We start from the raw sequence: 223,028 nt of genomic DNA on the forward strand, positions 1-223,028 counted from the left end.
GCGTCTATCGCGGAGTCGGCAATCTGTTTGGGCGAACGCGGAACATGCGGGCTGCGGTCCTGGGTGGCGCCGGATCCGGTGACGGCGCAGGTGATGAATACCTCACGATTCATGGTCAATGGCATGCGGCAATCCTCCATTTGGCAGCCCGGCAATGATGACCGGCTTGCAGGCGCATGTATTCCATTTTACGAAGGAAACATGCCACAAAACAAAGCTCCCTTGGCCACCCCGGATCTGCAGCCGCCAATCAGCGTCGAATTGCTGGTGCTGCCAGGCTGTTCTTTGCTGACGGCTTCGAGCGCCGTCGAGCCGCTGCGGGCAGCCAACCGGCAGGCCGGTCGAATGGTGTTCAACTGGCGTTTCGTCTCGGTTGACGGGACCAATCCGGTGACCTCGTCGGGAATCGCCTGGCCGGTGTCTGCCAAACAGGATGCTTCGTCGCGCTGTGATGTCCTGGCCATCATCGCCGGCTTCGGCGCGGCCGAGATGACCGACCGCAGGCTGATCGCCCATATCTACCGGGCGGCGCGGCATGCAAGCCTGGTCATCGGCATCGAATCGGGCGCATGGCTGCTGGCCCGAAGCGGGCTCCTCGATGAGCATCGCGCAGCGACGCACTGGGAGGATTTCGAGGACTTCGCCACCGCATTTCCCAATGTCGATCTCCGCCCCGACCGCTATGTCATCGACGGGCGCTATATTACAACATCAGGCGCGTCACCAACATTCGACATGATGGTGGAACTGGTGCGCAGGGTGCTCGGTCATCCGGCCGCTCTGGATGTGGCGACGAGCTTCGTTCATGACGATTTGCGCGCCGCAGGGGATGCCCAAGTCAACGCCACTCTGGGCGATGCGCGCCATGATCCACGCCTGGTTCGCGCGATCCGGATCATGGAAACCCATATCGACGCACCGGTCAGCATCGCGGCCATTGCCAGGCGGGTGTCGATGTCGGTGCGTGGTCTGGAGCAATTGTTCGCCCGGCAGTTGGGGCAAACGCCCGGCGCCTATTTTCTGTCGCTGCGGCTGGCGGCGGCGCGCCGCCTGGTCAATGACACGCGCCTGAGCATGACCGACATCGCATCGCGGACCGGCTTCTCGTCACAATCATCGTTTTCACGCGCCTTCAGCCGCCAGTCCGGGAGGTCTCCGAGTGTAAGCAGGAAAAGGTCTTCCAGCGCTTAGATCGCTTAGATCGCCTGGGCCACTCAGCTGCTCTTGACCGGTACCTTGGCTTCGAGCCAGCGAAAAGCGACGACCAGAACTCCTGTCAGCATCATGTAGATCAGTGCCAGCAGCAGCAATGGTTCATAGGTCAGATAGGTGTCCTGCCGCACACGCGAAATGATGGCGTAGACATCGACAACGGTGATGGTGGCGACCAGCGGCGTTGCCTTGAGCTGCAACACGGTTTCACCGGCTAGCGTGGGAAGCGCGCGGTGGATGGCGCGCGGCAGCCAGATGCGCCGGAACGCGGTGAGTGGAGACATGCCGTAGGCACGCGCTGCCTCGAGTTCACCTTTGGGAACACCTGCAAAGGCCCCGCGCATCACCTCGCCCTCGTATCCGGCAAAAGACATGGTCAGCGCCAGCACGCCATAGGGCCAGGCCGAGCGCAGATAAGGCCATGCCCAGGATTGCCGGATCTCCGGCCAGTAGGCAAACAGCGAGCCGAGGCCGTAGTAGAGGAGCCACAACTGCAACAGCAAGGGCGTGCCCCGGATCACGGTGCAGAAGGCGCGTGCTGGGCCCGACAGCCAGAACGGACCGGCCGCCTGGGCAAGGCCCAGAGGCACGGCAAGAAGAAAGCCCAATATGCTGGTCAGGAACAGCAGCCACAATGTGGTGCCCACACCAGAGACCAGCTTTCCGGAGTAGCGCGGCAGCCAGTCCCAACGCATGGTTAGCGCCGCAAAAACTACGATGCCTATGGCGATAGCCAGCAGCACCAGACGGTGCGGCTCTTTCCAGCTCCTGAGTTCCGGGCCCATCAGCGCACCGCCGGCATGCCGCGGCGGGCATGACGCTCAACGCGGCGGATGACGACATTGGAAAGCAGGGTCACCATCAGGTAAAGCAGCCCCGCGGCAAAGAAAAACAGGAAATAATGCTTGGTCGAGCCGCCGGCCTGGCGTGTTACCAGTGTCAGTTCGGCGACGCCGACGACCGCCAGGAGCGCGGTGTCCTTGGTCGCGATCAGCCAGAGATTGGACAGCCCTGGCACCGCATGGGGCAACATGCCTGGCAATGTGATGCGCCTGAGAACCTGGAACGGGGACAGGCCATAGGCCCGCGCCGCTTCGATCTCTCCGTAGGGCACCGCCTTGAATGCCCCGCGCAAGACTTCGGTCTGATAGGCGCCCTGAACCACGCCGATGACAAAGATGCCTGCGGCCAATCCGCTGATATCGGTGCGCTCGGCGCCGATCAATATCATGATTTGATTGAGGGCGTCGGTTCCGGCGTAATAGAGCAGCAGGATGAGAACAAGCTCCGGCACGGCCCGGACCAGCGTGGTGTAGACATCCAGCACATCGCGCAGGATCGGACCGCCATAGAGCTTGCCGGTGGCGCCGCAGATGCCGATCAGAAACCCCAGCATATAGCCGCCGACGGCAACCTGAAGCGAAACCGCAAGTCCTGCGAGCAGCACGCCGCCCCAGCCCGGCGGCTGCAGCGCCAGAAGCTCCCAGGCGGCAAAGCCGCTGATCCAGTCAAGCATAGGATCTCAGTCCGTCGGACCGGCGGGATGAACCCGCCGACCCGGCTGGAGCGGCTTGCACCAGATCCGGCACGTCACTTGCCGTAGATATCAAAGTCGAAATAGGCCTTCGAGAACTCCTCATAGGTTCCATTGTCACGAATTGCGGCAATTGCCGTGTTGAACTTCTCGCGCAGCTCGTCGTCGCCCTTGCGCAGGCCGATGCCGACACCGGCGCCGAGGATGGCCGGATCATCTTCGACCGCGCCGACGATCTCGCAGCATGTGTCGGATTTGACGAAGGCATCAAGCGCCAGCGAATCCGCCATGACCGCATCAACGCGGCCGGCGGCCAGATCCTGGTTGGCTTCATCCTGGGTCTGGTATTCCTTGATCTCGGCGGCGACATCAGCGAAATGGGTTGTCATATAGTCCTGGTGGATGGTGGACACCTGAACACCGAGGATCTTGTCCTTCAGACCTGCTGCGTCGGGGGTAATGCCCGAGCCCTTGGAGGTCGCGATCACCGCCGGGGTGTTGTAGTATTTATCGGAAAAATCGATGGTCTTCATGCGCTCATCGGTGATCGACATCGAGCCAATGATGGCGTCAATCTTGCTCGATGTCAGCGCAGGAATGATGCCATCCCAGGCCACCGGAGTGACCACGCACTCAAGTTTGGCCTCGGCGCAGACCGCGTTCATGAACTCGATTTCCCAACCGGTCCAGTTGCCGGACGCATCAGGCTCGGTGAAGGGCGGATACGGTTCGGCGGCGACGCCCACGCGCACGGTTTCCGCCGATGCGGCGTGGGTTGCGAGTGTAAGGCCGAAAGCGGCGATGGTGGTTATGATCTTGTTTTTCATGATTTTCCCCTGTTGGACATGCGGGCCTGGCCCATTCACCCTTGGACTATTCAACGGTCGCAAGGAATTTTTGCAAACGCTCGGACTTCGGTGCGCTGTAGACAATATCGGGCGGACCTTCCTCCTCGATCACGCCGTCGGCCAGAAACACCACATGGTTGGCGACTTCCCGCGCGAACTTCATTTCGTGCGTGACCAGCAGCATGGTTCGGCCTTCGCGCGCCAGATCAGCGATCACGGCGAGAACCTCACCCACCAGTTCGGGATCCAGCGCCGAGGTCGGTTCATCGAACAGCATGACTTCAGGTTCCACGGCCAGAGCGCGGGCAATGGCTGCGCGCTGCTGCTGACCGCCGGACAGGAACGCAGGATAGACATCGCGCTTGTCGGACAGACCCACGCGCTCAAGCAGCTTTTCGGCGCGCGCGATCGCCTCATCGCGTGAAACGCCCATCACCTGCACAGGCGCCTCGATAACATTGCCCAAAACCGTCATGTGCTGCCAGAGATTGAAGCTTTGAAACACCATCGCAAGCCGGGTGCGGATTCGGCGCAACTGGGCCGCATTGGCCGGGCGCAGGCCACCCCGCCCATCCGGCTTCATTTCAATGGTTTCGCCTTGAATGCTGATGGCGCCGCTGGTGGGAAGCTCCAGCATGTTGATGCAGCGCAGCATCGTGGATTTGCCCGAGCCCGAGCCGCCGATGATGGCGACCACATCACCGTTTTTCGCCGACAGCGACACACCTTTGAGAACTTCAAGCGCGCCGAACTGCTTGTGAAGACCGATCACTTCAACGGCGGGCGGGGATGTCGCGGCATCGGCTTGCAGGCCAGCTTGTGGACTTCTCATACCGTTCCTCAGCTGCTCCGGAGGGAGCGAAGTTAGGTGATCGTGACCCTTGCGCAGCAATTAATCAAGTGTATAATTTCAAAAACTGCAGACCACCTGAACGGACCTATTCATGACATACGGATCTCAATCCATGACGCCCCCGCTCAAGCGGGTGGTGATGCGCGCGCCCGGCGAAAGCCTCCGTTCGGCCAATGCCAGGGATTGGCATTACGGCGCAGGTTTTGATGGCCCGCGTGCCATCGAACAGTTCGGCGTGTTCGCGGATCTGGTGACTGCCAGCGGCGCCGAGATCATCTGGATCGACGATTCAGGCGATGGCCTGGCCGACGCCATGTTTACCCATGACCCGTCTCTGGTCACCGACAAGGGCGCGGTCATCCTGCGCATGGGCAAGCCCGGCCGCATGGCCGAACCGGATCTGCATGCGGCTGCTTACGAGGCTGCGGGCATTCCCATCCTTGGCAGGATCGAGGCGCCGGGCACGGTTGAAGGCGGTGACTGCATCTGGATCGACACGACAACGCTTGCGGTTGGGCGCGGCGTCAGAACCAATCAGGCCGGGATCGCGCAACTGGGCCAAATTCTTGCACCGCTCGGCGTCAGCGTGCTCGGCTTTGATCTGCCGCTTGGGAATGGCGCCGACGCCTGTCTGCACCTGATGTCCGTGATGTCGCCGCTGTCGGACAAACTGGCGCTGGTCTACGCCCCCATGCTGCCGGTGGCTTTCTGGCAATTGCTGAAGGATCGGGGCTACACGCTGGTCGAAGCGCCTGGCGACGAGTTTGCCTCCTCCAACGGGCTCAATCTCAATGTTCTGGCCCTGAGCCCCGGAAAGGTGATCATGGTCGATGGCTTCCCGAAAACCCGCGCCCTGATGGAAAAGGCCGGCTGCCATGTCACCGTTTTCAACGCCGATGCCCTGTGCATCCCCTGCGAGGGTGGCCCGACCTGCCTCACACGGCCGGTGTGGCGGGAGTGACGCGCAAGGTCTTTCATCACGAACCCGAGGCGGTTCGGCAAAATGACCTGATTGCGGCAACGCTCGACAGCATTGCCGAACTGGGACTGGCCGGCGCCACCGTGCGCGAGGTTGCCTTTCGCGCCGGTGTAACTCCGGGACTGATCAGGCGTTATTTCGACAACAAGGAGCGCTTGGTCGCAGCGGCTTACCGGAGCTTCATCGCCGATCTGACTGCCGCGGCGGAAGCTGGCTGCGGTGAAGGAAGTGCGCATTCGCGGCTGGCCGGTCTGATCCGCGCCAGTGTGACCGGCCCGGTGGCTGACAGCCGGGCGCTGTCGATCTGGGCAGCCTTTATCGGGACTGTGCACTCCGATCCTGCCATGGCCACGGTGCACCGTGAGGGCTATCAGGCGTTCCGCGGCATCATCGAGCAGCTTGTCGGCGAAGTCATCTCCGAGCGCGGGGAGACCGCTGCGAAAGCAGAAATCCGCAGCCATGCAATTGTGCTCAATGCCCTGCTCGACGGACTCTGGATTGAAATCTCCATGGGCGGCGACGACTTCTCGCGCCTCGACGTGGTCCGGGTTGCGCTCGATTCGGTGGCGACACTGCTGGGGATCGATCCGGCTGAATTCAGGAACTGACACCATGCATTATGCAGCTATCACCGAGCGTCTGGCTCACACCGGCGGCGCCAAATGGCTCATCCATCAGCGCTGCCGAACCCTGAAGGCAGCCGGCGCGGACATCATCGAGCTGACGATCGGAGAGCCGGACCAGCCGCCGGACCCGCGTTTGTTCGAGGTTTGCCATCAGTCGATGCTGGCCGGGCGCACCGGCTATTCGAACGGCCGTGGCGAACCGGCGCTGCTGGATGCGATCGCTGCACGATACAGCCGCCGCCGCCCCGGCGTCGATGCCGGCAATGTGCTTTGCTTTCCCGGAACCCAGACTGCGTTGTTTGCAACCATGATGGGCCTGACCGGCCCCGGTGACGGCGTGCTGGTGGGTGATCCGTTCTACGCCACTTATGACGGCGTCATCACAGCCAGCGGGGCGCACCGGGTCTCGGTCCAATTGCGGGCAGAAAACGGGTTTCGCCTTACTGCTGACGATCTTGAGGCTGCCATCACGCCCCAATCGCGGGTTCTGCTGCTCAACTCGCCGCACAATCCGACAGGCGCCGTGCTGAGCGCCGCAGAACTGGAGAAAATCGGGCATGTCTGTGCAAGGCATGACCTCTGGATCGTCGCTGACGAAGTCTATGAAGAGCTGGTGTTTGACGGCAATTACGCCTCGCCTTTTGACAACCCCGATCTCGCCGAACGGGTGGTTGCCGTCTCATCGATCTCCAAATCCCACGCGGCCCCCGGCTTCCGCAGCGGCTGGGCGGTGGGCCCGCACCAGTTTTGCGATAAACTGCTGCCGCTGGCGGAAACCATGCTGTTCGGCAACCAGCCGTTCATCGCCGACATGACCGCCTTTGCGCTCACGTCCAACTTGCCGACAGCGGCGCGGATGCGGGACTCCTACCAGCGGCGCGCCGCGCTCTTTGCCGACACGCTTGGCCAGCTCAAGGGGGTGGTCCCCTATCCTCCACAGGCCGGCATGTTCATCATCGCCGACGTCTCCGGCACCGGACTTGGCGGCGAGGAATTCGCCTGGCAACTGCTCGAAGCAGGCGTTGCGGTCATGCCCGGCTCTTCGTTCGGAGACAACGCCGGCAAGCTGATCCGCCTCAGCCTGACGGTGCCGGACGAGGCTGTCGTCGAGGCTTGCGCCCGCATCGCAAAATTTGTGGACTCGATCTGATGCGCGCGCACCCGTCCCCGACCGTTGGCGAAGCGCTTGTCACCATGCTGGAGCAGGCCGGTGTCGACACGGTTTTCGGCATTCCAGGTGTTCACACAATCGAGCTTTACCGCGGGCTTGCGGCAAGTTCGATTCGCCATATCACGCCGCGCCACGAACAAGGCGCCGGCTTCATGGCCGATGGCTATGCCCGCGTTTCCGGCCGCCCCGGCGTCTGTTTCGTCATCACCGGCCCGGGCCTGACCAACACGCTGACAGCCATGGCGCAGGCCCGCGCCGACAGCATTCCGATGCTGGTGATCTCCGGAGTCAACGCAACAGCGACACTGGGCAAGGGACGCGGTCACCTGCATGAATTGCCCGATCAGGCGGCGCTCGCCCGTACCGTCGCGCTCTGGTCGCACACACTGAGCGACCCTGCACAATTGGCCGCTACGCTGGCGCGGGCGTTCACGGTGATGACCGGCGGGCGGCCCGGTCCGGTGCATATCGAGATCCCGATCGATGTGATGAAGCTGCCAGCCGGGGCTCAATCCTTCAAAATGCCGGAGCCGGAGCGACCACACCCGACTGCGGCAGACCTGACATCGGCAATTGACCTCTGCGCCAAGGCGCAAAATCCGGTGATCCTGATCGGCGGTGGCGCCGTGGGCCATAGGGATCGACTTCGAGCCTTCGGCCAGGCGCTTGACGCCCCGGTGGTCAGCACCACCAACGCACGCGGCATCATGACCGGCGACGAACTCGACGTGCCGGCAAGCCCGAGTCTGTTCTGTGTGCGGGAGCTTCTGCTGAGGTCCGATCTGGTGCTGGCGCTCGGCACCGAGCTCGGACCAACCGATTGCGACATGTACGAAAATGGTGGCTTCGCCTTGCCAGCGCCCCTCATCCGGGTCGACATCGATGCCGACCAGCTCTCGCGCTCTGCGAGCCCGTCCCTGGCGATCCGAGCGGATCTCGGGGCCTTCATCGACGACATGCTGGACCGCGCGGATGCGTGGCGGCGGTTGGCAAGCAATACGGGCGCCAAGCGCGCGCAAGCTGTGCGCGATCTCGCCAAAACCGAGATCGGCGCGAAGTACCGCGGCTATACAGAGCTTGTGGCGGAGATCTGGCAGGCCCTGCCCGAGGCCACACTCGTCGGGGATTCAACCCAATTGGTCTATGCCGGCAATATGTATATCGAAGCGCCACGGCAAACGGCCTGGTTCAATTCGGCCACCGGATTCGGCACGCTGGGCTATGCCGCACCAGCGGTGATCGGCGCCGCACTTGGGCACCCCGGACGTCCGGCTGTTGCGCTGCTGGGTGACGGCGGATTTCAGTTCACACTGGCCGAACTCGGCAGCGCACGCGATTGCGATGCCGATGTGGCGTTTCTGGTCTGGAACAATTCCGGCTACCACGAAATCGAGACATCGATGACGTCAGCCGATATGACGCCGATTGGCGTGACCCCGTCGGCACCAGACTTTTCAGCCGTTGCCGCAGCTTACGGCCTGCCATCGCGCCGGGTGACAAGCCGGGATGCGCTGATCTTGGCGCTGAAAGACTTGCCGCGGCCCTGCCTGATTGAATATCTCGAGCCTTCCGCCTGACATCGGTGAGACCGTAGCCTTGTGCTTACTTCAGGCGCACAGTGACTCGAGAAGCCGGTCCATGAACGCCTCACCGGCGGCAAGCTGTTCGAGAGAGAGGAATTCATCCGGCTGATGTGCCTGGGCGATATCGCCGGGTCCGCAAATGACGGTGGAATAGCCGCGGGTCTGGAACTGGCTGCCCTCGGTGCCGTAACTCACCACATGTTGACCATTGTCTCCGGTCAGCCGGCGCGCCAGTGTTTCAGCCGCACCATTGACCTCCGGTGTCAGCGCCGGGAGCGCAAATCCGCGCACCATGTCGATTCCGGTGTCGGGATGGATCTTCTGCATCTCTCCTGACAGGTCGGCGGCTTTTGCTTCAATGGCGCTTGCCCAGTCGTCGGGGCTTTCTCCGGGAACAAACCGGAACTCGATAAAAAAGCGGCAATCCTTGGCGGTGATGTTGTGCGCGGTGCCGCCTTCGATCTGGCCAACATGCAGCGTGGTGAAAGGCGGCTCGAAGGGAGCCGCAAGTTCGGAGGGCGTGCGTGCGGCATTTTCCGCATTGCGCTGATTGGCCCAATCGATCAGCCGGGCTGCCTGCATGATGGCGCTGACGCCATAGGGCAGCAACGACGAATGGACTTCAAAGCCGCGCACATGGACGTGAAAGCCAAGCCCCCCTTTGTGTCCGGTCACCACCCGCATCATCGTCGGCTCGCCGACAATGACTTCGCGGGCGCGCGGCAGAGCCCCAAGCATGGTTTCGACCAGATCGACCACGGCGACACAGCCAACCTCCTCGTCATACGACAAGGCCAGCTGCAACGGACGCTTGAGCGGGCGGGTGGAAGCCTGCGCCATCGCCATCAGCGCCAGCGCATCGAAACCTTTCATGTCGCAGGCGCCACGACCGAACAGCTTTCCATCACGTTCACTGAGAACCCAAGGATCGGTTGACCAGGCCTGACCTTCCACCGGGACCACATCGGTATGTCCCGACAGCATGACCCCACCATCGATCTCGGGTCCGGTCTGCGCATAAAGATGCGCCTTGGTGCCGCACGGGCTGAGGATACGCTCTGACTTGATGCCGTAGCTGGAAAGGAACATCTCGACCCACTCCACCAGCGGCAAGTTGGTATCGCTGCTGACTGTTGGATAGGAAATCAATTTGGCCAACAGATCGCGCGGATTGATTACATCATTCATCATTTGTTCCTGAAACAGTTGGAATCCTTGCCTAATCGCTGGCTTTTACAGTTCTGCGCGTTCTCGGTGATCTTGTCCATTGCATGGCTGGCGCAAGCCTTCATGTCGAGCCCCGCACATGCTCGGGGACTATTCGCGCAAAATCAAAAACCCCACTGGTCAACCAGTCAAGAAATGGTCAATAGTATGCGCCACCGGCAATCGAAAGATCAGACCGGCAACGAAAAGACGGGAAAACATCTCCCGAGGGGTACAGAATGCCAGACACGGCCATGCCAATTCTGGATGTTAACGGGCTTAAAACGGTTTTCCGCACCCGCGGCGGTGACGTGCACGCGGTCAACTCGGTAGACTTCCACCTTTGTCCTGGCGAACTGCTCGGCGTAGTGGGGGAAAGCGGTTCTGGAAAATCAGTGACCATGATGTCGCTGCTGCGGCTCCTGCCATCTCCGCCCGCGGAGATGCGAGACGGAACCGTGATGTTTGATGGTCAAGACCTGCTTACGGTAAGCCCCGAGGAATTGCGTCTGGTGCGCGGCTCCAAGATCGGCTTTATCTTTCAGGACCCGATGACATCGCTCAATCCAGTCTACACGATCGGCTTTCAACTGACGGAACCGTTGCGCGCACATCTGGGCATGTCCAAGACCCAGGCCCGCGCCCGTGCGGTCGAGTTGCTGGAACTCGTCGGCATTCCCGATGCACAGCGGCGGCTCAAGGATTACCCGCATCAGTTTTCCGGCGGCATGCGCCAGCGCGTGATGATCGCGATAGCGATTGCCTGCAATCCGCAGGTGCTGATCGCCGATGAACCGACCACAGCGCTGGACGTGACCATTCAGGCGCAGATCATCGAATTGATGAAGGAATTGCGCCGGAAGCTGGGCATGGCGATCATCTGGATCACCCATGATCTCGGTGTGATCGCCGGAATCGCCGACAGGGTGATGGTGATGTATGCCGGCGAAGTGGTGGAAGAAGGTCCGGTCAGGGAAATTTTTCGCGATCCGCGGCATCCCTATACCCAGGCGTTGCTCAAGACCGTGCCTGCCGTGCGTGGCGCCCGTGCCGAGAAACTGCAGGTGATCGAAGGCCAGCCACCGATCATGTGGGAGGCGCCAGCAGCCTGTTCGTTCCGGAACAGATGCCAGTTTGCCTTTGACCGTTGCGGGCGGGAAAACCCGGCGCTGACACCAGTTACGGCGGAGGGACATCGTGCGGCGTGTTTCCTGCTGGAGAACACTTCCACAAAAGAGCCGGAGGCTGTTGATGGCTGAAGCTGCAGGCCCCCTCGTCAAGGTTCGCGATCTGAAAATGTATTTCCCGATCCATGCCGGGCTGCTGCGGTCGCATGTCGGCGATATCAAGGCTGTGGATGGCATCAGTTTCGACATCGCGCAGGGCGAAACGCTTGGGTTGGTCGGGGAATCCGGATGTGGCAAGTCCACGGTCGGACGCTCGATCCTGCGCCTGTATGACGTCACCGGCGGCACGGTCGAAATCAACGGTTTCGAGATTGCCCATGTCGACCGCGACAGCCTGCGTTTAAAACGGCCGATGATGCAGATGATCTTTCAGGATCCACAGGCGAGCCTTAACCCGCGCATGACGGTGGCCAACATAATTGGCGAGCCGCTCGACGAACACATGAAGCTCACGGCGGATGCACGGCTGGCGCGGATCTACGAACTGATGGACTGGGTCGGGCTCAACCGGGCCTTTGCCAAGCGCTATCCGCACGAGTTCTCCGGCGGGCAACGTCAGCGCATCGGCATAGCCCGGGCGCTGGCGCTCAATCCCAAATTCATTGTCTGCGACGAGCCGATTGCGGCACTTGACGTGTCGATTCAGGCGCAGGTGGTCAATCTGCTCGAGGAATTGCAGGAACGGCTGGACCTGACCTATCTGTTCATCAGTCACGACCTGTCGATGGTGCGCCATATCGCCGACCGCGTTGCGGTGATGTATCTGGGGCGGATTGTCGAAATCGCCGAGCGGGAAACATTGTTTGCCGAGCCGCTGCATCCCTACACCCAGGCCCTGCTTTCGGCGGTTCCCGAACCCGACCCCGAGTCCGAACGGCATCGCAAACCGATCGTACTTCAGGGCGATGTGCCCTCGCCCGCCAACCCTCCCCAGGGCTGCAATTTTTCAACCCGATGCCCCAAGGTCATGGATGTCTGCCGGCAGATTGAGCCCGGCGTCTTTGACTTCGGAGACGGAAGACAGGTGGCCTGCCATCTGTATTCGGACGGCATGACAACGACCGCGGAACCAACCGCAGGCAAGATAAAAAACCAATAATCAACAAGGAGACAGCCATGAAACTCAAAACACTTCTGATGGGCGCCGTCGCCGCTATGGCGATCGCACCTGTCGCCCACGCCGAGCGCGGCACGGACGGCGACGTCAAGATCATCTACTGGCAGGCGCCGTCGATCCTGAACCCCTACCTTTCGGGTGGCACAAAAGACATCGAGGCCTCTTCGCTGGTTGTCGAGCCACTCGCCCGATTCAATGAAAAAGGTGAACTGGTTCCCTATCTCGTCGATGAAATCCCGACCGTGGAGAATGGCGGCGTTTCTGCGGACCTGACATCGATCACCTGGAAACTAAAGGAAGGCATTCTGTGGTCCGATGGCACGCCGGTAACCTCGGCCGACGTCAAGTTTACCGCAGACTACTGCATGGCCCCCGACGGCGGCTGTGCCCAGAGCGCAAAATTCGACAATGTCGAAAGCATCGAAACCCCCGATGAGCGGACAATCATCGTCAAGTTCGACTCGCCAAAGCCTGTCCCGTATGCTGCGTTTGTCGGTGGTCAGTCGCCGGTGATCCAGGCAGCCCAGTTCAAGGATTGCCTCGGCGCGAAGGCGCAGGAATGCACCGCGGCCAATTTCGGCCCGATCGGCACCGGTCCTTTCGTTGTCACCGATTTCAAGCCCAACGACGTCATCACCATGGAGGCCAATGAAAATTATCGCGATCCGGCCAAGCCGGCGTTTGCGACACTGACCTTCAAGGGCGGCGGCGATGCGGCTTCCGCCGGGCGCGCGGTCATGGAAACCGGCGAATTCGACTATGCCTGGAACCTTCAGCTGGCCCCCGAAGTCATCGCCCAGATGGCCGAAGGCGGCAAGGGCACGCCAATCTCGGGGTTCGGCACCCTGGTCGAGCGTATCGAAATGAACATGACCGATCCGTCGGCAGACTTGCCCGAAGGCGAGCGCGCGACTGCCAAGCACCCCCACCCGATCCTTTCGGATTTGAGGGTTCGCAAGGCGCTGTCCATGGCGATCGACCGGACCCTGCTGGTCGAAATCGGCTATGGCCAGGCCGGACGTCCGACCTGCAATCTGGTGCCCGCGCCGGAAATGTTCGCCTCTCCCAATACCGATTGCATTGCCCAGGATGTGGAAGGCGCCAAAGCGCTGCTCGATGAAGCCGGCTGGATGGTTGGCGCAAATGGTGTCCGCGAAAAGGATGGGAAAAAGTTCAAGCTCCTTTACCAGACCTCGACCAACGCCGTACGTCAGGATTTTCAGGCTCTGATCAAGCAATGGTGGTCGGATATCGGTGTTGAAACCGAGCTCAAGAACATCGATGGGTCGGTGTTCTTCGGCGGCGACCCGGCTTCCCCGGACACGTTCCAGAAATTTTATGCGGACGTGGAAATGTACGCCAACAACTTCGACGGCACCGACCCCGAGCAATATCTCGGCCAATATACCTGCGAGAAGGCTCCGCGGCCTGAAACCCAGTGGCAGGGTGAAAACGTCAACCGTTATTGCGATCCGGCCTATGACGAACTGGTTGCCGAACTGGGCAAGACCGGCGAAATCTCCAAGCGTGCCGAGATCGCCAAGAAGCTCAACGAGATGATCACCAAGGAATCGATGACCATTGTGCCTCTGGTTGATCGTGGTCGTGTTTCGGCCCATTCGAACAGCCTCGGTGGTGTCGTGCTCAACACCTGGGATTCCGAACTCTGGAATGTCGCGGACTGGTACCGCATCAAGTAACCCGGACAGTGGATGGCCCGGCGCATGCGGGGCCATCCATGCCGACCGGGAAATTTCCGCGCCATACTGCTGAACCGAGGCGTCGCTAATGCTGACATTCCTTATACGCCGACTGTTTACAGCGATACCGACGCTTGTGCTCATCAGTCTGATCATTTTTCTGCTGCTGGATCTGGCCCCGGGTGACCCGCTCGCCGATCAGCCGCTGAGCATACCGCCGGATGTCCGGCAGAAAATGCGCGACGCACTCGGACTCGATTCCCCCGCCTATATTCGCTACCTGCTCTGGGCCAAGCAGTTCTTTTGGGTCGAACCGCTCGTCTTTGTCGACTGGGTGACCGGCACGGGTTTTTCCGAAGGCATGCAACGCATCGTTTCCTGGCAGTTCCGCGCGCCGGTGTTCGACATCATCATCCAGCGCTTGCCGCAGACCCTGTGGGTGGTGGGACTGGCTTATCTCGTCGGGGTGTTGATTGCGCTGCCAATCGGCATCATCTCGGCCTACCGGCAATACTCCTGGTTCGACCAGGTCGGCACCTTCGTGTCGATGATCGGCTTTTCGGTGCCGCCGTTCTTTTCAGGCGTGCTGATGATCGTCTTTTTCGCGATCATGCTGCCCTGGTTCCCGTCGATCTATGACACCACCCTGGTGGTCAATGATTTCGAAAGTTTCGGCCAGCAGATCCGGCAGATGACCTTGCCGGTGATGGTGCTGGCGCTGCAGACCACAGCACAGTTGTCGCGCTTCATGCGCGCCTCGATGCTCGACAATCTCAATCATGATTATGTTCGCACCGCCCGCGCCAAGGGCATGACAGAAAAGGTGGTGCTGCTCGTGCATGTGCTGCGCAATTCGATGATCCCGGTCGTCACCGTCATCGCGCTTGGCATTCCATCGATCTTTGGCGGCGCCATCATCACCGAACAGATCTTCAAGGTGAATGGGTTGGGCCAGCTTCTGATTACCGCGATCTATGCCAATGATCTGCCGATGGTGCAAACGCTTGCCTTCATCTTCGCGGTGCTGATCGTGCTGTGCAATCTCATTGCCGACATGCTCTACGGCCTGCTTGATCCAAGGATCCGCTATGACTGATGCTCCTATCGCCGTTGCTGTCCCGGCAGATACCTCCGGCCGTTCACAATGGTGGGACGTCTGGGACCAGTTCAAAACCCACAAGGGTGCGCTGTTTGGTGCTGCGGTGTTCCTGTTCATTGTTCTGGCCGTGACCTTAGGCCCGCTGTTGTGGACCATCGAGCCGACCTTCATCGATATCCGGGCGCGGAATTCGGGGCCCATGTGGGCTCATCCCTTCGGCACCGACCAGTTGGGCCGGGACATCCTGGCCAGAATGATGGCGGGCGGCCAGGTTTCGATCGCAGTCGGGCTGACGGCGATGCTGATCAGTGTGTTGCTGGGCACCCTGATCGGTGTGGTCGCCGGGTTCTTCCGCAAGCTCGACGGCGCCCTGATGGGACTGACCGACCTGTTCCTGGCGCTGCCGCTGCTGCCGCTGCTGCTGGTGATGGTGATGCTGTTCCGGGAAACCCTGGCGCGCAGTTTCGGCCCCGAAATGGGTACCTTCATCCTGATCGTATCAGCCATCGGGGTGACCAGCTGGATGCAGACCGCACGTATCGTGCGGGGCGAAGTCCTGGCGCTGAAGGAACGCGAATTCGTGCTGGCTGCCCGCTCGATCGGAACGCCTTCGCGACGGATGATCCTGCGCCACATTCTGCCCAATGTGCTGTCGCCTATCATGGTCTCGGCAACCTTGGGGATCGCCACGGCGATCATCACCGAATCCGCGCTCTCGTTCCTCGGCCTCGGCTTCCCGCCGGATTTTCCGACCTGGGGACGGCTGCTGTTTGATGCGGTCGACTATCTGCAGCAATATCCGGAGCGGGTGTTCTGGCCTGGCCTCGCGATTTCGCTCACCGTGCTGAGCGTCAACTATATCGGCGACGGCCTTCGTGACGCGCTCGATCCCCGGATCCGCGGACGTTGACAACCGGTCGGCGGTACCGGTCGACCAGCGCCACATCCACCGACTGTGCACACGCAATCCCGCCCGGGACAACTCCGACAGTTGCCCGTTTACAGCCGTAGCGGGCAGCAAGCCGATCACGGATTTCAGCAATATTGAAGGCTGCGGATCGCCGGTCGAGCGTGACGAGAGCGAGCAGGTCTGCGACCGTATCGCGGCTGGCAGTGACGCACCTGAGATGACAAAACGGGCGCCCCGGGTTGAACCGGCGCACCCGTCTGAGATTTATTGCGACGGCCTGTCTGGCAGATGTCAGGCGGCGAGTTCGCCTTCTTCGTCGAGCAGGGAATCAAGATCAAGATGGGAAATCATCTGCTTGTCCTTGGCGATGATCGACGTGGTCATGCGCTGCACTTCCGTGGCGCCGACTTCGGGAACCGACTGAATTTCGTCTTCGCTGACCGTCACCATATCCGACACATTGTCGACCAGCAGGCCGACCAGCTGTCCGCGGATGCTGGCGACGATAATTGCCGACCGTTCGGTCGGGCTGATGGCTTCCAGGCCCAGCCGCAACGCCATGTCGATCACCGGAATGACCGTCCCGCGCAGGTTGATGACGCCCAGAACGTGGCTTGGCGCGTGCGCCAGCGGAGTCGCAGGCGCCCAGCCGCGGATCTCCCTGACCGACATGATGTTCACACTGAACACCTGTTCGCCGAGGAAAAACGAAATGATTTCAAGACCTGAAGTCTTGTTGCCGGTTTGAGTCTCGTTCATGGTGTCCTCGCGTCAAGTTGGCCATGCCGCCCCGCGCGTCGCAACGCTTACGGTCTTTTCGGCCCGGCCCCACCGGTTGAATATATTGGATCGCGGCACCCCGGAAGGCCTCGCATGGGCCCTGTGCGGATCCAGGCCGCCACTGGAAAACGTGTCATACTGGAGGCCTGTGGCCCCTTTCCCATTTCCGGACCTAATCACGCTTTCGTTAAGAATGCGGAAACAAAAATCCCGGAAAGAGGCGATTCAGTCCCGAGTGCGATCGCCGGATCAGAATTCCTGTTCGAAAGTGCCACGCCAGGCCTCACCGACTGCCGCCCGCGAGGGTGCCTTGCCGGGATTCACACGCGTGACATGACTTTCAAGAAAAGAGACACCGGGCCGACTGATCCGCCCGGTGCTGTGGTCTGTTGCAGTACCTGTCTGGGCAACAGCTTGCTGGTCTTCAGGCTTTTGGTTTGCGCTTCAGTCCGCCGGTGCCGCCCTCGGAACCGGGTTTCGCCGGACCCTTGCGGTGCGGCTTTGCTGTGGGCTTGGCTGCGGGCTTGGCGGCGGCCTTGACGCCTGGCTTGTCGCGCTTGGGCTTCTTGTCCTTGACAAACGGCCGCTCCGCGCCGGCATCGGCACGGTCGACCGACTTTGCCGGTTTCGCAGGTTTTGCTGCCTCCGCGCGGGGAGCCTCCCCGCGAGTCGGCGCAACATCATCATAAGGCCAGACGCCGGGAGTCGCGTTGGCGGGCATGTCATCGCGGGCCGAGGGTTTGCGGTCGGCATAGGGATCCTTGCGTGGCGGGCGATCATCCCGCTTCTTGCCGCCGGTGAAAGGCCGCTTCTTGGCGTAGTCGCGCTTCGGCTTCTCACCCGGAGCATAATCGCCCGCCGACCGCTCACCGCGGGGACCAGTGTGAAAGCCATCATCCCTGGTTCTCGGTGGGCGTGCCGAGCGGGCTGGCGCCTCGGGCACACTCTCAAGGCGGGTGACGACGACGTTTTTCTCGATCTTGCGCGTCGGACCTATGGCGGCTTCGAACTTGGCCGCCGCAGCACCGGCAATCTCGACATGGGTTTCGACGTCGTGGATGCGGATCGAGCCAATCTCGTTCTTGGTGATGTTGCCGGCGCGGCACAGCATCGGCAGCAGCCAGCGCGGCTCCGCGGTCTGCTTGCGGCCAAGCGAGAGCGAAAACCAAACCGCATCCTTGATAGGCACATGTTCGCGTGGCGCGCGCTCGGCATAGGTGCCGCCCGGTGCAGAAACCGGACCATCGTCGATCAGCTCTTCGGGAGCGGAACGACCGGCGCGATGCACGCGGACCAGCGCTGCGGCTACTTTCTCCGCGCCGTACCGCTCGAGCAGCGCCGCGACCATCGCAGCTTCGTCTTCGGCCACTTCCGCCTCAAAGAACGAATCCCCCATCAGCCGCTCATCGTCACGGGCGAGGATTTCCTCGGACGACGGCGGTCGCGCCCATGCAGCTGAAATGCGGGCATCTCCCAACAAGCGTTCGGTGCGGCGACGAGCATTGTAGGGGACGATCAGCGCGGACACACCCTTGCGTCCGGCGCGTCCGGTCCGGCCGGACCGGTGCAGCAAGCTTTCCTTGTTCTTCGGCAAGTCAGCATGAACAACCAGCTCGAGATCGGGCAAGTCAAGACCCCGGGCGGCGACATCGGTGGCGACACATACCTTGGCCCGGCCATCGCGCAAAGCCTGCAGCGCATGGGTGCGTTCGTTCTGGCTCAGTTCACCTGACAAGGCGACCACGGAGAAGCCGCGGTTGGAAAAGCGGGCTGTGAGATGATTGACGGTTGCGCGGGTGCTGCAGAACACGATGGCATTCTTGGCATCATAATAGCGCAGCACGTTGATGACGGCGTTCTCGCGGTCATTTGGCGCCACCGTCAGCGCCCGGTATTCGATATCCAGATGCTGTTTCGCATCGCTGGCTGTGGTGACGCGGACCGCCTTGTACTGGTAACGCTTGGCCAGATTGGCGATACCCGCCGGCACGGTGGCTGAAAACATCAATGTGCGGCGCTGGTCGGGTGCGGCATCAAGGATGAACTGCAGATCATCGCGAAACCCGAGATCAAGCATCTCGTCGGCTTCGTCGAGCACCACAGCCCGCATCGCCGACAGGTCCAAAGACCCGCGCGTGATATGATCGCGCAACCGGCCCGGAGTTCCCACCACAATATGTGCGCCACGGTCGAGCGTCCGCCGCTCGGTCATCATGTTCATGCCGCCTACGCAGGTGGCGATCCGGACACCGGCGTCGGCGTAGAGCCAGGCCAGTTCACGCTCCACCTGCAGCGCCAGTTCACGCGTCGGCGCGATGCAAAGCGCCATCGGCGCTTCGGCACGCGGCAGCGTCTGCTCCTCGCCCATCAGTGTCGGCGCAAGAGAAATCCCGAAGGCCACGGTCTTGCCAGAACCGGTCTGGGCTGAGACGAGAAGGTCCGCGTCACGAAGTTCGGGCGCCAGCACGGATTCCTGAACCGGCGTGAGCGTCTCATAGCCTCGCTTTGCCAACGCACTGGCAATTGCGGGATGAATGTCAGTCTTGGACGTCATAGTGTACTTTCAATTGGAATGGCCGGCCCAGATGGATTGAGCGCAAGCGGCAAGTCGCGGCCCCGGCAGATCGGTGGGGTATAGGCCATCGGGGTTGTGGTTCAAAGCGCCAAATTCAGCAGATTGGTAGCCAAACAAGCATAAATAGCCGTATTGTTGCGATGACGGTCGTAGCTACGGAACCTTGTCCGGTTTGCGACGTTATTGTGTCATGAAAAAGGTCACATTCATCGCCGTGTCATGTCTGGTGCTTGCCGCAGCCACCGTTGCGGCCAAGACAAGCGACCATAGCACAGATTTCCACCATCCAGAGGCGGAAACTGCGTCCCCATCTGGCGAAGACAGCCTCAAGAACCGGATGGCGTCACAGCAGATCCGCCGGGTGGCAGCACCAGAGGTCGAGTTCAACTCCTGTGGCAAAGCCTCCTGGCCGTATTATCCTGTCGAATGTCTGCAGCGCGTCGATATGGCCGACCTGTAACGCAAGGCGCTTTCCCTCGAATTTCGTTCCCGACATCGTTCTTGCAATAGTCTTCGACAGCCCAATTCCTGCCTGATGGACGCGCACAATCTCTGTTGTCAGCCGTGCCGAATGCTGGTTGTTTGGGCGATGGCTTTCACACTCCGTCAATTGCAGTATTTCGTCGCCGTCGCAGCCCAAGGCACAGTGTCCGGGGCAGCGCAAAACCTGTCGATTTCGCAATCGGCAGTGACCGAAGCAATCAAGGAGCTTGAAGGCGACCTCGGAGTCCAACTGTTCGACCGCCATTCGCGCGGCTTGGCGATCACGCACAAGGGACACCAGTTTCTGCGTCACGCTGCCAAGATCCTCTCCGACGTCTCCGACGCGCGGCGAACCTTCTCGGACGACAAGGAAAACCTGACAGGCACGCTCAATCTGGGCGTGACATCGCTGGTCGCCGGCTATGTGCTGTCTGATCTGCTGGCGCGCTATCGCCGGGCTTTTTCGGGCGTCACTGTCTCGGCGATCGAAGACAATGGCGATTACCTCGAACATCTGCTGATCGGCGGCGAGCTGGACGTGGCGGTGATCGTGATTTCCAATCTGCGCAACCGCATGGCGCTGCAAACAGAAATCCTCGAGGTTTCGCCCTACCGGCTGTGGCTGCCGCTGGGCCACCGGCTGGCATCAGCCGAAAGCATCACAGTGGCGGATGTGGCGGAAGAACCGGTGATCATGCTGACCATTGACGAGATCGAGGAAAGCACTGCCAAACTGTTGAACGCCATTGGCTCGCGACCAAAGATCGCCTTCCGGACCCGATCGGTGGAAGCGGTGCGCAGCCTGGTTGCCACCGGGGCCGGGGTGGCATTGCTGCCCGATCTGGTTTACCGCCCCTGGTCGCTGGAGGGCGACCGGATCGAAAGCCGTGATGTCTCCGGCAGCCTTCCGATGGTTCAGGTCGGCGTCGCCTGGCGCCGAGGCAGCGAACTGTCGCAAACCGCACGCGATTTCATCGGTCTCGCACAGGCGCAAAGGGCGCTCAGGCAGCGCTGATCATGGTATCTGTTTTTCCGATATTGCAATTCTGATAATAGTATTTGCGGACTCAAACCTGCCGTATCACTCTCGGTCCCGGACAAGGTCTCCATTTTGGCGACTGCAGCGTGGTGGGAGCAGGCAGATGAAAAAAATCATGAAGACAGGCACGGCTATGGCAATGGCGCTTTCGGTGATGGCGCCAACATTTGCATCGGCTGACATGATGACCGAAGTCGGGGCCGGAGAAGGGCAAGTCAACATTGTTGCCTGGGCCGGCTACATCGAACGCGGCGAAACCGACAAGGCTTTCGACTGGGTGACCAAATTCGAAGAAGCCTCGGGCTGCAAGGTCAATGTCAAGACCGCCAACACATCCGACGAAATGGTGGCGTTGATGAACGAAGGCGGCTTCGATCTGGTCACCGCTTCGGGCGACGCCTCGTTGCGGCTGATCGCCGGCAAGCGTGTGCAGCCGGTCAATCCCGATCTCATCCCGTCCTGGTCAACGCTTGATGACCGCCTCAAGGACGCCCCCTGGCACACGGTGGACGGCGTTCACTACGGCACGCCCTATATGTGGGGCCCGAATGTGCTGATGTACAACACCGAAACCTTCAAGGACGCGGCACCGACATCCTGGAACGTGGTGTTTGAGGAAATGGACCTGCCCGATGGCAAGACCAACAAGGGCCGGGTTCAGGCCTATGACGGCCCGATCCACATTGCCGATGCGGCACAGTATCTGATGTTCCACAAACCGGAACTTGGTATCAAGAGCCCCTATGAGCTCAATGAAGACCAGTACAAGGAAGCGCTGAACCTGTTGCGGGTGCAGCGGACACTTGTCGGCCGCTACTGGCATGACGCGTTCATCCAGATTGACGATTTCAAGAATGAAGGCGTTGTCGCGTCCGGCTCCTGGCCATTCCAGGTGAACCTGCTTCAGGCCGACAAGGTGCCGGTGGCATCGGTCATCCCGCAGGAAGGCGCCACCGGCTGGGCCGACACCACCATGATGCATGTCGATGCCGCCAATCCGAACTGCTCGTACATGTGGATGGAGCATTCACTGGCGTCCAACCTGCAGTCCGATCTCTCGGTCTGGTTCGGTGCCAACCCCTCCGTGCCGGCCGCCTGTACCGATGGCCGTGGCCTGCAGACCGCCGAGGGGTGCACGGCAAACGGGCTGGATGATTTCGACCGGATCAATTTCTGGACCACACCGGTTTCAAAATGCGAAAGTCAGGACGAGTGCATTCCCTACTATCGCTGGGTTTCGGACTATATCGGCGTCATCGGCGGCCGCTGAGTCCGGCAGGCCGACCTGAAGCCTGTTCTCCCTCCCCTTATTCGGGGAGGGAGGCTGACACTTTTTCGATATAGTTGTGATGCCTCTCGCCTGGACCGGGTCCCTGGGGAAGGCTGAACAGGACTGATTTGGATTGCCCATGCCGCATGCCGTCTCATTTCAGCAGGTCTCCCGCCACTTTGGAGCCGTTCGCGCTGTCGACGCCGTTGATCTGGAGATTGCGCCGGGTGAGTTCTTTGCCATGCTCGGACCTTCCGGTTCCGGCAAGACCACCTGCCTGCGGCTGATCGCCGGATTCGAGCAACCGACCTCAGGCCATATCGAGATTTTCGGAGAAACGGTGGAGGGCGTTCCGCCCTACCGGCGCAACGTCAACACCGTGTTTCAGGACTACGCGCTGTTTCCGCACCTGAATGTGGCTGACAATGTGGCTTACGGACAGATGATCCGCGGCGTCGGCAAGGCGGAGCGCGCGCGGAACGCTGAAGCGGCCCTCGAGATGGTCAAGCTGCCTGGTTACGGATCCCGCAAACCCGGACAATTGTCCGGCGGCCAGCGGCAACGGGTGGCGCTGGCTCGGGCTCTGGTCAACAAACCGAAAGTGCTGCTTCTCGACGAGCCTCTCGGCGCGCTCGATCTCAAACTGCGCGAGCAGATGCAGGAAGAATTGAAAGTGCTGCAGAAGGCGCTCGGCATCACCTTCGTCTTCGTCACTCATGATCAGAGCGAAGCGCTGTCGATGGCTGACCGGATCGCGGTGTTCAATGAAGGCCGGATCATGCAGACCGGCACGCCCGAAGAGATTTACCGCCGTCCCAAAACCCGGTTCGTCGCCGACTTTGTCGGCTCGTCCAATGTCCTTCCGCCAAAAGTTACCCAACAGCTTGGCGGACCGGCTGAATGGTCGAGCCTGCGGCCCGAAGATGTTCGCCTCGACGCCGTGAGCGGCCATGAGGCGCGGGTCACCGGTGCAAGTTTTCTGGGCAGCGCCACGCGCGTGACGCTGGATGTGGCGGGCGAAAAACTCAACGTGCTGCTGCCGTCCGGCCTGGCCGTGCCGGAACAGGGCGCCAGCGTGCGCTTCTCCTGGAAGCCGGATGATCTGCACCTGATGGGGACAGACGCATGAGTGTCTCTTCCTCAGCCTCAGGTGGCGCCATTCTTGCCGGCCGAGGCGGCCTTGGCGGTTCGCTGTCGGACGCCTTCTGGCGCAAGCCGCAGCTCCTGTTGTTCCTGATGCTGACCCCGCCGCTGCTGTGGCTTGGCGTGATCTATCTCGGCAGCCTGTTCGCACTCTTGATCCAGAGCTTCTTCTCGATTGACGAGTTCTCCGGCATGGTGGTGCGCGAATTCACCCTCAAGACCTATGGCGAACTGCTGCGCCCCTCCAATCTCGACATCATTGTTCGCACCGTCATCATGGCAGGGCTGGTCACCATCGCTTCCGCCGTCATCGCATTTCCGATCGCCTATTTCGCGGCGCGCTACGCACGTGGCCGCTGGAAGGCAATGTTCTATCTGGGAGTGATGCTGCCGTTGTGGTCGAGCTATCTGGTCAAGATCTATGCCTGGAAACTGATCCTGGCCAAGGAAGGCATTCTCGGCTGGGTGTTTGACAAGCTTCACCTGACATTCCTCATCGACGGATGGCTGGCGTTGCCAATTGTGGGCGGCAATTCATTGTCGGTCAGCCCGACGGGCACGTTCCTTGTGTTTGTCTATGTCTGGCTGCCGTTCATGATTTTGCCGATGCAGGCAGCCCTTGAGCGGGTTCCAACAAACCTGCTGGAAGCCTCGGCCGACCTGGGCGCCTCGCCGGGCCAGACGTTTCGCAATGTCCTGCTGCCGCTGGCGCTGCCGGGTGTCATTGCCGGATCGATCTTCACATTCTCGCTGACTTTGGGCGATTACATCATCCCGCAGATCATCGGTACATCACACCTGTTTATCGGCATGGCGGTCTACGCGCATCAAGGCACGGCGGGCAACATTCCGCTGGCTGCGGCCTTTACCGTGGTGCCGGTGGTGATCATGGGAATCTATCTGTGGCTGGCCAAACGCGCGGGAGCCTTCAATGCGCTCTGACCGTCAAAACCGCACACCGATGGGGCTGAAAATCGCGGCCGGCGTCGGGCTTGCATTTCTGCATCTGCCGCTGCTCCTGATCTTCCTCTATGCCTTTACCACCGAGGACAAGAGCTACCAGTTCCCTCCCCCCGGGCTGACGCTGAAATGGTTTGCCGTGACCTGGAACCGGCCCGATGTCTGGGAAGCGCTGGGTTTGTCGGTGCGGGTCGCCTCGATCTCGACAGCCGTTGCGCTGACACTCGGAACGCTGTGCGCCGCGGCGATTTCGCAGACCAGGTTCTTTGGGCGCGAGGCAATCTCGCTGCTGGTCATTCTGCCGATTGCGCTGCCGGGCATCATCACCGGCATTTCGCTGCGCTCGGCCTTCAACCTGGCCGAAATTCCGTTCTCGTTCTGGACCATTGTTCTGGGCCACGCGACCTTCTGCGTCGTCGTGGTCTACAACAATGCGGTGGCGCGGTTCCGGCGGCTGCAGGGCTCGCTGATCGAGGCCTCGATGGATCTCGGCGCCGACGGGTTCCAGACCTTCCGCCATGTGATCCTGCCCAATATCGGCACAGCGCTGCTGGCCGGCGGCATGCTGGCCTTTGCGCTGTCGTTTGACGAGGTGATCGTTACCACCTTTACCGCGGGCCAGCAGGCCACGCTGCCCATCTGGATGCTTGAAGAGCTGGTCAGACCGCGCCAGCGTCCGGTCACCAATGTGGTGGCGATGGTGGTGGTGCTGGTCACCTTCCTGCCAATTCTGGCCGCTTATTACCTCACCCAGGACGGAGACCAGATCTCCGGACAGGGCAAATAACCTACGGGAGACACGCCATGGACACCCAAATGCTGATCGGCAACCGCTTCGAAGCGGGAACGGAAGCCGAGGAAAAGATCTTCAACCCGCGCACCGGTGAAACCATCCTCAATCTGCCCGAAGCCTCTTCAATCCAGATCGAGGCCGCGGTCAATGCCGCCGAAAAGGCGTTTGTCACCTGGTCGCGAACCACACCGGCGCAACGATCCGCCTACCTGCTGCAGATCGCCGACCGCATCGAAGCGGAAGCCGACGGATTTGCCGCACTGGAAGCCCTCAATTGCGGCAAGCCGATCAATGCCGTGAGAAACGACGAAATTCCCGCCATTGTGGATTGTTACCGGTTTTTCGCGGGCGCCGTGCGCTGCATGCCCGGCCAGGCGGCAGGCGAATACATGGCGGGCCATACTTCCATGGTGCGCCGCGATCCGATTGGAATCATCGCCTCGATCGCGCCGTGGAACTACCCGCTGATGATGATGGCCTGGAAGCTGGCGCCGGCGATCGGTGGCGGCAACACGGTTGTGTTCAAACCCTCTGAACAGACGCCGCTGACATCGCTGAAATTTGCCAGGATCCTTGCCGACATCCTGCCCGAAGGCGTCGTCAACGTCGTTCTCGGACGGGGCGAAAGCGTCGGCAACGCGCTGATCAATCATCCCAAGATCAATATGGTCTCAATCACCGGAGATGTCGCCACCGGCAAGAAGGTGCTGCAGGCAGCGGCCAAGTCGGTCAAGCGCACGCATCTGGAGCTGGGCGGAAAGGCACCGGTGATCGTCTTCGACGACGCCGATCTGGATGCCGTCGTGGATGGCTTGCGCGCCTTCGGCTTCTACAATGCTGGCCAGGATTGCACGGCAGCCTGCCGGGTTTATGCCGGACCGAAGATCTACGACAGGCTCGTCGCCAGCCTGACAAGCGCCGTGTCGAGCATCAGGTATGACCAGAGCGACGATGCCGACAACGAGATCGGCCCGCTGATCTCCAAGCGGCAGCGGGACCGGGTGGCGAGTTTCGTCGAGCGGGCCAGCGAAATGAAGCACATCGAAATTGCCACCGGCGGCAAGCCGGGCGGCGGCGATGGCTTTTACTATCAGCCCACCCTGATCGCCGGCGCCCTGCAATCGGATGAAATCGTGCGGCGGGAGGTGTTCGGACCCGTGGTCTCGGTAACCCGGTTCTCCGATGCAGACGAGGCCGTGACCTGGGCCAATGATTCCGAGTACGGTCTCGCCTCCTCGGTCTGGACCAAGGACATCTCCAAAGCCATGACCTGTGCGGCACGATTGCAGTATGGCTGCACCTGGATCAACACCCATTTCATGCTGGTCAACGAGATGCCGCATGGCGGAATCAAGCAATCAGGCTATGGCAAGGACATGTCGCTTTACGCCCTTGAGGACTACACCGCTGTGCGGCATGTCATGATCGCTCACGGCTAATGCCGGCTCACCTTGTTTCGGGACGGCCTTGACCGCCCCGGAGCCATGCAGCAAAACCACGCGACAGGGAACAGCCATCGGGGCCGCACCGAACCGGGTCATTTTATGAAGCGTGAGCACTTTCGCCTATTCAGGGTCTGTCCGGACAAGCGGTCATGAACTGGGATGATATCAGGGTCTTTCTTGCTGTCGCGCGCTCGGGCCAGATTCTCGGGGCGGCCCGACGGCTGGGGATAAACCATGCCACAGCGGCGCGGCGGATAACCTCGCTTGAAACGGCGCTCGGTGCGCAGCTGGTGGTCAGGCGCACCAATGGCTGCGGCCTGACCGGCGAAGGCGAGACATTTCTGGTGCATGCCGAACGCATGGAAGCGGAGATGCTGGCCGCACAGTCCAATCTCGGCCGCCCCGACAGCGCCATATCCGGCACGGTGCGGATCGGGGCTCCGGACGGGTTCGGCGTGTCTTTTCTGGCGCCCAGGCTTGGGGTTCTGATTGCACGCCATCCGGATTTGCGGCTGCAGCTGGTCCCGGTGCCGCGCAGCTTTTCGCTGCCGCAGCGCGAAGCCGATATCGCCATTACGGTCGAACGCCCGGTTGAGGGGCGGCTGGTGGCGCGCAAGCTGGTAGACTATTCGCTGTCGCTTTACGCGTCGCGCGCCTATCTCGCCGAACACGGGACCCCGCAAGACGCCGACGATCTCAAGGCCCACCGTCTGATCAGCTATGTCGAGGATCTGATCTTTTCACCATCGCTGCATTTCACCCACGAGATCTTGCGCAACTGGACGGCCCAGTTTGAAATCTCCAGCGCCACAGGACAAACCGAGGCGGTGCGCTCTGGCGCGGGCATTGCGGTGCTGCATGATTATATCGCCGGGCTTGACCCGGACATGATCCGGGTGCTGCCGGAACACCGCATCGGGCGGTCCTACTTCATGGTTTACCATGAATCGGCGCGCGATCTGGCGCGGGTGCGGACCGTGGCCGACCACATCTCAAAGATAGCACAGGACCACAAGGCGTCGTTTTACCCGGGCCGGTCTTGAGGTTCTGCCGCGAGCAGACAAGACGGTACCGGACAAGGCGGCACCGGACGGGCGGCACCGGACGGGCGGCACCGGACGGGCGCTTGATCTGGCACTCGGCAAAGCCGTGTTGGCGGATGCGATCACCCGAAAAACAAAACGCCTGCCGGCATGATACCGACAGGCGCTTGTGGTTTGTCGTGACATCCGAACCGGTGCTTGGGAGGAGGATCCCGGCCCTGATTGTCACGACTGTAGCCATGCCGAATTGGGAGGAGGAGGAGTTCGACATGGCGTTGATCGAGATATGGTGCAGTTTATGCTGCAATGCAATAGGAAAAACACAAGATTCTTTATCTTTTGATAAACCTTCCTAAATCTTTGTAATTTTTCGTGTTTTCACGGAGCGAATGGCCTTCCAGCCCCACAGGCCTTCCGGCAATGTGGCAGCGCAACAAAAAACCGGGACGCTCAGTCCCGGTTTTGATGGTTGATCAGGCTGTTTGCAGGGCGCCAGGCCCGGGAATCGCGCCCGGCGGGCATTTGCCCATGATGATCATGCCGAGAACCTCATCCTTGGTGACATCCGAGGTCTTGGCGTAGCCGACGACCTGGCCGTTCTTCATCACCGTGACACGGTCGGCCAGATCGAAGATATCGTGGATGTCATGGCTGATCAGGAAAATCCCGATGCCTTCCTTTTTCAACTGCTTGATCAGATCGCCAACCTGTTCGGTCTCCTGTGGCCCAAGTGCCGCGGTCGGCTCATCCATGATCAGGATGCGGGCGTTGAACAGGATTGCCCGGGCAATCGCCACCGACTGGCGCTGACCACCGGAGAGCTTGCTGACCGGCTCCTTGAAGCGCTGAAAATTGGGATTGAGACGCCCCATCACCTTGCGGGCCTCCGCTTCCATGGCGATATCATCAAGCGTGCCCCAAGCGGTTTGCAATTCACGGCCGAGATAGAGATTGGCAGCAGCATCAACGTTGTCGGCAACAGCCAGTGTCTGGTAGATCGTCTCGATGCCGTAACGCTTCGCGTCGCGGGGGTTTTCGATCTGTGCTTCTTCGCCATTGATGAAGATCTTGCCCGAATCGCGCTTGTAGGCACCCGAGAGAATCTTGATCAGCGTCGATTTTCCGGCACCGTTGTGGCCCACCAGAGCGACCACTTCGCCGGGAAACAGATCGGTTGAGGCGTGGTCCACGGCCTTGATGCCGCCAAAGGCAATCGAGATGTCGCGAAGTTCGACCAGGGGTGTGTTGTGTGTGGTGTCTGACATGGCAGTTCTCCCTACTTGGCCCGCGCCCGATACATGGTGTCAATCCAGACGGCGAAGACAAGCACTCCGCCCACCACCATCTGCTGGATAGCCGCATCGAAACCGATCAGCACCATTCCGGTTTGAAGTGACTGCATCACGATGGCGCCGAGTACGGCTCCATAAATGGTGCCTACTCCCCCGGCGAATGAGGTGCCGCCGATCACTGCGGCCGCAATCACATACAGCTCATCGAGCGTGCCCAGATTGTTGGTGGCGGAGTTGAGCCGGGCGCTGGCGATCACTGCCGACAGCCCGCACAGAAACCCCATCAGGGCAAAGATCTTGACGGTGACCCAGCGGGTGTTGATGCCGGCCAGCTCTGCTGCTTCCGGGTTGCCGCCAATGGCAAAGACATAGCGGCCAAAGCGTGTCCGCGAGGTCAGGAACGTCATGGCGATTCCGACCGCGATCAGAATGAGAACCGGAATGGCAAAGCCGTGAGAAATAAAGATCTCCTTGACCGGCGTCTCAAGGTTGTTGGCGGCAGCATACTGCCTGACAATTCCGATGGGCCAGGGATAGCTGTTGACCAGCATGACGAAGCCCACTGTCACGCCGCAGCCGACCAGACCGAGAAAGATTTCGGCCCACATCGGCCGAAGCGGAAAGTCGTAACGCTGGCGCTGACGACGGCCGACCAGCATCAGCGCAACGATGCCGATGCAAATGAGAATGCCGACCACCCAGCTGCCAGTGGAACCGATCGAACCGTAAGGCCCGCCACCGAGCAGTGAAAACGTGCTGTCGACCGGAGAAATTGTTTCGCCGCGGGCCAGCAGGAAGGCCGCGCCGCGCCAGACCAGCAAGCCGCCCAGCGTCACGATAAAGGCTGGAATTCCCAGATAGGCAACCAGATAGCCATGAAAACCACCGATCAGGGCGCCAATCAACAATCCGCTCACGACCGCTATGATCCAAATCAGCGGATGACCGAGCCCCAGATACTCCGGCAAGATCCAGACCTGGATAATCGCCATCATCATGGCGCAGAAACCCAGAATTGAACCCACCGACAAATCGATGTGGCGGGTGACGATCACGAGAACCATGCCGGTTGCCATCACCCCGATGGACGCCGTCTGCACGGACAGGTTCCAGATGTTTCGTGCGGTCAGGAAGGATCCACGGCCAAGAACAAGCTCACCATAGAGATGGAATCCAACCCAGATGGTCAGCAAGGCGGCGATCATGCCGAGAAGGCGCACATCGACTTCAGTGGCTCGCATGAACCTGATAAATAGCCCCTCGCGGTCAACGCGACCGGCGCCAGTGGTTGTCTTTGTCGTTGATTGGTTCACCAGGACTCCCCCATCCTCACGCATATTATTCTGCCTCTCCCGACACCGGCACTCCCCCGGCGGCCGCCAGCACCTCTTGCCCAAGCTCCCGGGCGAAGAGAAACCTGCGCCGGCGAGGTTCGCCAGCGCAGAACAGTCTCACACCCTTTGGCTGATCAGCAACCGTTTACGCCATCCATGGCGCCTTCGCAGACCTTGTCCTTGGCGATATGTCCGGCTTCGATGACAACATTGATGTTGTCCTTGGTGATCGGAGTTGGCGCAAGGAAGATCGCGTTCATCTCAACGCCGTTGGCGCCGCCGGACCACTTAACGGCACCCGGGATATCGGACATGGCCTTGCCATCCGCCAGCATGCCGGCGATGTTGCCAGCGGCCTTGCCAAGAGCACGGGAGTCTTTCCAGACCGACACGGTCTGGGTGCCGCGGGCAACGCGGTTGAGAGCGGCATGATCGCCATCCTGGCCACCGACCGGAATGTTGAGGCCCTGGGCCGAGAGCGCTGCGATGACGCCGCCAGCCATGCCGTCGTTTTCCGACAGAACCGCATCAACCTTGTTGTCAGCCGCGGTCAGGATCTGCTCCATGTTCTTCTGGGCATTGTCCGGCTTCCAGCCATCCGTGAAAGCTTCGCCAACAATCTTGATCTTGCCGGCATCGACGTCCTCGCCGATGACTTCCATCATGCCTTCGAGCAGAAACAGCGCGTTCGGGTCACCCTTGTCGCCCTTGATGATGGCATAGTTGCCTTCAGGCTGCTGAGCCTTGACGGTTTCGGCGATGATGCGGCCGACGCCCTTGTTGTCGAAGGTCAGGTAGAAAGCGCGATCATCCTCGATGAGGCGGTCGTAGCCGAGCACCGGAATGCCTTCGGCATCAGCCTTGTCGACCGCTGCGCCGACCGCGCCCGAGTCAACAGACAGGATCACCAGAGCGTTGGCGCCCTGGGCGATCAGGCTTTCGACATCGGTCAGCTGCTTGGCAGCGGAAGCCTGTGCGTCAGCCGAGATGTAGGTGTCGCCATTGGCTTCGATGGCCGCTTTCATGGCGTTTTCGTCGGTTTTCCAGCGCTCTTCCTGAAAGTTGGACCAAGACACGCCGATCACCATGTCCTTGGCGAAAGTCGCAGTCGACATGGTTAGCGCAATGGCCGTGCCGGCCATCAGAGTAAGAATGGATTTCATAGTGTCCTCCCAAGACTAGACCTGCCGGACTGGTCTCTCCTGCCCGGTCAATGCTCAACTGTGCGAGCGGCCAGCAAAGGCAAGCTTTTTTCTCGACAGTCGAGAAAATTAATGTCAGGGTTCCCGCATGCTGTCAACACACCCGGTGAAGGAGGAAGCTCCGGGGTTCAATAAAGCCACACAAGAGTATTCGGCGCCACAACAGCATCGCATCTGCGGCGCGACGGAAATTGCGCAGCGGAGGTCTGGCATAGGAACTGATCCGCAGAAGAAGGGGACACTTCATGACCAATAGTGCGTCCGTGCATGTGCCACGCCAATTTCCCACCGGCCGTTGCTTTGCATAGCAACGCGTTGCAACTGCGGCAAGAAATCTGCTGTCTCGCGTCAGTGGATCGATTGCCGGCGCGCCCTGCCTGCCCACGCCTCCTACGCACAATCCTGGTCTGGTACCGCCGAACAGCGGTGCGCGGGACGCCGCAGACCCCTGACAATGCGGCAGTGGTTTGCCACACATGTCCAATGGACACATGGCGACGGTCATTGCGGCGCAGCACTTCGGTCACGAGCCGGAAAAGGCAGGGTGGAGTTTCATGCTGACCAGATCCAGTACCGAACTTGTACGCCAGCAGAATCGGGCGCTCGTGCTGGAAGCGCTGCGCCAGCAAAGCGGCCAGTCGCATACCGACCTGGCGCTGGAGACAGGCCTTGCGTCGGCAACCGTTACCGCGATCACCCGCGATCTGGAAAACGAGCGTGTCATCGAGCGGTCGGAGGCTCCGCCTGCAGGCGGCCGCGGGCGGCCACGGGTTCTTTTCAAACAACGCCGCACGGCCGCCTATGCAGCCTTTGTCCGGATATCCTCCGATGCGTTCCAGTATTCGATGGTGGATTATTCGGGCACGCTGATCGACCGGGTCGAGGAAAAACGCGAAAACACCGGTCAGAAGGTGGAAGCGTTCGCCAATGACATTCGTGCTGCCCTCGTCCGGTTGGTGGAGCGGACCCGGATTTCACGCGAGGATCTGAAAGCGATCTCGATTTCCTCGAAGGGGCTGGTGGCGGACGACAACACAACGCTGCTGTGGTCTCCGGTGTTGGGCAGTCAGCAAATCAATCTGCGCACGACGCTTGCACCCGATTGGAAGGCCAATGTCACGCTCAGCCATGAAAGCCGGCTTGTCGCCAGCGCGTTGCACACCGCGTTAGCCCGTCAGGAAGGCAAACCCATACCGCGTCTGGCTGCCCTGTCGCTCGGCCACTCCATCGGGCTTGGCGTTGTCCATACCGGAGCTGATGGCGCAACTTGGGCCCGTGCGCCGGTCTTCGGACATATGATCCATACGCATGGCGGCGCGCTGTGCCGCTGTGGATCACACGGCTGTATCGAAGCTTATGCGGGGTTCTACGCAATCCTGCGCACCGCGTTCGAAGTGCCTCCCACGACCATTCCCGCCAGCTTCGTCCCGTTTCGGGAGGTTGAGAAAATTGCGATTTTGGCCCGGCGGGGCGACCGGATGGCCGAGTTTGCCTTCCGGCAGGCCGGAACGGCGCTCGGCAACGGGCTAGCGCGCTTGATCAGCCTGCACGGCAAGATGCCGGTGGTTTTCACCGGACCGGGCATCCGCTTTTTCGATCTGATGCGACCGGGCATTGACCAGGGTCTGTCCGCTTCCCTCGGCATCCGGATCGAAGGCCCCCCAGACATCTCGCTTTCGCTCGACGAGGAACGCCTCGTTTATGAAGGCCACCTCAATCATACCATGGCGGCTATCGACCGCGATGTCATAGCGGCCAAGATCAATGGACAGGGAGGATCACCATGATCAGTTCAGCACCGGGAGGACGATGGAGACGGCTTTTTGCCACACTGCTTGGACTGCAGTTCGCGTTGGCCGCCACCGCGAGCGCTGACGAACCGTGGGCCGAACGCACAGCGGCGCTCGGTGCAATCAGCGTCATGCCAAGCGGGGTTTTGCCGAAAGATGAATTGGAGCGCTTGATCGACATCGGCGAAGCCCTGTTTCGAGCCAATTTCACCACCCTGGACGGTGTCGGGCGGCCGCAGGCAACTCAGGCCATTGACCCGACGCGGCGCAAACACCCGCGCGCGCAGATGTTTTTCCGAACCGCCGGCCCGGATGCCGGTTCCTGCGCCGCCTGTCACAACCAGCCCGCAATCGGCGGAGCCGGTGACTTTGTCGCCAATGTGTTTACTTCCGAGGGCTTTGAAAGCGCCGATTTCGATTCCCTTGATCCACAGTTTTCCAGTGAACGCGGGACCAATCATCTCTTTGGCGCCGGTCTCATCGAGCTGCTGGCCCGTGAGATGAGCCACGACCTGCACACCATCCGCAGCAAGGCTCTTGCGCGCGCGCGCGCCGAAGGCGCGGCGGTGCGGCTTGCCCTGCAGACGAAAGGCGTTGCCTTCGGGCATATTACCGCCGAGCCGGACGGTTCAGTCAATCTCGACGAGCTAGATGGCCTCGACACAGACCTCGTCATCCGCCCGTTCAGCCAGAAAGGCGTGATGACCTCGCTGAGACAATTCACCGTCAACGCGCTCAACCATCACCACGGCATGCAGTCCGATGAGCGTTACGGCGCGCGCTGGACCGGTTCTGACGATTTTGACGGCGACGGCACTTTCGCCGAAATCTCCACCGGCGACGTCTCCGCGCTGGTAGCCTGGCAGGCGACACTGCGCGCTCCGGTGCGGGTGGTTCCCGACATTGAAGGATGGGCCGAGGCCGCAGAACGGGGCGAGGCAGCCTTTACCGATCTTGGCTGTGCGAGTTGTCACCGCCCTGCCCTGCCGCTTGACTCTCTGTCCTTTGCCGATCCGGGTCCGCTGGATCTGGCGGGCACCCTGAACGACCGGCAGGTCAGCGACACGGCAATTTACGACATCGCCTTGCTGGATTGGGCAGCAGATCTGCCCCGCGATGCCGCGGGCCGGGTGCTGGTGCCGTTGTATGGTGACCTCAAGCGATATGTGATGACCGACAGTCAGATCGATGCACTTGGCAATGAGCTTCTGTCGCAGCGGTTTGTTGACCGCAATATTTTCCAGACGGCAGAACTGTGGGGCGTCGGGTCGACACAGCCCTATGGTCACAGGAATGATTTCAGCAGTCTGCATGACATCATCCTCGCCCATGGCGGCGCCGGGCGCAGCGCTCGGGACGCCTATGCCGCCGCGTCCGATTCGGAAAAATCGGCGCTGATTGCCTTTCTCAAGACCCTGGTGATTTTGCCATGACCCATCTTCAATCCACCCTTGCCCTCGGCGCTCTTTGCTTCCTTGCTCTGAACCACTCCGCTGGTGCCCAGCCCGCCTTTACCGCGGATGTCCCGATACTCCACGAAGAAGCGGCCAGCGCGGGCATCAACCAAACCTACACGGGAGGATGGGAATATTTTGTCGGCGGCGGTGCCGCGAGTTTCGATTGCAATGGCGATCGCCTTCCCGATCTCCTGATCGCCGGCGGCTCTTCGCCAGCCAGGTTTTTTGTCAATGAAAGCCCCACCGGTGGCGCTCTGTCCTTCAGGCAGCTTGAAACAGGCCTGGAGGCCGAAGACCTGACCGGCGTTCTGGGCGCCTATCCGCTGGATATCGACAATGACGGGCATACGGACCTGGTCCTGCTCCGGCTCGGGCGCAATCTTGTGCTCAAGGGCGGACCCGATTGCACATTCGAGAAAGCCAACCGGACCTTTTCCATCGATGGCGGACGCGCCTGGTCGACGGGAATGTCAGCCACCTGGGAGAAGGGCAATATCTTTCCCACTCTCGCCATCGGCAATTATGTTGACCGCTCGGCCCCGGGAACGCCCTTCGGAACCTGCGAGCCCAACCAGTTGCTCAGACCCGCGCCGGGTGAGGTGCCCGACTATTCGGAATCCATGCGTCTGGAACCGGGCTACTGCGCCTTGTCGGTGCTGTTTACCGACTGGAACCGCTCGGGACGCCGCGACCTGCGGATCACCAATGACAGGCAATATTATCGTGGCGGAGAAGAACAATTGTGGGAAATGCCCGAGGGCCGCCCTCCCCGTCTCTACTCCGCTTCGCAAGGCTGGCAGCGGTTGACCATCTGGGGCATGGGTATCGCCGAAACGGATTTCGATGCCGATGGCCTGCCGGAATATGCGCTGACGTCGATGGGCGATACCAAACTGCAAAAGCTTGATGACGAGGCCGGCGAAGACCGGCCTACCTATCGCGACATCGCTTTCGAGAAGGGCGCCACCGCGCAGCGGCCCTACACAGGCGATGACCCGAAACCCTCAACCGGCTGGCACAGCCAGTTCGCCGATATCAACAATGACACCAAAATCGATCTTTTCATCGCCAAAGGTAATGTGCAGGCGATGTCTGATTTCGCCAGCTTCGACCCCGACAACCTGCTGCTGGGCGGGTACGACGACACATTTCATGAGCACGGCATGCAGGCAGGTCTTGCGCTTGATACACGCGGCCGCGGCGCCGTGGTGGAGGATTTCAACATGGATGGCATGCTGGATCTGCTGGTTGTCAACCGCGAACACCCCGCAAGCCTGTTCCGCAATCTTGGAGCAGCGACGGAGTGGGGGCACCGGCCGCTGGGCAACTGGGTCAAGATCGAACTCGACAATGGCACGGTCAATCCGGCGGCCGTCGGGGCGCTGATATCCGTGCGTACCGGCACAAGAACCCAAACGCGCCGGATCCAGGTGGGAGGCGGACATGCTTCAGGCCAGGCGGGCTTCACGCATCTGGGTTTGGGTGTGTCCGAGCGTGCGACGATCCGCGTGCAATGGCCTGACGGCGAATGGAGTCACCCTTACCGGGTGTTTGCCAACCAGCACGTCAAGATCATTCGTGGTGAAGCCAACGCCCGCTATTGGTATCCGGTCACGCGATAGGCCCGGACGCCTTCACTGAATAAAGCCGACGCGCAAGGCATAGGCTACGGCCTGGGTTCGATTGACGGCGTCGAATTTTCGTGCCGCGTTGTTGAGATAATGATTGACCGTGTGTTCCGACAGGCCAAGGATCTGGGCAATTTCCGCCGATGTCTTGCCCTTGGATGTCCAGATCAGGCATTCATGCTCGCGCTCCGTCAGCGGTGAATCCGCTTTTGGCGGCTTGGCTGAGACCTGACGAAGCTTGTTGTGCGCAAGGTGTCCACAAAGTGTCAGCTCCGCTGTCTCACCGAAACTCAAGGGCGCCCGGTTGCCAACAAAGCAAACCGCTGCTGGCCCGTGATCGGGGTGATAGACCGGGACAATGAACCAGTAATTCTGATGATATCTGGAAGCGACGCTTTCGGCGAAGCTCATGAAACTGTTTCGCGGCACAGAACAGGAACCGTCAACCCTGTATTCGACTGGCGCGCCGGCATCCCGGAGGGCATCCGTCAATGGATTGCTGGTCAAACAGTTGTCTGCTGGATTTCCCTGAACGATATCAGAGGGAGCCGAGGTAATGACAACGTCCTCGGAGAAAGAGCCTGTGCTGACACCGGGCGTGTCGACAACAAGAAAATACCGGAACGCGTAAGTCTCCGTGATCTCCCGAAGCAGCCTGAGAAGATCAAATTGCGTCGCGCACGCTTCCAAACGCTGGTGGACAGTCTGCAACGCGCCCAATTGCCGGCCCTGAGCAGTCATGTGCCTTCAGGCCCCGCAACACACGGCCTCTGCCCGGACGACTTCGTGACTGCGACGGAACTGGTGATTCCGAAAAACTTCCTGATCTGCAATCTGCTCATCCAATCCACAAACCACTACCGAAATCACCGCATTGGATGTAGCGCCGTAGACGCATACTGAACCCAAGACCAGGACCAAATCCGCGTATACTTAAGACTATACTAAATTGCAACACATTCAAATCTATAGATCTGCGCCAGTTTGGTGTTGTCTCCCTTCTCTATCCGGCGCTACTGTTTCCTCTGGATGAGGACAAAAACAAGATGGGGATCAAATGCTTGGAATGATGCAGGAGTGGCCGCTGCTTTGCCACAAGGTACTCGATCATGCGGCGACCTATCACGGACAGAGAGAAATTGTGTCGCGGTCTGTCGAAGGACCCTTTCATCGAACCAGCTATGCGGCGGTTCGCGGCCGCTCTCTCCAACTCGCCCAAAGACTCGACCGAGACGGCTACGGCGTCGGTGACCGCATTGCGACCATGGCCTGGAACACCTGGCGCCATCTGGAGAGCTGGTACGGGATTTTGGGGATCGGGGCGATCTACCACACCCTCAATCCGCGGCTTTTTCCCGAACAGATCACCTGGATCATGAACGATGCCGAAGATCGCATGCTGTTTGTGGATCTCACCTTCGTCAAACTGGTCGAGATGATCGCGCCAAACGTTCCCAGCCTCGAACGCATTGTGATTCTGACAGACGACGCGCACATGCCGGAAACCTCGCTCATCAACGCGGTTTCCTATGAAAGCTATCTTGCAGAAACTGATGGCGACTTCGCATGGGCCGATTTCGACGAAAGAACCGCAGCCGGGATGTGCTACACGTCCGGGACCACCGGCGATCCCAAAGGCGTGATCTATTCGCACCGGTCGAATGTGCTGCATGCAATGGCGGCCTTGCAGCCGGACATGCTCAACCTGTCCTCCAAAGACCGGCTGATGCCGGTGGTGCCATTGTTTCACGCCAACGGCTGGTCCACGGCATTCTCGGGCCCGATGGCGGGCTGCACAATGGTATTGCCCGGCGCGGGAATGGATGGCGCATCGATCTACGAGATTTTGACTGAGGAAAAAGTCACGATCACGGCAGCGGTGCCAACCATCTGGCTGATGCTGCTTCAGCACATGGAAAAAATTGGTGGACAGCTGCCTGACCTGTCCCGCGTGGTGATCGGTGGTTCGGCTTGTCCGCGCGCAATCACGCAAGCTTTCCAGGACATCTACGGGGTCGAGGTCATCCATGCCTGGGGCATGACTGAAATGAGCCCGCTCGGGACAATTTGTTCGCTAAAACCCGAATACAGCCATCTGGAGGGCGCGGCCAAACTCGATCTCCAGGTCAAGCAGGGGCATCCGCCTTTTACGGTCGAGATGAAAATTACCGATGACGCAAACAGCGAGTTGCCCTGGGATGGCAAAACCTTCGGCCGGCTGAAGGTTCGCGGTCCCGCAGTCTCCTCATCCTATTACAAGGACCGCGGCGCCGACCAATTCGAGACCGGAGGCTGGTTCGATACCGGCGACGTCGCCCATATCAACGCCTCGGGCTACATGGAAATCACCGACCGGGCCAAAGACGTGATCAAATCCGGCGGCGAGTGGATCTCCACGATCGAAATCGAGAATCTGGCTGTGGGACATCCCGATGCGGCCGAAGCCGCAGTGATCGGCGTTGCGCATCCGAAATGGGACGAGCGGCCACTGCTGGTGGTGGTCATCAAGGATGGGCGCACGCCGACGAAACAATCGATGCTCGACTTTCTCGATGGAAAGATCGCCAAATGGTGGATGCCCGATGACGTGGTTTTCGTTGACGAGATTCCGCACACGGCGACGGGCAAAATCCAGAAGACGGTGTTGCGCGACCGGTTCAAGGATTACCGTCTGCCAACCGCCTGACACGGTGCTCGTCCACATGCTCGCCCGAGCAGAAGGACGCGAGCGCATTTCCACCTCGGGTTCTTTGACGATCCAATCCGGTTCGATCAGCGCAGGCGCAAGCCCGTTCCGTCATCAAACAGGAAGGCCCGTTCCGGATTGAAACCCGTCTTCAAAACATCGCCTTCCTGCACCTGACGATTGTCGCGCAGCTCGATGGTCAGCGGCATTTCCTCTTCGGATCGCGAATAGGCAAAGGATGACCCGCCGAGATGTTCGATCACATCAATGGGTGTCTCGATGCTGATCGCGCCCGCCGGATCGAAATGTTCCGGGCGCAGGCCCAGTGACAGCGCAGTTCCCTTTTGCGGGTGCGGAGTGCTGATGTTCATCGGGACCACTACATTTCCCATATCTGTCAGGCGCACGGTCAAGGTGTCACCTTCGGAAGCGGCCACCACAGCAGGCAGAAAGTTCATCCGTGGCGAGCCTATGAAACCCGCGACAAAGGCATTGTCGGGGTCGTCATACAGATGCAGAGGCGATCCGACTTGCTCCACGCGGCCGGCGCGCAAGACAACGATCTTGTCGGCAAGCGTCATGGCCTCAACCTGATCGTGCGTCACGTAGATCATCGTTGCGCCGAGATCCTTGTGCAGCTTGGCGATTTCGAGGCGCATCTGCACCCTGAGCTCGGCGTCAAGATTGGACAGGGGTTCGTCAAACAGGAAAACCTTGGGTTGGCGGACAATCGAGCGGCCAATGGCCACCCGCTGACGCTGCCCGCCGGACAGCTGCTTCGGCTTTCGCTTGAGCAATGGCCCGAGATGCAGGATCTCGGCGGCCCGGGCCACACGCGATGACACCTCGCTTGCGGGATGACCAGTCATCTTGAGGCCAAACCCCATGTTCTCCTCAACCGTCATGTGCGGATACAGTGCGTAGGACTGGAACACCATGGCAACCCCCCGATCCGCCGGCTCCGCTTTGGTCACATCGACATCGCCGATTGTCATAGAGCCTCTGGTGGCATCCTCCAGCCCGGCAATAAGCCGCAAAAGGGTGGACTTGCCGCAGCCGGAGGGGCCAACAAACACGGTGAATTCTCCATCATCCACGCTCAGGTCAACGCCATGAATGACATCTACCGATCCAAATGATTTCTCGACCTTGCGGAGTTCCAGCCCTGCCATTTTCTCTCCCTCTTCCGGCATCATGCCGGTTTCTTGCACCCCGCCGGAGCAGCCGGCGCTGTCACCTGTGTTACGGTCTCGGCCCAAGCCGCGGCCCCATGTCGTCCATGATTGCGCCAGCAGTTTCGCGGACCAGCTGGGCCCAGGATTGCAACGCCTCCATCGATACCCGGTAAGCCGGTCCGGTTACCGAAACACCGGCTACAAATGTGCGGTCAGCACTAAACAGTGGCGCAGCGACACAGCGAATGCCCAGTTCATGCTCTTCGCGATCATAGGCATTGCCGGAGCGCCGGATTTCCCCGATCTCCGCGCGCAACTGGTCGGCTGTCACCAGGGTGTGTTCGGTGAACCGGCGGAACTGAATGGCGTCGATCACGCCGGTGAGAGCGTGGTCATCCATTGCCGACAATGCGGCCTTGCCGACACCGGTACAGTAGACCGGCGACGCATTGCCGATTTGAGAGTACATGCGCACCGCCTGACGGCTTTCCACCTTATCGAGATAGATCACCTCGGTGCCGCGCAGCACACCCAGGTGCACGGTCTCGCCTGTGCGCTCATGCAACAGCCTGAGATGCGGTTCTGCGATAGCGCGAAACTGATTGCCGGCCCAGGCTTTGGCGGCGAATTTGAGCAATCGCAGCCCCAGCGTATAGGTATGATCGCGATTGAGGCTCAAGAGGCCTTCCTCGACAAGATTGGTCAGTTGCCGGTGCAATGTACCGCGCGGCTGGTTGCTCAACGCCAGAATGGCCGTGAACCGCATCGGCTCTTCGGCGGAGGCGACGATATCGAGTACCGACATCGCCTTTCCGAGCGTTCCGGTGTCCGGTTGCGGCTTGCCACGGGCCGGTGCTGCCGAAGAATCTTCGCCGCTGACTGAAGCTGAATCCAATTGGTTTTTTGGCGCCTGTTGCAAGTTTCCTCCCCCGAGCAGCGGTGGCCGCGACGTTTGCCGCTTGACATTTATTACACCATAGCCTGATAATTCTGAATAGTCAAACTGAGTTCCATATAACGGAACTTGATAAGGCTGTCCGCTCAGTGCGGATGGATCCGGGTCCAACGGGAGGTAGACCACCAATGAAATCGCTACTTAAAACCACATTCACCGGCGCGGTCGCGCTGGCCATGATGACCAGCGCCTCGTTCGCCAGCGAGTTGATCATCACCTATGACGATCTCAATCCGGGGCCCAAAGCGGCCTTTGAAGCGGCCGTTGAAAAATTCAAGGGCGAAAACCCGGACATAAACGTCACCGTCAACAACAATGACCGCGAAGCGCACAAGACTGCGATCCGGAATTTTCTGACTGCCGACGCGCCGGACGTGACCACCTGGTACGCTGGCAACCGCATGCGTCCATTTGTTGACGCCGGACTGTTTGCTGATGTGTCCGACGTCTGGGAAGCCGAAGGCTTTTCCAAGACACTCGCCTCAACCAAGCCATCCATGACCGTCGACGGCAAACAATACGGCGTGCCCTACACCTACTATCAGTGGGGTGTTTATTACCGCAAAGACATCTTCGACAAACTCGGCCTGTCCGAACCGAAGACCTGGGACGAGTTCATCGCGGCGTCAAAAACAATCAACGAAAGCGGCGTCAAGCCGTTCACGATCGGGACCAAGTTCCTTTGGCCTGCAGCAGGCGTCTTCGATTATCTCAACCTGCGCCAGAACGGCTATGATTTCCATAACCAGCTGACGGCCGGCGAAGTCAAATATACCGACCAGCGCGTCCGCGACACCTTCGCACGCTGGCAGGAATTGCTGGATGCCGGCGGCTGGGTTGACAATCATGCGACCATGGACTGGCAGGAAGGCATGAGCCTTTTCATCAATGGCGAAGCCGCCATGTATGTCATGGGCAACTTTGCGGTTGGCTCGATGCGCGATGGCGGCCTCACCGAAGAGCAGATCGATTTCTTCCAGTTTCCGGTGATCAATCCGGACATTGCCAATGCGGAGGAAGCTCCGACTGATACCTGGCACATGCCAACCAACGCCAAAAACCCGGAAAATGCCAAGAAATGGCTTGCCTTTGTTGCACGTGAAGATGTCCAGACGGAATGGAACGAGGCGCTCGGCCAGTTGCCGATCAACTCGAACTCCACTGTCGGCGACGACAAGTTCATTCAGCAAGGCTTCGCCACGCTCAACGCCGCCGCGGGCATCGCCCAGTTCTACGACCGCGACGCCCCGGCAGAAATGGCCAAGGCCGGCATGGAAGGTTTCCAGGAATTCATGGTCAAGCCAGAACGCCTGGACGCCATTCTCGAACGCCTCGATAAGGTTCAGGAGCGCGTTTACAAATAACCGCGAATGACAGGACGCCGGGCCATCAGCGCCCGGCGTCCTGGTGGGAACTGCCAGAATCCGGACAAACACAAGGTTCGTGTGACAGGCGCTTGGGAGGGCAAGGCATGAGCGATGCGACGACACATCCAGGATCCACAGTCGTAAAAGCCTCATCGTATGGCTGGTTCCACCGCAATCGCATCAAGCTCGCCCCTTGGCTGTTTCTGGCACCCGCGCTGATCTTCTTCGCCATCTATGTGGTGATCCCAATTTTCCAGTCGATCTGGATTTCATTTTACGAATGGAATGGTCTCGACAATGCCGACGGCAGCTCGAGCGCGGTATGGGTCGGCCTACGGCACTATTTCGACCTGCTCGACGATGACAGATTCTACACTTCCCTTAAAAACAACGTTCTCTGGCTGGTGCTGTTCATGCTGGCTGTCCCAATCGGCCTGGGGATCGCGCTGTTTCTTAATCAAACCGTGACCGGCATCCGGATTTACAAGTCGCTGTTCTTTTTCCCCTTCGTCATTTCGCAAGTCGTCGTCGGTCTGATCTTCTCGTGGTTCTACAATCCCAATTTCGGAATTGTCGGCCAGGTCTGGGAGTTCTTCGGGGCCGTCCCGCCTGCCATTCTGGCGGATGAAGATCTTGTCACCTACGGCATTATTTTCGCTGGCCTGTGGCCGCAGATCGCTTACTGCATGATCCTTTACCTCACCGGCCTCAACAATGTCGCCCCGGACCAGATTGAAGCCGGGCGGCTTGATGGCGCCAAGGGCTGGAAGATGCTGTGGTACGTCGTCCTGCCGCAGCTCTGGCCGGCCACGTTCCTTGCGATCGTGGTCACGGTCATCGGCGCACTTCGGTCGTTCGACATGATCGCGATCATGACCCAGGGCGGCCCCTATGGCTCATCCAACGTGCTGTCCTATTACATGTATGAGACCGCACTTTCCGAATATGGCTACCGCTACGGATACGGCTCGGCCATCGCCGTTGTTCTGTTTGCCATAATGATGATCTTCATCAGCTTCTTCCTGTGGAAGATGTGGCGCGACGAGAGAGGCAGTTAGCAGATGTTTCCTGCACCCATTGAACGTTCTTCACCCTCTGCGCAGATCGCTTACAAAGTCGCGCTGCCGATAGCACTGGTGATCTGGTTGCTGCCGTTGCTGGCGATCTTCATGACCTCGATCCGCCCGGCGATGGACATCAATTCGGGCAATGTGTTCGGCTGGCCATCGAGTTTCCAGCTGCTCGAAAACTACTCGGCGGTGTTTACCCAATCCCGCGCCGGGACCTATATGCTGAACTCTGTTCTGGTTACCGTACCGACCATGATCGTCTCGGTGGCGCTCGCCTGTCTTGCCGGCTATGCGCTTGCGATTTACCGCGATTTTAAATGGGCTTTGCCGCTGTTCTTCCTGTTCGTCGCCGGTAATTTCGTTCCGTTCCAGATCCTGATGGTACCGGTCCGCGATCTCTCGGTCCGGACAGATACCTACGACACGATATTGGGGCTGGTGCTGTTTCACTCAGCGTTCCAAACCGGTTTCTGCACATTGTTCATGCGCAACTTCATCAAGGCGCTGCCTTACGAACTCGTCGAAAGCGCGCGGATCGAGGGCGTTGGCGAGTTCAAGATCTTCTGGTATCTGGTCCTGCCGCTGGTCCGACCGGCGATCGCAGCTCTCGCGGTGCTGGTTTTCACCTTTATCTGGAACGATTTTTTCTGGGCGACTGTCCTCATTCAAGGCGATGACCGGCTGCCGATCACGGCCGGAGTGCGCGCGCTGAACGGCCAGTTCGTGAGCCAGTGGCAACTGGTTTCGGCGGCCTCTCTGCTTGCGGCGATGCCGCCGGTGCTGATGTTCTTTCTGATGCAGAAACACTTCATTGCCGGTCTCACCCTCGGTGCGACAAAGGGATAACAATGCTCCAGCCAGAATTGCCAGACTTTGCCGTCACCGACGTCCACAGGCTCGACGGTGGTGACCGGACCGCTGTCTTTGCCAGCTTCAACAACGGCGTGCCGTGCCTGATCCATTTCGGACCTACGCTGCCGAAGCCAGACGATCTGGCCGCGCTGGCAATTGCCACGATCGCCAATGTCGGCGCCGGCCAGATCGATCCGTTCCAGCCGCTGACGCTGTGCCCGCTCGCCATCACCGGCTGGCAAGGACATCCGGGCATGATCCTGCAGGATGCTCAGGGTCGCGATTATCTCGCCAATCCGCAGCTCGCCGGCATACACGCCGATGGCGCCAATGGTGTCCGCTTCTCGCTGGCTGACCGGGGCAACCCCGACGGCATCAGTCTGGTCATTTCGGTCCGTCTCGATCCCGAAACCGGCATCCTGCGTCTGTCGGAGACGCTGACCTTACCCGACGACTGGAGCTGCACCTGGCTTGCCGCAGCTGCCGTGCCAGCGCCCACAGGGATGAACCGGATCATCGACCATTCCGGCCGCTGGTGTGGCGAATTCCAGCGTCAGGAAACGGGGTGGCGCACCGGCGCCCACAGCCGCGAAAGCCGCGAAGGCCGTACCGGCCACGCGCATTTCCCCGGCGTCACTCTGGCCACTGCCGCCACCGGCGAGAGCACAGGCGACTGCCTGGCTGCAACACTCGCCTGGAGCGGCGGCCACCGGATGCTGGCCGAGCAACTTGCCGACGGGCGGCGGCAGGTGCAGTTCGGTGTGCTCGACGACGGGCTGGCGCGTGGCGAAATCGTTTCACCGGTGCTGCTGCTATCCTGGTCGGATCAGGGTTTCAACGGCATTGCCCAGTCCTTTCATCGCCACACCCGCTCTGTCCAGGCGCCGGTCAGCGCCCGGCGTGACCGCGAGCCACACCCGGTTCATTACAATTGCTGGGAAGCGGTCTATTTCAGCCATGACCTCGAGGAGCTCAAAACCATCGCCTCGCTGGCTGCCCGCCTGGGCGCCGAACGCTTCGTGCTTGATGATGGCTGGTTCCGCGGCCGCAACGATGACACTTCAAGTCTGGGCGACTGGGAGATCGACCGGGTGAAGTTCCCGGACGGTCTCACCCCGTTGATTGAACATGTCCAAGCCCAAGGTATGCGCTTCGGCCTATGGTTCGAACCCGAAATGGTCAACCGCGACAGCCAGTTGTTTCGCGCCCATCCCGGTTACATGCTGGGGCCCGTCGACCAACCAAGCGGCCGCAATCAGCATGTCCTCGATATGGCCAGCGAAGAGGTCCGGGCCCATTTGTTCGGACAGATCGACGCGCTTCTTTCCGCCCATCGCATCGACTATGTCAAATGGGACCATAACCGGCCCCTGACCGGCGGCAGACCGGATCAGGCACGCGGATTTCTGACGCTGCTCGGCGATCTGGTCCGTGCCCATCCCGATGTCGATTTCGAGAGCTGCGCGTCGGGTGGCGGACGCATCGATTTCGGCGTGCTGGAGCTGGCGAGCCGGGTCTGGCTGTCGGATTCCAATGATGCAATCGAACGACTGCGAATGCAGCATGAGGCAAGCCGATGGATCGCCCCGGAAGTCCAGGGCTCCCATGTCGGCCCCCGCCATTGCCATACCTCGGGCCGGGTGCTGTCGATGCAGTTTCGGGCATGGGTTGCGGCGCAACGGCATATGGGCTTCGAGATGGATCCACGTGACCTGACATCTGACGAGAGCGCAACACTGCGCCGCGTCACCGCCTGGTGGAAGCACAACCGGGGCTTTCTGTTCTCCGGTCATTTGCACCGGTTGGACAGTGACGACGGTGAAGTCATTGCGGAAATGACGGTGGATACGGAGGCAAACCGGTTTATCTTGTTTGCCGGACAGGCAGGCGCTTCGGCGCAAATTGCCCAGCGCCCCTTGCGGGCAGCCGGGCTTGATCCGGACGCGATCTACCAGATCGCGCTGGTTAACCCCGAGGATGTCAATGAGCGAGCCAACCGGCGCATTGTCAACGCCTTCGGCAACGGCGGCAGCGAACGACTGTCGGGTGCGTTCCTGATGAATCACGGGGTCCGCTTGCCGAATGCCGTTCCGGCCTCCATGACCGTAATTGAAGGGCGAAGGATCGCCCCGGAGCAACACTGATGACGAAACAAACTGTATCATTTCCCGACCTGCAGGACGCGGCTGTTGTCATTACCGGCGGCGGTACCGGCATAGGAGCGGCACTGACGGCAGGATTTGCCGCGCAGGGTGCGAAGGTTGCCTTCATCGACATTGCAGACGCAGCAAGCCGCGCGCTCGCCGCGCGCCTGGCCACGGGCCACCGGCATGCGCCACTGTTCATTCATGCCGACCTCACCGATCTTGACGCCGTCAAACAGGCGGTCGCAGAAGCCGAAAGCGCCCACGGCGCGGCCACCGTGCTGGTCAACAATGCGGCAGTCGACGACCGGCACGAGCTGCTCGACATGAGCGAGGAGTACTGGGACACCAATCAGGCGATCAATCTGAGACCCGTGGCGTTTACCGCAAAGGCGGTTGCGCCGGGGATGATCGCAGCCGGCGGCGGCGCAATCGTCAATTTCACCTCGACGTCCTACATGCTCAATATCGGCGCCATGCCGTCCTACACTGCCGCCAAAGCCGGCATTGTCGGCCTGACCAAAGGGCTTGCCGGACGACTCGGGCCTGACGGCATCCGCGTCAATGCCATTGCTCCGGGCTGGGTGATGACAGAGCGGCAGAAACGGCTGTGGGTGACCGATGCGGGCCTCGCCGCAATGATTGACCGGCAATGTCTCAAGCGGCCGATCGAACCCGAAGACATGGTCGGACCCTGTCTTTTCCTGGCGTCCAAAGCATCTGCCATGATTTCCGCCCAGGTTCTCATCGCAGACGGAGGCATGATGTGAGCTTCTCCCCTGCACTCGTCGCCGTTGACTGGGGCACATCGAGCTTTCGCCTGTGGCTGATGTCACGCGACGGCACGGTGCTGGCCGAACAGCGCAGCGATGAAGGCATGAGCGAAATCGCCGCGCGGGGTTTCGAGACGGTGCTGGAACATCATCTAAGCTGTCTCTCGGTACCAGCGAACCTCCCCGTGGTCATTTGCGGCATGGCCGGATCACGTCAGGGCTGGGTCGAGGCCGGCTATCTCGACACACCGGCCGATGTCACGACCATCGGTGCCCGCGCCACATTGGTGCCGGATGCGGCCAGGCAGGTCATCATTCTGCCAGGCCTGGCCGTGCGTTCGGAAAGCGAGCCGGACGTGATGCGCGGTGAGGAAACCCAGTTGCTTGGCGCCCATCTCGAAATGCCCGGCGGCGCGCGCTACTGCATGCCCGGGACTCACTCGAAATGGGTCAGCATGCAGGGCGCTACGGTGGCCGGGTTTGAAACCTTCATGACCGGCGAACTGTTTTCAACGCTCAGCGCCCGGACCATTCTGGTCCATTCCACAGGCGGTGACGGACCTGTGGAAGCCAATGACCCGGCGTTCCTGACCGGTGTGCGCGATGGCTGGGCACGTCCGGCAAAGACGACGCATCAACTGTTTTCAATCCGGGCCGGGCAATTGCTTTATGACCACGATACGGATGAAAGCCGGGCACGGCTGTCGGGCCTGCTGATCGGCGCTGAATTCGCCGGCGCGGGCGTGCATGGCGACGAACAGATCGGCCTGGTGGCCAGCGGCGCCTTGCAACGGCTCTACCATGCGGCCCTGACCGCGTGCGGCGCCAAGGTTCGCGATATCGACGCCGATGTGGCGGTGCGGCGTGGCCTGATGGAAGCCTGGCAGCGATATTCCAACACCAGCGGAGAACTCACGCAATCATGATACGGATCAAGTTTCCAGCAATGAAGCGCAGCCTCGTGGCGATCCTGCGCGGCATCAAGCCTGAAGAGACCGCCGATATCGTCGATGGTCTGATCGCCGCCGGGTTCACCGCCATTGAAATCCCGCTCAATTCGCCCGACCCGTTCCGCTCCATCGGGATTGCAGTCAAACGGGCGCCGAAAGAGGTGCTGATCGGCGCCGGCACCGTCTTGACCGCAGAAGACGTTGACCGGCTCAATGACATCGGCGGCAGGCTGATGGTCAGCCCCAATGTCGAGCGCGAGGTCATTGCCCAGGCCGCATCGCACGGAATGGTGACGATGCCCGGAGTGTTCACCCCGACCGAAGCGCTTGCGGCCTGCGCAGCCGGTGCGTCGGCGCTCAAATTCTTCCCGGCAAGCGTGCTCGGCCCCTCCGGCATCAACGCCATTCGCGCGATCCTGCCCAAGGATGTTCCTGTCGGCGCGGTTGGCGGTATATCCAACGACGATTTTTCTGCCTATGCCAAGGTCGGCGTCCGCACCTTCGGGCTGGGCTCAAGCCTCTACAAGGCCGGCATGACGGCAGACGAAGTCGCCCGCCGGGCAGCGGCAGCGATCGCTGCGTTCGATGCGCTGATGGTGGACCAGTCATGAGCGTCAAACCCTCCAACTTCTCGGGCGCAAAACTCGATGCGCCGGCAAGCCTGCTCGGCGAAGGCCCGAGCTATGATCCGCATACCGGCACCGCCTGGTGGTTCGACATCATCGGGTGCAGGCTGTTTGAATACGCGCTGGCAACAAACAGTGTCAAAATCCACGTGCTGCCGGTGATGGGCAGCGTGCTGGCCCGCATTGACGACACCCGACAGATGATCGCCACCGAGACCGGGCTGCACCTGCGCCACGTTGCGACCGGTGAACTGGAACTGATCACGCCGATCGAGGCGGACAATGCGGTGACCCGATCCAATGACGGACGGGTTCATCAATCGGGTGCGTTGTGGCTGGGCACCATGGGCAAACAGGCCGAGAACAACGCCGGTGCAATCTACCATGTGGCGCGCGGCAAGGTGACGAAGCTGTATCCGGATATGAGCATTCCCAATGCGATCTGCTTTTCGCCTGACGGGACAATCGCCTATTTCACGGATACCGTGACGGCTCAGCTGATGCGGGTGACCATCGACCCGGCGACTGCGCTGCCAACCGGCACACCGGAGGTCCTTTATGACCACCGTGGTGGCGAGGGCGGACTTGATGGTGCGGTGTGCGACCAAGCCGGCACCATCTGGAACGCCCGCTGGGGAGCCGGATGCGTCGACGCCTACTCGCCGGACGGCAAGCGGTTTGCCTCGTTCAAGGTTCCGGCCAAGCAGACGACTTGCCCCGCCTTTGTCGGCGAAGCAGCCGACCAACTGCTGGTCACATCGGCGCGCGAAGGCTTGTCAGCGGACAAGCTCGGCGCCGATCCAGGCGCCGGCTCGACCTTCCTGCTCGACCACCCGGTCAAGGGCCGGTTCGAGCCAGATTACAGTCTCTGATAGGTTCGGGAGTAGACCTGTATGACGCGTACGCTCGGAGTTTGTTATTACCCTGAACATTGGCCTGAAGACCGATGGGCGGACGATGCCGCGCGGATGGCAAGACTCGGACTGACCCATGTCCGCATTGGCGAATTCGCCTGGTCGCGGCTGGAGCCCAAGCGCGGCGCCTATGATTTCGACTGGCTGCGCCGCGCCATCGATACCCTGCATGCGGCTGGGCTGAAGGTGGTTCTGGGCACGCCAACCGCAACACCGCCAAAGTGGCTGGTGGACGAAATGCCTGATATGCTGCCCGTGGGCGCTGACGGGATGGTCCGGAAATTCGGCTCGCGCCGCCATTATGACTTTTCCCATGACGGATACCTCGAGGAATGCAAACGCATAACGCTGGCGCTGGCAAAAGCCTTTGGCGCGCATCCCGGCGTAAGCGCCTGGCAAACCGACAATGAGTATGATTGTCACAACACCACGCTCTCCTACTCCGCGGCTGCCCAATCCGGCTTTCGCGCATGGCTTCAGCGGAAGTACCAGTCTCCGGATGCGCTCAACCGGGCCTGGGGCAATGTGTTTTGGTCGATGGAAGTGGCCGAGTTTGATGAGATCGAGCTGCCCAACCTGACAGTGACCGAGGCCAATCCGGCCCATGCAATGGATTTCCGCCGCTTTGCATCCGAGATGGTGGTGCGCTTCAACCGCGCGCAAGCCGATATCATTCGAACCCATTCGCCGGGCCGCGATGTGATTCATAATTTCATGGGCCGGACGTTGGCTTTCGATCATTTCGATGTTGGCGCTGATCTGGACATCTCCAGCTGGGATTCCTATCCGCTCGGCTTTCTCGAAGACCGTTCGGACCAGAATGATGATTGGAAGCGGCAGTTCGCCCGTGCCGGCGACCCAGATTTCCAGGCCTTCCACCATGATCTCTACCGCGCCACCTCAAGGGGCCGCTGGTGGGTGATGGAGCAGCAGCCGGGACCGGTGAACTGGGCGCCGCACAACCCGGCGCCGCGCGATGGCATGGTGCGATTGTGGAGCTGGGAAGCCTTTGCCCACGGGGCAGAGACCGTCAGCTATTTTCGCTGGCGGCAGGCGCCGTTCGCGCAGGAACAGATGCATGCGGGTTTGCTCAGGCCGGATTCAGCCGAAGCGGAAGGTTTTGCGGAGGTGGCCCGGGTTGCCCGCGAGATGCATGATCTTGAAGGAAAACTGGACGACAAAACCGGACGTGCGGAAGTGGCGATCGTTTTCGATTACGCCTCATCCTGGGCGTGGGAAATTCAGCCGCAGGGGCGCGAGTTCGACTATTTCCGGCTTGTTTTCGAGTTTTACCGGACCATGCGGCGGCTGGGTCTCTCGGTCGACATCGTCCCGGCGAGCGCACCTGATCTTGAGGGATACAGGATAATCGCGATCCCCGGTCTTTTTACGTGGACACCAGCGCTGATCGCTGCAATCCGCGCCCATCAGGGCTTTACGCTGATCGGCCCCCGGTCCGGGTCCAAGACCGCCGACTTCGCAATTCCCGCCGCATTGGCTCCGGCGCTGCCCAAGGATATTGTGGATGTTGAGGTCAGCCGGGTGGAATCGTTGCGGCAGGATTCGCCGGTCCATCTCGCGGAAGGCGGTTCTTTTCAGTACTGGCGTGAGTTCCTTGAGGCGGGATCCGGCACCGAAACCATCCTGACCGCCGAGGACGGTGTGCCGGGGATGGTTGCGCAGGACAAGCACCGGTACCTGGGCGGCTGGCCTGACCAGAGCCTGCTTTACGACATCATCCTGCGGCTGGCCGACCATGCCGGGCTGGCGATCAAGGAGCTGCCCGACGGCGTGCGTTTGCGACGACACGGCGATCATGTCTTCGCGTTCAATTATGGCGCGACTGCCTTCGATCTCTCGGTGCTGGGCTGGACAGGAACACCGCTGCTTGGAGACCTGATTCTTCAACCCTCCGGCGTCGCCGTCATGCCTGTGTCCCGAGCCGGTTGCCAAACCCACGATCCCCGCGAGCACTCCTAAATATCCTTCATCAGCCGGAGCGCATCGTAAATTGCTGCGTGGGTGTTTCTTGCGGCCACTGCATCGCCGATGCGGAACAGCTGGAAGCCTCCGGTTCCGCCTTCCGCAGACAGCCCGCCGGTCAGCATCTGCGGCTTGCCGGCGATAAATGCCTCATAATCAACCTGCCCCAGATTGCTTGAGTGCGGCTTGAGCTCGAAATAGAGTTCATCGAGCGGCAAGGTGCCATGATTGATGACGATCTGGTCGAAGTGACGCTCCTTGGCGAGAGGCATGTAATCGCTGCCGATCACGGCTTTGAGGCGATTGCCGTCGCGCTCGACCGAGGTCAGACGGTAGGTGACCGTGAAGGTGACATCCTTGTCCTGCAATGCGCGCATGTAAGGCACCAGGTTCATCGCCATCACATCCGGTGCGAAGCTGCGGTCGGGTGTCATGATCTCGACCGATGCTCCGGCCTTCGCCGCCACTTCGGCGGCCTGCAGCCCGGCGTGATCACCCGCATCATCATAGACCAGCACGGTCTTGCCCGGCTTGATGTCGCCTGAAATCAGATCCCAGCTGGACACCACCAGCTCGTTGCCGGTTTCCAGTACCTCGGTGTGTGGCAAGCCGCCGGTGGCGATGATCACCACATCGGGATTTTCAGCGATGACGTCTTCGGCTTCGGCCCAGCTGTTGAAGCGAAACTCGACGTCGCGCGCCGCGCATTGGGCCATGCGCCATTCGATGATGCCGATCATTTCCTTGCGGCGCGGGTTCTGCGCGGTCAGCCGGATCTGGCCGCCGGGGTCGGGTTGCGCTTCGATCACCGTGACCTTGTGGCCGCGCTCGGCCGCAACGCGCGCAGCCTCGAGCCCGGCGGGTCCGGCCCCCACGATCACGATCCGCTTTCGTGTTTCCGCCAGAGCAATCGTGTGCGGCATGGTCAGTTCGCGACCGGTGGCCGGATTGTGGATGCACAGCGCGTCACCGGCCTGGTAGATCCGGTCGAGGCAGTAGGTTGCACCGACGCAGGGGCGGATATCGTGCTCCCGGCCTTCCATGATCTTCCTGACCAGATGCGGATCGGCCATGTGGGCGCGGGTCATGCCGACCATGTCGAGCTTGCCATCGGCGATGGCATGACGCGCGGTGGCGACATCGGGAATGCGGGCAGCATGAAAGGTCGGCATGCCAACCTCGGCGCGAATCCGGCCTGCAAAATCGAGATGCGGCGCCGATTTCATCCCCTGCACCGGGATCACGTCGGTCATCGCCGGATCGGTGTGGATCTGACCGCGGATGACATTGAGAAAATCGACGTGGCCTGACGCTTTGAACAAATGGCCGATGGCGACGCCCTCGTCTTCGCTGATGCCGCCATTGGCGGTCTCGTCGGCCGTGTACCGCACCCCGACCAGAAGCTTGTCACCAACGCGCGCCTTGATCGCAGCAACCACATCGAGGGCGAAACGGGCGCGGTTTTCAAGACTGCCGCCATAAGCGCCGTCCAGTTCATTGGTCAGCGGGGACATGAACTGGTCCATGAGATGGCCATAGCATTCAAGCTCGACACCATCGAGACCGGCGGCGGCCATGCGTTCGGCGGCATCGGCATAATCCGCGATCACCCGGGCAATATCCCAGTCTTCCATCTTCTTGGGGAAAGCTCTGTGTGCCGGTTCGCGCTGATGGCTGGGCGAGATCGCGGGCAACCAGTCGCCCTTGTTCCAATGGGTGCGGCGTCCGAGATGGGTGAGCTGGATCATCACCGCGCAGCCATGCTCATGGCACTCGTCGGTGAGCTGCTTCATCCAGCCGACAACCTCGTCCTTGTAGGCGAGCACATTGTTGAAAACCGGCGGGCTGTCTTTCGATACCGCCGCAGAGCCTGCCGTCATGGTCATGGCGATGCCGGCTCTGGCCCGCTCGACATGATACGCGCGGTAGCGGTCCTTGGGCATGCCGTCTTCCGGATAGGCCGGTTCATGACTGGTGGTCATGATGCGGTTTTTCAGCGTCAGATGCTTGAGCTTGTAGGGTTGCAGCAGCGGATCGTTGACTTGCGCCATGGAAGACGGCTCCTCGTGATTGGACCGCCCGGGGAAATCAGACCAATTCCCCGACGGTGTCAGTTCATTGGCAGCTCATGGCCGAGACCCGCCAGTCATTGGTTCTGGACGCGATGTCGGAAACCTGCCATCCGGCAGCATTGTGCGAAAGCGTCCATTGCACCTCGGTGGGCTGGCCGAAATTGTCAAAATGCGCGGCCACTGTGGCCACCTCGCCGTCGACGGTTTCATCCAGTTCGAGGGTCTTGGCGATCTCCGCCGCATCGAAGTCCTGAGCGTCGGCGGCAAAACCGAATTCGATACAATTCGTTTCATCGCGGACCCAGGCTGCATCCGCCGCATTGAGAAATCCGAGCGCCGGCCCGGCGAACCGGTCGCGATGTTGCAGATCGAATTCCGCACCAAGGTTATCATAAAAAAATCGCACTGCATCCGACGGCGCTCCCGCATAGGCAGGTGCAGAAAAAGCGGTGAACAGGGCAAGCAGAGCAACAGACATGCGCATCGAACGAACCCGGTTTGAGGGACCAGGTCTCAATACCATGCGTCGGTCATCCTGGCTTTGGTCTGATCGACAAAATCCAACAATGCCTCGTCGGTTGCCTCATCCATTGGCGGCGCCTGATAATCGTTGAGCATCTGCTTCCAGCGGGCATTGGCCCGCGTGGCCGCATCCGTGCGGCCGGCGGTCTCCCATTTCTCAAAAGGCTCGTTGTCGGCGACCTCTGAATCCCAGAACGCTGTCTGGTAATTTGCCATCGTGTGGGCGCAGCCGAGGAAGTGCTTGCCGACGCCCACCTCGCGAAACGCCTCAAATGCAAGCGCATTGTCGTCAACCACCACACCCGCAAGATAGCTGTGCAGCGCGCCGCAGAAATCCGCATCCATGATGAATTTTTCATAGGACATCGACAACAACCCGTCGAGAAAGCCCGCCGAATGCAGGATGAAGTTGGCGCCGCAATGCACGGCCGACAGCATCGACATTGTGCCTTCGTTCATCGCCTGCGCGTCCGGCAATTTCGAGTTGGAAAAATTGCCTGCGCAGCGTAACGGCAGGTTAAGCCGCCGCGCCAGCTGGCCGATCACCATTGACCCAATGGCCGGCTCGGGCGTGCCGAAGGTGGGAGAGCCTGAGCGCAACGACATTGACGAGAGGAAGTTGCCGAAAACCACCGGAGCGCCCTTGCGCTCGAGCTGGGTCAGCGCGCATCCGGCCATGGTTTCAGCCAGCGATTGGGCGAGCGCGCCTGCGGTGGTGACCGGCCCCATGGCGCCGCCCAGAATAAACGGCACAATCACCGCAGCCTGATTGGCGCGGGCATAAGCTCGAAGCACATTGGTCATGGTGCCGTCCCAGACCAGCGGCGAGTTGACGTTGACATTGCCGAGTATGACGCAATTCTGCTCGACAAAATCGCGGCCAAAGACGATGCGGGCCATCTCGATGGAGTCTTCGGCGCGGGTTTCTGCCGTCACCGAGCCCATGAAGCCGCGATCGGAATATTTCAGATGCGCATAGACCATATCCAGATGGCGCTTGTTGACCGGCACGTCGACCGGCTCGCAAATGGTGCCACCGGAATGATGCAGCCAGGGGCTCGATTGCGCCAGCTTGATGAAGTTGCGGAAGTCCTCGATCGTGCCGTAGCGGCGGCCCTTGTCGAGATCCATGACAAAAGGCGAGCCGTAAGCGGGGGCAAACACCACGCTCTTGCCGCCGATCTCGACGCTGTTGGCCGGATTGCGCGCATGCTGGGTAAAACTGGCCGGCGCAGATTTGAGAATTTCGCGCAGCATGCCCGGCTCGAATTTCACCAGCAGGCCGTCGATCTCCGCTCCCGCCTGCTTCCAGTGCTGCAATGCCACCGGGTCATCGCGGAACTCGATGCCAACCTCGGCCAGGATCCGGTCGGCCACAGCTTCGATCTTGAGGAGGCTTTCCTCCCCGAGGATGTCGTAGGTCGGAATATTGCGTAGAATGTAGGGAGCCTTGCGGTGCGGCGGCGCGGTGCCGTGACCGGCACGGCGGCCGTCCCGCCCCCCTGCCCGTTCCCGCCTGCGTCCCGGTGAAGCCTTGGCTTCGATGGTCTCCACAGTTTCCATGGCCTGTCCTCCAAGCCAAAAGTCTAGGCGCATCGGCAACAGATGTAATGCTGGAAAATTCCATGGCTTTGGATAAGGTGAGCTTATGTCAAACCTTCGCCACCTGCTGCCATCCGCCGGCAATCTCGTCGTATTTGAGGCGGCGGGAAGACATGCCAATTTCACCAAGGCCGCGAAGGAGCTGGGCATGACCCAGGCCGCGGTCAGCTATGCGGTCCGGTCGCTGGAAACACAACTCGGAATCTCGCTTTTCACCCGTGCCCACCGGGCCGTATCACTGACCGAGTCCGGCCGGAGATTTCATGCCGATGTGACGCTGGGTCTGAGCCATATCCGCAAGTCGGCCGAAGACATTCGCGCGCGTGGCAGAGCCAACAGCGTCACCCTGGCGGCATCCACGGCCTTCGCATCGATGTGGATGCTGCCACGGCTGCACCGGTTGCGCGATGATCTGCCCGACATCGACCTGCGCATCCAGACCGCTGACCGGGATCTCGACATCCGGACAGAATCCATCGAGCTCGGTGTGCGTGGAGGACGTCCGCAAGACTGGCCGGACTACGACAGCGCGCTGATCGCACCGGAAGTGATCGAAGCTGTTGCCAGTGCCAGCTATATCCAGAAATACGGCATGCCCGGCAGTGTTGCCGAGCTCACGCAGCATCGGCTCATTCATCTGGAAGAACCGTCCCGCAACGCCTGTGACTGGCCCCAATGGCTGGCGAGCGCCAACGTCAACGGAGAGACGGCAAGCCGCGGATTGGCGATCAATGATTACGTTCTGGTCATTCAGGCGGTCATGGAGGGACAAGGCATCGCGCTGGCCTGGCGGCATCTGACCGGCCGGCTGATCCAGACAGGCCTGCTGCAGAAGGTCACCGATCACCGGCTGGAGACCGGAGCAGCGTTTCATGTCATCTGGCCCAAGGGCCGGCCACTTTCCCAGCCGGCGGAACTGGTACTGGGTTGGCTCACCAATGAAGGCCGGGAGATCAGCTTCCCGTCGCAAAGCCCCTTGCAGCCTCTGCCGTAATCTTCCTTTGTGCCTCGATCAGGCTGAAGGTCGTCGCCGCATCGACGGCCTTTCCATAAAGCCACCCCTGCCCGGACTTGCATCCCAACTCGCGCAGCTTGGCGGCCTGCTCTTCGGTTTCAATACCTTCGGCAATGACTTTGAGATCAAGTCCTTCGCACATGGCCAGAATGGCCCGGACGATGTGTTCGGCGGGTTTGTCGATGGTGATTTCGCTGACAAAACTCCGGTCAATCTTGACCTTGTTGAAGGCGAAGTCACGCAGCCGCCCGAGACTGGATTGCCCGGTTCCGAAATCGTCAAGCGACACACGGATTCCAACGCTGGTAAGTTCGGTCACCACCTTGGCCGCGACCTCGGGGTCACTCATCATCGCAGTTTCCGTAATTTCCAGCTCGAGCCGGCGAGGATCCAGCCCGACCCGGTTGATGATTGACAGAACATTGAATGCCGTCGCCGGATCGATCAGCTGCGCCGAGGAGAGGTTGAAAGACAAAAACAGATCGGAAGGCCAGTGCTTGGCTGTTTCGGCGGCCATCTTCAAGAGGGTTTCGGTCAGGGAATCGATGAAGCCGCGCTCCTCCGCGAGCGGAATGAAGTCGGCGGGAGAAATGAAGCCGAGTTCCTTGTCGGTCCAGCGTGCGAGCGCTTCAAACCCCTGAATCGACCCATCGGACAGATCAACGATGGGCTGGAAATGCACCGCCACCTCATCGGCGATGATTGCCCTGCGCAATGCCTGTTCAATCTGGGTGCCACGCCGCATTTCTTCGGCTATTTCTTCGGAATAGACCGTAATCTGGCCACGCCCGCGCCGTTTGGACCGGTACAGCGCGGTATCGGCGCTTTTCAGCAATTCGGCAAACTGCTCACCGGCGAAGGGGTAGACGGCAAAACCGAAAGACGCCGACAAGCGCACGTTGCGATCACCAAGATCATAAGGCGCCGACAAGACGTCCTTGAACATGCGGCCAATTTTTTCCGCACCCTTCTTTTCGAACACCAAGGGCAGGATGAACGCGAATTCATCACTTTCGATGCGTGCGACAAATCCACCGTCGGGCAAACACGCGCGCAGCCTGTGCGCGACCTGACACAGGATCTCGTCGCCGGCAGCATGGCCGAAAAGGTCGTTGATCGGCTTGAAGCCATCAATATTGGCTATGCCGATCGTGAACGGCGCGGGATCGTCCGCACGTTCGGACGCCAGTTTGCGGATCTTGTCCATCAGTCTGCGACGGTTGCCCAGTCCGGTCATGGGGTCTGTGTACGATACCGTTTTGGGATTCACGGACAGTACATCCGTCATTTCATCTTCAATGGTCATCAAGAAAAAGCTTTTCCGCGCGAATGAATGTGTGTCCAGAATGCGGCAGATGTCTTAAAATTGTCCTATAATGGGACCCCGATTAATGGGACCTGAAGAATTTGGCCCCGATTGTAGCAAGAGGATCTACCCCGCTGCCTGCAACCATTGAGGCGCATCGATCCATTTCTCAATCATTCTCTCCAGTTTGTCGGGGCTGACGGGCTTGGACAGATAATCGTCCATTCCGGCAGCAAAACACCGCTCGCGATCTCCAGTCATGGCGTGGGCCGTGACGGCAATGATCGGGACGTGAACCTTTGTGCCCCCCGCCGCGGCTTCTGCATCGCGAATTGCCTGCGTAGCCTGCAAGCCGTTCATCATCGGCATCGAAATATCCATGAGTATGATATCGGGCGCCGCGGCGTGCCAGGCGGCCACCGCCTCATGGCCATTCTCCACAATCCGGAAATCAACGTCCATTGCTTCGAGAACCTGTTCGAAAACGATCTGATTGACATCGTTGTCTTCGGCAACAAGCACCCGGACCCGCTTGCCCATCGGGGAAGCAGGCGGTGCCGGAACAACGGCCAAATCTGGTTCCGCTGTGCCCGGCATCTGGCTTGGTTCGAGACGTGGTGCAGATGAGATTCCCGACACCGATTTCACGGTCCGCGGTTCGGCTTGAACCGTGGTGTCCGGCGGCTCGGAATGGCGCTGCTCATGGGCGTGTTTGCGATCGCCCTGCGGAGCCGGGAGGGTTTTGCCGTCAATGGCGCCGGCCAGTTGTGCCGATAGTTCGACATCATCAATGACCAGATTCATGGCGTTTGCTGCGTCGAGGAAGGCTCTGGCTTCTTCTGCGCTCGATACCGTCACCGCGTCAGCACCGTTCAGTTTCAATGCGGCGACGCGCGTATCCGAGCGCTGAGGGTTCTCATCCACAACCAGAACCCGGCGCTGGGCCTTGGGCTGGCCGGTTGAATTGCCGGGCCGGTCACGCCGCTCCACCGCCGAGACCACGGCGGCATCGTGCGCCGGACGGCGGACAAGATCGACAGTCGCAGCTTTGGGAACATCAGGATCCTCTTCAAGCAAGATGGTGACAAAATAGTTTCCGGGGACTCCCGACCGGTGCATGCGCGTGACAACGGGCATTACAGTTCCGTCAGCCTGGAAGATTTCACTCTTGGCTCGATAGGGAATACCAGTCTCAAGCACGTTCCTTTCGAGTGTTTCGTACTGGGCCGCCAGTTCCGGCCCGACAAGGTTGCCGGCAGTAAGTCCAATCACCTGATTTGGCTTCATTCCAGGAATGCGGCAGAAGGCCTTGTTGACGATTACGTATCGAAGTTCGGCATCCTTGACGATGACGGGGTGGGGAAGATCGTCCAGAACAAGCTGGGAAAGCTCAGCCTTTTGCTGGGTCAGTGCAAACTCCGCCTCCTTGTGCTTCTGTTCGGTAACGTCCTCTATCATCGAGATCAGAAGGCCATCGGGCATGCGCCGTTTCCGGAGCCGCACCCAGCGACCATCGGCAAGTTTTTCCACACTTTCAGAACGTTCGCGCCAATGCACCGCTATGCGCTCAGCGATCCAGTCCTCACGCGTTATCGCGCGTGGCCGTCCGTTCAGCGCCCCCATGGCACCGGCGCCAGCGTCATACATCGCTCCGAGAAAGTCCCTCAGCCGGGTGCCCGGTGCCATCAGTTTCGCGGGAACATCAAACATGCGGGACATGCCCGAACTCACGCCAATCACCGTGTCGTCCCGGTCAAAGACCAGGATGGTGACATCGAGCGTCGACGCCAATGCTTCAATGGTTCTGGCGTCGCACTCAAAACGCAGCTGATCGGTTTCACTCAACGCCATATTTCCTTGACTCAACTTCCACTTCAAAGCCCGCGCCGGCCGGGGTAGCCTGTGCGCACACTCACCCAAAACCTGCGCAATCGCCAAGTCTGGATGGCAACCACTCGCTGCAATCGCGCCACAGCGGGCCAATTGTGACTATCGCAGCCGAGAGTTAAGTGCTGATTAACCACGTCTGCGGCGGGGCCGTTTTCATGCCGTGAAGACGACGGCGCACCGGGAAGCCTGCCGGTGGTGTGGCCGAACGGACTTTTCCTGCGCCAATTTGCCTCCACTCATTGCGTTCAGTCCCGAATCCCTCAACATGGCATCATGCGTGTCCACCAATTGCCAGAAACCCTGATCAACCAAATTGCCGCCGGTGAAGTCATCGAGCGGCCGGCCAGCGTTGTCAAAGAACTGGTCGAAAACGCCCTGGATGCCGGTGCCCGGAGGATCGAGATCGCCACGGCGGCAGGCGGCAAGACGCTGATCCGTGTCATCGATGACGGTCGCGGCATGGATGCCGAGGATCTGTCGCTCGCCGTGCGCCGTCACTGCACGTCGAAAATCGATCAACGGCTTGACGACATCCGCACGTTGGGGTTTCGCGGCGAGGCGCTGCCGTCCATCGGCTCCGTCGCGCGTCTGTCGATCCGGTCGCGCCCGCAGGATGCGCCGCACGCCAATGAGGTATCCCTGGCTGGGGGTGTGCCGGTGCCACTCAAGCCGGCGGCGGCCAATCCGGGAACGACCGTGGAAGTGCGGGACCTCTTCTTCGCGACACCGGCGCGGCTGAAATTTCTCAAATCCGACCGAGCCGAAACCGCAGCGATTACGGAGCTGGTGCGCCGTATCGCCATCGCATTTCCTTCTGTGCGCTTTACCCTGTCGGGTCCGGATCGCTCAACCCTGGAGCTTGCCGCTACCGGTGACGACCGGCTGGCGCGCATAGCCCAGGTGCTGGGCAAGGAGTTCGCCGCCAACACGATTGCACTTGATGCCCTACGGGACGATGTCGGCCTGACCGGCTACATCGGCTTGCCGACATGGAACAAGGGGAACTCGCTGGCACAATATGCCTTTGTCAATGGCCGCCCGGTGCAGGACAAACAGATCCTGTCTGCCATTCGCGCCGCCTATTCCGACACATTGCCACGCGGACGCTACCCGGTGGCGGTGCTGTGGATCACGCTCGACCCGGCGCTGGTGGATGTCAATGTCCATCCCGCCAAGGCCGACGTGAGATTTCGGGATCCTGGCCTGGTCAGAGGGCTCATCATCGGAGCCATTCGCCAGTCACTTCTGGCCGAAGGCGACCGCGCCTCGCCATCGGCCGGCGCCGGGCTGGCGCAGGCGTTTCGAAGGCCCGAGACGTTCCACCCGGCTTCAGCCGGCGGTGCGTACCCGACCCAGCCTCGCAACGATGGTTTTGCCAACCGTCTGTCGGGCAATGATTGGCAGGCCGCAACCTCTCCGTCGCGGCCGCTTCATGATCCAGCGGCAGGATTTTCCGATCTGGACCAGCCCGATCTTGCCAGCGCCTCAGCGCCTTCGGCGCGGATGGATGCCGACGAGAGAAGTGACACAGGTGTCGAGCACCCGCTTGGCGCAGTGCGAACCCAGATCCATGAGAATTACATCGTCGCGCAAACCCGTGATGGTCTGGTGATAGTCGATCAGCACGCCGCGCACGAGCGGCTGGTGTTCGAGCGTTTCAAAACAGCGCTGAAAGCGGGCAAGCTAGCCTCGCAGATATTGCTGCTGCCAGAGATTGTCGACCTGCCGGAAGACGATTGCGACCGCCTGGCAGATCGCGCGCAAGAGCTCGCCGAACTGGGGCTGGTGCTTGAACGGTTTGGACCGGGCGCAATCGCTGTGCGCGAAACGCCGTCCATGCTGGGGGAAACAGATGTGGCCGGTCTGGTCCGGGATCTGGCCGACGAAATCGCGGAATGGGACAGTGCTGACGGCTTGCGTGACAGGCTGGAAGCCGTCGCTTCGACAATGGCGTGCCATGGATCGGTCAGATCCGGACGCCGCCTTGTGTCAGAGGAAATGAATGCGCTGTTGCGCGAAATGGAACGGACGCCCGGGTCAGGCCAATGCAATCACGGCCGGCCGACCTATATCGAGTTGAAGCTCGCCGATATTGAAAAGCTGTTCTCACGCCGCTGACACCAGAGCAATTTCCGGCATGCCGGTGGGCAAACTTGCATTTCTCACGTCCAGACGGCATAGAACAGCCATCATCGAAACCGGAGGATTTGCCCATGAACCGTTTTGAAGGCCCCGGCGCACATCCGGCAAAGATTCGGTATCTGGATGGTGATTTCCAGATTCTGCTGCCTGGAAATCATGTGACATGCGCTGTGACAGGCAAGGCGATTCCGATCGAAGAGCTCAAATACTGGAGCGTTGCGCGGCAGGAACCCTATGTCGACGTTCATGCGTCATTTACCGCCGATCAACGCGCCGGCGTGCTTCCCACGCAGTCTTGATCTAGAGGCTCGCGCGGCGGCGCTTGAAAGCAGTTACTGCCGCGTCAATGATCGCATCGGGGGCGTGCGGGCTGTCATAGACCAGATCGATCTCGAGAACCGACGTCTTTTGCAGAAGTTCCTCAGCCCTTCCGCGTCCTGATTTCAGCCGCGCATAATCCTTGGACGTTGTGATCAGATCGAGATTGTACAACTCGGCTTCTGTGAGAAGATCGTCGATCTCGTCATTGGTGAAGGGATGATGATCGGGAAACCTCTGCCGCCGCGCCACCCGCACACCGGCCTTCTCCAGCGTTGCAAAAAACTTGTCCGGATCGCCTATCGCGGCGAAGGCAAGACAGTTGCGAAAGCGGAATTGCGCGGAATTGCGCGGCCGAAAACGCGCCAGATGGATCGGCTTTGCGGCCCTCGCCGACATTCGGACCATCGGGTCAGCGGCTTCGCCTTCACCGACCACAATCAATGCATCCGCGTGACGGATCTGATCAATCACCGGCGCGCGCACCGGACCAGCAGGGAACACGCAGCCATTGCCAATGCCGCGTCGCGCATCGATCACCAGCAGCGCCTGATCGAACACCAGCCAGGCACTCTGAAACCCGTCATCCATGATGATCAGATCAACGCCCTCGCGGACCAGCAGTTCGGCCCCTTCAATGCGGTCAGGCGACACCACCGTCTTGGCCTTGGCAGCAAGAAGCATCGGCTCGTCGCCGACAAGGCGGGCCGTGTCCTTGGCCAGATCCACGATGGTCGCATGTTGCGCCACACCGCCATAGCCACGCGAGAGAAATCCCGGTTTGAGCCCCCGGCGCATGGCTGCTTCAGCGAGAGAAAGCGCTGTAGGGGTCTTGCCGGACCCGCCCACCGTGAGATTGCCGACACAAATCACCGGTGCGGCAACTGCCCGGCGTACCCGGCGGTCCATGATGCGGCGGGCGACCCGGCCGTAAACCCATCCGAAGGGCGATAAAAGCGCCGACTGAACACCCGGTTTCTGCCACCAGAAGGGCGGCGCCTCGCTCACCATTGCCCGCGTCCTCGGGTCTCCGTATTCTCGTTTTCGCGCGGCAGCAGCCGGGCCTTGACCGTCAGCGGATTGATGTAGGGCTCAAGCGCCCGAATGGTGGCCTTGAGAGCGCCGCGCATATCACGCAGAGTCTTGTCGCCGCCCTCGGCCATGGTTAGACGGGCTTGCGGATTTGACATCAGAAAATGCACCGCTTTGGCAAGCATCTCGCCATCGCGAACAAACCGGGCGCCGCCATTCTTGAGCAGCCTTGCATAGCTTTCCCGGAAATTTTCGACATTGCTGCCCGACAGCACCGCACAGCCGAGCATGGCTGGCTCCAGCGGGTTTTGTCCGCCGCCGCCCTTCAACGATTTGCCGACAAAGACGATATCGGTCAGGTTGAGATAAAGCCCCATCTCGCCAATCGTATCGCCGAGATAAACATCCGTCGACGGCTCGATCGACTCGGCGCGTGAGCGACGTGCGACCTTCAATCCACGGGCTGTCAGCATAGCCTCGATGGCATCGGCACGTTCAGGGTGGCGCGGAACCAATATGCTCAGCTGCTTGTGGCGGGGAAGCAGCGCACGATGAACGGCAGCAGCGATTTCATCCTCACCCTCGAAGGTTGATATCGCGGCCCAGGTTGGCCGGTCGCCGATCTGGGTTCTCAGTCTGGCAAGTTCAGCCGAATCCCACGGCGGAGCCATCGTGTCGACCTTGAGGTTACCCGATACCGACACCGGGCGTGCGCCCAGAGCCAAAAATCTCTCCGCATCCAGATCCGATTGAGCCACGACGTGGGAGAGATTTTCGAACATGGCGTCAGCAAAGCTGGGGCGCTTGCTCCACCGCGCAAAGGAACGGTCCGACAGGCGGCCATTGACCAGCACCTGCGGTGTTCTGCGCGCGCCCAGCTCCAGGATGGTCATCGGCCAGATTTCGGATTCGGCGATGATGGCCAGATCGGGTTTCCAGTGATCGAGAAATCTCGACACTGCCGGCTTGAGATCGAGCGGCACATATTGATGAATCACATTGTCGCCGAGCCGTTCGCGCGCAACTCCCGCAGAGGTTACCGTTCCGGTGGTCAAAACGACCGAAATGCCCCGCCGCCGCACTTCCTTGATCAAGGGGACGACGGCAGAGGTTTCGCCGACACTTGCGGCATGGAACCAGACCAGCGGCCCATTCGGCCGCTCGATCTTTGACCGACCGTACCGCTCATTGCGGCGGGAACGCTCTTCCTTGCCCTTTGCGGCACGGATGGCGAGGTAGGGCCCGATCAGGGGATAAATTCCGGCGCCGAACCAGCGATAGCCGACAAGCGCCGCCCGGGCCCAGCCGCGGCTCACGCTTGCACCTCTACGGCGCGCATGGCTTCTTCCGTCACCCGATTGAGTTCCATGGTCACCTTTGCTCTCGCCGCCGCCAACTCTGCTTCGTCAGCATGCCGGGACACCAGTATCGGCTGTGCCAGCCGTACACTGCGCCGGCCAAAAGGCAAGTTGATGGTGGTTTTGTCCCAGGTCGTTTGCATCACGTGGCGACGGCTGGTGGCGAGTGCGACCGGAACAATTGGCCGACCCGATATCTTGGCCAGAGTGACAATGCCCTCGCCTGCCTGACGGGCCTCACCTTTGGAAATATCCGCGATCATCACAACATTGACATTGCGTTTGAGCGCATTGCGCATCGCTATCAGTGCTTTGACGCCGCCCTTTCCGGCAGCCATCTGCGGCTCGCGCCCGCCCGAGCCGCGGATGACTTCGATCCCGGCGCGTTCAAGCACCCGCGCATTGATCTCGGCATCCGTGCTGCGGGAGACCAGCGAGACAAATCTCCGGTCACGAGGGGCTGCGTAGGGAACAAGCAGATGCTGGCCGTGCCAAAGTGCAAAGATGGCGGGCCATTTTCCATCCAGCAGCATCTCCCAGTCCGTCGACGTGCCGTTGTCGCGGTTGTTCCGCCAGATCGTTGCAAGAGTCCATCCGATCAGGGCTGATCCAGCGTTCTGGATCAATTCGGACTGCAAAAGCCTCTTGCTCAGACGCCGCCTGTTCATCTTCCCGCCGAGCCGCTCAAGCCTCGGCGCAATGTCTGCGTCAGGTTTCGTCATCTTGTCTTTCGCCAGTGTCTTATGACGCTGATTTGCTTTCATCATTCGGATCGAGCATCCGGTGCATGTGCACGATGAAATAGCGCATATGCGCGTTGTCAACGGTCATCTGTGCCTTGGATTTCCAAGCCTGATGCGCCGATGCGTAATCGGGAAATATCCCGACGATGTCGAGCGCATCCAGATCGCGGAACGTCATCGACTCGAGGCTTTCGAGTTCACCACCAAAAACAAGGTGCAAGAGTTGTTTCTTTTTGGCATCCACCATCAGGTCACTCCATGAATTAACGGTGTCTCTACGTAAAGCGCGGTTTGCGGCAATTCGTTTGAAAGGTCAATGCCCGTCACAAGGCTGCAGCAAGGCCAGCAACCCGGGCGCCTGCTGCCTTGCCGCGGCCAACAGCAGGCCGCGTGAGGGATCGGGTGCATTGTAGATCATGGGTGCGCCGGCCTTGTCGACCAGCGTGTGACCGGTTTCACCGAGCAACGTATCCGCCGCGGCCAGATCCCATTCACTCGATTGCGGCCGGATGTAAACCCCGTCCAGTTCGCCTTGAGCAACCGCAGCAACCTTGAGCGCCAGTGACGGCGCGCCGGCGACCTTGTCGAGACCTGCGACCGCACCCGGACGCATCTGCGCCGCTACGACGTCGGGCACGGCAACGCGCAAAGGCGCGTCCGGCACATCGCCTTGGCCAGAGCGGAGACGAACATCATTCAAAAACGCCCCGCCGCCCAAGCGGCCGTGCCACATCTCGCCGCGTGCGGGAGCGGCAAGCACACCCGCCACCGGCCTGCCATCTTCTATCAGGCCAACGCTGACACACCAGTCGGGCCGTCCGGCGACATAGGCGCGTGTGCCGTCAATGGGATCAACGATGAAAACGCGTCTGCGGCCAAGCCGGTGCTCGGTGTCCCGGGTTTCCTCAGACAGCCAGCCATAATCGGGCCGGGCGTCCAGCAGGATCTTCTTGAGAAGCTCGTCGATGGCAATGTCGGCTTCACTGACCGGGGAACGGCCCTCGTTCTTGTACCAGACTTCCGGATCCTGACGGAAATGCGCCATGGCGATGCTGGCGGCCAGACGCGATGCCTCCAGCATGATCTTCACATCATCGGCAAACGCCTCAATCTCCGGCAAGTGTCATGCCTTCCACCGCAATGGTCGGAGCCGCGACCGCGTATCGGGTGTCAATGTCGTTGGCCAGTGTCATGCGCTTGAACATGTCCTTGAGATTGGAGGCGATGGTCACTTCGGAAACCGGAAACGACAACTTGCCGTTTTCGATCCAGAATCCGGAAGCGCCACGGCTGTACTCGCCGGTCAGACCGTTGACACCCTGCCCGATCAGTTCTGTGACATAAAATCCGTTTCCGACCGAAGCAATCAGGTCTTGCGCCGATTGAGGTCCGGGCGTGATGATCACATTGCTGGAGGACGGGCTTACACCGCCGCCGCGACTGGCCCGGCCGTTGCTCTTGAGCCCCAGTTCGCGGCCAACCGCCGTGGTCAGATACCATTGCTGCAGAATTCCATTCTCAACCATCGTCAACGGACCAATCGAGACGCCTTCGCCATCGAACGGACGAGATCCCGGTCCGCGAGCCACGAAGGGATTGTCGACCAGCGTCAGGCCATCAATTGCCACCTGCTTGCCCATCATGTCCCTGAGAAAACTGGTCTTGCGAGCAACCGCTGCACCGTTGATGGCCGACACCAGATGTCCGATCAGGCCCCGGGCTGCGCGCGGATCAAAAACCACGGTCACATTTGCACCGGTCTTGACCTTGCGCGGATTGACCCGCGCCGCAGCGCGATCTCCGGCACGGCGGCCGATCAGGTCGGCATCATCGAGATCGGCAAAGAAAACACGGCTATCGAAATCGTAATCGCGCTCCATCTTGACGCCTTCACCGGCAATCACGCTGACCGAACGGGAAAACCCGGAGCGCTCAAAGGCGCCGGAAAAGCCATGCGAGGTGGCCAGCACCATGCCGTAGAGCCCGGCCCCCGCACCAGCGCCGACCGAGCTGGTGACACCGGGCACGGCAAGAGCTGCCGCTTCGGCGCTGGTCGCCGCCTCGACAAGGCTTTCCGAAGAAGGCTCCGCCGGATCAAACAGATCCAGATCCGGCCAGGTCGTGGCGAGCATGTCAGCATCGGCCAGACAGGCGTGCGGATCTTCGGGCGACACCCGCGCCATCGCCACGGCACGTTCGGCAAGCGCCGTTTCGTCAGCGCCCTGGCCTGAACGCACTGTTGCGACCCTCTGCCCGACAAAGACGCGAAGGCTGAAATCATCCGATTCGGCGGACTGGGTGTTTTCGACCTGGCCATTGCGGACCGAGGTGGACCGCGACCGGCTGCGGACGACCAGCGCATCGGCCTGATCGGCACCCGCGGCACGGGCCCGCCCGATAAGTCGCTCCGCCGTCGTCAGCAAGCCTTCGGATTGTTGTGTATCACTCATGATTTTTGGCCTTTCGCTTGGCTCTCATGTATTGTCCCGAGGGTCAAGCATCAAGCCCGGCATGACCAATAGCAGCCTGGAACGGCAAAGGAGCGCCTTGAATGGCAGCAGTCGAAGCCACCCTTTACACCCAAGGTCTTGTGCTGCTGTGTGGCGCGGTTGTCGCGGCTCCATTGTTCAAGAAAATCGGGTTGGGGACGGTTCTGGGCTACCTCGCTGCCGGCATCGTGATCGGTCCCTTGCTGCGAATCATCACCGATGGCGAGGAAGTTCTGCATTTTGCCGAATTCGGCGTGGTCCTGCTGCTGTTCCTTATCGGACTCGAGCTCAAACCCTCGCGATTGTGGCAACTGCGCCGTGACATCTTCGGACTCGGGCTGATGCAGGTCGTGGTGTCGGCGGTGGCGATTGTAGCCGCAACTGTGGTTTTGGGTGGACAGGCCTGGGCGGCAGCGGTGGTGATCGGCTTCGGGCTGGCGCTGTCCTCGACCGCCTTCGGCATACAGATTCTCGAAGAACGCGGCGATCTCAATACCCGGTACGGGCAACAATCGTTTTCGATCCTGTTGTTTCAGGACTTGGCGATTGTTCCGATCCTTGCGCTGGTTCCGCTTGTCGCACCGGCAACGGCAGAAGGCGGCGGCTCCATCCTGACAGATATAGCCCTGACCGTCGGTGCAATCCTGGCCTTGCTGATTGCAGGGCGGTATGTGCTCAACCCGCTGTTTCAGGTGATTGCCGGTACCGGAGCCAAGGAAGCGATGATTGCAGCGGCACTATTTGTCGTGCTGGCCTCGGGCACCTTGATGCAGATTGCCGGTTTGTCGATGGCGCTGGGCGCCTTCATCGCCGGCGTGATGCTGGCTGAATCCTCCTACCGGCACGAACTCCAGGCCGACATCGAACCGTTTCGCGGCATCCTGCTCGGCCTGTTCTTCATGGCTGTCGGCCTGTCACTTGATCTGACCGTCATTGCCGAAAATGTCCTGGTCATCCTGATCGCTGTTCCGGTTCTGATGATCATCAAGGCACTGGTGATCTATTCCGCGTGCCGCATTTTCGGCGCAACCCACAACACCAGTGTGCAGATCGCAGGCTTGTTGCCGCAGGGGGGCGAATTCGGCTTTGTCATCTTCAGCGCCGCCGCAGCAGCCGGGGTGTTTTCCCAGGCGACTGCTTCACTGCTGGTGGCAATTGTCACCATCTCGATGGCGCTGACGCCAATTGCGGCCGTGCTTGCCAAGAGACTGATGCGGGAGACCGACGACGAGCAGATGGACGAAGATTTTGCCGGCGCCGGATCCGACGTCCTGATGATCGGCTTTTCGCGGTTCGGCCAGATCGCGTCGCAAATCCTGCTCGCGGGTGGGTCTGACGTCACCATCATCGACCAGTCCGCCGACCGAATCCGGTCAGCCTCGAAATTCGGGTTCAAGATCTATTTCGGTGACGGCACCCGCAAGGACGTTCTGGTGGCAGCCGGCATTCATCGCGCCAAGATCGTCGCCGTCTGCACTCACAAGCGGGACATCACCGACAAGGTTGTCGACCTGATTCAGGCAGAGTTTCCCACGGCGCGGATCTTTGCCCGCGCCTATGACAGAACTCATACCCTGTCGCTGCGCGCCCGCGGGGTAGATTACGAGACAAGGGAAACGTTTGAATCGGGAATGCTGTTCGGCCGCAAGACGCTCGAGGCACTGGGAACGTCCGAAGACCAGGCGGCGGCAATAAGCCAGGATGTGCGCCATCGCGACGAAGAACGGCTGGCGATGCAAGCGGTGGAGGGATTGCTCGCCGGACTGGAGAAACTGCACACACGACCGGTAACGCCGGAGCCACTGATCAAGCCCAAACGCGAATCCGAGCGTCTGGACAAACCCATTGATGAAAACCTGAACCAGTCCGATCCTGCATGACGGCCCGCCCCGGCGAACTGAATTCGCGAAACGCATCTGCAATGATCTGGAGCCGGTCATGGAACATCACCCCTGACCGGCTGGTCGGGTTACGGTTCGCACCGGTTGCGAAAACTTGCAAAAACCGTCGTGTTGCCCGGTGGCGGGCACTCAACAAACAGCTCTGACCGCTATACAATCGCTCGGCCGCTTCAGGGCTGCGTCCGGCCATCCAGCTTATGTCTGGACAAACCATTCAAACCGGATATCACCTTGGGTTCACCTCAACTCCGGGCAGGAAGGCTCGACATGACGCCATTTCATCTTGCATTTCCAATTCGCAACATTGAAGAGACACGCCATTTCTATGGCGAGGTGCTGGGCTGCCCGATGGGGCGGCACACAGACAGCTGGATTGATTTCGATCTGTTCGGCCACCAGATGTCCGGCCATGTCCGACCCGACGCCGGTGCCAACGCCGCATCAGGGGCCGTGGACGGCCAATCGGTGCCGATTCCGCATTTCGGTGCAGTGCTGGAAATGCGCGACTGGAAAGCGCTCGCCGCCAAACTCGAAGCCGCCGATGGCATTGACTGGATTATCAAGCCGACCTTGCGCTTCGAGGGCCAACCCGGCGAGCAGGCCACCCTGTTCCTGCGCGATCCCTCTGGAAACGCGCTCGAATTCAAAGGTTTCACCGATCTTGGGCAGATTTTTGCCTCGTGACAGATCCTCAGCCCACGACGGCTGAACCGCAAGCCACACCGCCCGGGCGGATGGCGCAGGCAAAGTTCGTCACCGGCTCGACCATGCGCCATGTGGTCACCATGACGGCAACCGGGTCGATCGGCCTGGTGGCGATTTTCATCGTCGATGCACTGAACCTGTTTTACATCTCGCTGCTCGGCCAGATGGAGCTTGCGGCCGCGATCGGCTATGCCGGGACGCTGCTGTTCTTCAGCACTTCCGTGGCAATCGGACTGTCGATAGCAGCAACGGCGCTAACGGCGCGCGCGCTTGGCCGCGGGAGTCGTGCAGAGGCGCGCGAGATCGCCGGGGCGTCAATCGCCTACATGCTGATCCTGATGATCGGAACCGTGGCGCTGGCCTATCCGTTTCTGGACGAACTGGTCCGGTTGATGGGGGCGCAAGGCCGCACAGCAGAACTTGCCACCGAATTCATGCAAATCGTGCTGCCGTCCCTGCCGGTGCTTGGCACGGGCATGTGTCTGGCGGCGCTGCTGCGGGCCATCGGGGATGCCAAACGGGCGATGTATGTGACGCTCGGCTCGGGCGCTCTGACTGCCGTGCTGGACCCGGTGTTCATTTTCGGCTTCGATCTTGGCATCCGCGGCGCGGCCATTGCGACCGTGATATCGCGCTTTGCCCTGGTTGGCATCGGCGTTTACGGACTTGTCTATGTTCACCGGCTGTTCGCAATGCCTTCGGCGAGGACGCTGGCGCGGGAATTCCGGCCGTTTCTCGCCATCGGCCTCCCGGCTCTGATGACGCAGATCGCGACACCGGTCGGCAACAGCTTCGTCACCGCAACCATGGCCCAGCACGGGGACGCAGCGGTTGCCGGATGGGCTGTGGTGGGCCGGCTGATCCCGGTCGCCTTCGGCACCCTGTTCGCGCTGTCGGGGGCTGTCGGACCGATCCTTGGCCAAAATTATGGCGCAAAGCGCTACGACCGGCTGACCTCAACGATGCGTGACAGCCTCGTCTTCATCCTGATCTACACCCTGATCGCATGGGCGGTGCTGGCACTGTTTCGCCATCAGATAGCCGACCTCTTCGGCGCCCAGGGCGAGGCCCGCGACGTGATCATCTTCTTCTGCCTGTTCGTGGCGGGAAGTTTTGTCTTCAACGGCATGCTGTTTGTCGCCAATGCTGCGTTCAACAACCTCGGTTTCGCGCTTTATTCGACCGCCTTCAACTGGAGCCGGTCGACACTCGGGGTGATCCCGTTCGTCTGGTTGGGATCACTCTGGTACGGTGCGCCGGGTGCGCTGGCAGGGTATGGACTGGGTGCCGTGGTGTTCGGCCTCGCCTCGATTATGATCTGTTTCAGGGTGCTGAGCCAAATCCACGGCAGGGATGGTGGCGGACCGGACGCGGTTCCGCCACGCATTCCGCCGGCGGGCCAATCGGCGTTCACCAGCGGGAAAGCCTCCACGCTCTAGCCGCTGAAGGCAAAGACGGCGTCGAGATCGCGCTTGAGCTGTTCGACCACGCCCTTCGATTCCTCCAGGATATCCTTGGCTTTGAGAAAATCGAGCACACGGAACTGGTGAACCTGAGGTCTGAGAAGGATGTGCGGCGGATGCGCCTGGCGCTTCATCTCGATGATGGACTGCATCATCAACTGGCTTGCGCCGAACATCATGTCGATGGTCGCCGGCGGCTGACCCGGAACCCCGGATGGATAACCGACGACATCGACACCGATGACGATGTCGGCGAGACCGGCGAGCTGATCGAAGGGCACGGGGTTGAATATGCCGCCATCGATCATGATCTTGCCGTCGAGCATGACCGGCTTGAAAACGGCCGGTATGGCGGCTGACGCGGCGATCGCCGGGCGCAGGTCACCCGTGCTGCAAACCACCTCGCGATGGCCATAGTAATCGGTCACCATGATCTTGGTGGCGATCTTCAAATCTTCAAATGTGCGTGCGACGGTTTCGGGCAGAAATGCCTCGAGAATGCGCTCGATGTTGAACTGGCCGAGCCTCAAGCCGTTCTCGATGGTTCCTTTCACGCCCCGGGGCCGCGCTTTCCAGATACGGCCTATGGCGCTTGACGGCGTGCCGATGGTGTCGAGGGTGTGAGCCCGGATTTCTTCACCGGACAGGCCGGACGCCATCGAGGCGCCCATGATAGCCCCGATGGACGAACCCGCAATCGCCACGGGTTTGATGCCCAAGGCGTCGAGAGTCTCAATGACGTGAATATGGGCGATGCCGCGGGCGCCGCCGCCGCCGAAGGCGACTGCCACGGTCGGATCGGAAGAGCGGATCGGAACATCCGGAATGGCGATTTTTACATCACTCATTGTCTCGACTGCCTTCGGTGTCGCCGCCGGCCCGAATTTGGTCAGCAGACCGGCGATCGGCATCATAGCGGAAAAACGAAACCGCCGTGTCACCATAGGCCCGGCAATCCAAAAGCTCAAACCACGGGCCGGGTTCGACCGCTGCCGCGCTCGCTTCCTCAAGGACAATCAGCGCGCCTGGGCTGATCCAGCCCCCGCGAGCCGCCGACGCCAACGCCTTGTCGCCAAGACCCATGCCGTAGGGCGGATCGGCAAAAACCAGGTCAAAAGGTCCCATGGTGCCCGAGTCACCGAGCCTGGTGGCGTCGCGACGGAAAAGCCGGGCACGCCCCTGCAACCCGAAACTCTCGATGTTCGTCTGGATGATGCCGCGCCCCTCAACACCGCTTTCAACAAACAATGCCGAGCGGGCGCCACGCGACAAGGCTTCCAAACCGACTGCCCCGGTGCCTGCGAAAAGATCAAGCACCCGGGTCTGAGCCAGCGCCTCGGGATAGCCATGGCTCAGAATGTTGAACAGGCTTTCGCGCGCGCGGTCAGTGGTGGGCCTGATGGCCTGTGACTTTGGTGCGGCAAGGCTTCTGCCGCGAAATTCACCGCCGACGATCCGCACCAGGTCCACGTCCCTTGCCAGATGCTGGTTTGCCACTCCGGTCTCCGGCTGATGGCGTGCCGCCTGCAGGTTTGCCGGGTCCCTTCGACGGGCCCTTATAGGCCTTCGGACCACCAGGCTTGCCGGATGGCTTCATGCCGGGCCTGCCGTCGGGCTTTTTGAAATCCCTCGGCGGCCGGGCTTCGGCGGCCTCGCCTTCCGGACGTGGCTTTGAGCGGCCCTTGGGGAAGCTGCCCCGGCGGGTGTCGGCGCGCTGGTCGGCGCGGGCCGGCTTGCGTTCTGCCTCATCCTTCCTGGACTCGTTGACCGGGCGTGCGCCGGGCGCCATCCAGACATTTGTGGCACGGCTGCGCTGCACAAAGCTGCGCTTTTCCGGCTTGGCGCCGGGCTGTTCGTTGCGGCTACCTACGGGTTTTTCACCGCGCGAGGCACCAAAGGCCTTGTCGCCGCGCGGAGCGCTGAAGGGCTTGCGCTCTCCCCGCTCGCGGTCGCGATCCTTGCCGTCCCGCGACGGACGGCCGGGCCTGGTATCAATACGGGCGCGGGCACGTTCGGTTTTCTCGGAGCTTGAAATCCATTCGCGCTGCGCCGGCTTGACCGCAGCCTTGGGCTTGGCTTCAGGCTTCGGCGGCGGCAGATGTTCGCTCAGCGGCGCATCGAAATTGGCGCCCGATTCCTCGATCATCCGTTCGCCAAGCTGCTCGCGCAACGTCCGGCTCTTGATCTCGACCACATCGCCCTCGCGAATGTCGCCGAGCTGGAAAGGTCCGAAAGAAATGCGGATCAGCCGGTTGACCTCGAGGCCGAGCGCCCCGAGCACATTCTTGATCTCCCGGTTCTTGCCTTCGCGCAAACCCATGGTGATCCAGACATTGTGCCCCTGCTTGCGGTCCAGCGTGGCCTCAATGGCACCGTAAAGCACACCCTCGACGGCGATCCCGTCCTTCAACTCATCCAGGCGAGCCTGATCGATGTCACCATAGGCCCGCACGCGGTAACGCCTGAGCCAGCCGGTCTGAGGCAGTTCCAGCGTTCGTGCCAGGCCGCCATCATTGGTGAGCAGCAACAGGCCCTCGGTGTTGATGTCGAGCCGGCCGACAGTCAGGACCCGCGGCAGATGCTTGGGGAGCTTCTCAAATATCGTCATGCGCCCTTCGGGATCGCGATTGGTGGTCACCAAACCTGCGGTCTTGTGATAGATCCAGAGCCTTGTGCGCTCGATGCCGCCAACCTCTTCGCCATCCACCTCGATCTTGTCGGAAAACGACACCACAATCGCCGGAGACTCCAGGGTCTTGCCGTTGACCTTGATCCGGCCCTCGGCAACCATGCGCTCAACGTCACGGCGTGAGGCCACGCCCGCACGGGCAAGAATCTTGGCGATGCGACCGCTTTCGACCGCGTTGTCCGCTGTTTCCGGCGTTGACTTGTCCGTCTTCGGCTTGCCGTGTTTGGGCTTGTCTTGTTCTGTCATTTGTTGTTTGCCTGCCTCTACAGAGCCTGCTGCTTTGCTTTGCGATCACAACGGCACTGTAACATGTTTGGTTTGGCGATACGTTGTTCGACAGATCAGGTCTGTTGACTTGGGGTATGGCCCGCTTGAACCGGTGTCTATCAGGTTGGGCGCGCCGGGTTAAGGGGATTCATGCATGGTGTTATCAGGACAGGACGTTTCGTGATCGGCAAAGGATATATGGATCTGGCGCTTGAAGAAGCGCACGCGGCTGCCGGGCGCGGAGAAGTGCCTGTGGGCGCGGTGATCGTGCGCGACGGTGTGGTTCTGGCGCGGGCCGGCAACCGGACCCGGGAATTCAAAGACATAACCGCCCATGCGGAAATTCTGGCGATCCGACAGGCAGCGACAACGCTTGGCAGCGAACGGCTTATCGACGCTGATCTCTATGTCACTCTGGAACCGTGCACGATGTGCGCGGCGGCAATTTCGTTTGCCAGGTTGCGGCGGCTCTATTTCGGCGCCGAGGACGAAAAAGGCGGCGCCGTGACGAGCGGTGTCCGATTCTTCAACCAGCCCACATGTCACCATAGTCCGGAAATCTATCCCGACATCGCATCAGATGATGCCACCCAACTGCTCAAGAGCTTTTTCAAGCATCGCCGCTGAAGCGGTGTTCCGCGTAACGCCAGGCAACTTGACGCCGGGCCGTTACCAGGGCCACCAGCTGCGTTTGCCGGTGCCTGCCTTCTTGGCCTCGGAAATCCGGCGCCGTTCCTTGACGCGCTCGGGCTCGCCAAGATCACCGACCGGCGCCGTCTCGGCAGGCTTGCGGTAGGTCAAGGGCGGGTCGGACAAAAACCGGCGGCGATCAGAATAGGCGCCCTGCTGAATCTTGCGGGCGCTCTGGTATTGTTCACGCTGCCTGGCCTGGTTCATCACGTCTTGCGGCGTGGGCGGACCATCGGCCGCACCGCCCGATATGGCCGGGCCGGACGAGCTTCCCGATGAGGCAGCACGTCTGGCCAAAGGCGATGTGTAGGTTGCCCCATCCGCGTTGCCATCAGCTTCGGCAATCAGCCGAGCCCGGGTCTGCTCCGGTGATTCCACCCAGGCCGGGTTGTTTTCGGCAAGGTTTTGCTGCGGCGCCGGCAAACTCGAGGTGTCAGAGGGCTTCACAATGTCGGGGCGCGGCTTGTATTCGATGCCGGCGCCCTTCCTGGGCTGGCCAATCGACGCAATGCTGCCAAAGTCGTCGATCAATTGCTCGGTCGATGATTTGTCGGTGCCATAGGTCGGGCCCATGCAGCCCGACACTGTCAGGCTTGCCGCGATGAGAGCGCCAATGGTTACGCTGGCGCGGTACTCGATCTTCATTGTCATGCGCTGGGTCCCGTCTCAGACAGTCACTTGAAAAACAAATTGCTTGTTGCCGCACAATCCGGCCATTTTCAGGCAGGGTTTTACCGGATTGGCACCACAAGGGCAATTGACCATGAGGTAATTGTCGGCAAGCCGGTTACAAAGCCCGCCGGCCCCCCGAAACGGCGGGGCCGGTCAGTGTTCAAAGCCTTCCCAGCGCCTTGAGTTCGTGCAGGGCAGCGGCATCCCGGGCCGAGACCTCGGGGAAAGCCGGGTCAGACCCGATATCGTCGGTGATCCGCCATGAGCGGGCGCATTTTCGTCCCTCAGCCAGCGCGGTCACAACCGATACGGCACTGACCTCATCGATGCGGAAGGCATCGTCTGGTCCCGCGCTGGTTTCGATCCGAACCCCCGAGGTGATGCAGATTTCAGCGAAATCACTCTCGCCTATCGCCTCGACCAGCGCCGGATCGGTGATGTGAACCACCGGAGCCGCCTCCAGCGAGGAGCCGATGCGCTTTTCACGGCGCTCGATTTCCAGTGCGCCGGTGACCACACGCCGCACCGTGCGGATCTTTTTCCACTTGGCCGCCAATGCCGGATCAGTCCAGCTCTGCGGCACATCGGGGAACTGTTCAAGGTGGACCGACTGGGCCTCCGGATTGTTCGACAGCCACGCCTCTTCCATCGTGAAAGGCAGCATCGGCGCGAGCCAGGTCACCAGGCAGTCGAAGATGGTGCGAATCACCTGGAGCGAAGCCTTCCGGCGCTGGCTCGACGGCGCGTCACAATAAAGCGCATCCTTGCGGACGTCGAAATAGAATGCCGAGAGTTCGATATTGGCGAAATCGGTCAGCGCACGGGAGATGCGCTTGAAATCGAAATTGTCGTAGCCGGTCCGGACCAATACATCGAGCTCGGCAAGCCGGTGCAGCATCAGCCTCTCGAGTTCGGGCATCTCCGATGGCGCGATTGTCTCGCCGCTATCATGGGACAGCGTGCCCAACATCCAGCGGATGGTGTTGCGGAGCTTGCGATAGGCATCGATATTGGTCTGGATAACCGTCTTGCCGAGACGCTGATCGTCCCAGTAATCGGTATTCATCACCCACAAGCGCAAAATGTCGGCGCCCGATTTGTTCATGATGTCTTGCGGAAAGACCTGGTTGTTGAGCGATTTCGACATTTTGCGACCATCTTCGGCCATGGTGAAACCATGGGTGATGACCGTATCGTAAGGTGCGCGGCCGCGGGTGGCGCAGCTTTCGAGCAGCGAGGACTGGAACCAGCCGCGATGCTGGTCGGACCCCTCCAGATAGACATCGGCAGGCCATTTGAGATCGGGACGGTCCTCCAGCGTAAAAGCGTGGGTGCAGCCCGAATCAAACCAGACATCGAGAATGTCGGTGACCTGGAGCCATTTCGGATCGCTGGCCTTGTCGCCAAGGAACCGCTCGCGGGCACCCTTGGCAAACCAGGCGTCGGCGCCTTCCGCCTCGAAGGCTTCGAGAATGCGGGTATTGACCGCCTCGTCGTCCAGAATATTGCCATCGACGTCGGCAAAGATGCAGATTGGCACACCCCAGGCGCGCTGACGCGACAGCACCCAGTCGGGCCGGTCCTCGATCATGCCGCGCAGCCGGTTTCGTCCCGACGCCGGCACGAAGCGGGTGTCCTCGATGGCGCTGAGGGCGCGGGACCGCAGCGTCGTGCCATCGCCGAATTCCTTGTCCATATGGACAAACCACTGCGGCGTATTGCGGAAGATGATCGGCTTTTTCGAGCGCCAGGAATGCGGGTAATCATGCTTGAGCCGGCCGCGGGCAAAGAGATTGCCTGCCTCGATCAGCGCAGTGATCACGGCCTGGTTGGCGTCGCCCTTCTTGCCCTTGTCGTCAATCACCCGTGCCGGTCCGCCTTGACGGTCCGGTCCGAGCCCGGGGGCGTCCTTGGTGTAGAACCCGGCATCATCGACCGTGAACGGGATCGTTGACGAGATGCCGCGCGCTTCGATCTCGCGCGCCGCATCCATCCAGGCTTCAAAGTCTTCGCGGCCATGGCCGGGGGCGGTGTGGACAAAGCCGGTACCGGCGTCATCGGTGACATGATCACCCGCGATCAACGGCACGGCGAAATCATAGCCGCCGCCAAGTCCCTTGAGCGGGTGGGCGCAAGTGACAGCCGCCAAATCGTCCGGCTTGACGTCAAGGAGGCGTTTGAATTCGAGCTTGGCCTTGGCGAAACACTCTTCCGCCAGAGCATCGGCGAAGATCAGTTTCTCGCCGGCTTGCGGACCAAAATCGTTCTCTGCTGCTGTGACCTCATAGAGGCCATAGGCGATACCGGTTGAAAACGAGACTGCCCGGTTGCCAGGAATGGTCCAGGGCGTCGTGGTCCAGATGACCACCGAGGCACCTGTCAACTCGCGCGCCTCACCGACAACGGCAAACTTCACCCAGATCGTGTCACTCTCATAAGGCTGGTACTCGACCTCAGCCTCGGCCAGGGCCGTGCGCTCAACCACCGACCACATGATCGGCTTGGAGCCGCGATAAAGCTGGCCGGATCTGGCGATCTTCAGCAATTCACCGGCGATGCGGGCTTCGGATTTGAAATCCATCGTCTTGTAGGGGTTGTCAAAATCGCCTTCGATGCCCAGGCGCTTGAATTCCTCCGACTGCACATCGACCCAGTGCTGGGCCCAGTTGCGGCATTCGGTGCGAAACTCGACCATCGCATCCGGATCTTTCAGGTCAGGCTTGTCCTTGCCCTTGGAGCGGTAGTTTTCCTCTTCGATTTTCCATTCGATCGGCAGGCCGTGGCAATCCCAGCCCGGCACATAGTTGGAATCATAGCCGCGCATCTGGAACGAGCGGGTGATCACATCTTTCAGGATCTTGTTGAGCGCATGGCCGATATGGATATTGCCGTTGGCATAAGGGGGGCCATCATGCAGCACGTATTTGGGCCGACCGGCCGAGGTTGACCGCAGCTTGTCGTAGAGCCGCATTTTCTGCCAGCGGGCCACCAGTTCCGGCTCCTTCTGCGGCAGGCCACCGCGCATCGGGAAATCGGTTTCAGGCAGATAGAGCGTCTTGGAGTAGTCGAACTTGTCGTTGGTATCGGTCATGGTGTCGCAATCTTATGGGCCGATGGCCCTGGGCAGAGAGTGGGTCGGAAAATCAGAAGCGAGGGCGCACAGTCACGCCAGAATGCCCGGTCTCCAGCGAGCCTTGCTCAGCGGGAAACCGGGACGATAATTCGTATCGGCGAAATGCCAGTGACGGTGACAGCCGTGGTCATGGAGGGCTTTTATCAAGCTCTGCAATATCAGGGAAGCGCAAAGTGCGGACATTGCCGGTTCCGCCGGTTCGTCGACCAATTTTGTGGACGCACATCTGCTCGATCCCCACTTTCTGACACGGCCCGCTTCGCCGGAGCGCCGGGCCACTGACAAACCATGCCTGGCCTATTTCAGCCGAACATAGATCCCCCGGCGCATCAGTGCCGTCACCGGTTTGGGGGCGATCCTGCCGATCAGGGCGAAGACGCGATTGGCACCGCCCGGGATCGATGTCTTCCGGCCACCTACCGCATCGGCGATGATCAGCCTGGCGACGAGGCCAGGATCCATCCGCCTTGTCGCGTCGGCACCCGCCGGCGCATGGCGCTCGGCGTGGTCGGTGCGGATTGGTCCGGGGTATGCGGTGGTGATCGAGATCCCCCGCGCCTTGGCGGTCTTGCGCATGCTCGCGGCATAGGCGGACAGGGCATCCTTGGACGCCGCATAGCTCGCAGCCCCCGGATACCCGGTAAAAAAAGACAGGGAGGAGACAAAAACCAGCGCAGCAGACGGCGTGAACGCGCGCTCGGTCAAAAGCCGTGACGCCATCACCATCGGCGCTTCAGCATTGACGCGCAGGATTTGCTGATGGCTTTCACTGCTTACGGTTTCAAACGCCCCGGTGGCGTTGATGCCTGTATTGAGAAGGACCAGATCGTAGGGACCGGCCTCGATCACCTCGGGCATGACCCGATCAAGTTCACTGCGGCTGCCGAGTTCGCACTGGATGAAGAGAACCGGCCCTGCGCCGGCACAAGGTCTGTTGCGATCAAGCGAGACAACCTCATAACCGCACCCGAGCAGATGCTCAGCCATCGCCGCTCCGAGACCGGCGCTGCCGCCGGTGACCAGCGCGCGTCTGATCGGGCCGCTCACAGTTTCCGACCTGTGAAAGCCCCGCCGTTGAAATAGCGGATCCAGGAAATCGTCACCGGTGAACGCCGCGCGGCAATGGCCGAGGCCATCATTGCCGCCACATCATCGGCGTCGAGAAACAGCGCCCTGATGCGGCCGGGTTCGTATCCGGCCTTGGCATGCATCCCGGTCTTGGACGGTCCCGGGTGAAGCACCTGCACCGAAACCCTGCCGCTCCATTCGGACCGCAAGGCGCGTGCAAATCCGTGCAACCCGGCCTTGGAGGCAGCATAGGCCGGCACGTTGGCCGAGCCCTTGTGCGCCACCGACCCAATCAGGGTCAGCGTGCCCCGGGCCTTTGCCAGCAAGGGAAACAGGGCCTGGGCCTGCAGGATGGTCGCCACCAGGTTGACATCGAGGGTTTCTCGGATGGCAGACACTGTGTCGAGGCCGTCATGGGCCATCATCCCGGTGCCGGCGTTGAGCACCGCATTGTCGAGACGATCCCAGCCAAGATCGCGAATGCCTGCGATCAAGGTTTGAACCGATCGCTCGGGATCAGCGTGATCGGCGACGACATATCCAGCGCCCGGCGGCAATGTCCCGGCCACCTCTGCCTGGGATTTTCGGCCCGAGAGCAAAATCTGGTGCCGGCCTGACAGCTTTTTTGCCAGCGCCAGCCCAAGCCCGGTGTTGCCGCCGGTGATGAGAATGCGCCGCCGCGTCGCGCCAATCAAGCCGCAGGCCCGAAGGTCATGGCCGCGTCCAGCGGTGTAAGCGGCTGTAGTGAACCAAGCACGGCGCGCGCCTCGGCCTCGTCGATTTTCATCTGCCTCACCAATGCGTCCAGATCATCGAATTTTTCTTCGCCCCGCAGTCGCGCGACAAGAGAGACGGTGCAGACCTCGTCATAAAGGTCGCCGGAAAAATCAAACAGGAAGGTTTCAAGCAGCAGTGCCGCGCCGTCGCCGGCAATCGTGGGCCGGCGGCCGAAACTCGCAACACCATCATACAATGTGCCGTCGGCGCGGCGATAGCGGACCGCATAGATTCCCGGCAGCAGTTCGGTTTCCGGCGGCAGCGCCATGTTGGCCGTCGGGTATCCCAACTTGCGGCCCAGTTTCTTGCCGTGCAAAACCGCCGCCGAGACCGCGTATCTGTAGCCAAGCAAGCCAGCGGCCTCGACAACATCGCCGCGCGCCAGTGCTTCACGAATGCGGCTGGACGAGACGACTTCGGCATTTTCGTCCTGGAATTGATCAATCAGGGTTACGCCGAAACCATGTCTTTCTCCGGCCTTCATCAAAAAATCAGGATTGCCTTCACGTCCCTTGCCAAAATGGAAATCATAGCCGGTGAAGACATGCCGCACGCCAAGCCGTTCACACAGGATGCCTTTGACAAAATCTTCCGCGCTTTGAGCGGAAAAGGCCTTGTCAAACGGCTGCTCGACCACCGCATCAAAACCGAGATGGCCAAGGATGGCGGCCTTCATGGGCGCGGGGGTCAGCCGGAAAACCGGCTGATCAGGACGAAATACCGTGCGTGGATGCGGCTCAAATGTCAGAACCACAGCCGAAACGCCCGCTGATTTCGCAGCCTGTGTTGCGTGCGCCAAGACAGCCTGATGGCCACGATGCACGCCATCGAAATTGCCAATCGCCACGACATTGCCCTTCAGTTCGCTGACGAACCCGCAAACATCATGAAACCGTCGCGCCATAGAATTGTCCACCTCAGGCCACTCAGGCCAGCCATTCCATCCAATAGGCCGGAGCGACTCCGGCTGAAGTCAGAAAGCTCTCCAGCCGGTGTTCGTTGGTAACGCGGCCATCCATATATTCACGCGCATGCACTCCGCGAGCGATGAACAGGGCCTCGACACCATTGTCAAGCGCGCCTCGGATGTCGGTGTGGACGCCATCCCCTATGGCCAGGGTCCGATCGAGACTGACCTCGCCCCGAATGGCGCGGGCGCGTGACATTGCCTCCCGGTAGATGGGCGCATGCGGCTTGCCGGCAATTCGCGTTGCTCCCCCGAGCTCACTGTAGAGATCAGCCAGCGCACCGGCACAGGGAACCAGCCGATCGCCACGCTCAACTTCACGATCCGGATTGGCGCAGATCAGCGGCAAACCACGCGCCTGGAACCCGGCGAGCAGGGTCCGGTAGTCTTCCGCAGTCTCGGTTTCGTCATCAAACAATCCCGAGCAAACAACCGCAGCCGCAGCGTCCGGCTGGACCAGATCAACATCCAGGCCCTCGATCAACGGCTTGTCCCGCTCCGGACCGAGAAAATAGATCTGCTTCGGCGCCTCCTGCACAAGACGCCGGGTCACGTCACCCGAGGTGACGATGTCGTCCCAGCATTCGCGTTCCACACCGATGGTGTCAAACTGGCGGATGACTCCGTCTGCGGGCCGCGGTGAATTGGTGATCAGAATGACGGTCTGGCCACGCGCCCGCGCAGCCTTCAAGGCTTCGACTGACAAAAGGTATGGGTTGACGCCGTTGTGGATGACGCCCCATACATCGCACAACAAAACGTCGGCGTGATCGGTCAATTGATCAAGGTCGGTGATCTTGCGTGACATGGATGTCGGCTCCCTTCGGGGCAAGGATGTCGCGCAGCTTGCCACCGAATACAAGACCCCGCGGGAATTTTGCCGATTGTGCCGCCAACATCGGGATACAATCCACCCGATGTCTTGACTCTTCCAAATCGCGCCCTTATCTCCGCCTTGTTAGCACTCGACAGAGGCGAGTGCCAACGCCTATCCATGACGCCCATTCGGGGTGTTCAGCTGCTTCTGTCATTCGACCAAGGATATAGACAATGGCAAAAACCACGTTCCGTCCACTCCACGACCGCGTTGTCGTTCGTCGTGTCGAGTCCGAAGAGAAAACAAAAGGCGGGATCATCATTCCGGATACCGCCAAGGAAAAGCCGCAGGAAGGCGAAATCATCGCTGTCGGCAGCGGCAACCGTGACGATTCCGGCAAGCTCGTGCCGCTCGACGTCAAGGCTGGTGACCGCGTGCTGTTCGGCAAATGGTCCGGCACAGAAATCAAGCTTGATGGCGAAGACCTTCTGATCATGAAGGAAAGCGACGTCATGGGCGTCCTCGGCTGAGCCGATTCACCGCCCAATCACATCCAATCTGCCTCAACACGATGGGCCCCGGGCCCGGGAGTTAAGTTAAATGGCTGCTAAAGAAATCAAATTCGGTCGTAACGCACGCGAGAAAATGCTCCGTGGCGTCGACATTCTGGCTGATGCCGTCAAGGTAACGCTGGGACCCAAGGGTCGTAACGTCATCATCGACAAGTCCTTCGGCGCTCCGCGCATCACCAAGGACGGTGTCACCGTCGCCAAGGAAATCGAACTGGAAGACAAGTTCGAGAACATGGGCGCACAGATGGTGCGTGAAGTTGCATCCAAGACCAACGACATTGCCGGCGACGGCACCACCACGGCAACCGTGCTGGCCCAGGCAATTGTTCGCGAAGGCGGCAAGGCTGTTGCAGCCGGCATGAACCCGATGGACCTCAAGCGCGGCATCGACATGGCCGTGACTGAAGTCATCGCCGACCTGCAGAGGAAGGCCACCAAGATCAAGACCTCGGCTGAAGTCGAGCAGGTCGGCACGATCTCGGCCAATGGCGAATCGCAGATCGGCAAGGACATTGCCGAAGCCATGCAGAAGGTCGGCAACGAAGGTGTCATCACCGTCGAAGAAGCCAAGACCGCTGAAAACGAACTCGAAGTCGTTGAAGGCATGCAGTTCGACCGCGGCTACCTGTCGCCGTACTTCGTGACCAACCCCGACAAGATGCTTGCCGAACTTGAAGACGTCTACATCCTTCTCCATGAGAAGAAGCTGTCGAACCTGCAGGCCATGCTGCCTGTGCTCGAAGCTGTGGTGCAGACGTCCAAGCCGCTGCTCATCATCTCCGAAGATGTTGAAGGCGAAGCTCTTGCGACGCTCGTGGTCAACAAGCTGCGTGGCGGCCTGAAGATTGCTGCCGTCAAGGCTCCCGGCTTCGGCGACCGCCGCAAGGCAATGCTCGAAGACATCGCCATCCTGACCGGCGGCCAGGTGATTTCCGAAGACATCGGCATCAAGCTCGAAAACGTGACGCTGGAAATGCTGGGTCGCGCCAAGAAGGTGTCGATCACCAAGGAAACCACCACCATCGTCGACGGCGCTGGCAAGAAGACCGAAATCGAAGGCCGGATCACACAGATCAAGGCTCAGATCGAGGAAACCACGTCTGACTACGACAAGGAAAAGCTGCAGGAACGCCTTGCCAAGCTGGCTGGTGGCGTTGCCATCATCCGCGTCGGCGGTGCGACCGAAACGGAAGTCAAGGAACGCAAGGACCGCGTCGACGACGCGCTCAACGCAACCCGCGCTGCCGTTCAGGAAGGCATCGTTGCCGGCGGCGGCACAGCGCTGCTGCGTTCTTCCGTGAAGATCGCCTCCAAGGGCGAAAATCAGGATCAGGAAGCCGGCATCAACATCGTTCGCCGTGCCCTGCAGTCGCTGGTTCGCCAGATTGCTGAAAACGCAGGCGACGAAGCGTCGATCGTGGTTGGCAAGATCCTCGACAAGGACGAAGAAAACTGGGGCTACAACGCCCAGATGTCCGAATATGGCGACATGATTGCCATGGGCATCGTCGATCCGGTCAAGGTTGTTCGCACAGCCCTGCAGAATGCAGCTTCGGTTGCTTCGCTGCTGATCACCACCGAAGCCATGATTGCCGAAATCCCGAAGAAGGATTCAGGCGGCGCCGGTGGCATGCCCGACATGGGCGGAATGGGCGGCATGGGCGGCATGATGTAATCGGGCGTCAGCCCTGTTACTGCCGACCATCAAGCTTCTTCAAAGCTGCAAAGTGTTTCAGGTCGGGGACCGACCTGAAACCGCAACTGAGCAAGCAATAGATCAAACCGCCGGCACATTTGACGGCGGTCGACAAGACAAGGGCGGTCCTCGGACCGCCCTTTTTGCTATCTGAGGTTTCAAACGAGAAAGGCGAAACGGAACTGCGCCTTTATTGCAATTACGCTATTTCGCCGCTAGCATTATCGCAAAAATTAACTGAAAATAAGCTTCCAATTGATCAAACAGTGCATGGTGGCCTTCTGATATAGTGTTTAAACCTGCGCTGGCAGACATTTGTTATGGAGACATAGACTGACCTGATCAGCGGAAACTTCCGGACATGCGTGCAATTGCGCTGATCAGGGAACGCCTGACACCAAGAAACTGCCGGCTTGCAACATGTGAGTGCTGGTCAGAAGGAAAAATTGCATATAGATGAAGTCATCGGGCGTTGCCGGGGTCAACATTGTTCAAAATTACCAGAGCAAACAGCATTGCAGGTTTCAGCGGTCAACCACAGGGCTTTGTAGCGCCTGATGTGGACGTTATCTCTCATTATTGCCGCATTGAAACCTGGACAGCCAACCTTGCCACCGGTGTCTTCCAGCTTGGGCCACTGGCATGCGAGTATCACCAGCTTTCAGACCAGGGCGAGTTCGGTCTCCATAATCTGGTCAAGTGTTACGATGCCGAGTATCGCAACCATGTGCTGGAACTCTATGAAGTGGCGGCGATGCGGCCATCCTCCTTCTGCTTTTCGACCACCATCGTTCACGGCAACGGCAGCCACATACCGGTGATGTGCATCGGCGAGTCCTCGAGTTTTTCAGACGACGGCGGCGGAGCAATCAACGGTGTTTTCGTTTTCCCCCAGTTCAAGCTGACCGATAAGTCGTCACTTACCACACAATGAAAGCCGCTCCGGGCAAAGCCGATCACAGCGCCGCGCATCCAGTTGGCTGGGCAACGCACGCTCTATCTATTTGAATCAATGCATGTACCTTCTCATTCGCAATCCTCTATCGTCAGAGAGGCTGCGTGTTATGGTGAACAATATGTTCATTGTCGTTCACCTATCCGAACCAATGGAATACAAGTAAGTGTCGCGCCAGATCAAGAACCAGGAGACATCCATGTCCAACAGCATTCAACTTCTCGTCGCACGCATTCTCATGAGCCTGATTTTCATTCCGGCCGGCTTCAGCAAACTGACATCGGCAGCGGGCACCGCCGGCTATATGGCCAGTCTGGGCGTGCCGCTTCCCTCGATCAGCGTCTGGCTGGTGATCGCCGTCGAACTGCTCGGCGGCCTTGCCATTCTGATCGGGTTCAAGACCCGCTACGCGGCCTGGGCGCTCGCCGCCTTCTGTGTTGCCTCCGGTGTGCTGGCGCATTATGTGCCCGGCGATCAGGCGCAGATGACGAACCTGATGAAAAACCTGGCCATGGCTGGCGGTTTCCTGGCTCTGGCTGCAGCCGGCGCGGGCAGCTATTCGGTTGACGCCCGCCGCACATAAGTCTCGGCACCCGCGAAAGCGGATTGCTTGCCAAGTCCAACCCGGCGCCAACCCTGCGCCGGGTTTTTTCTTGCGCTCATTTGTCCGGAAAGCGCTCAGCGGAGCGAGATTCGGGCGCACCGCACCGTTCAAGCCGGATCAGAGACCTGAACGCACCGCCTCGATCAGCGCTGCCACCCGCGGGTCGGCCTCGTGCCCGGCCTTGCGGGCCCGGACCAGACAGGCTTCAGACTTCAGGATCACGCCATCGGCGAGTACCCGCAGATGGTTGGCTGTCAGTGTGGAGCCGGTAGAGGTGATGTCAACGATGATATCCGCCGCACCGGAAGCGGGCGCGCCTTCGGTGGCGCCCAGGCTTTCGACAATGCGATAGAGCTGGATGCCATGGCGGGTTGAAAAGAAATTCTGCGTCAGCCGCCAGTATTTTGTGGCGATCGTCAGCCGGCGGCCGTGGCGGGCACGGAAGTCCGCCGCCACATCGCCGAGGTCAGCCATGCTGTCGACATCCTTCCAGATGTCGGGCACGGCAACGACGACATCGGCATGGCCGAAGCCGAGACGGGCGGTGATGTCCACCCGCTCATCGGAACGGGGCAGGCTCTCGCGCACCAGATCCTCGCCGGTGACACCAAAATCAACAGCGCCTGCGCCAAGCTCGCGGGCGATCTCGGAAGCCGACAAAAACGCCACCTCGACCCCGTCCATGCCTTCGATGCGACCGCGATAGCTGCGGTCGTTGCCAATGGCCGAGACAATGAGGCCGGCACGGGCAAAGACGGCAACGGCATCGTCCTTCATTCGCCCCTTGGACGGCAGCGCGATGGTCAAGGTCATTGCTGCGTCCTCACGCTGTCGATCCGGTCAAGCCACAGGGAGAAGCCCACGGCCGGGATCGGCTCGCGCGCACCAAGCAGAGCCATCAGCCTGTCGTAGCGGCCGCCACCGGCCAGCACCGCACCGCCCTCGCCTGCCGAGATCTCGAAAACAAGGCCGGTGTAGTAATCGAGCGGGCGGCCAAAGGCTGCACGCCAGCGAATGGCTGCCAGATCTTCACCACGCTCGGCCAGCGCCTTGAGCCGGGCTTCGAAAGTCCGATGCGCAGCGCTGATCTCGAGACCGGTATTCTGTGCGAAACCAGCCAGGGCTGCGGCGGCACGATCAAGCGGCACATCCAGAGCCAGAAACGCCTTGAGCGCCGCAAGTGATGTGGGGGAAAGGCGCATCGCATCGAGCCGCTGCTTGTCGATCAGCCGGGACGCGATCTCTGCAGGCGTACGGCTGGCATGGGTGGAATAGCCGGTTGCCTGCATCACCTCTTCGATGTGGGCTTCAAGGCCGTGAGCATCGCCCTTTGCGAGAAAGCCGGCCACCTCCGGGTCCAGTTGTCCGGCGCTGTCGGGATTGGCGAGACGCGCGATCAGCGCGGTGAGCGCCTGCTCGTTGCCAAAGGCGTGGATCAGCCGCTTCTGCCAACCGGAGGGCAGGCCGAGGCCGGCAACAACGGCTTCAAACACCGACTGATCTCCAAGGATGATCGACAGGCTGGCCGAAGGCGCCAATGCGGCGATCAGTGCGCGGGCTTCCGACAGCGCTCTCGCATCGGCACGGGCCTGATCGGGTTCTCCCAGATCCTCGACGCCCGCCTGAAAGAATTCGCTGGCTCCATCGCGGCGCTGACGGAACACCTGACCCAGATACGTGTAGCGGCGCGGCGTGGCGACATTTTCGGCAATATGGGCGCTGCACACCGGAATGGTGAATTCCGGCCGCAGACAGAGGCTTTCACCGGTTTCGCTTTCGGTCAGAAATATCCGGCGGCGCAGATCTTCGCCGGCCATGTCGAGAAACGGCTCGGCCGGCTGAATGACCGGAATATCCACGCGAATCCCGCCGAGCGCATCAAGCGCGCGGGCGAGATCGGAAGCAAATGCGGGAAGACCGGACTGGGGCATGATGAATTCAGACCTGTCCGCTGGCGGCATCGAGGGCTGCATCGGAGGCCTGTTCAGCCAGGATGCGCCTGACGGTCAGAACCAGATCACCCTCCTCGACCAGATGTTCGCCGGCCTTGGCCTCGCGCCATTCGGCATTGTCGGTGATGGTGGCGGCAATGCGCTTGCCCTCGATCAGGTCCTTGACGATGATCTTGCCGGCTTCCTTCTCGTTGCCGCCCTGGATGATGGCGATGGGCGCGCCGCGGCGGTCGGCATAGCGCAGCTGCCTGGGGAAATCCTTGGGATTGCCCTGGAACAGCTCGACGGGCACGGGGGGGCCGAGCGGCTGGCCGTCTCCGTCAAGCGGATTGAGTTCGGCGCGCAGTTCCTGCGCCATCTTCGCATAATCGCCGATACGATCGCGGTCCATGATGGTGATCAGGATCGGGCCGCTGGCCACCTCGCCCGACAGCTTGCCGAGATTCTTGAGCGCCGTCATCAGCCGCGACACGCCGATGGAAAAGCCGGTGGCCGGCACCGGCTGTCCCATGAAGCGCGACACCAGACCATCATACCGCCCGCCGCCGCCAACGGAACCGAACTGCACCTTCTGGCCCTTCTCGTTGGTGACGTCGAACAGCAGTTCGGCTTCATAGACAGGGCCGGTGTAATATTCGAGGCCGCGGACGACGGAGGGGTCGATCTTGATGCGGTCTTCAGAATAACCAGCACCTGTTATCATATTGTAGATCGCCAATAATTCACCGATTCCAGCGTATCCTGCCGAAGCATCGCCGATTGGATCAGACAGCGCTAGAACAATTGGAAGCGTCCAAAAAGCCTCTGAACTTTTTGCTTCAGCTTCACCGAAAATGGGTTTCCCATCGACTTTGAAACTACTTAGATACTCTGCCCAAGTCTGGGAAAACGAAACGATCTCCTCCCCAAACCCTACTCGAATGTTTTCTTCTAAACCACTAAGCAAAACCGGTGTTTCAAACAATCGCGCAAGTTTGTTTGCAGAATCCGGTGAGAGACCAGCACCAGACGTGAAGTCACCACTTTCATCTTTGCGTCCGCTGGTTAGAAGCTCGATAACTCCTGAACGCCCGAATTTATCAAATTTATCGAGACTTCTGAGAACGGTAAGCTTTTGGGACTTGGTAACGCCCCGAGCTTCCATCACCCCATCGAGCACCTTGCGGTTGTTGACGCGGATCACATATTGGCCGCGCTCAATGCCCAGCGCTTCCATGGTGTCGGCCATCATCATGCACATTTCGGCATCGGCCTGAACGCCGGGCGCGCCGACGATATCGGCGTCAAACTGCATGAACTGGCGGAAACGGCCGGGACCGGGCTTTTCGTTGCGGAACACCCAACCTGAGCGATAGCTGCGATAGGGCAGTTGAAGATCGTTGAAATTTTCCGCCACATGGCGGGCCAGCGGCGCGGTCAGGTCGTAGCGCAACGAGAGCCATTGCTCGTCATCATCCTGAAACGAGAACACGCCCTCGTTGGGCCGATCCTGATCGGGAAGGAACTTCCCCAGCGCATCGGTGTATTCGACGAAAGGCGTTTCCACCGGCTCGAAGCCGAAGCGCTCATAGACCAGTTTGATGCTGGCCATCATCTGATCGGTGGCGCGAATATCAGAAGCCGAACGATCGGGAAACCCGCGTGCCAGACGGGCTTTGAGTCTCTGGGGCTTCTTCTGCTTCTTGTCGGACATGGAAAAGGGCCTGCGAAAGGAGAAACGTTTGGTTCCGCATCTCCTAAACGACAGGCCCTTGGGCTGCAAGGCTTGGCCGGCGGTCATCCCTGACCGCCGGCCAAATTCAATGCCTGACAGCTTCGCTCATTCGCTCAATAAAACGGAGAGCGGCATTCACGACGAGGGCCGTGATAGGGCTGGAACGAGTTGTCGCGCTGGCGATAGGACCGGTATTTGTTGTGGCACCAGTTCACATGCTGCGGGTTCGTGTAGCCAGGGCGGACATTGCCGTGGTTGTTGTTCATGGCGCCGCCGATGATTGCGCCAAGCGCAAAGGCTGCCGGCGGGAACCAGTAGCCGTTGTGTCGGCGATAGCCGCGCCGGTACGTGCGGTGACCGCGATGGCCGTTGTAGTAGCCACGATTGTTGTGCCGGTGAAACCCGCGCCTCTTGTGACGAACCTGAACAACATCGGTTTCGCCGCTGATCTGGACAACCGGCTTCTGCAACATCACCGGCACAGCCGCTGCCGGGGCAATGGTCGCCAGGCAGAACGATGCCGATACCAGAGTTTTCATAAGCGTCTTAAGCATTTCACACACCTCACCTTGAAAAAGAACGGTCCCTTCGACAAATCAACGTCAGATTGGTCGATTGGTTCCAACCAAAGGCCCGCCGCACGTTGCAAAAGCGCCTTGAGCGATCTGCGACGACAGGCATCAGTGTAGGATCAAACGCAAATTTTGGAAACCGGTTACTCCCCTTCGTCGCCCAGCGAGACTGCCGGCAGGCGTTAACGTGGCGATCCTCGTCAAAAACCGGCGGTTTCCGAGCTCAACCAGGCTTGTGTCGTTTGCGCAGCTTGCAGGTCAGTGCCAGCGCGATGCAGTGTGACAGGGCTGCACGGTCGTGTATGCGCTGGCCACGCAGCACGATGGCGCGGTTGCCCTCGAACTCAAGCACGCTGGAATAAAGCGCCCGGAATTCCTCGACCAGATTGGTGTGGCAGATGAACATCAGCGCCGCATCGCCATTCTCACGCAGCTGGATGCGCACCGAACTGCCGACATTGCGTTTTTGCGGGGTGAAACTCTGTTCGCCCCATTTGAGGCTTTCTTCAAGCGCGCCAACTTCCGGCGTAACAGCCGCAACCTCGTGGACCAGAGCCTCGAGTTCGTGCGGCGTCATGCCGGGCGTACCAGAGCATTGCGCAAGGCCTCGACCTCTGCCCTGCAACAACAGCCTTCGAGGTGATCATTGACCAGCCCCATGGCCTGCATGAAGGCGTAAACCGTGGTCGGGCCAACGAAGCTCCAGCCGCGCTTCTTCAGGTCCCTGGAAATCCGGGTCGACACCGCCGTGGTCGGATTGGCCGTCAGAGTGGCGTAATCCACCGTCGGGGGCCGCTCGGCTGCTGCGGGTTCATGGCTCCAGAAATAGGCGGCCAGCGAGCCGAATTCCTCGACCATCTCAATGGCCCGGTTGGCATTGTTGATGGTCGAGACGATCTTGCCGCGGTGGCGGACAATGCCCTTGTCGGCAAGCAGACGTTCAATGTCAGTCTCGTCAAAACGCGCCACCTTGCGGAAGTCGAAGCCGGCGAAACCGGCGCGAAACCTCTCGCGCTTGCGCAGGATCGTCAGCCAGGACAGGCCAGCCTGAAACCCTTCCAGACAGATCTTCTCAAACAGACGGATGTCATCGGTGACCGGCCTGCCCCATTCGGCGTCGTGATAGGCCAGATAATCGGGCAGCTTGCCGGGCCAGAAGCAGCGGGTGCGTCCGTCGTCTCCGGTCATCAGGCCGTTGTCATGTGCCATGGGGCGGCTCTTGTTCATGGTTAATCGGGAATCAGAGGCATTTAAGCGATCCTTCACTGCGTTTGGCAAGACGGCGATAACCCTAAGAAGAGGTTTGGTTGCCATGCGTCTTTTTATTGATCCGGATTCATCAATTGCTTGCACCACTGCCGCAGCATGGATGGTGAAAGGCAGATCCATCGGCTCCATCAGGCGATGACTGGCTGTTGCAATCAGACGAAAGGTATTTGGTGCGTCCGATGAAAAAACTTGCTCTTCTCCTCATGTCCGGCGCGGCGCTCAGCCTCGCCGCCCCCAGCTTCGCCAGCGCCGGTGAGCGCTACGGACAGCGTCCGCCGGTGGTGCTCAGTCCGGACCTGACCGCTCCTTGGGTAATGCAATTGCGAAGCCAGGCAGCTCCGCGCGGGGGTGTGGTCTATCGAAGCCAACCCAAAGCGCTGCGCAGTCCTGCCGCGCAGACCCGCTCGCTCAGAGTCCAGCCGCACCGCGTGACCAATGTGGCGCTGGCCGCCCCCCGCGCAAAACCTGCGCCGACCCGCCAGATCGACGACCGGTTCCTGCCGCAAACAGTGTCCTACGAGGGCAACCAGTCGCCCGGGACCATCATCATCAACACACGCGAACGGCATCTCTATTATGTGCTGGGCAATGGCCAGGCGCGCCGCTATGGCGTCGGTGTCGGCAAGGAAGGGCATGCCTGGAGCGGCACCGAGAAGATCACCCGAAAGGCCGAGTGGCCGGACTGGCGTCCACCGGCGGAGATGATCAAGCGGGTGCGCGAGAAGGAAGGCCGGATCCTGCCTGTCCACATGAAGGGCGGCCCGGAAAATCCACTGGGCGCGCGCGCGCTTTATCTGGGGTCGACGCTTTACCGCATTCACGGCACCAACCAGCCCTGGACCATCGGCAAGGCGGTGTCGTCCGGCTGTATCCGCATGCGCAACGAGGACGTCACCGACCTTTACGAACGTACCAAGGTTGGCGCCAAGGTCATCGTCCTCTAGCGCGACGGTGATCATCTGCAGCCTCTGGCCCGGCCCGGCCCACGGCGCCGGGCTTTTTCGTGATCTTTGCAGTTCCCGCCCCACCAAAACCACCCCGAGGCCATAAGACTTTGATATGACGCGCCTATGGCAAAAGCCCTATGAAACCCGAGGATGTGCTTGCTTGCGGGCACCAACAAAGCTGTGCCGGTTTGTCGATGGCACAAGCTTGATCACCGGGAAATCGATGGTACCTTTGTACAAAACCGAAGCATGAACGAGGGGAAATCATGACACCGCCACGCTTTTCAACCCGATTCGCCATTCTTGCAGCCAGCGCATTGGCGCTGATGTTCACACCGGGACTGCCGGACGCATCAGCCATGCCGCGCGGGGCTCAGCCAGCCATCACGGATACCGCTTTGCCGGTGGTTCAGATTGCGCAATCGAAGAAACCCAAATCCGAGTTCTGGCGCAAGAAAGTCCGGCTCCAGACCGATGAGAAGCCTGGCACGATCATCATCGATACCTCCACCAAATATCTCTATTATGTCGAGGGCAACAACCGCGCCACCCGCTATGGTGTCGGCGTCGGTCGCGACGGCTTCGGCTGGTCGGGAACCGTGAAGGTTGGGCGCAAGGCCGAGTGGCCGGACTGGCGGCCGCCGGCATCCATGATTGCGCGGGAACGCAGGAAGGGCCGCAACATTCCGACCTATGTGAAAGGCGGGATCAACAATCCGCTCGGCGCGCGGGCGCTCTATCTCTACAAGGGCGGTCGCGACACAATCTTCCGCATTCACGGGACCAACCAGCCCTGGACCATCGGGCTCAACATGTCATCGGGGTGCATCCGGATGATGAACAAGGATGTCGAGCACCTCTACAGCCGAGCCGCTGTCGGCTCCAAGGTCGTCGTGATCGGGCCCAACGGCAAGGGCGCGGAAAAGCTCTACACCGACCGCGGTATGGATTTCTTCGGCTCGCTGTTCGGCGGCTGAGGTAACGGCAGCCTGCACCGAACCGGCCTCATTTGCCAAAGGGCGGGGGTTTCGAGCCGCGCTCTTTTTTTTGCTGAGCGGAGGCAAGCCCCGACATGGCAGAGATTACCGGCTTGCTTCAACCATGGCGGATTTGACCGCGGGCAGACCGGCAGGTTTATCGCCGCCATAGACCCAGTCGAGCAGTTCAACCGTGTGGATGATCGGAATGTCGGTGCCGCCGGCAATCTGGGTGATGCAGCCGATATTGCCGGTGGCGATGAGATCCGGTTTGGTCCGCTCGATGTTGCTGACCTTGCGGTCGCGCAGGGTGCGGGCGATTTCGGGCTGCATGATGTTGTAGGTGCCCGCTGACCCGCAGCACAGGTGACCTTCCGGCGGGTCCTTGACGGTGAAACCGGCGGCCTTGAGCAGCGCCTTGGGTTGCACGGTTATTTTCTGGCCATGCTGCATCGAACAGGCCGAATGATAGGCCACCACCATATTCGCTGCGTTCACCGGTTCAGGCATGTCGATACCGGCCAGGTATTCGGTAATGTCCTTGGCCAGCGCCGAGACACGGGCTGCTTTCTCCGCATAGGCCGTATCCCCGCGCAGCATGTAGCCGTAGTCCTTGATCGTGGTGCCACAGCCCGACGCGGTGATGATGATGGCATCGAGGCCGCCATTGTCGATGGCCCGCGTCCAGGCGTCGACATTGGTGCGGGCAGCGGCCAGCGCCTCATCCTCGCGCCCCATATGATGCACCAGCGCGCCACAGCAGCCCTCGCCCTCCGGCACCACCACCTCGACGCCGACGCGGTTCAAGAGCCGGATTGTCGCCTCGTTGATGCCGGGCTTGAGCACCGGCTGGGCGCACCCGGTGAGAATGGCGACACGGCCGCGCTTCTCACCGGTGCCGGCATGGGACCCGGGTCTGGCGAACTCCGATGGAGCAGGCACCGAGGCGGGCGCAAGCGCGAGCATCGCCGACAGCGGTTTCAACCCGGGCAACGCCTTTAGCAGCGGCGCAAACGGCCGGCCGAGACGCGCGGCATGGAGCGAGGCGCGGAAGCGGCCTGGGTAAGGCAGCACCAGTGCCAGAAGCCCACGGGTGATGCGGTTCATCAAGGGGCGCTTGTAGGTCTTTTCGATATGGACGCGGGCGTGATCCACCAGATGCATGTAATTGACGCCGGACGGACAGGTGGTCATGCAGGCGAGACACGACAGGCAGCGGTCGATATGGGTTACGACCTGCTTGTCAGCAGGCCGGTCATTCTCGAGCATGTCCTTGATCAGGTAGATCCGCCCGCGCGGGCTGTCGAGCTCGTTGCCCAAAGTCACATAGGTCGGACAGGTGGCGGTGCAGAAGCCGCAATGGACACATTTGCGGAGAATCTTTTCCGACTCCGCGACACCGGGATCCTTCAATTGCTCGGCGGTGAAATTGGTCTGCATGTCGCGGTTTCCTTGGAGCGTTCAGTATGTGCGGCCGATCAGAACACCTCGCCCGCACCGGGCGCGTTTCGAGGTCAAAGCCGATATTTGCTCAGAGCATCCAGCTCTGAGGATTGGCGATGGGCTCGTTGCGGCCCAGTTTCTGAAGTCCGACCACAGTGCGGACGATGACCCAGATGGCAACCAGAACCATGGTCAGCATGCCGATCATCACAATCATCAACAAGGCGCTTACGAACGCACCGAGAAAACCGAGCCAGAAGGTGCGGATTGCCCAGGTGTAGTGGCTTTCCAGCCAGGCTTCCGACTTGCCACGATTGAGGTGGGCCAGCACGATGCCGACCAGGCCGGAAATGCCGATGACGAAACTCGCCAGATAAAGGATGTAGATGACCTGCAGATTGGTTTTGCCGGGCTCGAGCCAGCGATCGGTCTGGCGGGGTTCAGGGGCTTGCTCGGGATTGCTCATTGCCTATTCCTTATGGTCTGAATGATCTGGGTGGGCTGAAAACTCTGGCTTTGTCTAAAGGTTGTGCGATCCATCAAACTGCAGCGGTCATTCGTCCGGGGTTGAGAATGCCGCCCGGATCGAACTGATCCTTGATGCGGCCCGACAGGGCCAGCAGCGGCCCGGATTGCGGCTCGAACACCGGCACGCTCGTCCGGGTTTCTGCATCGGCGCGCACAAGCGTGGCGTGGCCGCCGCCAAGCGCCTTGATGTAGCGGCGGACAAGATCGGCTTCGGGATCTGCCTCCATCCGCAACCAGACCAGCCCGCCCTGCCAATCGTAAAATGCATCGACGCCGGTTTTCAAGCGCAAGGCCGCAACCAGCTGATGGCCTTGCGATGGCGCGACAGAGACCCGCCACACCGGCTTCATGGTGCCATCGGCAAACGGCACCACATCACGGATTTCGCGCCACAGTTGCAATGAGGGCTGGTGTTCAACGACGGTGACCTCGCCGCGGCGGCTCATTTCCGCAATCAGCCGCGCCCTGCGCACTTCGACCGAAGGCTCGAGACCTTCAAGCCTGAGAACGGTCGCGGCGCTGCCCCTGACACCCACATCGGCAAACTTGTGGACAACACTTTCGGGCAAATGCGCAGCACCCGACACTTCAACCGACATGGCCAGCGCCGCTGCCATGGCTTCGGCGGCCTGGGCATCATTGAGGCCGGCCACGGCGACGGAAAGAGTTGTTTCGGGCCTGGGCAGAACCTTGAAAATCACCTCCGAGAGCACACCGAGCGTTCCCCAGGAGCCGGCCAGAAGCTTGACCAGATCAAGCCCGGTGACATTCTTCATCACCCGCCCGCCACTCTTGACGATCTCGCCGGTGCCGTTGACGAAGCGGACGCCGAGCAGACTGTCGCGCGCAGCCCCCGCCAGAATCCGCCGCGGTCCGGATATGTTTCCGGCGAACACGCCACCAATAGTCGGCTCTCCCTCTGCCCCCAGAAGCGGACGATGATCGATCGGCTCGAAGGTCAGCATCTGATTGTTGACGGCCAGGGCCGCCTCAACCTCGGCGACGGAAGTTCCGGCCCGCGCGGCCATGACCAATTCGGACGGATCATAGTTGGTGATCCCGGACAATTTTGCCACCGACAGGGCCGAAGCCGCCTGCACAGGCCGGCCGAACCCCTTGCGGGTCCCGCCGCCCCTGACTTCGATCGGAAGGCCTGCGGCAAAGGCGTCGGCCACGATGCGGGCGACCTCCTGCTCGGTTTCGGGATAGCGGGTTTCCACCTCACTCATGCTGCTGTCCTGGTGTCAGTTGCTGCGCTTTGATTGCCCGGCTGGCTGCCGTTTCGCCCGTCCAGTGGAAACACTTTCGATGGGTTGAGAATCCATTGAGGATCAAAAGCGCCGCGCACCCGCATCTGCTGGGCAAGATCGGCGTCGGAATACTGGTGGCGCATCAGATCTCGCTTTTCGATTCCCACCCCATGTTCACCGGTGAGACAACCACCGACATCGACACAAAGCCTCAAAATGTCGTTGCCCGCCTTTTCGGCTTTCAGGCTTTCCTCCGGATCATTGGCGTCAAACAGGATGAGCGGGTGCATGTTGCCGTCACCCGCATGAAACACATTGGCGACGCGCAGACCATAATGGTCGATGATCTCGCTGGTCTTTTGCAGAACATGCGAAAGCTGGCCGAGCGGTACGGTGCCATCCATGCAGATGTAATCCGCAATCCGCCCGGTGGCTCCGAAAGCCGATTTCCGACCTTTCCAGATCAACGCCGCTTCGGTGGCCGACTGGCTCTCCTTGATGGTCTTGACGCCATGCCGCCGGGCGATCTCGATAATGCGCTCCAGCATCGCATCCATCTCGGCGTCGGACCCTTCCACTTCAACGATCAGCAGCGCTTCGACATCCATCGGATATCCGGCCTTGGCGAAAGCCTCGCAGATCTCGATCGCCGGCTTGTCCATATATTCGATGGCGACCGGGATGATGCCCGAGCCGATGACGTCGGTCACGCAAGCACCGGCTGCCACGGAATTGTCAAAGCCGAACAAAACAGGCCGGGCGCCTTCGGGTTTGGCGATCAGCCTGACAGTCGCTTCGGTGACAATGCCGAGCTGGCCTTCCGATCCGCAGATCAGGCCGAGCAGATCGTAACCGGCGGAATCAAGCGCCCTGCCGCCGATGTCGACGATGGAGCCGTCGAACATGACCATCTTGACGCCCATCAGGTTGTTGGTGGTAACGCCGTATTTGAGGCAATGCGCACCGCCGGAGTTCATGCCGATATTGCCGCCAATGGTGCAGGCCAGTTGCGAACTGGGATCCGGCGCATAAAAGAAGCCATCCGCCTCGACCGCCTGGCTGATCGAGATATTGGTAACACCGGCCTGTACCACCGCAGCGCGGTTGGGATAATCCACTTCAAGGATGCGGTTCATCTTGGATACGCCGATAACGATGGCGTCTTCCTGAGGGATTGCGCCGCCCGACAGCGAGGTTCCCGCGCCGCGCGGTATGACCGGAATGGAATTGTCGTTGCAATATTTCAGCACGGCAGCCACCTGTGCCGTGGTTTCGGGCAAGACAACTGCCAGCGGCATGCGCCGGTAGGAGACAAAGGCATCGGTATCAAACGGAACCAATGCACGCTCTTCTGTGATAAGACAGGCTTCGGGAAGCAACTTGGCCAGATCGGCGATAATGGCTGGGCGGCGGGAAATCACCGTTTTGTCAGCCTCCAGAAAGGCAATAAGTTCCGACATGGCTTCCTCCCTCATGTTGCACAGCAGCGAACTCAAGCTGGACCGCACGCGTGATTGGTACTAATTATTTACCACTTTTCCCGCCGACCGGCAATGTCAATTCGATCCTGCAGTGCGCATTGACATGGCTGGGAACCGAGAGCACGCCGGCATTCAAGACTGCCATGATCGGGCGGGATGGTGTGCAAACGGAGAAGATGAAACTATCTGCTAGAAGCGGAGAGGGTGTGGCATGAGTAATTTGGGTGACCTGGAAATCTTCGCCCGTGTTGTCACCGCCGGCTCGATGTCGGCGGCCGGACGCGAACTGGGCCTGTCGCCTGCAGTGGTTTCCAAACGGATGCGAAGGCTGGAAGACCGGCTCGGGACCCGGCTTCTGCACCGGACGACCCGGCAGATTTCACTCACCGAAGCCGGCCAGGGATTTTATGAACGGGTGGTGGCGATACTGGCCGGCATCGAGGAAGCCGAGTCCTTTGTCTCGCGCGGCTCTGCGCTCGCCCGCGGCGTGTTGAAAGTCTCGGCTCCGACTTCATTCGGGCGCCTGCACATCGCCCCCCATATCAATGTCTTCATGCAGGCCAATCCTGATCTCGGCGTCAACCTGGTGCTGCGCGATGAGTTCGTCGATATTGTCGGCGACGGCTACGATTTGGCGATCCGGATTGCGGAACTGGACGATTCCAGTCTGGTCGCGCGCAAACTTGCGCCGGTACGCCGAATCCTGGTCGCTGCGCCAGAGTATCTCGAGCGCCATGGCACGCCGGCGAGTCTCGACGATCTGGAGCATCACATCTGCCTGGCGCCGCACAACAATGATCCGTGGAAACTCGAAGGCCCGAATGGGCAGATGGTTTATCGGCCGGTCGGGCCATTACAGACCAACTCGAGCGAAGTGGTGCGGGAAGCCGTTATCGGTGGCGTCGGCATTGCGCTTCGGTCCACCTGGGATATTGGCGGAGAATTGTCCGATGGACGGCTTGTCCAGGTTCTCCCGGCCTACGAAGGGTCACGCAATGTCGCCATTCACGCGGTCTATGCCAGCCGCCGGTTCCTGCCAGCCAAGGTTCGATTGTTCATTGACTATCTGGCGGAGCTCTACGGTCCTGCACCCTACTGGGACAATCTGGAGACGTCTGCCGCCGCCCAAACCGATGGCCCCGACTTGTCGGCCAAGACCGGCAGTCTCAGTGAGCCCGACATCTTGCAAGCCCGGAAATAACAGGCGGCGAAATCGGGCTCGCGACCTGCGGCTGCAGCCGGGCCGCAAACCGAGGGCACTGCAAGCCGGCACCCCGTTGCGGATCTGGCTGAGGAAACTTTCCTTAAATTGGATAAAAATATTGACCACCTTTCCCGGCACTTGTTACGGTTGAAACGATAGGTAGGGGAATGGTCATGGCGACGGACATTTTCGCGCGGATCACACACAGCCGGACGGCAGATGAAGTGGTGCATCAGATCGAGGTGCTTGTGCTTGAAGGCATATTGCGTGTTGGTGACAGACTTCCCGGTGAACGTGAACTGGCCAAACAGTTTGATGTCTCCCGCCCGATCCTGCGCGAAGCGCTGAAGGTTCTCGAAGGGCGGGGGCTGCTTCACACCCAGCATGGTGGCGGAACGTTCGTTGCCGATGTCATCGGCCAGGTGTTCACCCAACCGGTGATGGAGCTGATAACCCGGCACCAGAAGGCGACGCTCGATTATCTCGAGTACCGCTTTGAAGTCGAAGGCATCGCTGCCGAGTTTGCGGCCAAGCGGGCGACGGAAGCGGACAGAGCGTTGCTCACGCGGATTGTCTCGGCGATGAAGGTCGCCCATCAAAAGGATGACTTCGAAGAAGAAGCGGTCATCGACGTCGAATTCCACAACGCCATCGGCGAATGCGCCCACAACATCATCCTGCTGCACACTCTTCGCTCATGCTACCGGCTGCTCTCTGAAGGCGTGTTCTACAACCGGGCGCTGGTCTACAATCTGCCGGGGGCGCGGGACAAGCTGCTGGCTCAGCACATCGCTATCTATGACGCTGTCATGGCGGCCGACCCGGAAGCCGCACGGCGCGCCGCTCAGGCGCATATCGACTTCGTTGCCCGGGCAATGCGCGACGCGGAACGGTCCGGTGACTGGGAACGGGTCTCCAATCTTCGCCTGCAACAGCGGGCGCCCGATCTTTCGAACCGCGGCAAACTGAACAAGACCAAACAATCGGAGGCCGCAGAGTGACGGCAAGTGAACCAAAATCCGCCGGTCAGCCACGCGTGGGGCTGTTTGCGACCTGCCTGGTCGACTTGTTCCGACCCTCTGTCGGCTTTGCCAGCGTCAAGCTGTTGCAGGACGCCGGATGCGAGGTGCATGTGCCGGTGGCCCAAACCTGTTGCGGCCAGCCAGCCTACAACACCGGCGACAGGGCGGACACACGGGACATAGCGCAACAGGTGATCGAGGCGTTTGAAGGTTTCGACTTCGTGGTGGCGCCGTCGGGGTCCTGCGCATCGATGCTGAAAAAGCATTATCCGGGCCTGTTTGCCGGCGATGAGGCGTGGCAAGACCGGGCCGAGAGGTTCTCGGCCAAGTGCCACGAACTGGTTTCGTTCCTTACCGACGTGATGATGGTGCGCGACACCGGAACAGCACTTGACGCCAAGGTGACCTATCACGATTCCTGCTCCGGCTTGCGCGAGCTGGGCATCCAGGAACAGCCGCGCAAACTGCTTGCCAATGTCGGCGGTGTCGAAGTGCGGGAAATGAAGGATTCAGATGTCTGCTGTGGCTTTGGCGGCACTTTTTGCGTCAAGTATTCCGACATTTCCAATGCCATTGTCACCAAGAAGGTCGACAACATCGACGCGTCGGGCGCCGACCTGCTGCTGGCCGGCGATCTCGGCTGCCTGATGAACATGGCAGGCAAGCTCAAACGCCGAGGATCTGCGGTCGAGGTTCGCCATGTGGCGGAAGTGCTTGCGGGCATGACCAGCCAGGCGCCGATCGCCGGCTCGGGCAAATAGGCAGCACAGGAGACAACCGATGGAACTCGCTGCCAAAGATTTCAAGTCCAATGCGTCCAAGGCGCTGGTCGACGCGCAATTGCAGAAGGCGCTCGGCAATGTCGAGAAAGGCTTCATCGGCAAACGGCAGAAATCCGCCGATGCGCTGCCGGAATTCGATGCGTTGCGCGACAATGCCCGCGACATCAAGAACCATGTGCTGGCACATCTGGATCTCTACCTCGAAGAGTATGAGCGCAAGGTGACGGCCTCCGGCGGTATCGTGCATTGGGCGGAAACGGCCGAGGACGCGCGCCGCATCGTGCTCGATATCTGCAAGACGGCCAATGCCCGGACTGTGACCAAGGGCAAGTCAATGATCACCGAGGAGATCGCGCTCAACGACCATCTCTCGGCCAATGGCATCGAACCGGTGGAAACCGATCTCGGTGAATACATCATCCAGCTTCGCGGCGAACATCCAAGCCACATCATCGCGCCGGCGGTGCACCTCAACAAGGAGCAGGTGGAGGGCGATTTCCGCCGGGTGCACACGCATCTGGCCGAGGATCGCGATCTGTCCGAACCAGTGTCCCTGCTCAGCGAGGCGCGCGAAGTGCTGCGTCAGCGCTATTTCGCCGCCGATGTCGGCATTACCGGCGCCAATTTCCTGATCGCAGAGACCGGCACATCGGTGATCGTCACCAATGAGGGCAATGGCGATCTGACCCAGACACTGGGCAAAGTGCATGTGGTTGTTGCCTCGATCGAGAAGATCGTGCCCACCCTGGAGGACACGTCGCAGATCCTGCGCGTGCTGGCGCGCTCGGCCACCGGTCAGGACATGAGCGTCTACACGACGTTTTCCACCGGGCCGAAACGGCCGGAAGATCCCGACGGGCCGGATGAGTATCATGTGGTGCTTCTCGACAATGGCCGCTCGGCCATGCTCGGAACCGAGTATCAGGACATGCTGCGCTGCATCCGCTGCGGTGCCTGCATGAACCATTGCCCGGTCTATCACGCCGTCGGCGGCCATGCCTATGGCTCGGTCTATCCCGGACCGATGGGCGCGGTTCTCACACCGTCGCTCAACGGCATTGACGAGACCGGGCAATTGCCCAACGCCTCGACCTTCTGCGGCCGGTGCGAAGCGGTGTGCCCGATGCGGATTCCGTTGCCGAAAATGATGCGGCACTGGCGAGAGCGCGAGTTTGAACGCAATCTGACGCCGTTGGCTGCGCGTTATGGCCTCAAACTATGGGCGTTTTTTGCCAAACGGCCAAAACTCTATCGCTTCGCCGTTTCGTTCGCCATGCCTTTGCTGGCACTGTTCGGCGGCACCTCGCGACGCATCCGCCTGCTGCCATTGGCCGGTGGCTGGACCCGCCACCGTGATTTTCCCGCGCCCGAGGGCCGCACTTTCCAGCAGGCCTGGGCGCAACGTGAAGCGCAAAAGCAGGAGGCAGGACAATGAGCCCGCGCGACACAGTGCTTGGAAAGATCCGCGCGTCGATGCGGGTGCCTGCGGCGGACTCCGAGCGGCGCAATGCCGTGTCCGCTCGTTTGGCTGATACGCCCCGGGGCATCATTCCGAACCGGGCGGACTTGCCCAAGGCCGGCCAGGTCGAGCTGTTTTGCGCCATGGCCGCCCAATCTGGCGCGACCGTGTCACGGCTCGGCGACTATGCGGAGGTGCCTGCCGAGGTCTCGAGCTATCTGCGCGCCCGGAATTTGCCGGCCGCCATCCGGATCGGCGCCGACAAGCGCCTGAAGAAAGCCAGATGGGACAGCGAAAAGCATCTCGAAATACGCCAGGGCGCATCGGACGGCGGCGACCTGGCCGGGGTCAGTCATGCCATGGCCGGCATTGCGGAAACCGGGACGCTGGCACTGGTTTCGGGACAGGACAATCCGACGACCATCAATTTCCTGCCCGAACATCATATCGTCCTGCTCCGGAGCGCCGACATCAAGGGCGATATGGAAACCGTCTGGTCCATGCTGCGCAAGAGCCAGGGGCAAGGCGAAATGCCCCGGGCCCTCAATCTGATCACCGGACCGTCACGTTCCGGCGACATCGAACAGACCATTCTGCTCGGTGCGCATGGCCCAAGGGCGCTGCACATCATCGTGGTCGATTAAGCCGGGCCTTCACGCTGGTCCGTCAAGCCGGGCAGTGACGTCTTCGCGGTACTCCGGTCCAGCCTTGCGGCGGAATGCGGCAGCCCATCCCGGCGCGAGCCGGGGCAATCGGGCCAGCGTGGCTGCGAGGCCCGGATCAAGCTGTGGATTGAGCCTCGCACGCGTGACCCGCTCCACGGTCCAGCCCGGATTGGGGCATTCGAGACGCCGGATTTCGTCACCAATGCTGACAGAGCCCGGTGTGATCACCCGGTAATACCAGCCGGTGCGCGCGGTTTCCTGAAACAATTTGGCCATGGTGGCGACACCGGTGTGTGCATTGAGCTTCCAGCACGGCTGACGGCCTTGTGAGATTTCCACAACCGCCGATCCCAGTGTCAGCCTGTCGCCGATGCACAGTCCGGCTTCTGTCAGACCAAGCGTGGCAATGTTTTCGCCAAACCGGCCCGGTCCGAAATCCTGCGCATCCTGCCCGAGTTCAGATCGCCAGTCGGCATAATGCTCGGCTGCATAATGGTGTACCGCCTTTTCGAGGCCGCCATGAACCGACAGATCCGCCTGTTCGTCGTTTGCGAACCCGGTCGGACCCAGCTCTTGCGTGGTTCTGGCCAGATGCTTGACGATGGCTGAAACCGGTTTTCCAGGCCAGTGCTGGCGTGGACGGCCGGTGTAAAGGCCGATGATCGTTGCGCGAAGTTCGATCGTTCCGGATTTCATGCCGGCTCCTGTTCATGACAGATCTGATTGGCTTCGGCCTGGACAAGGTTGACGGCCAGAAGCCGGCAATAGCCGCCGTCACCGCGCTTTTCATGATGACGGCATTGGTGGCACAAACCGAAGGGCTTGCCACCGCGCGTTGCCAGCAAAGTGCGCAACACGTCCGACAATCCCTCCTGCACCGCCTGCTTCTGATCCGGTGTCAGGCCGGCAATGGCCTGGGTCATGGCCTTGCCGGATTGGCTCACGTTCAGACCGGCTTCGGTCACTGTGTAGGAAATGCTGCGCCGATCCGTCTGCGAGCGGGTTTCGGTCACCAGGCCCTTGCGCGCAAGCGCCCGCAGGGTTTGTGACACCGTTCCGCGGGTGGAGCCGGAAAAGGCTGCAACATGGGAAGGCGCCCGCGAGAACCGGTTGGCGCCGGCCAGATACCTCAGCGCAGCCATCTGAGCGGGATTGAGATCGTTCGCCCAGTCTTCCGCTTCGGAGAGCCGGGACAGCCGCTCGATCAGGGCCAGGATCTGATTTGATGGGTTCGGAATCATGCCAAATAGTAGCGAGTCGAAATAGAACTTGCAATAGTTTCGACTCGCTACTATCACGGTTGTCTCACTTGGAAAGGAGACACCCATGAGATCCCTGCTCACTCTCGGACTTTTCGGCTTGCTCGTCAGCGCCGCACATGCGGATGGCAGTCACGCGGTCAACCAGGAAGGCGCGGTCCGATCGGCCGCAGATGCCGCCCGGCCAGCCGCGTTCGATATTCTTGCAGCCCATGTCCACCGCGACGGCGCTGCATTCATCTTTCACATGACGACCCAAGGCAGCGCGGGCGGCGACACACCAGCGCCCGTCGGAGCGCTTGGCGGAGCCCCGGTCTGGTCCTATGTCTGGCCGACATCGCTTGACCCATCAACAGTCGGCTTTGAAGGCAAGACCGGCATTCTGGCGCTGGCTGCCACAAGCCATCCCGACTTTGATGACACTCCGCTTTATGACGAAAATGGCGATGGCGACATGGCCAATGACGGCGCCGGCTGGCACAGCCATTGGGTGGTGCTCACACCCAATGACGCTTGCGGTGCAGGCGCACTTTCGGTGCGAGACATCGGCGAGAACGAAAAGCCGAAACTGCCCGCGACCTGGCCCGGATTGCCGATCTTCATCGACAGCCCCGGCTTCACCCCCAATTTCGACGGCCCTGAAATCTCCATCGCTGTCGCGTTTTCCAATCCTGACGAGATCGCTGGAGCATCCTTCGACGGGGTCACGGCCGCCCTGAAAGTCAATGCGAATGTTCACGCTCCGCAGCTGTGTGTGACCGATGTGTTTGACATCGCGTCGGGCGACCTCAGCCTGCCCGGAAAGATCAGATAGAGCGGCCGGCAACCAGCCCGGACCTGTCAGCAGACACCCTGCCTGCGGGTCCGGGCGTATTGACGCCGAGGCTATTTTGCGGCTCTCTCGAGATCTCCGTGACCTTTTGAGTTCAGCCAATGACCGTCTCACCCGAACACTTCGCCGCCTTTGTCGTCGCCAGCGTCATCCTGTTGATCATCCCTGGACCGACCATCATCATGGTCATCACCCAGGCGCTGGCGCACGGACGCAAGATCGCATTTGCCAGCGTGCTGGGTGTGGGGCTTGGCGACCTGCTGGCAACCTCACTGTCGATCGCCGGCGCCGGCGCACTTCTGGCTGCGTCTGCCACCCTGTTCCAACTCCTCAAATTCATTGGCGCTGCCTATCTGATCTGGATCGGTTACAAGATGTGGCGGACGCCGGTCACAATCCCGGACATGTCAGCCGCTGACGTTTCAACGGGTTCGGGCCGGCCGGCGGTGATTTTCCGCGATTCCTTCCTGATCACCGCCCTCAATCCCAAGGGCATTCTGTTCTTCGTCGCTTTCGTGCCGCAGTTCATCGATCCTTCCCTGCCCTATACACCTCAGGCCGCAACCTATGTGCTGGTGTTCACGCTCCTGGGGATCATCAATGCCGCGATGTTCGCGTTTGCAGCAGCCGGCGCACGGCAGACAATCCGACGGCCACAGGTGATGAAAGCGGCGACGCGCACCGGCGGGTCTCTGCTGATCATGGCTGGTGTTGCGGCAGCGCTGACCCGGCGGGCGGGCTGACATGGGTTTGCAGAACAGGGTCGACCCGTCCGGCACCCTATGGTCAGATCCGGCCCGCGGCGAATTCATGGGCAATCGTGGCGGCGCACTGCACGACGCTGATCAGCGAATTGTGAGAGCCCAGAAAACCCGATCCTGGATCATCTGCCGCACCGCGTTCAAGGGACGGCGCAGAGAGTTGATGCAACCGGGCCATTACACCGAATTGTTCTTTCTCGACGAAGTTACCGCCCTTGCCGCGGGGCACAGGCCGTGTTTCGAATGCCGGCGCGCCGACGCAAACGCGTTCGCCGAGGCCTTCGCGCGAGGCCGCGACAGGGCGAGACTCCGCGCGCCGGAGATCGATGCCTGTCTCGCCACCGAACGCCGCCGCCGCGCCGATGATGCTGACCGGCTTATCTCGCTGGAAACCAGCGCGGCGCTTCCGGATGGCAGTGTGATCCGTCAGAATGGAACCCACTATGCGGTGCGGGCGGGGAAATTGCTGCCCTGGAGTTTTGGCGGCTACACCAGCCCCCTGGAGGCCTCCGCGCTGACGGGGGAGCCCGTATATCTGGTCACGCCACCTGCGACCGTCGCCGCGCTCCGCAATGGGTACCGCCCGGCGTTTCACTCTCGCGCCTGGAAGCCGGGCACTTGATCTTCCGATCGGCTTGGGCAAGAACACCGAAATGCGCGCGAATTACAAACTTCAACGGCTGTGTGTCGAGCCACCTCTTGCCCCCGGGGCAGTGGTGCCGCTGGAGAAAGAGCAGGCGCACTATCTGCTGACGGTTCTGCGGCTCGAGGACGGGGCGGAAATTCTGGTCTTCAACGGCCGCGATGGCGAATATGGCGCGACGCTGAGGCCACACAGCAGGAAAGCCGCAGATCTGGAGATCGGGACGCAGACCCGGGCTCAGCCGCCGAAATCCCGGCTGGAGTTCCTGTTTGCACCGCTGAAGATCGGGCGGCTTGATTATCTTGTTCAGAAAGCCACAGAAATGGGCGTGGCCAGGATCACGCCGGTGTTTACCGACCATACCCAGTTGCACAAGGTCAATGCCGGACGGCTGGCCGCCAACATTCTCGAAGCAGCAGAGCAATGCGGCAACCTCGCCATTCCTGACCTGGGCGACGCGATCAAGCTTGAGGCCCTGCTTTCGGGCTGGGACCCGGCGCGGCGCATCATCTTTTGCAATGAGACCCAGGCGGGCAACAATCCGACCGAAATTCTGGGCAGCCTGATGGAACGCGATCTGGCTTTGCTGGTCGGGCCGGAGGGCGGATTTTCAGAACGGGAGCGGACCATGTTGTCCAGTTTGCCGTTCGTCACGCCGATACCGCTGGGGCCGCGCATACTGCGCGCCGATACCGCCGCAGTGGCGGCTTTGACCGCCGTGCAGATGACCATCGGCGATTGGTAGAACCAAACAGGGGGCGCGGGATCAAACTTCTTTGATACTGTGATTAGGCAATTTTGCTTGCAAGCCGGACCGTTTCCGGTCCAATCAGCGTCAGCATGCGTGGTTGCCGATCGCGCTCAAGTTATAGAAAAAAAAGGGCCGGCTATGGCACGCGATACCACCGACGACACCCCGATCAACTCGCTTGAGGAGTTGGGCGCCTGGATGGCTGAAGGCTGCAAGCCAAAGGAAAACTGGCGGATAGGCACCGAACACGAGAAGTTCGTGTTCTTCACCGAGTCCCATGAACCCGTGCCTTATGAGGGGGAGCGCTCGATCAAGGCGCTGCTCGAAGGCATGGCCATGATGCTCGGCTGGGAGCCGATTATCGATGCTGGCAAAATCATCGGTCTCGTCGAGCCGACCGGCGCCGGCGCCATCAGCCTGGAACCGGGCGGGCAGTTCGAACTGTCCGGCGCGCCGCTGCACACCATTCACCAGACTTGCCGCGAATCGAATGCGCATCTGGCGCAATTGCGCGAGATTGCCGAACCGCTGGGCATCCGCTTTCTCGGCATGGGCGGCAGCCCGACCTGGTCGCTGGCCGAAACGCCGCAGATGCCAAAGTCGCGGTACGACATCATGACCCGCTACATGCCAAAGGTCGGCAGCCAGGGGCTGGACATGATGTACCGCACCTGCACGATCCAGGTGAACCTCGACTATTCGTCGGAATCCGACATGCGGCGCAAGATGCAACTCGGCATGAAGCTGCAGCCGCTGGCAACCGCCCTGTTTGCCGCCTCGCCGTTCACTGAAGGCAAGCCGAACGGTCTGGTATCCTGGCGCGGCGACATCTGGCGCGACACCGACAATCAGCGCTCGGGCCAATTGCCGTTCGTCTATTCGGATGATTTCGGCTTCATGGATTATGTCGAGTGGGCCCTTGACGTGCCGATGTACTTCGTTCTGCGCGATGGCCATTATCACGAAGCCACACATGTCACATTCCGACAGTTCATGAATGGTGCTATGAAGGGTGAGCTGGCCCAGCCGCTGCCGACCATGGGCGACTGGACCAACCATTTGGGAACGCTGTTTCCCGATGCGCGTCTGAAGCGTTTCATCGAAATGCGCGGCGCCGATGGAGGGCCCTGGCGCCGGATCTGCGCCCTTCCCGCCTTCTGGGTCGGCTTGCTTTATGATGAAAGTGCGCTTGAAGACGCGCTCGAGCTTACGCGCAGCTGGAGCCTCGATGAGGTCAACCTCCTGCGTGACACCACGCCGCGAGACGGGCTCAATGCCAAAATCAACGGTCAATCGCTGCACGGGATCGGTCGCGAAGTTCTCGGCATCTCGCGGCGCGGGCTGGTCAATCGGGCACAGCTGAATGCCGAAGGCAATGACGAGAGCCATTTTCTGGCGCCGCTCGAGGAGTCCATCGCCCGAGGCACCACGCTGGCCGAAGAAATGCTCGCGCTCTACAACGGCCGCTGGAATGGTGCCGTCGATCCGGTCTTCCAGGACTACGCCTATTGAAGACGCCAGACTGTCAGGCACGAGACGGCTTTCTGCAATGAGAATCGCTGCCCTAGGCATGAGGCTTCGGGCGGTATAGTCTTCACCCAAGCCTTTGTGGAGGCGATGGAGGAGACAGATAGCCCGATGATGCCGCTTTACGACATGATGATGAAGGCACAAAACGGTGAAGCCGTGCGTGCCATGGCGAAACAGTTCGGGCTGGATGACACCCAGATGGAACAGGCGATGGCAGCCCTTATGCCGGCGTTCTCGACCGGCCTGAAGCGCAACGTTTCCAACCCGATGGACATGTCGAATTTCCTCTCTGCACTGGCGGGCGGCCATCACGCCCAGTATTTCGAGAACCTGCAGACGGCCTTCACGCCGCAGGCCCGGCAAGAGGGGAATGGCATTCTGGGGCACCTGTTCGGCTCCAAGGAGGTCAGCCGCGCGGTCGCGGCCCAGGCTGCGGCAGCCACCGGGATCGGCCAGGAAATCTACAAGCAGATGCTTCCGGTTCTGGCGACTTCCGTCATGGGCGGGCTGTTCAAACAGGCAACCGGTCAATCCGCAAGCCCATCCACGCAGGCTGCGGCGGCGGGCGGCACCAATCCGATCGGCGACCTGATCTCGGAAATGATGCGTCTGGGAATGGGTGGTGGTTCGGCAAACCCGGCACAGCAGGCAAAACCAATGGACAACCCGCTGGGGCAGATCCTGGAGGGGATGTTCGGTGGAGGGGCACAGCGCGCGACGCCACAAGGCAGCGGCAGCGCCCCTTTCGGCGACAACCCGCTCGGACAGATTTTTCAGGACATGCTGGGCAACGCCATGGGTGGCGGTCAGTCAAGAGAGACGCCCGCACCGGAGCGCCAGCCGGATCAAGCCGCATCACCAGGTGACCGCAATCCCTATGATGCGCTGTTCGGCCAGATGTTCGAGTCCGGCAGGGAAGTGCAGCAGGGCTACCAGGAGAACATGGAAACGATTTTTGACCAGTATCTTCAGGGCATGAACCGGCATTGATGCATCACGCATTCCAAGACCTGCAATGTCCTGTGCGCATGCTCCCGGACACAGCGGCGTAACCGCAAACAAAAGAAAGACCCGGCCGCGCAGACTCAAGGAGTTGCCAGCGACCGGGCAAAGGCGGGATACGGGGCGGTATCCCGCAGGGGACTTTAAATCAGCCGGCGGCAAAACCGCTCAGCTGAATGAATTCAGTCTCGCCCGTCGAGCCAGTTCAACGGTCGGATCCGCATTGCGCGGCATCGACATGCCAAAGTGCACATCCTCGCGGGTCAATCCGATGTCTGCCAATTCGCGGTCGGATAACTCATCCAGCTTGCGCGCAAGCTGGCGACGCACCAGCGCCTTGGCGGCTTTTTGCGAATTTTGCATCATGACATGAAACACGTTCAGGACTGCCGTGCGGAAAGATGTCGTGGGGACGGGCGTGAAACTGTGGGCATTCATGGCGACATTCCCTGGCTTCCATAAGGAGCGTGAAGGTGGCAGACCGACGCAAACCACGGCTTGCAGTGCCTTTGTCTCAAAATTCGATTGATCAGACCAACGAATGTTTTTAATCCTTAGTATGAAATTCTTTGATAGGAGTCGCCGATGCCTGCACCGCTCGACATTGACCAGTTGCAAACATTCGTCGCCATCGTCGACACCGGCAGCTTTACCCGCGCCGCCGACAAGGTGTTCAAGACCCAGAGCGCCGTTTCGATGCAAATGCGGCGTCTGGAAGAAAGGGTCGGCAAGAAACTGTTCATTCGCGATGGCAGGCTCAACCGGCTGAGTGAAGACGGTGAGCGCATGCTCGGCTATGCTCGGCGGATCATCCGGCTCAACAATGAAACATTTGCCGCCTTCGACGACCAACAGCTGGAAGGCTCGATCCGGATCGGGACACCGGACGACTATGCCGACCGCTACATGCCCGGCATCATCGCCCGCTTCGCCAAGACGAATCCGAATGTTGAGCTCTACATAGAGTGCGAGCCCTCTTCCGAGCTCGCCGCCCGGCTCGCCCGCGGCGAGCTTGATGTCGCCCTGGTCACCCACAATCCGCGCGAGCGCGCCTCGGAAGTGGTCCGCACCGAGCCGCTTTACTGGGTCACGTCGATGAACCACAGTGTGCATGAAGATGCGGTGGTACCGCTGGCTGTCGGAAGAAGATCCTGCCTGTGGCGCAACCTGGCCTGTTCAGCCCTCGATTCGGCCGGCCGGGATTATCAGGTGCTGTTTACCAGCTGGTCGGCGACAGTGGTAGCCTCGGCGGTGCTGTCCGGCCTTGCGGTCTCGCTGCTGCCGGAATGCGCCGTGCGTCCGGGTATGCGGATTCTCTCGCCGGCTGACGGCTTTCCCGCCCTGCAGCCAGCACAGATCGGCCTGATGAAAAGACCCGGTGCGCCCGCGGCGCTTGTCAATGCGATCAGCGGCCATATCGCTGCCAGCCTCGACAACATCACCCCGGTCGGAAAGGACGAGAAGCCGCTGCTGGCCGGTTCCGGGTCGTCACCGCGCCGGGAGGCGAGAGGCAGACCGGACATCGCTGCGATCCCGGCATGGTAGCTGGTGGGCCGCGCCTGATCGGCACAGCCTGACATTGCACCGTTTTTGCGTTACCCTCTCAGGGCTCACAGCACAGAGAGGAAATGGCCGTGTCGTTCATTTCATCGATCCGCTACATCAAGCCCGATATGCACCGGGCCTTCGTGGCCGAGCGTCTCAAAGCTCTCAAACACCAACTCGATCAAGAAATCCGGGATACGACGGGCGCTGCCTCGCTGCGGTTGGCAACCTGGAACCTGATGCATTTTTCCGATGGCGGCGCCTACGATCGCACAACGGAATCCCTGCTGTACATAGCCGAGATCATCGACCATTTCGATCTGGTGGCCATCCAGGAGGTCAACCACGACCTGAGGAAATTCGAGCTGCTGATGCAGCGGTATCTGGGCGGCGACTGGGACTATATTCTCACCGACGCGAGTGGCAACCGCGAGCGCCTGGCCTTTGTCTACCGCAAGGCCAAGGTGCGCTTCCTGCGCGAAGCAGGCGAAATCGTCCTGCCGGAAGGCCAGGAGATCGTCGCGCCGGACCAGGAGAACGCGACGCGCAAATTGCAGTTCGCGCGCACGCCCTTCGCGGTAACCTTCCAGGCCGGGTGGTTTCGCTTCAAGCTTTGCACCGTGCATATCTATTACGGGAAATCGGCAGACTCCTCGCCCGAGATGGACCTGCGCCGCAACGAGATCGAAAAGATTGCCGTGTTTTTGGCCAATGTCCAGAAGGCGGAAAAGCGGAGCTCGGGGACCGACGCGAACATGATCCTGCTCGGTGATTTCAACATTGTCAGCCCCGAACACAGGACGATGAAGGCGCTGCTCGATGCCGGGTTTGTGACCACGGAGGGCATTCGCGACGCGGCCTCAAGCCTGTCGGGCAAGCACCATTACGACCAGATCGTCTTCAAGCTCGGCGAGAAGAGGGTCAAGCTCGGCGCCTCGGGCGTGCTGGACATCTTCAAGAGCGTTTATCGCAGCGAAGATGCGGAGCACTATGCGCGTGAAGCCGACATCCGCAAGATAACACACGGCAGAGACGGTGAGCCCCGTGATGAAGAGCAGGCCATGACCTATTTCCGCAGATACTACCGCAAGCACCAATTGTCCGACCACAATCTGCTCTGGTGCGAGGTGAAGACGGATTTTTCCGGTCACTATCTCGATGCGGTGGCGGCTGGGCATGATCCGCGCAAGATGTGAACCGGTCAGCGCTTCCAGTCTGCACTCAGACGGACGACAGCTCGCAGCGGTAGCACCCGATAGTCATGCTATGTGAATGGCCAGCAGCAACCACTGGATAAGATTGACGGCCAGGCCGACGATGAACAGCAACCGGCGGATTCTGATGCGGTTGCTTGTCAGATGCACATAGGCATGAACAACACGCGTCAGCACGAAGGCCCAGGCCAGAACAATGGCGGCCAGACCCGCACCACCGGTGACAAAAAGGGACAGACACACCGCAAAAAACAGCACAGGCAGTTCGAACTGGTTCGACAGATTGCGTGCCGCCGTCGCACTCGGCTCCGGTTCAATCGAGGGAACCTTGAAGTCTGAAGGCCTGGCCGCACCTGCCTTTACCGCTGCAATGCGCCGCGACGACACCATGGTGTAAATGATCAGGGTCAGGAACACCTGAGCGATGACGGGCCAGAATATTGCCGTGGAATTGGTCATGGTTGAAAACGCCTGTGTTTGTGTAAGCTGATCTTATCTGTCCGGGCTTTCTCTGTGCCACTAACTAGACAAGTCATCAATCAGTCAACCTGCGGCGCAGGCTTGCTGGCCCAGCGCCAAACCCACAACGTTGCAATCAGGCCCGAGGCGACCAGGAGACTGGCGTATTTGCCGCGGGTCAGAACCTGCAAGACGAAGACCAGCTGATCGTTGAACGACAGAGCCAGCGCCTTGGGAGCAAACATCGCGTCTGCCACGGAATTCTCGATGAAGTCGCACCCCAGAAAGGTGAAGGCCGAAACCAGGGTGAGCGCGAACGCAATGCCAATCGCGCGGGGCAACCGGTTGGACTCGGCGCGCCCGAAAAGTGCGGCGAACGCGCAAAAGCCGATGCTCGCTGCCAGCAGCGGCGGCAAGACAAGATCCAGCCCGGCGTGCAGAGCGAGATAGGCTTCCGACGCGCTTTGCCTGCCTTCAAGCTGCGCTGCCCGGTGATCGGAGACAAAGGCATCGAACAAGGTGCGTGCCTGCCCGACATCGTAGCCGAACAGAACCGCGTCCGGTAGTTTCATGCCATCGACAAGCGCGGTGATCGCCGGGGCCTCAACCGTAAAGACGTAAATATAGAGACCGGCTGTGACGGCGCAGAGCAGCACGCCAAGCCAGAGCCACCGCATCACACCGCGCCAGGATAATTGGGGCTTTCCCGGGTGATGGTGACATCATGGGTATGGCTTTCGCGCAAACCCGCGTTGGATATGCGCACGAACGTCGCCCGCGCGTGAAAATCCGCCAGATTAGCGGCGCCGACATAGCCCATGGCAGCCTTGAGGCCGCCAGCCAGTTGATGCAGCACCCCCGAAACCGGCCCCTTGTAGGGGACCTGGCCCTCGATTCCCTCGGGAACCAGCTTGAGCGTGTCTCGCACCTCGGCCTGGAAATAGCGGTCGGCCGAGCCCCGCGCCATGGCGCCGACAGAGCCCATGCCACGATAGGCCTTGTAGGAGCGGCCCTGATGCAAATAGACCTCACCCGGGCTTTCATCGGTTCCGGCCAGCAACGAGCCGACCATGACCGCCGAGGCACCGGCCGCAATTGCCTTGGCCAGATCGCCGGAGTACTTGATGCCGCCGTCGGCGATCACCGGAATATTGTGCTTCTGAGCTTCATTCACCGCACTCATGATGGCGGTGAGCTGAGGCATGCCGACGCCGGCGACAATGCGCGTGGTGCAGATCGAGCCAGGCCCGATACCAACCTTGACGGCGTCCGCACCCGCGTCAATGAGCGCCTTGGTGCCTTCTGCGGTGGCGACGTTGCCAGCCATGATGCGCACCGAATTGGACAGTTTCTTGGCGCGCATGACCGCATCAAGCACCCTCTGCGAATGGCCATGCGCGGTGTCGATCACCAGAAGATCAACGCCGGCATCGATCAGGCGCTCGGCACGCTCAAATCCATCCTCCCCGACCGAGGTCGCTGCCGCTGCGCGCAAGCGGCCCTGTTCGTCTTTGGACGCGTGCGGATTGAGCTGCGTCTTCTCGATGTCCTTGACCGTGATCAGGCCGACGCAACGCCCCTCGCCGTCCACAACCACCAGCTTTTCGATGCGGTGAGCGTGCAACAGCCGCTTTGCTTCGGTTTGCTCGACGCTTTCCTTGACCGTGATCAGGTTCTCATGAGTCATCAGCTCATGGATCTTCTGGTTCGGATCGGAGGCAAACCGCACATCGCGGTTGGTCAGAATGCCCACCAGATGTCCGGGGCCGGTGATGATGCCGCCGCGATGCTCAACCACAGGAATGCCGGAAATGCCATGCGCCTTCATCAGTGCCAGCGCTTCCGATAGCGGCGCCTGCGGGCTGATGGTCACCGGATTGACGACCATTCCGCTTTCGAATTTCTTGACCTGGCGAACCTGCTCGGCTTGCTCTTCCGGGTCCAGATTGCGGTGAATGACGCCAATGCCGCCGGCCTGCGCCATGGCAATGGCCAGCCGAGCCTCGGTCACCGTATCCATGGCGGACGAAATGATGGGAAGATTGAGATCGAATCCGCGCGCAATGCTGGTGGCGATATTGGCCTGGCCCGGCATTACTTCGGAATGACCGGGCTGCAGCAGCACGTCATCGAAGGTCAGCGCTTCTACGCCTGTAATGGATTGGATAATGGTCGCCATCGCCTGTCGGCTCCGTCTGTTCGGGGCCGCCCGAAACCGGGCCGCCCGATGCTGATTTCGGGTGTTCGCGTTGGCAGCGGCAAGTACCATGCTTCCCGTCCTTATGAAAGAGCCGGAAAGCGATTGAGCACCGAATTTCGCTGCAGCGCACAGTTTGCAACCATTGTGACCCAACCACCGCGTTCTGCAAGTTTTTGCGGTTCACACACCTGCAAGGCCGTCTGCGCCGCGACGCCTGCGCCGCTGCTGCCGGTTGGGGCAGCCGCAGCGCAGGTCCATCAGCGTATGAGCGGCGGCTGCTCAGAATCCCTCGACAACCACCTTGCCCCTGGCCGTGCCGGTTTCAATCAGCGCATGCGCCTTGCGCATGTTGTCCGCGTTGATGGGTGTCATCACCGTGTCCAGCGTGGTGCGGATGCGCCCGGCGTCGATTTCGGCGGCGACGTAGCTTAACAGCTTGTGCTGCTCGATCATGTCTGGAGTCTGGTGCATGGCGCGGGCGAACATGAACTCCCAGTGCAGGCTGGCGGACTTCATCTTCATGCCAGCCATCGGCATCGCCACATCGGTGTTGTCAATCGAGACAATTCCGCCCTGGGGCCGAATCAGTTCAACTGCCGTCTCCCAGTGGCGCATGTCATTGAAGATGGCGATGTGGTCGACAGTGTGAAAGCCCAGCGCGCGGACCTGTGCAACCATGTCCTGGCGGTGATTGACGACGTGATCGGCGCCGAGCTGGCTGACCCAGCTTTCGGTTTGCGGGCGCGAGGCGGTTGCGATGACGACAAGACCGGCGGCTTTGGCAAGCTGTATGCCGATCGACCCGACGCCGCCACCGGCACCGATGATCAGCAGCGTCTGACCCGCGTCGGCGCCGTCACGGTCAATTCCCAGACGGTCGAAGAAGGCTTCATAGGCGGTGATCGTGGTCAGCGGCAGGGCAGCGGCTTCGGCGAAATTCAGGCTTTTGGGCTTGAAGCCGACAATGCGTTCATCCACCAGATGAAATTCCTGGTTGGTGCCCGAGCGGGTGATGTCGCCGGCGTAATAAACCTCGTCGCCGGCCTTGAACAGCGTGACGTCAGGACCGACGGAATCGACAACACCGGACGCATCATAGCCAAGAACCCGCGGGGTTTCCTCGACCGTATCCTTGGGCGCGCGGACCTTGGTGTCGACCGGATTGACCGAGATGGCCTTGACGGCGACGAGGATATCACGGCCTGAAGCAACCGGCTGGGGCAGCTCGACATCGAGAAAGGAATTCGGATCTTCGATGGGCAGGTAGTGCGTAAGAGCGACAGCTTTCATTTCAACCCTCCTGGTCTGTGGCAGCTTAACCGATTTGGTTCATTTCATGGAGAATGACCTCGGCAACCGCGCCGTCCGTGGCCTCAGCATAGGCTGCAAGATGCGGCGCTTTCATGTGGGACTGCCACAATTCGCGCGATTCCCAGTTTTCATAGAACATGAAATGGGCCGGATTGCTGATGTCCTGATGCAGATCGTAATCGATACAGCCGGCTTCTGCCCGGGTGATCGGGATCAGCTTCTCGAGTTCCGCCTTGACCAGTGCGATCTGGTCGGGTTTGGCCTTGATGGTGGCGACGATCGTGAGTTTGCTCATTTGCTGGATTTCCCGGTTGAGTTGATGATGGTGTGTGTGTAGCTGGGGTGCGCGGCCGGATAAACCGGCATTCTTCAAATTGGCCGTCCGATGGCGGCCAATTGTGTGGCGCTCGGCTGAGCGCAGAGCTTCCGCGCGGTGCAGTTGACATGGCGCCAGCCTTTGCGGAGTGTGCATTTGCTGCACGACCGGCGGCGGCGCCCGACCTTCCTCCGTCTCTGCGCAAAAATATACCCTCCAATGGATCCCTCAGGTGAATCGCTCCATTCCGCTCGTTCTGGCCGTCGCTTTGTTCATGGAGCAGATGGATTCCACCGTCATTGCCACAGCTTTGCCGGCGATTGCCGCCGACCTCGGCACAAGCCCGATCTCGCTCAAGTTGGCGCTGACGGCCTATCTGGTGTCGCTTGCGATCTTCATCCCGATCTCCGGATGGATGGCCGACCGCTTCGGTGCGCGACGAATTTTTACCCTTGCGATCGGGGTGTTTCTGATCGGCTCCGTTGCCTGCGCCGCCTCAGGCAGCCTGCTGGAGTTCGTGCTGTCGAGGTTCCTGCAGGGCATGGGCGGCGCGATGATGACGCCGGTCGGGCGGCTGGTGTTGCTGCGATCGACCGAGAAAAGCCAACTGGTCACCGCCATGGCCTGGCTGACGATACCGGCGCTGATCAGCCCCATGGTGGGACCACCGGTCGGCGGCTTTCTCACCACCTTCCTGAGCTGGCACTGGATCTTCCTGATCAACATCCCGATCGGGCTTGCCGGCATGGTGTTCGCAGTGAAGGTCTTGCCGGAAGACGAAGCCCGTTCACGTGACAGGGTCGACTGGATCGGCTTCCTGCTTTCAGGTGGTGCCGCCTCGGGCATCGTCTTCGGTCTGTCGGTGATCAGCCTGCCGGTGCTGCCGCCGGTCTGGGGCATCGCCGCCACACTCGCCGGTCTGTTGTCGCTGGGTGCCTATCTCAGACACGCTCGCCTGCATCCCAGGCCGCTGCTTGATCCCAAACTGTTTGAAAACCGCACCTTTGCGCTGTCGCTGTTCGGAGCAAGCCTTTTCCGGATCGGCGCCGGTGCCGTTCCCTTCCTGTTGCCCCTGATGCTGCAACTGGGCTTCGGCATGTCGCCGTTCCAGTCCGGCATGATCACCTTCATCTCGGCTGCCGGCGCCATCACCATGAAGTTCGTCATCAAGCGTGTGCTGCGCTTTGTCGGCTTCCGCTATACGTTGCTGGCGGCGGCAGCGGCCTCGGCACTGTCGATTGCGATCAATGGTTTTTTCACCCCCGCCACCCCTGTCGTGCTGATCCTGGTGATCCTGTATTGCGCAGGTCTCGTCCGGTCGATGTTCTTCACCTCGGTCAACGCGCTGACATTTTCGGAGATAAGCCCGGAAACTGCGGCCCAGGCGACGTCCCTCACAGCGGCCTTTCAGCAGGTGGCGATCGCGGTCGGGGTGGCGCTTGCGGGCGTCATTATCGAGGTGGTCAGCACCATGAATGGCGGCGAGCTCAGCCTTGTCGCCTTCCAGACCGCCTTCTTTGTGGTGGCTACTCTGTCGGCCCTGGCCATCCTTCCTTTTCTCGCCCTGCCACCTGAAGCCGGCGGCACGGTTTCAGGCCATACGCTCGGGCGGGCCGGTCCGCGGGCGGCCTCACCCGTCCGCACCTAGGTCCGCATCACGCCCCTTGAACCCCTTGGCCAGCACAAACATCTCGACCGATTCAGCGCGCGAAGAGGGCGGCTTGATGTGAACCACCGATTTGAAATTCTTCTTGAGCATGTTCAACAGCTCGGTTTCCGTACCGCCCTGGAAGGTCTTGGCCAGAAAGTGCCCACCGGGTGTGAGCACTTCGATGGCAAAGTGCGCCGCGACCTCGCACAGATGCATGGTCCGGAGATGATCGGTCCGCTGGTGGCCCGTCGTCGGCGCCGCCATGTCGGAAAGCACCACATCGGGCGCGCCACCCAGCGCGTCCATCAATGCCTGTGGGGCTGCGTCGTCGAGGAAATCCATCTGCAGGAATTTCACGCCCGCCAGCCCGTCCATCTCGAGAAAATCGATGGCCACCACCTTCGGATCCGCATCGGTGGAATCGGTCACCAGCGCTGAAATCTGCGACCAGCCGCCCGGCGCGGCGCCGAGATCGATGATCCGCCTGGCCTTGTCGAGGATCTTGTGCTTGGCGTCAATTTCCAGAAGCTTGTAAACCGCGCGCGAGCGGTAGCCTTCCTGCCTGGCCTGCTGCACATAGGGATCGTTGAGATGCCGCTCGATCCAGCGCCGCGAAGACGCCTTGAGCTTGCTCTTGCGCCTGACCTTCTGCCCGAGCTTGCGCCCGGTGGGTCCTGTTGGAGGACGGGTCATGCTTTTTCCCCCTGATTCGACCGCTGGTTGCGGTAGCGGAAGTTTCTGCCACTTCGCCGCCAGGCACCGTCCAACGCCATCATTTCATTGAGCAGGCCTTCGCGAAGACCGCGATCGGCCACCCGCATCCGCGGCGATGGCCAACGTTTGCGGATCGACTGCAGAATTGCACAGCCGGCCAGCACCAGATCCGCCCGGTCCGCACCGATGCAGGGATTGGCGGCGCGGGCATCGAAATCCCACGACAGCAGCCGGTCGAGCATGTGATCCACTTCCGCGTTCGAAAGCCACAGCCCATCGACCTTGCGCCGGTCGTAGCGCGGCAGTTCCAGATGCAGACCGGCCAGCGTGGTGACAGTTCCCGAAGTGCCAAGCAGATGAATCCGCTTCTGGCCAAGTGCGGTGAACGCCGGCAAGGACGGCGGGTTGAAATCGGCCAGCATTGCATCGACTTCGGCGACCATCGCCTGGAACACCTCCGGGGTCACCAGACAGCCGCCATGGCGCTCGGACAAGGTGACGACGCCAACCGGCAACGAGGTCCAGGCCTTGATATGGTTGGCCAGGCGATTGGAGCGGTTCTCGGTCAGGTCGATCATGGCAATTTCGGACGAGCCGCCGCCAATATCAAACAGCACCAGACCATCGGTCTCGCGGCCGACCAGCGACGAGCACCCGGCAACCGCCAGCCGGGCTTCGGTTTCGCGGCTGACGATTTCAAGCTCCAGGCCGGTCTCGGCCAGCACCCGGGCCAGAAACTCCGCACCATTTATCGCCGAGCGACAGGCTTCGGTTGCGATCAGCCGGTGACGCCGCACTGACCGGTTGATCAGTTTCCCGGCACAGACCTTGAGCGCTTCGATCGCCCTGTCCATCGCGTCACCAGACAAGCGGCCGCTGGCATCAAGCCCCTCCCCCAGCCGGACAATGCGGGAAAAGGCATCGACCACCCGGAACTGGCCCGGCCGCGTTGGCTGGGCGATCAGCAAACGGCAATTGTTGGTGCCAAGATCAAGTGCTGCGTACAGGTCATCGGCCTGCCGGCGCGCCGATGCTGCTCCGGTCGCCACACCATTGCCTGAAGCCTGAGCTAAGGAGGCTCCGCGTGTCTGGCCAGCAGGTTGCGAATGCGGCTTGTGCGAGGTCTGCCCGGTTGCCTTTTGCGGGGCCATCGGGCGGCCCTGGATTTCGCGGCCGGGCTTGCGGCGACGGCGTCGCCCCTTCTTTTCCCCGGGCGGTTGCGCTGAGGCAGCCACCGGTGGCGTGACGTGCTGCGTCGGCGCAGTGTCGGATTCGGCCTTGTGCGCGGTCTTTCTCCGCCGCCTCCGACGCCGTCCAGCTGGCGACGGGCCAGCTTCAGTTCTCGCAGAGATGCCGGTGGATGCGCTGGCTGAAGCTCGCTCTGATGGGTCTCCATCAGACGAAGAGCTTGGAATCACGGCCTCGCCGTGTTCCTGTGTCACGCCATTTGTCGCTGCCTTTCCGGCGCGTCCAGATGGCCTTTCACCTGCCAGTGATACACCCGCGTCTGGCTTGTCGCCGTCCCGAAGGTCTTTCACGGTCTGTCCTGTCATGCGCGGCGAGCAGGTCTGCCCGCGCCGCGCTCCACGGTTTGTCGTTGGGGCAAGATTAGCAAAGCGGCGAACAGAACGCAAAACTCTTTTTGCGCCATGATGGACGACCGGCATGGCCGGGGCTGCAGCCGCTCTGCCGGGCGCAAGTGCGGATTTTCGTCACAAACCGTCGATTCCGGGTTTGCATCATCACCGGTTATTGGGTATAAGCCGCCGCGCTGGCCAATATTTTGGCGGCCCGACCCATGGTGGGGAATAGGTTAACGGTAGACCCGCAGACTCTGACTCTGTTAGTCCTGGTTCGAATCCAGGTTCCCCAGCCAACTTCATCTAAACATCTCAATACGTTAGTACATCTCGCCAATGTGCGGAATCGCCGCGCATCGCATCCCCACAATGGGCGCTGGCGATGGCGAGCGATCTCTGGCGTCGGATTCATTTGTCTTCCGCAGGAGGGCCGTTGTTTCGCCACGAACACGCGTCGGACCGACGGGCCTGTACCGATCCTTCAACACGACGGTGCGACAAGCGGCTGAAAGACCGGATTGGTGCTTTGCCATTGCAGCGGATTGGCGCTCTTGCATATGTCGGGCCATTGAGGTGTTCTCCCTCCAATGAGCCAAAATGTGCGCGAGGTTCTTGCCTCGGTAAAATCCCTCCTGGGCGGCACCGCCGCCTTCATGATCGGCAACAGTCTGCTTGGCGTTGTCCTGCCGCTCCGTATGGAGGCGGCCGGCTATCCGGTGGCGTTGACCGGTGCGATCATGGCTGCCTATTATTTCGGTCTTGCCCTCGGTGGTCTGCGGGCCAAGCGCATCATCTTCCGGATCGGGCATATTCGCGCCTTTGCTGTTTTCGCAGCGTTAACGGCTGCAACAACCCTTGCCTATGATGCATTTTTCGATCCGGCTGCATGGCTGATCTTCCGGATCGTCAACGGCTTCTGCATCGCCGGCCTGACCGCCACAACCGAAAGCTGGCTCAACACCCGAAGCAGCAATGAAACACGCGGGCGGGTTCTCGGTTTTTACATGCTGACCTTCTATCTTGCGATCGCGGCAGGTCAGTCTCTCGTCAATATTGCCGATGTCGGGGCACCGGATCTCTTTATGCTGGCCGCATCCCTGATCGGGCTCTCGCTGATACCGGTCGCCATGACCAGCCTGGGCGAGCCCAATCTCGGTGACAGCCGTCCGTTGAGCGTCAGCAACCTGTATTCGGCGTCTCCGGTAGGGACAGTCGGGGCGGGCGTCGCAGGCCTCATGGTCGGCTCCTTCTATGCTCTGGCTGTGGTTTTTGCGCTTCAGATAGGGCTGAGCGTATCCCAAGCCGCCTTGTTCATGAGCGTCGTGGTTCTGGGTGGCCTGGTGCTCCAGGTTCCCGTCGGCATGCTGGCCGACCGGTATGACAGACGCATCGTCATGTCCGGCGCCTTGATCGCGGTCGGCGCCACCTGGGCCACGCTTGCGGGCATTGTTGCCTCCGAATTGCCGTTTGTAGCCTTGCTCGCAATGGCAGTGCCCTTCGGGGGCGCGATGAGCAGTGTCTATCCGCTCTGTGTTGCGCAGACCTTCGACCACTTGAAGCGCAAATACTATATTGCCGCAGCGGGGCGTCTGCTGATGGTCTACTCGGTCGGCGCGACCACCGGCCCGCTGATCGCTTCGGCGCTGATGGCGCTTTACGGTCCATCCAGCTTTTTCCTGTTCGAAGCGATGATCGCGGTCCTGTACGCTGTGTTTGTTCTGGTGCGCGTTTCACAGCGGCCTTCGTTGCCTGCAGACCGCCAGGAAAAATACGTGCCTCTGCCGGATGTAACGCCGATCGTCATGGCTCTCGATCCGCGCACCGAACCCGACAGCCAGGACGAAGACCAGCAAGAGGGATGAAGCGCAGCCTTGGGCTGCGATGCCCGCCGCGATGTCTTGCCGGAAAATGTGAACAGGGCCGGCGTCGCGGGGCCATGATCATTTCTGGTCCGCTCGAAACTACTGACGCTGCCGAAGGTCCTTGATTGCAACAAAAAGCGCCAGCAGAACCACAACCGAGATCAGGCCGAATCCGACACCCATCGCCGTCGACCAGGAGGTCACCGCAAGCGTCGAGAACACTGCAGCGGTGATGACCGCGATTCCGATAGAGGTGCCGATACGCTGTCCGGTCTGCAAGATGGCACCCGAACTGCCTGCGTAGTCCAGAGGCACCTCGGCAAGCGTCAACGTCTGGTTCGGGCTGATGACCGACCCCTGCGCCAGGCCGACAAATGACAATGAGGCCATCAGCCACCAGATGCTCAGGTGGCCGGCTTCGTGCAGAAACACAACAGCAATGCTCAACCCGAGGCCCAACAGCGCAAGAAGAAGCCCGCCGATGACCACTTTGCGGCCAAGCCGCGCGACCCGGCTTCCGGCCCAGTGGGCCGCATAGGCCGACAGCAGCGCCGCCGGGATTCCGAAGGCCCCCGATTGCAGCGCCGAGCGTCCGTCACCTTCCTGCACATAGAGCGCAACCAGCACCCAGACACTGGTGACCCCCATAAAGTAGAGGGTCATGATTACAACGCCGTTGGTGTAGCTGGAGGTCGAGAAGATCTTGAGGTCGACCATCGGGCTCAGGCCCAGGCGGACGTAACGCCGCTCCCATCCGACCCAGAGCCAGACCAGCAAAAAACCGAACGGAAGCAGCAACCAGACGATTGCACTGCCGCCGGCCTCGACAAAGGGATACAAGATAGCGAGCACCGCAAACCCGAGCAGCAGCGCCCCCACCGGGTCGAGCGAACGCAGGCCGCTTCCCTTTCGCGGAAGACGTATGATCAGCGGGCGCGGAAACCACAACAGCCCCAGGATTATGGCCGTCATCCCGATCGGAACATTGACCAGAAACGTCAACCGCCAGCCCAGATCGGCTCCGCCAAGCTCAATCAGAAACCCGCCAAGAACCGGGCCGATGGCGACCGAAAAACCGACGGCCGTGCCGAAATATCCGAATGCACGGCCGCGCGCGTCGCCGCGGAAATAGTGCTGGATCATCCCGATGCCCTGCGGATTGAGCAGTCCCGAACCGACACCCTGCACGAAACGGGCGGTGTTGAGCCATTCTGCGTTGGGCGCGAGACCTGCTGCAACCGAAGCGGCGGTAAAGATACCCACACCAATCAGGAACAGCCCGCCCCGGCCCATGATATCGCCAGCCCGCCCGGCCCCCACCAGGACGACACCAAACGTCAGCGCATAGCCGGACAACACCCACTGCAGATCAGAGTCGGAGGCGCCGAGGCCCTGCCGGATCGACGGCAATGCCACGTTCACAATACTGACGCCAATCAGCGTCATGAAGATCGTGACCAGCAACACGAAAAGAATGCGCCACCTGACCGGATCCGTCGTCGGATCGGTTTGTGGCATAGGAGACAAGCTCTCATCCGCCTCCGGCGAATCCATCATCATTACTTTCTTTGCAGTATCCAAGAGGCCGTATAGCTGCTGCTCTGCGCAATGACAAACTGACACTCGCATCCCGCCATCGATCACGCTGGCTCTGATGGCCAACCATATGTCGCGGTCCGTGGGCGAGCCTTTCGCCGGTATCATGCTTCCGGCTGGCACATGTGGCCTTGGGCAGGAAAGCGCGAACAGATCCGCATCGACATTCCCTCCCGGGGATGCGATTTATGCGGTGAATTTGCGTCATTGCACACTCGGCTCCTTTTTTTTCAACACTCGCCACACGTAAGTGCGGACCGGTTGAGCCGCCAAGAACCAGGCTTTGCCCTTGCGAACGCCTTGACACAATCCCGCCGGAGAAACCTGAAATGCCGCGTCTTACCATTGATACCTCGATCGTCCTGACCTCCGCGACCATTGCGGGCCTGGGGATGACGCTCGCCGGCACCTGGCTGCTGGACGGTGATGCCGGCCTGCGCACGACCCTTTTCGGCGCGGCACTTGCCTACGGAGCCGGCGGCGTACCCGCTGGCTGGCGCGCGCTGAAAGCGCTGTGGACCGAGCATGTTCTTGACATCGATCTGCTGATGATCGTTGCAGCGATTGCGGCGGCAGCGGTTGGAGCAGTGATCGAAGGCGCAGTCCTGCTCATGCTGTTCAGTCTGTCGACGACGCTGGAAGAACGCGCGATGGGACAGGCGCGCCGGGCAATCGAGGCGCTGATGGCGCTGCGTCCCGAAACCGCCTTCCGCAAATCTGCGGATGGTTCGGTGGAAGAAGTGGCGGCAGCAAGGCTTGTCGCGGGCGACATCGTGATGGTTCGTCCCGGTGCGCGGGTTCCGGCGGACGCAACCATTGTGGCCGGACATGGCTCGCTTGACGAGTCGACGATCACAGGCGAATCCATGCCGGTGAGCAAAGAGCCCGGCGGCAAGGTTTTCGAGGCGACCGTCAATCTCGATGGCGTGCTGGAAGTACGGATCACACACTCTCTCGAACAAAGCACCGTAGCCCGGATGATCGCCCTGGTGACTGAAGCACAGGCGGCACGGGCTCCCTCGGAACGCTTCAGCGACTGGTTCGGCCAGCGCTATACGATTGCAGTGCTGATCGGATCTGTCGTCGCCCTTATGGGCTTCTACTGGTTTTTACAGGACTGGCAGAGCGCGCTGTATCGCGCCGCAACCTTGTTGGTCGCGGCAAGCCCGTGCGCTATCGTGATTTCGGTCCCCGCCGCCATTCTGTCGGCGCTGTCGGCAGCCGCGCGTGGCGGCGTGCTGTTCAAGGGCGGCGCAGCTCTGGAGACCTTGGCCGCCGTCGATGTCTTCGCCTTCGACAAGACCGGCACGCTGACGTCGGGTCGCGCAGACGTCACCGGAATTGTCGCTCTGGATGGCGACGAGACAGCTTTCCTGTTGGCACTCGCCAGCGTCGAGGCCAACTCCGAGCATCATATTGCCGCTGCGCTGCGGCGCGAAGCCGAGCGTCGCGGACTGGTGCTGCACCCGGTGCAGGATGTTCAGGCAATTCCGAGTGCCGGCATCGTCGGGCGAGATGCCGAAGGTCCGGTTTGGGCCGGCAACACCCGAATGGCCGAGATGATGGCAGCCTCAACTGATGAAGTCAGGTTTCGGGCACTCCAGGAAAGCGCCGAGACCGTTGTCTATCTGGGGCGTGGCGCGCAAATTCTCGGTGCCGTCAGCGTTGCCGACCAGCTACGCGACACTTCGGCCGGTGCTCTTGCGGCCTTGCGTGCAGGTGGGGTCAAGTCCATCGCCATGATGACGGGCGACCGGCGCGGAGTTGCACTGCGCGTCGGCAAGGCACTGGCGCTGCAGCCGGACGAAATCCATGCCGAGATGCTGCCGGAAGACAAACTGCGCCTTGTTGGCGAGCTGGCCGAGAGCAGCAAGATCGCCTTCGTTGGCGATGGTGTGAACGATGCCGCGGCGCTGGCCCGCGCCGATGTCGGAATAGCCATGGGCGCCGCTGGTTCGGAAGTCGCGCTGCAGGCAGCGGACGTCGCCTTGCTTTCAGAGGATATGGAAAGGCTGGCCGCAGCCCATCTCCTTTCCAAGCGCACCGCATCAATCATCCGCCAGAACCTTGTCTTCGCCATCGGGGCGATGCTCGTCCTGGTCACCGGGGCGACGTTGTTCGAACTGCCGCTGCCACTGGCGGTGCTCGGACATGAAGGCGGCACCGTCCTCGTCGTGCTCAACGGGCTGAGGCTGCTGAAAGATCCGATCTACAAGACACGACGCGCTGGCCTTTGAACGTTTTCCGTTCGGGATGCCAGCCAAGATCTCGGCTCAATGATTATGCGAAGCCAGGCGACCGCTGCGATGGAAGGGAGACGGGCGCGGAGCTTCGTCCGATACCGCGGGGTCGGCGGTCAACGACCTCACCGGCCAAGATTCTCGCACCCCTTGCGATTGAACTCCGTTCGCGTTTGCCGCAATTCCATCGCCGAGCGAGTTGCGTTTGAGGGAAATCGCACTAGCATCGTCGATTGATGAACTCGAAGCGAAAGTGGCCACTGTGACGATAGCCAATCCACCGTTTGACGACGGCTTTCTGCTCAGAACCGACCCCTCCGACCCGCGGCTTTCCGCCGAGGTCACCGGTGTCGATCACCTGGGTGCGGCGGTGACCACCCGAGTGGTGACCGAAAAAGCGCTGACGCTGTATCTCAACCGGCAGGAAATCGTCACCATGATGACGATCGGAGATCATCCGGATCTGATGGCTGTCGGATATCTCCTGAACCAGAACATGCTGCAGGCCGACGACGAGATCACGGCAATCGATTATGATGACGACCTTGAGGTGGTCGTGGTGCGCACGGAACGCGAGACCGACTACGAGACCAAGCTGCAAAAGAAGGTGCGCACCTCAGGCTGCGCCCAGGGAACAGTGTTTGGCGATGTGATGGAGAATTTCTCCGACATCCATCTGGCGCCGGAGGCCCGGCTGAAGACGTCATGGCTCTACACGCTGACCCACAAGATCAACACCGCGCCGAGCCTCTATCTGGAAGCCGGCGCCATCCATGGCTGTGTGCTGTGCCAGGGGGATGTGCCGCTGGTCTACATGGAGGATGTCGGCAGGCACAATGCTGTCGACAAGATCGCCGGCTGGATGTTCATGAACAAGGTCGCCGCCGACGACAAGATCTTCTACACCACCGGGCGGCTGACCTCGGAAATGGTGATCAAGACCGTCATGATGGGCATTCCGATTCTGGTTTCCCGCTCCGGCTTTACGGCCTGGGGGGTGGAACTGGCGCAAAAAGCCGGGTTGACCCTGATCGGACGGGCCCGCGGCAAACGGTTTCTGGCTCTGGCCGGCCTGGAGCGGATCGAATTTGATGGCGATCCCGCTGATGTCGCTGGCGAGGCACCGCGGCATCGACGCAAGGGCGCGGCAGAGGATGACGCATGAGCGGGGCAATAGCAGGCCTGGTGTTGGCGGGCGGCCTCTCGCGGCGGATGGGCGGCGGCGAAAAGAGCCTGCAACTGCTCGCCGGGGAAACCATGATCTCCCGGGTCATCGGCCGGATTGCGCCGCAAGTCGACAGGCTGGCGATCAACGCAAATTCCGATCCCGCACCCTATCTGAATTTCGGCCTGCCGGTTCTGCCCGATACGGTCGGCGGTCATGTCGGCCCGCTTGCCGGTGTGCTGGCCGGGCTTGAGTGGGCGGCAACGCTGCCGGGCATCACCCACCTTGTCAGTGCCGCCACCGACACGCCTTTCCTGCCGCGCGATCTGGTCGTCCGGTTCGCGGCGCTGGCCGGCCCGGAACGCATCGTCATCGCCCGCTCGGGTGGCAACCGGCATCCGGTCTTCGGACTTTGGCCGGTGGCGCTGCGTGAGGATCTGGCGCACTGGCTCGCCACCAGCGACACCATGAAAGTGCTTGCCTGGGTGCACCGCCATGATTTCGGTTTTTGCGATTTCGAGGCGGTGGGCGAGCGTGCACCCGATCCGTTTTTCAATGCCAATACACCCGAAGAACTGGCCGAGGCGGAAGCCTATCTCGCCGGGGCGCATGCATGAGCCCACCTGTCTTCGGCATCACCGGATGGAAGAACTCCGGCAAGACCACCTTGACCTGCAAACTGGTGCAGGAATTCACACGGCGCGGGTTCCGTGTTGCCACGCTCAAGCATGCACACCATTTGTTTGACGTCGATCATGAAGGCACCGACAGCTATCGCCACCGTGAGGCCGGCGCCGGCGAAGTGGCCATTGTTTCGGGCCGCCGCTGGGCGATCATGCACGAACTTGACGGCGCCGACGAACCGTCACTCGAAGAGATGCTGGCACGGCTGTCACCTTGTGATCTGGTGCTGATCGAAGGCTACAAGCGCGAAAGCCATCCGAAGATCGAGGCACGCCGGCTTGCCGCGTCGGACCGGGAGCCGCTGGCAGGCGCCGACGCCAGCATTTGCGCCATTGCCGCCGATCATGCCATTACCGACGCACAGGTCCCGGTCTTTCCGCTGGACGACATTGCCGGCATCGCCGATATGATCGCGCACAAGACCGGATTGGGAGAGACTGCCGCATGACGTCACGCAAACTCTTGAACGACTGCTTTCTCACCGACAAGGACCGGCTCAGCCACGAGGAATGCCTGGCAATTCTGACAAGCCGGCTGTCAGTGGTGGCGGGCATCGAGGAGGTGCCGCTGGGCAAGACCTCTGGTCGCTGGCTGGCCACCGACATCACCGCGCCCCGCAACGTGCCGATGCACGACAATTCCGCTGTCGATGGCTATGCCTTTGCAGCACCCGTTACCGGTCCGATGCCCGTGGTCACACACATCGTTGCCGGCGACCTGCGCAACCACCGGCTGGAGCCGGGACAGGCCGCCCGCATCTTCACCGGCGCCGTCATGCCGGAAGGCGCCGATACGGTGGCGATGCAGGAAGACTGCACTGTCAATGGCGATCAGGTCAGCGTTCCGCTCAATCTCAAGCGTGGCGCCAATGCCCGGCGTGCGGGTGAAGATGTGGCCGAGGGCAGCGCCGTGCTGCAAAGCTCGGCCCGGCTCCGGCCGCAGGATATGGCGGCGCTTGCATCGTTCGGCCTGGCCCGGGTCAAGGTGCGCGCACCCATTCGGGTCGCGATCTTGTCGAACGGCGACGAATTGCTGGAGCCCGGTGCCGAAATCGCCCAGGGCCAGGTCTATGATTCCAATCGTGCGATGTTGCAGGCGCTGATCGATACCCTGCCCTGCGAGGTCACTGATCTCGGCATTCTGCCCGACAATGCAGCGCTCATCGAAGCCACCCTGACGGAGGTTGCCAAGACCCACGATGTGATCCTGACCAGCGGCGGCGCCTCGCGCGGCGACGAGGATCACATCATCACCGCGATTGATAATCTGGGCACCCGCCATCTGTGGCAGATTGCAGTGAAGCCCGGCAGGCCGATGAGCTTCGGCCAGATCGGCGATTGCGTCTTTCTCGGCCTGCCCGGAAACCCGGTCGCAGCCTTTGTCTGCTTCCTGCTTTATGTCCGGCCGTCGCTGACCGTGCTGGGTGGCGGCAACCATCAGGAGCCGGTGCGGTTTCCGGTGGCGGCAGGTTTTGATGTGCCGGACAAGAAACCCGGCCGCCGTGAATTCTGGCGCGGCTGGCTCGAACCAGGAGACGGCGGGCGGCCCGTCGCCCACAAATTCGCGCGCGACGGATCGGGCCTGATTTCGGGATTGCGCCAGGCCACAGGTCTCATCGAGATCACGGAAAGCATGACATCCGTGGCCAAAGGCGACCTGGTGTCGTTCCTGCCGTTCACCAGCTTTGGCATCGACAGCTGATCCGGGCTTCCTCCGGCCGTCGGCAAAGCCCTCGCGTGATGCGCGGCGGCCTCGACTTTGCGGCGTCCTCACCGTTGAGACGAGAACGCCGCTTTCTCAGGTCGCGCTCATTCAGGAGTGATCGGCGCTGGCGTTGGGGAAGAACAGCTGCTTGCCGTCAAGCTTGAAATCGGCAATCAGCCCCTGTCCGTGTGCCGAGGTCAGCCAGTCGATGAACTGCTGGCCAAGGTCCGCCTTGACGCTCGGGCATTTGTCCGGATTGACCAGGATGATGCCATACTGGTTGAACAGCACCGGGTCGCCTTCAAGCACGATCTGATAATCCCCCTTGTTGCCATAACTGATCCAGGTGGCACGGTCGGACATGGTGTAGGCGCCCATTCCGACACTGGCATTGAGCGTCGCGCCCATGCCGGACCCCGTGGCACGGTACCAATCACCCGACTCGGCCTTGGTATCAATCCCGGCCTTGTCCCAAAGCCTCAGCTCCGCCTTATTGGTGCCTGAATCATCGCCGCGCGATGCAAACATCGCCTTCTTTGCGGCAATGGTCTTGAAGGCTGTCACCACCTCCTTGCCGCCGGCAATTCCCGCCGGATCAGCGGCCGGACCCACAATGACGAAGTCGTTATACATGAGATCGGAGCGTTCGACGCCATATTCACCGGCAACGAATTTTTCCTCGGCGGCCTTGGCATGGACCAGCAACACATCAGCATCACAGTTCTGCGCATTCTTGATCGCCTGCCCGGTGCCCACGGCCACCACATTGACCGTCACACCGGTCTCCGCCTTGTAGATCGGCAGGATGTAATCATAAAATCCCGAATTCTGGGTCGATGTGGTCGATTGGACCAGGATCGACGGGTCCTCCGCAGACGCGGTCGTTGCCAGCACTGAGAGCAATGCGGCTCCGAACAGGGTTGTTTTCTTCATTTATCTTCCTCTCTAACAAGTTCCCGGTTTGTGGCTAAAGAACAATTCGACCCGAAAGGTAGCCATCGGCCGCGTCCGATGACGGGTTTGCAAAAAACTCGGCCGCTGGACGATGCTCGACGAGTTGCCCGTGGTGAAGAAATGCCACATCGTCGGCCAGACGCCGCGCCTGGCCCACATCATGGGTGACGAAAATTATCTTGGTCGCTTCCGCACTGGTTGCCAGCACAATCTGTTCAATCATCTGCACCGAAGCCGGGTCGAGGCTGGCGGTCGGCTCGTCCAGCAACAGCACCTTCGGCCGTGTGGCCAGTGCCCGCGCCAGCGCCAGCCGCTGCTGCTCGCCGCCGGACAACAGCCGTGCCGGCTGATCCGCCCTATCGGACAGCCCGACACGGGCCAACAATTCGTCGCGCCGCGCCCGGCGCCCGACTTTGGTTCCGGCACGGCGGCGCAGCACAAAATCAAGATTTGCCGCCGCCGAGCGGCGCAGCAGCACAGGCTTTTGAAACACCATCGCCTGGGTCGAACGGGTGGCCTCACCGCAAGCCACCTCGCCCCAACTGATCCAGCCGCGCGTCGGCGCAATCAACCCGTGGATCAGCCGCAGCAGAAGGCTTTTCCCCGCTCCGTTGGGGCCCATGATGATCGTGACCGAATGGGGGTCCAGCGTGAGTTTGTCGATATTGACGAGAGGCTTGCCGGCGGCCTCAAGCGCCAGTTGTTCCACTCTGAGCGCTCCTGGCAGGATACGGTCTCGCGGAGTCCGCGGACCGGCATCGCCAAGCTTTTTCGGAATCAAGGGAGCAACGTCAGGCATAGGCGTGCCTTTCCGCAATCGCCCGCAGAGCGCCTGCGGCCAGATTGACCGAGATCGCGAGGCACATCAGGATGATGCCGAGTGCCAGCGCCATTCCGAGGTCGCCCTTGGAGGTTTCCAGCGCAATCGCCGTGGTCATCACCCGGGTCAGATGATCGATATTGCCGCCAACAATGATCACCGCGCCAACCTCGGCCACGGCCCGGCCGAACCCTGCCAGCGCCACCGTAAGAAGCCCGTAACGACCATCGACAATCAACGCCAGCATGGCGGAGCTACGCGAGACCCCGAGCGAGCGGAACTGCTCGTCATATTCTGCCTGCAATGCTTCGAGAACCTGGCGTGACAGCGCCGCGACAATGGGGGCGATCAACAAGGTCTGGGCAATGATCATCGCCGTCGGGCTGTAGAGCAGGCCAAGCCAACCCATCGGGCCGGCGCGCGACAGCGCCAGATAGACCAGCAATCCGATCACCACCGGAGGGAACCCCATCATCGAGTTGACCAGAGCAATGACGATCCCGCGCCCGAAGAACTTTCTGACCACCAGAAGTGCTCCGATCGGAAACCCGATAAGGCACGAAAGCAGAAGCGCCGTCAGGCTGACGCGCATGGATAGGCCTACGATTTCAAACAGGTCCGCATCGCCCGAAGCGATCAACCTGAATGCCAGCCCGAATGCGCCTGCAAAGTCCTGCATGGCCTATCCCTGGCCTCCTGCCATCATCCGTTCCTCGGCCAGTCTCGCCCAGAGGCGGCCGGCAATGTCGCGGTAGATCAAGGATTGCACGCCGTCAGGGTCCGAAGCCACAACAGGGGTTCCGCTGTCGGAGAGTTGCCGGATGGCCATGACCAGCGGCACTTCGCCCAGAAACGGCACGCCAATGCGTTCCGCTTCGGCGCGGGCCCCGCCATGGCCGAAGATGTCCTGCTTGTCACCGCAATCGGGGCAAAGGAAATAGCTCATGTTCTCAATGATACCGAGAATCGGCACGTCGACCTTGCGAAACATTTTCAAGCCCTTGCGGGCATCGATCAACGCCAGATCCTGTGGTGTGGAGACGATGACGGCACCGGCCAGCGGCACAGTCTGCGCCATGGTCAATTGCGCGTCGCCGGTGCCTGGCGGCATGTCGACGATCAGCACATCGAGGTCGCCCCAGGCGACTTCACGCAGCATCTGCGTGAGCGCCTGCATCACCATTGGCCCACGCCATGCCGTTGCAGCATCCTCATCGACAATGAATCCCATCGACATCACCTTGAGGCCGTAGCCTGTCAACGGGATCAGGATGCGGTCTGCATCACTTTGTGTCCGGCCAGACAAGCCAAGCAGACGCGGCATTGAGGGACCGTAAATATCGGCGTCAAGAATCCCCACCTTCAGGCCGGTGGCCTGCAGGGCGAGAGCGATATTGACCGATGTGGTGGATTTGCCGACCCCGCCTTTGCCCGAGGCGACCGCGATGATGGCCCCGATCCCCGGCACTGGCGCCTTGGTTGAGGGTGCGGGCGATGGCGGTGTGACGCGCCGCTGCATGGGAGGCGGCAGCGCGTCGGCTTGAGCGGAGGATGGCGCAGCCCGTATTGGCGCAGCCGCGGGCGATGCGGCCTGCCCGCCCCGGTCCGATGTCAACAGCACCAGCGCCTTGTCGACACCGGCGACAGCCAAAGCGGCCTTTTCAGCGGCGGCCCGCAACGGCTCGAGCTGAGCCGCAATCTGGGCCGGCACAGTGATCGAGAAGCTGACGTCAGCATTCCTGACGACAATATCCGAGACCAACCCAAGATCGACGATGTTGCCGGCCAGGTCTGGCCCCTTGACCCGTTTGAGCTGCTCGAGAATTTGATCGACGATGATTGTCACAGCCTACCCCATGGTCGATAGTGCATCGAAGCTGTCGCAGCTTCAGTCCCGGCTCCGGTGATGACGCTTCGACAGCGATCGAGCGACGAGGAGACCCCGGAATGGACGAGACCAGGACCCGCAAGCCAGCAACCGGCGAAAGCTCCGAGACGGAAAAATTCGTCCGGCTTGCCGACCGGTTCATCCGCGTCGCCAACACGGCCAACAGCAAGATACCCGCAACCGATATCCATATGGCCTTCCTCTATGGCGCGGCGCGTTACAATGCGTTTGTCGCCAAGAATGTGATCGACGTGGCCGACCACGAGAGCTTCGTCAATGACATGATTGCCGCCTATAGCGAGATGTTGCGCAACCACCTGGCCGACCCAAACGTCTGACAATTGCATCACCCGTTCATTCGTTGCCGGATCGAGACGCGCTTTTGCTGCGGCGGCTCCGCATCCGGGGATTCATCGGCTTTCGGTTCCTGAGCGACGGGGTCCGTCTCGTTCTGCATTGCAGTGACTGTATCGTCGGAACAGTCGGCATCGGCACCGGGCTCTTCGTCGATGGGCGCCGCCGTCTCTGTCGCATCCCCGGTGTCATCTTCCGGCATGTCGGCTGACGCAACTTCCGCAAGCGGCTCATCGCGTGTCAGTCGTCCCGTTGTCTGCTGCAGGATCTTCTCGCTCTCGGTCAGAAAGCCGCGGGCCACGTCCCATGTCGATTTGTAGACCTTGTGCAGCGGGTTGTTGTAGTCCTCGTCATAGTCGTTGAGGCCGTCCAGATTGGCGAGCACCGGACTGGAATTGAAGAATTTCCGCAGTGCCTTCTTGCGCAAGAGGTCGGGCACGCCGCGCTTGAGAAAAATGGAGAAATCAAAACCGTACTCGACCTCGTCCAGCTCGACCGCTTCGGCCGCGAGCCGGTTGGCCTCCGCTTCGGCGCGCTCGGCTTCGTGCTGCTCTTGGTCAAGTGCATCCGGCTCGACGACGGAGGCGTCATCATCGGGATCGTCATCGGGATTTGACTGTTGAGCCTGCTTGCGCCTTGACCAGCGTGCCAGGAATCCGTCTTTGTCTTCACCCATCCAAGCCCCCTCCGTCTGAACGTTTGCGGCCCAGGAAAATCGGCTGCTTGCCAAATTTCTGTTCTTCAGGATCGAGCTTGTCGCGCCGCCGTTTCAAAAACGGTGTCTCGACGTGGTAGGCGTCAAGGAATTCGAGAATTGCCTCGGAAATTTCGGGCGGCATCGGCAGGCGTTCGATGATGTCTTCGCTGCCGACTTCGTAGTCCTGCGCGGCGTGCGGCGAGGCGGTGACGCTCTGGATGTACCAGTCGAGCGGATGCCTGTTTTCGCTGTCGCGCCTGAGCACCACATAAAGCGCCGGGTTGCCGCTATCAAAATTTTCGACATAGGCCTCGGTATCGGCCGCGTAACAGGTGAGATCGACCCGCCCCATATAGTAGCGGGTCATGCGGTCATCACTGACCAAGACATCGCCCGGATTAAGGTCCGCCGGGGCCAACATCACGCCGACCGGCATCCAGTAATCCTTGGCCCAACGCGAAATAGACTGCCGCTTTTCGGCAATCACTCCCAGCATAATTGTCAGCTCCCGCGACACGCCGGCCAGTCCCTCCACGGTCTTGAGGCAATCACGGTTGTCTCTTCCCGTTGAAAGTATAAGGTGTTTGCAGGCGACAACAAGGGTGCTGCAATGGTTTCCGACACAACCAGACTCTTTGTGTGCAACTGTGAACATTCCATGGATGTGAATGCATCCGATCTGAGCGCCGGCTATGCGCAAGTCTCGGGTCATCATCATCTGTGCCGCAGTGAAATGAAGGTGATTGAAGCCGCCCTGGCCACAGAAGGCGGGATTTGCATCGCCTGCACCCAGGAACGCCCGCTGTTCGAAGAGATTGCCGCCGAAGCCGGGCATGAAGCCCTGTCTTTTGTCAACATTCGCGAGATGGCCGGCTGGACTGCAGACAAGGCTCCGACAGCGCCGAAAATGTCAGCGCTTCTGGCCGCGGCAAACCTGACAGCCACACCTGCGCGGCTGCGCTCAATTGAAAGTGACGGGCTTTGCCTGGTGATCGGAAACGGGCAGCCGGCATTCGATGCTGCGCAGCGTCTCAACCGGAGCTTGTCGGTGACCCTGCTGCTGACCGGAACTGACGATCTGATCTTGCCATCTGAATTCGAGTTTCCTGTCTTTGGCGGCCGTGTGGTTGCGGCTGGAGGATCGCTGGGCGAATTCGAGCTTGTCGTCGATGGATATGCGGCCCTGCTCCCCTCGTCTCGGGCGAGGCCGGATTTCTCGATGCCGCGTGACGGGGCGAAAACCACCTGCAGCGTGGTCTTCGACATGTCCGGCAACACGCCGCTGTTCACAAGAGATCATGGCCGCGATGGCTACTTCCGGGTTGATCCAGGAAATCCCGTGGCGGTGCTGGAAGCAATCCTTGACGCTTCGGATTATGCCGGCAGCTTCGAAAAGCCGCTCTACGTCACCTATGACGCCTCGATCTGCGCCCATGAGCGGTCGAAGAAGACCGGTTGCAGCAAATGTATCGACCAGTGCCCGGCCGGCGCGATCACCGGTTCAGGCGACGTGATTGTCGTTGATCCGGGCATTTGCGGCGGTTGCGGCAACTGCGCCGCCCATTGCCCGACCGGCGCTGTCGCCTATGCCTATCCGACGCGGAGCGATCAGATCCTACGAATTCAGACGCTGGCTCGCACCTTCCTTGCCGCTGGCGGAAAGACGCCGGTTCTGCTGTTGCATGACGCCAGTCATGGTACGCCGCTGATCGGGGCCATGGCGCGCTTCGGCCGCGGTCTGCCCGCCCGTGTCATCCCGCTGGAAATGCATGCAACAAGTGGCGTCGGCCACGACCTGATGAGTGCTGCGCTGGCCGCCGGATTTTGCCATGTCGTGGTGCTGACCGACCCGCAAAAGGCTGAGGAGTTCGGTGCGGTTGCCGAGGAAAGCCTGCTTATAGAAACCCTGCTTGCCGGATTCGGTCACAAGACCGGGCGAATCGTGACCCTGCTTGAATCCGATCCGGACAATGTCGAAACCGCCCTCTACGCCCTGCCGGAGCTGCCGGAGATTTCACGCGCTGCGCCTGTTCCGTTGGGCGGGAAACGTGAACTGGCGCGGGCGGCGCTTGGCGCACTGGCTGATGCCGGCAAACCGGTTTCAAACATTGTGCCGCTGCCCCAGAGCGCGCCTTATGGAACCGTTCTGGTCGATACCGAGGCTTGTACACTGTGCATGGCTTGCGTTTCCTCCTGTCCCGCCGATGCGCTGCGCGATACGCCGGACACGCCGCAATTGCGCTTTGTCGAATTGTCCTGCGTGCAATGCGGAATCTGCGAGGCCACCTGCCCCGAAACAGCGATTTCGCTCGAGCCCCGCTACAATCTCGCCCCTGCTGCGATGCAACCCGTGACTTTGCACGAGGATGAACCCGCCTGCTGCACCTCCTGCGGCAAGGCCTTTGCTGCAGGTGGGATGCTGCGCGCAGTGGAACGGCGGCTTGAGGGCAACTGGATGTTCGGGACCGAGGAGCGCCGGGCCCTCATCCACATGTGCGAGAGCTGCCGGCTCGAGGCCCTGTCGCGTGATGGCGCAGATCCATTCGCCATTGCCCACAAGCGGCGCACCCGCACCACGGAAGACTATCTGGAGGCCGGACGTCAGGGTTTGACGGTCGATGACTTTCTCAATGAGAAATAGTCCTCAGCGTGAAAACCTGACCTGAACAGCCGTCGGCGTAACGCGTTGCCGCGATGCTCTTGAGCCAAGCTTGCAGGGCACGGCTGCCTTCAAGGCTTATTGCACCACCGGGTTGAGCGGCAGGTTGATGAGCAGATTTTGCGGTTTCATGCGAATGCGGTCATGGGCGTCCACGGCCATACCGAGGAAGGCAGGTTTCCGGCGCATTCTCTCCACGATCCGGTCCTGGTCGAGAAATTCCATCCGGAACAGCGCGACAATGCTGCCCTGGCCTTTTTCCGGCAGAAACTCGCCTTCATAGAGTGCGTTCATAATGCGGGTCGCTTCGGCATCAAGCCCGATGTGCCATGACCAGCGTTCATCCTTGACCGACTGCAGCGGCTGCACCCGGACGCGAAGATCAAGAAAATGCTTGATCCAGCGCTCTATCAACCGCGCGAAGGCATCCTGGCCCGGCTCGGCGAAGCGGAAGTCCAGCGCCAGGTCGAAATGATCGGCGCGCGGCCAGTACTCCTCAGCCCCTTCCGCATTGAGAATGTCGAGCGCCACTTCCGTGCGCCCAGGATCGGTCAAGGCCAGGAGAGCGGCTTGCTGGGCGCGGGTTTCGACAACTTCGGCATCCGCGAACATCATCCGCTCGTTCGACGTTGTCGCGGTCTGATCCCGGAAAAACAACTCCGAGGCCCGGGCCACCGTCGCATCTGTTTCGCCCATCAGCATGTTGCCCATGATCAGGTGCACCATCTGACCAATAAAGACCGGCGGAATCAGCGGCGCGCCCGGGGCGAACATGGAGGCATAGGCAGCTTCGATCGAGCCCTTGGCCACCAGATGATCGCGAAATCGCAGCACCAGGGCATAATTTGCCGCCGCATCGGGGTCGGCGATCGCAGCAAGTTCGTCCTCGCCGACCGGCGCGAAGGGGGCCTCCATCAGCCGCTCGAACAGCACATGTTCGACGCTACAGCTTTCCTCGACGGGATGGATTTCAGGGCGAGTGTAGTAAGCGCGCAGAAAATCCTCGCTCACGGCAAGCCAGCCATTCTCCAGCCTGTGGGTGAGATGCTGGCCGGCGGATTTCCAGATCACGTCTTGCACCCTGTCTGTTTCCCGCATTAGTCGACCATCCCCAGCCCCTGAGCCAGCGACACACCGCTGACGCCTGCGGCGCCATCCAGCAGCAAGCCGCCGTCTTCATCTATGCCGATCATGCGGCCATCATGTTTCACCGGACCGATTTGCACCGAGACACTATCGGCCGGTTGCATGCGCCCGAGGAAGTCGGCATGAGCGGCGCCGAATCCCTCATGTTCCCAGGCATCTATCCAGGACAGGAAATGCCGTGCCACGGCCTCGAGAACCTGGGTCCGGTCGAGATCGCCACAGCCTTCCTCAAACAGCGCGGTGGTCTTGCTGGCGAGCCCCGGCGCGTCGAAAATCTCTGCCGGCAGACTCATCGCCACGGAAAACCCCAGCACGATGAACCCGGGTGTGTCAGTCAATCCGGTCTCTTCAGGCTGGCGCAGAAACACCTCGCCGACTTCGCCGCCATTGACAAGCAGCGTCGTTGGCCAGCGGTACATCAGCGCAAGATTTGGCGGCCCGATCGCGCCCAGCGCGTCGCCGATGGCCACCATCAGCAATGGCGCCATCTGCAACGCCTTGGCGAGGGAACACTCCGGTTCAAGAATGATAGCCGCGCGCGCGTGGGTTTCGGCCATGGACCAGCATAGATCACCTGCACTGAAGCTGCCCTGGCGAGCCCCCTTCAGCGCCACGCGCAACGGGTCCTCGTGAGCCGGCACGGCATGCCCCATCAGCAATGGCGGAAATTCGGGCTCGGGCAGCATGCTGGCGGTCAGGGCAGCTCGACTTCGCCGGTGACAACATGCTCCAGACCGGTGCCCTCGGCTGTCAGCACGACTTTGAGTTTCAAGGGTCCCGCTCCGGCGGCACCGGAACGCACCAGTGCTTCGATCTGCTGTTGTGAGGTCACGCCGACTTGCTTGAGGAATTTCCGCATCGACAGATTAAAGGTTTCGTCGCTCATGGTGTCACTTTCATTTTCAGACCCGAATCAATCCAGGCGCACATTCTCGGTGGAAAAGGCCTTGTCCGACGGCATATCCCACAAGGGTTTGAGACCAAAACGGGCACCGGCCACGACCAGCACAAGAACCGCGATGCTGAGGAGAAATGCTTTCATAGACCGTTCCTTCCCATCATCATTCGGCCGGCGAGGCAACCGCCCCGTCCGCCTTGTCCGTCTTGTCGGCCATGACTTCCTCAACCCACAGCGAATGGTGTTCTCTGGCCCAGTTCAAGTCAACCTCGCCCGACCCCATCGCGTCAAAGGCGCCCTGCATGCCGATGGTGCCGATATAAATATGAGCGAAAATCAGACAAACCATCGCCACGGCGATGATCCCGTGCCAGGCGCTGTTGAACTGTTGCTCCTGGAGCAAGGTATAGGGCGGCGCCGGCAGACCCAGGATCGCCGGCACATCAAGGCCGATAGTGCCCAGAAGCGCGAAGGTGTCGGAAAACAGGCTGTGTTGATAGGGGAACATCAGTGTCCAGCCCGAGACCGACAAAGACAAGCCGAGCAGCATCACGCCCCAGAAGATGACCTTCTGGCCCGCATTGAATTTCTTCGCCGGCGGGTGGCTCGATTTGCTGAGCAGCCCGCCGCCTTTGGCCAGCCAGTTCAGATCGGTTCGATCCGGCAAGTTGTGGACGACCCACAGCACGAATGCGATCGCCAGGCCGAGCATGAATGCGAAGGCGGTATAATTGTGCGCGGCTTTCAGGTAGCCCGACATCGGACCGAAGAATTCCTTGCCGACGAGCGGCAGGATCAAAGACCGCCCGAACGTGACATTCAGACCGCTTATCGCCAGGATGATGAACGAGAGCGCCATCAGCCAATGGCTCATGCGTTCCAAAGTGGAAAAGCGTTTGATCTTGATGCCGGACAGACCCTGCTCGATCTTGATGCGCCCGCGTATGGCGAAGAAAAGCGCCAGCAGAACCAGCGTCCCGAGCATCGCATAGCCGAAATAATCATGGGTCGGGCCCTGACGGTAAAGACGCCAGTCCTCACCCTGGGACTGAATCATTAAACCCGCGGCCTGATCCGGCATGGCAACATTTCCGGTTCTGCCAAGGCGGATATCGTGCCAGATCTCCGAATCCGACTGAATCGCCTGAACACCGCCCTGCAGGGCCGGGCCTGGTGGAGCGATGGATGTCGTCGCATTTTCCGGTGGCCGGACCGAACTCTGGGCGTGGGCCTGAAGCGGTAAAATCAGCCCGACGAAGGCGGCCACGGCAAATGCGACCGCTGCAAAGGAATACTGCCTGGACGCGACCCGCATCTTCAAACGTTTCATGCGTGGACTCCCGGTTTCCGGATACGGATTGGCGAAAATTGGCAGGCGAACGTTTGTCCGCCTGCCAATCTGGCCGCAATCGGCATGGGCCGATCAACCGCCACCTTTCTGGTCATAGGCTGTACCCCAGCCCCAGGCGCCGGCGCCGAAGCCCCGGGCGACGATGCGCTCGCGGTAAATATTGGACACCGTGTCACCGTCGCCGGCCAGCAGCGCCTTGGTCGAGCACATCTCGGCGCAAAGCGGCAGCTTGCCTTCGGCGATCCGGTTCCGTCCATATTTCTGGAACTCGGCGGCGGAATTGTCTTCTTCCGGACCGCCCGCACAGAAGGTGCACTTGTCCATCTTGCCGCGGGAGCCGAAATTCGACGCCTGCGGATATTGTGGAGCGCCAAACGGGCATGCATAGAAGCAGTAGCCGCAGCCGATGCACAAATCCTTCGAGTGCAGCACGATGCCGTCATCCGTCTGGTAAAAGCAGTCAACCGGGCAGACTGCCATGCATGGCGCATCCGAACAGTGCATGCAGGCGACCGAAATCGACCGCTCGCCCGGCTTGCCGTCATTGATGGTGACAACCCGCCGCCGGTTGATGCCCCACGGCACTTCGTTCTCGTTCTTGCATGCGGTCACGCAGGCGTTGCATTCGATACAACGCTCGGCGTCGCAGAGGAATTTCATTCTAGCCATTTGTATATCCTCCCTATGCCGCCTCGATGCGGCAAAGCGTTGATTTTGTTTCCTGCATTTGCGTCACCATGTCGTAGCCATAGGTTTGCGCAGTGTTGGACGCCTCCCCAAGCACATAGGGATCAGCTCCTTCGGGATATTTGTCGCGCTGGTCGACGCCCTGGAAATGGCCGCCAAAATGGAACGGACAGAAGACAACACCCCTGCCCACCCGTTCAGTGACCATGGCCATGACCTTGATCTTGGCACCGGAGGGGCTGTACAGCCACACCGTGCCGCGATCCCTGACCGCCAGATTGTTGGCATCAAACGGGTTGATCTCGACGTACATATCCTGCTGCAACTCGGCCAGCCACGGATTGGAACGGGATTCATCCCCGCCCCCTTCATACTCAACCAGACGCCCCGACGTCATGACCATCGGAAAGTCCTTGGTATAGTCAACATCCTGGATCGACTTGAAGGCCGTCGGCAAACGCCAGAACGTCTTGTCTTCAATGGTCGGATAGTCGGCCACCAGATCACGATTGGGTGCGTAAAGCGGTTCGCGATGCAGCGGCACCGGGTCCGGGAAAGTCCAGACCACGGCGCGGGCCTTGGCATTGCCGTAAGGCGCGCAGCCATGCATGATCGCAACCCGCTGGATGCCGCCCGAAAGGTCGACCTTCCAGTTTACACCGCTGATCTTTTCCTTGAAGTCGGACGGGATATCTCCCTGGTGCGATGTTTCACCAACCTCTTCCTGATCCGTCGACGGGCGATCCTTGAGATAGCCCGCAACATATTCGATCATCCGCCGCTCGTAAGGGGTCAGATCCTTGTCCCAGCCGAGGCCTTCAAGCATCGCCATGGTGAACTCGGGATAACCATCCTCGATCTCGGAGCCGACAGGCCAGCTGTTTTCCGCCAGCAGATTGTCTCCGTTGCGTTCGACGCCGAAGCGGGCGCGGAATCCCATTCCGCCCTTGGCCACCGGGGTCGATACATCGTAAAGCACCGCCGAACCAGGATGCTTCAGCTCGGGCGTGCCCCAGCAAGGCCAGGGCATTCCATAGAATTCGCCATCATGCGGACCGCCAACACCACGCAAGCTGGTCTTGTCGAAGGTGTACTGGTGCGCCATGTGCGATTTCATGCGCTCGGGCGACTGCCCGGTCATGCCGATGGTCCACATGCCACGGTTCCACTCGCGGGTGATATCCTCGACAAGCGGCTCCTCGCCATTGACCTCGATGTTGCGGAACATTCGGTCTTCAAAACCGAACTTCTTGGCAAACTTGTACATGATGGTGTGATCCGGCAAGGACTCAAACAGCGGATCAATCAAGGTATCGCGCCACTGGATGGACCGGTTTGACGCTGTCACCGAGCCGGAGGTCTCGTATTGGGTCGAGGCCGGCAGCAGGTAGACACCATCCTGGCGGTCCTGAAGCACCGCGGTCATTGTCGGATAAGGATCAACAACGACCAGCAAGTCCAGCATTCCCATCGCCTTCTGCATTTCAGGCAGCCGGGTTTGCGAGTTCGGAGCATGGCCCCAGAACACCATGACCTTGGTGTTGTCGGGCTGATCAATGTTTTCCTTGGCTTCGAGGACACCGTCGATCCAGCGCGAGACCGGGATTCCGGTCTCGTACATCATCGCCTTGTCCTTGCCGTCCTTGCCTTTCATGGTGGCAAAGCGGCCTTTGAGCCAATCCAGGTCTTCTTCCCAGACGCGCGCCCAATGGGCATAGGCGCCTGCCGTCAGACCATAATAGCCCGGCAGCGTGTCGGCGAGCACCCCCAAATCGGTTGCACCCTGAACGTTGTCGTGACCACGGAAGATGTTGGCGCCGCCGCCGGACTTGCCGACGTTGCCCAGCGCAAGCTGCAGGATCGAATAGGCGCGGGTGTTGGACGAGCCATTCGAGTGCTGCGTGCCGCCCATGCACCAGATGAGTGTTCCCGGCCGGTTATCGGCCAAGGTCCGGGCCACCCGCTCGAGCTGCGATCCGGGGACATCGGTCACCCGTTCGACTTCCGCCGGGTTCCACTTCTTCACCTCGTCACGGATCTGGTCCATGCCCCAGACACGGGTCCTTATGTATTCCTTGTCTTCCCAGCCATTTTCGAAAATGTGGTAGAGAATACCCCAGATCAGCGCCACGTCGCTGCCGGGCCGGAACCGCACGAATTCATCGGCATGGGCCGCCGTGCGGGTAAAGCGCGGATCGCACACGATCAGCGGCGCATTGTTTTCTTCCTTGGTCTTGAGAAGATGCAACAGCGACACCGGATGCGCTTCGGCCGGGTTTGATCCGATCAGAATCATGGATCGTGCATTGTGGATGTCGTTGTAGGAATTGGTCATCGCGCCATAGCCCCAGGTGTTGGCAACACCGGAAACCGTGGTCGAATGGCAAATCCGCGCCTGGTGGTCGACGTTGTTCGTCCCCCAGTAGGCCGCGAATTTGCGGAACAGATAGGCCTGCTCGTTGGAATGTTTGGCCGAGCCGAGCCAGTAGACCGAATCCGGCCCGGAGGTTTCACGCACCTCGAGCATCTTGTCGCCGATCTCGTTGATGGCCTCGTCCCAGGAGACGCGCTGCCATTTGCCGGCGACCAGCTTCATCGGATATTTCAAGCGGCGATCGCCATGGGCATGCTCACGCACGGAAGCGCCCTTGGCGCAATGAGCGCCCAGGTTGAAGGGTGAATCATAGCCCGGGGCCTGACGGGTCCAGACACCGTTTTCGACCTCGGCAATCACCGTGCAACCGACCGAACAATGCGTGCAGACCGATTTTCTGGTTTCAACGTTCCCGGTGCCTGCGGCTGTCTGAGCTTCTGCTCGCTTGACCATTCCGCCCGAAAGCGTGGAAATGGCCGCTGCCCCACCAATGGTGAGACCCGAGCGCTTGAGGAATGTCCGGCGATCAATTGCCGTCACCCCGAGCTCTGCTACCGTCGAGGACAGCCGGGGGCCTCGCGCAACCCCATTTGTCTTCTTCCTGAGCATGTTATCCTCCGTTAAAAAAATCCAGTCGCATACCGCGGCGTGCGGCGTGAACTAGAACCGCGTGCTGGCGTAATATGCCTTGATATGATCGGTTTCCCGGTACCCTGTGCCTGCCTGCAACTCGGCAACTTCGGCTGCCTCGCTTTCAGTGCCTGCGACCAGTGCCGCTCCGCTGGCGATCGTTCCCAGCCCGGCGAATTTGAGAAAGCCGCGACGGTCGGTCGTGGTATCTTCTGTCTTTGCCTTCATAATGACCTCCACCCATCGACACCCGGAGCTGTCTGCAGCAGTCTGGCCGGGTGTCTCCGCCGGACTACACTACACGCTTACAAAACCCTTCGCCGCAAACGCGGCCTACATCTCGAACGCGCTCTGTTCGATCGCCATGAACAGGCGGCCGATACAACCAACCGGTTTGAAAAAACGGGCTGACGAACAGGTCTCGAGATCTTTGAAAAAATGCGGCGTCCAATTGCCGACATGACTGTCGAAAAATGTCTTTTGCGTTGAAACCGGCTGAAGCGTGCCGAAGCTTCCATCAATCAGGCCGGCCATCATTTCCATCAACGCGGCAACGTGATCCTCCGGATCGGTCACGTCGTCGTTGCGGGCAATGCCAAGCGGGCGCATGTCATCGCGCAAACGTGCCAGTGGCTTTTCGTGCAAAAATCCGGTGAGATAATAGGAACCGAACGGAGTCAAGACACCCCGGCCCAAGCCGATGAACAAAACGTCGTATTCGTCACGACAGTCAGCCAAGTCCATGGAGTCAGCAGTATTTGCAAGATCGCTAATGGCCTGACCAAGCTCGGACTCGTCACCGGTCATCTGGGTCAGGACCGAGAGAAGAGATGCATCAGGCGGCACGCGTAACAGCCGGCCTACAAGCCTGTAAATATTGACCCGCAATTGATCCGCTTCATCAATCCGGTCCATCGAAACTGCTTTTTGTTTCAACACAGCCTCTCTCCCTTTGGCGAAGAGATCACTTTTGTGACGGCAAAGCAATACAATTCCGTTTTTCTGATCAAAATCAAAAACTCAACACTACCGTCAAGGCGATTTTCGGTCGAAATTGTCTTGCTTTGGCCGGGAATGGCAAAGGTTCGCGCGGAACCACGAGTAACGTAACAATGGACGTTCAGCACCCTGTTGCTGAGAGCATGTTCCACCAGGCCGATGACCATCCATTACTGTCGCGCCAGACGCCGCGGGAACCGGGCCCGCCGGGCGCCTGCCGCTGAATTTCGATGACGGCAGCTTTTGTGTGGTCAGCGGCAGATAAATTACCGCTTGAACGAGATTGTCACACAGTGTCCCCGAGCCCTATAGGGCGGATAGCTCCTGCCGGAGATCGACTTGACAGACCGGAAGTTCCATCTAACATTCTAGAATGCTAAAAAGTGAGAAGAAATTGCTGCAAGAGGCTCCCAAATCCCGGCCGGCACTGCCCCCGCTTGATCAATCTGCGGGATCACTGGCGCAGAAGGTTTACGTCTCGCTCAAGCAGGCGATCCTTTCGCTGGCCTTTCGACCCGGCGAGATCCTGCAGAAATCCGAGATCTGCAGGGAGCTTGGTGTTTCGCGCTCACCGGTGGCCGAGGCTGTGGCGCGATTGTCGGCGGAAGGTCTGGTCAATGTGATTCCGCAGGCCGGCACCTTCGTCGCGCGATTTTCCATGGCCGAAATACGCGAGGGTGCGTTTTTGCGCGAGGCGCTGGAACTGGCCGCGGTGGAAGTCGTGGCCGACATCATCACCGAGGAGCAACTGGTGCTGCTCAGGCGCAATCTGAGGGTCCAGGAAGCGCTGATGCAGGACGGTGACACCGCCGGATTCTATCAGATGGACGCGCAGATGCATGAGTTGATTCTGTCGTTCACCGGTTATCGCCGCCTGGCCGTGCTGGCCGAAACCGCCTGGGTCCACGTCAACCGCGCGCGCCGTTTGAATTTGCCGGCCCCGGGCCGGATCGAAGCAACACTGGAAGAGCACAAGGCAATCGTCGCCGCGCTGGAGGCCCGTGACCCGGCCGCCGCGCGCCAGGCGACCCGGCACCATCTCAGTCAGCTGATCACATTTCTCGAGCCGCTGGTCGATCAGCGGCCGGAGCTTTTTGACACTGGTTGACCCTGTCCGTTCTGCTTTCTCCAAAGCCTGCCATTGTCACCCTACAGCGCCGTGCACCCGACTGGATGCGCGGCGCTGTATCCGTTTGACCGCGACATGCCTTCGGCAGCCCAGGCAGCCGCGGCGCTGCATGTTTCAACGCCGGTGGCCGAAGGTTCCAGCATCACCGCCGGTCAGGCATCAGCGATGCTCGATCAGCCGGAAATCCGGTAAAATCGAGCGGCGGTTCCGCCATAAATGTCGGCCTTTGCCTGTGCATCAAGATCGTCGGTGAGCGCTTCGGCTGCCGCGCGCCAATCCTGATAGCTGGCGGCAAGCCGGCAAACCGGCCAGTCAGACCCCCACATCACCCGTGCAGGGCCGAACGTGTCGAGCACGTGATCGACATAGGGTCTGAGGTCTTCGATGGTCCAGCCGGGTTTGGCTTCGGTGACCAGCGCCGAGAACTTGCAGCAGGCCCCGGTCTGCTGGGCGATCCTGGTCATGCCGTCAGCCCAGAAGCGGAAATTGTCGTCCGAATGATCGCGGATCTGCGGCTTCATGCAATGATCGATGACCACCCGCATGTCCGGGTAGCGCTTGAGGATGGTGAGAAAATTGGCCAGATGCCGGGGAAAACCGAGAGCATCGAAGGTGAGGTCAAGGTCGGCAACGGCGCGGAAGCCCCATTGAACGTCATCGCGCAGCATCCAGTCGTCATCGGCAATGTCCTGAATCATCGGCCGCACGCCCTTGAATTTCGGGTGCTGCGACAGCCGCTTCAGCGTCGCCAGATCGGATGGCTTTTCGAAATCAATCCAGCCGACGACACCGGCGACAAAGGAAGTCGCATCGGCGAGACCCAGCATGTACTCGGTTTCATTGACGCTGGCCGCGGCCTGGACCAGCACTGTCGCGTCAATGCCGTGCGTATCGAGATGCGGCGCCAGATCGGCGGGCGCGTAATGGCGCGCCAGCGTTGCATTGTCCATCGGCATCCAGTCGTAGTCGCCACGAAGCGGATTCCAGAAATGCTGGTGTGCGTCGATTTGCATGGTCATGCCCCCATCTCCTGCTGCCTCATGCGGGCACTGGCGCATCATCGCGCATCAGTCCATCGGCTTTCAGCTCCGCCCAAAGCGCCGAAGGAATACTGGCCCGGGCAGCGTCCAGATTGGCCTCCACCTCGGCCACGCCCTGCCCGCCGGGAATCACCGAAACCACGGCCGGATGGCACAGCGGGAACTGAAAGGCGGCGTCGACCATGCGCACGCCGTGGCGTTTGCAGACGGCATCAATTCTCGCCACCCGGTCCAGAATATGCTGCGGCGCCGGGTCGTAATTGTAAAATGCGCCGGGTTTGGCGCCGGTCGCCAGCACGCCGGAATTGTAGGGGCCGCCGATGATAATGCCGATGCCGCGCTGCACGGCCAGCGGCAGGAAACTCTCCAGCGCCTGCTGCTCCAGCAGCGTATAGCGCCCGGCCAGCAGGAACAGATCAAAATCGCCGCGCTCGGCCATGCTCTGACACGGCTGCCATTCATTGACGCCGGCGCCAAAGGCCTTGATCACGCCCTGGTCCCGCAATGACAGCAGCGCCTTGTAGCCGCCGGCCATGAACTCGTCGAGCTTGGCGTCGAGCGCTTCCTGACTGCCGTGGTTGAATATGTCGAGGTCATGGGCAAACAGGATGTCGATGCTGTCGACGCCGAGCCGCTCGAGCGAAAACTCGACCGACCGCATCACCCCGTCATGGGTGTAATCATACACCTCCTTGCGTGCCGGGACTTCAAAGAACTTGCCGATACAGTCGCGTTTCTCGCCCGGCTCACAACGCCTGAGCAACCGCCCAACCTTGGTTGACAGCACATAGTCATCGCGCGGTTTGTCACGCAAGAAGCGGTTGACCCGGGTCTCTGACAATCCGAGGCCGTAAAGCGGTGCAGTATCGAAATAGCGCACACCGAGATCCCAGGCTCGGCTCAGCGTCGCATGGGCCTGGTCGTCGCTGATCGCCCGGTAGAGATTGCCAATCGGAGCGGCGCCAAAACCGAGCTCGGTAAATCTCACTCCGCCATTGCCAATCCGGTCCCAGTGCCGTGTCTTCAATTGCATCTGCGCCTCCCTGCCTGCTAACATGCTAGTATATTTGCCAAGCGGCTGCATAGCTTTGATTGAGGCTTGCGGCAAATGTGGGGATTGATTTGAGCAAATTCAAGAATGTGTTCGGACCGGGAAAACCGGTGATCGGAATGGTGCATCTAGGGGCCTTGCCGGGGTCACCGCTGCATGACTACGAGGCGGGCCTCGATGGCCTGGTCACAGCGGCGAGAGCCGATGTGACGGCGCTGCAAAATGCCGGGTTCGACGCCATCATGTTCGGCAATGAAAATGACCGGCCCTATGAGTTCAAGGTAGACATCGCGTCGACCGCCACCATGGCCTATGTCATCGGACAGTTGCGTGGCGAAATCAGGGTTCCCTTCGGCGTCAATGTGCTGTGGGACCCGATCAGCTCGATCGCGCTCGCTGCCGCGACCGGCGCCGCCTTCGTGCGCGAGATCTTTACAGGATCCTATGCCAGCGACATGGGACCCTGGACGCCCGGTGCGGGCGCGGCGATGCGCTATCGCGACCGGATCGGCCGCAAGGATCTGGCGATGCTGTACAATGTCTCGGCCGAGTTCGCAGACAGCCTCGACCGCCGTTCCCTGCCCGACCGGGCGCGCAGCGCGGTGTTCTCGTCGATACCGGACGCGGTGCTGGTTTCGGGCCAGATCACCGGCGAGGCAGCGGCGATGTCCGATCTCCAGGCTGTCAAGACTGTGCTGCCGGACACGCCGGTGCTGGCCAATACCGGCGTCAAGCATGCTACCATCGCCGACATACTCAGGGTCGCCGACGGCTGCATCATCGGCTCGGCACTGAAGATCGACGGCGATACCTGGAAGGCTGTCGACCCCGAGCGGGCGAGTGACCTGATGCAGCGCGCCCGCGCAGCGCGAGGCGGTGCATGATGCGGCGGCGTTTGCGGCAGGATCTGATTGATCTGATGATGACGCCGGGCCTGTCGGGTCATGAGGAGCGGGTCGCCGCGCTGGTTCGCGCGCGCCTGTCGCAAGCTGGCGTCGCCAGCCGGGTCGACCGGATGGGCAATGTAATCGCCAGTCTCGCGGGCAACCCGGATGCGCCTTCGGTCATGATCTTTACCCATATGGACCAGCTCGGGTTCTTCGTCCGCAGGATCGAGGCCGACGGATTAATCCGGGTTGAACGCATGGGCGGCGTTTCCGAGCGCGCGATGGCGGCACAGGTCGTCACCCTTTGCATCGGCGAAGGCCGCGACGTCACCGGCATCATCATCAACAAGGCGCATCATGCCACCGGACCGGACGAAAAATACAAGGTGGTGACGGCTCCGGATATATTGATCGACACCGGTCATGGCGACAAAGAGGCGGTCGAAGCCGCCGGTATCCGGATCGGCACGCCGGTTGTCTACCAGTCCCGGGTGATCGAGCTCGCCGGGGACCGGATCGCAGGTCCGTCCGTCGATGACCGGGCCGGTTGCGCGGCGCTGCTGGAAATCGCCCGCGGTCTCATCGAACGCAGCGGCGGCCCGACCGTGCATGTGGTGTTCAGCGTTCAGGAAGAGTTCAATCTGCGCGGCGCGCTGGTGGCGGCGCAGGCGCTCAAGCCGGACATCGCCATCCAGATCGACCTGATGCTTGCAACCGATACGCCGGATATGGCCGAACGCGGCGAGATGAAGCTCGGCGGCGGCCCCGGCATCAGCCTCTATTCCTTTCACGGCCGCGGCACGCTGAACGGCGTCATCCCGCATCCATCGATGGTGACGCTGTTTGAGCAGACTGCAGAACGGCTCGGCATGCCGCTGCAACGCTCGGCCCAGGTCGGTGTGCTGACAGATTTGTCCTACGTGCAACTGGTCGGCGAAGGCGTGGCGTCGATCGATATCGGCTTTCCCATGCGGCACTCGCACTCGACGGTCGAATGCTGCGATCTCGCCGACGTCGAAGCCATGGCCAAACTGGCGCTCGCCGCCATCAGCGGCATCGGCGCCGATTTCAAGCTGACCCGGGAGATCTGAGGACATGGGGTTCACGCTGGGAATCGACATCGGCACATTCGAATCCAAGGGCGTCCTGGTGGAAGACGGCGGCCGCATTGTCGCGCAAGCCTCTTGCAGCCATGAATTGATCGTGCCGAGGCCGGGATGGGCCGAGCACCGCGCCGAGCAGGATTGGTGGAGCGACTTTGTCACCATCACCCGCGGATTGCTCGGCGACAGCGGCATCGACCCCCCGGAGATACGGGCTGTGGCCACCTCGGCGATCGGTCCGTGCATGCTGCCGGTGGACCGCGACGGCGCGCCGCTGATCAATGCCGTGCTTTACGGTGTCGATACCCGCGCCGGCGACGAGATCGCCGACCTCAACCAGGCCATCGGCGAGGCGACAATCCTCACGCGTTGCGGCAACGCGCTGACCGCGCAATCGGTCGGCCCGAAAATACTCTGGTTCAGACGCAATCATCCCGAGCTTTGGGCCAGGACCGGAAAAATTCTGTCGTCGACCAGTTACCTGACCTTCAAGCTGACCGGAGAACAGGTGATTGATCATTACACGGCGGCGAGTTTCTCACCGCTCTACGACATCGCCAGACAGGACTGGTGTTTCGATCTGGCTGATATCTGTGCGCCGGAATTGCTGCCCAAACTGATGTGGTCGACAGAAATCGCCGGTCATGTACAGGAGAGTGCGGCTGCCGAGACAGGTCTTGCCGCGGGAACGCCGGTGATCTGCGGCACCATCGACGCGGCGGCGGAGGCGGTCAGCGTTGGCGTCAACGCCCCCGGCGACATGATGATGATGTACGGATCGACGATCTTCATCATCTTGCTGTCGGACACAGCCTTGTCGGACGCGCGGCTGTGGCATGCGCCGTGGCTTTTTCCTGGCCAACATGCGGCCATGGCAGGGCTTGCCACTTCGGGCACCCTGACACACTGGTTCCGCGACCAGTTCGCCAGCGAGCTGCCGCGCGACAGCGCCTTTGCCATGCTCACCAGGGAGGCGGACGCTTCGCCGCCGGGCGCCAAGGGGCTCCTCTGCCTGCCCTATTTCTCCGGCGAACGCACGCCAATCCACGACAGCCATGCCAAGGGATGTTTCTTCGGGCTCGATCTCACGCATAATCGGGGCGACATGTACCGCGCGGTGCTGGAGGGTATTGCCGCGGCCACGCGGCATATCGCCGACACCTATGCCGAGGCCGGGCGGCGTCCGGCCCGCGTGCTGGCGGTGGGCGGCGGCACCCGGAACCGCCCCTGGCTGCAGGCCACCTCTGACATTACCGGACTTGACCAAATCGTCTGCGAGGTGACCACCGGGGCCTCCTATGGTGACGCATTCCTGGCCTCGCTGGCTGTCGGAAGCGCTGAGCCGGGCGACATTACAACATGGAACCCGGGCGCCAGAACGATCAAGGCCGAGCGCCATGTCGCCTATGAGCGGCAATATCCGTTGTTTCTGAAGCTCTATGAGCAGACCCGCGACATCATGGCAGCGCTGGATAAAGGCCGATGACCCAGTTCCGGGAAGCACTGCTGGAAATCGGCATGGTGGTCGAAGCCATCAAGCCGCAGGATATCGAGCGGGCGACGGCGTTGATCGCTGCCGCCAAAACCATTGTCGCCTATGGCTGCGGTCGAGAGGCGTTGCAGGTCAGGGGGCTGACGATGCGGCTCTTCCACCTGGGCCTGAGCGTTTCGATGCAAGGCGACATGACGACACCGCCGCTGGGACCGGGCGACTTGTTTTTGTGTTCCGCCGGGCCGGGCGAGCTCGCAACGGTTACAGCCTTGATGCGCGTGGCCAGGGATGCCGGAGCGAAGACCCTGTTTCTGACCGCCGAACCTGACTGCGAGGCAGCAGGCCTTGCCGATCTGGTGGTTGAAATTCCGGCGCAAACGATGTCCCGGGACATTGGCGGCGGCTCGATCCTGCCGATGGGATCGGTCTACGAGGGCGCGCTGTTCCTGCTGTTCGAGATCATGGTTCTCCGGCTGAAGGACCAGCTTGGCGAAACCACCGAGAGCATGCGGGCACGCCACACCAATATGGAGTGACGCGGATGACGGCCCACCACACCGGTTAAGGCCGCGACCTATTTCACCGCGCCTGCGGCCATTCCCTTGATGATAAAGCGCTCAAGCACGATCCCTATGACGATCAGCGGCACGATCGCGGCAAAGGAGAGAGCCGCCATCGACCACCAGCTGATGCCCTGACTGCCTGTCTGGCTCGCCACCATCACCGGCAGCGTGTTGGCATGGGTCGAGGTCAGGAGCGCGGCAAAAAAATACTCGTTCCAGGTCAGCACAAGCGAAAGAATGAAAGCTGCGACCATGCCCGGAAGGGCGATCGGCAGGACGATGGTGGCAAAGGCGCCCCAGATCGACAGCCCGTCAACCAGCGCCGCTTCTTCCAGTTCCTTGGGAATGCCGGCGAACTGGTCGCGCATGATCCAGATGACGATCGGCAGCACGGTGAGCGTGTAAAGCAGGATCAGGCCGATGCGGGTATCAAGCAACGCCAGGGATTTGTAGAGCACCAGAAATGGCAGCGCCAGCACCACCGGCGGCAGGATCAGCTGGCTGAGAAAAAAGAAGGAGATATCCGAATTGCGCATAAAGCCGAAGCGATAGGAAAACCGCGACAACCCGTAGGCTGCCAGCGACCCCAGACCCACCGCCAGCGCCGAGGCCGAAAGCGCGGTGATCACCGAATTGTAGAAGCGTTTGACGAATTCGTCGCGCACGGTGGAGTCAGCCCAGATCGTATCCGGCGAAAGCCCGAGTGACCGCCAGCCAAGCCATTTGGGCTGGTAGTCCCAGAACGGGATCAGATTCCCCCGCATCACGTCGGGGGCCATTTTGAACGAGGTGGTGATGGTCCAGTAGATCGGGAACAGACAGATGATCGCCCACAATATCAGCGCGGCATAAACCGCAACCCGGCCTGAGAACCATTTGGCCTTGTGCGCGAAGTCATCGGGGCTGTCATAAAAGATCTGCTGGCTCATCTCAATCCTTGTCCTTGCCGTTCAGTATCGCGGCCGCGCCCAGCGGTCGGTCAGTTTCATGAGCAACGTGATCGCAATCACGATGACCACCAGATAGACCATCGCCAAGAGCGTGCCGTAGCCGACATTGGAGCGGTCGCGATATTCGCGGAAGATGAAACTGGTGACGCTGTCGGTGGCCCCGCCGGGGCCTCCGGACGTCACATTGATGATGATGTCGGCAAGCTTGAGCTTGAAGATGACACGGATCAGGATCACCGTGATCGAGACCGGCAGCATCAGCGGAAATGTGACTTCCCAAAATCCGCGCCAGGCGCGGGCGCCATCGACCTTGGCCGCCTCCTGAATGTCCTTGGGAATAGCCTGCAGGCCGGCCAGGATCATGATCATCATGAAAGGTATGTAGGTCCAGGCGTCCATCACCATGATGGTGAAACGCGCCATCTCCGGTGAGCCGAAAAACGATGGCGACTCCCAGCCCAGCTCACGCGCCAGCCGCGCCAGGGGGCCGAAACGGACTTCCATCATCGACTTGCCGATCATCCAGCTGACCGCCACCGGCGACAGCATCAGCGGCATCAAGAAGGCCACCCGGAAAAACTTGCGGGCGCGGATTTGCGAATTCAGCAGCAGCGCCAGTCCGAATGCAATGGCGTATTCGACGATGATGGCGAGCGAGTAGCGCACCATGTTGGCGAGCGCGTTCCAGTAGAAATCATCGGTCCACATCTGACGGATATTATCAAGACCGTTGAAGGTGCGCCCGGTCGGCGAGGACAGGTTCCAGTCCGAAAACGCAATCACAAGTCCGAACAGCAGCGGAAACACCACCATCGATATCACGAACAGCGCCGCAGGCAGCACAAACAGAACCCGCTTGCCCCGCTCGCCGCGGATCAGCACCTGACCCCAGCACAGACAAATTGCCCACAGCACATAGGCATACAGCGTCGGCCGCCAGGTCGAGAAGCCGAAAACGACGTGACCGGTTTCCTGCAAGGTTTGCGCGAGCGCGATCACGGCCAGGAACCCGGCAGAGCCCCAGATCATGGCCCGACCGATCGCCATCCTCCGGCCGGAGAGATTGTCGGTGGTGACAACGTGAAGGTAATCGCCTTGCTCGACCAAATGCGTGCATCCCGAATTGGACAAAAACGCCGGCGGATGTCGCCGCCGGCGGTCGGGTCAGAGTGGTGGATTTACATGCCCAGCGACGCCTTGTAGAGCGCGATCTGGCTTTCCCGGCCGATCTGGTCGGTGATCTTCTCCCAGGCCGCCGCAATGGCATCAGCGGTTTCCTGAGCGGAGCCATACTGACCGGCAAAGCCCTTGGCCAGTTCATCCTCGGCCACCGAGTAGTACTGGAAGATGCCGGGAATACGCGGTTCAATCGCCGAATTGGGGTGATTGTAGCTGTCGGCGTTGGAGCCGAGATAATCCTCGACGAAGGCCCGGTCATAGCCGGCAGCTTCCCACTCCTCGTAGTTGAAGTGGCTGTTGCGGTAAGGCTGGAAGCCGGAGGGATAGGCCGAAGTCCACAGCGAAAGATCCTTGCCGCCGAGATGTGCGGCTGCTGACCAGGCGGCCTTGTGCTTCTTCTCGTCGCCATCGACCCGGGCCATCACGTAAACGCCCCAGCCGATATAGGCCATGTTGGGCGCCTCGTTGGCTGTGGCTTCCCACTCACCGGTTTTGGAGTTGTAGACCTCATCGGAGCCCGGCAGGATGCCGAAGCTGACCACATCACCCACCACCGAGGTGTCGGAGGTGCGCGCCGAGGAGCCAACATCACCCCACCAGGCAATCGACGAGCCGGAGCCGGCAAGGAACTGCGAGAACGCCGTCGTCCCCGGATCGGCATTGATCTGGTCGGCCGGATAGGCGCCGTCGACCGCGATCAGATCCATCACTTCCTGGATGGCGCGGACGAAGGCCGGGTTGTTGACCCGCGGCTTCATGGTGTCGGAATCAAACAGCCACGCCGGATCATCGGGATGTTTGGCGTAAGCGGTGGCGCGGTCTTCAAGGAAATAGAAGCCGAAGCCGCCCCAGCCCTTGAGCGGGTCGAGGAATCCGTGCGCCTCAAGCCCGGTGAGCGGGTCCTTCTTGCCGGCGAGGAATTTCGAATGTGCCTGCACATCCTTCCAGGTCTTGGGCGGGGCCCAGTCGCCTTCTCCGCCCGCGTCTTTCCAGGCCGCAGCGAACTCCTCGTTTTCGTAGTAATCCTTGCGGTAGGCGAAGGTGTGGCAATCGCCATCGATCGAGATCCGGTAGGTCTTGCCGTCCCAGGTGCCGACCGGCGCCTTGAGGTAACCGACATAGTCGTCCATGTCGATCTGGGCCTTGACCCAGTCCGGCATTTCCGATGCCAGCCCCTTGCCACAGACGTCGCCTTCGAACGGTGCGCCCATCTCGATGATGTCAAAATCCACCGTGCCGGTGGCAATCGACTGTTGCAGACGGGCATTGTAATCGGCCTGGGCCAGGTCGATCCAGTTGATCTTGGCGCCGGTGTAGGCTTCCCAGGGCTTCAGGAAACCACGGAACAGGAAGTTGTGAAGGTTCTGGTTGTTCAGCCCCATGAAAGTCAGCTCAACGCCTTCGAATTCTCCTTCGGCGACACTGGCCTTGGTGGCCGCCAGGCACATCTCGCCGACCTTCTGCCAATCAGCATCGGTCGGCGATCCGGCGCCGACGCCCGGAATTTTCAGGATCGCGGCGCGCACATCATCCTGCGCAGCAGCGGTTTTCACGCCAAGTCCGCCCATGGCGGCCATTCCACCGACCGCGGCAGCGCCTTGCAGCAGCCGGCGTCGGCTCATGGCCACCCTGACTGCATGTTCAAACAGTTCAACTTTCATGTAACACCTCCCTAGCGTTATCCGCTCCTCATGCGGTCCGGACCAGGGAGGCAATCCGACCATTGTTTGGTCGTTGAACGCCTTGATCTTCCCAACGGCCGGGTCCGGAACAACCGGACAGACAGAAAACATTTCACCCTCCAGAGACGCTGTCAAGCGCCTAACATGCTAGCATGACTAGGCGATAGACAGCGCCATGAACGTGGGTTACCAATTGTTGGAAGCAGATCAACAAACCACGGGGGCGGCATGGCAGACGTTAGGATCGAGAAACTCTACAAGGCCTACGGGTCAGTGGAAGTCATCCATGGCGTCGATGTAGACATCCCCGATGGCAGGTTTGTCGTGCTGGTCGGACCCTCCGGATGCGGCAAGTCAACCCTGCTCAGAATGATTGCAGGGCTTGAGGGCATTTCGGCAGGCTCGATCAGCATTGGCGGCCATGTGGTCAACAACCTACCGCCGGCCGAGCGCAACATCGCCATGGTGTTTCAGAATTACGCGCTGTACCCGCACAAAACCGTTGCGGCCAACATGGGATTTGCGCTCAAAATGCAGCGTATGCCAAAGGCAGAAATCGACGCACGCGTTGACACTGCAGCCGAAATTCTTGGGCTCAAACCCTATCTCGACCGCTATCCGCGCGAGCTCTCCGGCGGCCAGCGTCAGCGCGTGGCCATGGGACGGGCGATCGTGCGGGAACCGAAAGTATTCCTGTTTGACGAGCCGCTGTCCAATCTTGACGCCAAACTCAGGGTGCAGATGCGCGCCGAAATTCGCGAATTGCACCAGCGGCTGTCGACCACCACGGTCTATGTGACCCACGACCAGATTGAAGCCATGACCATGGCAGATCAGATCGTGGTGATGCGGGACGGCCATATCTCGCAACAAGGCGCGCCGCTGGATCTTTATGACCAGCCAGCCAACGTGTTCGTCGCCGGCTTCATCGGCTCGCCGTCGATGAATCTGATCGAAGGCGTTGTCTCCCGCGACGGCGGATCGCTGAGGCTGGACGCGCAGGGCGTATCACTGGCCGCACCGGATCGCGCCGGGATGGAAGAGGGCCGCAAGGTTGTCTTCGGCATCAGGCCAGAGCATCTCGAACTCGATGAAACCGGCTTTGAGGCAAAGGTCGCGGTGGTCGAGCCCACCGGATCGGAAACCCATCTGGTGCTCCGGGCTGCAGGCCGGGACATCATCGCCGTGTTCCGAGAGCGCCACGCCTTCCGGCCGGGCGATACGATCCGGTTGAAACCACGCCCGGAGATGGTGCACATGTTTGACGCAGAAAGCGGACTACGGCTGGATTGACCCAACCGGCGCAGCAAACCGGCAAAGCCGGCGCCCGGGAAGAAAAGCACGAAGGAGGATTGCATGCTCAAGGGACTGGACCCGCGATTGAACGCCGAGGTGCTCTACGCGCTTCGCGCCATGGGCCATGGCGATACGCTGATTGTCGCCGACACCAATTTTCCGTCCGATTCCATCGCCCGGCAGACTGTCGTCGGCGATCTTCTGCGGATGGACAATCTGACGGCGGCGGAAGCCGTCGAGGCCATCCTTTCGGTGCTGCCGCTCGACACTTTTGTCGATGACTTTGCAGGCCGCATGGAGATCGTCGGCAATCCCGGGGAAATTCCCCCGGTGCAAGCGGAAGTCCAGACCGCGATCGATGCGGCCGAAGGTCAGCCGCGCCCGATGGTCAGCATTGAACGCTTCGCCTTTTACGATCTGGCCAAACAGGCCTATGCAGTGATCCAGACAGGAGAACGACGGTTCTATGGCTGTTTCATGTTGCGCAAGGGCGTCATCCCGCCGGAAGGGTAGAGGCAGCACCATGACAAATGTGGTCATTCTCGGCGTTTTCGTTGCCGACACAGCCTACCGTGCCGCCCGTGCCCCACAGATGGGCGAAACCATCATGGGCGAGAGTTTCAAGCTGGGGCCCGGCGGCAAGGGATCCAACCAGGCCGTGGCTTCGGCCAGAGCCGGGGCCGAAACCCACTTCATAACCCGGCTTGGGCGCGACACCTTTGCCGAAATGGCGCTCAAGACCTGGGCGGATGCGGGCGTCACGCCTGCGGTCACCCAGCATGATGACGGCTACACCGGTGCTGCCTACATCTTTATCGAGGCGGCAACCGGCAACAATGCGATTATTGTCTGTCCCGGCGTGGCCGGCTCGATTTCCCCGACCGACATTGTTGCGCACAGCGATCTGATCGGACAGGCCACGGTATTCGTCACCCAGCTCGAACAGCCGATGGATGCGGCAATGCAGGCCCTGCAAATCGCCCGGACCGGCGGTGCAATAACCATTCTCAATCCGGCGCCCGCGGCCACCCTGCCCGACGGCATGCTGGCGCTGTGCGATTACCTGACCCCCAACGAAACCGAAGCCGAAGCCCTGACCGGCATCGCTGTGACCAGCCTCGAAGACGCCACCGTGGCGGCATCGGCGTTGACCCGAATGGGGGCCCGGGCGGTGGTCGTCACACTGGGCGAAAAGGGTGCGCTTTACCATGCCAATGGAAAGAGCGTTCACGTGCCGGCTTTCAATGCCGGCCCGGTGGTCGAAACCACCGGCGCCGGCGATGCCTTCAACGGCGGCTTCGCGGCGGCGCTGGCCTCCGGCATGGATCCGGCCGGCGCCGTCAGGTTCGGCTGTGCCACTGCCTCGATTTCGGTCACCCGGCCAGGCACGGCCCCCTCGATGCCGTCGCTCACCGAGATAACCGAGCTTCTGGCGCGCCAGTGATGGCCGGCCCATGGCGTCACGACCCTTGGTAAGGTGACGCCGACAGGGCACCTCATCCAGCATGCCTTGTCATGACGTCGGACCGCTGATCCGGGATACAGCCCGGCACTTGATCGCATGGCTCGGCCAGCAGTGGCAATTCACCGGTCTCGACACAGGAACGCTGCCTGAAACACGGTCAAATGCCCAAACGATGACTTGGTTTGACGACACATGAGACCAGGCGGTCTGACCCCGATGGAAACGGGCGGACATAATATGCTAGCTTTGATTCATGATCCGGGAACCAGCATCATGGCTGGCCAGCGAGGCCGACAGACGATGATTATGCACCACAATCTCTATCTGATTGCGCTGTCGATCATCGTTGCCATTCAAGCCAGTTATGTCGGTTTAAACCTCGCCCTGCGGATCCCCGGCGCCTTCGCGCTCAATCGCCGGGCTTTGATCGCGGCTTCGGCAATCACCCTGTCTGTCGGTATATGGAGCATGCATTTCATCGGTATGCTGTCGATGGATATGGCTGCGGACGTCGACTATCTGGTGCTGCCGACATTGCTGTCCTTGCTGCTTTGCGTGCTGGTGACCGGCATTGCCGTCTATCTCGCAAGCCTGCGATCCCGGCACCTGCTGATATTCGCGGCGGGTGTGATGGGGCTGGGGATAGCCACGATGCACTATGTCGGCATGATCGCGCTGAATTCCAGTGCCCGCATGACCTATGATCCGGTCTATGTCGTTGGCAGCTTTGCAATCGCGGTGACAGCCTCGGGTCTGGCGCTGTGGTTGGCATTTTCGGCTGAACGGCGGCCGCCGCTTTTCCTTTGCGCCACCTTTCTCGGCTGCGCCGTGTCCGGAATGCACTACTCAGCGATGGAAGGCACCAGTTTCGATTTTTCTTTTGCGGCGCAGGGCGCGCCGACCTCGTTCATGTCGAGCGATACCCTTGCGGTGATTGTCAGTGTCGTGGCCTTTGCGATTTCCGGAATCTTCATGCTGACACTGGTGCCGAAGCGAATGGCGAACACCAGGAACCATGCCGGCCTGAAGGCGGGAGAAGACAATACAGATGATTTCAATGACGCCGTGCTTGATCACACCAAGGGCCTGGCAAGGCCGGTCGATGCCACAGCCAGCGCCACGGCGGATATGGTTTCGGACAATCTGCTGCCGATCGAGAAGAACGGAAACCGGTTTCACATCGCTGCCAGCGAAGTGATCTCGGTGCATGCCAACGCCCATTACACCTATGTCTTCAACGGGCGCGACGACCTTTTCTGCACTCTCTCGATCAGTGACATTTTCGAGCGCCTGCCAAAGCCCGAATTCTACCGGACCCATCGCAGCTATATCGTCAATCTCGCCCATGTGGACCGGGTGAAGAAATCCGGTGATGCCGCGATTGCGGAGTTGAACTCGCCGGTGCGGCGGACGGTGCCGATCAGCCGTGCCCGCGTGGCCGATCTTCGACAGCAACTGGCCGCGTATCAGACCCGCGCACATACCGGCGTGCTCTGAATTTAGGTCACCATTGTTGACGCAGTTCGTGCAGATATACCGTATTTCATGCAAATAAGCGGCGTTCATGCAACCATGGCTGGTTTGCAGCACTGCAATGTCCTCTTGTGTGAGCAATTGGCCGCCCGTCGGGAAATCAGTTCTCCAGCTCATTGAATGACAGGGTTTGAATTGCCAAGCTTTGGGAGGAGCTAGAATGATACCAGGCACATTCGATTACCATCGTCCTGCGACCATTGAAGATGCGGTGGCCCTGCTATCCAGACTGGGCGAGGACGCCAACATCCTCGCGGGCGGTCACAGTCTGATCCCCCTGATGAAGACTCGGCTGGCTTCGCCGGACCATCTTGTGGATCTTTCCGGTATCGGCAACCTCAAGGGCATCAAGGTCGAGGGCGACACCCTCATCATTGGCGCCATGACCACGCAATTCGAGTTGATCGCATCGGAGGCGCTTGAGCGGCATGTTCCGATCATTGCCGAGACGTCGCGGCTGATCGCCGACCCGCAAATCCGCTACAAGGGGACATTCGGCGGCAATCTCGCCAATGGCGATCCCGGCAACGACATGCCGGCTCTGATGTTGTGCCTGGGAGCGACCTATTCTGTGACCGGCCCGGAAGGCAGCCGTCAAATCGCGGCGCGCGACTTCTACCAGGGCGCCTATTTCACCTCACTTGAGCATGGCGAGATCCTGACCTCGGTCAGCATCCCGATTCCGGCCGCAGGGCACGGCTATGCCTATGAAAAGCTCAAGCGCAAGGTGGGCGACTACGCCACGGCAGCGGCTGCCGTTGTCATCACCATGGCCGACGGCAAGTGCACCAGCGCCTCCATCGGCCTGACCAACGTCTCCGATACCCCGCTTCTCGCTTCCGGCGCCGCCGCCGCACTGGTGGGCACCAGCCTCGACAGGACATCGGTCGACGCCGCCGTGCTCGCCGCTGAAGTGATCACAAGCCCGGCGTCCGACATGCGCGGACCTGCCGCGTATCGCACGAAAATGGCAGGCGTCATGGTGCGGCGCGCGCTTGAGCGGGCTCAGTCCCGCGCCAAAGGTTGAGGGGGAATTCCAATGACAAAATCGCATATCGAACTGACGATCAACGGCAAGAAGGTGGAAGCGCTGGTTGAACCGCGCACCTTGCTGATCCACTTCCTGCGGGAGCAGCAGAACCTGACCGGCGCCCATATCGGCTGCGATACCGGCCATTGCGGCGCCTGCACCGTCGATATGGACGACATGTCGGTCAAGAGCTGCATGACATTCGCAGTGCAAGCCCATGGCACCGAGATCACCACCATCGAAGGGGTCGCCCATGCGGATGGCACGCTGAGCGCGCTGCAGGAAGGGTTTCGCATGATGCATGGCCTGCAGTGTGGCTTCTGCACGCCCGGCATGATCCTGCGGGCGCACCGTCTGCTGCAGGAAAATCCGACGCCGACCGAGGATGAAATCCGGCATGGCATCTCCGGCAATCTTTGCCGTTGCACGGGCTACGTCAACATCGTCAAGTCCATCCAGTATGCCGCCGCGAAAATCAACGGGACCCCGTTCCAGGAGGCCGCAGAATGAACGACCAGACCAAGATTGATCAGGACCGCGCCGAGCGCACCGAAAAACTCCAGGGCATGGGCTGCAAGCGCAAGCGGGTCGAAGATGTCCGCTTCACGCAAGGCAAGGGCAGCTATGTCGATGACCTGAAACTGCCCGGCATGCTGTTTGGCGATTTTGTCCGCTCGCCCCATGCGCATGCGCGAATCAAGAGCATCGACACCAGCCGTGCGAAAGCTCTGCCGGGCGTTGTTGCGGTGCTGACCGCCGCCGATCTCAAGCCGCTGGGTCTGCATTACATGCCGACATTGGCCGGTGACGTGCAGGCGGTTCTGGCTGAAGAGAAAGTGCTGTTCCAGAACCAGGAAGTGGCCTTCGTCATTGCCGAAGACCGCTATATTGCGTCGGACGCCACGGAACTCGTCGATGTCGAATACGAAGCGCTGCCGTGCATCGTCGATCCGTTCAAGTCGATGCTGCCCGACGCGCCGATCCTGCGCGAGGACATTCAGGATAAGATGGAGGGCGCCCACGGCCCGCGCAAACATCCCAACCACATTTTCGAATGGAAGATCGGCGACAAGGAGGCCACAGACGCGGTCTTCGCCAATGCCGATGTCACGATCAAGGAAATGCTGGTCGATCACCGCACCCATCCCTCGCCGCTGGAAACCTGCCAGTCGGTGGCCTCCTTCGACAAGGTCAAGGGCGAGCTGACACTTTGGGGCACCTTTCAGGCGCCGCACGTCATTCGCACCGTTGTTTCGCTGATTTCAGGCCTGCCGGAGCACAAGATCCACGTCATCGCGCCCGATATCGGCGGCGGCTTCGGCAACAAGGTCGGTGCTTACGCCGGCTATGTCTGCTCGGTTGTCGGCTCCATCGTGCTGGGCGTGCCGGTCAAATGGGTCGAGGACCGGATGGAGAACCTCTCGGCCACGTCGTTTGCCCGTGATTACCACATGACCACCGAACTTGCCGCCACGAAGGACGGCAGGATCCAGGCCATGCGCGTGCATGTGCTGGCCGACCATGGCGCCTTTGACGCCTGCGCCGATCCGTCGAAATGGCCCGCCGGGTTCATGAACATCTGCACCGGCTCCTACGACATCCCGACCGCGCATCTGGCGGTTGACGGTGTCTATACCAACAAGGCGTCGGGCGGTGTGGCCTATCGCTGCTCGTTCCGCGTCACCGAAGCCGCCTTCGCCATCGAGCGGGCGGTGGAACTGCTGGCGCAGAAGCTCGGCATGGATGCGGCGGAGTTGCGCATCAAGAACTTCATCAAACCCGAGCAGTTCCCCTACCAGTCGGCGCTGGGCTGGGAATATGACAGCGGCGACTATCACACCGCCATGAAGAAGGCGATGGACACCATTGGCTACACCGAACTGCGCGAAGAGCAGGCGAAGAAACGCGAGGCCTTCAAGCGCGGCGAGACCCGCGAGCTGATGGGTATCGGCATCTCGTTCTTCACCGAGATCGTTGGTGCCGGGCCCGCCAAGAACTGCGACATTCTCGGCATCGCCATGTTCGATTCCGCCGAAATCCGCATCCATCCCACCGGTTCGGTGATTGCCCGCATGGGCACCAAGAGCCAGGGTCAGGGCCACGAAACCACCTACGCCCAGATCATCGCCACCGAAATCGGCATTCCTGCCGACGACATCATGGTCGAGGAAGGCAACACCGACACTGCGCCCTATGGTCTTGGCACCTACGGCTCACGCTCCACACCTGTCGCCGGTGCGGCGACGGCGGTCGCGGCCCGCAAGATCAAGGCGAAGGCGCAGATGATCGCCGCCCACATGATGGAGGTACATGAGGGCGATCTGGAATGGGATGTCGACCGCTTCCGGGTCAAGGGATTGCCGGAGAAATTCAAGACCATGAAGGAGATCGCCTGGGCAGCCTACAATGCGCCTCCACCGAACATGGAGCCGGGCCTTGAAGCGGTGAACTATTACGAGCCGCCGAACATGACCTATCCATTCGGCGCCTATTTCTGCGTCATGGACATCGATGTTGATACCGGTGTCGCCAAAACCCGGCGCTTCTACGCGCTCGATGATTGCGGCACGCGGATCAATCCGATGATCATCGAGGGCCAGGTTCACGGCGGTCTGACCGAAGCCTTTGCCTGCGCCATGGGCCAGGAAATCCGCTACGACGAGCAGGGCAATGTCATGGGCGCGTCGTTCATGGATTTCTTCCTGCCCACCGCCGTGGAGACGCCTCACTGGGAAACCGACCACACTGTCACCCCGTCGCCGCACCATCCGATTGGCGCCAAGGGTGTGGGTGAAAGTCCGCATGTCGGCGGTGTGCCATGTTTCTCCAACGCCGTGAATGATGCCTATGCTTTCCTCGGCGCCGGTCATATCCAGATGCCGCATGATGCCTGGCGTCTCTGGACCGTCGGCGAGAAGCTGGGTCTGCACACATAGGGTCAGGAAGCCGCCGGTGAAAATTCCTCAGGAAAAGGTCGCCATGCAATTGGCCGCGGTCGGGTATATCCCCGATCGCGACCTGGCGACGGCGTTGTGGTTGATGGCAAGTCTCAAGCGGCCGTTGCTGCTCGAAGGCGAAGCCGGCGTCGGCAAGACCGAAGTGGCGCGGGCCCTGGCCCTTGCCCACGATACCAAACTGATCCGGCTGCAATGCTACGAGGGTCTCGACCAGAGCGCGGCCTTGTATGAATGGAACTATCAGCGTCAGTTGCTGGCCATCAAGGCGCGCGAAGGCACCGATGCGTCTGCGGTCGAAGAGCATATCTTCAGTGAGGCCTATCTGCTGGAGCGACCGTTGTTGGCCGCGATCCGGCAGGAGAAGCCCCCGGTTCTGCTGATCGACGAGGTCGATCGGGCCGACGAGGAGTTTGAGGCGTTTCTGCTCGAACTGCTTTCGGATTTCCAGGTTTCAATTCCGGAACTGGGAACCATCACAGCGACCAGCATCCCCCGCGTCATCCTGACCTCGAACGGCACCCGCGAACTCAGTGACGCCCTGCGCCGGCGCTGCCTCTATCATTATGTCGACTATCCCGATGTTGACCGCGAGGCCCGGATCATCCTGTCGCGCCTGCCCGGCATCGACACCGATCTGGCGTTGCAGATCGCCAATATGGTCAGCCTGATCCGCAAGGAAGACCTGCGCAAGACACCAGGCGTTGCCGAAACGCTCGACTGGGCGGCGACACTCGCCGGGCTGGAGATCCGCCATCTGCACGATGAACCGGAGGCGGTGCATGAGACGCTGATGTGCCTGATCAAGACGGTCGAGGACACATCCCGCATGACCCGTGAGGTCAGCGACCGTCTGCTTGGCAAGGTGGCCTGAGATGAGCGTCGCGCTGGCAACACAAAACCCGCTCGGCGCCGCTGCCAGAACGCAACTCAATGGCTTCGCTCAGATCTTGCGCGACAACGGATTTGTCGTCGGTCTGGCTGAAACCCGCGATGCCTTGATGATCCTCAGCAGCAAGAATGCTGCGCGGGCCTCGCGGCTGCGGGCAAGCCTGAAAACACTGTTCTGCAGCCGGCAATCAGACTGGCAGAAATTCGACGAGCTGTTCGATGCCTACTGGTTGAGCCACGGCATGAAATCTGCGACCCGCATCTCGGGGGCACCACAAAAATCGCCGACCGGCCTGCAAACTCAAGCAGCAGGCCGGCGCGGTTTCGGTGAAAGCGATCAGGCCGACCATGTCGAGCGCGGCGAAGGCAGCGAAGTCTCCGAGACCGGTCAGTCCAAGCGCGAAGGCGCCTCACGGACCGAGCTTCTGTCGACAACGGATTTCCGTCATCTTTCGCAACCGGAAGATCTGGCCGCTGCGCACGACCTCGCCGAGCGTCTTGCCAAGAGCATGCGCGCGCGGCTGACGCGCCGGATGCATGCGCGGCGCACCGGCCAGAGGCTCGATCTGCGGCGGACCATTCACAAGAGCATCGCCCAGGGCGGCACGCCGCTGCAACTGATCCAGCGCAAGCGCAAGGACAAGCCATTGCGGCTTGTGGTGCTGCTCGATGCATCGGGCTCGATGAACCTCTATTCGGCGGTGTTCCTGCGTTTCATGCACGGCGTTCTCGACAGTTTTCGCGAAGCCGAAGCCTTCGTCTTCCACACCCGCCTGATTCACATCTCGCCGGCGCTGAAGGAACGCAATCCGCAGCGGGCCATGGAGCGGATGTCGCTGCTGGCCCAGGGCACCGGCGGCGGAACCCGGATCGGCGCAAGCCTCGCCAGCTTCAATCGCTGGCATGCCAAGCGCTGCATTCATTCGCGCACCTGTGTGATGATCGTTTCGGATGGCTACGACACCGGGCCGGCAGAAAATCTGGGTGTCGAGATGCAGGCCTTGCGCCGCCGCTGCCGCCGCATTGCCTGGCTCAACCCGATGATCGGCTGGCACGGCTATGCCCCGGAGGCCGCTGGCATGAAGGCCGCCTTGCCCCATATCGATCTGTTCGCTCCAGCCCACAATCTGGAAAGCCTCAAAGCTCTTGAACCCTATCTGGCGAGGATATGACCATGCCACGGCAATCCGACATTCTGGATCTGATGAATGATTTCAAAACCAAGGGCGAGCCCTTCGCGCTGGCAACCGTCGTGCGCACGGTATCTGTCACTGCTGCAAAGGCCGGTGCCAAGGCGGTGATCCGCAGCGATGGCACCATCACCGAGGGCTGGATCGGTGGCGGCTGCGCCCGCGGCGCGGTGTTGAAGGCTGCACGCCAAGCGCTTGCCGACGGCCAGTCGCGGCTTGTCAGCATTCAGCCCGACGAGCAATTGTCCGAGCATCAGGTCAAGGCAGGCGAGGTGCGCGATGGCGTCGTCTATGCCAAAAACATGTGCCCGAGCCAGGGCACCATGGATGTGTTTGTCGAGCCGGTGCTGCCTAGACCACATCTTACGATTTGCGGCGCGTCGCCAGTCGCCGTTGCGCTTGCCGACCTCGGCCGGCGTATGGGGTTTTTCGTCACCATTTGTGCCCCGGAAGCCGACCATGCCAGCTTTGGCGAAACCGACCGCGTGATCGACGGATACGAGATTCCGGCGGACGGAAGCGAACGGGATTATGTGGTCATCGCCACCCAGGGCCGCGGCGACAGCATTGCGCTCATGGCGGCAGTACAGGTACCTTCGAAATATCTTGCCTTCGTCGGCTCGCGCAAAAAAATTGCCGCCCTGAAAGCCGAATTGAGCGGGTCCGGTGTATCATCGGTCCGACTTGAAGACATCCATGCTCCGGCGGGGCTCGATCTCGGCGCAATCACGCCCGACGAAATCGCGTTCTCGATTGTTGCTGAAATGATAGAAATTCGCCGCCGCGGCCAACGTACACTCTGACAAGGATACACCAATATGGAAATGAACGGATCACAGCGCATCGAAGCGCCGCGCGAGGAGGTCTATGCAGCCTTGAACGATGTCGATGTCCTGCGGCAGTGCATTCCCGGATGCCAGTCTATCGAAAAGACATCCGACACCGAGATGAACGCCAAGGTAACGCTGCGGATCGGTCCGGTGAAGGCGAGTTTTACCGGCAAGGTGACGCTGTCGGATCTCAATCCGCCGAACGGATACACGATCAGTGGTGAGGGATCGGGCGGCATGGCCGGCTTTGCCAAGGGCGGAGCCAAGGTGGATCTGGTTCCCGATGGCGAAGCAACCATCCTCAACTACGCCGTGAAGGCTGAAATCGGCGGCAAGATCGCCCAGCTTGGCAGTCGCCTGATCGATGGAACCGCAAAGAAACTGGCCGGTGATTTTTTTGCCAAGTTCAGCGAGATCGTCGGGCCGCAACCGCTCGTCGAAGACGCCGAGACCGAAGAGGCCGAGACCGAAGAAGCGGCCGTCAAGAAGGGATGGGTGGGCCGCTTGCGCGATTCGCTGTAACCTGCGCCGCGCCATTTCCGTTCCGGCATAACCAGCCCGGTGAAGCGGGCGTGATCAGAGTGGCGAGGATGATCTGATGTATAACACGGCGGCAATCGTCCTTGCAGCAGGCCTGTCACGCCGGATGGGGACCGTGAACAAGCTGCTTGTCGACATCCGCGGCACGCCGATGATCCGCGCGACAGTGTCTGCCTGTGCTGCGGTCTGCGATGCGCCGGTGACAGTGGTGACGGGTTATCAGGCCGCTGAGATCGAACAGGCGCTTGCGGGTCTGACCATCGAGTTGGTTCATAATCCGGAGTTTGCCTCGGGGCAGGCAAGCTCCGTGGTCAAGGGTTTGAACGCCGCGCCGGAGGCAAAGACAACACTTGTGGTTCTGGGCGATCAACCGCTTCTGGATGGCGGGGCATTGGAACGGCTTCTGCAGGCACATCGGGCCAGTGATCAGACACGCATCACCCTGCCGGTGAACGGAGATGATCGCGGCAATCCATTGGTGATCCCATTGGCGTTGAAGGCGGCTTTGCTGGCGGACAAGACCGATCCGGGATGCCGGAAATTCACGCGGGACAATCCCGGCATGGTCAACCCGGTGCCGTTTCAAGACCCCGCCTACTTCACCGATCTCGACACACCGGACGATCTCGAATTCTTTCAGACCGGACCACCACGGTGACTGTGGTAAGCCTCCGCAAGCTTCGGCAAAATTCGATTGCATCACGGCGCCAGGGCTTGCGGTGAAGGGATCGGGCGCAAGCAGCTTCAGATGATGGCCACTTCAACGATCGGAGCCAAATTCTGGCTCGCCTGCCTCCGCCTGAGACTGCGCAACCACGGTCCGGCTCCAATCGAGAACCCTGTCCAGAACCGGCGGCAGCGATACGGCGCAATTGTCCGCGAAGGCGTCCCATGCACCGCCATAGATCTGCTTGACCGCAGTCAAAACCGGAATGCCGAGCAGGAATGCCGTCTCCAGCACCGCGCGGAAGCCCTGCCCTTCAGATTCACTTTTCCCGAACCGATTGATCACCAGCAGATCGGGCCGGCTGTCCAGTCCCCCGAGAAATGGGCCGGAAATATCTGCAACGGCCGTTGGATCAAGCCGGCAGCCGCGCGCGTCCCTGCCCAGCGATTGCGATATGCGAAACTGCTGACCGCTGAGAATATCTTCCAGCAGCATCTCCGCATGGCCCGCGCCGGTCTGGCAGCCCTGCCGTTGAAGGAAACCCGCGACCAGCTTGCCCTCCTGCTGCAGGCTCCGGGCCACGGCTTCAAGCAGATAATCGGTGGGCGTGCCGTCTGCGATCCGTATGGCGGCAAGCCGCGGAATGGTGGTCCGGCTCATTCTGACCTCGCCTCCGCCCAGCCGGACCCGATGATCCGGTGCTGAAGACCGCTCGAGGCAGCCGGTATGGGCAACAGGACAAGCCAGGCCGCAGGCATCGCATCATGTGCGCGCGGCGACCTCTCGCGCCCCGCCATTGTTAGCTGAGGGTCAGCCATTCCGGGCCGCTCCTGTCGTCGATGAAATGGACGGGATTTCTTCACATCCGGGACCTTCATGGTTGGTGCCGCACCCGCAATCGAGATCGCGCAGCAAGCCGTCCTTCAAGCCGTAGACCCAGCCATGAATTGCCAGGGACTTGCCGCGCTTCCACGCAGAGCGCAGAATCGATGTTCGCGACAGACTCTCGACCTGGGCCTTGATCGTCAGCTCACACAGCAGATTTGAACGCGCCTCCGGATCGCTGATCCGCTCAAGCGCGACCGCGTGCTGGTCGGCCACATCACGCACCGGCTGCAGCCAGTGATCGATGATTCCGTGGCGATGCCCGTCCATCGCAGCGCGAATGCCGCCGCAGCCATAATGACCACAGACGATGATGTGCTTGACCTCAAGCGTTTCAACGGCGAATTCGAGGACCGACAACAGGTTGAGATCAGCGCGATGAACCAGATTGGCCACATTGCGGTGGACGAAGACCTCGCCCGGCTCGAGGCCGGTGATGACATTTGCAGGCACGCGGCTGTCGGAACAGCCGATCCACAGATACTCAGGGCTTTGAAGAGCGGAAAGCCGGTCGAAAAAATGCGGGTCTTCGCGCCGCTTCGCGTCTGCCCAGCGGAGGTTGTGCTTAAACAAGTCAGACAGCATTCATGTTCTCCTTGGGACAGACACGGAAACCCGAAGCCTGTAGCCGGCAACCTCCGGTCCGAGGCCACGCAACTGCAAGTCCGGATTGGCGCCATTGATCTGGGTCAAGTGCGGTGACACCATAGTGCGATACAAAACAGACATCAGCAATCGGTGGTTGGAATGTTCCTGATGTCAAGGCGACCCGGTGTGGCAAAAAGCACCCGCAACTGAAAAGGTCAAATCCAAACCCACACTTGATCAAGGCGAGCTATGCGTCCGTCCGATTTACCTCAAGTCCGCGCTTTGCGCCTGTTTGACAGCATGGAAGATGAGAGCTTTGCCGCGCTGATGCAGGCATCCTATTTGCAGACATTCCCGGCCCAGCTCGACCTCATCCACGAAGGCGAGCCGGCCGATTTCCTCTACGTCGTCATTGAGGGCTGTGTTGAACTCTATGCCAGTTCGAATGGGCGTGAGGCGACCATGGCCATGGTTCATCCTGTGGGAAGCTTCATCCTCGCCGCCGTGTTGAAGGATGTCGCGTACCTGATGTCGGCGCGAACCTGCGCCCGCTCCAAGCTGCTGCTGATTCCAGCACAAAATGTCCGGGACGCGCTTGGGAGCGACGATGGCTTTGCCCGGGCGATCGTGCAGGAACTTGCCGGCTGCTACCGTGGCGTGGTCAAGGAATACAAGAGCCTGAAGCTCAGAACTTCTGTCGAGCAGCTTGCCAACCGGCTGCTGCGCTACAACAAGGAACGCTGTGATGCACATGGTGCATTCGAGCTGCCCTATGACAAGAAAACCCTTGCCTCGCTCTTGGGCATGACTCCGGAAAACCTGTCCCGCTCCTTCAACACGCTCAAGCCTTATGGTGTCGAAGTCAACGGAGCCCAGATCAAATTGACGGATGTCAAAGCGCTCGAGGCCTTGGCAAAGCCGCATCCGCTGATTGACGAACGCGGGAACTGACGGCTCCGGACGGGATCGACACCGACACCGCCCGCCCGTGCCTATCGGCCAGGCAATGCCCATCGGGCCACGATTGCGATGATGAGCCAGACGCCTGTCCGCAGGGCCATGGCGCCAACTGTCCGCATGTCATAAAGGCCGCCCTGCAGCACGTGCACGGCGAAGGCACCGAACACAAGCGCCGTGGCGGCCACGATTGCGACAGATGTCCACAGTCCCCATCGCCGCCGGAACAACAGGCCGATCCCGGCGATGATATAGACAAGGCCTGCGGCAAAATTGAACCACACCACGAATGGCACCGCGTTGCCCACCGCCTCGCGCGCCGCTTCACGACCAAACAGGGCGTTTCCGCCGGAGATGATGGTCAGAAGGCCAAACGCCATACCGACGACTGCTGCCGTTGTGAGGCTCCATCGGGTGCCATTTTTCATGCCGCTCATAGCCCATTCCTCACCGTGAACGTGACTTGAGAAATCCGCGTTCAGGCGGCAGCGACCAAGGTGATCCCGCTGACTTCGGCGTCGCGCGCCAGCCTGGCGACGAAATCGCGACCGGCTTTTACCCATGCGGCTTTTTCCAGCATTTCGGCAATGCGCGGTGCCACCGCTTCAAACGGCAAAACCGCACCCTGGGCTCGTGCGTCAAGCCGCATGATGTGGAGACCATAACGGGTTGCAACCGGCTCCGGCGCGAGGCTGCCTTCATCCAGCGCATCCAGCACTGCCTCGAACTCCGGCACCGTGTCACCGCTGATCAACTGGCCAAGCCGCCCGCCATTGTCACGCGATGAGCAGGCGCTGTGTTCACGCGCCAAACCACCAAAGGCACGGGGATCGCGTTGCAATTGGGTCAGCACGGCACTTGCTGCCGCCCTGGCCTTGGCCAACGCGACCACGTCCCCCGGCTTGACCGGGAACAGGATATGCGCTGCTTCGTACAAGGTCGGCGCCCGCCAGCGGTCAGGGGCGGCATCATAGGCGGCACGGAGGCTTTGAGGGCTTGGTGCAGGCGGATCAAGAGCCACGTCCAGAACCTGCCGAACCAATGCCTCCTCATCGGTCTCGACCTTCCCTTCCGCCACTTGCTGCGGGTCGGGCTCAAATCCAAGCCGATTTGCCTCCTGCAAAACAAGCGTTCGGATGGCCAGGGCGCGGGCAGCGGCCATCCAGGCCATTCCCGGCTTGGATTTTGGCGCCGGGTGATTTTGCGCTTCCGAAGCGATCAGCTCTGCAGGTATTTTCTTACCGTTGACGGTGATGTCGGACAAAAGAGGTTTCATGGCTTTCACTCCGCCGGTTGACTTGCATTGCGCTTCCTGGTGCGCACGATCTGGTAACCGGGACGCCAGAGATAGCGCACCGGGACCGACAGCATGTGCACAAGCCGCGTGAAGGGGAAAAGAATGAAAATCACCAGCCCGAGCAGGATGTGCAGCTTGTAGATCCAGTGCACATCAGCGACGATGTGCCAGGCATCCTTGCGCAGGGTGAAGATCGCCCGTGCCCAATCCATGAACTTGACCATTTCGCCGCCGTCCAGATGCTGGATCGACACCAGAATGGTCCCCATGCCGACGACAATCTGAACAAACAGCAGCACCAGGATTCCGGTGTCGGCGAATGTCGAGCTCGCCCGCACCCGCGGATTGAACAGCCGCCGGTGCAACAGCATCGCCCCGCCGATGATTGCCATCGCGCCGGCAATGCCGCCAACCACGATCGCCATCAACTGCTTGAACGCGTAGCTGATATGCAGTGCATGAAACAGCTCGACCGGCGTCAACATGCCTATCAAATGGCCGAAGAACACAATCAAGATGCCGACATGGAACAAGATCGAGCCCCAGATGAGCTGCTTGCGACCCAACAGTTGCGAAGAACCGGATTTCCAGGTGAAGGGGTCGCGTTCATAGCGCGCGATCGAGCCGACAACCAGCACTGTCAACGCCACGTACGGAAGAACTCCGAAGATGAAATAGCTCATAACGATTGTCCTTTCAGGTTATGCACTGGCGGGACGCAGCGGTGCATCGATCTTGGCGAGGATGTCGCGCGAGATCGGACAACCGGCGTTGGGGTCGGGGGCGAAGGTCACCTGCGCCTCCTCCCAGACCGCATCAAGGGCAGCCAGATCCTCCGGATCGTCATCGCTTTCCGCCAGCAGCGCCGCTGCCACCTCGGTGTCGCTGGCCGCCTGACCGAGATCGGCGAGGGCTGCCAGAACGGCGGCATAGGGCGTTTCCCGCCGGGCCAGACGCTCGGCAAGAACAGCCAGGATCGGTCCTGCATCGGCGAGAAGGCCGCGCGCGTCAGTCAATGCCTGCGTCGAGAGAAACTCCAGCAGCACCGGAAGGTGGTCGGGCAGTTCCGGCCCAACGAGATCGAAGCCGCCGGCACGGTAGGTCTCCAGCAGATCGACCATCGCCCCGCCCCGGTCGCGGCTTTCGCCGTGAATGTGTTCGAACAGGTTCAGCGACAGGGTCCGAGAGCGGTCGAACAGCAAAACGTATGCTTCCTGCAGGTCATAAATGTCCGATGTTTCCATCCGCTCCAGCAGGGGCTGCACTGCAGCTATCTGCGCTGGTGTAAGGACGGCCTCGCCAGCCAGAACTGTGCGGATTTCAGGAATGGCAGCCTGCAGGTCAATTTGGGGATAACACAGAAGCGCCGACAGCGCGTTGAACGTACGGATCATGTCCAGCCCTCCGCGGGAGTGATGTGCTTGCGACCGCCAAACAGCTTGCCGGTCGATACGCCCGAGGAACAGCCGTTGCCATCGGTAAAGCCGCAGCCCGATCGCAGATCATAGGCATCCTCGACCATTTCCCGGTGGGTGGTGGGGATGACGAAGCGATCCTCGTAATTGGCGATCGCCATGATCTGGTACATCTCGTCGATCTGCTGAGGGGTCAGGCCAACGCGCTGGGCCACGCCGAGATTGATGACGCCATCCACGGTTTTCGAGCGCATATAGGAACGCATTGCCAGCATGCGTTCGAGCGCCGAGACCACCGGAGCCTCGTCTCCTGCTGTCAGCATATTGGCGAGATACTTCACCGGAATTCGCAGTGACTTGACGTCCGGCATCTCGCCATCGGTGCCGATCTGACCGGCTTCGGCGGCGTTCTGGATCGGACTCAACGGAGGGACATACCAGACCATCGGCAGGGTGCGGAATTCGGGGTGCAGCGGGAAAGCGATCTTCCACTCCATCGCCATCTTCCAGATCGGTGACCGCCGGGCCGATTCAATCCAGTCCTCCGGCACGCCCTCGGCGCGCGCCGCAGCGATGACGTCCGGATCGCTCGGATCGAGAAACACGCCAAGTTGGGCGTCGTAAAGGTCCTGGTCGTTTTCGACCGACGCCGCCTCGGCAATCTTGTCGGCATCGTAGAGCATGACGCCGATATAGCGAATGCGGCCGACACAGGTTTCCGAACAGACTGTTGGCTGACCCGATTCCAGACGCGGATAGCACAGCGTGCATTTTTCCGATTTTCCGGTCGACCAGTTGTAATAGATCTTCTTGTAGGGACAGGCAGACACGCACATCCGCCAGCCGCGGCATTTCTCCTGGTCAATCAGGACCACACCATCGTCTTCACGCTTGTAGATCGCGCCCGACGGACAGGCCGAGGCACAGGTCGGGTTGAGACAGTGCTCGCACAGCCGTGGCAGATACATCATGAAGGTGTTTTCGTACTGGCCGTAGATTTCCTTCTGGATGCCCTCGAAATTGGCGTCCTTCGACCGTTTGGAGAATTCGCCGCCGAGGATTTCCTCCCAGTTCGGCCCCCATTCGATCTTTTCCATGCGCGCGCCGCTAAGCTTGGAGCGAGGCCGCGCCGTCGGAAACGCCTCCATCTCCGGCGCCGACTTGAGGTGATCGTAGTCAAAGTCGAACGGTTCGTAGTAGTCGTCGATTTCCGGAAGATCCGGGTTGGCGAAGATGTTGGCGAGGATGCGCCACTTGGCGCCCTGCTTGGGCCGCAGCTTGCCGGCCTTTGACCGTTCCCAGCCGCCGTTCCAGCGTTTCTGGTTTTCCCAGTCCTTGGGATAGCCGATGCCTGGCTTGGTTTCGACATTGTTGAACCAGGCGTATTCGACGCCGTCGCGGCTGGTCCAGACGTTCTTGCAGGTCACCGAACAGGTGTGACAGCCGATGCATTTGTCGAGATTGAGCACCATGCCTATTTGTGCGCGTACCTTCATTCTGCTGCCTCCTTGGTTGATGCCGGAGTGTCGAGCCAGTCGACCTTGTCCATCTTGCGCACAATCACGAACTCGTCGCGGTTCGAGCCGACGGTGCCGTAATAGTTGAAGCCGTAGCTCAACTGCGCGTAACCGCCGATCATGTGAGTGGGTTTGAGAACCGTGCGGGTGACCGAATTGTGGATGCCGCCGCGCTTGCCGGTAATCTGGCTGCCCGGGGTGTTCACGATCTTTTCCTGGGCGTGGTACATGAACAGCGTACCCTCCTTGATCCGCTGGCTGACAACGACACGCGCGGTGAGAACCCCGTTTGAGTTGAAGACCTCGACCCAGTCATTGTCCGCAAGCCCCGCTTTCTGGGCATCGACCTCGGACATCCAGACCACCGGGCCGCCACGGTTGAGCGTCAGCATCAGCAGGTTGTCGGAATAGGTCGAGTGAATGCCCCATTTCTGGTGCGGGGTGATGAAGTTCAGCACCACATGTTTGTCGCCGCCGGTCTGCACCATCGCCGGCGCGATGGTCTTCAGATCGACCGGTGGACGCCAGGTGACGAAGCCTTCGCCAAAGGCGCGCATCCATTCGTGGTCCTGATAAAGCTGCTGGCGGCCCGACAGGGTGCGCCACGGGATCAACTCATGCACATTGGTATAGCCGGCGTTGTAGCTGACCTCCTCGCTCTCGATTCCCGACCAGGTCGGGGAGGAAATGATCTTGCGCGGTTGCGCCGCGATGTCGCGGAAGCGGATCTTTTCATCCTGCTTGGCCGCGGCCAGATGCGCGTGTTCGCGCCCGGTGATCTTTTCGAGTGCATTCCAGGCCTTGACGGCAACGTCACCGTTGGTTTCCGGCGCCAGCATCAGGATCACCTCGCAGGCATCGATCGCCGTGTCGATCCTGGCCATGCCCTGGGTCACACCTTCATCGCTGACCTGGCCATTGAGGTCCTGGAGGTGGTGCACTTCCACCTTGGTGTCCCAGGCGATGCCCTTGCCACCATTGCCGACCTTCTCCATCAAAGGACCAAGCGCAGTGAAGCGTTTGTAGAGATTGGGGTAGTCCCGCTCGACCGCAATGTAATTCGGTGCGGTCTGTCCCGGGATCAGTTCGCATTCTCCGGCTTTCCAGTCGGCGACGAAAGGCTGGGCCAGCTCGCCGGGACTGTCGTGCTGCATCGGCAGCGACACGACATCATCTTCTACGCCGAGCACTTCGGGTGCGACCTCGGAGAACTTCTTGGCAATCGCCTTGAAAATTTCCCAGTCCGACTTGCTCTCATAGGCCGGATCCACCGCTGCCTGCAGCGGGTGAATGAACGGGTGCATGTCGGATGTGTTCAGGTCGTCCTTCTCGTACCAGCTGGCTGTCGGCAACACGATGTCGGAATAGACGCAGGTGGTCGACATGCGGAAATCCAGCGTCACAAGAAGATCGAGTTTGCCTTCCGGCGCGGTGTCGTGCCACTTGGCCTCAACCGGCTTGATCCGCCCTTCCTCGCCCAGATCCTTGCCGAGCATGCCGTGATCGGTGCCCAGCAGGTGGCGCAGGAAGTATTCATGCCCCTTGCCCGATGATCCGAGCAGATTGGAGCGCCAGACGAACAGATTGCGCGGCCAGTTTTCCGGCGCATCAGGGTCTTCGCAGGACATTTCCAGCGTTCCCGATTTCAAGCCTTCCGCCACGAATTCGGCTGCCGTCTTGCCGGCGGCCTTGGCTGCACGCCCGACGTCCAGCGGATTGGTCTTGAGCTGTGGCGCTGACGGCAGCCAGCCCATGCGTTCAGCCTGGATGTTGTAATCGATCAGGCTGCGTTCGGCCCAATTGCCGGCGGGCGCCGTCGGCGAGACGATCTCGCCGGCCGTCACTGTTTCGTAACGCCACTGGTCGGTGTGCGCATACCAGGCCGAGGTCGAGTTCATATGACGGGGTGGACGCGCCCAGTCGAGCGCGAAGGCCAGTGCTGTCCAGCCGGTCTGCGGACGCAGCTTTTCCTGGCCGACATAATGCGACCAGCCGCCGCCTGACTGCCCGACGCAACCGCACATCACCAGCATGTTGATGATGCCGCGATAGGCCATGTCCATGTGATACCAGTGGTTCAGACCGGCGCCGAGAATGACCATCGACTTGCCGTTGGTTTTCTCCGCATTGGTGGCAAATTCGCGCGCCACGGCGATGATCCGGTCCGCCTTGACCCCGGTTATCTTTTCCGCCCAGGCCGGCGTGAACGGCACGTCGGCGTCATAGGAGCTGGCAACATTGTCGCCGCCAAGACCGCGATCAAGGCTGTAATTGGCGCAGAACAGATCGAACACGGTCGTTACCAGTGCGTCCCCGTCCTTGAGCTTGAGCCGGCGAACGGGAATGCTGCGGGTCAGCACATCCGGGTGGTCGCACCTGGTGAAATGCTCGGTCGCTGCTCCACCGAAATAGGGGAAGTCGACGCCGACCACATCATCGTGATCCTCATCGAGGATCAGCGTGGAGGACAGTTCGATTGCCTGTTCGCCTGCCCTCTCCTCGAGGTTCCAGTACCCGTTTTCGCCCCAGCGGAAGCCGATGGAGCCATTGGGCGCGACGATATCACCGGTCTTGCTGTCGATGCCGACCGTTTTCCAGTCCGGATTGTTGGCTTCGCCCAGGCCGTCGGTGAAATCAGCTGCACGCAGCATCCGGCCCGGAACATAACGGCCGTCCTTTTCATCCAGCCGTACCAGCAGCGGAAAATCGGAGTATTTGCGGGTGTAGTCTTCGAAATACGGCACCTGCCGGTCGAGATGATACTCGCGCAGGATGACATGGCCGAACGCCAGCGCCAGCGCCGCATCGGTGCCCGCTTGCGGATTGAGCCAGATGTCGCCGAATTTTGCCGCTTCGGAATAATCCGGGCTGACGACGGCCGATTTGGCGCCGCGATAGCGGGCTTCGGTATAGAAATGGGCATCCGGCGTGCGGGTCTGCGGCACGTTCGATCCCCACAGGATCATGAAGCTGGAATTGTACCAATCGGCACTTTCGGGCACATCGGTCTGCTCGCCCCAGGTCTGCGGGCTGGCCGGCGGCAGATCGCAATACCAGTCATAAAACGACATGCAGGTCCCGCCCATCAGGCTGAGGTAGCGCGAGCCGGCGGCATAGCTGACCATCGACATGGCCGGAATGGGCGAAAAGCCGAAGACCCGGTCGGGGCCATAGGTTTTGGTCGTGTAGGCATTCGCTGCCGCAATGATCTCGGTCACCTCTTCCCAGTCGGCACGCACGAAGCCGCCTTTGCCGCGGGTCTTGGTGTAGCTGTCGCGCTTGGCCGGATCAGCCTGGATCGCTTTCCAGGCCGCCACCGGGGTCATGGTCTTGCGCATTTCGCGCCACAGACGCATCAACCGCCCGCGCACCAGAGGTGTCTTCACCCGGTTGGCCGAATAGAGGTACCAGCTGTAACTGGCGCCGCGGGCGCAGCCACGCGGCTCGTGATTGGGCATGTCGGGCCGGGTGCGCGGATAATCGGTCTGCTGCGTTTCCCAGGTGACAATGCCCGACTTGACGTAGATCTTCCATGAACACGACCCGGTGCAGTTCACCCCGTGGGTCGAGCGCACGATCTTGTCGTGGCGCCAGCGGTTGCGGTAAACCTCCTCCCAATCGCGGCTCTCGATGGTGGTTTGACCGTGCCCGTCGGCGAAGGTGTCCTGACGGGTGGATTTGAGAAAATTCAATCGGTCGAGAAGATGGCTCATCTTGCTCTCCTTTCAGGTCAGACTGTTGGGACGGCGGGCGCGGCACCACCGACCCGTTCGGTTGCGGCCAGAAGGCCTTCCGGACGGGTGTAGTAGAACCAGGTCAGCACGACACAGATCACGTAGAAGCCGAGAAACCCCCAGAGTGCAGCCACCGGGCCGCCGGTCATGGCGATGGAGGTGCCGTAGGCCTTGGGGATGAAAAAGGCGCCGTAAGCGGCGATGGCGGAGGTGAAGGCGATGATTGCCGCACTTTCGCGTTCGGCCTGCTTGCGCAACGAGTCGCCCGCCAGGTCCGGCATCAACCGCGGGATCTCCCGCGCCATGATCGCCGGGATCATCTGGAAGGTCGATGCGTTGCCGACACCGGTGAGAAAGAACAGCGCCATGAACGAGGCGAAGAAACCCCAGAATGCGCCGGGCTGCTCCTTGATGCCGAGGAAGAAAATCACCCCGAAAACCGCGGCAATCATCCCCAGGAAGGTCCAGAAGGTGACGCGCCCGCCGCCGAACCTGTCGGAAATCCAGCCGGTGCCGGCACGGGACAGGGCGCCCACCAGCGGACCAAGGAAAACGAACTGCAAGGCGTTGACTTGAGGGAACTGAAGTTTGGTCAGCAGCGGGAAACCGGCGGAGTAGCCGATGAAGCTGCCGAAGGTGCCGGTGTAGAGAATGCACATGATCCAGTTGTGCTTGCGGCTGAAGATGATCGCCTGCTCCTTGAAGCTGGATCTGGCGTCGGCAATGTCATTCATTCCCAGCCAGGCAGCGATTGTTGCCGCAATGATGAACGGGACCCAGATGAAACCTGCGTTCTGCATCCACAATTGACCGCCGTCCGACATCGTCTGGGGCTGGCCACCAAGCGCGCCGAAGACACCGGCGGTGATGACAAGCGGCACCAGAAACTGCATGACGGAGACTCCGAGATTGCCAAGACCCGCATTCAGCGCCAGCGCGTTGCCCTTTTCCGCCTTCGGATAGAAGAAGGCGATGTTGGCCATCGAGGAGGCGAAGTTACCACCGCCGAAGCCGCACAGCAGCGCCAGAACCAGAAAGATCAGATAGGGCGTGTCCGGACTTTGCACGGCATAGCCGATGCCCATGGCGGGCAGCAGCAGCGAGGCAGTTGAGAGTGTCGTCCACAGTCTTCCACCGAAAATCGGGACCATGAAGCTGTAGAAGATCCGCATGGTTGCCCCCGACAGGCCGGGAAGTGCGGCAAGCCAGAACAATTGACCCGAGGTGAAATCAAACCCGATCGCGGGAAGACGCGCGACCACGACCGACCACACCATCCAGACCGAGAAGGCCAAAAGCAGTGCCGGGATCGAGATCCAGAGATTGCGGCGGGCGATACGGCGGCCTTTGTTCTCCCAGAAGCGCGGGTCCTCGGGGCTCCACTCGTCCAGCGTGTGCGCAGTCTGCGCGGCGTCAGAGACCGGCATCCCCAGCATTTCCGGGAGTTGCGGCAGTTGACTCAGGACCTCGCCCTGCATCGTCCGCTCCATCACCCGGATCGCCATGTGCATCCACAGCAGCGAAACGCTGACCAGCAGGAACAGCAACGCGAATGCCGATGTATAGATGCCAGTCAGGTCCAGCGCTGCGCCGAATATGATCGGCAGGATGAACCCGCCAAGGCCGCCGATCATGCCCACCAGCCCGCCGACAGCACCGACATGCGTGGGGTAATAGACCGGAATGTGCTTGAACACCGCCGCCTTGCCGAGGCTCATGAAGAACCCGAGCGCGAACAGGATGAAAACGAAAGGCCAGAAGTCGAGCTTGGTGGAAAAAGCGATCGGGCCGTCCTTGCCCTGGATCACATAGTCTGTCGCCGGATAGGACAGCATAAACAGCAACAGGGCGGAAAAACCGAGGCTCCAATACATCACCGCCCGGGCGCCGAAGCGGTCCGAGAGCGCGCCGCCATAGGCCCGGAACAAGGACCCCGAAAGCCCGAATGCCGCGACCGCCATGCCGGCCATGCGGATGTCGACACCGTAGACTTCTGTCAGGTAATGCGGCGTCCAGAGGGCTATGGCGACAAAGCCGCCAAAGACGAAGAAGTAGTAGAGCGAGAAACGCCAGACCTGCAGATTCTTCAGGGGGGCGAACTGTTCGGTCAGCGAGGGCGGGCGGTCGCCACTCTTGCGGCGGGCGACCAGTTCCGGATCGTCCTTGGCAAGCAGGTAAAATGCCACGGCCGTCAGCGCAAGGGCAGCCGCCCAGACATGGGCGACCCCGTGCCAGCCGTAGGAGACCATCACGAAGGGTGCGACGAATGTGGTGACTGCCGAGCCTACATTGCCTGCACCGAAAATGCCCAGTGCCGTTCCCTGCTTGCCCTGGTCGTACCAGCGAGAGACATAGGCGACGCCGATAATGAACGACCCGCCGGCAAGACCTATGCCGAGCGCGGCAACAAGATACATGGTGTAGGACGAGGCCCAGGTCAGCATCCACGTGGCGGCGGCTGTCAGCAGCATCTGGAGGGTAAAGACATTGCGCCCGCCGTACTTCTCCGTCCAGACACCGAGGATCAGCCGTGTCAGCGATCCGGTGAGAATGGGGGTCGCAACGAGCAGGCCGAACTGGAACTCGCTCAAGCCCAGTTCAGACTTTATCTCCACGCCGATGATGGAAAAAATGGTCCAGACCGCGAAACAGGCAGTAAACGCGATCGTGCTCAGTGAAAGCGCCCGTGTGCGCTCTGTTTGCGAGACCTGTCCCCTATCGAGCATTCTCTTTCTCCGTTTGCAGCTCGGGGTGACCCCGCGCGTTCAAACGGAATTTGCCCAAGCCACGAGACGGCGACTTGACACAGATCAAGATGGCAGGCGCGCACGACCGCAAATCTCATGATCGGAGAAAGAAACAAATGGGCATGCAATATTTTTCGAATTGAGACCGCTCGCACAGCCGGAACGAACTGGATTCAAATCAAATCATGTCTTGATTATTATCAATTCGATCCTGAAGGCGCCGGGATGGGCCTGCGGGTCGCTGCTGCCGGGCCAGGTGCGGGGAGCCCGGCCGGCACCATGCCTGCCGCGTTCAAACGGATTCATTTGAACGATGACGTAGATGCCTTGATTCAAACAGATACGGCGTTCCTTGCGCATCCAGCAGGATGGGCGGCGCCGCAGGTCGATGCGGGCCGACAGGCTCCGCAGACACGCCACTCGCTGATCGGACCGGTCCGATCAGCGAGCGTGCATTTCACAGCCAAGGCAATGCTCAATACATGAGATTGGGCAACCACATGCTGAACATCGGCACATAGGAGAGAATGATCAGAGCCACCACCATCAGCAGGATGGTCGGAATGGCTGCCCGGAAAATCTCGAACAATGTCATCCTGGCGACCCCCATCGCCACGAACAGGTTCAACCCCACCGGTGGCGTCAGCATCCCGACAGAGAGGTTGACCAGCATGATGATGCCGAAATGGATCGGATCAACGCCAACCTGTGCTGCGATCGGCTGCATCAACGGGCCCAGGATGATGATCGCCGAGGCGCTGTCGAGAAAGCAGCCCGCGAGCAACAGAATCAGGTTGAACAGCGCGATCACAATCACCGGGTTCTCAGTCCCCGACAGGATATAGGTCGCCAGTTGCGATGGCGCACCGGTGCTGGCAAGAAGCCAGGAGAACGCCGACGCCCCGGCAGTGATCAGCAAGAGCGGTCCTGAAATCAGTCCGGTGTTGCGCAGCACAATCAGCATGCCCTTGAACGAGATGGTGCGGTAGACCACCACACCGACAAACCAGCCGTAAAGGCAAGCTGTCGCGGCTGATTCCGTCGGGGTGAACACCCCGGTGTAAATGCCTCCGAGCAAGATGACCGGCAAGCCCAACCCCCAGGCGGCCCGCTTGAACGCAGCAATCAGGTTTCTGGCAGTCGGGAATTCATCCCGCGGGTAGCCTTTGCGGATCGAATAGGCCGAGGCATAGAGGATCAGAATTCCGCCGATCAGCATGGCGGGCAGCAGACCGGCGGCAAAGAGCTTGCCCACCGACGTTCCGGTCACCGAGCCATAGATGATCAGTGCAATCGAAGGCGGCACAATCGGACCCAACGTGCCCGCTGTTGTAATCAAGCCAATTGAGAAATATTTGTCATACCCCGCCGACACCATCGCCGGATACATGATCGCACCAATGGCAATCACCGTTGCCGGGCTTGATCCGGATATCGATCCGAACATCAGGCAGGCGACGACAGCCGCTGCCGCCAAGCCGCCGGGCAGCCAGCCGATCAGGGCGCGAGCCAGACCGATGAGCCGGTCCGACAGTCCACCGATGCGCATCAGCTCGGCGGCAAGAATGAAGAACGGGATCGACATGAGCGAAAAGTTGTTCATGCCGGAGAACATCCGCATCGGCACGACAACCGGGTCGATTCCACTCCAGAAGTAGAAAACCAGGCCTACGGAAAGGGCGAGCGCTGCAAAGATCGGCAACCCGAAAAGCAACAGGCCAAAAAAGGCCGGAACAAGTGCTGATAACATGATGGCGCCTTCAGCTTGTTTTCACGTCGACCTGCGGCGCGATGTATTCACGCCCGGTCAGAAGAAATTGAATGACCAACAGGTACCGCAGCACCATAAAGCTGCCTGAAAGCGGAATGATCATGTAGATATAACCAACCGGCACGCGCATGGCGGGCGAAAGCTGTCCCATACGCGACGTGTTGATCGACAAGGTGGTGCCGTAGTAAATCAACGCGCCAGCAAAGATCAGACCGAGGCTGGCTGCCCCGATCTGAAGTGCGCGGGTCATGCGGGGGCTGGCAATCGCATAGACTGCCTCGACGCTGATATGGGAGGCATAACGAACCCCCATGCCCATGGTCAGAAAACTCATGGCGATCAGCGAATAAAGGATGAGTTCCTCCGACCAGTACAGCGAGTTGTTGAACACATAGCGTGCGATAACCTGCACGATGGCAACAACCGTTGCGGTCAGAATGAGCAAGGTGACAGAGACATTCTCGACCCAGTCAACAATGCGGTTCAGTCCTTCGATCATCGGCCAGCCCCCTGCACTTGGATTAACCCTTGGAGGCGGCGAGCGCCTTGTCCATCAGTTCAGGCGAGACCTTCGGACGGAACTCGTCGTAGATCGGCTTGGATGCCTCTACGAACGCAGCGCGAGCTTCGGGAGACAGTTCCTGAATCTCGATCTGGTCCTTGATCGCGTCGAGAATGCGCGCTTCGTCCTCAAGCGTGTATTCGCGCGCGGCATCGCGGCCCACGATCATCGCTTCCTCGACCACCGTCTGCAGGTCTTCCGGCAGGCTTTCCCAAGCCTGCTTGTTCATGATTGCTGCATAGGTGTGATAGGCGTGCCCCGTCAGCGTCATGTATTTCTGTACTTCATAAAAGCGCATCGAGTCGATGTTGGCCAGAGGATTTTCCTGTCCTTCAACAACACCTTGCTGCAGGCCGTTGTAGACTTCAACATAAGCCATTGCGGTCGGGTTGGCGCCATAGGCACGATAGGTCGACAGGATGGTCGGTGCCTGCAGTGTGCGCATCTTGATGCCGTTGAGGTCGTCCGGACCATTGATGGGACGGACGTTGTTGGTCATGTGACGGAAGCCTGCGCCCCACATGGCGATGCCGTGGAGGTTGTTGGAGCCAAGAGTACCAAGCAACTCGGTGCCGACTTCGCCGTCGAGAACGCGCTTCATTGCCTCATTGTCGCTCAGCAGGAACGGCAGATCGAACAGGTACATTTTCTCATTGAAGTTGGCGAGGTTGCCAGTCGGCGGGATCGAGATGTGCACGAGGCCCATCTGCGTCTGTTCAATGATTTCCACATCACCACCCAGTTGGGCGGCAGGGCGGATGTTGATTTCGATGCGGCCGTCCGATTTGGCTTCGACTTCTTCCTTGAAACGCACGGCTGCGCGGGCGTTCGGCGTGTCTTCGGTCAGCACGTGAGCGAAGGTGAATGTGAAGTCAGCGGCGTAAGCTGCGCCGCTGAGGCTGAATGTCAGCGCGGTGGCCAAAGTCAGGCCAAGTTTTTTAATAGACATGGTATCTCCTGTTGGTAGTGGTGAAGTCAGGTTGCGGAAGAAAGGAGCGGGGGCCGACCCAGTAGGTCAGGCGCGCGGCCAACAGCGGCTTCGACACCCAGGGCCATCGCCAGAAGACGTGTTTCCTGCATCGGCGGTGCAATCAGCTGCAAGCCGGATGGAATGCCGTTGCCGTCAAGTCCCGAAGGCAGTGTCAGCGCGCTCCAGCCGAACAGATTGGCGATTGCTGTGTTGCGCAGCGTCAGCATGTTGGCTGTGCGATAGGCGGCGTCATCCGCCACTTCGGACAGCAGCGGTGCGCTGATCGCCACGGTTGGCGAGACCAGCACATCGCACTGGTCAAAGACCGACAAAGCGTCCCGCCCCGAATTCGCCAGGACATCGCGTCGGCGCAGGTATTCGGTTGACGAGATTTGATCCGCCGCTTCGACCCGGGCCCGGACCATCGGATCGAGCCGCGCGATACGCTCGGGGCAATTGCTGTTCATGAAGCTGCGCAGTTCGGACGCTGCAAGTCCGCCCTGACGGAAGATCTCCAATACCGCGTCCACACCAGGCAGAGTGACCCTGGAGACAAGCGCGCCCTTGCGCTCAAGTGTGCTCAGCGCCGCTTCCGTGTTGGCGGCGATGGCGGGATCAATCTCGTCCCAGACAACATTCTGGATAACCCCAATGCGCAATCCGGCGAGGTCTTGCGGCGCGATCTGCCCCCGCTCTTGGCCATCAAGCGCCGCAAAGGCATAGGCCAGATCTTCGACAGTGCGGCACAGCAACCCGGGGGTATCAAGCGAAGGTGACAGCGGTACAATGCCGGTCGAGGACCAGCGGCCATGGGTTGTTTTGAGAGCGCACTGACCGGTCAAGGCTGCCGGAATGCGCACGGAGCCCGCCGTGTCGGTTCCCAACGCGACCAGAGCCGATCCCTGAGCCAGGGATACGCCGGCACCCGAACTGGAGCCACCGGCGGCGCGTGGCGCGCCCTTGGCGGACCACGGATTGACCGGCGCACCCCAATGGGGGTTGGTGCCGAGTCCGCCAAAGGCAAATTCAACCGTGTGGGTCTTGCCCGTGATGATGCCCAGTTGCGCGATGACCGACTGCACCAGCGGACCAGCGGTTTGCCAACTCTCGTCAAATGCAGTGTCGGTGCCTGCAAACACCGGCATGCGGGGGACGCCGAAGAGATCCTTGACCGAGACCGGAATGCCCATCAGCGGTCCGAGATCATGCCCGGCGCTCAGGAACACATCGACGGCCTCGGCCTGTTTTGCAGCTTGCGGGCCGGCCCAGTGCTTATAGGCATGAACACTGGATTCAGATGATTCGAAGCGCTCAATGGCCTGCGCGATGAGCTCAGAGGCCGAAGCCTTTTGGAGCCGCAGTCTGTGGGCGATGTGGGCAAGAGATTGATAGTTCAAATCGTCACCTTCTCATTCTGTAGTGGGCAAACCTTATGAGCAGCTTCAAAAAACACCAGCGCAGAAATGCGGGTGCCCAACGATCGGATTCTGACGCCGGCGGAGGGGTGTTCCTACATCATCTTGTTTTTATTTCATTTAATCAAATTGCCGAGATGGCAAACGACCATCGTGTTGCCGAATCGGCAAAGCCATGTTGCGCGTTTGGTGCTCGTGCCGTGGATACTTCCGGGTAACTTCGACCCAGCTGAAACGAGGGATTAACCACATGTCGCACCAGACCGAAGGCCGCCTGAAAGAAATGGGCATCATCCTGCCGCGCGTTCCAAAGCCGATCGGCAATTATTTGCCCGGCGTTGTCGTCGGCAATATTCTCTACACGTCCGGAACGCTGGGAACGCAGCCAGACGAAAACGACAATGATGTACTGCCCTATGTCGGAAAGGTCGGGTCCGACCTGACCATCGAAGAAGGCTACGCTTCTGCGCGCCTGATGGCGATCAACCACCTGGCCATGATGAAGAAGGTCCTGGGGGATCTCGATCGCGTCAAGCGGATCGTCAAGATGATCGGCTATGTCACCTGTGCACCCGGGTTCACCCAACCGCATCTGGTGCTCAACGGCGCATCCGATCTGTTTGTTGCCCTGTGGGGCGAAGAAAACGGCAAGCATGCACGCGCAGCTTTGACCCAACACGAACTGGGCATGAACGCGCCGGTGGAAGCCGACATCACGATCGAACTTCACACCTGATGATGGCGCAGCTTGGCCAGCAGCTCCGCGTCGGATTTCTCGCCCGCCTGGAACTCCGCCAGGATGTAGCGTAAAAACGCGGATGTTGCTGGCGCGAGCTGCTGGTCACGGCGAATGACGGCATAGATGTAGCGGTAGTTGAAGTCATTGCAGTCAAGGTTCAATGGCACGATCACGCCCGACTTGACCTCGGTCATGGCTGCCTGTAGCGGCAGATAGATGATGGCATTGGTCCGGATCGCATGGGCGATGAGAAAATGGAACTGGTCTGCCACCAGTGTCGCGTTCGGCGTGGCGCCGAGCTTGGCATAGACGCGATGGACCAGATGATGGATTCCAAAACTGTCGTCGGGCAATACACAGGACATAGGCACGAGATCATTCAGCTTGAGCGCGCGCCCATCGGCAAAAGGATGATCTGGGCGGGCCAGGGCGAGCAGAGGTTGCCGCCACTTGCCCACGGTCTCAAGCGAGGGGTGGGAGAAATGATCGTAAATGAATCCGATCTGACACAGATGTTGTTCAAGCGCTTCAAGCACCCTCTCACGGCCGCGTATCCGGACTCGAAATTCGATTGACGGGTAATTCTGCCTGAAGTTGGCGATGTTGTCCGACAGAAAGGGCCTTGTTACCCCTTCGACCGTTGCGATCGACACCTGTCCGCTCTTGAGACCCTTGAGATCGGAAATCTCACCCTTCGCAACTTCAATCGTCTCAAAAAGCACAGCCAGATGCTTGGCGAGCAATTCGCCCGCTGCGGTCAGTCTGACCCCGTTGGAATGACGCTCAAGCAATTGCGCATCGAATTCATGCTCGAGCTTGGTCAATTGCCGGCTGATGGCTGACGGGGCCACATGCAGTCGATCCGCCGCCGACCGGATCGAATGCAGGCGGGCCACTTCCAGAAAATACCGCGCTGCCGATAGATTCAACATTACACACCCTCACTGTATGAGGGTCTTATCCCGCAGAATTGCTGCGGAAACCAGCCCGGCACCGAACAGTTTCAGCTCCGGATCATGCTTTGAGCGGCATTGTCAGCAGCGATCGGCGAAAGCCTGCTAACGCAATGCCGCTTCTATGGTGCCGCCATCGACGGTGATGACATGGGCCAGCTTCTCTTCGTCGAGATCGAGAATCATGCCCTCAACCGCCGCACCGGCATTGGACACCAGAATATCAAGCCCGCCAAACCGGGCGACAATCTCATGGACGACCGCGTCTGCGGCGCCGGGCGCGGTCAGATCGGCGACGACTGGAACGCAGTCGGGGCCCATGGCGGCAGCCGCCGCCTCGCACGACCTTCGGTGCCGCAGATCACTCATTTCAACCAGGACCAAATCATCCGAATTTAACGAGTTTTTGGGGTTTCATGAGATAAATCGAATGTGAGAGCCGAATACAGCGTCACGATTGGCAGGCAAACAATGGTCCATCAGAGCGAGCTTCGCACCCAGCACAGTGACACGTATGAACGTGCGCTCGAAGCCGCGGGCCTCGGCGTATGGGACTGGAACCTGAGCACCGGAGCTTGCAAATACTCTGAACAATGGTGCCAGATGCTCGGTTACCAAAAGAAAGATTTGCCCAAAGGAGCCGACCTGTGGCTGCTGCTGGTTCACCCCGATGACAGGGAGCGGGCGATTCAAAGCGGTGACCGGCATCTTGCCGGAGAAACCGCGAGCATCGAGACCGAGTTGCGCCTGCGCCACAAGAATGGTCACTGGGTCTGGGTGCTGGACCGGGGCTGCATCGTCGAACGCGATGAGAACGGGCGGCCGGTTCGTGTTGTCGGTGTACAGACGGACATCACCCGACAAAAGGAAGCCGAGCAGAATCTCGGCCAGACCAATGAACGGTTCAGGCTTGCCCTTGCCGCCTCCGGCATCGGTATATGGCACTATGATATCGGTCTTCAGAAGAGCAACTGGGACGCACGGACACGCGCCATATTCGGCCTCTACCCGGGCCCGACCGACATCATCGCGACGACCTGGCAGAAATTTCTTCATCCCGATGACCGGGACTGGACCGAACGCGAACACGCCGACGCGCTGTCAAAAGACGAGGAAGTCAATCTACGTTACAGGATCATCCGCGAAGACGGCGAAATCCGTCATGTCGAAACACTGGCAAAAACTGTTCCGGAGGACGGTCTTGCGGGATGCCTGGTCGGCACCATCAGGGATATCACGGACGAGGTGAGTGCCGCCGATGCACTGCATGCGGAGAAAGAGCGTTACAAGGTCACTCTGGAGTCAATCAGCGACGCCGTCATCAGCACCGACGTCCGCGGCCGGATTTCATTTGCCAATCCGGCGGCCTTGCGAATGCTGGCGTTGCAGGACGTGGATCTGACAGGCCAGGACCTGCGCACATCGTTCACGCAGTACCTGGCCACAAGCCAGGACATTCCGCCGCAGTCATCTCAAGACGCGGGTCACATCATTACCACCGACACGGGCACGTTCCGGCGCAAGAGCAGCCCGCTTCTGTCGTCAGCGGGCGAGCTTGGTGGAAACGTCTTTATATTCCAAAACATCACCGAGGAAGCCAGGCGGCAGCAGGAACTGGCCTATGCCGCACGTCACGATGCCCTGACCGGACTGTACAACCGGTCAGCTTTCGATGAAGCGCTGGAGGATGCAATCGGCGCCGCCGCCGATACACCTTTTGCTGTCCTTTATATCGATCTTGATCATTTCAAAGCACTGAACGACTATGCCGGACATGCTGCAGGCGATGAAGCGTTGCGACGTATCGCAACCGGTGTCTGCGAAAGGCTGCCGTCCGATGCGGTCTTTGCTCGCCTTGGTGGCGATGAATTCGCTATTTTGCTTCCCGGTTCGGATACCACTTCCGCAAGAAAGACCGCCGAAGATACCATCACGGCGGTGCGAAACGTCGATCTTGGCTTCGTGGTCAGCCGCCAGCCGCTGGGATGCAGCATCGGCATTGCCCTGATCGATGATCCACTGATTTCCGCTCCTGACGTGTTGGCGCGTGCTGATGATGCCTGTTATGCGGCCAAGTCGGCGGGCCGGAACAGATCGTCGGTCTTTGTCGAACAAAATGACGTTCTTTCCTCGGGCCTCACGGCGGCCAGAATGGCAGCAGGCCTGACCGAGGCGCTTGAGGACAACCGGGTCGTGCTGTTCGGTCAGGAAATCCGCTCGATCGACAGGCCGCATGAGTGGTCCGGCCGCATCGAAATCCTGGCCAGGCTGAGGAGCCGGGATGGTCGCATTGTTACGCCCGCGCAGTTCATTTCGGCGGCCGAACGTTTCGGCGTGGCGCCAATGCTCGACAGACGGATCATCGGTGATGCGTTGAAACAGTACGGCCCGACCATGGAAGCGATGGATCTGCAACTGGGTTTCAATCTATCCGCACAAACCTTATCCGATCCTCATCTGTGGTCATTCATCCAGCAGGCTGTGGAAGAAACCGGTGCCCCCTATTCACATATCGGATTTGAAATCACTGAAACCGCCGCCGTGACGTGCTTTGACACAGCCAACCTGTTTGTCCGCCAGGCGCGCCGGCAAGGATGTGTTGTTTCTCTTGATGATTTCGGCTCGGGGCTCAGTTCCTTCGACTATCTGCGCCGGTTTCCGATCAACTGCATCAAAATTGACGGCGCATTTATCGAAAAACTGATCGAGAGCAAGTTCGACCGCGCCATCGTATCTTCGGTTGTTGGTATCGCCAAGGACCTCGAGCTGGATGTGGTGGCGGAAAAAATCGAGAACGCGGCGACCGTCGCTCACCTGCAGCACCTCGGCGTCACCTTTGGGCAGGGCTATCATCTGCACAAACCTGAGCCGCTCGCAGACATGGTGGCGCGACACCTGGCGCGGGTTCCAACCGTCCCAACTCCAATCCGGCAGATCAGGTGACTGCGGAGACGTCAGCCCCGATCCTCAACCGCCGGGTCTTGCACGGCCGCGTCAATCGCGCGCCGTGGCCAGTGTCGCCAGCGTGCGGCTGTCGACAAGCGTGATTCTCTGGCGTCCGCTTTTGATCCAGCCCTTGGTTTCCCAGTTGCTGAGCAGGCGCGAGACCGTGTGCAGCGTGGTTCCCGTCATTTCCGAAATGTCCTGCCGGGAGATCCGAAAATCGATCAAAGTGCCTTCGTCCGTCTGCCTTCCGGTCTGCCTGGCAAGATTGAGAACCGCATTGGCGACGCGCTGTTCAACCCGTTCCGTCGCCAGTTCGACAACCTTGTCCTGAGTGTCGAGCAGCCGGTTTCCGACCATCGCATAGGTATTGGTGGCAAAGCCCGGATTGGCGGCGACAATGGCGTCCCATGATCTCGATGGCCAGGCGAGCAGCACACAATCGGCGGCGGCGATGGCATTGGCCGGATACCTGTCGCGGCCGATCGCCTTGGCGATGCCGAGCAATTCTCCGCTGGCAATGAACCGGACAATAACCTGTTCGCCATCGGGCGCCAGCTTGACCACGCGGACATAGCCATCAAGCAGCAGAAAGAAGGCGTGCGCGTCTTCGCCCTGCCGAAAGATATAGGCGTCTTTTGGCTGCCTGATCGGCTTTGCGCCGGCAAGCATAGCGGCAAGTGCATCACGTTCCATCCCGCTGAATGGAGGCAGCGCGGCTAGCAGGGACGGATCGAGACGGCTCATGTCATGCCTCCAATTTGCATTATTGCAAAGAACCGGACATCCAACGTGATAGGGGTCGTGTCGAGCCAATGCAATCGCACGGCGCGGCAACGCAGTTGCCGCCATCTGATGGCAGGACGCCGCAACGAACGGACACGAAGCTGACATGGCAATACCCAGAACCCGCCCTTACACCGGCCCGGCACTCCTGAGCTACGGGTTTCGCCCGTTTTTCCTGCTCGGTGCGCTCTATTCGGGGTTGTCGATTCTGCTGTGGCTGCCGCAGTTTTATGGCGACCTCAGTCTGTCGACATTGTTTGCACCGACCGACTGGCATGTTCATGAACTCTATTTCGGCTTTGTCCCGGCTATTGCGACCGGGTTCCTGTTTACCGCAGTTCCAAACTGGACAGGCCGGATGCCGCTGCAGGGGAACGGGCTGCTGGCGCTGGTGCTGCTCTGGATTGCGGGGCGGGTTGCGGTGACGTTTTCGAGCCATATCGGCTGGCAGGCGGCGCTGGTCATTGATGCTGCCTTCCTGATTGCAGTGGCCATGGTGATCGCACGCGAAATTGTTGCCGGGGCAAACTGGCGTAACCTGAAGGTGCTGCTGCCGCTGACGATTCTGGCTGCGGCCAATATCGGCTTCCATCTGGAAGCCCATGTCCTGGGGATTACCGACTTCAGCCGCCGACTGGCAACGCTTGCGGTGATCACCTTGATCATGCTGATCGGCGGGCGCGTCGTTCCCAGCTTCACACGCAACTGGCTGGTGCGGGAGAATCCCGGACGCTTGCCTGCAGCTTTTTCACTGTTTGATTTGCTGTCGATCGCGGTGGCGGTTGGCGCTCTGGCACTCTGGACTGCCGCGCCGGACTGGACGGGAACGGCAACAGCCATGGCAATTGCGGCGCTGGTCCAGTTCATCCGGCTTGCGCGCTGGGCGGGCTTGCGAACATGGCGTGATCCGCTGGTCTGGATGCTGCATGCCGGTTACCTGTTTGTTCCGATCGGATTTGCGCTGATCGCGGCGGGCGGGTTCTGGCCCGAGCTGGTTTCGCCGCTGGCGGGCGTCCACGCCCTGGGTGTCGGCGCGGTTGGCGGCATGACACTTGCGATGATGGTCCGGGCATCGCGCGGCCACACCGGACAGCAACTCAAAGCCGGTGTGTCGGCGACTTTGTTGTTCACCGCCCTATTGGTCGCTGCTGTGACCCGCATCGCCGCAGCGCTGATCGACAGCCACACGGGCGTTACCCTGCATGTCGCGGCCTTCGCCTGGATGGTTGCTTTTGTCGGCTTCGGGCTGGTTTTCGCACCAGCACTGAGCAGACCGCGCAAACGTCACTGACACTCAAGAAAGCGCGGCCAGGGGCGAATCGCCGATCACGACCGGATGCAACAGCACCAGCCCAACAAACAGGCCGACGCCTGCTGCAATCCGGATGCGCACTTGATCCTGGGCAAAACCCTGCAACAGACCACTTTTCTGCACTGACTTCAGCAAGGCCTCATATTGTTGCGGGTCGAGCCGGCGCCTGGTGCGCCGGTCGATCAGTTTCATGCCGATGAGGGAAAACCCGGCGAACAGGCCAAACAGGATTGCATGGGCCAGATCTCCGTTGGGCAGCAAATGCGCGCCGGCCCAAAGGAAGAACGCCAGCAGCAGGGGATGCCGGTGCAAACGGACAATTCCGGCATGGGCCGGATCGAAGGCTGCGGTGGAGCTGCCGCCAAATGAGAACGGGTTGGGCCGGCCAAGTGTGAAGGCGACGATCAGACTGACGCCGAGCATGATGATCAGCGCCGCCAGATGCTGCCAGGGCGCCGGGGCCCAGAGTTCGACATAAGGTGCCCGAGAAGCCGCAACGATCAGCCAGCCGAGCGCAGCTATCGAGACACAGGAATAGACAAGCGTGAACAGCCTGGCGCCAATCAGGCTGACGATCCGGGTCTTGACCGCAGGGCGTATTGGCAAGCTGTGCAATATGAAGAACGCCAGCAGCGCCGCAGCGAATTCGCTCCACTGGTTCATGTGCGACTCACTTTATCAAGGATGGAACTCTTGCAGCCTCAGAAAGAAGCTGCCGCTTGCGAAGTCAACAGTTTGTTTGGAGGCAGAAACCCCAGATCGTCACGGCAATCCCTGTGGCAAGGGCTGAACTCCGCTGTCTTGATACCCCGGTGCGCGGGTGAATGCGGCCGCCGATGCAGCCCGCGTTCGCATTTTCATGCGGGCTCTGCAGCGCTGTAACGTCACCACGTCATCTTGCAAGCAAGCCATTTGAACGCGACATCCATCAATGGGCGGTGGCCCCTGAAAGCAGATTCAGGACCAGCACGCCGGCGACGATCAGCCCAATTCCGAGATATGCGAACAGATCGAGTTTCTGGCCAAACAGAAAGACGCCGATGATCGCGACCATTGCCACACCTGCGCCGGCCCAGACCGCATAGGCAATGCCGACCGGAATCGTCTTGAGAACAATGGCAAGGAAATAGAACGAGATGCAGTAGCCGACCACCGAGATGCTGCTATAGCCCCATTTGGTGAACCCTACGGAGGCTTTCAGCGCCGTGGTGGCGATGACTTCGCCCGTGATGGCAAGACCAAGAAACAGCCACGGCATGTCAGCGTCCTCTTACATCCGGATTGGTGTCAGTGGCGTGTGCAGCGTTCAGGCCCTCAAGAAACCGGAGAACCTCACGGCGCGCAGCAGGTTGTGAATCCGGTCCGCTGCCCAGATCTGAAAGCCAAAGACCGTCGGCAGCCAAACGTAAAGTGCGGGCCAACGGATTGGCATCGGTGAGATTGTGCCGGCGCAGACGTCCCTCCACCCAATTGCTCCACTGTGCACTGCACTGCGGATCAGAACTGAGCATCAGGATCAAGACAGCGAGCCGTTTCTCCTCAGGCACGGTCATGTCGATACTGGCGATGACGCGCAAATAGGCGCGCGAGAATCGCGCCGGACTTGCCTCATCGGCTTCCAGAACCGCGTCCACCTGACAGTCAAACCATTCAACCACCTGGTCGAACAGGCCGCTGATCAGAGCCTCCTTGCCGGGATAGTGATGCAACAGCCCGCCCTTGCTGACACCGGCTTCGCGCGCCACGCTTTCCAGCCGCAGCGTTGACAAGCCGTGGTCGACAATCAACCGCGCGGCACAGTCGAGCAGCCTGCTGCGCACAGCCTGGGGATCGTTCTTGCGGGAGGGTGCTGATGTCATGCATAAACATACCGGCTGGACGGTTTTTTATCAATGGGTATTATGTCCGTGCCGTGCAATCCGCGCAGCGCGCCAATCTATCCCATTTATGTCGCAGCAAAGGGCTGCTAACACTACCCGTCACGTGAGCCCAGCGGTCACCCGCTGGGTATCCCGCTCAAGTCAAGCAGACAGCCGGATTGGCAAGTCCAACGGCATTGGAGACGCAGATGTCAGACCATAAGACCCCGAAAAACCTCAGATCCCAGCTATGGTTCGACAATCCTGAGAATCAGGAAATGACCGCGCTCTATATCGAACGATACGTCAATTACGGCCTCACGCGCGACGAGCTTCAGTCAGGCAAACCGATCATCGCCATTGCCCAGACCGGGTCCGATCTGTCTCCCTGCAACCGTCACCACATCGAACTCGCCAAGCGCATCCGCGACGGCATTATCGCCAATGGCGGCGTCCCGCTTGAAGTCCCGGTGCACCCGATTCAGGAAACCGGAAAACGCCCCACCGCCATGTTGGACCGCAATCTGGCCTATCTCGGACTGGTGGAATCGCTGTTTGGCTATCCGCTGGACGGCGTCGTCCTGACCATCGGCTGCGACAAGACAACGCCCGCGCTGCTGATGGCCGCAGCCACGGTGAACATTCCCGCCATCGCATTTTCGGTCGGACCGATGTTGAACGGCTATTTCCGTGGCGAGCGAACCGGTTCAGGCACGGTGGTCTGGAAGGCACGCGAACTCCATGCCGAGGGCAAGATCGACGACGAGCAGTTCGCGGAGCTTGTCACAAGCTCGGCTCCCTCGGTCGGCTATTGCAACACCATGGGCACCGCCTCGACGATGAATTCACTGGCCGAAGCGCTGGGCATGCAATTGCCGGGCTCGGCTTCCATTCCGGCACCCTACCGTGAGCGCGGCCAGATGGCCTATGCCACAGGCAAACGCATCGTCGACATGGTGCGCGAAGATCTCAAGCCATCCGACCTGATGACCCGCGAGGCTTTCGAAAACGTCATCGTGGTGAACTCGGCGATCGGCGGTTCGACCAATGCGCCGATCCATATTGCCGCAGTCGCCAAACATATTGGCGTAGCCCTCAACAATGACGACTGGCAGACGCTGGGCCATCATGTGCCGCTGCTGACAAATCTGCAGCCCGCCGGGGCGTATCTGGGCGAGGACTTCCACCGGGCCGGCGGCGTTCCAGCGGTGGTGGCGGAATTGCTCAAGGCAAATCTGCTTCCGCACCCTGGTGCGCTGACTGTCAACGGCCGCAGCATCGGTGAGAACTGCGCCAACCGCGAGAGCGAAAATGCCGACGTGATCCGTCCGCTTTCTGATGCGCTGATGGCGGACGCAGGCTTCCTCAATCTCAAGGGATCGCTGTTTGACAGCGCCATCATGAAGACCTCGGTGATTTCCGATGAATTCCGCAAACGCTACCTCTCCAATCCGGATGACAAGGATGCGTTCGAAGGCTTTGCCGTGGTGTTCGACGGCCCGGAGCACTACAACAAGATGATCGACGACCCGAGCCTCTCCATCGATGAAAACTCGATTCTGATCATGCGCGGCGCCGGCCCGCTTTGCTATCCGGGCGGCGCTGAAGTGGTCAATATGCGCCCCCCGAGCTACCTGCTGAAAAAGGGCGTTACAGCCCTGCCCTGTATCGGCGACGGCCGGCAGTCGGGCACCTCGGCTTCGCCCTCGATTCTCAATGCCTCGCCGGAGGCCGCAGCCGGCGGCGGGTTGGCACTGGTGCGCAACGGCGACAAGATCCGCATCGACCTCGGCAAGGGGCGCGTCGACGCGCTGGTGCCAGACACCGAGTGGGCACAACGTGCGGCCGATCTTGCGGAAGCCGGCGGATATCCGATTCCCCCGAGCCAGACACCCTGGCAGGCCTATTTCCGCGAACTGGCTGAACCCTTCTCCGAGGGAATGGTGCTGCGCGGATCGGACGCGTTTCAGCGCGTGGCGCAGAAATCGGTCCCGCGCGACAATCACTGATCACTGAGACGGATTGAACCCGGCCTGAGCTTCAGGCCGGGTGTGTCTCACCGCAAGGTCCCGTCGTGCCGGGATTTCAACCTCGGCAGACTTCGCGAGTGCCGGACCTTTACGAACCCGCGCAACAAGGTTATTCACAGCCAACTGACATGTTAGCAACAACCGACTGGCGCACTTTCATGAAAACAACACTGTTTGGTCTTTCTGCGGCTCTGGTAACCCCTTACACCGCGTCCGGCGACGTGGACCTGAAAAAGCTGGTCACGCATGCTGCCTCGGTGCTCACCCGCGGCTGCGACAGCGTCACCCTGTGCGGCACCACCGGCGAGGGCTACGGGCTGTCTCTCGACGAGCGCACGGCGATGCAAGCCGCGCTGGCAGATGGTTTGCCGTCGGGCAGCCGCATTCAGGTCGGCATCATGGCCAGCGCCATTGATGACGCCGCTGCCCAGTCATCTGCAGCACTGGACGCTGGCGCCGCGGGGCTGTTGCTGGCGCCGCCCTTCTACATGAAGGGAGTGGACGATGACGGCCTTTACACCTGGTTCTGCCGGGTGTTCGAGCGCATTGGCGCGAAGCTTGGCGGTGTCATCATGTATCATATCCCGGGACAGACGGCGGTGCCGCTGTCGCTGGGGCTGATCAGCCGTCTGCGCCATGCCTGGCCGGGCGTGATTACCGGGATCAAGGATTCATCAGGCGACTGGGCCACGGCGGAAAGCTTTCTTGCAGCTCACAGCGACATTTCGGTGCTGGTCGGCGATGAACGGCTGCTGCCGCGCGCCATGGCCAAGGGTGCCGAAGGCTCGATCTGCGGACTCGCCAACGTAGCACCTGAACTGATGCTGCCGGTGATCCATGACGCGGATGACGGCCGTGTGATGAGCGACCTCGTCAATCTGATCGTCTCCAACCCGGTGATACCCGCGGTCAAGGTGCTGGTCGGGCATCTGGCCAGCGATCCCGGCTTTGACGCCGTGCGTGCGCCGCTCAGCGATCTTGACGCCGGACAGAAACTGAAACTCGTCGAAGCCTATGACGCCATCATGGCGGGCACATGAGGAGCGAAGATGAACTCGCCCGAATACAACAAGGACGGTGAGCCGCTGAAACTGCGTGAGCAGGCCTATGAGGGTTTCACAAAAAGCCTGTTGTCGCAGGAAATCAAGCCAGGGCAATTCATCACCCAGCGGCAACTGGTGGCCATCACCGGACTCCCGCTCGGCGCCATCCGCGAACTGGTGCCACGGCTTGAGGCCGAGGGCCTGATCCGGACAGCACCGCAGCGCGGCATGCAGGTGCCGCAGGTGGATCTCAACCTGGTGCGCAATGCGTTCCAGTTCCGCGAATTCATGGAAGTGGCGGCGGTTCGCCTGTTCGCCGGCAGCGCTGACCCGGCGCTCATCGCCAGCTTGCGCGCCAGTCACGAGGACATTCTGGCCCGGCATCAACGCGGAGACAGGAATGGGCTGATGCAGGATGCGGAAGCCGTCGATCTGCAATTGCACGAAGCCATCATCGATGCGCTGGGGAACGACATCATCACCCAAGCCTACCGGGTCAACTGGATCAAGATCAAGCTGATCCGTCTGGCCGAGACCCGGCTCTATGTGCCGATGATACCGTCGGTGATCGGCGAGCACATGCGCATCATCGCTGCCCTCGAAGCGCGTGATCCCGACGCCGCGGCTCAAGCCATGCACGATCATATCGATGTGGCGCGGCGGCGCGCCATCAATATGGGATGATGGCCTGCCTCCGCAGCGATCATTCCTCCCGATAGAACAACATCAGCACATTCAAGTGCAGCCGAGACGGATCAACTCGACCTGCGCTCGCTCAAAATCGGCAGCGGTTGTGATCTTGAAGTTCGCTTCCGATCCCGCAACGATCTGAACCGCAATTCCGGCGGCACGGGCAACCGCCACATCGTCATGGGCCTCGCCATCATGAGCACGATGAGCCGCAAGAATGGAGGTGAAGCGAAACCCCTGCGGCGTCTGCGCCCGCCAGAGCCCCTCCCGGGAGACCGGAGTGGCAGCCTTACTTGCCTCAGCGCTCCACAGCGCGTCGACCACAGGCAAGGCCGCGAGAGCGCCTTCATGCTTGTCCAGCGCTGCCAGCACCGCAAGAATTACATCTGCCGGAATGAACGGCCGCGCGGCATCGTGAATGAGGATGTTGTGCGGGCTAAATTCGCGAAAAGATTCCAACCCAAGCCGGACAGAGGCGGCACGCGTGCTCCCGCCATGCACGGGCAACAGCAGCCGTTCATCGTCGATGCCGGCCAGCGCAGCCTGACACAGGCTTGCATCATCGGGATGGATGACCACGCGGAGCAGATTGATCGCTTCAAGGGCGAGAAACACGTCCACGGCGCGGCGCAGCGCGCAGACGCCGCCAAGCGGCACGAACTGCTTGGGGATCTCGCCACCCATGCGGTGGCCACGACCGGCTGCAACGACAAGTACGGAGTTCAACATGGCGCTTGACCTAAACTACCTTGTGCAGCGCTGCAATGACCGGCGCGGGCGCCGACCACGCAAACTGTCAACTGCCGCGCGCTTAACGCATCCGCCCTCGCCATCACGACGGCTCATCCCCCGGAGGCTTGCGCCAGACCGGTTTCCGTACTCCATCAAATGAGATTGCGGACCGCGAGATTGCGCATGAAGGCAGAAATGCCGAAGGTCCATTCCGGACATTGGGTCGAGAGCCGCACCGTGTTGGTCAGACTGCCAAGCTCGGACGACGAGATGGTGACGACATCGCCAAGCTTGTGGGTAAAGCCTTCGCCCGGCGTATCCCGGTCCTGGGTCGGCGCAAACAGCGTGCCGAGAAACAGCATCAACCCATCGGGGTACTGGTGATGGCGTCCGAGCGTCTGGGCGACCAGATCGGCCGGATCGCGGCTGATCTCTTTCATCGAGGAATGGCCCTTGAGCTGATAGCCGTCTTCACCGGTTACCGTCAGATCAAGCTCTGCCTGGCGAACGTCGTCGAGTGCAAATCGATCATCAAACAGCCGGATCACCGGCCCGATGGAGCAACTGGCATTGTTGTCCTTGGCTTTGCCCAGGAGCAACGCCGAACGGCCCTCGACATCACGCAGATTGACATCATTGCCTAGCGAGGCACCAACGATCCTGCCCTTGGAAGACACGGCAAGCACGATCTCCGGCTCGGGGTTGTTCCATTTTGAAATCGGGTGCAGCCCGACTTCGGCGCCAGGTCCGACCGAGGAAAGCACCTGCGCCTTGGAAAACACCTCCGCATCGGGCCCGATGCCGACCTCGAGATATTGGCTCCACAAGCCTTCAGCGATCAGCGCCGCCTTGACCTTGGCCGCCTCCTGCGAGCCTGCCTTGATGTTGCGCAAGGTGCCGCCGATTGCCTCGCCGACACGGGCGCGGATATCAAGCGCCTTGCTCGGGTCGCCGGCAGCCTGCTCCTCGATCACCCGTTCGACCATGGAAGAGGCGAAGGTGACGCCGCAGGCCTTGACCGCCTGCAAATCGCACGGGGCGAGAAAATGCGGCCGGTCCATGTCCCCAGGCTGGTTGGCGGCGATCCCGGCAAGCTGGCCCAGAGTTGGTCCCTGTGCGGCGCGCACAAATCCGGCCGGATCATCCATTTCGCAGATGTCGCGAACGGTTGGCGCCTGTCTCGAGGTGATGTCGATGACGGAGCCGGCGCGGACCGTCACCACACTCGGGCCGCCCACGTCCGGCGACCATAGTCTGCCGAGATAAACCCCATCAGCGGGCAGGTGAAAGTCAGTCATTGGATCCCCCTCCGGATGCAATATTTAGCGCTCATTCCCAAAGCCAAATCATGGCGCCAGAGAACTCCGGCGCATTCAGGCAAACCAGTTCAACGCTGTTGCCGCAGTCTCGCGCAACAATAGCCATCAATCAGGCCTTGGCGACAGTCTGGCGTTGCTGGCCCAGCCCTTCTATACCCAGCTCGATGATCTCGCCACCCTTGAGGTAGACCGGCGGCTTCTGCCCCATGCCGACGCCGGGAGGCGTGCCGGTGGAAATCACGTCGCCAGGCTGCAGGCTCATGAACTGGCTGACATAGCTGACAAGATGCTGCACGTCGAAGACCATGGTGCTGGTCGAGCCATCCTGATAGCGATGGCCGTCGACTTCGAGCCAGAGTTTGAGGTTTTGCGGATCGGCCACCTCGTCGCGCGTCACCAGCCAGGGACCGATCGGGCCGAAGGTGTCACAACCCTTGCCCTTGTCCCAGGTGCCGCTGCGTTCGATCTGGAACTCTCGTTCCGACACGTCATTGATGACGCAATAGCCGGCCACATGCTCAAGCGCATCTGTCTCGTCGATGTAGACACCACCCTTGCCGATCACCACGCCAAGCTCGACTTCCCAATCGGTCTTGACCGACTTGCGCGGGATCAGAACCGTGTCATTGGGTCCGCAGATCGCACTTGTCGCTTTCATGAAGATGACCGGCTCTTTGGGTACGTCCAATCCGCTTTCGGCCGCGTGATCGGAGTAGTTGAGCCCGATGCAAATGAATTTTCCGACCCCGCCGACGCAAGGGCCGATCCGGCCGGCTTCCAGTTCCGGCAATGTCGACGGATCAATTGCGACGATCCTTGCCAGGGCTTCGGGCAGCAATGCCGCCCCGGCAATATCATCCACAACCGACGAGAGGTCGCGGGCCTTGCCATCAGCATCAAGCAGTGCAGGCTTTTCCTGGCCCGGAGCGCCAACGCGAAGCAGTTTCATGATGTGTGTTCCTTGTATCTGGTCGTGCCGGTCAGGCTGCGTCAGTCGATGACGGCGTGAACGTGTACTGGGTTATGGATGACGGCTTCATCTCGATTGAGAAGCCCGGCGAGGTGGGTGGCATATAGGCCGCGTTGCGGATGACACACGGGTCGATGAAATGTTCGTGCAGATGATCGACATACTCGATCACGCGCCCTTCCATTGTGCCGGATACGGCGACAAAATCAATCATCGAGAGGTGCTGGACATATTCACACAGCCCCACACCGCCTGCATGCGGCCAGACCGGCAGGCCGTATTTCGCCGCCATCAGCAAAACCGCCAGCACCTCGTTGAGGCCGCCCATGCGGCAGGCGTCGACCTGCACCACGTCGATGGCTCCGCCGGCGATGAGTTGCTTGAAGACGATGCGGTTCTGACACATTTCACCGGTGGCGACCTTGACCGGGGAGACTGCCTCGCGAATGCGCTTGTGGCCGGCAATATCATCCGGACTGGTCGGCTCCTCAATGAAGAACGGGTCGGCAAAGGCCAGCTTGCCAACCCAGTCGATGGCCTCGCAGACTTCCCAGACCTGATTGGCGTCTATCATCAGAATCCGGTCCGGCCCGAGCTCCTCGCGCGCGATCCGCAAGCGGCGGATATCATCTTCGAGATCCTGGCCGACCTTGAGCTTCACATGATTGTATCCGGCTTCGACGGCTTCCCGGCATAGGCGGCGCAGCTTGTCGTCGGTATAGCCGAGCCATCCGGCCGAGGTGGTATAGCAGCGGTATCCGGATTGCTCGAGCTCAGCGATGCGCTCTGCCTTGCCGTTTTCGGCGTGCTGGAAGATCTTGAGGGCCTCAGTCGGGGTAATGGCGTCGGTCAGGTAACGGAAGTCGACGATGGCGACCAGGTCTTCAGGGCTCATATCCGCGACCAGCCGCCAGACCGGCTTGCCGGCCTGTTTGGCGAGCAGATCCCAGACCGCATTGACGATTGCGCCGGCCGCGAGATGGATTGCCCCCTTGTCCGGCCCGATCCAGCGCAACTGGCTGTCCGATGTGACATGCCGCCAGAAACGGCCCGGATCTTGGCTTATCCAGGCGAGGTCCAGTCCGACAACAAGATGGCGCATGGCCTTGATCGCGACGCAGCAGATCTCGTTACCACGCCCGATGGTGAAGGTCAGACCATGACCTTCGAGCCCTGCCGCGTCGGTCTGAAGCACGACATAGGCGGCCGAGTAGTCGGGATCCGGGTTCATCGCATCGGAACCATCAAGGGTCTTCGAGGTCGGGAACCGGAGATCGTAGGTTTTCAAGCCAGTGATTTTGCTCATGATGCTTGGTCCTGAATGTCCGCGTCAGATGGTCCAGCCGCCGTCGATGGCGCAGGCCTGTCCGGTCGTGTAGGTGGCATTGGCAAGATAGACCGCGAGGTCGGCGATCTCTTCGGGTGCGCCCAGACGCCCCATCGGCTGGCGGGCGATGAAGGAGGCGCGGGCTGCGTCGTAATCGCCCTGCGCCCGCATGCGCTCCTGCAAGGACGGGCTTTCGACCGTGCCAGGGCAGATGGCATTGCAGCGGATGCCCTGACCAACATAATCGGCGGCAACAGACTTGGTCAGACCGATGACGGCCGCCTTGGAGGTGGAGTAGGCGAAGCGGTTGGGCACGCCCTTGATTGAACTTGCCACCGACGACATGTTGACGATGGCTCCGCCGCCGCGCTCGATCATCGCAGGCAGAACGGCCCGGATGGTCCGGATCATCGAGCGGACATTGAGGTCGATGGCAAAATCGAAATCCGCGTCCGTCATCTCGAGGACCGAGCCGGAATGGACGAAACCGGCACCGTTGAAGAGGACATCGACCGGGCCGATGGCTGCAATTGCCGCTGCAATATCCGATGCGTCGAGAACGTCGAGCCGGCGGGTTCTGATTCCGGTCTCACCGGCCAGCGCCGACAGCGTGGTTTGATTGATGTCTGTGGCGACAACGCGGGCGCCTGCCGCAGCAAATGCCAACGCCGTTGCGCGGCCGATACCCTGACCTGCAGCGGTTACGAGTACGGTCTTTTCCCTGACCCAGTCTGCCATGTTGTCTCCGTTGATTGCCGCTCAGGCGGGTTTGCACTTGGTTTTCACGATCTCGATGTGATCGGCGATCGGCATCACCTCTTCATTCCGGTCAATCGATCTGGCCATGATCAGGGCCTCTCTTGAAGCTGCGTCGCGGGCAAGGCCGACGACTGATAGGCTGCCTCGACCAGCGCCATGGTGTTCCAGGCATCTTCGACCGAGCTGACAAGTTCGGCATCTTCACCAGCGGCGTAGCGCTGCAGGTTGGCCATCCGGCCAACAAATGCGTCCGGGAACGAGGCGCCTTTCAGATTCACAGTGACCCAACTGTCACCGCCTTTGGGACGAATTTCCAGGATGTCCGGTTCGCCTCGAGGGTAGTCGAGATTGACACCAAGCTGCAGATACGCCGCTCCCTCGGTTCCGCAGATGCGGAATTCGCAAGCCTGGTGCTTGCGGCCGAAATCATGATCATGATTGATCGAGAGCACGCAACGCACCCTGTCGCCGTAGTCGAGAATGGCGCTGGTACGGCTCTGGGCGATGTCGTGATTGGGATGACCGACCGATTTGGCGTGAATGCCCTCGGGATCGCCCAGCAGCTGCCGGATCAGATCCAGATAATGGATCGAATGCATGGCGATCTCGATGCGCGGACGGCCGTTGAGAAACGGCCACAGCTGCCACTGGGTCGCAAGTGCCAGCCAGGCGTCGAAATCGACAACCTCGCCGAGCCAGCCCTTGGCGATGGCGTCTTTCAGCGCCAGCATCATCGGTGCGAAACGCAACTGGAAATTGATTGCCGCCTTGAGCTTCTTGTTCCGGCAGATCGCCAGAATTTCAGACGCGGCGGCAAGATCGGCGCCCATCGGCTTCTGGATCAGAACTGCAGCAGCGTCAGGCAGAAGACGCAAAACGCTGGCATGGACATCGGGCGGGGTTGCGAGATCGTACACCACATTTTCAACTGCGGCAGCCGCTTCCGCCGAAGCGTAGGTCGCCACGCCCCATTCCGAGGCAAGCTTTTCAGCCGTTTCTGTATCAGGATCATACAGGCCGGCAACAGGATATCCCGCCTTCCTGTAGGCAGGCAGGTGCGCATCTCTGACAATCGATCCCGCACCAAAGATGACGATCGGGCGCGGGTTCGAGGGCGCCAGCCACGTCTGAGTGAGGGATTGCGGCTCGAACCGGTCAGTCATGGTAGAACAGGTTCTCCATAGTCACCCACCATTCGCCACCTTCCCGGTTTGAAACCGCAGCTGGCACAGCATGCACACAACCGCCATCCCGGGCATCGGGATCAGCCGCCATGTCAGCGGCATCGGCGCAAGCTCGGAACTGTGACACGCCCCTCAGACAAACAGCAAGTGTTCCGGCTTGCTCGACACTATCGTGTAAATCCGGATTGTGCACTTGTAAAACATGCCGAGGATGTCTGGCCAGACTGGCGTGTGCAAGTGCTTGTGTTGAGACAGTTCACAGAATTTCATCCCATAACAAGCCCCAAGCACAGACCGGCCCTCACGGGCAGAATTGCACCGGCACCTGATTATTGATCGCACTGCATGTCGTCTTCACAAGGGCTGACCAGAACGACACCGCACAGGCATTGAGGTATGAAGAGACAGCTTCGTTTGCACAGTCTTGTGGATGGTCGGCGCTGTCATGGTTTCCCTTGTAAGTCCTGCAAAGCAATGCAATAATTTTGTCAGCATATTCTACCAATGAATTTGGAACGGAGATTCATTTTGATCTTTTCAAACCTGACAAGAACTGGTTACCTGACATTTCTTCTCATGGCTGCTGCAGCAATTGTGCAACCCGTCTTCGCACAAACCTCCGCAGCGCCCGCGACGACTGTTGAAACAGCAAAAAACAACTGGTCGGTCAATTGCGCGGCCGGGGAGACGGCCGATGCGCCGCTCACCTGCCAAATGGTGCAGAATGTGGTCGTGGTGGAGAGCAACCAGCGACTCTTGACCGTTGTCATCCGCCCCGAGAAGGAGTCACCCAACCACACGCTGACCTTGGCCTTGCCGCATGGGGTGGATTTTCTCAAAGGCGTGGAAGTGTCCATCGACGACAAGGAGGCCTTCAACCTTCCGGTTCAGACAAGCAATCCGCAGGGCGCCTTTTCGAATCTTCCGATCAGCGACGCCTTGCTGGCCAGTCTGAAGGCCGGAACGTCAATGGAAATCATCTTTCACGCTGTTTCCGGTCAAAGCTATACTCTGCCGATCAGCCTGATCGGCTTTTCATCCGCCTACGGCAAACTGTCCTCGGGCTGATGGATGTGAGCGAGCCAGTTCAAGGCAGGTTCAGCAATCGCAGCTTTGTCGAAAAAGCAGTGATGCTGGATGGCTCGACGTTCTCCGACTGCGTTTTTTCCCATTGCAGGCTGGTCTATTCCGGAGGCGATATTCCTGTGCTGACCGGGTGTCAGTTCAACGAGTGCAACTGGCAATTCAGCGGAGATGCGGCCAACACGATCGCTTTCTTGTCCAGCATGTATCAAGGCGGCTTCGACAGATTGATTGAATCCACTTTCCACGAAATCCGGCGCGGCGCGATGATCAACCAGCCTGCGCTGCCCGGTCCGGCGGCTGCCACGGCATCAACTGCTGCGAAATTTCTCAAGCCCTTGCGGATTTTTCGTATGCCGAAACCGGAGTCTCGATCGTGATTGCTGAGCTGACGGCCGATCGTTTCGAGCCGCTGAATGGCACGATATTTACGGTGGCCTCGGTACAGCCGCAACAACATCTTCGTTTGATCGAGGTCTTGCGCAGGGGCAAGGGCGAGCGCGTGGGCGGTTCCTTCTCGCTGCTGTGGCAATCGGACGCCGAAGAGGTATTGCCGCAAGGCAGTTACGTGCTGGCCCATGACAGCCTGGGCGAACTCGAATTGTTTATCGTGCCTGTGGGCCAGGCCAGTGAAGGGGTGCATTATGAGGCCGTCTTCACCTGAAGCATCGTGCACATAACAGGATGTCTGCCTTACAGCGCGAGGCATCCGGTCGGATGGGCAAGGGCCGCTGTCTCTGTTTCAATCAAGGCCTGTTGGTCGTCGCCCACATGGATTCATTTAATCGCGGCATGGATTAGCGATCTTTCAAACACTCACCGCCGGGCGGCTTTGATGATCGTCGCTCCAGCGGCTGCCATCGCAGCAGGTCATAAACCCCCTTGTCCGCGATCGTCTCGAAGCCCAGGCGCTTGTAAAGCCGCATTGCCGGATTGGCTTTCTCGACATGAATGCCAACCGCCTTTGAGGCTTCCGCGGCGTCATCCATGAGATCGCGAAGCAACGCCGCGCCCATCCCCTGCCCGCGCGCCTGGGGCAAAAGAGCTATGTCGATAATCCTGTGTTCATCCGGCCACTGGTCCAGATAGAGCCGGCCTACAGGCTTGCCCGCGCGTTCAAGCACCAGCCACAGTGCGTCCGGGTAGTGCTTGAGATAATGGCTGTGCTGGGCCTCAAACTGCATATCCAGGAATGCGGTTTTCTGCGCGTCGCTCCAGGGCAAGAGTGCCAGTTCGTCTGTGCGGGTGGACGCGTAGAGTGCCGCAAGAAATCCCAAATCTCCAGCCGTCACCGGGCGGAATCTGAGCCCCATCCGCTCTGCCCGTTGATAGACAGGCACCGGCGGGCCGTTTTCCCCGCATGCAGGCGCTTGAGGCTGCACGTCCTCCAGCCTAGCTTGTTACAGGCGGGGTGAGGTCGCGGACGATGCCGAAGGTGAAAATCCCGTTGTCGGCGAGCATGGTCCAGCCGGCGTCCCAACTGGTGGAATCGATGACGAATTGGGACACGATTTTCAAACTGTTGGTCTTGCTCATTCCCTGAAAATAGGTCAGCCGGCCATCGGCATTGTAATCCATCATGCTTGTGCCGAAGTCTTCAACCTTGCCAACCTGCTCCCAACCGGACCATTGCTGCGTGAGCGACGCTGTCTGCTGCTTGTAGAACAATTGCGCCTGCTCGCCGACGGCCATCAGTGAGATATGACCATCGCCATCAATCGCCGATGTCACGTCGAACAGCATGCCTCCCGTCATGCCCGGGCGCACCCAATTGCTCCATGTGTCGCCACCGGGAGGCTGCTGGCGGATCTGTACCACTTGTGAGAGGTTGCCGATCATGAAGATATTGACCGCGCCCTGGCGGTCGAGCACTGCAGTGGGCAGCGATCCGGCGCCGCCACTCATGGCGTCGTCAATGCGCGTCCAGCCGCTCCAACCGGCTGGCGCCAGCGCCACCGGCATCTTCTGGGTGTTGACATAGACGCTGCGGCTCTGTGGTTCCTGGCCCATTGCGACCAGCAGAATTCGGCCGTCGGCGTTGTTGGTCACGGTGATACGGCTGGCGGCTGCCCCGGCCAGCTGCTGCCAGACACTCCAGGGCGTGTCCGGCGGTTCGGCTACCTGCACGTGCACAGTGATCGGCGTCGTCGAGCCGGGCGGCGTGACCTGTTCGGTCTTGTCGACGATCTTGGGCGGGTTCTGGAAAATCCACCAGATGTCGCCGGTCGCGCCGTCGATCCCGAATATCTCGATGCGGCCATCGGCGTCGCGAATCATTTCAAGCTGGACAAATCCGGCAAGACCGTCCGGCATGCCGAGATCCACCGGCGCATTCCAGCGCTCCACATTGTCGGACTGGTCGGGCGCCTCATCGATGTAATGAACCGCCAAGGGAGACGATTTGGTCTGAGCCGCCATCGCCACACGGCCATCAAGGGTGCACCCCGTGCCAAGCACGATATAGGGTGTCGTGCTGATCGTGTCCCAGGTTCCGCTCCATGGGCCGTTGGGCGCGGTCTGCGCGGTCCAGAGCAGATGATTTTCCTGATTGGAATCGATGCCGATCACCATCAGCCGTGACAATTCGGCGAAAGGCGTGATCTCGGGATTGTTGGCCGGCAGGATCGCATCCTCATGCAGATCGATCTCGGTTCTGGCTGCGTCGCTCATGATCAAGCTCCTCGTGGAGTGTCCTGTTGCCAAAAGGCGCATTAGCCGCGCGACGGATAAAGGCCCTGAAGCGCGATGATGAAATTCATCGTCAGATAGGGTTGCAGATTGTTGTGTGGCTGCGAAGCACCGGCGTTGGGCAATGCTTCGTCTGCCATGTCGACAAGATCTGTGTTCGTATTAGTGGTGCTATAGGCGAATCCGCCATCGGAGAATGCAAACGAATTGGCGCTCGGATCGCCGGATATGGAATCGTTGGTGTTTCCGCGCATGGTATGCGTGTGGTTGGGCATCTGCGCCTCGCTTAGCGTCACCATCTCAACACCACCGCGCTGGCCCAGCCGCCGGGATGTCAGGCCCGGCCCGCGTCCGGAGTGCATTGGTGCGCGACCCTGTAAATTGGGCAGCGCTGTGGTGGAGCGGCCGTCGCCGCCATAGGCGGTCCCAATCAGTGAGAAGAGAGCCGTATTCTGCGACACCGGCAACAATTGACCGTCGCAAAAGGCCCAGCCACGGGGGGCGAAATTGCCGGCAAAAATACGAATTTCGGCTACGAATGGTTCGGACATGTCAGGCCTCCCTCAGTGCCGGCTCGGGTAGATGCCGAAAAGCGCGATTATGTAGTTTATGCAGAGATACGGCATCAGATTGGTGTGCGATCGGCTGCCGCCGACCTGAGTAATCGCCGATGTTGCCATGTTTCCGTCGGCCTCTTGCGGCCGGTAAACGAAAAAGCTTGCGGCACGTCCAACAACGCGTGTGACGGGATCGGGAGAGTTTCCGAGGCTGGCGGATGCCTGCATCTGGTGCGTATGACTTGCAAGCTGGTTTACGGTCAGCGTTACGGTTTCCGCCCCGCCTTTCGCACCCAGTCGGCGCTCGGACAAACCGGGGCCGTGACCGGCATGAATCGGCAAACGGCCGCGCATGTCCGGCAGGCCGAAGGTGGTCCGCCCGTCGCCGCCATAGATGGTGCCGAGCAACGAGAACAGGGCGTCGTTTTGCGACACTGCCAGCAGTTGGCCATCGCAAAAGGCCCAGCCGCGCGGGGCGAAATTGCCCGCGAACATGCGGATTTCGCCGACAAATGGTTCGGACATGTGCTTGCCCCTCCCAGGCCCCTCAATTCAAGTTTCAGCCATGCCCAAACATCAGTTTCGCGATGGAAACAGCCCTTGCAATGCAATGCAAAAATTCACCGCTATATAGGGTTGCATGTTTTCATGCGCCTGCCCGCCACCTACATTTGCGACGGTCCCGCTGCGCATGGGAACTAGATTTGCCGGGTCGGTGTAAAGTTCGTTCAACACGCGCCCAAGCACTGCTCCTAATGTAACGACGGAATCCGCGTTCACTGAGGTTGCTCGCAACGCGTGATCATGCTGTGGCATCTCTTCTGATGACAGTGTGTGGGTCTCCTCGCCACTTTTTTGTCCTTCAGTGTGAAATTCGCCGCCATCGGAACGACCAGTATGGATCGGCGTCCGTCCGCGCAGATCAGGCAGCGCGAAATTTGTCCGCCCATCACCGCCATAAGTGGTTCCCAGGAGAGAATACAGCGACTGATTTTGGTTGATCGGTAGTATCTGACCGTCGCAAAAAGCCCAACCGCGGGGCGCAAAATTGAACCCCATAAGCTTCACCTCAGCAAGAAAAGGTTCTGACATCCCACATCCTCGCAAATCACCGAAACAAACCATTTAAGTGTTGCGTTATTGTACTGCATCTTTCACACCCATACAACTAGATACATAATTACAACCTGAAGCGAACCCCTTTCTTGCTGTCTTTTCGATGCAGAACCGTACAAGAAAACGTTACGGAGTGGCACAGGTCCCGCTTGTCAGGAACCGGTTCAGTCCGTTGCCAGTCGCCAGTCCATCATTGGAATCGGAAGTGTCACCAGCCGTGTTTAGAGACACGACAAAATTGTTTATCGCCGCGAAGCTTGAGTTGTCGGTCAGTCCCTGGATCCGAATCGATGCCCCGTCATCATTGATTTCAAAGGCGTAAGCGTCGCGGGAAAATGCAGCGGGACCCGCACTGTCATTGCCCGACATGTTGATACACAGTGCATTGGCGTCGCCACCGGTATTGCCTGCAAAGAAGCCCATACCGTCACGGACTGCCGGTTCAGTGACCGTGTTGTTGGTGATCTGCAGATCAAGGGTACCGGTACCATCAATGGCAAAGGCATGGATGCCCCGGCCCTCATCGATATTTGTGATTGTATTGCTGTTGATGTTAACGACACCAGTGCCGTTGCCCTCAATGCCAATCCGTATGCCATTGCCGGCCGACACCGCGGCCGGTGGTTTAACGCTGATCTCATTGTCGAAAATCGTGCCACGATAATCTGCTAAGTCGAACGCGTTGACGCTGATGGCGTTGCTGGTGAAATTCGAAAAACCACCGCCATCGATGTTGTTGTTATCATGGATGTTAAACCTCAGACTCGAAGTGGCAGTCACGCCCATATCAATACCTTGGTTGGAATTGCGGATTGTTGTCCGGGTTACCTCGAGCTGGATCTGTCCACCCGTGTTCGCCTGGGCCTGAATGCCATTGGTCTCGTGACCATCGAGAAGGGATTGGCTGACGATAGTGCTGAAGTTGCCGCCGGTGTTGCCGATAATTTCAATGCCATCCCCGGTCGTTCCAGAATTGGTGAGAGTGCTGTTGACAATCGTCAGCAAGTCCGGGGTAAGCAGAGAACCATTGGTAGCCGAGGTGTTGAGCACCGCAATGGTTTTGTCGTGCGCGCCGGAAATGGAGATTGTATCAAACTGGCTGTCGAGGCTGGCGGCGGATGTGCCGAGGAGATTGGTCAGGTTAATGCCGTGTTCGCCGGCGGCGTCGCCGGGATTGGTGATCCGCACTCTGGTCAAGTCAAGATTGGTAACCGTCGTGCCCTCGATGCCGCTTAGGCCAGTTGTTGTGATATCGAGATTGGACAGCGAAACGTTGCGTGTGGTTGCCAGCAGAATTGCGCTGCCGGTCGTGTTCTGAATGGTGCCGCCGGAACCCGCGGTCGTACCGGATCCCGTCACCGTAAACCCGCCGGTCGAGCCGGTGGTGTTGAGCACGATGCCGTTGACAGCCCCATTGGCGGACACGCTTTCGAAGCTCACGCCGGCCGCGCCGATGGTGGTGTTCTGGATGTCGATCGCGGTGCCGTTTGCCGACGTCACATTGGCTGTGCCGCCGATCACCAGCGTGCCGCCGCCATTGGCCTCGACGCCCTTGCCGGTTGTCGTGGCGGTGATCGTGTTGGTGCCTGTCGAGTTGAAATTGACGGTGGCGCCGGCGGAAATGTCCACGGTTTTGCCCGTGGTGGTGGACAGTGCCGTGTTCGTGCCGGAGAATGTGACGGCATGAGCCGCGCTGGTGTTGAGCGTGAGTGCAGCCCCGTTGAGGGTGCTCGCCGTCACGTTGCCGGTCACGTTGGTGGCGCCGCCGGCATTGCTGTCAAACAGATAGCCTGAGCCCGCACCGGTAAGGGTGTGGACGCCGGAGAAGGTGTTTGTGCCGGAAACCTGGTTGGTAACCCTGATGCCGCCGCTGGCGGTTGTGACTGCCGATCCGATGGTGATGTTGGCGGACAGGCGATTCATGTTGACCGCATTTGCGCCGGTGTTCTGGATCGTCCCGCCGGTTCCGGTGTCAAGCGCACCGCTGATCGTGCCGGTCACGAGACTGTTGTTGATGAAAATTCCGTTGGCGTTGCCATTCATGCTGACGCTGGTAAACGTCGCGCCCAGATCGATGGTTGCAGCATCAGAATTGCTGATGAAAATCGGGGTTCGGCTGCCACTGTCAATCGTACCGGTGGTGACGTCGACATCGGTCCTTCCGGTGCCCGCGCCACGCTGGATAAACGCCCCGCCGCCGCTTGTGTTGGAGATGTTCAGGGTGTTGGCGGCAAACGTCAGATTGCCGTCATTTCCGCCGTTGGAGTTGAACAGGTTCAGTCCCGCAGATGTGCTGTTGTTCAGCGTCGCGGTGCCGGTAACTGTGAATGCGCCATCAACGTGCTGCAGCAATATTCCGTTTGCGCCGCCGCCGGACGTGATGCTGGCAAAAGTCGCGCCAGATCCGATGGTCACACGGTCCATGCTGACTGCGGTGCCGGTGGTCGAGGTGACCGAGTTGTTGAAATCCGAGACGTTCACGGTGCCTCCGCCGGTGGCCAGGAAGCCGGTTGCGGATGTGGTGCCGATGTCGAGCCCGCCGCCGGTGAAATTGACGGTCGCGCCGGTGTTGGTGGTCAGCGTCACGGCGGCGTTGGCGCCGGTGGTCAGCGTCTTGGTGCCTCCAGAGAAAGTGATTGTGCCGCCGGTGTTGTTCAGCACATTGATGCCGGTGGCGGCACCGGTGGCGCTCAGAGTGCCCGACAGGGTCACCGTACCGCCGGTGCGCCCGGACACCCGAACGAGTTCCCCCGCGCTGGATTTCGAAACGCTCGCCGCGATGTTGACCGCGCCGCCGCCGCCCAGCACCTCGACCGGCCGGCCGGACGTGCTGGTGGTGGCGCCGATGGAGCCGTCACTGATCGTAAAGGCGCCGGTGGCGGTCACCGAGACACCCGTGGCGCCGCCGTCGATATTGACGGTGGTGAAGGTTACAGTACTGGCGGCGTTCATGTTGATGGCGGCGCCCAAGGCATTGTCGATGATGGCGCTGGCAAAATTGATGGATGATCCCGCGCCGCCGCCGGAAATGAGAATGCCATCCTGCCCACCAGCGCTTGTGCCCGCGATGGTGACATTGCCGCCGTTGAACGTGCCCGATTCCAGATCAAGTTCGATCACATTGCCAGCGACGGTGTCACCGGCTTCGAGATTGTCGAAATTGATGCCGGCACCGGTCGCATTGGTATTGCGCAGAACAAGCACGCGTCCGGTGGTGGTGTTGATGGTTTCAGTTCCGCTGTTTTCGATCTGAAGGTTGAAGACATTGGGTGCCACGTTCACTTGGGCGTCAAAGCCGGTGCCGGACGTGGTGTCGATATCAAGCCCGCCGTTGAAATTGACATTCAGCGTATCGCCGCCGGCAGCCGTCGCCTCGATGGCGACGCCGCCACCGGCCGTTGCTGCGTTGTTGATCCTGGTCGGTCCGAAACTGAAGGTGCCGGTGGAATCCTTGATCCTCAGGCCGGCGCCGGTGGAGCCGGTGACGGTGAGGTTGCCAATGATCAACGCGGGAGCGGCACCGGAGGCGTCACCCGCATCGATAAACACACCATTGGTTCCGCCTGCCGCGGTCACCGAACCAAAGGTCAGCTCCATGGTCAGCGGATCGAGCAACAGCGCCGTGCCATTGGTGGTGTCGACCGTGCCGCCGGCATTGGCCAGATTGAAGACGGTATTGGCGCCGCTGGTCTTTGTGTCGACCTCGAGTCCGGTGCCGGCATTGTTGAAAATGTTGAGCGCGGCAAAGCCGAGATTGCCGGTCGGGTCGATCAGCGACAGGCCGTCACCGGACACCCGCGCGCCTGTCGATTGCCCGATGTTGAGCGTACCGCCGGCCACTTGCCCGCCCGCGCCATTGTCGAAATCAACTCTGGTGAACAGGATGCCGCCGTGGCTGGTCGAGCTGTTGCCGACCACAGTGTTGTCTGAAAAGCTGCGGACACCGACCGAACTGGTGCTGGTTGAGACATTCTGGCCGGTGACTTCAACGCTCGGCACGCCGACGGCGGCGCTTTCAAAGGTGGTGTTGTCAATGTTCAGCAGCAGGTTGTTGGCAGCCTTGGTTCCATTGGTCTCGTCGACATCGAGCGCCTGACCGGTCGAGCCGATCACGTTGGTTCCGGTCAGATTGACAGTGAGAACGCCCGCGCCGGAGGAGTTGATGTCGATCCCGATGCCGGCAACGTCGCCGGTGGCGCCGGCGGCTCCCATGGTGATGTCTGACAGCGCCACGGTCCGCGCATTGCCATCCGTGTTGTCGATGCGAATGCCGGCGCCGGTGATGTCATCGCCGACGCCACCAGCCGACGCCCCAATGGTGACGCCGGAGATGGTGGCTGCCGCGTTGTCAACAAGGATCGCATTGCCGCCGGTGTTGTCGATGCTGTTGCTGCCGGTGAGCGTGAACGAGCCAGCGGTGTCATTGTCGAGCAGGTGAATACCGTGGCCCGCGGCGCCGGATCCCGCCGCATTGATGTCAATGCCTGTGACCGTCACCGTGGCGTCGGATTGATTGAAGATAATGCCCGGCGAACCTGCGCCGGCGGTACCGGCAACAATGACCGACGCCGTCGCGGTGGTGCCGATATTGATCGTTCCGGTGGAGTCGGACCCCAGATGTATGCCGTCGCCACGGGTGTTCAACTGAACGCCGCCCGAGCCCGCGCCGGTGCCGATATTGATCGTACCCGCCGCTCCATTGAGCTGGATTCCGAACGCCGCATCATCAATGGCAACTCCACCTGCACCGGTGCCGAGAATGATGCTGGAGCTGTGCCCACCATTGCTCATGATGCCGCGCAGACCGTTGCCGCCGGTGGTTGGCAGGTCAATGTCGATATTGGCGATGGTCAGCGCACCGGTCATGGTGAGGCCGGTCAGGTCGATGGCGTTGCCGCCGCCTGCGCCACCGGAATCGACGACCGTCGCTGTGGTGATCGTCACCGCGCCTGCGCCAGAAAGAGCGTTGAGCCGGATTCCGGCCTTGGTGTCGCCGGCATTGGTCGAGGAAACGCTGTCGAATGTAACGCCCGCTGCGCCGATGGCGACCCCGCTGACATTGAGCGCCTGGCCCGCCGTTGTCATGATGCGCTCGTTTCCGGCCGTCGCGGATACCGACATCGCGCCGCTGAGCGCTTCGAAGCCGACGCCGTTGACCGAATTGATGTCCAGCCCACCGCTGAAGTTAATCGTCCCGCCGGCATTGCCATTGCCGATCATCACTCCGGTGCCCGCACCGGTCACGTCGATGTCGACCAGCGCGGCAAAGGTTACCGTGCCGCCGGTGGTGGCGTCGATGTCGATGGCGCCGGAGGTGTTGCTGCCGGTTCCGGTCACCACGCCGTTGAAGGTCGCCGTGCCGCCGGTGCTCGACTGGACCGAGATCGCGCCGAAGCCGCCACTGACCGTGCCGCCGACCGTTACCGCGCCGGAGGCGGCGCTGCGGTTTGCGAGTTGGAACGCATAGCCCGCCGTCTCGCTGACATTGGCGTCGATCTGCACCGTGCCCGATCCGGTGCCGTTGATACGCACGCCATTGCCGATCGTGCCGCCGGAGACAACAACATTGGATGCGCGCGCGCCGCCCGAGACGTCAAGGCCCGCAGTCGTTGCGGTGCCGGCCAAGGTCACGCTGGTCAAGGTGATGGCGCCGCCAACGGCGTCGTGGATGTCGACAACACCGTTGCCAGCCACCGCAGCGGTTGCGGTCGACGCCGTCGTCACCTGATCAAAGGTCATGCCGCCCGCCGCGACGGTGACACCGTCAAGCACCATCGCCTGGCCGGTGCCGGAGGTGACAATCTGCTCGGTGCCCGCATTGGCGACAGTCAGCGTGCCGCCCGAGGCAGTCAGCCCGACGCCGTCTACGGTGGTGATGTCGAGGCCAGCATTGAAGGTCGCCGAGCCGGAACCAAGAACCACACCGCCGCCGCTGGCGGTGCCTGAGGCCGTCAGCGTCGTTTGGCCGGCAAAACTGGTCGTGCCGGTGTTGGCTGTTGCGTCACCGAGATTGACAATCGCGCCGTTGAAGCCGGAATTGTTCTGTCCACCGAACGCGCCCCCAAAGCTTACATTTGCCGTGGATCCCTGAACCGAAAGGTTGCGGGTCCCGGCATTGTCGAGCCGGGTAAAGCCGGTCACTTCAACGCTACCGCTGTCAACATTGTCAATCAGCAGACCGGTCTGGGCGCGGATCACGTTCAGCGATGCCAGGTCAACGGCAAAACCGGTTGCCGCATTGGTGACATTGGACACAACAAGCCCATTCTGGGTGACCGCCGCGAGGCCGACGCGGGTTGCGCCGAAATCGATATCGACATTGGTTCCCGAGACGGTGTCGATGACGATGCCGCGTCCGGTGGCAACGGATGCGGTCTGGTTGATGTCGGTGGCGCCGAAGCCGATCATGTGCGTGGCTGTCGTTAGGTTTGAGATCTGGACAGCGGCATCGGTGTAATTGTCGAGTGTTGACGTCCCGGTGACGCTGAAGCTCGAACCCGCAACGAGATTGTTCAGCACCACGCCATCGGCGGCCGTTGCGCCGCCATTTGCGGTGATCGAGGTCAGCGTGAAGCTGGTGGCACGGACATTGTCGAGGGTGACTGCCGCGGCGCCGCTGACATTGACATCGCCGGAGGTGACTGTGGTGGACAGTCCGCCACCCGATGCCGCGAAACCGCCGCCATTGGTGGTGGTGATGTCGAGGTCGGCGAAGGCGACCGATCCGCCGGAGCCTGCAAGCTCGACGGCGGTGTCGGTGCTGGCATTGCCGTAGGTGGTGATCGCGACATTGCCGAAGGTCAGCGAGCCGCCGGTCTGACCGCTTGTCTCGATGACGCTGTCACCGGTGGCGCCCGACGAGGTCACAGGGCCGAAGCCGATTGTGCCGCCGGTCTGGCCGTCGATATCGATGATAGTGGAAGTGTTGCCAGCCGCCACGATACTGGTCGAAATGGTCACATCCCGCGCGCCGCCGCCGATGGCGACGATGGTTCCTGTCGTGCCATCGAGATCCGAGGCCGCGTCGACCGTCACAGCTCCTGCGGAAGCCGCACCCGCATCGATGCTCAGCGCGCTGCCGGCATTGGCGCCGAACAGATCGACATCGCTCAGCGCCACTGTCGATGTGTTGTTGTTGAGCAGCACCGCAGACGCACCGGCGCCGACATTGGTAATCTCGACATTATTGATCGTCACCGGACTTGCCGCACCGGTGCCATCAACCCGGATGGCTGCATCGCCGGCGCCAAGGCCGGTGGCGTCAAACACCGTGTTCTCAACAGTCGATCCGCCCGCGCCGGCAGCCGTGGTGATGATCGCGGTGGCGCCGGCGGTTGAATTGCTGGCCGTTACAGAATCCTGGGTGACATTGCCGCCGACCGCGCCAAGATTGCCCTCGATGTTGGCCGGCTGTGCGACGCCGAACCCGATGACATTTCCATCATCGAACCCATTGAGCGCCTGCCCGGCCAGGAGCGTGAAACCATCAACGCCGCCGCCCATGAGATCAATCGTGCCCGCTCCACTGTGCGCCACAAACACGAAAGTCTGGTTGGTGTCAGCCTGCGCTTCTGCGGCGGCCACGGTGATGGTGTTCAGTGCCTGACTGAGCCCGTGTGTTCCGGCAGCAATGGCTCCTCCGGTCTCACTGACAAAAACCGCAGAACCACCCGCGACAGGCAGGTTGGCATTGTCACCGGCGCCAAAGGCGACGTCGTTGAAATCGAAACTGGAACTGGCAAGCGTGCCGCCGCCGGCATCGACGGTGAAGGCGCCAGCCTGGCCGTTGACATCAATCGTCGAGGGAGTGTCGCCGTTCTCGCCATCGCCGAAGGTGAACTGGATTGCGGCGGTGTTGTCGATGACCACGCCGCGATGCAGATTGGCAATCGAGCTCGATGGACCAGTAGCGGGATTGACCTGACTTCCCAGATTGACGATCTGGTTGCCGGCCACGCCGGTCAGATCCACGCCGACGGAATCGGCAGACGTGGCCGGGCCGCTGATCGCAACTGATTCAAACGTCACTGTGCCGCCCAGCGCGGTGCCGCTGAAATCGATACCCTTCTGGCCTGCCGCGGCGCCGACATTGGTGATGGTGGTGGCACCGAAGCTGAGCACGCCGGGCGTGCCACCGATGGCGATCGCATCATCATTGGCCGCCGCCGCCGCATTCGACATTTCGATGTCGAGCTGGCCGAAGCTCACATTGGCATTGGCATTGATGATCGCGATGCCGCCATCGCGGGCACCATTGATCTCGACCGCCCCGTTGAAAGCGATGGCGCCGGCATTGTTCGACAAATTGATTCCCACAACAGCCGATCCGTTGATCGTCACCGTGGTGCCGGCCGAGAAATTGACGCTGGCGCCGGCCGCGACGTTGGCAATCTGCACGCCAACCGTGCTGGTCACCGAGGCGCCGGTGAAGCTGACGGTGCCACCCGTGACGGTGTTGATGTCAATCGGACGGCCGCCGACCGTGTTGGCGATCGTGCCCGAAACCGTGATGTTTCCAGTGGTGCCGCCCAGGATCGAGACCGCATCGCCGCCATTGGAGGTGTGGCTGATATCGGCACCGAAATTGACGCCCATCGCACCGCCATTGATACCGAGCGCGTCGCCGGCGCCGCCTTTGGTGACCGTGCCACCGGTGGCGGTGAACGAGCCGCCGGTGTTGTTTTGCAGCAGCACCGCGGCACCCGTGGTTCCGCTGACATTCAGAGTCCCCAGATTGATCGCCGCGGTGGAGGTGACGACGCGCACGCCCTGGGTGGTGGAGCCGGTGATCGAAGTCGTGCCGGTAACGGTGAAGGTGCCCGCAATCGTATCGAGATTGACGCCGCGCCCGGCGCTGGCGGTCGAGGTCAGGCTGGCAAAGGTCGAATTCATCGTCACCGGATCGATATCGACCGCAGCACCATTGGTGGCGTCGATGGTGCCGCCGGTATTGCCGAAGGCAAAAATGCCGCCCTTGCCCGCCGCATCGCGGATGAACAGGCCGGTGCCGTTGTTGTTGAAGATATCGACCGTGCCGAAAGCAATGTCGCCCAGCACCTGATCAAGGCGAACGCCGTCGCCCTCGACCCGGTCGCCAATGGCGCCGACCGTGAGATTGCCGCCGGCAACCTGCTGGACCGCGCCGCCGGTCACCGCATCAAAGGTCACATCAAGGATATCCACGCCCCGCAGATCGGCATCGCTGATGGTGGTGCCGTTGAACGCATTGACGGTGATCGACCCAGCGCCCGATCCGTCCATCCTGATGCCGGCCCCTCGCGTGTCGGCGACCGTCACATTGGTGATCGATACCGAGATGTTCTGGCCATTGTCGACAATGGTGACGCCGTTGCCGGTGATGTCGTTGCCCGCCCCGGTGGCGGATGCGCCGATGGTCACGCCGGAGATCGACGCATTGACGCCCTCGATCCGGACTGCGTCTCCGCCGGTGTTGTCAAGGGTGCTGGCGCCGTTGAGCGTGAACGAACCGACGCCGTCATTGTCCAGCAGATGCAAGCCGTGCCCAGTCGCAGCCGTGCCGGTGCCGTTGATGTCTATCCCGGTCACCATCACGGTCGCATCGGATTGATTGAAGACAATGGCGGCGTCCGCAGGGGACCCATTGCCCGCGTCGATCATCGATGTTGTGGCAGCATTGCCGATATTGATGGTGCCGGTGGAATCGCTGCCGAGATTGATGGCCCGGCCAGACGTGGTGAGCTGGACCCCGCCGGAACCAGCACCGGCGCCGAGATTGATCACACTTGCCGTGCCGGTCATCTGGATTCCGATTGCCGCGTCGTCAATGGCGATGCCGCCGGCACCGGTGCCCAGATTGAGGGTGGAGCTATGTCCACCAAAACTGATGATGCCGCTCAGAGTGTTGCCGCCCGTCAACGGCATGTCGATATCGATATTGGCAATGGTCAGCGCCCCGGCCATGCGGATCCCGGTCAGTTCGATGCCGTTGCCACCGCCTGCACCGCCTGAATCGACAACACGGGCATTGGTGATGTTGACACTGCCGCCGCCGGTGAGCGCGCTGAACCGGAGACCGGCGTTGCCATTGCCGGCATTGGTTGACGAGAGGCTGTCGAAATTCACCCCGCCAGCGCCGATGCTGATGCCGTCAAGATTGAGCGCCTGGCCCGCCGTTGCGGTGATGCTTTCGTCACCGGCGCTGGCGGCCACCGAAATGCTGCCGCCGCCGGTGGCGCTGAAGCCGGTGCCGCTGGTGGTGTCGATGTCGAGGCCGCCGCTGAAGCTGACTGTCGAATTGACGATGTCGATGGCATGGCCGCTGGTGGTCTGCACCCGGGTGTTGGTGAAGCTGGAGGCCGCACCGGTGAGCGTATTGAGATCGATGCCCTGGCCGGCGCCGGTCTCAACGGTCAGCCCGGTGGAGAGGATCGTGGTCGCACCGGTGGCGCTCAGTCCGGCGCCGGTTGCCCCGTTCTCGATGACAAAATCCTGCAGATTGACCGTGCCCGAGGCAGTCAACGTGTCACCGGCGCCGCCGATCCGGGTCAGGACCGCCGCGCCATTGCCGGTCGGGTCGGCTATCACCGGCCCTGCCCCCGGCACGCCGGAGAAATTGGCCGGAATGATCAGGCCGGACGACACAAATGTGCGGCCATTGCCAAACGAG

201 protein-coding genes, 1 tRNA gene and 1 pseudogene (1 of these 203 running past the window's edge) are annotated in these 223,028 nt (G+C 60.7%); 97 read left to right on the forward strand and 106 right to left on the reverse strand.

Annotation, left to right across the window (positions count from 1 at the left end):
* On the reverse strand, positions 1-125 hold the 5' end (the start) of the coding sequence (locus PZ897_RS00855; RefSeq protein WP_275749018.1) for a 3-keto-5-aminohexanoate cleavage protein. The gene continues 793 nt to the left of window position 1, outside the view; the window shows 125 of its 918 coding nt (coding positions 1-125); it begins with the start codon at positions 123-125; its stop codon lies off the left edge, out of view.
* Positions 126-201: 76 nt separating this feature from the next.
* Between PZ897_RS00855 and PZ897_RS00860 the strand changes: the two genes are divergently transcribed.
* Complete coding sequence (locus PZ897_RS00860) at positions 202-1,191, forward strand: GlxA family transcriptional regulator (protein ID WP_275749019.1); 990 nt, start codon at positions 202-204, stop codon at positions 1,189-1,191.
* A gap of 23 nt (positions 1,192-1,214) precedes the next feature.
* On the opposite strand, the gene PZ897_RS00865 is transcribed toward PZ897_RS00860, so the two are convergent.
* The 4 genes from PZ897_RS00865 to PZ897_RS00880 all read right to left on the reverse strand — a co-directional run bounded on the left by PZ897_RS00865 (position 1,215) and on the right by PZ897_RS00880 (position 4,426).
* Entirely contained in the window at positions 1,215-1,997 is a 783-nt protein-coding gene (locus PZ897_RS00865) for an ABC transporter permease (protein WP_275749020.1), read from the reverse strand.
* Entirely contained in the window at positions 1,997-2,728 is a 732-nt protein-coding gene (locus PZ897_RS00870; protein ID WP_275749021.1) for an ABC transporter permease, read from the reverse strand. The genes PZ897_RS00865 and PZ897_RS00870 overlap by 1 nt, the downstream gene beginning before the upstream one ends.
* Before the next feature lie 74 nt (positions 2,729-2,802).
* Positions 2,803-3,573: a transporter substrate-binding domain-containing protein gene (locus tag PZ897_RS00875; RefSeq protein ID WP_275749022.1), complete on the reverse strand. Its 771-nt coding sequence runs from the start codon at positions 3,571-3,573 to the stop codon at positions 2,803-2,805.
* A gap of 46 nt (positions 3,574-3,619) precedes the next feature.
* Positions 3,620-4,426, reverse strand: a complete 807-nt coding sequence (locus PZ897_RS00880; RefSeq protein ID WP_275749024.1) for an ATP-binding cassette domain-containing protein — start codon at positions 4,424-4,426, stop codon at positions 3,620-3,622.
* Between the two features lie 133 nt (positions 4,427-4,559).
* Between PZ897_RS00880 and PZ897_RS00885 the strand changes: the two genes are divergently transcribed.
* The 4 genes from PZ897_RS00885 to PZ897_RS00900 are packed head-to-tail and all read left to right on the forward strand — an operon-like array spanning position 4,560 to position 8,800.
* Positions 4,560-5,408: an arginine deiminase family protein gene (locus PZ897_RS00885; protein WP_275749302.1), complete on the forward strand. Its 849-nt coding sequence runs from the start codon at positions 4,560-4,562 to the stop codon at positions 5,406-5,408.
* Positions 5,405-6,034 carry a TetR family transcriptional regulator C-terminal domain-containing protein gene (locus PZ897_RS00890; RefSeq protein WP_275749025.1) on the forward strand — a complete coding sequence of 210 codons (630 nt, stop codon included), beginning with the start codon at positions 5,405-5,407 and terminating at the stop codon, positions 6,032-6,034. The genes PZ897_RS00885 and PZ897_RS00890 overlap by 4 nt, the downstream gene beginning before the upstream one ends.
* 4 nt (positions 6,035-6,038) lie before the next feature.
* A complete protein-coding gene (locus PZ897_RS00895) occupies positions 6,039-7,202 on the forward strand; it encodes a pyridoxal phosphate-dependent aminotransferase (RefSeq protein ID WP_275749026.1) in 1,164 nt (387 codons plus the stop codon).
* Positions 7,202-8,800, forward strand: a complete 1,599-nt coding sequence (locus tag PZ897_RS00900) for a 5-guanidino-2-oxopentanoate decarboxylase (protein WP_275749027.1) — start codon at positions 7,202-7,204, stop codon at positions 8,798-8,800. Before PZ897_RS00895 ends, PZ897_RS00900 begins: the two co-directional genes overlap by 1 nt.
* A gap of 30 nt (positions 8,801-8,830) precedes the next feature.
* Here PZ897_RS00900 and argE read toward each other — a convergent pair whose 3' ends face one another.
* Positions 8,831-9,997 (reverse strand): acetylornithine deacetylase, encoded by a 1,167-nt coding sequence (gene argE / locus PZ897_RS00905; RefSeq protein WP_343217433.1) that lies wholly within the window; start codon positions 9,995-9,997, stop codon positions 8,831-8,833.
* Positions 9,998-10,266: 269 nt separating this feature from the next.
* On the opposite strand from argE, the gene PZ897_RS00910 reads away from it, so the two are divergent.
* The 5 genes from PZ897_RS00910 to PZ897_RS00930 all read left to right on the forward strand — a co-directional run bounded on the left by PZ897_RS00910 (position 10,267) and on the right by PZ897_RS00930 (position 16,025).
* The gene (locus PZ897_RS00910) at positions 10,267-11,271 is read left to right on the forward strand and encodes an ABC transporter ATP-binding protein (RefSeq protein WP_275749028.1); all 1,005 of its coding nucleotides are present in this window, start codon (positions 10,267-10,269) and stop codon (positions 11,269-11,271) included.
* Positions 11,264-12,298 carry an oligopeptide/dipeptide ABC transporter ATP-binding protein gene (locus tag PZ897_RS00915; protein ID WP_275749029.1) on the forward strand — a complete coding sequence of 345 codons (1,035 nt, stop codon included), beginning with the start codon at positions 11,264-11,266 and terminating at the stop codon, positions 12,296-12,298. The genes PZ897_RS00910 and PZ897_RS00915 overlap by 8 nt, the downstream gene beginning before the upstream one ends.
* Before the next feature lie 17 nt (positions 12,299-12,315).
* Positions 12,316-14,016, forward strand: coding sequence for a peptide ABC transporter substrate-binding protein (locus PZ897_RS00920; RefSeq protein ID WP_275749030.1), 1,701 nt, complete (start codon positions 12,316-12,318; stop codon positions 14,014-14,016).
* Positions 14,017-14,104: 88 nt separating this feature from the next.
* Positions 14,105-15,112: an ABC transporter permease gene (locus tag PZ897_RS00925; protein WP_275749031.1), complete on the forward strand. Its 1,008-nt coding sequence runs from the start codon at positions 14,105-14,107 to the stop codon at positions 15,110-15,112.
* Complete coding sequence (locus tag PZ897_RS00930; RefSeq protein ID WP_275749032.1) at positions 15,105-16,025, forward strand: ABC transporter permease; 921 nt, start codon at positions 15,105-15,107, stop codon at positions 16,023-16,025. Before PZ897_RS00925 ends, PZ897_RS00930 begins: the two co-directional genes overlap by 8 nt.
* A gap of 291 nt (positions 16,026-16,316) precedes the next feature.
* Here the strand turns inward: PZ897_RS00930 and PZ897_RS00935 are convergent, their stop codons facing one another.
* Both PZ897_RS00935 and PZ897_RS00940 read right to left on the reverse strand, forming a co-directional pair.
* Complete coding sequence (locus PZ897_RS00935; protein ID WP_275749034.1) at positions 16,317-16,784, reverse strand: chemotaxis protein CheW; 468 nt, start codon at positions 16,782-16,784, stop codon at positions 16,317-16,319.
* 445 nt (positions 16,785-17,229) lie between these two features.
* Positions 17,230-19,359, reverse strand: coding sequence for a DEAD/DEAH box helicase (locus tag PZ897_RS00940; protein WP_275749036.1), 2,130 nt, complete (start codon positions 19,357-19,359; stop codon positions 17,230-17,232).
* Between the two features lie 211 nt (positions 19,360-19,570).
* On the opposite strand from PZ897_RS00940, the gene PZ897_RS00945 reads away from it, so the two are divergent.
* The 8 genes from PZ897_RS00945 (at position 19,571) to PZ897_RS00980 (ending at position 27,556) form a co-directional block, all read left to right on the forward strand.
* The gene (locus PZ897_RS00945; protein ID WP_275749038.1) at positions 19,571-19,840 is read left to right on the forward strand and encodes a hypothetical protein; all 270 of its coding nucleotides are present in this window, start codon (positions 19,571-19,573) and stop codon (positions 19,838-19,840) included.
* Between the two features lie 129 nt (positions 19,841-19,969).
* Positions 19,970-20,878, forward strand: a complete 909-nt coding sequence (locus PZ897_RS00950; protein WP_275749039.1) for a LysR substrate-binding domain-containing protein — start codon at positions 19,970-19,972, stop codon at positions 20,876-20,878.
* A gap of 127 nt (positions 20,879-21,005) precedes the next feature.
* Complete coding sequence (locus PZ897_RS00955) at positions 21,006-22,172, forward strand: ABC transporter substrate-binding protein (RefSeq protein ID WP_275749041.1); 1,167 nt, start codon at positions 21,006-21,008, stop codon at positions 22,170-22,172.
* A gap of 139 nt (positions 22,173-22,311) precedes the next feature.
* A complete protein-coding gene (locus PZ897_RS00960) occupies positions 22,312-23,301 on the forward strand; it encodes an ABC transporter ATP-binding protein (RefSeq protein ID WP_275749043.1) in 990 nt (329 codons plus the stop codon).
* Positions 23,298-24,257, forward strand: a complete 960-nt coding sequence (locus PZ897_RS00965) for an ABC transporter permease (protein WP_275749045.1) — start codon at positions 23,298-23,300, stop codon at positions 24,255-24,257. Before PZ897_RS00960 ends, PZ897_RS00965 begins: the two co-directional genes overlap by 4 nt.
* Complete coding sequence (locus PZ897_RS00970) at positions 24,247-25,062, forward strand: ABC transporter permease (RefSeq protein WP_275749047.1); 816 nt, start codon at positions 24,247-24,249, stop codon at positions 25,060-25,062. The genes PZ897_RS00965 and PZ897_RS00970 overlap by 11 nt, the downstream gene beginning before the upstream one ends.
* A 17-nt stretch (positions 25,063-25,079) precedes the next feature.
* Positions 25,080-26,507 carry a gamma-aminobutyraldehyde dehydrogenase gene (locus tag PZ897_RS00975; protein WP_275749049.1) on the forward strand — a complete coding sequence of 476 codons (1,428 nt, stop codon included), beginning with the start codon at positions 25,080-25,082 and terminating at the stop codon, positions 26,505-26,507.
* A 155-nt stretch (positions 26,508-26,662) separates the two neighbouring features.
* Entirely contained in the window at positions 26,663-27,556 is an 894-nt protein-coding gene (locus tag PZ897_RS00980) for a LysR family transcriptional regulator (RefSeq protein WP_275749051.1), read from the forward strand.
* Between the two features lie 473 nt (positions 27,557-28,029).
* On the opposite strand, the gene PZ897_RS00985 is transcribed toward PZ897_RS00980, so the two are convergent.
* The 3 genes from PZ897_RS00985 to PZ897_RS00995 all read right to left on the reverse strand — a co-directional run bounded on the left by PZ897_RS00985 (position 28,030) and on the right by PZ897_RS00995 (position 31,345).
* A complete protein-coding gene (locus tag PZ897_RS00985; protein WP_275749052.1) occupies positions 28,030-28,821 on the reverse strand; it encodes an ATP-binding cassette domain-containing protein in 792 nt (263 codons plus the stop codon).
* An 11-nt stretch (positions 28,822-28,832) separates the two neighbouring features.
* Positions 28,833-30,185 (reverse strand): sugar ABC transporter permease, encoded by a 1,353-nt coding sequence (locus PZ897_RS00990; RefSeq protein WP_275749053.1) that lies wholly within the window; start codon positions 30,183-30,185, stop codon positions 28,833-28,835.
* 131 nt (positions 30,186-30,316) lie between these two features.
* Positions 30,317-31,345 (reverse strand): substrate-binding domain-containing protein, encoded by a 1,029-nt coding sequence (locus PZ897_RS00995; protein ID WP_275749054.1) that lies wholly within the window; start codon positions 31,343-31,345, stop codon positions 30,317-30,319.
* A 593-nt stretch (positions 31,346-31,938) separates the two neighbouring features.
* Here PZ897_RS00995 and PZ897_RS01000 point away from each other — a divergent pair.
* Genes PZ897_RS01000 through PZ897_RS01010 form a run of 3 tightly spaced genes read left to right on the forward strand, consistent with a single transcriptional unit; the run spans position 31,939 to position 36,253 of the window.
* A complete protein-coding gene (locus tag PZ897_RS01000) occupies positions 31,939-33,171 on the forward strand; it encodes an ROK family transcriptional regulator (protein WP_275749304.1) in 1,233 nt (410 codons plus the stop codon).
* A complete protein-coding gene (locus PZ897_RS01005; RefSeq protein WP_275749055.1) occupies positions 33,168-34,607 on the forward strand; it encodes a di-heme oxidoredictase family protein in 1,440 nt (479 codons plus the stop codon). Before PZ897_RS01000 ends, PZ897_RS01005 begins: the two co-directional genes overlap by 4 nt.
* Positions 34,604-36,253, forward strand: coding sequence for a CRTAC1 family protein (locus PZ897_RS01010; protein ID WP_275749057.1), 1,650 nt, complete (start codon positions 34,604-34,606; stop codon positions 36,251-36,253). The genes PZ897_RS01005 and PZ897_RS01010 overlap by 4 nt, the downstream gene beginning before the upstream one ends.
* A gap of 12 nt (positions 36,254-36,265) precedes the next feature.
* Here the strand turns inward: PZ897_RS01010 and PZ897_RS20290 are convergent, their stop codons facing one another.
* Complete coding sequence (locus PZ897_RS20290) at positions 36,266-36,670, reverse strand: helix-turn-helix transcriptional regulator (protein ID WP_343217434.1); 405 nt, start codon at positions 36,668-36,670, stop codon at positions 36,266-36,268.
* Here PZ897_RS20290 and PZ897_RS20295 point away from each other — a divergent pair.
* Positions 36,635-37,162, forward strand: coding sequence for a hypothetical protein (locus PZ897_RS20295; RefSeq protein ID WP_343217435.1), 528 nt, complete (start codon positions 36,635-36,637; stop codon positions 37,160-37,162). The two genes, PZ897_RS20290 and PZ897_RS20295, sit on opposite strands and share 36 nt — an antisense overlap.
* Positions 37,163-37,316: 154 nt before the next feature.
* The gene (locus tag PZ897_RS01020) at positions 37,317-38,945 is read left to right on the forward strand and encodes a long-chain-fatty-acid--CoA ligase (RefSeq protein ID WP_275749059.1); all 1,629 of its coding nucleotides are present in this window, start codon (positions 37,317-37,319) and stop codon (positions 38,943-38,945) included.
* An 86-nt stretch (positions 38,946-39,031) separates the two neighbouring features.
* Here the strand turns inward: PZ897_RS01020 and ugpC (PZ897_RS01025) are convergent, their stop codons facing one another.
* Positions 39,032-40,117 carry a sn-glycerol-3-phosphate ABC transporter ATP-binding protein UgpC gene (gene ugpC / locus PZ897_RS01025; RefSeq protein WP_275749306.1) on the reverse strand — a complete coding sequence of 362 codons (1,086 nt, stop codon included), beginning with the start codon at positions 40,115-40,117 and terminating at the stop codon, positions 39,032-39,034.
* Positions 40,118-40,187: 70 nt separating this feature from the next.
* On the reverse strand, positions 40,188-40,925 hold the full coding sequence (locus PZ897_RS01030) for an IclR family transcriptional regulator (RefSeq protein WP_275749060.1): 738 nt from the start codon (positions 40,923-40,925) through the stop codon (positions 40,188-40,190).
* A 278-nt stretch (positions 40,926-41,203) separates the two neighbouring features.
* Here PZ897_RS01030 and PZ897_RS01035 point away from each other — a divergent pair, with 278 nt between their 5' ends.
* From PZ897_RS01035 to PZ897_RS01075, 9 genes are all read left to right on the forward strand, one after another.
* Positions 41,204-42,439, forward strand: a complete 1,236-nt coding sequence (locus PZ897_RS01035; protein ID WP_275749061.1) for an extracellular solute-binding protein — start codon at positions 41,204-41,206, stop codon at positions 42,437-42,439.
* Between the two features lie 107 nt (positions 42,440-42,546).
* Positions 42,547-43,500 carry a sugar ABC transporter permease gene (locus PZ897_RS01040; protein ID WP_275749063.1) on the forward strand — a complete coding sequence of 318 codons (954 nt, stop codon included), beginning with the start codon at positions 42,547-42,549 and terminating at the stop codon, positions 43,498-43,500.
* A gap of 3 nt (positions 43,501-43,503) precedes the next feature.
* Complete coding sequence (locus PZ897_RS01045) at positions 43,504-44,358, forward strand: carbohydrate ABC transporter permease (RefSeq protein WP_275749064.1); 855 nt, start codon at positions 43,504-43,506, stop codon at positions 44,356-44,358.
* Between the two features lie 2 nt (positions 44,359-44,360).
* On the forward strand, positions 44,361-46,508 hold the full coding sequence (locus PZ897_RS01050) for an alpha-galactosidase (protein WP_275749065.1): 2,148 nt from the start codon (positions 44,361-44,363) through the stop codon (positions 46,506-46,508).
* Entirely contained in the window at positions 46,508-47,278 is a 771-nt protein-coding gene (locus PZ897_RS01055) for an SDR family oxidoreductase (protein WP_275749067.1), read from the forward strand. The genes PZ897_RS01050 and PZ897_RS01055 overlap by 1 nt, the downstream gene beginning before the upstream one ends.
* Complete coding sequence (locus PZ897_RS01060; protein ID WP_275749069.1) at positions 47,275-48,207, forward strand: 2-dehydro-3-deoxygalactonokinase; 933 nt, start codon at positions 47,275-47,277, stop codon at positions 48,205-48,207. Before PZ897_RS01055 ends, PZ897_RS01060 begins: the two co-directional genes overlap by 4 nt.
* Positions 48,204-48,842, forward strand: coding sequence for a 2-dehydro-3-deoxy-6-phosphogalactonate aldolase (locus tag PZ897_RS01065; protein WP_275749071.1), 639 nt, complete (start codon positions 48,204-48,206; stop codon positions 48,840-48,842). The genes PZ897_RS01060 and PZ897_RS01065 overlap by 4 nt, the downstream gene beginning before the upstream one ends.
* Positions 48,839-49,729: an SMP-30/gluconolactonase/LRE family protein gene (locus PZ897_RS01070; protein WP_275749073.1), complete on the forward strand. Its 891-nt coding sequence runs from the start codon at positions 48,839-48,841 to the stop codon at positions 49,727-49,729. The genes PZ897_RS01065 and PZ897_RS01070 overlap by 4 nt, the downstream gene beginning before the upstream one ends.
* A 21-nt stretch (positions 49,730-49,750) precedes the next feature.
* On the forward strand, positions 49,751-51,751 hold the full coding sequence (locus PZ897_RS01075) for a beta-galactosidase (RefSeq protein WP_275749075.1): 2,001 nt from the start codon (positions 49,751-49,753) through the stop codon (positions 51,749-51,751).
* Here PZ897_RS01075 and PZ897_RS01080 read toward each other — a convergent pair.
* From PZ897_RS01080 to PZ897_RS01090, 3 genes are all read right to left on the reverse strand, one after another.
* A complete protein-coding gene (locus tag PZ897_RS01080; protein WP_275749077.1) occupies positions 51,748-53,805 on the reverse strand; it encodes an NADH:flavin oxidoreductase in 2,058 nt (685 codons plus the stop codon). The genes PZ897_RS01075 and PZ897_RS01080 overlap by 4 nt on opposite strands.
* A gap of 64 nt (positions 53,806-53,869) precedes the next feature.
* Positions 53,870-54,310 carry a hypothetical protein gene (locus PZ897_RS01085; RefSeq protein WP_275749078.1) on the reverse strand — a complete coding sequence of 147 codons (441 nt, stop codon included), beginning with the start codon at positions 54,308-54,310 and terminating at the stop codon, positions 53,870-53,872.
* Positions 54,311-54,339: 29 nt separating this feature from the next.
* On the reverse strand, positions 54,340-55,911 hold the full coding sequence (locus PZ897_RS01090; protein ID WP_275749079.1) for a trimethylamine methyltransferase family protein: 1,572 nt from the start codon (positions 55,909-55,911) through the stop codon (positions 54,340-54,342).
* An 85-nt stretch (positions 55,912-55,996) separates the two neighbouring features.
* On the opposite strand from PZ897_RS01090, the gene PZ897_RS01095 reads away from it, so the two are divergent.
* Positions 55,997-56,944, forward strand: a complete 948-nt coding sequence (locus PZ897_RS01095) for a LysR substrate-binding domain-containing protein (protein ID WP_275749081.1) — start codon at positions 55,997-55,999, stop codon at positions 56,942-56,944.
* Here PZ897_RS01095 and PZ897_RS01100 read toward each other — a convergent pair.
* Positions 56,904-58,271, reverse strand: coding sequence for an EAL domain-containing protein (locus PZ897_RS01100; RefSeq protein WP_275749307.1), 1,368 nt, complete (start codon positions 58,269-58,271; stop codon positions 56,904-56,906). The genes PZ897_RS01095 and PZ897_RS01100 overlap by 41 nt on opposite strands.
* 126 nt (positions 58,272-58,397) lie before the next feature.
* Positions 58,398-60,116, reverse strand: coding sequence for a response regulator (locus PZ897_RS01105; RefSeq protein ID WP_275749082.1), 1,719 nt, complete (start codon positions 60,114-60,116; stop codon positions 58,398-58,400).
* A 318-nt stretch (positions 60,117-60,434) separates the two neighbouring features.
* Between PZ897_RS01105 and mutL the strand changes: the two genes are divergently transcribed.
* Together mutL and PZ897_RS01115 are read left to right on the forward strand one after the other, a co-directional pair.
* Positions 60,435-62,279, forward strand: coding sequence for a DNA mismatch repair endonuclease MutL (mutL, locus tag PZ897_RS01110; protein WP_275749084.1), 1,845 nt, complete (start codon positions 60,435-60,437; stop codon positions 62,277-62,279).
* A gap of 95 nt (positions 62,280-62,374) precedes the next feature.
* On the forward strand, positions 62,375-62,602 hold the full coding sequence (locus tag PZ897_RS01115; protein ID WP_275749086.1) for a DUF2093 domain-containing protein: 228 nt from the start codon (positions 62,375-62,377) through the stop codon (positions 62,600-62,602).
* 1 nt (position 62,603) lies between these two features.
* On the opposite strand, the gene lpxK is transcribed toward PZ897_RS01115, so the two are convergent.
* From lpxK to PZ897_RS01145, 6 genes are all read right to left on the reverse strand, one after another.
* On the reverse strand, positions 62,604-63,632 hold the full coding sequence (lpxK, locus tag PZ897_RS01120) for a tetraacyldisaccharide 4'-kinase (RefSeq protein ID WP_275749087.1): 1,029 nt from the start codon (positions 63,630-63,632) through the stop codon (positions 62,604-62,606).
* Positions 63,626-64,969, reverse strand: coding sequence for a lipid IV(A) 3-deoxy-D-manno-octulosonic acid transferase (waaA, locus tag PZ897_RS01125; RefSeq protein WP_275749088.1), 1,344 nt, complete (start codon positions 64,967-64,969; stop codon positions 63,626-63,628). The genes lpxK and waaA overlap by 7 nt, the downstream gene beginning before the upstream one ends.
* Positions 64,966-65,733 (reverse strand): lysophospholipid acyltransferase family protein, encoded by a 768-nt coding sequence (locus tag PZ897_RS01130; RefSeq protein ID WP_275749089.1) that lies wholly within the window; start codon positions 65,731-65,733, stop codon positions 64,966-64,968. The genes waaA and PZ897_RS01130 overlap by 4 nt, the downstream gene beginning before the upstream one ends.
* 19 nt (positions 65,734-65,752) lie before the next feature.
* Positions 65,753-66,001: a DUF4170 domain-containing protein gene (locus tag PZ897_RS01135; RefSeq protein ID WP_275749090.1), complete on the reverse strand. Its 249-nt coding sequence runs from the start codon at positions 65,999-66,001 to the stop codon at positions 65,753-65,755.
* A gap of 66 nt (positions 66,002-66,067) precedes the next feature.
* The gene (locus PZ897_RS01140; RefSeq protein WP_275749092.1) at positions 66,068-66,874 is read right to left on the reverse strand and encodes a 3'(2'),5'-bisphosphate nucleotidase CysQ; all 807 of its coding nucleotides are present in this window, start codon (positions 66,872-66,874) and stop codon (positions 66,068-66,070) included.
* Positions 66,861-68,204 (reverse strand): TldD/PmbA family protein, encoded by a 1,344-nt coding sequence (locus PZ897_RS01145; RefSeq protein ID WP_275749094.1) that lies wholly within the window; start codon positions 68,202-68,204, stop codon positions 66,861-66,863. The genes PZ897_RS01140 and PZ897_RS01145 overlap by 14 nt, the downstream gene beginning before the upstream one ends.
* A 101-nt stretch (positions 68,205-68,305) precedes the next feature.
* Here PZ897_RS01145 and PZ897_RS01150 point away from each other — a divergent pair, with 101 nt between their 5' ends.
* The 3 genes from PZ897_RS01150 (at position 68,306) to PZ897_RS01160 (ending at position 72,288) form a co-directional block, all read left to right on the forward strand.
* Positions 68,306-70,123: a monovalent cation:proton antiporter-2 (CPA2) family protein gene (locus PZ897_RS01150; protein WP_275749096.1), complete on the forward strand. Its 1,818-nt coding sequence runs from the start codon at positions 68,306-68,308 to the stop codon at positions 70,121-70,123.
* A 288-nt stretch (positions 70,124-70,411) separates the two neighbouring features.
* Positions 70,412-70,828, forward strand: coding sequence for a VOC family protein (locus PZ897_RS01155; protein WP_275749097.1), 417 nt, complete (start codon positions 70,412-70,414; stop codon positions 70,826-70,828).
* Positions 70,825-72,288, forward strand: coding sequence for an MATE family efflux transporter (locus tag PZ897_RS01160; RefSeq protein WP_343217436.1), 1,464 nt, complete (start codon positions 70,825-70,827; stop codon positions 72,286-72,288). Before PZ897_RS01155 ends, PZ897_RS01160 begins: the two co-directional genes overlap by 4 nt.
* Here PZ897_RS01160 and PZ897_RS01165 read toward each other — a convergent pair.
* From PZ897_RS01165 to PZ897_RS01175, 3 genes and pseudogenes are all read right to left on the reverse strand, one after another.
* A complete protein-coding gene (locus PZ897_RS01165; RefSeq protein WP_275749098.1) occupies positions 72,285-73,160 on the reverse strand; it encodes a patatin-like phospholipase family protein in 876 nt (291 codons plus the stop codon). The genes PZ897_RS01160 and PZ897_RS01165 overlap by 4 nt on opposite strands.
* 64 nt (positions 73,161-73,224) lie before the next feature.
* Positions 73,225-73,773: pseudogene (rsmD, locus tag PZ897_RS01170) on the reverse strand (16S rRNA (guanine(966)-N(2))-methyltransferase RsmD); the annotation flags it as partial.
* Positions 73,754-75,247, reverse strand: coding sequence for a pseudouridine synthase (locus tag PZ897_RS01175; RefSeq protein WP_275749100.1), 1,494 nt, complete (start codon positions 75,245-75,247; stop codon positions 73,754-73,756). The pseudogene rsmD and the gene PZ897_RS01175, both read right to left, overlap by 20 nt.
* A gap of 219 nt (positions 75,248-75,466) precedes the next feature.
* Here PZ897_RS01175 and PZ897_RS01180 point away from each other — a divergent pair, with 219 nt between their 5' ends.
* Entirely contained in the window at positions 75,467-75,895 is a 429-nt protein-coding gene (locus PZ897_RS01180; protein WP_275749309.1) for a nucleoside deaminase, read from the forward strand.
* Positions 75,896-75,937: 42 nt separating this feature from the next.
* On the opposite strand, the gene PZ897_RS01185 is transcribed toward PZ897_RS01180, so the two are convergent.
* The 6 genes from PZ897_RS01185 to PZ897_RS01210 all read right to left on the reverse strand — a co-directional run bounded on the left by PZ897_RS01185 (position 75,938) and on the right by PZ897_RS01210 (position 83,383).
* Positions 75,938-76,609, reverse strand: a complete 672-nt coding sequence (locus tag PZ897_RS01185) for a hypothetical protein (RefSeq protein ID WP_275749102.1) — start codon at positions 76,607-76,609, stop codon at positions 75,938-75,940.
* 181 nt (positions 76,610-76,790) lie between these two features.
* Positions 76,791-79,721 carry an isoleucine--tRNA ligase gene (ileS, locus tag PZ897_RS01190; RefSeq protein WP_275749104.1) on the reverse strand — a complete coding sequence of 977 codons (2,931 nt, stop codon included), beginning with the start codon at positions 79,719-79,721 and terminating at the stop codon, positions 76,791-76,793.
* A gap of 339 nt (positions 79,722-80,060) precedes the next feature.
* Entirely contained in the window at positions 80,061-80,810 is a 750-nt protein-coding gene (locus PZ897_RS01195; protein WP_275749106.1) for an SDR family NAD(P)-dependent oxidoreductase, read from the reverse strand.
* Complete coding sequence (locus tag PZ897_RS01200) at positions 80,807-81,526, reverse strand: SDR family oxidoreductase (RefSeq protein ID WP_275749107.1); 720 nt, start codon at positions 81,524-81,526, stop codon at positions 80,807-80,809. Before PZ897_RS01200 ends, PZ897_RS01195 begins: the two co-directional genes overlap by 4 nt.
* Positions 81,523-82,512, reverse strand: coding sequence for a bifunctional riboflavin kinase/FAD synthetase (locus PZ897_RS01205; RefSeq protein ID WP_275749109.1), 990 nt, complete (start codon positions 82,510-82,512; stop codon positions 81,523-81,525). The genes PZ897_RS01200 and PZ897_RS01205 overlap by 4 nt, the downstream gene beginning before the upstream one ends.
* A 22-nt stretch (positions 82,513-82,534) precedes the next feature.
* Positions 82,535-83,383, reverse strand: a complete 849-nt coding sequence (locus tag PZ897_RS01210; protein WP_275749111.1) for a TIGR01459 family HAD-type hydrolase — start codon at positions 83,381-83,383, stop codon at positions 82,535-82,537.
* 242 nt (positions 83,384-83,625) lie between these two features.
* On the opposite strand from PZ897_RS01210, the gene groES reads away from it, so the two are divergent.
* From groES to PZ897_RS01230, 4 genes are all read left to right on the forward strand, one after another.
* Complete coding sequence (gene groES, locus PZ897_RS01215; protein ID WP_267611853.1) at positions 83,626-83,922, forward strand: co-chaperone GroES; 297 nt, start codon at positions 83,626-83,628, stop codon at positions 83,920-83,922.
* Positions 83,923-83,992: 70 nt separating this feature from the next.
* Entirely contained in the window at positions 83,993-85,639 is a 1,647-nt protein-coding gene (gene groL / locus PZ897_RS01220) for a chaperonin GroEL (protein ID WP_275749114.1), read from the forward strand.
* 508 nt (positions 85,640-86,147) lie between these two features.
* Positions 86,148-86,594, forward strand: a complete 447-nt coding sequence (locus PZ897_RS01225) for a hypothetical protein (RefSeq protein WP_275749116.1) — start codon at positions 86,148-86,150, stop codon at positions 86,592-86,594.
* 220 nt (positions 86,595-86,814) lie between these two features.
* Positions 86,815-87,198: a DoxX family protein gene (locus PZ897_RS01230; protein WP_275749117.1), complete on the forward strand. Its 384-nt coding sequence runs from the start codon at positions 86,815-86,817 to the stop codon at positions 87,196-87,198.
* Between the two features lie 138 nt (positions 87,199-87,336).
* Here PZ897_RS01230 and hisG read toward each other — a convergent pair whose 3' ends face one another.
* From hisG to PZ897_RS01260, 6 genes are all read right to left on the reverse strand, one after another.
* Complete coding sequence (hisG, locus tag PZ897_RS01235; protein WP_275749118.1) at positions 87,337-88,032, reverse strand: ATP phosphoribosyltransferase; 696 nt, start codon at positions 88,030-88,032, stop codon at positions 87,337-87,339.
* Positions 88,029-89,150: an ATP phosphoribosyltransferase regulatory subunit gene (locus tag PZ897_RS01240; protein ID WP_275749120.1), complete on the reverse strand. Its 1,122-nt coding sequence runs from the start codon at positions 89,148-89,150 to the stop codon at positions 88,029-88,031. Before PZ897_RS01240 ends, hisG begins: the two co-directional genes overlap by 4 nt.
* Positions 89,151-89,157: 7 nt before the next feature.
* On the reverse strand, positions 89,158-90,864 hold the full coding sequence (gene hisS / locus PZ897_RS01245; protein WP_275749121.1) for a histidine--tRNA ligase: 1,707 nt from the start codon (positions 90,862-90,864) through the stop codon (positions 89,158-89,160).
* Positions 90,865-90,998: 134 nt separating this feature from the next.
* Entirely contained in the window at positions 90,999-91,439 is a 441-nt protein-coding gene (locus tag PZ897_RS01250) for a BA14K family protein (RefSeq protein ID WP_275749123.1), read from the reverse strand.
* Positions 91,440-91,680: 241 nt separating this feature from the next.
* A complete protein-coding gene (locus PZ897_RS01255; protein WP_275749125.1) occupies positions 91,681-92,034 on the reverse strand; it encodes a DUF1801 domain-containing protein in 354 nt (117 codons plus the stop codon).
* Positions 92,031-92,666: a DNA-3-methyladenine glycosylase I gene (locus tag PZ897_RS01260; protein WP_275749127.1), complete on the reverse strand. Its 636-nt coding sequence runs from the start codon at positions 92,664-92,666 to the stop codon at positions 92,031-92,033. The genes PZ897_RS01255 and PZ897_RS01260 overlap by 4 nt, the downstream gene beginning before the upstream one ends.
* A gap of 239 nt (positions 92,667-92,905) precedes the next feature.
* Here PZ897_RS01260 and PZ897_RS01265 point away from each other — a divergent pair, with 239 nt between their 5' ends.
* Positions 92,906-93,670, forward strand: a complete 765-nt coding sequence (locus tag PZ897_RS01265) for a L,D-transpeptidase (protein WP_275749128.1) — start codon at positions 92,906-92,908, stop codon at positions 93,668-93,670.
* A gap of 269 nt (positions 93,671-93,939) precedes the next feature.
* The gene (locus tag PZ897_RS01270) at positions 93,940-94,650 is read left to right on the forward strand and encodes a L,D-transpeptidase (protein ID WP_275749129.1); all 711 of its coding nucleotides are present in this window, start codon (positions 93,940-93,942) and stop codon (positions 94,648-94,650) included.
* Positions 94,651-94,755: 105 nt separating this feature from the next.
* Here the strand turns inward: PZ897_RS01270 and glcF are convergent, their stop codons facing one another.
* The 4 genes from glcF to PZ897_RS01290 all read right to left on the reverse strand — a co-directional run bounded on the left by glcF (position 94,756) and on the right by PZ897_RS01290 (position 99,331).
* A complete protein-coding gene (gene glcF / locus PZ897_RS01275; RefSeq protein WP_275749131.1) occupies positions 94,756-96,090 on the reverse strand; it encodes a glycolate oxidase subunit GlcF in 1,335 nt (444 codons plus the stop codon).
* A 91-nt stretch (positions 96,091-96,181) separates the two neighbouring features.
* On the reverse strand, positions 96,182-96,559 hold the full coding sequence (locus PZ897_RS01280) for a hypothetical protein (protein ID WP_275749133.1): 378 nt from the start codon (positions 96,557-96,559) through the stop codon (positions 96,182-96,184).
* Between the two features lie 73 nt (positions 96,560-96,632).
* The gene (gene glcE, locus PZ897_RS01285; protein WP_275749135.1) at positions 96,633-97,850 is read right to left on the reverse strand and encodes a glycolate oxidase subunit GlcE; all 1,218 of its coding nucleotides are present in this window, start codon (positions 97,848-97,850) and stop codon (positions 96,633-96,635) included.
* Positions 97,847-99,331 (reverse strand): FAD-linked oxidase C-terminal domain-containing protein, encoded by a 1,485-nt coding sequence (locus PZ897_RS01290; protein ID WP_275749137.1) that lies wholly within the window; start codon positions 99,329-99,331, stop codon positions 97,847-97,849. The genes glcE and PZ897_RS01290 overlap by 4 nt, the downstream gene beginning before the upstream one ends.
* 232 nt (positions 99,332-99,563) lie before the next feature.
* On the opposite strand from PZ897_RS01290, the gene PZ897_RS01295 reads away from it, so the two are divergent.
* The 5 genes from PZ897_RS01295 to PZ897_RS01315 all read left to right on the forward strand — a co-directional run bounded on the left by PZ897_RS01295 (position 99,564) and on the right by PZ897_RS01315 (position 104,463).
* A complete protein-coding gene (locus tag PZ897_RS01295; RefSeq protein ID WP_275749139.1) occupies positions 99,564-100,553 on the forward strand; it encodes a LysR family transcriptional regulator in 990 nt (329 codons plus the stop codon).
* 176 nt (positions 100,554-100,729) lie between these two features.
* The gene (locus PZ897_RS01300; RefSeq protein ID WP_275749141.1) at positions 100,730-101,557 is read left to right on the forward strand and encodes an FCD domain-containing protein; all 828 of its coding nucleotides are present in this window, start codon (positions 100,730-100,732) and stop codon (positions 101,555-101,557) included.
* On the forward strand, positions 101,554-102,339 hold the full coding sequence (locus tag PZ897_RS01305) for a (Fe-S)-binding protein (protein ID WP_275749142.1): 786 nt from the start codon (positions 101,554-101,556) through the stop codon (positions 102,337-102,339). The genes PZ897_RS01300 and PZ897_RS01305 overlap by 4 nt, the downstream gene beginning before the upstream one ends.
* A 19-nt stretch (positions 102,340-102,358) precedes the next feature.
* Positions 102,359-103,795, forward strand: coding sequence for a LutB/LldF family L-lactate oxidation iron-sulfur protein (locus PZ897_RS01310; protein WP_275749143.1), 1,437 nt, complete (start codon positions 102,359-102,361; stop codon positions 103,793-103,795).
* Positions 103,792-104,463: a lactate utilization protein gene (locus PZ897_RS01315; RefSeq protein WP_275749145.1), complete on the forward strand. Its 672-nt coding sequence runs from the start codon at positions 103,792-103,794 to the stop codon at positions 104,461-104,463. The genes PZ897_RS01310 and PZ897_RS01315 overlap by 4 nt, the downstream gene beginning before the upstream one ends.
* Positions 104,464-104,472: 9 nt before the next feature.
* Here PZ897_RS01315 and PZ897_RS01320 read toward each other — a convergent pair whose 3' ends face one another.
* Together PZ897_RS01320 and PZ897_RS01325 are read right to left on the reverse strand one after the other, a co-directional pair.
* On the reverse strand, positions 104,473-105,180 hold the full coding sequence (locus PZ897_RS01320) for an MOSC domain-containing protein (protein ID WP_275749146.1): 708 nt from the start codon (positions 105,178-105,180) through the stop codon (positions 104,473-104,475).
* Positions 105,177-105,782: a MarR family transcriptional regulator gene (locus tag PZ897_RS01325; protein ID WP_275749148.1), complete on the reverse strand. Its 606-nt coding sequence runs from the start codon at positions 105,780-105,782 to the stop codon at positions 105,177-105,179. Before PZ897_RS01325 ends, PZ897_RS01320 begins: the two co-directional genes overlap by 4 nt.
* A gap of 28 nt (positions 105,783-105,810) precedes the next feature.
* Between PZ897_RS01325 and PZ897_RS01330 the strand changes: the two genes are divergently transcribed.
* The 6 genes from PZ897_RS01330 (at position 105,811) to PZ897_RS01355 (ending at position 111,250) form a co-directional block, all read left to right on the forward strand.
* Positions 105,811-106,557 (forward strand): hypothetical protein, encoded by a 747-nt coding sequence (locus tag PZ897_RS01330; RefSeq protein WP_275749150.1) that lies wholly within the window; start codon positions 105,811-105,813, stop codon positions 106,555-106,557.
* A 119-nt stretch (positions 106,558-106,676) separates the two neighbouring features.
* Complete coding sequence (locus PZ897_RS01335) at positions 106,677-107,318, forward strand: LysE family translocator (RefSeq protein ID WP_275749152.1); 642 nt, start codon at positions 106,677-106,679, stop codon at positions 107,316-107,318.
* A 1-nt stretch (position 107,319) separates the two neighbouring features.
* Positions 107,320-107,958, forward strand: coding sequence for a hypothetical protein (locus tag PZ897_RS01340; protein ID WP_275749154.1), 639 nt, complete (start codon positions 107,320-107,322; stop codon positions 107,956-107,958).
* A gap of 31 nt (positions 107,959-107,989) precedes the next feature.
* On the forward strand, positions 107,990-108,724 hold the full coding sequence (locus PZ897_RS01345; protein WP_275749156.1) for a 16S rRNA (uracil(1498)-N(3))-methyltransferase: 735 nt from the start codon (positions 107,990-107,992) through the stop codon (positions 108,722-108,724).
* A 144-nt stretch (positions 108,725-108,868) separates the two neighbouring features.
* Positions 108,869-110,242 carry a glutamate--cysteine ligase gene (locus PZ897_RS01350; RefSeq protein WP_275749158.1) on the forward strand — a complete coding sequence of 458 codons (1,374 nt, stop codon included), beginning with the start codon at positions 108,869-108,871 and terminating at the stop codon, positions 110,240-110,242.
* A gap of 105 nt (positions 110,243-110,347) precedes the next feature.
* Positions 110,348-111,250 (forward strand): DUF937 domain-containing protein, encoded by a 903-nt coding sequence (locus PZ897_RS01355; RefSeq protein ID WP_343217438.1) that lies wholly within the window; start codon positions 110,348-110,350, stop codon positions 111,248-111,250.
* A 180-nt stretch (positions 111,251-111,430) separates the two neighbouring features.
* Here the strand turns inward: PZ897_RS01355 and PZ897_RS01360 are convergent, their stop codons facing one another.
* The gene (locus PZ897_RS01360; RefSeq protein ID WP_275749160.1) at positions 111,431-111,700 is read right to left on the reverse strand and encodes a DUF1127 domain-containing protein; all 270 of its coding nucleotides are present in this window, start codon (positions 111,698-111,700) and stop codon (positions 111,431-111,433) included.
* A 147-nt stretch (positions 111,701-111,847) separates the two neighbouring features.
* On the opposite strand from PZ897_RS01360, the gene PZ897_RS01365 reads away from it, so the two are divergent.
* Both PZ897_RS01365 and PZ897_RS01370 read left to right on the forward strand, forming a co-directional pair.
* Complete coding sequence (locus tag PZ897_RS01365) at positions 111,848-112,807, forward strand: LysR substrate-binding domain-containing protein (protein ID WP_275749161.1); 960 nt, start codon at positions 111,848-111,850, stop codon at positions 112,805-112,807.
* A gap of 89 nt (positions 112,808-112,896) precedes the next feature.
* On the forward strand, positions 112,897-114,003 hold the full coding sequence (locus tag PZ897_RS01370) for an endonuclease/exonuclease/phosphatase family protein (protein WP_275749162.1): 1,107 nt from the start codon (positions 112,897-112,899) through the stop codon (positions 114,001-114,003).
* 63 nt (positions 114,004-114,066) lie between these two features.
* Here PZ897_RS01370 and PZ897_RS01375 read toward each other — a convergent pair whose 3' ends face one another.
* From PZ897_RS01375 to PZ897_RS01395, 5 genes are all read right to left on the reverse strand, one after another.
* Positions 114,067-114,480 carry an MAPEG family protein gene (locus PZ897_RS01375; RefSeq protein ID WP_275749164.1) on the reverse strand — a complete coding sequence of 138 codons (414 nt, stop codon included), beginning with the start codon at positions 114,478-114,480 and terminating at the stop codon, positions 114,067-114,069.
* An 80-nt stretch (positions 114,481-114,560) separates the two neighbouring features.
* Complete coding sequence (locus PZ897_RS01380) at positions 114,561-115,157, reverse strand: hypothetical protein (protein ID WP_275749166.1); 597 nt, start codon at positions 115,155-115,157, stop codon at positions 114,561-114,563.
* A complete protein-coding gene (gene guaB, locus PZ897_RS01385) occupies positions 115,157-116,659 on the reverse strand; it encodes an IMP dehydrogenase (RefSeq protein WP_275749167.1) in 1,503 nt (500 codons plus the stop codon). Before guaB ends, PZ897_RS01380 begins: the two co-directional genes overlap by 1 nt.
* A gap of 300 nt (positions 116,660-116,959) precedes the next feature.
* Complete coding sequence (locus tag PZ897_RS01390) at positions 116,960-117,970, reverse strand: zinc-binding alcohol dehydrogenase family protein (protein ID WP_275749168.1); 1,011 nt, start codon at positions 117,968-117,970, stop codon at positions 116,960-116,962.
* Between the two features lie 25 nt (positions 117,971-117,995).
* Entirely contained in the window at positions 117,996-118,286 is a 291-nt protein-coding gene (locus tag PZ897_RS01395) for a putative quinol monooxygenase (RefSeq protein ID WP_275749170.1), read from the reverse strand.
* A gap of 253 nt (positions 118,287-118,539) precedes the next feature.
* Between PZ897_RS01395 and PZ897_RS01400 the strand changes: the two genes are divergently transcribed.
* Entirely contained in the window at positions 118,540-119,955 is a 1,416-nt protein-coding gene (locus PZ897_RS01400; RefSeq protein ID WP_275749171.1) for an MFS transporter, read from the forward strand.
* On the opposite strand, the gene PZ897_RS01405 is transcribed toward PZ897_RS01400, so the two are convergent.
* Both PZ897_RS01405 and PZ897_RS01410 read right to left on the reverse strand, forming a co-directional pair.
* Positions 119,938-120,651: an RlmE family RNA methyltransferase gene (locus PZ897_RS01405; RefSeq protein ID WP_275749173.1), complete on the reverse strand. Its 714-nt coding sequence runs from the start codon at positions 120,649-120,651 to the stop codon at positions 119,938-119,940. The two genes, PZ897_RS01400 and PZ897_RS01405, sit on opposite strands and share 18 nt — an antisense overlap.
* A complete protein-coding gene (locus PZ897_RS01410; protein WP_275749175.1) occupies positions 120,648-122,225 on the reverse strand; it encodes an exopolyphosphatase in 1,578 nt (525 codons plus the stop codon). The genes PZ897_RS01405 and PZ897_RS01410 overlap by 4 nt, the downstream gene beginning before the upstream one ends.
* A gap of 249 nt (positions 122,226-122,474) precedes the next feature.
* Here PZ897_RS01410 and PZ897_RS01415 point away from each other — a divergent pair.
* Together PZ897_RS01415 and PZ897_RS01420 are read left to right on the forward strand one after the other, a co-directional pair.
* Positions 122,475-122,548 (forward strand) — tRNA-Gln (locus tag PZ897_RS01415).
* A gap of 291 nt (positions 122,549-122,839) precedes the next feature.
* Entirely contained in the window at positions 122,840-124,114 is a 1,275-nt protein-coding gene (locus PZ897_RS01420) for an MFS transporter (RefSeq protein WP_275749177.1), read from the forward strand.
* A gap of 99 nt (positions 124,115-124,213) precedes the next feature.
* Here PZ897_RS01420 and PZ897_RS01425 read toward each other — a convergent pair whose 3' ends face one another.
* Positions 124,214-125,632 (reverse strand): MFS transporter, encoded by a 1,419-nt coding sequence (locus tag PZ897_RS01425; RefSeq protein WP_275749179.1) that lies wholly within the window; start codon positions 125,630-125,632, stop codon positions 124,214-124,216.
* A gap of 407 nt (positions 125,633-126,039) precedes the next feature.
* Between PZ897_RS01425 and PZ897_RS01430 the strand changes: the two genes are divergently transcribed.
* The 5 genes from PZ897_RS01430 to glp all read left to right on the forward strand — a co-directional run bounded on the left by PZ897_RS01430 (position 126,040) and on the right by glp (position 131,500).
* Entirely contained in the window at positions 126,040-127,947 is a 1,908-nt protein-coding gene (locus PZ897_RS01430; RefSeq protein ID WP_275749181.1) for a cation-translocating P-type ATPase, read from the forward strand.
* 301 nt (positions 127,948-128,248) lie between these two features.
* Entirely contained in the window at positions 128,249-129,115 is an 867-nt protein-coding gene (gene fdhD, locus PZ897_RS01435) for a formate dehydrogenase accessory sulfurtransferase FdhD (RefSeq protein WP_275749314.1), read from the forward strand.
* Complete coding sequence (mobA, locus tag PZ897_RS01440) at positions 129,112-129,732, forward strand: molybdenum cofactor guanylyltransferase MobA (RefSeq protein WP_275749182.1); 621 nt, start codon at positions 129,112-129,114, stop codon at positions 129,730-129,732. Before fdhD ends, mobA begins: the two co-directional genes overlap by 4 nt.
* Entirely contained in the window at positions 129,729-130,247 is a 519-nt protein-coding gene (gene mobB, locus PZ897_RS01445; protein WP_275749183.1) for a molybdopterin-guanine dinucleotide biosynthesis protein B, read from the forward strand. Before mobA ends, mobB begins: the two co-directional genes overlap by 4 nt.
* The gene (glp, locus tag PZ897_RS01450; RefSeq protein WP_275749184.1) at positions 130,244-131,500 is read left to right on the forward strand and encodes a gephyrin-like molybdotransferase Glp; all 1,257 of its coding nucleotides are present in this window, start codon (positions 130,244-130,246) and stop codon (positions 131,498-131,500) included. The genes mobB and glp overlap by 4 nt, the downstream gene beginning before the upstream one ends.
* Positions 131,501-131,611: 111 nt before the next feature.
* Here the strand turns inward: glp and PZ897_RS01455 are convergent, their stop codons facing one another.
* The 4 genes from PZ897_RS01455 to PZ897_RS01470 are packed head-to-tail and all read right to left on the reverse strand — an operon-like array spanning position 131,612 to position 135,123.
* The gene (locus tag PZ897_RS01455) at positions 131,612-132,436 is read right to left on the reverse strand and encodes a substrate-binding domain-containing protein (RefSeq protein ID WP_275749185.1); all 825 of its coding nucleotides are present in this window, start codon (positions 132,434-132,436) and stop codon (positions 131,612-131,614) included.
* A gap of 34 nt (positions 132,437-132,470) precedes the next feature.
* Positions 132,471-133,256 (reverse strand): ATP-binding cassette domain-containing protein, encoded by a 786-nt coding sequence (locus PZ897_RS01460; RefSeq protein WP_275749186.1) that lies wholly within the window; start codon positions 133,254-133,256, stop codon positions 132,471-132,473.
* Positions 133,249-133,956: an ABC transporter permease gene (locus PZ897_RS01465; RefSeq protein ID WP_275749187.1), complete on the reverse strand. Its 708-nt coding sequence runs from the start codon at positions 133,954-133,956 to the stop codon at positions 133,249-133,251. Before PZ897_RS01465 ends, PZ897_RS01460 begins: the two co-directional genes overlap by 8 nt.
* A gap of 3 nt (positions 133,957-133,959) precedes the next feature.
* Positions 133,960-135,123, reverse strand: a complete 1,164-nt coding sequence (locus PZ897_RS01470; protein WP_275749189.1) for an Mrp/NBP35 family ATP-binding protein — start codon at positions 135,121-135,123, stop codon at positions 133,960-133,962.
* 101 nt (positions 135,124-135,224) lie between these two features.
* On the opposite strand from PZ897_RS01470, the gene PZ897_RS01475 reads away from it, so the two are divergent.
* Positions 135,225-135,503 (forward strand): DUF3144 domain-containing protein, encoded by a 279-nt coding sequence (locus tag PZ897_RS01475; RefSeq protein ID WP_275749191.1) that lies wholly within the window; start codon positions 135,225-135,227, stop codon positions 135,501-135,503.
* A gap of 8 nt (positions 135,504-135,511) precedes the next feature.
* Here the strand turns inward: PZ897_RS01475 and PZ897_RS01480 are convergent, their stop codons facing one another.
* On the reverse strand, positions 135,512-136,195 hold the full coding sequence (locus tag PZ897_RS01480) for a DUF3306 domain-containing protein (RefSeq protein ID WP_275749192.1): 684 nt from the start codon (positions 136,193-136,195) through the stop codon (positions 135,512-135,514).
* Positions 136,188-136,751 carry a DUF3305 domain-containing protein gene (locus tag PZ897_RS01485; RefSeq protein WP_275749193.1) on the reverse strand — a complete coding sequence of 188 codons (564 nt, stop codon included), beginning with the start codon at positions 136,749-136,751 and terminating at the stop codon, positions 136,188-136,190. The genes PZ897_RS01480 and PZ897_RS01485 overlap by 8 nt, the downstream gene beginning before the upstream one ends.
* Before the next feature lie 123 nt (positions 136,752-136,874).
* On the opposite strand from PZ897_RS01485, the gene PZ897_RS01490 reads away from it, so the two are divergent.
* Positions 136,875-138,857: a 4Fe-4S dicluster domain-containing protein gene (locus PZ897_RS01490; RefSeq protein ID WP_275749194.1), complete on the forward strand. Its 1,983-nt coding sequence runs from the start codon at positions 136,875-136,877 to the stop codon at positions 138,855-138,857.
* A gap of 96 nt (positions 138,858-138,953) precedes the next feature.
* Here PZ897_RS01490 and PZ897_RS01495 read toward each other — a convergent pair whose 3' ends face one another.
* The 9 genes from PZ897_RS01495 to PZ897_RS01535 form a co-directional block, all read right to left on the reverse strand.
* The gene (locus PZ897_RS01495) at positions 138,954-139,973 is read right to left on the reverse strand and encodes a DUF6352 family protein (protein ID WP_275749195.1); all 1,020 of its coding nucleotides are present in this window, start codon (positions 139,971-139,973) and stop codon (positions 138,954-138,956) included.
* Positions 139,973-140,707: a biotin/lipoate--protein ligase family protein gene (locus tag PZ897_RS01500; RefSeq protein WP_275749196.1), complete on the reverse strand. Its 735-nt coding sequence runs from the start codon at positions 140,705-140,707 to the stop codon at positions 139,973-139,975. Before PZ897_RS01500 ends, PZ897_RS01495 begins: the two co-directional genes overlap by 1 nt.
* Before the next feature lie 8 nt (positions 140,708-140,715).
* Positions 140,716-140,907: a DUF6494 family protein gene (locus tag PZ897_RS01505; protein ID WP_275749197.1), complete on the reverse strand. Its 192-nt coding sequence runs from the start codon at positions 140,905-140,907 to the stop codon at positions 140,716-140,718.
* Between the two features lie 27 nt (positions 140,908-140,934).
* Positions 140,935-141,063 carry a hypothetical protein gene (locus PZ897_RS01510; RefSeq protein ID WP_275749198.1) on the reverse strand — a complete coding sequence of 43 codons (129 nt, stop codon included), beginning with the start codon at positions 141,061-141,063 and terminating at the stop codon, positions 140,935-140,937.
* A 19-nt stretch (positions 141,064-141,082) separates the two neighbouring features.
* Positions 141,083-142,249, reverse strand: a complete 1,167-nt coding sequence (locus tag PZ897_RS01515) for a formate dehydrogenase subunit gamma (RefSeq protein WP_275749199.1) — start codon at positions 142,247-142,249, stop codon at positions 141,083-141,085.
* Positions 142,250-142,342: 93 nt separating this feature from the next.
* Complete coding sequence (gene fdh3B / locus PZ897_RS01520; protein ID WP_275749200.1) at positions 142,343-142,939, reverse strand: formate dehydrogenase FDH3 subunit beta; 597 nt, start codon at positions 142,937-142,939, stop codon at positions 142,343-142,345.
* 13 nt (positions 142,940-142,952) lie between these two features.
* On the reverse strand, positions 142,953-145,940 hold the full coding sequence (locus PZ897_RS01525) for a molybdopterin-dependent oxidoreductase (RefSeq protein WP_275749201.1): 2,988 nt from the start codon (positions 145,938-145,940) through the stop codon (positions 142,953-142,955).
* A gap of 51 nt (positions 145,941-145,991) precedes the next feature.
* Entirely contained in the window at positions 145,992-146,189 is a 198-nt protein-coding gene (locus PZ897_RS01530) for a twin-arginine translocation signal domain-containing protein (RefSeq protein WP_275749202.1), read from the reverse strand.
* Positions 146,190-146,294: 105 nt separating this feature from the next.
* Positions 146,295-146,900 (reverse strand): molecular chaperone TorD family protein, encoded by a 606-nt coding sequence (locus tag PZ897_RS01535; protein ID WP_275749203.1) that lies wholly within the window; start codon positions 146,898-146,900, stop codon positions 146,295-146,297.
* A gap of 433 nt (positions 146,901-147,333) precedes the next feature.
* On the opposite strand from PZ897_RS01535, the gene PZ897_RS01540 reads away from it, so the two are divergent.
* Positions 147,334-148,068, forward strand: a complete 735-nt coding sequence (locus PZ897_RS01540; protein ID WP_275749204.1) for a GntR family transcriptional regulator — start codon at positions 147,334-147,336, stop codon at positions 148,066-148,068.
* Positions 148,069-148,101: 33 nt separating this feature from the next.
* Entirely contained in the window at positions 148,102-148,281 is a 180-nt protein-coding gene (locus tag PZ897_RS01545) for a hypothetical protein (protein WP_275749205.1), read from the forward strand.
* Here the strand turns inward: PZ897_RS01545 and PZ897_RS01550 are convergent.
* The gene (locus PZ897_RS01550; RefSeq protein ID WP_275749206.1) at positions 148,263-149,108 is read right to left on the reverse strand and encodes an amidohydrolase family protein; all 846 of its coding nucleotides are present in this window, start codon (positions 149,106-149,108) and stop codon (positions 148,263-148,265) included. The genes PZ897_RS01545 and PZ897_RS01550 overlap by 19 nt on opposite strands.
* A 19-nt stretch (positions 149,109-149,127) precedes the next feature.
* On the reverse strand, positions 149,128-150,156 hold the full coding sequence (locus PZ897_RS01555; protein ID WP_275749315.1) for an aldo/keto reductase: 1,029 nt from the start codon (positions 150,154-150,156) through the stop codon (positions 149,128-149,130).
* A gap of 95 nt (positions 150,157-150,251) precedes the next feature.
* Between PZ897_RS01555 and PZ897_RS01560 the strand changes: the two genes are divergently transcribed.
* The 4 genes from PZ897_RS01560 to PZ897_RS01575 are packed head-to-tail and all read left to right on the forward strand — an operon-like array spanning position 150,252 to position 154,198.
* A complete protein-coding gene (locus PZ897_RS01560; RefSeq protein ID WP_275749207.1) occupies positions 150,252-151,064 on the forward strand; it encodes a BtpA/SgcQ family protein in 813 nt (270 codons plus the stop codon).
* On the forward strand, positions 151,061-152,158 hold the full coding sequence (locus PZ897_RS01565; protein ID WP_275749208.1) for a M42 family metallopeptidase: 1,098 nt from the start codon (positions 151,061-151,063) through the stop codon (positions 152,156-152,158). Before PZ897_RS01560 ends, PZ897_RS01565 begins: the two co-directional genes overlap by 4 nt.
* 4 nt (positions 152,159-152,162) lie before the next feature.
* Complete coding sequence (locus PZ897_RS01570) at positions 152,163-153,656, forward strand: FGGY-family carbohydrate kinase (RefSeq protein ID WP_275749209.1); 1,494 nt, start codon at positions 152,163-152,165, stop codon at positions 153,654-153,656.
* Positions 153,653-154,198 (forward strand): 6-phospho-3-hexuloisomerase, encoded by a 546-nt coding sequence (locus PZ897_RS01575; protein WP_275749210.1) that lies wholly within the window; start codon positions 153,653-153,655, stop codon positions 154,196-154,198. The genes PZ897_RS01570 and PZ897_RS01575 overlap by 4 nt, the downstream gene beginning before the upstream one ends.
* A 38-nt stretch (positions 154,199-154,236) precedes the next feature.
* On the opposite strand, the gene PZ897_RS01580 is transcribed toward PZ897_RS01575, so the two are convergent.
* From PZ897_RS01580 to PZ897_RS01590, 3 genes are all read right to left on the reverse strand, one after another.
* The gene (locus PZ897_RS01580; protein ID WP_275749211.1) at positions 154,237-155,154 is read right to left on the reverse strand and encodes a carbohydrate ABC transporter permease; all 918 of its coding nucleotides are present in this window, start codon (positions 155,152-155,154) and stop codon (positions 154,237-154,239) included.
* Between the two features lie 21 nt (positions 155,155-155,175).
* Positions 155,176-156,222, reverse strand: coding sequence for a sugar ABC transporter permease (locus tag PZ897_RS01585; protein ID WP_275749317.1), 1,047 nt, complete (start codon positions 156,220-156,222; stop codon positions 155,176-155,178).
* A gap of 131 nt (positions 156,223-156,353) precedes the next feature.
* Positions 156,354-158,015 carry an extracellular solute-binding protein gene (locus PZ897_RS01590; RefSeq protein WP_275749212.1) on the reverse strand — a complete coding sequence of 554 codons (1,662 nt, stop codon included), beginning with the start codon at positions 158,013-158,015 and terminating at the stop codon, positions 156,354-156,356.
* A 249-nt stretch (positions 158,016-158,264) separates the two neighbouring features.
* Between PZ897_RS01590 and ugpC (PZ897_RS01595) the strand changes: the two genes are divergently transcribed.
* The 12 genes from ugpC (PZ897_RS01595) to PZ897_RS01650 all read left to right on the forward strand — a co-directional run bounded on the left by ugpC (PZ897_RS01595) (position 158,265) and on the right by PZ897_RS01650 (position 170,423).
* Positions 158,265-159,329, forward strand: a complete 1,065-nt coding sequence (ugpC, locus tag PZ897_RS01595) for a sn-glycerol-3-phosphate ABC transporter ATP-binding protein UgpC (protein WP_275749214.1) — start codon at positions 158,265-158,267, stop codon at positions 159,327-159,329.
* A gap of 63 nt (positions 159,330-159,392) precedes the next feature.
* Positions 159,393-159,845 (forward strand): RbsD/FucU family protein, encoded by a 453-nt coding sequence (locus PZ897_RS01600; RefSeq protein ID WP_275749215.1) that lies wholly within the window; start codon positions 159,393-159,395, stop codon positions 159,843-159,845.
* A gap of 10 nt (positions 159,846-159,855) precedes the next feature.
* Positions 159,856-160,776: a ribokinase gene (gene rbsK, locus PZ897_RS01605; protein WP_275749217.1), complete on the forward strand. Its 921-nt coding sequence runs from the start codon at positions 159,856-159,858 to the stop codon at positions 160,774-160,776.
* Between the two features lie 294 nt (positions 160,777-161,070).
* Positions 161,071-162,294, forward strand: a complete 1,224-nt coding sequence (locus PZ897_RS01610) for an MHYT domain-containing protein (protein WP_275749219.1) — start codon at positions 161,071-161,073, stop codon at positions 162,292-162,294.
* A 196-nt stretch (positions 162,295-162,490) separates the two neighbouring features.
* Positions 162,491-163,357, forward strand: coding sequence for a xanthine dehydrogenase family protein subunit M (locus tag PZ897_RS01615; protein WP_275749220.1), 867 nt, complete (start codon positions 162,491-162,493; stop codon positions 163,355-163,357).
* Between the two features lie 12 nt (positions 163,358-163,369).
* A complete protein-coding gene (locus PZ897_RS01620; RefSeq protein WP_275749222.1) occupies positions 163,370-163,870 on the forward strand; it encodes a (2Fe-2S)-binding protein in 501 nt (166 codons plus the stop codon).
* Positions 163,867-166,296: an aerobic carbon-monoxide dehydrogenase large subunit gene (locus PZ897_RS01625; protein WP_275749223.1), complete on the forward strand. Its 2,430-nt coding sequence runs from the start codon at positions 163,867-163,869 to the stop codon at positions 166,294-166,296. The genes PZ897_RS01620 and PZ897_RS01625 overlap by 4 nt, the downstream gene beginning before the upstream one ends.
* 43 nt (positions 166,297-166,339) lie before the next feature.
* Positions 166,340-167,188, forward strand: coding sequence for a MoxR family ATPase (locus tag PZ897_RS01630; protein ID WP_275749319.1), 849 nt, complete (start codon positions 166,340-166,342; stop codon positions 167,186-167,188).
* A 1-nt stretch (position 167,189) separates the two neighbouring features.
* Complete coding sequence (locus PZ897_RS01635) at positions 167,190-168,377, forward strand: VWA domain-containing protein (protein ID WP_275749225.1); 1,188 nt, start codon at positions 167,190-167,192, stop codon at positions 168,375-168,377.
* A 32-nt stretch (positions 168,378-168,409) separates the two neighbouring features.
* Entirely contained in the window at positions 168,410-169,198 is a 789-nt protein-coding gene (locus PZ897_RS01640) for an XdhC/CoxI family protein (protein WP_275749320.1), read from the forward strand.
* A gap of 15 nt (positions 169,199-169,213) precedes the next feature.
* Positions 169,214-169,747: a carbon monoxide dehydrogenase subunit G gene (locus PZ897_RS01645; RefSeq protein WP_275749226.1), complete on the forward strand. Its 534-nt coding sequence runs from the start codon at positions 169,214-169,216 to the stop codon at positions 169,745-169,747.
* Positions 169,748-169,823: 76 nt separating this feature from the next.
* Positions 169,824-170,423 (forward strand): nucleotidyltransferase family protein, encoded by a 600-nt coding sequence (locus PZ897_RS01650; RefSeq protein ID WP_275749228.1) that lies wholly within the window; start codon positions 169,824-169,826, stop codon positions 170,421-170,423.
* A gap of 102 nt (positions 170,424-170,525) precedes the next feature.
* On the opposite strand, the gene PZ897_RS01655 is transcribed toward PZ897_RS01650, so the two are convergent.
* Together PZ897_RS01655 and can are read right to left on the reverse strand one after the other, a co-directional pair.
* On the reverse strand, positions 170,526-171,092 hold the full coding sequence (locus PZ897_RS01655; RefSeq protein WP_275749229.1) for a DUF2478 domain-containing protein: 567 nt from the start codon (positions 171,090-171,092) through the stop codon (positions 170,526-170,528).
* A 150-nt stretch (positions 171,093-171,242) separates the two neighbouring features.
* A complete protein-coding gene (can, locus tag PZ897_RS01660; protein ID WP_275749231.1) occupies positions 171,243-171,902 on the reverse strand; it encodes a carbonate dehydratase in 660 nt (219 codons plus the stop codon).
* A 252-nt stretch (positions 171,903-172,154) separates the two neighbouring features.
* Between can and PZ897_RS01665 the strand changes: the two genes are divergently transcribed.
* Positions 172,155-172,856, forward strand: a complete 702-nt coding sequence (locus PZ897_RS01665; protein ID WP_275749233.1) for a cyclic nucleotide-binding domain-containing protein — start codon at positions 172,155-172,157, stop codon at positions 172,854-172,856.
* A 41-nt stretch (positions 172,857-172,897) separates the two neighbouring features.
* Here the strand turns inward: PZ897_RS01665 and PZ897_RS01670 are convergent, their stop codons facing one another.
* The 7 genes from PZ897_RS01670 to PZ897_RS01700 are packed head-to-tail and all read right to left on the reverse strand — an operon-like array spanning position 172,898 to position 183,551.
* Positions 172,898-173,299 (reverse strand): hypothetical protein, encoded by a 402-nt coding sequence (locus PZ897_RS01670; protein ID WP_275749234.1) that lies wholly within the window; start codon positions 173,297-173,299, stop codon positions 172,898-172,900.
* Between the two features lie 41 nt (positions 173,300-173,340).
* Positions 173,341-174,138 (reverse strand): peptidylprolyl isomerase, encoded by a 798-nt coding sequence (locus PZ897_RS01675; RefSeq protein ID WP_275749235.1) that lies wholly within the window; start codon positions 174,136-174,138, stop codon positions 173,341-173,343.
* Positions 174,139-174,143: 5 nt separating this feature from the next.
* Positions 174,144-174,842: a respiratory nitrate reductase subunit gamma gene (narI, locus tag PZ897_RS01680; RefSeq protein WP_275749236.1), complete on the reverse strand. Its 699-nt coding sequence runs from the start codon at positions 174,840-174,842 to the stop codon at positions 174,144-174,146.
* An 18-nt stretch (positions 174,843-174,860) separates the two neighbouring features.
* Positions 174,861-175,553 (reverse strand): nitrate reductase molybdenum cofactor assembly chaperone, encoded by a 693-nt coding sequence (gene narJ / locus PZ897_RS01685; protein ID WP_275749238.1) that lies wholly within the window; start codon positions 175,551-175,553, stop codon positions 174,861-174,863.
* Positions 175,550-177,070: a nitrate reductase subunit beta gene (gene narH, locus PZ897_RS01690; protein ID WP_275749240.1), complete on the reverse strand. Its 1,521-nt coding sequence runs from the start codon at positions 177,068-177,070 to the stop codon at positions 175,550-175,552. The genes narJ and narH overlap by 4 nt, the downstream gene beginning before the upstream one ends.
* A complete protein-coding gene (locus PZ897_RS01695) occupies positions 177,067-180,804 on the reverse strand; it encodes a nitrate reductase subunit alpha (protein WP_275749242.1) in 3,738 nt (1,245 codons plus the stop codon). Before PZ897_RS01695 ends, narH begins: the two co-directional genes overlap by 4 nt.
* A 17-nt stretch (positions 180,805-180,821) precedes the next feature.
* Positions 180,822-183,551: an MFS transporter gene (locus PZ897_RS01700; protein WP_275749244.1), complete on the reverse strand. Its 2,730-nt coding sequence runs from the start codon at positions 183,549-183,551 to the stop codon at positions 180,822-180,824.
* Positions 183,552-183,668: 117 nt separating this feature from the next.
* On the opposite strand from PZ897_RS01700, the gene PZ897_RS01705 reads away from it, so the two are divergent.
* Positions 183,669-184,058, forward strand: coding sequence for a hypothetical protein (locus PZ897_RS01705; RefSeq protein ID WP_275749245.1), 390 nt, complete (start codon positions 183,669-183,671; stop codon positions 184,056-184,058).
* On the opposite strand, the gene PZ897_RS01710 is transcribed toward PZ897_RS01705, so the two are convergent.
* Genes PZ897_RS01710 through PZ897_RS01725 form a run of 4 tightly spaced genes read right to left on the reverse strand, consistent with a single transcriptional unit; the run spans position 184,048 to position 188,272 of the window.
* Entirely contained in the window at positions 184,048-185,322 is a 1,275-nt protein-coding gene (locus PZ897_RS01710) for a TRAP transporter large permease (protein WP_275749247.1), read from the reverse strand. The genes PZ897_RS01705 and PZ897_RS01710 overlap by 11 nt on opposite strands.
* 10 nt (positions 185,323-185,332) lie before the next feature.
* Positions 185,333-185,842, reverse strand: coding sequence for a TRAP transporter small permease (locus tag PZ897_RS01715; RefSeq protein WP_275749248.1), 510 nt, complete (start codon positions 185,840-185,842; stop codon positions 185,333-185,335).
* 22 nt (positions 185,843-185,864) lie between these two features.
* Positions 185,865-186,854, reverse strand: a complete 990-nt coding sequence (locus PZ897_RS01720) for a TRAP transporter substrate-binding protein (protein WP_275749249.1) — start codon at positions 186,852-186,854, stop codon at positions 185,865-185,867.
* A gap of 26 nt (positions 186,855-186,880) precedes the next feature.
* Positions 186,881-188,272 (reverse strand): amidase, encoded by a 1,392-nt coding sequence (locus tag PZ897_RS01725; protein WP_275749250.1) that lies wholly within the window; start codon positions 188,270-188,272, stop codon positions 186,881-186,883.
* 268 nt (positions 188,273-188,540) lie between these two features.
* Between PZ897_RS01725 and PZ897_RS01730 the strand changes: the two genes are divergently transcribed.
* On the forward strand, positions 188,541-189,026 hold the full coding sequence (locus PZ897_RS01730) for a RidA family protein (RefSeq protein WP_275749251.1): 486 nt from the start codon (positions 188,541-188,543) through the stop codon (positions 189,024-189,026).
* Here PZ897_RS01730 and PZ897_RS01735 read toward each other — a convergent pair.
* Both PZ897_RS01735 and PZ897_RS01740 read right to left on the reverse strand, forming a co-directional pair.
* On the reverse strand, positions 189,017-189,961 hold the full coding sequence (locus PZ897_RS01735; protein WP_275749253.1) for a LysR family transcriptional regulator: 945 nt from the start codon (positions 189,959-189,961) through the stop codon (positions 189,017-189,019). The two genes, PZ897_RS01730 and PZ897_RS01735, sit on opposite strands and share 10 nt — an antisense overlap.
* A 126-nt stretch (positions 189,962-190,087) precedes the next feature.
* Complete coding sequence (locus tag PZ897_RS01740) at positions 190,088-190,366, reverse strand: SDR family oxidoreductase (protein WP_275749255.1); 279 nt, start codon at positions 190,364-190,366, stop codon at positions 190,088-190,090.
* 48 nt (positions 190,367-190,414) lie between these two features.
* Here PZ897_RS01740 and PZ897_RS01745 point away from each other — a divergent pair, with 48 nt between their 5' ends.
* Entirely contained in the window at positions 190,415-192,925 is a 2,511-nt protein-coding gene (locus PZ897_RS01745; RefSeq protein ID WP_275749257.1) for an EAL domain-containing protein, read from the forward strand.
* 51 nt (positions 192,926-192,976) lie between these two features.
* On the opposite strand, the gene PZ897_RS01750 is transcribed toward PZ897_RS01745, so the two are convergent.
* Entirely contained in the window at positions 192,977-193,672 is a 696-nt protein-coding gene (locus PZ897_RS01750; protein WP_275749259.1) for a Crp/Fnr family transcriptional regulator, read from the reverse strand.
* A gap of 145 nt (positions 193,673-193,817) precedes the next feature.
* Here PZ897_RS01750 and PZ897_RS01755 point away from each other — a divergent pair, with 145 nt between their 5' ends.
* The gene (locus tag PZ897_RS01755) at positions 193,818-195,002 is read left to right on the forward strand and encodes an NnrS family protein (RefSeq protein WP_275749260.1); all 1,185 of its coding nucleotides are present in this window, start codon (positions 193,818-193,820) and stop codon (positions 195,000-195,002) included.
* A 3-nt stretch (positions 195,003-195,005) separates the two neighbouring features.
* On the opposite strand, the gene PZ897_RS01760 is transcribed toward PZ897_RS01755, so the two are convergent.
* The 3 genes from PZ897_RS01760 to PZ897_RS01770 form a co-directional block, all read right to left on the reverse strand.
* A complete protein-coding gene (locus tag PZ897_RS01760) occupies positions 195,006-195,686 on the reverse strand; it encodes an NnrU family protein (RefSeq protein ID WP_275749261.1) in 681 nt (226 codons plus the stop codon).
* A 265-nt stretch (positions 195,687-195,951) separates the two neighbouring features.
* Positions 195,952-196,281, reverse strand: coding sequence for a multidrug efflux SMR transporter (locus tag PZ897_RS01765; RefSeq protein ID WP_275749263.1), 330 nt, complete (start codon positions 196,279-196,281; stop codon positions 195,952-195,954).
* A 1-nt stretch (position 196,282) separates the two neighbouring features.
* On the reverse strand, positions 196,283-196,882 hold the full coding sequence (locus tag PZ897_RS01770; RefSeq protein WP_275749265.1) for a TetR/AcrR family transcriptional regulator: 600 nt from the start codon (positions 196,880-196,882) through the stop codon (positions 196,283-196,285).
* Between the two features lie 209 nt (positions 196,883-197,091).
* On the opposite strand from PZ897_RS01770, the gene PZ897_RS01775 reads away from it, so the two are divergent.
* The 3 genes from PZ897_RS01775 (at position 197,092) to PZ897_RS01785 (ending at position 200,639) form a co-directional block, all read left to right on the forward strand.
* Entirely contained in the window at positions 197,092-198,891 is a 1,800-nt protein-coding gene (locus PZ897_RS01775; protein WP_275749266.1) for an IlvD/Edd family dehydratase, read from the forward strand.
* Positions 198,892-199,070: 179 nt separating this feature from the next.
* Positions 199,071-199,952, forward strand: a complete 882-nt coding sequence (locus tag PZ897_RS01780) for a dihydrodipicolinate synthase family protein (RefSeq protein ID WP_275749267.1) — start codon at positions 199,071-199,073, stop codon at positions 199,950-199,952.
* Between the two features lie 9 nt (positions 199,953-199,961).
* A complete protein-coding gene (locus PZ897_RS01785) occupies positions 199,962-200,639 on the forward strand; it encodes a GntR family transcriptional regulator (protein ID WP_275749268.1) in 678 nt (225 codons plus the stop codon).
* Positions 200,640-200,690: 51 nt separating this feature from the next.
* Here the strand turns inward: PZ897_RS01785 and ispD are convergent, their stop codons facing one another.
* The 6 genes from ispD to PZ897_RS01815 form a co-directional block, all read right to left on the reverse strand.
* Positions 200,691-201,374 (reverse strand): 2-C-methyl-D-erythritol 4-phosphate cytidylyltransferase, encoded by a 684-nt coding sequence (ispD, locus tag PZ897_RS01790; RefSeq protein WP_275749270.1) that lies wholly within the window; start codon positions 201,372-201,374, stop codon positions 200,691-200,693.
* Between the two features lie 155 nt (positions 201,375-201,529).
* Positions 201,530-202,675 carry a fumarylacetoacetate hydrolase family protein gene (locus PZ897_RS01795; protein WP_275749271.1) on the reverse strand — a complete coding sequence of 382 codons (1,146 nt, stop codon included), beginning with the start codon at positions 202,673-202,675 and terminating at the stop codon, positions 201,530-201,532.
* 130 nt (positions 202,676-202,805) lie between these two features.
* The gene (locus PZ897_RS01800) at positions 202,806-203,645 is read right to left on the reverse strand and encodes a fumarylacetoacetate hydrolase family protein (protein WP_275749272.1); all 840 of its coding nucleotides are present in this window, start codon (positions 203,643-203,645) and stop codon (positions 202,806-202,808) included.
* Between the two features lie 31 nt (positions 203,646-203,676).
* The gene (locus tag PZ897_RS01805) at positions 203,677-204,972 is read right to left on the reverse strand and encodes an L-fuconate dehydratase (protein WP_275749273.1); all 1,296 of its coding nucleotides are present in this window, start codon (positions 204,970-204,972) and stop codon (positions 203,677-203,679) included.
* 24 nt (positions 204,973-204,996) lie between these two features.
* On the reverse strand, positions 204,997-205,731 hold the full coding sequence (locus PZ897_RS01810; protein ID WP_275749274.1) for an SDR family oxidoreductase: 735 nt from the start codon (positions 205,729-205,731) through the stop codon (positions 204,997-204,999).
* Positions 205,732-205,841: 110 nt separating this feature from the next.
* A complete protein-coding gene (locus PZ897_RS01815) occupies positions 205,842-206,915 on the reverse strand; it encodes a Gfo/Idh/MocA family oxidoreductase (protein WP_275749276.1) in 1,074 nt (357 codons plus the stop codon).
* A 597-nt stretch (positions 206,916-207,512) separates the two neighbouring features.
* On the opposite strand from PZ897_RS01815, the gene PZ897_RS01820 reads away from it, so the two are divergent.
* Genes PZ897_RS01820 through PZ897_RS01830 form a run of 3 tightly spaced genes read left to right on the forward strand, consistent with a single transcriptional unit; the run spans position 207,513 to position 208,683 of the window.
* On the forward strand, positions 207,513-208,004 hold the full coding sequence (locus PZ897_RS01820) for an invasion associated locus B family protein (RefSeq protein WP_275749278.1): 492 nt from the start codon (positions 207,513-207,515) through the stop codon (positions 208,002-208,004).
* Positions 208,004-208,399, forward strand: coding sequence for a hypothetical protein (locus PZ897_RS01825; RefSeq protein ID WP_275749280.1), 396 nt, complete (start codon positions 208,004-208,006; stop codon positions 208,397-208,399). Before PZ897_RS01820 ends, PZ897_RS01825 begins: the two co-directional genes overlap by 1 nt.
* The gene (locus PZ897_RS01830; protein ID WP_275749282.1) at positions 208,396-208,683 is read left to right on the forward strand and encodes a hypothetical protein; all 288 of its coding nucleotides are present in this window, start codon (positions 208,396-208,398) and stop codon (positions 208,681-208,683) included. The genes PZ897_RS01825 and PZ897_RS01830 overlap by 4 nt, the downstream gene beginning before the upstream one ends.
* 133 nt (positions 208,684-208,816) lie before the next feature.
* On the opposite strand, the gene PZ897_RS01835 is transcribed toward PZ897_RS01830, so the two are convergent.
* The 6 genes from PZ897_RS01835 to PZ897_RS01860 form a co-directional block, all read right to left on the reverse strand.
* On the reverse strand, positions 208,817-209,359 hold the full coding sequence (locus PZ897_RS01835; protein WP_275749283.1) for a GNAT family N-acetyltransferase: 543 nt from the start codon (positions 209,357-209,359) through the stop codon (positions 208,817-208,819).
* A 52-nt stretch (positions 209,360-209,411) separates the two neighbouring features.
* The gene (locus tag PZ897_RS01840; protein ID WP_275749285.1) at positions 209,412-210,689 is read right to left on the reverse strand and encodes a hypothetical protein; all 1,278 of its coding nucleotides are present in this window, start codon (positions 210,687-210,689) and stop codon (positions 209,412-209,414) included.
* Positions 210,690-210,730: 41 nt separating this feature from the next.
* Complete coding sequence (locus tag PZ897_RS01845; protein ID WP_275749286.1) at positions 210,731-211,258, reverse strand: tail fiber protein; 528 nt, start codon at positions 211,256-211,258, stop codon at positions 210,731-210,733.
* Between the two features lie 12 nt (positions 211,259-211,270).
* Positions 211,271-211,789, reverse strand: coding sequence for a tail fiber protein (locus PZ897_RS01850; RefSeq protein ID WP_275749288.1), 519 nt, complete (start codon positions 211,787-211,789; stop codon positions 211,271-211,273).
* 51 nt (positions 211,790-211,840) lie between these two features.
* Positions 211,841-212,356, reverse strand: coding sequence for a tail fiber protein (locus PZ897_RS01855; protein ID WP_275749289.1), 516 nt, complete (start codon positions 212,354-212,356; stop codon positions 211,841-211,843).
* Between the two features lie 150 nt (positions 212,357-212,506).
* Entirely contained in the window at positions 212,507-223,003 is a 10,497-nt protein-coding gene (locus tag PZ897_RS01860; protein ID WP_275749291.1) for a hypothetical protein, read from the reverse strand.
* Positions 223,004-223,028 lie beyond the last annotated feature (25 nt).

It is taken from the genome of Hoeflea sp. YIM 152468 (genome assembly GCF_029210485.1).
In the GTDB taxonomy this organism is placed as follows: Bacteria; Pseudomonadota; Alphaproteobacteria; order Rhizobiales; family Rhizobiaceae; genus Hoeflea.

What these genes read in the sequence shown, in the direction of transcription:
- PZ897_RS00860 (WP_275749019.1), top strand. Translation starts at nt 202, where the DNA reads ATGCCACAAAACAAAGCTCCCTTGGCCACCCCGGATCTGCAGCCGCCA.
- PZ897_RS00865 (WP_275749020.1), bottom strand. Translation starts at nt 1,997, where the DNA reads ATGGGCCCGGAACTCAGGAGCTGGAAAGAGCCGCACCGTCTGGTGCTG.
- PZ897_RS00870 (WP_275749021.1), bottom strand. Translation starts at nt 2,728, where the DNA reads ATGCTTGACTGGATCAGCGGCTTTGCCGCCTGGGAGCTTCTGGCGCTG.
- PZ897_RS00875 (WP_275749022.1), bottom strand. Translation starts at nt 3,573, where the DNA reads ATGAAAAACAAGATCATAACCACCATCGCCGCTTTCGGCCTTACACTC.
- PZ897_RS00880 (WP_275749024.1), bottom strand. Translation starts at nt 4,426, where the DNA reads ATGAGAAGTCCACAAGCTGGCCTGCAAGCCGATGCCGCGACATCCCCG.
- PZ897_RS00885 (WP_275749302.1), top strand. Translation starts at nt 4,560, where the DNA reads ATGACGCCCCCGCTCAAGCGGGTGGTGATGCGCGCGCCCGGCGAAAGC.
- PZ897_RS00895 (WP_275749026.1), top strand. Translation starts at nt 6,039, where the DNA reads ATGCATTATGCAGCTATCACCGAGCGTCTGGCTCACACCGGCGGCGCC.
- PZ897_RS00900 (WP_275749027.1), top strand. Translation starts at nt 7,202, where the DNA reads ATGCGCGCGCACCCGTCCCCGACCGTTGGCGAAGCGCTTGTCACCATG.
- argE (WP_343217433.1), bottom strand. Translation starts at nt 9,997, where the DNA reads ATGATGAATGATGTAATCAATCCGCGCGATCTGTTGGCCAAATTGATT.
- PZ897_RS00910 (WP_275749028.1), top strand. Translation starts at nt 10,267, where the DNA reads ATGCCAATTCTGGATGTTAACGGGCTTAAAACGGTTTTCCGCACCCGC.
- PZ897_RS00915 (WP_275749029.1), top strand. Translation starts at nt 11,264, where the DNA reads ATGGCTGAAGCTGCAGGCCCCCTCGTCAAGGTTCGCGATCTGAAAATG.
- PZ897_RS00920 (WP_275749030.1), top strand. Translation starts at nt 12,316, where the DNA reads ATGAAACTCAAAACACTTCTGATGGGCGCCGTCGCCGCTATGGCGATC.
- PZ897_RS00925 (WP_275749031.1), top strand. Translation starts at nt 14,105, where the DNA reads ATGCTGACATTCCTTATACGCCGACTGTTTACAGCGATACCGACGCTT.
- PZ897_RS00930 (WP_275749032.1), top strand. Translation starts at nt 15,105, where the DNA reads ATGACTGATGCTCCTATCGCCGTTGCTGTCCCGGCAGATACCTCCGGC.
- PZ897_RS00935 (WP_275749034.1), bottom strand. Translation starts at nt 16,784, where the DNA reads ATGAACGAGACTCAAACCGGCAACAAGACTTCAGGTCTTGAAATCATT.
- PZ897_RS00940 (WP_275749036.1), bottom strand. Translation starts at nt 19,359, where the DNA reads ATGACGTCCAAGACTGACATTCATCCCGCAATTGCCAGTGCGTTGGCA.
- PZ897_RS00945 (WP_275749038.1), top strand. Translation starts at nt 19,571, where the DNA reads ATGAAAAAGGTCACATTCATCGCCGTGTCATGTCTGGTGCTTGCCGCA.
- PZ897_RS00950 (WP_275749039.1), top strand. Translation starts at nt 19,970, where the DNA reads ATGGCTTTCACACTCCGTCAATTGCAGTATTTCGTCGCCGTCGCAGCC.
- PZ897_RS00955 (WP_275749041.1), top strand. Translation starts at nt 21,006, where the DNA reads ATGAAAAAAATCATGAAGACAGGCACGGCTATGGCAATGGCGCTTTCG.
- PZ897_RS00960 (WP_275749043.1), top strand. Translation starts at nt 22,312, where the DNA reads ATGCCGCATGCCGTCTCATTTCAGCAGGTCTCCCGCCACTTTGGAGCC.
- PZ897_RS00965 (WP_275749045.1), top strand. Translation starts at nt 23,298, where the DNA reads ATGAGTGTCTCTTCCTCAGCCTCAGGTGGCGCCATTCTTGCCGGCCGA.
- PZ897_RS00970 (WP_275749047.1), top strand. Translation starts at nt 24,247, where the DNA reads ATGCGCTCTGACCGTCAAAACCGCACACCGATGGGGCTGAAAATCGCG.
- PZ897_RS00975 (WP_275749049.1), top strand. Translation starts at nt 25,080, where the DNA reads ATGGACACCCAAATGCTGATCGGCAACCGCTTCGAAGCGGGAACGGAA.
- PZ897_RS00980 (WP_275749051.1), top strand. Translation starts at nt 26,663, where the DNA reads ATGAACTGGGATGATATCAGGGTCTTTCTTGCTGTCGCGCGCTCGGGC.
- PZ897_RS00985 (WP_275749052.1), bottom strand. Translation starts at nt 28,821, where the DNA reads ATGTCAGACACCACACACAACACACCCCTGGTCGAACTTCGCGACATC.
- PZ897_RS00990 (WP_275749053.1), bottom strand. Translation starts at nt 30,185, where the DNA reads ATGCGTGAGGATGGGGGAGTCCTGGTGAACCAATCAACGACAAAGACA.
- PZ897_RS00995 (WP_275749054.1), bottom strand. Translation starts at nt 31,345, where the DNA reads ATGAAATCCATTCTTACTCTGATGGCCGGCACGGCCATTGCGCTAACC.
- PZ897_RS01000 (WP_275749304.1), top strand. Translation starts at nt 31,939, where the DNA reads ATGCTGACCAGATCCAGTACCGAACTTGTACGCCAGCAGAATCGGGCG.
- PZ897_RS01005 (WP_275749055.1), top strand. Translation starts at nt 33,168, where the DNA reads ATGATCAGTTCAGCACCGGGAGGACGATGGAGACGGCTTTTTGCCACA.
- PZ897_RS01010 (WP_275749057.1), top strand. Translation starts at nt 34,604, where the DNA reads ATGACCCATCTTCAATCCACCCTTGCCCTCGGCGCTCTTTGCTTCCTT.
- PZ897_RS20295 (WP_343217435.1), top strand. Translation starts at nt 36,635, where the DNA reads ATGATATCTGGAAGCGACGCTTTCGGCGAAGCTCATGAAACTGTTTCG.
- PZ897_RS20290 (WP_343217434.1), bottom strand. Translation starts at nt 36,670, where the DNA reads ATGAGCTTCGCCGAAAGCGTCGCTTCCAGATATCATCAGAATTACTGG.
- PZ897_RS01020 (WP_275749059.1), top strand. Translation starts at nt 37,317, where the DNA reads ATGCTTGGAATGATGCAGGAGTGGCCGCTGCTTTGCCACAAGGTACTC.
- ugpC (WP_275749306.1), bottom strand. Translation starts at nt 40,117, where the DNA reads ATGGCAGGGCTGGAACTCCGCAAGGTCGAGAAATCATTTGGATCGGTA.
- PZ897_RS01030 (WP_275749060.1), bottom strand. Translation starts at nt 40,925, where the DNA reads ATGTCGGTACTCGATATCGTCGCCTCCGCCGAAGAGCCGATGCGGTTC.
- PZ897_RS01035 (WP_275749061.1), top strand. Translation starts at nt 41,204, where the DNA reads ATGAAATCGCTACTTAAAACCACATTCACCGGCGCGGTCGCGCTGGCC.
- PZ897_RS01040 (WP_275749063.1), top strand. Translation starts at nt 42,547, where the DNA reads ATGAGCGATGCGACGACACATCCAGGATCCACAGTCGTAAAAGCCTCA.
- PZ897_RS01045 (WP_275749064.1), top strand. Translation starts at nt 43,504, where the DNA reads ATGTTTCCTGCACCCATTGAACGTTCTTCACCCTCTGCGCAGATCGCT.
- PZ897_RS01050 (WP_275749065.1), top strand. Translation starts at nt 44,361, where the DNA reads ATGCTCCAGCCAGAATTGCCAGACTTTGCCGTCACCGACGTCCACAGG.
- PZ897_RS01055 (WP_275749067.1), top strand. Translation starts at nt 46,508, where the DNA reads ATGACGAAACAAACTGTATCATTTCCCGACCTGCAGGACGCGGCTGTT.
- PZ897_RS01065 (WP_275749071.1), top strand. Translation starts at nt 48,204, where the DNA reads ATGATACGGATCAAGTTTCCAGCAATGAAGCGCAGCCTCGTGGCGATC.
- PZ897_RS01070 (WP_275749073.1), top strand. Translation starts at nt 48,839, where the DNA reads ATGAGCGTCAAACCCTCCAACTTCTCGGGCGCAAAACTCGATGCGCCG.
- PZ897_RS01075 (WP_275749075.1), top strand. Translation starts at nt 49,751, where the DNA reads ATGACGCGTACGCTCGGAGTTTGTTATTACCCTGAACATTGGCCTGAA.
- PZ897_RS01080 (WP_275749077.1), bottom strand. Translation starts at nt 53,805, where the DNA reads ATGGCGCAAGTCAACGATCCGCTGCTGCAACCCTACAAGCTCAAGCAT.
- PZ897_RS01085 (WP_275749078.1), bottom strand. Translation starts at nt 54,310, where the DNA reads ATGCGCATGTCTGTTGCTCTGCTTGCCCTGTTCACCGCTTTTTCTGCA.
- PZ897_RS01090 (WP_275749079.1), bottom strand. Translation starts at nt 55,911, where the DNA reads ATGGAAACTGTGGAGACCATCGAAGCCAAGGCTTCACCGGGACGCAGG.
- PZ897_RS01095 (WP_275749081.1), top strand. Translation starts at nt 55,997, where the DNA reads ATGTCAAACCTTCGCCACCTGCTGCCATCCGCCGGCAATCTCGTCGTA.
- PZ897_RS01100 (WP_275749307.1), bottom strand. Translation starts at nt 58,271, where the DNA reads ATGACCATTGAAGATGAAATGACGGATGTACTGTCCGTGAATCCCAAA.
- mutL (WP_275749084.1), top strand. Translation starts at nt 60,435, where the DNA reads ATGCGTGTCCACCAATTGCCAGAAACCCTGATCAACCAAATTGCCGCC.
- PZ897_RS01115 (WP_275749086.1), top strand. Translation starts at nt 62,375, where the DNA reads ATGAACCGTTTTGAAGGCCCCGGCGCACATCCGGCAAAGATTCGGTAT.
- lpxK (WP_275749087.1), bottom strand. Translation starts at nt 63,632, where the DNA reads ATGGTGAGCGAGGCGCCGCCCTTCTGGTGGCAGAAACCGGGTGTTCAG.
- PZ897_RS01130 (WP_275749089.1), bottom strand. Translation starts at nt 65,733, where the DNA reads ATGACGAAACCTGACGCAGACATTGCGCCGAGGCTTGAGCGGCTCGGC.
- PZ897_RS01135 (WP_275749090.1), bottom strand. Translation starts at nt 66,001, where the DNA reads ATGGTGGATGCCAAAAAGAAACAACTCTTGCACCTTGTTTTTGGTGGT.
- PZ897_RS01145 (WP_275749094.1), bottom strand. Translation starts at nt 68,204, where the DNA reads ATGAGTGATACACAACAATCCGAAGGCTTGCTGACGACGGCGGAGCGA.
- PZ897_RS01150 (WP_275749096.1), top strand. Translation starts at nt 68,306, where the DNA reads ATGGCAGCAGTCGAAGCCACCCTTTACACCCAAGGTCTTGTGCTGCTG.
- PZ897_RS01155 (WP_275749097.1), top strand. Translation starts at nt 70,412, where the DNA reads ATGACGCCATTTCATCTTGCATTTCCAATTCGCAACATTGAAGAGACA.
- PZ897_RS01165 (WP_275749098.1), bottom strand. Translation starts at nt 73,160, where the DNA reads ATGAGTGATGTAAAAATCGCCATTCCGGATGTTCCGATCCGCTCTTCC.
- PZ897_RS01175 (WP_275749100.1), bottom strand. Translation starts at nt 75,247, where the DNA reads ATGACAGAACAAGACAAGCCCAAACACGGCAAGCCGAAGACGGACAAG.
- PZ897_RS01180 (WP_275749309.1), top strand. Translation starts at nt 75,467, where the DNA reads ATGGATCTGGCGCTTGAAGAAGCGCACGCGGCTGCCGGGCGCGGAGAA.
- PZ897_RS01185 (WP_275749102.1), bottom strand. Translation starts at nt 76,609, where the DNA reads ATGACAATGAAGATCGAGTACCGCGCCAGCGTAACCATTGGCGCTCTC.
- ileS (WP_275749104.1), bottom strand. Translation starts at nt 79,721, where the DNA reads ATGACCGATACCAACGACAAGTTCGACTACTCCAAGACGCTCTATCTG.
- PZ897_RS01205 (WP_275749109.1), bottom strand. Translation starts at nt 82,512, where the DNA reads ATGGCGCGACGGTTTCATGATGTTTGCGGGTTCGTCAGCGAACTGAAG.
- PZ897_RS01210 (WP_275749111.1), bottom strand. Translation starts at nt 83,383, where the DNA reads ATGTCACGCAAGATCACCGACCTTGATCAATTGACCGATCACGCCGAC.
- groES (WP_267611853.1), top strand. Translation starts at nt 83,626, where the DNA reads ATGGCAAAAACCACGTTCCGTCCACTCCACGACCGCGTTGTCGTTCGT.
- groL (WP_275749114.1), top strand. Translation starts at nt 83,993, where the DNA reads ATGGCTGCTAAAGAAATCAAATTCGGTCGTAACGCACGCGAGAAAATG.
- PZ897_RS01230 (WP_275749117.1), top strand. Translation starts at nt 86,815, where the DNA reads ATGTCCAACAGCATTCAACTTCTCGTCGCACGCATTCTCATGAGCCTG.
- hisG (WP_275749118.1), bottom strand. Translation starts at nt 88,032, where the DNA reads ATGACCTTGACCATCGCGCTGCCGTCCAAGGGGCGAATGAAGGACGAT.
- PZ897_RS01240 (WP_275749120.1), bottom strand. Translation starts at nt 89,150, where the DNA reads ATGCCCCAGTCCGGTCTTCCCGCATTTGCTTCCGATCTCGCCCGCGCG.
- hisS (WP_275749121.1), bottom strand. Translation starts at nt 90,864, where the DNA reads ATGTCCGACAAGAAGCAGAAGAAGCCCCAGAGACTCAAAGCCCGTCTG.
- PZ897_RS01250 (WP_275749123.1), bottom strand. Translation starts at nt 91,439, where the DNA reads ATGCTTAAGACGCTTATGAAAACTCTGGTATCGGCATCGTTCTGCCTG.
- PZ897_RS01255 (WP_275749125.1), bottom strand. Translation starts at nt 92,034, where the DNA reads ATGACGCCGCACGAACTCGAGGCTCTGGTCCACGAGGTTGCGGCTGTT.
- PZ897_RS01260 (WP_275749127.1), bottom strand. Translation starts at nt 92,666, where the DNA reads ATGGCACATGACAACGGCCTGATGACCGGAGACGACGGACGCACCCGC.
- PZ897_RS01265 (WP_275749128.1), top strand. Translation starts at nt 92,906, where the DNA reads ATGAAAAAACTTGCTCTTCTCCTCATGTCCGGCGCGGCGCTCAGCCTC.
- PZ897_RS01270 (WP_275749129.1), top strand. Translation starts at nt 93,940, where the DNA reads ATGACACCGCCACGCTTTTCAACCCGATTCGCCATTCTTGCAGCCAGC.
- glcF (WP_275749131.1), bottom strand. Translation starts at nt 96,090, where the DNA reads ATGCAGACCAATTTCACCGCCGAGCAATTGAAGGATCCCGGTGTCGCG.
- PZ897_RS01280 (WP_275749133.1), bottom strand. Translation starts at nt 96,559, where the DNA reads ATGAGCAATCCCGAGCAAGCCCCTGAACCCCGCCAGACCGATCGCTGG.
- glcE (WP_275749135.1), bottom strand. Translation starts at nt 97,850, where the DNA reads ATGAGTGAGGTGGAAACCCGCTATCCCGAAACCGAGCAGGAGGTCGCC.
- PZ897_RS01290 (WP_275749137.1), bottom strand. Translation starts at nt 99,331, where the DNA reads ATGTCGGAACTTATTGCCTTTCTGGAGGCTGACAAAACGGTGATTTCC.
- PZ897_RS01295 (WP_275749139.1), top strand. Translation starts at nt 99,564, where the DNA reads ATGAGTAATTTGGGTGACCTGGAAATCTTCGCCCGTGTTGTCACCGCC.
- PZ897_RS01300 (WP_275749141.1), top strand. Translation starts at nt 100,730, where the DNA reads ATGGCGACGGACATTTTCGCGCGGATCACACACAGCCGGACGGCAGAT.
- PZ897_RS01310 (WP_275749143.1), top strand. Translation starts at nt 102,359, where the DNA reads ATGGAACTCGCTGCCAAAGATTTCAAGTCCAATGCGTCCAAGGCGCTG.
- PZ897_RS01315 (WP_275749145.1), top strand. Translation starts at nt 103,792, where the DNA reads ATGAGCCCGCGCGACACAGTGCTTGGAAAGATCCGCGCGTCGATGCGG.
- PZ897_RS01320 (WP_275749146.1), bottom strand. Translation starts at nt 105,180, where the DNA reads ATGAAATCCGGAACGATCGAACTTCGCGCAACGATCATCGGCCTTTAC.
- PZ897_RS01330 (WP_275749150.1), top strand. Translation starts at nt 105,811, where the DNA reads ATGAGATCCCTGCTCACTCTCGGACTTTTCGGCTTGCTCGTCAGCGCC.
- PZ897_RS01335 (WP_275749152.1), top strand. Translation starts at nt 106,677, where the DNA reads ATGACCGTCTCACCCGAACACTTCGCCGCCTTTGTCGTCGCCAGCGTC.
- PZ897_RS01340 (WP_275749154.1), top strand. Translation starts at nt 107,320, where the DNA reads ATGGGTTTGCAGAACAGGGTCGACCCGTCCGGCACCCTATGGTCAGAT.
- PZ897_RS01345 (WP_275749156.1), top strand. Translation starts at nt 107,990, where the DNA reads ATGCGCGCGAATTACAAACTTCAACGGCTGTGTGTCGAGCCACCTCTT.
- PZ897_RS01350 (WP_275749158.1), top strand. Translation starts at nt 108,869, where the DNA reads ATGGCACGCGATACCACCGACGACACCCCGATCAACTCGCTTGAGGAG.
- PZ897_RS01355 (WP_343217438.1), top strand. Translation starts at nt 110,348, where the DNA reads ATGGAGGAGACAGATAGCCCGATGATGCCGCTTTACGACATGATGATG.
- PZ897_RS01360 (WP_275749160.1), bottom strand. Translation starts at nt 111,700, where the DNA reads ATGAATGCCCACAGTTTCACGCCCGTCCCCACGACATCTTTCCGCACG.
- PZ897_RS01365 (WP_275749161.1), top strand. Translation starts at nt 111,848, where the DNA reads ATGCCTGCACCGCTCGACATTGACCAGTTGCAAACATTCGTCGCCATC.
- PZ897_RS01375 (WP_275749164.1), bottom strand. Translation starts at nt 114,480, where the DNA reads ATGACCAATTCCACGGCAATATTCTGGCCCGTCATCGCTCAGGTGTTC.
- PZ897_RS01380 (WP_275749166.1), bottom strand. Translation starts at nt 115,157, where the DNA reads ATGCGGTGGCTCTGGCTTGGCGTGCTGCTCTGCGCCGTCACAGCCGGT.
- guaB (WP_275749167.1), bottom strand. Translation starts at nt 116,659, where the DNA reads ATGGCGACCATTATCCAATCCATTACAGGCGTAGAAGCGCTGACCTTC.
- PZ897_RS01390 (WP_275749168.1), bottom strand. Translation starts at nt 117,970, where the DNA reads ATGAAAGCTGTCGCTCTTACGCACTACCTGCCCATCGAAGATCCGAAT.
- PZ897_RS01395 (WP_275749170.1), bottom strand. Translation starts at nt 118,286, where the DNA reads ATGAGCAAACTCACGATCGTCGCCACCATCAAGGCCAAACCCGACCAG.
- PZ897_RS01405 (WP_275749173.1), bottom strand. Translation starts at nt 120,651, where the DNA reads ATGACCCGTCCTCCAACAGGACCCACCGGGCGCAAGCTCGGGCAGAAG.
- PZ897_RS01410 (WP_275749175.1), bottom strand. Translation starts at nt 122,225, where the DNA reads ATGACAGGACAGACCGTGAAAGACCTTCGGGACGGCGACAAGCCAGAC.
- PZ897_RS01420 (WP_275749177.1), top strand. Translation starts at nt 122,840, where the DNA reads ATGAGCCAAAATGTGCGCGAGGTTCTTGCCTCGGTAAAATCCCTCCTG.
- PZ897_RS01425 (WP_275749179.1), bottom strand. Translation starts at nt 125,632, where the DNA reads ATGCCACAAACCGATCCGACGACGGATCCGGTCAGGTGGCGCATTCTT.
- PZ897_RS01430 (WP_275749181.1), top strand. Translation starts at nt 126,040, where the DNA reads ATGCCGCGTCTTACCATTGATACCTCGATCGTCCTGACCTCCGCGACC.
- mobA (WP_275749182.1), top strand. Translation starts at nt 129,112, where the DNA reads ATGAGCGGGGCAATAGCAGGCCTGGTGTTGGCGGGCGGCCTCTCGCGG.
- mobB (WP_275749183.1), top strand. Translation starts at nt 129,729, where the DNA reads ATGAGCCCACCTGTCTTCGGCATCACCGGATGGAAGAACTCCGGCAAG.
- glp (WP_275749184.1), top strand. Translation starts at nt 130,244, where the DNA reads ATGACGTCACGCAAACTCTTGAACGACTGCTTTCTCACCGACAAGGAC.
- PZ897_RS01455 (WP_275749185.1), bottom strand. Translation starts at nt 132,436, where the DNA reads ATGAAGAAAACAACCCTGTTCGGAGCCGCATTGCTCTCAGTGCTGGCA.
- PZ897_RS01460 (WP_275749186.1), bottom strand. Translation starts at nt 133,256, where the DNA reads ATGCCTGACGTTGCTCCCTTGATTCCGAAAAAGCTTGGCGATGCCGGT.
- PZ897_RS01465 (WP_275749187.1), bottom strand. Translation starts at nt 133,956, where the DNA reads ATGCAGGACTTTGCAGGCGCATTCGGGCTGGCATTCAGGTTGATCGCT.
- PZ897_RS01475 (WP_275749191.1), top strand. Translation starts at nt 135,225, where the DNA reads ATGGACGAGACCAGGACCCGCAAGCCAGCAACCGGCGAAAGCTCCGAG.
- PZ897_RS01480 (WP_275749192.1), bottom strand. Translation starts at nt 136,195, where the DNA reads ATGGGTGAAGACAAAGACGGATTCCTGGCACGCTGGTCAAGGCGCAAG.
- PZ897_RS01490 (WP_275749194.1), top strand. Translation starts at nt 136,875, where the DNA reads ATGGATGTGAATGCATCCGATCTGAGCGCCGGCTATGCGCAAGTCTCG.
- PZ897_RS01495 (WP_275749195.1), bottom strand. Translation starts at nt 139,973, where the DNA reads ATGCGGGAAACAGACAGGGTGCAAGACGTGATCTGGAAATCCGCCGGC.
- PZ897_RS01500 (WP_275749196.1), bottom strand. Translation starts at nt 140,707, where the DNA reads ATGCTGCCCGAGCCCGAATTTCCGCCATTGCTGATGGGGCATGCCGTG.
- PZ897_RS01505 (WP_275749197.1), bottom strand. Translation starts at nt 140,907, where the DNA reads ATGAGCGACGAAACCTTTAATCTGTCGATGCGGAAATTCCTCAAGCAA.
- PZ897_RS01510 (WP_275749198.1), bottom strand. Translation starts at nt 141,063, where the DNA reads ATGAAAGCATTTCTCCTCAGCATCGCGGTTCTTGTGCTGGTCGTGGCC.
- PZ897_RS01515 (WP_275749199.1), bottom strand. Translation starts at nt 142,249, where the DNA reads ATGAAACGTTTGAAGATGCGGGTCGCGTCCAGGCAGTATTCCTTTGCA.
- fdh3B (WP_275749200.1), bottom strand. Translation starts at nt 142,939, where the DNA reads ATGGCTAGAATGAAATTCCTCTGCGACGCCGAGCGTTGTATCGAATGC.
- PZ897_RS01525 (WP_275749201.1), bottom strand. Translation starts at nt 145,940, where the DNA reads ATGCTCAGGAAGAAGACAAATGGGGTTGCGCGAGGCCCCCGGCTGTCC.
- PZ897_RS01530 (WP_275749202.1), bottom strand. Translation starts at nt 146,189, where the DNA reads ATGAAGGCAAAGACAGAAGATACCACGACCGACCGTCGCGGCTTTCTC.
- PZ897_RS01540 (WP_275749204.1), top strand. Translation starts at nt 147,334, where the DNA reads ATGCTAAAAAGTGAGAAGAAATTGCTGCAAGAGGCTCCCAAATCCCGG.
- PZ897_RS01550 (WP_275749206.1), bottom strand. Translation starts at nt 149,108, where the DNA reads ATGACCATGCAAATCGACGCACACCAGCATTTCTGGAATCCGCTTCGT.
- PZ897_RS01565 (WP_275749208.1), top strand. Translation starts at nt 151,061, where the DNA reads ATGATGCGGCGGCGTTTGCGGCAGGATCTGATTGATCTGATGATGACG.
- PZ897_RS01570 (WP_275749209.1), top strand. Translation starts at nt 152,163, where the DNA reads ATGGGGTTCACGCTGGGAATCGACATCGGCACATTCGAATCCAAGGGC.
- PZ897_RS01575 (WP_275749210.1), top strand. Translation starts at nt 153,653, where the DNA reads ATGACCCAGTTCCGGGAAGCACTGCTGGAAATCGGCATGGTGGTCGAA.
- PZ897_RS01580 (WP_275749211.1), bottom strand. Translation starts at nt 155,154, where the DNA reads ATGAGCCAGCAGATCTTTTATGACAGCCCCGATGACTTCGCGCACAAG.
- PZ897_RS01585 (WP_275749317.1), bottom strand. Translation starts at nt 156,222, where the DNA reads ATGGCGATCGGTCGGGCCATGATCTGGGGCTCTGCCGGGTTCCTGGCC.
- PZ897_RS01590 (WP_275749212.1), bottom strand. Translation starts at nt 158,015, where the DNA reads ATGAAAGTTGAACTGTTTGAACATGCAGTCAGGGTGGCCATGAGCCGA.
- ugpC (WP_275749214.1), top strand. Translation starts at nt 158,265, where the DNA reads ATGGCAGACGTTAGGATCGAGAAACTCTACAAGGCCTACGGGTCAGTG.
- PZ897_RS01600 (WP_275749215.1), top strand. Translation starts at nt 159,393, where the DNA reads ATGCTCAAGGGACTGGACCCGCGATTGAACGCCGAGGTGCTCTACGCG.
- rbsK (WP_275749217.1), top strand. Translation starts at nt 159,856, where the DNA reads ATGACAAATGTGGTCATTCTCGGCGTTTTCGTTGCCGACACAGCCTAC.
- PZ897_RS01610 (WP_275749219.1), top strand. Translation starts at nt 161,071, where the DNA reads ATGGCTGGCCAGCGAGGCCGACAGACGATGATTATGCACCACAATCTC.
- PZ897_RS01615 (WP_275749220.1), top strand. Translation starts at nt 162,491, where the DNA reads ATGATACCAGGCACATTCGATTACCATCGTCCTGCGACCATTGAAGAT.
- PZ897_RS01620 (WP_275749222.1), top strand. Translation starts at nt 163,370, where the DNA reads ATGACAAAATCGCATATCGAACTGACGATCAACGGCAAGAAGGTGGAA.
- PZ897_RS01625 (WP_275749223.1), top strand. Translation starts at nt 163,867, where the DNA reads ATGAACGACCAGACCAAGATTGATCAGGACCGCGCCGAGCGCACCGAA.
- PZ897_RS01630 (WP_275749319.1), top strand. Translation starts at nt 166,340, where the DNA reads ATGCAATTGGCCGCGGTCGGGTATATCCCCGATCGCGACCTGGCGACG.
- PZ897_RS01635 (WP_275749225.1), top strand. Translation starts at nt 167,190, where the DNA reads ATGAGCGTCGCGCTGGCAACACAAAACCCGCTCGGCGCCGCTGCCAGA.
- PZ897_RS01640 (WP_275749320.1), top strand. Translation starts at nt 168,410, where the DNA reads ATGAATGATTTCAAAACCAAGGGCGAGCCCTTCGCGCTGGCAACCGTC.
- PZ897_RS01645 (WP_275749226.1), top strand. Translation starts at nt 169,214, where the DNA reads ATGGAAATGAACGGATCACAGCGCATCGAAGCGCCGCGCGAGGAGGTC.
- PZ897_RS01650 (WP_275749228.1), top strand. Translation starts at nt 169,824, where the DNA reads ATGTATAACACGGCGGCAATCGTCCTTGCAGCAGGCCTGTCACGCCGG.
- PZ897_RS01655 (WP_275749229.1), bottom strand. Translation starts at nt 171,092, where the DNA reads ATGAGCCGGACCACCATTCCGCGGCTTGCCGCCATACGGATCGCAGAC.
- can (WP_275749231.1), bottom strand. Translation starts at nt 171,902, where the DNA reads ATGCTGTCTGACTTGTTTAAGCACAACCTCCGCTGGGCAGACGCGAAG.
- PZ897_RS01665 (WP_275749233.1), top strand. Translation starts at nt 172,155, where the DNA reads ATGCGTCCGTCCGATTTACCTCAAGTCCGCGCTTTGCGCCTGTTTGAC.
- PZ897_RS01670 (WP_275749234.1), bottom strand. Translation starts at nt 173,299, where the DNA reads ATGAGCGGCATGAAAAATGGCACCCGATGGAGCCTCACAACGGCAGCA.
- PZ897_RS01675 (WP_275749235.1), bottom strand. Translation starts at nt 174,138, where the DNA reads ATGAAACCTCTTTTGTCCGACATCACCGTCAACGGTAAGAAAATACCT.
- narI (WP_275749236.1), bottom strand. Translation starts at nt 174,842, where the DNA reads ATGAGCTATTTCATCTTCGGAGTTCTTCCGTACGTGGCGTTGACAGTG.
- narJ (WP_275749238.1), bottom strand. Translation starts at nt 175,553, where the DNA reads ATGATCCGTACGTTCAACGCGCTGTCGGCGCTTCTGTGTTATCCCCAA.
- narH (WP_275749240.1), bottom strand. Translation starts at nt 177,070, where the DNA reads ATGAAGGTACGCGCACAAATAGGCATGGTGCTCAATCTCGACAAATGC.
- PZ897_RS01695 (WP_275749242.1), bottom strand. Translation starts at nt 180,804, where the DNA reads ATGAGCCATCTTCTCGACCGATTGAATTTTCTCAAATCCACCCGTCAG.
- PZ897_RS01700 (WP_275749244.1), bottom strand. Translation starts at nt 183,551, where the DNA reads ATGCTCGATAGGGGACAGGTCTCGCAAACAGAGCGCACACGGGCGCTT.
- PZ897_RS01705 (WP_275749245.1), top strand. Translation starts at nt 183,669, where the DNA reads ATGATCGGAGAAAGAAACAAATGGGCATGCAATATTTTTCGAATTGAG.
- PZ897_RS01710 (WP_275749247.1), bottom strand. Translation starts at nt 185,322, where the DNA reads ATGTTATCAGCACTTGTTCCGGCCTTTTTTGGCCTGTTGCTTTTCGGG.
- PZ897_RS01715 (WP_275749248.1), bottom strand. Translation starts at nt 185,842, where the DNA reads ATGATCGAAGGACTGAACCGCATTGTTGACTGGGTCGAGAATGTCTCT.
- PZ897_RS01720 (WP_275749249.1), bottom strand. Translation starts at nt 186,854, where the DNA reads ATGTCTATTAAAAAACTTGGCCTGACTTTGGCCACCGCGCTGACATTC.
- PZ897_RS01730 (WP_275749251.1), top strand. Translation starts at nt 188,541, where the DNA reads ATGTCGCACCAGACCGAAGGCCGCCTGAAAGAAATGGGCATCATCCTG.
- PZ897_RS01735 (WP_275749253.1), bottom strand. Translation starts at nt 189,961, where the DNA reads ATGTTGAATCTATCGGCAGCGCGGTATTTTCTGGAAGTGGCCCGCCTG.
- PZ897_RS01750 (WP_275749259.1), bottom strand. Translation starts at nt 193,672, where the DNA reads ATGAGCCGTCTCGATCCGTCCCTGCTAGCCGCGCTGCCTCCATTCAGC.
- PZ897_RS01755 (WP_275749260.1), top strand. Translation starts at nt 193,818, where the DNA reads ATGGCAATACCCAGAACCCGCCCTTACACCGGCCCGGCACTCCTGAGC.
- PZ897_RS01760 (WP_275749261.1), bottom strand. Translation starts at nt 195,686, where the DNA reads ATGAACCAGTGGAGCGAATTCGCTGCGGCGCTGCTGGCGTTCTTCATA.
- PZ897_RS01765 (WP_275749263.1), bottom strand. Translation starts at nt 196,281, where the DNA reads ATGCCGTGGCTGTTTCTTGGTCTTGCCATCACGGGCGAAGTCATCGCC.
- PZ897_RS01770 (WP_275749265.1), bottom strand. Translation starts at nt 196,882, where the DNA reads ATGACATCAGCACCCTCCCGCAAGAACGATCCCCAGGCTGTGCGCAGC.
- PZ897_RS01775 (WP_275749266.1), top strand. Translation starts at nt 197,092, where the DNA reads ATGTCAGACCATAAGACCCCGAAAAACCTCAGATCCCAGCTATGGTTC.
- PZ897_RS01780 (WP_275749267.1), top strand. Translation starts at nt 199,071, where the DNA reads ATGAAAACAACACTGTTTGGTCTTTCTGCGGCTCTGGTAACCCCTTAC.
- PZ897_RS01785 (WP_275749268.1), top strand. Translation starts at nt 199,962, where the DNA reads ATGAACTCGCCCGAATACAACAAGGACGGTGAGCCGCTGAAACTGCGT.
- ispD (WP_275749270.1), bottom strand. Translation starts at nt 201,374, where the DNA reads ATGTTGAACTCCGTACTTGTCGTTGCAGCCGGTCGTGGCCACCGCATG.
- PZ897_RS01795 (WP_275749271.1), bottom strand. Translation starts at nt 202,675, where the DNA reads ATGACTGACTTTCACCTGCCCGCTGATGGGGTTTATCTCGGCAGACTA.
- PZ897_RS01800 (WP_275749272.1), bottom strand. Translation starts at nt 203,645, where the DNA reads ATGAAACTGCTTCGCGTTGGCGCTCCGGGCCAGGAAAAGCCTGCACTG.
- PZ897_RS01805 (WP_275749273.1), bottom strand. Translation starts at nt 204,972, where the DNA reads ATGAGCAAAATCACTGGCTTGAAAACCTACGATCTCCGGTTCCCGACC.
- PZ897_RS01810 (WP_275749274.1), bottom strand. Translation starts at nt 205,731, where the DNA reads ATGGCAGACTGGGTCAGGGAAAAGACCGTACTCGTAACCGCTGCAGGT.
- PZ897_RS01815 (WP_275749276.1), bottom strand. Translation starts at nt 206,915, where the DNA reads ATGACTGACCGGTTCGAGCCGCAATCCCTCACTCAGACGTGGCTGGCG.
- PZ897_RS01820 (WP_275749278.1), top strand. Translation starts at nt 207,513, where the DNA reads ATGGCTGCTGCAGCAATTGTGCAACCCGTCTTCGCACAAACCTCCGCA.
- PZ897_RS01825 (WP_275749280.1), top strand. Translation starts at nt 208,004, where the DNA reads ATGGATGTGAGCGAGCCAGTTCAAGGCAGGTTCAGCAATCGCAGCTTT.
- PZ897_RS01840 (WP_275749285.1), bottom strand. Translation starts at nt 210,689, where the DNA reads ATGAGCGACGCAGCCAGAACCGAGATCGATCTGCATGAGGATGCGATC.
- PZ897_RS01845 (WP_275749286.1), bottom strand. Translation starts at nt 211,258, where the DNA reads ATGTCCGAACCATTCGTAGCCGAAATTCGTATTTTTGCCGGCAATTTC.
- PZ897_RS01850 (WP_275749288.1), bottom strand. Translation starts at nt 211,789, where the DNA reads ATGTCCGAACCATTTGTCGGCGAAATCCGCATGTTCGCGGGCAATTTC.
- PZ897_RS01855 (WP_275749289.1), bottom strand. Translation starts at nt 212,356, where the DNA reads ATGTCAGAACCTTTTCTTGCTGAGGTGAAGCTTATGGGGTTCAATTTT.